The sequence below is a fragment of the Paenibacillus sp. OAE614 genome (genome assembly GCF_040546645.1).
Classification (GTDB): Bacteria; Bacillota; Bacilli; order Paenibacillales; family Paenibacillaceae; genus Paenibacillus_AQ; species Paenibacillus_AQ favisporus.
In genome coordinates this window covers 936,574-1,167,259 of record NZ_JBEPOD010000001.1, presented here as the reverse complement: position 1 = coordinate 1,167,259, position 230,686 = coordinate 936,574, and the positions used below count along the sequence as shown (strand labels likewise).

At 54.6% G+C, this 230,686-nt stretch carries 215 protein-coding genes, 2 tRNA genes, 3 pseudogenes, 2 riboswitches and 1 other annotated feature (1 of these 223 cut by a window edge); of the genes and pseudogenes, 80 read left to right on the top strand and 140 right to left on the bottom strand.

Features of this window, described 5'->3' with window-relative positions:
• From ABIE48_RS05850 to hemE, 7 genes and pseudogenes are all read right to left on the bottom strand, one after another.
• Window positions 1–1,849: the 5' portion of an ABC-F family ATP-binding cassette domain-containing protein gene (locus ABIE48_RS05850; RefSeq protein WP_192715081.1), read on the bottom strand. Its footprint begins 95 nt before the window's first position; the window shows 1,849 of its 1,944 coding nt (coding positions 1–1,849); its start codon is at window positions 1,847–1,849; its stop codon lies beyond the left edge, outside the window.
• 204 nt (window positions 1,850–2,053) lie between these two features.
• Window positions 2,054–2,864: pseudogene (locus ABIE48_RS05845) on the bottom strand (DUF92 domain-containing protein).
• Window positions 2,865–2,870: 6 nt separating this feature from the next.
• Window positions 2,871–3,494, bottom strand: a complete 624-nt coding sequence (locus ABIE48_RS05840) for a fumarylacetoacetate hydrolase family protein (RefSeq protein ID WP_192715083.1) — start codon at window positions 3,492–3,494, stop codon at window positions 2,871–2,873.
• 82 nt (window positions 3,495–3,576) lie between these two features.
• Complete coding sequence (locus tag ABIE48_RS05835) at window positions 3,577–4,305, bottom strand: glycerophosphodiester phosphodiesterase (RefSeq protein WP_192715084.1); 729 nt, start codon at window positions 4,303–4,305, stop codon at window positions 3,577–3,579.
• Window positions 4,306–4,334: 29 nt separating this feature from the next.
• Window positions 4,335–5,825: a CapA family protein gene (locus tag ABIE48_RS05830; RefSeq protein WP_192715085.1), complete on the bottom strand. Its 1,491-nt coding sequence runs from the start codon at window positions 5,823–5,825 to the stop codon at window positions 4,335–4,337.
• A gap of 152 nt (window positions 5,826–5,977) precedes the next feature.
• Window positions 5,978–6,928, bottom strand: coding sequence for a ferrochelatase (hemH, locus tag ABIE48_RS05825; protein ID WP_076170258.1), 951 nt, complete (start codon window positions 6,926–6,928; stop codon window positions 5,978–5,980).
• Between the two features lie 52 nt (window positions 6,929–6,980).
• Complete coding sequence (gene hemE, locus ABIE48_RS05820) at window positions 6,981–8,021, bottom strand: uroporphyrinogen decarboxylase (RefSeq protein ID WP_145024932.1); 1,041 nt, start codon at window positions 8,019–8,021, stop codon at window positions 6,981–6,983.
• Window positions 8,022–8,221: 200 nt separating this feature from the next.
• On the opposite strand from hemE, the gene ABIE48_RS05815 reads away from it, so the two are divergent.
• Together ABIE48_RS05815 and ABIE48_RS05810 are read left to right on the top strand one after the other, a co-directional pair.
• On the top strand, window positions 8,222–9,433 hold the full coding sequence (locus ABIE48_RS05815) for an MFS transporter (protein WP_105441588.1): 1,212 nt from the start codon (window positions 8,222–8,224) through the stop codon (window positions 9,431–9,433).
• 457 nt (window positions 9,434–9,890) lie between these two features.
• A complete protein-coding gene (locus ABIE48_RS05810; protein WP_145024936.1) occupies window positions 9,891–11,126 on the top strand; it encodes an asparaginase in 1,236 nt (411 codons plus the stop codon).
• A gap of 94 nt (window positions 11,127–11,220) precedes the next feature.
• Here ABIE48_RS05810 and ABIE48_RS05805 read toward each other — a convergent pair whose 3' ends face one another.
• The gene (locus tag ABIE48_RS05805; protein WP_145024938.1) at window positions 11,221–11,847 is read right to left on the bottom strand and encodes an O-methyltransferase; all 627 of its coding nucleotides are present in this window, start codon (window positions 11,845–11,847) and stop codon (window positions 11,221–11,223) included.
• 193 nt (window positions 11,848–12,040) lie between these two features.
• Between ABIE48_RS05805 and ABIE48_RS05800 the strand changes: the two genes are divergently transcribed.
• Both ABIE48_RS05800 and ABIE48_RS05795 read left to right on the top strand, forming a co-directional pair.
• Entirely contained in the window at window positions 12,041–13,180 is a 1,140-nt protein-coding gene (locus ABIE48_RS05800) for a THUMP domain-containing class I SAM-dependent RNA methyltransferase (protein WP_145024940.1), read from the top strand.
• A 127-nt stretch (window positions 13,181–13,307) separates the two neighbouring features.
• Window positions 13,308–15,281 (top strand): LTA synthase family protein, encoded by a 1,974-nt coding sequence (locus ABIE48_RS05795; protein ID WP_192715370.1) that lies wholly within the window; start codon window positions 13,308–13,310, stop codon window positions 15,279–15,281.
• A 37-nt stretch (window positions 15,282–15,318) separates the two neighbouring features.
• Here the strand turns inward: ABIE48_RS05795 and ABIE48_RS05790 are convergent, their stop codons facing one another.
• From ABIE48_RS05790 to ABIE48_RS05735, 12 genes are all read right to left on the bottom strand, one after another.
• Entirely contained in the window at window positions 15,319–16,143 is an 825-nt protein-coding gene (locus tag ABIE48_RS05790; RefSeq protein WP_192715086.1) for an aldo/keto reductase, read from the bottom strand.
• Window positions 16,144–16,339: 196 nt separating this feature from the next.
• The gene (locus ABIE48_RS05785; RefSeq protein WP_076170265.1) at window positions 16,340–16,621 is read right to left on the bottom strand and encodes a hypothetical protein; all 282 of its coding nucleotides are present in this window, start codon (window positions 16,619–16,621) and stop codon (window positions 16,340–16,342) included.
• A gap of 134 nt (window positions 16,622–16,755) precedes the next feature.
• Window positions 16,756–17,058 (bottom strand): iron-sulfur cluster assembly accessory protein, encoded by a 303-nt coding sequence (locus ABIE48_RS05780; protein WP_076170266.1) that lies wholly within the window; start codon window positions 17,056–17,058, stop codon window positions 16,756–16,758.
• Window positions 17,059–17,231: 173 nt separating this feature from the next.
• On the bottom strand, window positions 17,232–17,513 hold the full coding sequence (locus ABIE48_RS05775; RefSeq protein ID WP_192715087.1) for a hypothetical protein: 282 nt from the start codon (window positions 17,511–17,513) through the stop codon (window positions 17,232–17,234).
• A 168-nt stretch (window positions 17,514–17,681) separates the two neighbouring features.
• Entirely contained in the window at window positions 17,682–18,881 is a 1,200-nt protein-coding gene (locus ABIE48_RS05770; protein ID WP_192715088.1) for a M14 family zinc carboxypeptidase, read from the bottom strand.
• 425 nt (window positions 18,882–19,306) lie between these two features.
• Complete coding sequence (racE, locus tag ABIE48_RS05765; protein WP_076170743.1) at window positions 19,307–20,119, bottom strand: glutamate racemase; 813 nt, start codon at window positions 20,117–20,119, stop codon at window positions 19,307–19,309.
• A 206-nt stretch (window positions 20,120–20,325) separates the two neighbouring features.
• A complete protein-coding gene (locus tag ABIE48_RS05760) occupies window positions 20,326–20,667 on the bottom strand; it encodes a YtxH domain-containing protein (protein WP_145135734.1) in 342 nt (113 codons plus the stop codon).
• A 3-nt stretch (window positions 20,668–20,670) separates the two neighbouring features.
• A complete protein-coding gene (locus ABIE48_RS05755) occupies window positions 20,671–21,135 on the bottom strand; it encodes a hypothetical protein (RefSeq protein WP_076170270.1) in 465 nt (154 codons plus the stop codon).
• Between the two features lie 185 nt (window positions 21,136–21,320).
• Entirely contained in the window at window positions 21,321–21,746 is a 426-nt protein-coding gene (locus ABIE48_RS05750) for a DUF86 domain-containing protein (RefSeq protein ID WP_192715089.1), read from the bottom strand.
• A 155-nt stretch (window positions 21,747–21,901) separates the two neighbouring features.
• Window positions 21,902–22,189, bottom strand: coding sequence for a Dabb family protein (locus tag ABIE48_RS05745; RefSeq protein ID WP_076170272.1), 288 nt, complete (start codon window positions 22,187–22,189; stop codon window positions 21,902–21,904).
• A gap of 88 nt (window positions 22,190–22,277) precedes the next feature.
• Window positions 22,278–22,694, bottom strand: a complete 417-nt coding sequence (locus tag ABIE48_RS05740) for a phage holin family protein (protein ID WP_076170273.1) — start codon at window positions 22,692–22,694, stop codon at window positions 22,278–22,280.
• A 116-nt stretch (window positions 22,695–22,810) separates the two neighbouring features.
• Window positions 22,811–23,971, bottom strand: a complete 1,161-nt coding sequence (locus ABIE48_RS05735; protein WP_354518485.1) for a polysaccharide deacetylase family protein — start codon at window positions 23,969–23,971, stop codon at window positions 22,811–22,813.
• Between the two features lie 313 nt (window positions 23,972–24,284).
• On the opposite strand from ABIE48_RS05735, the gene ABIE48_RS05730 reads away from it, so the two are divergent.
• The 5 genes from ABIE48_RS05730 to ABIE48_RS05710 all read left to right on the top strand — a co-directional run bounded on the left by ABIE48_RS05730 (window position 24,285) and on the right by ABIE48_RS05710 (window position 30,237).
• Window positions 24,285–24,878 (top strand): helix-turn-helix domain-containing protein, encoded by a 594-nt coding sequence (locus ABIE48_RS05730; protein ID WP_076170275.1) that lies wholly within the window; start codon window positions 24,285–24,287, stop codon window positions 24,876–24,878.
• A 545-nt stretch (window positions 24,879–25,423) separates the two neighbouring features.
• Window positions 25,424–27,580 carry an ATP-dependent Clp protease ATP-binding subunit gene (locus ABIE48_RS05725; RefSeq protein WP_192715091.1) on the top strand — a complete coding sequence of 719 codons (2,157 nt, stop codon included), beginning with the start codon at window positions 25,424–25,426 and terminating at the stop codon, window positions 27,578–27,580.
• 448 nt (window positions 27,581–28,028) lie between these two features.
• Window positions 28,029–28,475: a MerR family transcriptional regulator gene (locus tag ABIE48_RS05720; protein WP_076170277.1), complete on the top strand. Its 447-nt coding sequence runs from the start codon at window positions 28,029–28,031 to the stop codon at window positions 28,473–28,475.
• Window positions 28,476–28,582: 107 nt separating this feature from the next.
• Complete coding sequence (locus ABIE48_RS05715; protein WP_089546024.1) at window positions 28,583–29,800, top strand: MFS transporter; 1,218 nt, start codon at window positions 28,583–28,585, stop codon at window positions 29,798–29,800.
• 14 nt (window positions 29,801–29,814) lie between these two features.
• Window positions 29,815–30,237, top strand: a complete 423-nt coding sequence (locus ABIE48_RS05710; RefSeq protein ID WP_192715093.1) for a universal stress protein — start codon at window positions 29,815–29,817, stop codon at window positions 30,235–30,237.
• Between the two features lie 147 nt (window positions 30,238–30,384).
• Here ABIE48_RS05710 and pstB read toward each other — a convergent pair whose 3' ends face one another.
• The 4 genes from pstB to ABIE48_RS05690 all read right to left on the bottom strand — a co-directional run bounded on the left by pstB (window position 30,385) and on the right by ABIE48_RS05690 (window position 34,037).
• Window positions 30,385–31,155 (bottom strand): phosphate ABC transporter ATP-binding protein PstB, encoded by a 771-nt coding sequence (gene pstB, locus ABIE48_RS05705; RefSeq protein WP_084203887.1) that lies wholly within the window; start codon window positions 31,153–31,155, stop codon window positions 30,385–30,387.
• A 5-nt stretch (window positions 31,156–31,160) separates the two neighbouring features.
• Window positions 31,161–32,057 (bottom strand): phosphate ABC transporter permease PstA, encoded by an 897-nt coding sequence (gene pstA, locus ABIE48_RS05700; protein ID WP_076170281.1) that lies wholly within the window; start codon window positions 32,055–32,057, stop codon window positions 31,161–31,163.
• Window positions 32,054–32,920, bottom strand: a complete 867-nt coding sequence (gene pstC, locus ABIE48_RS05695) for a phosphate ABC transporter permease subunit PstC (protein ID WP_260869391.1) — start codon at window positions 32,918–32,920, stop codon at window positions 32,054–32,056. The genes pstA and pstC overlap by 4 nt, the downstream gene beginning before the upstream one ends.
• A gap of 172 nt (window positions 32,921–33,092) precedes the next feature.
• A complete protein-coding gene (locus ABIE48_RS05690; RefSeq protein WP_145024962.1) occupies window positions 33,093–34,037 on the bottom strand; it encodes a phosphate ABC transporter substrate-binding protein PstS family protein in 945 nt (314 codons plus the stop codon).
• Between the two features lie 197 nt (window positions 34,038–34,234).
• On the opposite strand from ABIE48_RS05690, the gene ABIE48_RS05685 reads away from it, so the two are divergent.
• The 6 genes and pseudogenes from ABIE48_RS05685 (at window position 34,235) to ABIE48_RS05660 (ending at window position 40,862) form a co-directional block, all read left to right on the top strand.
• Window positions 34,235–35,143 (top strand): LysR family transcriptional regulator, encoded by a 909-nt coding sequence (locus tag ABIE48_RS05685; RefSeq protein WP_186326007.1) that lies wholly within the window; start codon window positions 34,235–34,237, stop codon window positions 35,141–35,143.
• 248 nt (window positions 35,144–35,391) lie between these two features.
• A complete protein-coding gene (locus ABIE48_RS05680; RefSeq protein ID WP_145024966.1) occupies window positions 35,392–36,150 on the top strand; it encodes a metal ABC transporter ATP-binding protein in 759 nt (252 codons plus the stop codon).
• Window positions 36,150–37,014, top strand: a pseudogene (locus ABIE48_RS05675) (metal ABC transporter permease). Before ABIE48_RS05680 ends, ABIE48_RS05675 begins: the two are co-directional and overlap by 1 nt.
• A gap of 66 nt (window positions 37,015–37,080) precedes the next feature.
• Window positions 37,081–38,025 (top strand): metal ABC transporter substrate-binding protein, encoded by a 945-nt coding sequence (locus ABIE48_RS05670; RefSeq protein ID WP_192715095.1) that lies wholly within the window; start codon window positions 37,081–37,083, stop codon window positions 38,023–38,025.
• 580 nt (window positions 38,026–38,605) lie between these two features.
• The gene (locus tag ABIE48_RS05665; RefSeq protein WP_354518481.1) at window positions 38,606–40,603 is read left to right on the top strand and encodes a sulfatase-like hydrolase/transferase; all 1,998 of its coding nucleotides are present in this window, start codon (window positions 38,606–38,608) and stop codon (window positions 40,601–40,603) included.
• A gap of 185 nt (window positions 40,604–40,788) precedes the next feature.
• A tRNA-Pro gene (locus tag ABIE48_RS05660) sits at window positions 40,789–40,862 on the top strand.
• Window positions 40,863–41,053: 191 nt separating this feature from the next.
• On the opposite strand, the gene ABIE48_RS05655 is transcribed toward ABIE48_RS05660, so the two are convergent.
• Window positions 41,054–42,406 (bottom strand): MATE family efflux transporter, encoded by a 1,353-nt coding sequence (locus ABIE48_RS05655; RefSeq protein ID WP_192715097.1) that lies wholly within the window; start codon window positions 42,404–42,406, stop codon window positions 41,054–41,056.
• A 158-nt stretch (window positions 42,407–42,564) separates the two neighbouring features.
• Here ABIE48_RS05655 and ABIE48_RS05650 point away from each other — a divergent pair, with 158 nt between their 5' ends.
• On the top strand, window positions 42,565–43,251 hold the full coding sequence (locus ABIE48_RS05650) for a TetR/AcrR family transcriptional regulator (RefSeq protein ID WP_192715098.1): 687 nt from the start codon (window positions 42,565–42,567) through the stop codon (window positions 43,249–43,251).
• Window positions 43,252–43,329: 78 nt separating this feature from the next.
• Here the strand turns inward: ABIE48_RS05650 and ABIE48_RS05645 are convergent, their stop codons facing one another.
• Window positions 43,330–44,514, bottom strand: a complete 1,185-nt coding sequence (locus ABIE48_RS05645) for an MFS transporter (RefSeq protein WP_192715099.1) — start codon at window positions 44,512–44,514, stop codon at window positions 43,330–43,332.
• A gap of 158 nt (window positions 44,515–44,672) precedes the next feature.
• On the opposite strand from ABIE48_RS05645, the gene ABIE48_RS05640 reads away from it, so the two are divergent.
• On the top strand, window positions 44,673–45,602 hold the full coding sequence (locus ABIE48_RS05640; RefSeq protein ID WP_192715100.1) for an AraC family transcriptional regulator: 930 nt from the start codon (window positions 44,673–44,675) through the stop codon (window positions 45,600–45,602).
• 129 nt (window positions 45,603–45,731) lie between these two features.
• Here the strand turns inward: ABIE48_RS05640 and ABIE48_RS05635 are convergent.
• From ABIE48_RS05635 to ABIE48_RS05595, 9 genes are all read right to left on the bottom strand, one after another.
• Window positions 45,732–45,816: transfer RNA gene (locus tag ABIE48_RS05635), tRNA-Leu, on the bottom strand.
• A gap of 182 nt (window positions 45,817–45,998) precedes the next feature.
• On the bottom strand, window positions 45,999–48,338 hold the full coding sequence (locus tag ABIE48_RS05630) for a glycoside hydrolase family 65 protein (protein WP_192715101.1): 2,340 nt from the start codon (window positions 48,336–48,338) through the stop codon (window positions 45,999–46,001).
• 64 nt (window positions 48,339–48,402) lie between these two features.
• A complete protein-coding gene (locus ABIE48_RS05625; protein WP_089546004.1) occupies window positions 48,403–49,494 on the bottom strand; it encodes a carbohydrate ABC transporter permease in 1,092 nt (363 codons plus the stop codon).
• 1 nt (window position 49,495) lies between these two features.
• Window positions 49,496–50,578: a carbohydrate ABC transporter permease gene (locus ABIE48_RS05620; RefSeq protein WP_192715102.1), complete on the bottom strand. Its 1,083-nt coding sequence runs from the start codon at window positions 50,576–50,578 to the stop codon at window positions 49,496–49,498.
• Between the two features lie 142 nt (window positions 50,579–50,720).
• Window positions 50,721–52,133 carry an ABC transporter substrate-binding protein gene (locus ABIE48_RS05615; RefSeq protein WP_145024986.1) on the bottom strand — a complete coding sequence of 471 codons (1,413 nt, stop codon included), beginning with the start codon at window positions 52,131–52,133 and terminating at the stop codon, window positions 50,721–50,723.
• 354 nt (window positions 52,134–52,487) lie between these two features.
• Window positions 52,488–53,492, bottom strand: a complete 1,005-nt coding sequence (locus ABIE48_RS05610) for a LacI family DNA-binding transcriptional regulator (protein ID WP_116232426.1) — start codon at window positions 53,490–53,492, stop codon at window positions 52,488–52,490.
• Window positions 53,493–53,881: 389 nt separating this feature from the next.
• The gene (locus tag ABIE48_RS05605; protein ID WP_192715103.1) at window positions 53,882–54,649 is read right to left on the bottom strand and encodes a MerR family transcriptional regulator; all 768 of its coding nucleotides are present in this window, start codon (window positions 54,647–54,649) and stop codon (window positions 53,882–53,884) included.
• Between the two features lie 157 nt (window positions 54,650–54,806).
• The gene (locus ABIE48_RS05600) at window positions 54,807–55,160 is read right to left on the bottom strand and encodes a winged helix-turn-helix transcriptional regulator (RefSeq protein ID WP_354518476.1); all 354 of its coding nucleotides are present in this window, start codon (window positions 55,158–55,160) and stop codon (window positions 54,807–54,809) included.
• Window positions 55,161–55,289: 129 nt separating this feature from the next.
• Complete coding sequence (locus tag ABIE48_RS05595) at window positions 55,290–56,369, bottom strand: glycoside hydrolase family 113 protein (protein ID WP_354518474.1); 1,080 nt, start codon at window positions 56,367–56,369, stop codon at window positions 55,290–55,292.
• 133 nt (window positions 56,370–56,502) lie between these two features.
• On the opposite strand from ABIE48_RS05595, the gene ABIE48_RS05590 reads away from it, so the two are divergent.
• The gene (locus tag ABIE48_RS05590) at window positions 56,503–56,967 is read left to right on the top strand and encodes a MarR family winged helix-turn-helix transcriptional regulator (RefSeq protein ID WP_192715104.1); all 465 of its coding nucleotides are present in this window, start codon (window positions 56,503–56,505) and stop codon (window positions 56,965–56,967) included.
• Window positions 56,968–56,995: 28 nt separating this feature from the next.
• Here the strand turns inward: ABIE48_RS05590 and ABIE48_RS05585 are convergent, their stop codons facing one another.
• Window positions 56,996–58,279, bottom strand: coding sequence for an MFS transporter (locus ABIE48_RS05585; RefSeq protein WP_354518472.1), 1,284 nt, complete (start codon window positions 58,277–58,279; stop codon window positions 56,996–56,998).
• A gap of 110 nt (window positions 58,280–58,389) precedes the next feature.
• On the opposite strand from ABIE48_RS05585, the gene ABIE48_RS05580 reads away from it, so the two are divergent.
• Complete coding sequence (locus tag ABIE48_RS05580; RefSeq protein WP_354518470.1) at window positions 58,390–59,136, top strand: MerR family transcriptional regulator; 747 nt, start codon at window positions 58,390–58,392, stop codon at window positions 59,134–59,136.
• A 179-nt stretch (window positions 59,137–59,315) separates the two neighbouring features.
• Here ABIE48_RS05580 and ABIE48_RS05575 read toward each other — a convergent pair whose 3' ends face one another.
• Window positions 59,316–61,079, bottom strand: coding sequence for an Ig-like domain-containing protein (locus tag ABIE48_RS05575; protein WP_192715105.1), 1,764 nt, complete (start codon window positions 61,077–61,079; stop codon window positions 59,316–59,318).
• 354 nt (window positions 61,080–61,433) lie between these two features.
• Here ABIE48_RS05575 and ABIE48_RS05570 point away from each other — a divergent pair, with 354 nt between their 5' ends.
• Window positions 61,434–62,177, top strand: coding sequence for an SDR family NAD(P)-dependent oxidoreductase (locus ABIE48_RS05570; RefSeq protein WP_145024996.1), 744 nt, complete (start codon window positions 61,434–61,436; stop codon window positions 62,175–62,177).
• A gap of 242 nt (window positions 62,178–62,419) precedes the next feature.
• Window positions 62,420–62,989 carry a TetR/AcrR family transcriptional regulator gene (locus ABIE48_RS05565; protein WP_145024998.1) on the top strand — a complete coding sequence of 190 codons (570 nt, stop codon included), beginning with the start codon at window positions 62,420–62,422 and terminating at the stop codon, window positions 62,987–62,989.
• Window positions 62,990–62,992: 3 nt separating this feature from the next.
• Here the strand turns inward: ABIE48_RS05565 and ABIE48_RS05560 are convergent, their stop codons facing one another.
• Window positions 62,993–63,655 carry an O-methyltransferase gene (locus ABIE48_RS05560; protein WP_192715106.1) on the bottom strand — a complete coding sequence of 221 codons (663 nt, stop codon included), beginning with the start codon at window positions 63,653–63,655 and terminating at the stop codon, window positions 62,993–62,995.
• A gap of 146 nt (window positions 63,656–63,801) precedes the next feature.
• Between ABIE48_RS05560 and ABIE48_RS05555 the strand changes: the two genes are divergently transcribed.
• Window positions 63,802–64,692: a LysR family transcriptional regulator gene (locus tag ABIE48_RS05555; protein WP_192715107.1), complete on the top strand. Its 891-nt coding sequence runs from the start codon at window positions 63,802–63,804 to the stop codon at window positions 64,690–64,692.
• 77 nt (window positions 64,693–64,769) lie between these two features.
• On the opposite strand, the gene ABIE48_RS05550 is transcribed toward ABIE48_RS05555, so the two are convergent.
• Both ABIE48_RS05550 and ABIE48_RS05545 read right to left on the bottom strand, forming a co-directional pair.
• Window positions 64,770–65,792: a methyltransferase domain-containing protein gene (locus ABIE48_RS05550; RefSeq protein WP_192715108.1), complete on the bottom strand. Its 1,023-nt coding sequence runs from the start codon at window positions 65,790–65,792 to the stop codon at window positions 64,770–64,772.
• Window positions 65,793–66,265: 473 nt separating this feature from the next.
• On the bottom strand, window positions 66,266–66,733 hold the full coding sequence (locus ABIE48_RS05545) for a GNAT family N-acetyltransferase (RefSeq protein ID WP_192715109.1): 468 nt from the start codon (window positions 66,731–66,733) through the stop codon (window positions 66,266–66,268).
• 150 nt (window positions 66,734–66,883) lie between these two features.
• Here ABIE48_RS05545 and ABIE48_RS05540 point away from each other — a divergent pair, with 150 nt between their 5' ends.
• Window positions 66,884–67,222 (top strand): VOC family protein, encoded by a 339-nt coding sequence (locus ABIE48_RS05540; protein ID WP_089550074.1) that lies wholly within the window; start codon window positions 66,884–66,886, stop codon window positions 67,220–67,222.
• A gap of 68 nt (window positions 67,223–67,290) precedes the next feature.
• Here the strand turns inward: ABIE48_RS05540 and ABIE48_RS05535 are convergent, their stop codons facing one another.
• Complete coding sequence (locus tag ABIE48_RS05535) at window positions 67,291–68,511, bottom strand: MFS transporter (protein ID WP_192715110.1); 1,221 nt, start codon at window positions 68,509–68,511, stop codon at window positions 67,291–67,293.
• Window positions 68,512–68,694: 183 nt separating this feature from the next.
• On the opposite strand from ABIE48_RS05535, the gene ABIE48_RS05530 reads away from it, so the two are divergent.
• The gene (locus ABIE48_RS05530; protein WP_192715111.1) at window positions 68,695–69,573 is read left to right on the top strand and encodes a LysR family transcriptional regulator; all 879 of its coding nucleotides are present in this window, start codon (window positions 68,695–68,697) and stop codon (window positions 69,571–69,573) included.
• 57 nt (window positions 69,574–69,630) lie between these two features.
• Here ABIE48_RS05530 and ABIE48_RS05525 read toward each other — a convergent pair whose 3' ends face one another.
• The gene (locus tag ABIE48_RS05525) at window positions 69,631–70,143 is read right to left on the bottom strand and encodes a DinB family protein (RefSeq protein WP_192715112.1); all 513 of its coding nucleotides are present in this window, start codon (window positions 70,141–70,143) and stop codon (window positions 69,631–69,633) included.
• A 30-nt stretch (window positions 70,144–70,173) separates the two neighbouring features.
• Window positions 70,174–70,503 (bottom strand): chaperone CsaA, encoded by a 330-nt coding sequence (gene csaA / locus ABIE48_RS05520; protein ID WP_192715113.1) that lies wholly within the window; start codon window positions 70,501–70,503, stop codon window positions 70,174–70,176.
• Window positions 70,504–70,781: 278 nt separating this feature from the next.
• On the opposite strand from csaA, the gene ABIE48_RS05515 reads away from it, so the two are divergent.
• A complete protein-coding gene (locus ABIE48_RS05515) occupies window positions 70,782–71,627 on the top strand; it encodes an SDR family NAD(P)-dependent oxidoreductase (protein WP_483312645.1) in 846 nt (281 codons plus the stop codon).
• Between the two features lie 162 nt (window positions 71,628–71,789).
• Here the strand turns inward: ABIE48_RS05515 and ABIE48_RS05510 are convergent, their stop codons facing one another.
• Window positions 71,790–72,605 (bottom strand): alpha/beta fold hydrolase, encoded by an 816-nt coding sequence (locus ABIE48_RS05510; RefSeq protein ID WP_167372872.1) that lies wholly within the window; start codon window positions 72,603–72,605, stop codon window positions 71,790–71,792.
• 183 nt (window positions 72,606–72,788) lie between these two features.
• A riboswitch (cyclic di-AMP (ydaO/yuaA leader) is annotated at window positions 72,789–72,953 on the bottom strand.
• An 87-nt stretch (window positions 72,954–73,040) separates the two neighbouring features.
• Window positions 73,041–73,228: riboswitch (cyclic di-AMP (ydaO/yuaA leader) on the bottom strand.
• A gap of 484 nt (window positions 73,229–73,712) precedes the next feature.
• Here ABIE48_RS05510 and ABIE48_RS05505 point away from each other — a divergent pair.
• Complete coding sequence (locus ABIE48_RS05505) at window positions 73,713–74,342, top strand: hypothetical protein (RefSeq protein WP_354518465.1); 630 nt, start codon at window positions 73,713–73,715, stop codon at window positions 74,340–74,342.
• Window positions 74,343–74,382: 40 nt separating this feature from the next.
• On the opposite strand, the gene ABIE48_RS05500 is transcribed toward ABIE48_RS05505, so the two are convergent.
• The 10 genes from ABIE48_RS05500 to ABIE48_RS05455 form a co-directional block, all read right to left on the bottom strand.
• Window positions 74,383–75,762, bottom strand: coding sequence for an MATE family efflux transporter (locus tag ABIE48_RS05500; protein ID WP_192715116.1), 1,380 nt, complete (start codon window positions 75,760–75,762; stop codon window positions 74,383–74,385).
• Entirely contained in the window at window positions 75,762–76,586 is an 825-nt protein-coding gene (locus ABIE48_RS05495; RefSeq protein WP_354518462.1) for a sugar phosphate isomerase/epimerase family protein, read from the bottom strand. Before ABIE48_RS05495 ends, ABIE48_RS05500 begins: the two co-directional genes overlap by 1 nt.
• Before the next feature lie 27 nt (window positions 76,587–76,613).
• Window positions 76,614–77,669: an oxidoreductase gene (locus tag ABIE48_RS05490; RefSeq protein ID WP_145025017.1), complete on the bottom strand. Its 1,056-nt coding sequence runs from the start codon at window positions 77,667–77,669 to the stop codon at window positions 76,614–76,616.
• A gap of 33 nt (window positions 77,670–77,702) precedes the next feature.
• Complete coding sequence (locus ABIE48_RS05485) at window positions 77,703–78,638, bottom strand: AraC family transcriptional regulator (protein ID WP_145025019.1); 936 nt, start codon at window positions 78,636–78,638, stop codon at window positions 77,703–77,705.
• A 92-nt stretch (window positions 78,639–78,730) separates the two neighbouring features.
• Window positions 78,731–79,483, bottom strand: coding sequence for a sugar phosphate isomerase/epimerase family protein (locus ABIE48_RS05480; protein ID WP_089545967.1), 753 nt, complete (start codon window positions 79,481–79,483; stop codon window positions 78,731–78,733).
• Window positions 79,484–79,535: 52 nt separating this feature from the next.
• Complete coding sequence (locus ABIE48_RS05475) at window positions 79,536–80,648, bottom strand: Gfo/Idh/MocA family protein (protein ID WP_145025021.1); 1,113 nt, start codon at window positions 80,646–80,648, stop codon at window positions 79,536–79,538.
• Between the two features lie 233 nt (window positions 80,649–80,881).
• Window positions 80,882–81,676 (bottom strand): DUF2935 domain-containing protein, encoded by a 795-nt coding sequence (locus ABIE48_RS05470; RefSeq protein WP_145025023.1) that lies wholly within the window; start codon window positions 81,674–81,676, stop codon window positions 80,882–80,884.
• Between the two features lie 179 nt (window positions 81,677–81,855).
• On the bottom strand, window positions 81,856–82,758 hold the full coding sequence (locus ABIE48_RS05465) for a LysR family transcriptional regulator (RefSeq protein ID WP_076170320.1): 903 nt from the start codon (window positions 82,756–82,758) through the stop codon (window positions 81,856–81,858).
• A gap of 101 nt (window positions 82,759–82,859) precedes the next feature.
• Entirely contained in the window at window positions 82,860–83,258 is a 399-nt protein-coding gene (locus ABIE48_RS05460; RefSeq protein WP_145025025.1) for a DUF6220 domain-containing protein, read from the bottom strand.
• Window positions 83,239–83,463 (bottom strand): DUF5957 family protein, encoded by a 225-nt coding sequence (locus tag ABIE48_RS05455; RefSeq protein WP_089545962.1) that lies wholly within the window; start codon window positions 83,461–83,463, stop codon window positions 83,239–83,241. Before ABIE48_RS05455 ends, ABIE48_RS05460 begins: the two co-directional genes overlap by 20 nt.
• A 340-nt stretch (window positions 83,464–83,803) precedes the next feature.
• On the opposite strand from ABIE48_RS05455, the gene ABIE48_RS05450 reads away from it, so the two are divergent.
• Window positions 83,804–84,493, top strand: coding sequence for a response regulator (locus ABIE48_RS05450; protein WP_076170323.1), 690 nt, complete (start codon window positions 83,804–83,806; stop codon window positions 84,491–84,493).
• A complete protein-coding gene (locus ABIE48_RS05445; protein WP_192715118.1) occupies window positions 84,483–85,844 on the top strand; it encodes a sensor histidine kinase in 1,362 nt (453 codons plus the stop codon). Before ABIE48_RS05450 ends, ABIE48_RS05445 begins: the two co-directional genes overlap by 11 nt.
• A 126-nt stretch (window positions 85,845–85,970) precedes the next feature.
• Here the strand turns inward: ABIE48_RS05445 and ABIE48_RS05440 are convergent, their stop codons facing one another.
• A complete protein-coding gene (locus ABIE48_RS05440; protein WP_192715119.1) occupies window positions 85,971–86,297 on the bottom strand; it encodes an ArsR/SmtB family transcription factor in 327 nt (108 codons plus the stop codon).
• 89 nt (window positions 86,298–86,386) lie between these two features.
• Between ABIE48_RS05440 and ABIE48_RS05435 the strand changes: the two genes are divergently transcribed.
• Complete coding sequence (locus ABIE48_RS05435; RefSeq protein ID WP_354518457.1) at window positions 86,387–87,847, top strand: MFS transporter; 1,461 nt, start codon at window positions 86,387–86,389, stop codon at window positions 87,845–87,847.
• A gap of 8 nt (window positions 87,848–87,855) precedes the next feature.
• Here the strand turns inward: ABIE48_RS05435 and ABIE48_RS05430 are convergent, their stop codons facing one another.
• Window positions 87,856–88,821 carry an NADP-dependent oxidoreductase gene (locus ABIE48_RS05430; RefSeq protein WP_192715120.1) on the bottom strand — a complete coding sequence of 322 codons (966 nt, stop codon included), beginning with the start codon at window positions 88,819–88,821 and terminating at the stop codon, window positions 87,856–87,858.
• Between the two features lie 158 nt (window positions 88,822–88,979).
• Here ABIE48_RS05430 and ABIE48_RS05425 point away from each other — a divergent pair, with 158 nt between their 5' ends.
• The 6 genes from ABIE48_RS05425 (at window position 88,980) to ABIE48_RS05400 (ending at window position 94,979) form a co-directional block, all read left to right on the top strand.
• Window positions 88,980–89,552, top strand: a complete 573-nt coding sequence (locus ABIE48_RS05425; RefSeq protein ID WP_145025033.1) for a TetR/AcrR family transcriptional regulator — start codon at window positions 88,980–88,982, stop codon at window positions 89,550–89,552.
• 127 nt (window positions 89,553–89,679) lie between these two features.
• A complete protein-coding gene (locus ABIE48_RS05420; RefSeq protein WP_145025035.1) occupies window positions 89,680–90,177 on the top strand; it encodes a DinB family protein in 498 nt (165 codons plus the stop codon).
• Between the two features lie 70 nt (window positions 90,178–90,247).
• Window positions 90,248–91,237 (top strand): helix-turn-helix transcriptional regulator, encoded by a 990-nt coding sequence (locus tag ABIE48_RS05415; RefSeq protein WP_145159924.1) that lies wholly within the window; start codon window positions 90,248–90,250, stop codon window positions 91,235–91,237.
• Window positions 91,238–91,324: 87 nt separating this feature from the next.
• On the top strand, window positions 91,325–92,773 hold the full coding sequence (locus ABIE48_RS05410; protein ID WP_192715121.1) for a spore germination protein: 1,449 nt from the start codon (window positions 91,325–91,327) through the stop codon (window positions 92,771–92,773).
• A complete protein-coding gene (locus tag ABIE48_RS05405) occupies window positions 92,770–93,873 on the top strand; it encodes a GerAB/ArcD/ProY family transporter (protein ID WP_192715122.1) in 1,104 nt (367 codons plus the stop codon). The genes ABIE48_RS05410 and ABIE48_RS05405 overlap by 4 nt, the downstream gene beginning before the upstream one ends.
• Complete coding sequence (locus tag ABIE48_RS05400; RefSeq protein WP_192715123.1) at window positions 93,870–94,979, top strand: Ger(x)C family spore germination protein; 1,110 nt, start codon at window positions 93,870–93,872, stop codon at window positions 94,977–94,979. The genes ABIE48_RS05405 and ABIE48_RS05400 overlap by 4 nt, the downstream gene beginning before the upstream one ends.
• Window positions 94,980–95,050: 71 nt before the next feature.
• Here ABIE48_RS05400 and ABIE48_RS05395 read toward each other — a convergent pair whose 3' ends face one another.
• The 7 genes from ABIE48_RS05395 to ABIE48_RS05365 form a co-directional block, all read right to left on the bottom strand.
• Window positions 95,051–96,646 carry a glycoside hydrolase family 43 protein gene (locus ABIE48_RS05395; RefSeq protein WP_192715124.1) on the bottom strand — a complete coding sequence of 532 codons (1,596 nt, stop codon included), beginning with the start codon at window positions 96,644–96,646 and terminating at the stop codon, window positions 95,051–95,053.
• Entirely contained in the window at window positions 96,643–97,626 is a 984-nt protein-coding gene (locus ABIE48_RS05390) for a pectinesterase family protein (RefSeq protein ID WP_192715125.1), read from the bottom strand. Before ABIE48_RS05390 ends, ABIE48_RS05395 begins: the two co-directional genes overlap by 4 nt.
• A gap of 37 nt (window positions 97,627–97,663) precedes the next feature.
• Complete coding sequence (locus tag ABIE48_RS05385) at window positions 97,664–98,554, bottom strand: dienelactone hydrolase family protein (protein ID WP_192715126.1); 891 nt, start codon at window positions 98,552–98,554, stop codon at window positions 97,664–97,666.
• 3 nt (window positions 98,555–98,557) lie between these two features.
• Window positions 98,558–99,928, bottom strand: a complete 1,371-nt coding sequence (locus tag ABIE48_RS05380) for a glycoside hydrolase family 28 protein (protein ID WP_192715127.1) — start codon at window positions 99,926–99,928, stop codon at window positions 98,558–98,560.
• On the bottom strand, window positions 99,925–101,070 hold the full coding sequence (locus ABIE48_RS05375) for a glycoside hydrolase family 88/105 protein (protein ID WP_192715128.1): 1,146 nt from the start codon (window positions 101,068–101,070) through the stop codon (window positions 99,925–99,927). Before ABIE48_RS05375 ends, ABIE48_RS05380 begins: the two co-directional genes overlap by 4 nt.
• A gap of 161 nt (window positions 101,071–101,231) precedes the next feature.
• Window positions 101,232–102,761 (bottom strand): extracellular solute-binding protein, encoded by a 1,530-nt coding sequence (locus tag ABIE48_RS05370; protein ID WP_145025054.1) that lies wholly within the window; start codon window positions 102,759–102,761, stop codon window positions 101,232–101,234.
• A gap of 77 nt (window positions 102,762–102,838) precedes the next feature.
• The gene (locus ABIE48_RS05365) at window positions 102,839–103,804 is read right to left on the bottom strand and encodes an ABC transporter permease (protein ID WP_373309525.1); all 966 of its coding nucleotides are present in this window, start codon (window positions 103,802–103,804) and stop codon (window positions 102,839–102,841) included.
• A gap of 292 nt (window positions 103,805–104,096) precedes the next feature.
• Here ABIE48_RS05365 and ABIE48_RS05360 point away from each other — a divergent pair, with 292 nt between their 5' ends.
• A complete protein-coding gene (locus ABIE48_RS05360) occupies window positions 104,097–104,987 on the top strand; it encodes a carbohydrate ABC transporter permease (RefSeq protein ID WP_354518451.1) in 891 nt (296 codons plus the stop codon).
• Window positions 104,988–105,052: 65 nt separating this feature from the next.
• Here ABIE48_RS05360 and ABIE48_RS05355 read toward each other — a convergent pair whose 3' ends face one another.
• Window positions 105,053–107,296, bottom strand: a complete 2,244-nt coding sequence (locus tag ABIE48_RS05355) for a helix-turn-helix domain-containing protein (RefSeq protein WP_192715129.1) — start codon at window positions 107,294–107,296, stop codon at window positions 105,053–105,055.
• Between the two features lie 161 nt (window positions 107,297–107,457).
• Between ABIE48_RS05355 and ABIE48_RS05350 the strand changes: the two genes are divergently transcribed.
• From ABIE48_RS05350 to ABIE48_RS05330, 5 genes are all read left to right on the top strand, one after another.
• A complete protein-coding gene (locus tag ABIE48_RS05350; RefSeq protein ID WP_192715130.1) occupies window positions 107,458–108,456 on the top strand; it encodes a LacI family DNA-binding transcriptional regulator in 999 nt (332 codons plus the stop codon).
• Window positions 108,457–108,576: 120 nt separating this feature from the next.
• Complete coding sequence (locus ABIE48_RS05345; protein ID WP_192715131.1) at window positions 108,577–109,986, top strand: tagaturonate reductase; 1,410 nt, start codon at window positions 108,577–108,579, stop codon at window positions 109,984–109,986.
• Between the two features lie 11 nt (window positions 109,987–109,997).
• Window positions 109,998–111,485 carry a UxaA family hydrolase gene (locus ABIE48_RS05340; RefSeq protein WP_192715132.1) on the top strand — a complete coding sequence of 496 codons (1,488 nt, stop codon included), beginning with the start codon at window positions 109,998–110,000 and terminating at the stop codon, window positions 111,483–111,485.
• 52 nt (window positions 111,486–111,537) lie between these two features.
• Window positions 111,538–112,959 carry a glucuronate isomerase gene (uxaC, locus tag ABIE48_RS05335; RefSeq protein ID WP_192715133.1) on the top strand — a complete coding sequence of 474 codons (1,422 nt, stop codon included), beginning with the start codon at window positions 111,538–111,540 and terminating at the stop codon, window positions 112,957–112,959.
• 95 nt (window positions 112,960–113,054) lie between these two features.
• Window positions 113,055–113,765: a rhamnogalacturonan acetylesterase gene (locus ABIE48_RS05330; RefSeq protein WP_192715134.1), complete on the top strand. Its 711-nt coding sequence runs from the start codon at window positions 113,055–113,057 to the stop codon at window positions 113,763–113,765.
• Between the two features lie 207 nt (window positions 113,766–113,972).
• On the opposite strand, the gene ABIE48_RS05325 is transcribed toward ABIE48_RS05330, so the two are convergent.
• The 4 genes from ABIE48_RS05325 to sigZ all read right to left on the bottom strand — a co-directional run bounded on the left by ABIE48_RS05325 (window position 113,973) and on the right by sigZ (window position 118,941).
• Window positions 113,973–115,181 (bottom strand): MFS transporter, encoded by a 1,209-nt coding sequence (locus ABIE48_RS05325; protein ID WP_076170343.1) that lies wholly within the window; start codon window positions 115,179–115,181, stop codon window positions 113,973–113,975.
• An 84-nt stretch (window positions 115,182–115,265) separates the two neighbouring features.
• The gene (locus ABIE48_RS05320; RefSeq protein ID WP_145159952.1) at window positions 115,266–115,877 is read right to left on the bottom strand and encodes a TetR/AcrR family transcriptional regulator; all 612 of its coding nucleotides are present in this window, start codon (window positions 115,875–115,877) and stop codon (window positions 115,266–115,268) included.
• Window positions 115,878–116,059: 182 nt separating this feature from the next.
• Window positions 116,060–118,042, bottom strand: coding sequence for a stalk domain-containing protein (locus tag ABIE48_RS05315; RefSeq protein WP_354518446.1), 1,983 nt, complete (start codon window positions 118,040–118,042; stop codon window positions 116,060–116,062).
• Between the two features lie 152 nt (window positions 118,043–118,194).
• Window positions 118,195–118,941, bottom strand: coding sequence for an RNA polymerase sigma factor SigZ (gene sigZ, locus ABIE48_RS05310; RefSeq protein ID WP_354518444.1), 747 nt, complete (start codon window positions 118,939–118,941; stop codon window positions 118,195–118,197).
• A 367-nt stretch (window positions 118,942–119,308) separates the two neighbouring features.
• Here sigZ and ABIE48_RS05305 point away from each other — a divergent pair, with 367 nt between their 5' ends.
• The gene (locus ABIE48_RS05305; protein WP_192715136.1) at window positions 119,309–120,328 is read left to right on the top strand and encodes an aldo/keto reductase; all 1,020 of its coding nucleotides are present in this window, start codon (window positions 119,309–119,311) and stop codon (window positions 120,326–120,328) included.
• A gap of 227 nt (window positions 120,329–120,555) precedes the next feature.
• On the opposite strand, the gene ABIE48_RS05300 is transcribed toward ABIE48_RS05305, so the two are convergent.
• The 3 genes and pseudogenes from ABIE48_RS05300 to ABIE48_RS05290 form a co-directional block, all read right to left on the bottom strand.
• Complete coding sequence (locus ABIE48_RS05300; RefSeq protein ID WP_192715137.1) at window positions 120,556–121,320, bottom strand: class I SAM-dependent methyltransferase; 765 nt, start codon at window positions 121,318–121,320, stop codon at window positions 120,556–120,558.
• Window positions 121,321–121,671: 351 nt separating this feature from the next.
• Window positions 121,672–122,896 (bottom strand): annotated as a pseudogene (locus ABIE48_RS05295) (amidohydrolase).
• Window positions 122,897–123,002: 106 nt separating this feature from the next.
• Window positions 123,003–124,226 carry an amidohydrolase gene (locus tag ABIE48_RS05290; protein ID WP_186326011.1) on the bottom strand — a complete coding sequence of 408 codons (1,224 nt, stop codon included), beginning with the start codon at window positions 124,224–124,226 and terminating at the stop codon, window positions 123,003–123,005.
• A 161-nt stretch (window positions 124,227–124,387) separates the two neighbouring features.
• Between ABIE48_RS05290 and ABIE48_RS05285 the strand changes: the two genes are divergently transcribed.
• Window positions 124,388–125,278: a LysR family transcriptional regulator gene (locus ABIE48_RS05285; protein WP_192715139.1), complete on the top strand. Its 891-nt coding sequence runs from the start codon at window positions 124,388–124,390 to the stop codon at window positions 125,276–125,278.
• A gap of 135 nt (window positions 125,279–125,413) precedes the next feature.
• On the opposite strand, the gene ABIE48_RS05280 is transcribed toward ABIE48_RS05285, so the two are convergent.
• Window positions 125,414–126,043 (bottom strand): nitroreductase family protein, encoded by a 630-nt coding sequence (locus ABIE48_RS05280; RefSeq protein ID WP_192715140.1) that lies wholly within the window; start codon window positions 126,041–126,043, stop codon window positions 125,414–125,416.
• 109 nt (window positions 126,044–126,152) lie between these two features.
• On the bottom strand, window positions 126,153–126,752 hold the full coding sequence (locus ABIE48_RS05275) for a phospholipase D-like domain-containing protein (RefSeq protein WP_192715141.1): 600 nt from the start codon (window positions 126,750–126,752) through the stop codon (window positions 126,153–126,155).
• 156 nt (window positions 126,753–126,908) lie between these two features.
• Between ABIE48_RS05275 and ABIE48_RS05270 the strand changes: the two genes are divergently transcribed.
• The 9 genes from ABIE48_RS05270 to ABIE48_RS05230 all read left to right on the top strand — a co-directional run bounded on the left by ABIE48_RS05270 (window position 126,909) and on the right by ABIE48_RS05230 (window position 135,318).
• Entirely contained in the window at window positions 126,909–127,094 is a 186-nt protein-coding gene (locus tag ABIE48_RS05270) for a hypothetical protein (RefSeq protein WP_145025087.1), read from the top strand.
• Window positions 127,095–127,314: 220 nt separating this feature from the next.
• Entirely contained in the window at window positions 127,315–127,662 is a 348-nt protein-coding gene (locus ABIE48_RS05265) for a Na-translocating system protein MpsC family protein (protein WP_145025089.1), read from the top strand.
• A 364-nt stretch (window positions 127,663–128,026) separates the two neighbouring features.
• Complete coding sequence (locus tag ABIE48_RS05260) at window positions 128,027–129,070, top strand: ABC transporter substrate-binding protein (protein WP_145026341.1); 1,044 nt, start codon at window positions 128,027–128,029, stop codon at window positions 129,068–129,070.
• Between the two features lie 132 nt (window positions 129,071–129,202).
• The gene (locus tag ABIE48_RS05255; RefSeq protein WP_145025091.1) at window positions 129,203–130,147 is read left to right on the top strand and encodes a nucleoside hydrolase; all 945 of its coding nucleotides are present in this window, start codon (window positions 129,203–129,205) and stop codon (window positions 130,145–130,147) included.
• Window positions 130,148–130,162: 15 nt separating this feature from the next.
• Window positions 130,163–130,984: an ABC transporter permease gene (locus ABIE48_RS05250; protein ID WP_076170355.1), complete on the top strand. Its 822-nt coding sequence runs from the start codon at window positions 130,163–130,165 to the stop codon at window positions 130,982–130,984.
• 4 nt (window positions 130,985–130,988) lie between these two features.
• A complete protein-coding gene (locus ABIE48_RS05245) occupies window positions 130,989–131,777 on the top strand; it encodes an ABC transporter permease (RefSeq protein WP_116232370.1) in 789 nt (262 codons plus the stop codon).
• A gap of 16 nt (window positions 131,778–131,793) precedes the next feature.
• Complete coding sequence (locus ABIE48_RS05240; RefSeq protein ID WP_192715142.1) at window positions 131,794–132,849, top strand: ABC transporter ATP-binding protein; 1,056 nt, start codon at window positions 131,794–131,796, stop codon at window positions 132,847–132,849.
• Window positions 132,850–132,867: 18 nt separating this feature from the next.
• Window positions 132,868–134,583 (top strand): adenine deaminase C-terminal domain-containing protein, encoded by a 1,716-nt coding sequence (locus tag ABIE48_RS05235; RefSeq protein WP_192715143.1) that lies wholly within the window; start codon window positions 132,868–132,870, stop codon window positions 134,581–134,583.
• Window positions 134,584–135,030: 447 nt separating this feature from the next.
• On the top strand, window positions 135,031–135,318 hold the full coding sequence (locus ABIE48_RS05230) for a hypothetical protein (protein WP_192715144.1): 288 nt from the start codon (window positions 135,031–135,033) through the stop codon (window positions 135,316–135,318).
• A 33-nt stretch (window positions 135,319–135,351) separates the two neighbouring features.
• Here the strand turns inward: ABIE48_RS05230 and modB are convergent, their stop codons facing one another.
• Together modB and modA are read right to left on the bottom strand one after the other, a co-directional pair.
• On the bottom strand, window positions 135,352–136,065 hold the full coding sequence (gene modB / locus ABIE48_RS05225) for a molybdate ABC transporter permease subunit (protein ID WP_192715145.1): 714 nt from the start codon (window positions 136,063–136,065) through the stop codon (window positions 135,352–135,354).
• A gap of 3 nt (window positions 136,066–136,068) precedes the next feature.
• A complete protein-coding gene (gene modA / locus ABIE48_RS05220; RefSeq protein WP_192715146.1) occupies window positions 136,069–136,926 on the bottom strand; it encodes a molybdate ABC transporter substrate-binding protein in 858 nt (285 codons plus the stop codon).
• Window positions 136,927–137,149: 223 nt separating this feature from the next.
• Here modA and ABIE48_RS05215 point away from each other — a divergent pair, with 223 nt between their 5' ends.
• Window positions 137,150–138,103 (top strand): substrate-binding domain-containing protein, encoded by a 954-nt coding sequence (locus ABIE48_RS05215; RefSeq protein ID WP_192715147.1) that lies wholly within the window; start codon window positions 137,150–137,152, stop codon window positions 138,101–138,103.
• Between the two features lie 191 nt (window positions 138,104–138,294).
• On the opposite strand, the gene ABIE48_RS05210 is transcribed toward ABIE48_RS05215, so the two are convergent.
• Window positions 138,295–139,515, bottom strand: a complete 1,221-nt coding sequence (locus ABIE48_RS05210) for an acyl-CoA dehydrogenase family protein (protein WP_192715148.1) — start codon at window positions 139,513–139,515, stop codon at window positions 138,295–138,297.
• 394 nt (window positions 139,516–139,909) lie between these two features.
• On the opposite strand from ABIE48_RS05210, the gene ABIE48_RS05205 reads away from it, so the two are divergent.
• Window positions 139,910–140,299 carry a MerR family transcriptional regulator gene (locus ABIE48_RS05205; protein WP_192715149.1) on the top strand — a complete coding sequence of 130 codons (390 nt, stop codon included), beginning with the start codon at window positions 139,910–139,912 and terminating at the stop codon, window positions 140,297–140,299.
• A gap of 66 nt (window positions 140,300–140,365) precedes the next feature.
• Window positions 140,366–141,193: an NAD(P)-dependent oxidoreductase gene (locus ABIE48_RS05200; RefSeq protein WP_354518437.1), complete on the top strand. Its 828-nt coding sequence runs from the start codon at window positions 140,366–140,368 to the stop codon at window positions 141,191–141,193.
• Between the two features lie 121 nt (window positions 141,194–141,314).
• Here the strand turns inward: ABIE48_RS05200 and ABIE48_RS05195 are convergent, their stop codons facing one another.
• From ABIE48_RS05195 to ABIE48_RS05115, 17 genes are all read right to left on the bottom strand, one after another.
• The gene (locus tag ABIE48_RS05195; protein WP_192715151.1) at window positions 141,315–143,123 is read right to left on the bottom strand and encodes an ABC transporter ATP-binding protein; all 1,809 of its coding nucleotides are present in this window, start codon (window positions 143,121–143,123) and stop codon (window positions 141,315–141,317) included.
• A 13-nt stretch (window positions 143,124–143,136) separates the two neighbouring features.
• Window positions 143,137–143,631: a lasso peptide biosynthesis B2 protein gene (locus tag ABIE48_RS05190; protein ID WP_192715152.1), complete on the bottom strand. Its 495-nt coding sequence runs from the start codon at window positions 143,629–143,631 to the stop codon at window positions 143,137–143,139.
• A complete protein-coding gene (locus ABIE48_RS05185) occupies window positions 143,618–143,920 on the bottom strand; it encodes a lasso peptide biosynthesis PqqD family chaperone (RefSeq protein ID WP_145025109.1) in 303 nt (100 codons plus the stop codon). The genes ABIE48_RS05190 and ABIE48_RS05185 overlap by 14 nt, the downstream gene beginning before the upstream one ends.
• Window positions 143,921–144,002: 82 nt before the next feature.
• A complete protein-coding gene (locus ABIE48_RS05180; RefSeq protein WP_186326012.1) occupies window positions 144,003–145,133 on the bottom strand; it encodes an acyltransferase family protein in 1,131 nt (376 codons plus the stop codon).
• 31 nt (window positions 145,134–145,164) lie between these two features.
• Window positions 145,165–146,160 carry a dTDP-glucose 4,6-dehydratase gene (rfbB, locus tag ABIE48_RS05175; protein WP_354518434.1) on the bottom strand — a complete coding sequence of 332 codons (996 nt, stop codon included), beginning with the start codon at window positions 146,158–146,160 and terminating at the stop codon, window positions 145,165–145,167.
• 35 nt (window positions 146,161–146,195) lie between these two features.
• Complete coding sequence (locus tag ABIE48_RS05170; protein WP_145025115.1) at window positions 146,196–147,359, bottom strand: nucleotidyltransferase domain-containing protein; 1,164 nt, start codon at window positions 147,357–147,359, stop codon at window positions 146,196–146,198.
• A gap of 15 nt (window positions 147,360–147,374) precedes the next feature.
• Complete coding sequence (locus tag ABIE48_RS05165) at window positions 147,375–148,718, bottom strand: UDP-glucose dehydrogenase family protein (protein WP_145025117.1); 1,344 nt, start codon at window positions 148,716–148,718, stop codon at window positions 147,375–147,377.
• A gap of 32 nt (window positions 148,719–148,750) precedes the next feature.
• Window positions 148,751–150,121, bottom strand: a complete 1,371-nt coding sequence (locus tag ABIE48_RS05160; protein WP_145025119.1) for a sugar phosphate nucleotidyltransferase — start codon at window positions 150,119–150,121, stop codon at window positions 148,751–148,753.
• A 44-nt stretch (window positions 150,122–150,165) separates the two neighbouring features.
• Complete coding sequence (locus ABIE48_RS05155; RefSeq protein WP_192715153.1) at window positions 150,166–151,614, bottom strand: oligosaccharide flippase family protein; 1,449 nt, start codon at window positions 151,612–151,614, stop codon at window positions 150,166–150,168.
• 38 nt (window positions 151,615–151,652) lie between these two features.
• A complete protein-coding gene (locus ABIE48_RS05150) occupies window positions 151,653–152,828 on the bottom strand; it encodes a glycosyltransferase family 4 protein (RefSeq protein ID WP_145025123.1) in 1,176 nt (391 codons plus the stop codon).
• Window positions 152,800–153,858, bottom strand: a complete 1,059-nt coding sequence (locus ABIE48_RS05145) for a glycosyltransferase family 4 protein (RefSeq protein WP_260869396.1) — start codon at window positions 153,856–153,858, stop codon at window positions 152,800–152,802. Before ABIE48_RS05145 ends, ABIE48_RS05150 begins: the two co-directional genes overlap by 29 nt.
• A gap of 26 nt (window positions 153,859–153,884) precedes the next feature.
• The gene (locus ABIE48_RS05140) at window positions 153,885–155,258 is read right to left on the bottom strand and encodes an O-antigen polymerase (protein ID WP_145025127.1); all 1,374 of its coding nucleotides are present in this window, start codon (window positions 155,256–155,258) and stop codon (window positions 153,885–153,887) included.
• Window positions 155,259–155,286: 28 nt separating this feature from the next.
• On the bottom strand, window positions 155,287–156,462 hold the full coding sequence (locus tag ABIE48_RS05135; protein WP_186326013.1) for a glycosyltransferase: 1,176 nt from the start codon (window positions 156,460–156,462) through the stop codon (window positions 155,287–155,289).
• Between the two features lie 24 nt (window positions 156,463–156,486).
• Window positions 156,487–157,185: a sugar transferase gene (locus tag ABIE48_RS05130; protein WP_192715378.1), complete on the bottom strand. Its 699-nt coding sequence runs from the start codon at window positions 157,183–157,185 to the stop codon at window positions 156,487–156,489.
• Window positions 157,186–157,202: 17 nt separating this feature from the next.
• Window positions 157,203–158,093, bottom strand: coding sequence for a UTP--glucose-1-phosphate uridylyltransferase GalU (gene galU / locus ABIE48_RS05125; protein ID WP_145947059.1), 891 nt, complete (start codon window positions 158,091–158,093; stop codon window positions 157,203–157,205).
• Window positions 158,094–158,344: 251 nt separating this feature from the next.
• Complete coding sequence (locus ABIE48_RS05120; RefSeq protein WP_145025133.1) at window positions 158,345–159,034, bottom strand: CpsD/CapB family tyrosine-protein kinase; 690 nt, start codon at window positions 159,032–159,034, stop codon at window positions 158,345–158,347.
• Window positions 159,015–159,767: a YveK family protein gene (locus tag ABIE48_RS05115; RefSeq protein ID WP_192715154.1), complete on the bottom strand. Its 753-nt coding sequence runs from the start codon at window positions 159,765–159,767 to the stop codon at window positions 159,015–159,017. Before ABIE48_RS05115 ends, ABIE48_RS05120 begins: the two co-directional genes overlap by 20 nt.
• Before the next feature lie 375 nt (window positions 159,768–160,142).
• Between ABIE48_RS05115 and ABIE48_RS05110 the strand changes: the two genes are divergently transcribed.
• The 5 genes from ABIE48_RS05110 to ABIE48_RS05090 all read left to right on the top strand — a co-directional run bounded on the left by ABIE48_RS05110 (window position 160,143) and on the right by ABIE48_RS05090 (window position 165,395).
• The gene (locus ABIE48_RS05110; RefSeq protein ID WP_192715155.1) at window positions 160,143–160,613 is read left to right on the top strand and encodes a VanZ family protein; all 471 of its coding nucleotides are present in this window, start codon (window positions 160,143–160,145) and stop codon (window positions 160,611–160,613) included.
• A gap of 140 nt (window positions 160,614–160,753) precedes the next feature.
• Entirely contained in the window at window positions 160,754–162,703 is a 1,950-nt protein-coding gene (locus tag ABIE48_RS05105; protein WP_192715156.1) for an asparagine synthase-related protein, read from the top strand.
• 15 nt (window positions 162,704–162,718) lie between these two features.
• Window positions 162,719–162,844 (top strand): paeninodin family lasso peptide, encoded by a 126-nt coding sequence (locus tag ABIE48_RS05100; protein ID WP_105441696.1) that lies wholly within the window; start codon window positions 162,719–162,721, stop codon window positions 162,842–162,844.
• A gap of 103 nt (window positions 162,845–162,947) precedes the next feature.
• Window positions 162,948–163,859 (top strand): aldolase, encoded by a 912-nt coding sequence (locus tag ABIE48_RS05095; protein ID WP_145025140.1) that lies wholly within the window; start codon window positions 162,948–162,950, stop codon window positions 163,857–163,859.
• A 246-nt stretch (window positions 163,860–164,105) separates the two neighbouring features.
• The gene (locus ABIE48_RS05090) at window positions 164,106–165,395 is read left to right on the top strand and encodes a phytoene desaturase family protein (RefSeq protein WP_192715157.1); all 1,290 of its coding nucleotides are present in this window, start codon (window positions 164,106–164,108) and stop codon (window positions 165,393–165,395) included.
• 76 nt (window positions 165,396–165,471) lie between these two features.
• Here the strand turns inward: ABIE48_RS05090 and ABIE48_RS05085 are convergent, their stop codons facing one another.
• Window positions 165,472–165,813: a KGG domain-containing protein gene (locus tag ABIE48_RS05085; RefSeq protein ID WP_145025143.1), complete on the bottom strand. Its 342-nt coding sequence runs from the start codon at window positions 165,811–165,813 to the stop codon at window positions 165,472–165,474.
• Window positions 165,814–165,956: 143 nt separating this feature from the next.
• Between ABIE48_RS05085 and ABIE48_RS05080 the strand changes: the two genes are divergently transcribed.
• Window positions 165,957–166,712, top strand: coding sequence for a YqjF family protein (locus ABIE48_RS05080; protein WP_192715158.1), 756 nt, complete (start codon window positions 165,957–165,959; stop codon window positions 166,710–166,712).
• A 369-nt stretch (window positions 166,713–167,081) separates the two neighbouring features.
• Here ABIE48_RS05080 and ptsP read toward each other — a convergent pair whose 3' ends face one another.
• From ptsP to ABIE48_RS05035, 9 genes are all read right to left on the bottom strand, one after another.
• On the bottom strand, window positions 167,082–168,836 hold the full coding sequence (gene ptsP / locus ABIE48_RS05075; RefSeq protein ID WP_192715159.1) for a phosphoenolpyruvate--protein phosphotransferase: 1,755 nt from the start codon (window positions 168,834–168,836) through the stop codon (window positions 167,082–167,084).
• On the bottom strand, window positions 168,836–169,105 hold the full coding sequence (locus ABIE48_RS05070; protein ID WP_076170389.1) for an HPr family phosphocarrier protein: 270 nt from the start codon (window positions 169,103–169,105) through the stop codon (window positions 168,836–168,838). The genes ptsP and ABIE48_RS05070 overlap by 1 nt, the downstream gene beginning before the upstream one ends.
• A 26-nt stretch (window positions 169,106–169,131) precedes the next feature.
• On the bottom strand, window positions 169,132–169,866 hold the full coding sequence (locus ABIE48_RS05065; protein ID WP_076170792.1) for an SIS domain-containing protein: 735 nt from the start codon (window positions 169,864–169,866) through the stop codon (window positions 169,132–169,134).
• Window positions 169,863–170,621: a creatininase family protein gene (locus ABIE48_RS05060; protein WP_145025150.1), complete on the bottom strand. Its 759-nt coding sequence runs from the start codon at window positions 170,619–170,621 to the stop codon at window positions 169,863–169,865. The genes ABIE48_RS05065 and ABIE48_RS05060 overlap by 4 nt, the downstream gene beginning before the upstream one ends.
• Window positions 170,622–170,633: 12 nt before the next feature.
• The gene (locus ABIE48_RS05055) at window positions 170,634–171,626 is read right to left on the bottom strand and encodes a phosphotriesterase family protein (protein WP_145025152.1); all 993 of its coding nucleotides are present in this window, start codon (window positions 171,624–171,626) and stop codon (window positions 170,634–170,636) included.
• A gap of 138 nt (window positions 171,627–171,764) precedes the next feature.
• Window positions 171,765–173,063 carry a PTS ascorbate transporter subunit IIC gene (locus tag ABIE48_RS05050; protein WP_192715160.1) on the bottom strand — a complete coding sequence of 433 codons (1,299 nt, stop codon included), beginning with the start codon at window positions 173,061–173,063 and terminating at the stop codon, window positions 171,765–171,767.
• Window positions 173,064–173,098: 35 nt separating this feature from the next.
• On the bottom strand, window positions 173,099–173,362 hold the full coding sequence (locus tag ABIE48_RS05045) for a PTS sugar transporter subunit IIB (RefSeq protein ID WP_116232338.1): 264 nt from the start codon (window positions 173,360–173,362) through the stop codon (window positions 173,099–173,101).
• On the bottom strand, window positions 173,359–173,802 hold the full coding sequence (locus ABIE48_RS05040) for a PTS sugar transporter subunit IIA (protein WP_192715161.1): 444 nt from the start codon (window positions 173,800–173,802) through the stop codon (window positions 173,359–173,361). The genes ABIE48_RS05045 and ABIE48_RS05040 overlap by 4 nt, the downstream gene beginning before the upstream one ends.
• A gap of 24 nt (window positions 173,803–173,826) precedes the next feature.
• Window positions 173,827–175,962, bottom strand: a complete 2,136-nt coding sequence (locus ABIE48_RS05035; protein WP_354518425.1) for a BglG family transcription antiterminator — start codon at window positions 175,960–175,962, stop codon at window positions 173,827–173,829.
• A gap of 249 nt (window positions 175,963–176,211) precedes the next feature.
• Between ABIE48_RS05035 and ABIE48_RS05030 the strand changes: the two genes are divergently transcribed.
• The gene (locus tag ABIE48_RS05030; RefSeq protein ID WP_105441705.1) at window positions 176,212–176,424 is read left to right on the top strand and encodes a hypothetical protein; all 213 of its coding nucleotides are present in this window, start codon (window positions 176,212–176,214) and stop codon (window positions 176,422–176,424) included.
• Window positions 176,425–176,513: 89 nt separating this feature from the next.
• Here the strand turns inward: ABIE48_RS05030 and ABIE48_RS05025 are convergent, their stop codons facing one another.
• The gene (locus tag ABIE48_RS05025) at window positions 176,514–176,867 is read right to left on the bottom strand and encodes a DUF2512 family protein (RefSeq protein WP_076170396.1); all 354 of its coding nucleotides are present in this window, start codon (window positions 176,865–176,867) and stop codon (window positions 176,514–176,516) included.
• 224 nt (window positions 176,868–177,091) lie between these two features.
• Between ABIE48_RS05025 and ABIE48_RS05020 the strand changes: the two genes are divergently transcribed.
• Window positions 177,092–177,673, top strand: a complete 582-nt coding sequence (locus tag ABIE48_RS05020) for a TetR/AcrR family transcriptional regulator (protein WP_354518423.1) — start codon at window positions 177,092–177,094, stop codon at window positions 177,671–177,673.
• Complete coding sequence (locus ABIE48_RS05015; protein ID WP_145947047.1) at window positions 177,670–178,677, top strand: glycerophosphodiester phosphodiesterase family protein; 1,008 nt, start codon at window positions 177,670–177,672, stop codon at window positions 178,675–178,677. Before ABIE48_RS05020 ends, ABIE48_RS05015 begins: the two co-directional genes overlap by 4 nt.
• Before the next feature lie 7 nt (window positions 178,678–178,684).
• On the opposite strand, the gene ABIE48_RS05010 is transcribed toward ABIE48_RS05015, so the two are convergent.
• Window positions 178,685–179,464, bottom strand: a complete 780-nt coding sequence (locus ABIE48_RS05010; protein ID WP_145025158.1) for a DeoR/GlpR family DNA-binding transcription regulator — start codon at window positions 179,462–179,464, stop codon at window positions 178,685–178,687.
• A 249-nt stretch (window positions 179,465–179,713) separates the two neighbouring features.
• On the opposite strand from ABIE48_RS05010, the gene ABIE48_RS05005 reads away from it, so the two are divergent.
• On the top strand, window positions 179,714–180,676 hold the full coding sequence (locus ABIE48_RS05005) for a metallophosphoesterase family protein (protein ID WP_192715163.1): 963 nt from the start codon (window positions 179,714–179,716) through the stop codon (window positions 180,674–180,676).
• A gap of 22 nt (window positions 180,677–180,698) precedes the next feature.
• Window positions 180,699–181,556: a DMT family transporter gene (locus tag ABIE48_RS05000; protein WP_313958098.1), complete on the top strand. Its 858-nt coding sequence runs from the start codon at window positions 180,699–180,701 to the stop codon at window positions 181,554–181,556.
• Between the two features lie 88 nt (window positions 181,557–181,644).
• Here the strand turns inward: ABIE48_RS05000 and ABIE48_RS04995 are convergent, their stop codons facing one another.
• Window positions 181,645–182,781: an NADH-dependent flavin oxidoreductase gene (locus tag ABIE48_RS04995; RefSeq protein ID WP_192715164.1), complete on the bottom strand. Its 1,137-nt coding sequence runs from the start codon at window positions 182,779–182,781 to the stop codon at window positions 181,645–181,647.
• Window positions 182,782–182,972: 191 nt separating this feature from the next.
• On the opposite strand from ABIE48_RS04995, the gene ABIE48_RS04990 reads away from it, so the two are divergent.
• Window positions 182,973–183,518 (top strand): MerR family transcriptional regulator, encoded by a 546-nt coding sequence (locus ABIE48_RS04990; protein WP_145947044.1) that lies wholly within the window; start codon window positions 182,973–182,975, stop codon window positions 183,516–183,518.
• A gap of 137 nt (window positions 183,519–183,655) precedes the next feature.
• On the opposite strand, the gene ABIE48_RS04985 is transcribed toward ABIE48_RS04990, so the two are convergent.
• A complete protein-coding gene (locus ABIE48_RS04985) occupies window positions 183,656–184,777 on the bottom strand; it encodes a Gfo/Idh/MocA family protein (RefSeq protein ID WP_192715165.1) in 1,122 nt (373 codons plus the stop codon).
• 119 nt (window positions 184,778–184,896) lie between these two features.
• On the opposite strand from ABIE48_RS04985, the gene ABIE48_RS04980 reads away from it, so the two are divergent.
• Window positions 184,897–185,742 (top strand): LysR family transcriptional regulator, encoded by an 846-nt coding sequence (locus tag ABIE48_RS04980; RefSeq protein WP_192715166.1) that lies wholly within the window; start codon window positions 184,897–184,899, stop codon window positions 185,740–185,742.
• 208 nt (window positions 185,743–185,950) lie between these two features.
• On the opposite strand, the gene ABIE48_RS04975 is transcribed toward ABIE48_RS04980, so the two are convergent.
• The 4 genes from ABIE48_RS04975 to ABIE48_RS04960 form a co-directional block, all read right to left on the bottom strand.
• Window positions 185,951–187,021, bottom strand: a complete 1,071-nt coding sequence (locus tag ABIE48_RS04975) for a bifunctional 3-deoxy-7-phosphoheptulonate synthase/chorismate mutase (RefSeq protein ID WP_076170406.1) — start codon at window positions 187,019–187,021, stop codon at window positions 185,951–185,953.
• A 427-nt stretch (window positions 187,022–187,448) separates the two neighbouring features.
• Window positions 187,449–188,348, bottom strand: a complete 900-nt coding sequence (locus ABIE48_RS04970; RefSeq protein ID WP_192715167.1) for an NAD-dependent epimerase/dehydratase family protein — start codon at window positions 188,346–188,348, stop codon at window positions 187,449–187,451.
• 221 nt (window positions 188,349–188,569) lie between these two features.
• The gene (locus ABIE48_RS04965; protein ID WP_354518419.1) at window positions 188,570–189,439 is read right to left on the bottom strand and encodes a LysR family transcriptional regulator; all 870 of its coding nucleotides are present in this window, start codon (window positions 189,437–189,439) and stop codon (window positions 188,570–188,572) included.
• A gap of 116 nt (window positions 189,440–189,555) precedes the next feature.
• A complete protein-coding gene (locus ABIE48_RS04960; protein WP_192715169.1) occupies window positions 189,556–190,428 on the bottom strand; it encodes a LysR family transcriptional regulator in 873 nt (290 codons plus the stop codon).
• A 144-nt stretch (window positions 190,429–190,572) separates the two neighbouring features.
• Between ABIE48_RS04960 and ABIE48_RS04955 the strand changes: the two genes are divergently transcribed.
• Entirely contained in the window at window positions 190,573–191,490 is a 918-nt protein-coding gene (locus ABIE48_RS04955; RefSeq protein WP_192715170.1) for an NADP-dependent oxidoreductase, read from the top strand.
• A gap of 113 nt (window positions 191,491–191,603) precedes the next feature.
• On the opposite strand, the gene ABIE48_RS04950 is transcribed toward ABIE48_RS04955, so the two are convergent.
• The 10 genes from ABIE48_RS04950 to ABIE48_RS04905 all read right to left on the bottom strand — a co-directional run bounded on the left by ABIE48_RS04950 (window position 191,604) and on the right by ABIE48_RS04905 (window position 201,895).
• The gene (locus ABIE48_RS04950) at window positions 191,604–192,809 is read right to left on the bottom strand and encodes an acyltransferase (RefSeq protein WP_145025178.1); all 1,206 of its coding nucleotides are present in this window, start codon (window positions 192,807–192,809) and stop codon (window positions 191,604–191,606) included.
• A 341-nt stretch (window positions 192,810–193,150) separates the two neighbouring features.
• Window positions 193,151–194,641, bottom strand: a complete 1,491-nt coding sequence (locus tag ABIE48_RS04945) for a sodium:solute symporter family protein (protein ID WP_192715171.1) — start codon at window positions 194,639–194,641, stop codon at window positions 193,151–193,153.
• Complete coding sequence (locus ABIE48_RS04940) at window positions 194,641–194,871, bottom strand: DUF3311 domain-containing protein (protein ID WP_116232318.1); 231 nt, start codon at window positions 194,869–194,871, stop codon at window positions 194,641–194,643. The genes ABIE48_RS04945 and ABIE48_RS04940 overlap by 1 nt, the downstream gene beginning before the upstream one ends.
• Before the next feature lie 146 nt (window positions 194,872–195,017).
• Window positions 195,018–195,479 carry a RidA family protein gene (locus ABIE48_RS04935; RefSeq protein WP_145025184.1) on the bottom strand — a complete coding sequence of 154 codons (462 nt, stop codon included), beginning with the start codon at window positions 195,477–195,479 and terminating at the stop codon, window positions 195,018–195,020.
• Window positions 195,479–196,690, bottom strand: coding sequence for a M20 family metallopeptidase (locus ABIE48_RS04930; protein WP_192715172.1), 1,212 nt, complete (start codon window positions 196,688–196,690; stop codon window positions 195,479–195,481). Before ABIE48_RS04930 ends, ABIE48_RS04935 begins: the two co-directional genes overlap by 1 nt.
• A gap of 26 nt (window positions 196,691–196,716) precedes the next feature.
• Window positions 196,717–197,808, bottom strand: a complete 1,092-nt coding sequence (locus ABIE48_RS04925; RefSeq protein ID WP_145025188.1) for an alanine racemase — start codon at window positions 197,806–197,808, stop codon at window positions 196,717–196,719.
• 354 nt (window positions 197,809–198,162) lie between these two features.
• Window positions 198,163–198,831, bottom strand: a complete 669-nt coding sequence (locus ABIE48_RS04920) for a helix-turn-helix transcriptional regulator (protein WP_105441721.1) — start codon at window positions 198,829–198,831, stop codon at window positions 198,163–198,165.
• 263 nt (window positions 198,832–199,094) lie between these two features.
• Window positions 199,095–199,568, bottom strand: coding sequence for a YbaK/EbsC family protein (locus tag ABIE48_RS04915; RefSeq protein WP_192715173.1), 474 nt, complete (start codon window positions 199,566–199,568; stop codon window positions 199,095–199,097).
• 82 nt (window positions 199,569–199,650) lie between these two features.
• Window positions 199,651–201,213: a 2-isopropylmalate synthase gene (locus tag ABIE48_RS04910; RefSeq protein WP_192715174.1), complete on the bottom strand. Its 1,563-nt coding sequence runs from the start codon at window positions 201,211–201,213 to the stop codon at window positions 199,651–199,653.
• 94 nt (window positions 201,214–201,307) lie between these two features.
• Window positions 201,308–201,543, bottom strand: a binding site (T-box leader).
• A gap of 82 nt (window positions 201,544–201,625) precedes the next feature.
• Window positions 201,626–201,895: a hypothetical protein gene (locus ABIE48_RS04905; RefSeq protein ID WP_192715175.1), complete on the bottom strand. Its 270-nt coding sequence runs from the start codon at window positions 201,893–201,895 to the stop codon at window positions 201,626–201,628.
• A gap of 197 nt (window positions 201,896–202,092) precedes the next feature.
• Between ABIE48_RS04905 and ABIE48_RS04900 the strand changes: the two genes are divergently transcribed.
• Window positions 202,093–202,539: a GNAT family N-acetyltransferase gene (locus ABIE48_RS04900; protein WP_354518414.1), complete on the top strand. Its 447-nt coding sequence runs from the start codon at window positions 202,093–202,095 to the stop codon at window positions 202,537–202,539.
• A 74-nt stretch (window positions 202,540–202,613) separates the two neighbouring features.
• Here ABIE48_RS04900 and ABIE48_RS04895 read toward each other — a convergent pair whose 3' ends face one another.
• Window positions 202,614–202,820, bottom strand: a complete 207-nt coding sequence (locus ABIE48_RS04895) for a zinc ribbon domain-containing protein (protein ID WP_089545849.1) — start codon at window positions 202,818–202,820, stop codon at window positions 202,614–202,616.
• Between the two features lie 74 nt (window positions 202,821–202,894).
• On the bottom strand, window positions 202,895–203,410 hold the full coding sequence (locus ABIE48_RS04890; protein WP_192715176.1) for a hypothetical protein: 516 nt from the start codon (window positions 203,408–203,410) through the stop codon (window positions 202,895–202,897).
• Window positions 203,411–203,530: 120 nt separating this feature from the next.
• Between ABIE48_RS04890 and ABIE48_RS04885 the strand changes: the two genes are divergently transcribed.
• The 3 genes from ABIE48_RS04885 (at window position 203,531) to ABIE48_RS04875 (ending at window position 206,368) form a co-directional block, all read left to right on the top strand.
• Window positions 203,531–204,106: a sigma-70 family RNA polymerase sigma factor gene (locus ABIE48_RS04885; protein ID WP_192715177.1), complete on the top strand. Its 576-nt coding sequence runs from the start codon at window positions 203,531–203,533 to the stop codon at window positions 204,104–204,106.
• Window positions 204,096–205,166: a hypothetical protein gene (locus ABIE48_RS04880; protein WP_145025198.1), complete on the top strand. Its 1,071-nt coding sequence runs from the start codon at window positions 204,096–204,098 to the stop codon at window positions 205,164–205,166. Before ABIE48_RS04885 ends, ABIE48_RS04880 begins: the two co-directional genes overlap by 11 nt.
• A 218-nt stretch (window positions 205,167–205,384) precedes the next feature.
• The gene (locus ABIE48_RS04875; RefSeq protein WP_192715178.1) at window positions 205,385–206,368 is read left to right on the top strand and encodes a glycoside hydrolase family 43 protein; all 984 of its coding nucleotides are present in this window, start codon (window positions 205,385–205,387) and stop codon (window positions 206,366–206,368) included.
• 503 nt (window positions 206,369–206,871) lie between these two features.
• Here the strand turns inward: ABIE48_RS04875 and ABIE48_RS04870 are convergent.
• The 7 genes from ABIE48_RS04870 to ABIE48_RS04840 form a co-directional block, all read right to left on the bottom strand.
• Window positions 206,872–207,105 carry a hypothetical protein gene (locus tag ABIE48_RS04870; RefSeq protein ID WP_076170422.1) on the bottom strand — a complete coding sequence of 78 codons (234 nt, stop codon included), beginning with the start codon at window positions 207,103–207,105 and terminating at the stop codon, window positions 206,872–206,874.
• Window positions 207,106–207,207: 102 nt separating this feature from the next.
• Window positions 207,208–207,558: a restriction endonuclease gene (locus ABIE48_RS04865; protein ID WP_354518410.1), complete on the bottom strand. Its 351-nt coding sequence runs from the start codon at window positions 207,556–207,558 to the stop codon at window positions 207,208–207,210.
• 27 nt (window positions 207,559–207,585) lie between these two features.
• The gene (locus tag ABIE48_RS04860; protein WP_354518408.1) at window positions 207,586–207,720 is read right to left on the bottom strand and encodes a hypothetical protein; all 135 of its coding nucleotides are present in this window, start codon (window positions 207,718–207,720) and stop codon (window positions 207,586–207,588) included.
• Between the two features lie 424 nt (window positions 207,721–208,144).
• Window positions 208,145–208,600 (bottom strand): SRPBCC domain-containing protein, encoded by a 456-nt coding sequence (locus ABIE48_RS04855; protein WP_192715179.1) that lies wholly within the window; start codon window positions 208,598–208,600, stop codon window positions 208,145–208,147.
• Window positions 208,601–208,720: 120 nt separating this feature from the next.
• On the bottom strand, window positions 208,721–209,713 hold the full coding sequence (locus ABIE48_RS04850; protein ID WP_192715180.1) for a quinone oxidoreductase family protein: 993 nt from the start codon (window positions 209,711–209,713) through the stop codon (window positions 208,721–208,723).
• 17 nt (window positions 209,714–209,730) lie between these two features.
• A complete protein-coding gene (locus ABIE48_RS04845; RefSeq protein ID WP_192715181.1) occupies window positions 209,731–210,960 on the bottom strand; it encodes an MFS transporter in 1,230 nt (409 codons plus the stop codon).
• 134 nt (window positions 210,961–211,094) lie between these two features.
• The gene (locus ABIE48_RS04840) at window positions 211,095–211,946 is read right to left on the bottom strand and encodes a helix-turn-helix transcriptional regulator (protein WP_192715182.1); all 852 of its coding nucleotides are present in this window, start codon (window positions 211,944–211,946) and stop codon (window positions 211,095–211,097) included.
• Between the two features lie 136 nt (window positions 211,947–212,082).
• On the opposite strand from ABIE48_RS04840, the gene ABIE48_RS04835 reads away from it, so the two are divergent.
• Window positions 212,083–212,994: an alpha/beta hydrolase gene (locus ABIE48_RS04835; RefSeq protein ID WP_192715183.1), complete on the top strand. Its 912-nt coding sequence runs from the start codon at window positions 212,083–212,085 to the stop codon at window positions 212,992–212,994.
• A gap of 77 nt (window positions 212,995–213,071) precedes the next feature.
• Window positions 213,072–215,000, top strand: coding sequence for a squalene--hopene cyclase (gene shc / locus ABIE48_RS04830; protein ID WP_192715184.1), 1,929 nt, complete (start codon window positions 213,072–213,074; stop codon window positions 214,998–215,000).
• A gap of 58 nt (window positions 215,001–215,058) precedes the next feature.
• Here shc and ABIE48_RS04825 read toward each other — a convergent pair whose 3' ends face one another.
• From ABIE48_RS04825 to ABIE48_RS04815, 3 genes are all read right to left on the bottom strand, one after another.
• A complete protein-coding gene (locus ABIE48_RS04825) occupies window positions 215,059–215,532 on the bottom strand; it encodes a PAS domain S-box protein (protein ID WP_192715185.1) in 474 nt (157 codons plus the stop codon).
• A 1-nt stretch (window position 215,533) separates the two neighbouring features.
• Window positions 215,534–216,373 (bottom strand): alpha/beta fold hydrolase, encoded by an 840-nt coding sequence (locus ABIE48_RS04820; RefSeq protein ID WP_145160096.1) that lies wholly within the window; start codon window positions 216,371–216,373, stop codon window positions 215,534–215,536.
• Between the two features lie 161 nt (window positions 216,374–216,534).
• Entirely contained in the window at window positions 216,535–217,983 is a 1,449-nt protein-coding gene (locus ABIE48_RS04815) for an aminotransferase-like domain-containing protein (protein WP_192715186.1), read from the bottom strand.
• A 126-nt stretch (window positions 217,984–218,109) separates the two neighbouring features.
• Between ABIE48_RS04815 and ABIE48_RS04810 the strand changes: the two genes are divergently transcribed.
• Window positions 218,110–218,727, top strand: a complete 618-nt coding sequence (locus tag ABIE48_RS04810; RefSeq protein WP_192715187.1) for a LysE/ArgO family amino acid transporter — start codon at window positions 218,110–218,112, stop codon at window positions 218,725–218,727.
• A gap of 180 nt (window positions 218,728–218,907) precedes the next feature.
• Complete coding sequence (locus ABIE48_RS04805; RefSeq protein WP_192715188.1) at window positions 218,908–219,885, top strand: aldo/keto reductase; 978 nt, start codon at window positions 218,908–218,910, stop codon at window positions 219,883–219,885.
• 180 nt (window positions 219,886–220,065) lie between these two features.
• On the opposite strand, the gene ABIE48_RS04800 is transcribed toward ABIE48_RS04805, so the two are convergent.
• Window positions 220,066–221,211 (bottom strand): epoxide hydrolase family protein, encoded by a 1,146-nt coding sequence (locus tag ABIE48_RS04800; protein WP_354518403.1) that lies wholly within the window; start codon window positions 221,209–221,211, stop codon window positions 220,066–220,068.
• A 264-nt stretch (window positions 221,212–221,475) separates the two neighbouring features.
• Window positions 221,476–222,096: a TetR family transcriptional regulator gene (locus tag ABIE48_RS04795; protein ID WP_354518401.1), complete on the bottom strand. Its 621-nt coding sequence runs from the start codon at window positions 222,094–222,096 to the stop codon at window positions 221,476–221,478.
• Window positions 222,097–222,337: 241 nt separating this feature from the next.
• Here ABIE48_RS04795 and ABIE48_RS04790 point away from each other — a divergent pair, with 241 nt between their 5' ends.
• A complete protein-coding gene (locus ABIE48_RS04790; RefSeq protein ID WP_192715189.1) occupies window positions 222,338–223,594 on the top strand; it encodes a cytochrome P450 family protein in 1,257 nt (418 codons plus the stop codon).
• Window positions 223,595–223,780: 186 nt separating this feature from the next.
• On the opposite strand, the gene gdhA is transcribed toward ABIE48_RS04790, so the two are convergent.
• From gdhA to ABIE48_RS04765, 5 genes are all read right to left on the bottom strand, one after another.
• Entirely contained in the window at window positions 223,781–225,145 is a 1,365-nt protein-coding gene (gdhA, locus tag ABIE48_RS04785) for an NADP-specific glutamate dehydrogenase (protein ID WP_483312681.1), read from the bottom strand.
• A 150-nt stretch (window positions 225,146–225,295) separates the two neighbouring features.
• Window positions 225,296–226,279, bottom strand: coding sequence for a diaminopimelate dehydrogenase (locus ABIE48_RS04780; protein ID WP_192715191.1), 984 nt, complete (start codon window positions 226,277–226,279; stop codon window positions 225,296–225,298).
• A gap of 132 nt (window positions 226,280–226,411) precedes the next feature.
• The gene (locus ABIE48_RS04775; protein WP_192715192.1) at window positions 226,412–227,125 is read right to left on the bottom strand and encodes an SDR family oxidoreductase; all 714 of its coding nucleotides are present in this window, start codon (window positions 227,123–227,125) and stop codon (window positions 226,412–226,414) included.
• A gap of 54 nt (window positions 227,126–227,179) precedes the next feature.
• A complete protein-coding gene (locus ABIE48_RS04770; protein ID WP_192715193.1) occupies window positions 227,180–227,734 on the bottom strand; it encodes an NAD(P)H-dependent oxidoreductase in 555 nt (184 codons plus the stop codon).
• A gap of 125 nt (window positions 227,735–227,859) precedes the next feature.
• On the bottom strand, window positions 227,860–228,438 hold the full coding sequence (locus tag ABIE48_RS04765; protein WP_192715194.1) for a TetR/AcrR family transcriptional regulator: 579 nt from the start codon (window positions 228,436–228,438) through the stop codon (window positions 227,860–227,862).
• 305 nt (window positions 228,439–228,743) lie between these two features.
• On the opposite strand from ABIE48_RS04765, the gene ABIE48_RS04760 reads away from it, so the two are divergent.
• Together ABIE48_RS04760 and ABIE48_RS04755 are read left to right on the top strand one after the other, a co-directional pair.
• Window positions 228,744–229,886 (top strand): family 8 glycosyl hydrolase, encoded by a 1,143-nt coding sequence (locus ABIE48_RS04760; RefSeq protein ID WP_192715195.1) that lies wholly within the window; start codon window positions 228,744–228,746, stop codon window positions 229,884–229,886.
• A 248-nt stretch (window positions 229,887–230,134) separates the two neighbouring features.
• On the top strand, window positions 230,135–230,632 hold the full coding sequence (locus ABIE48_RS04755; RefSeq protein WP_192715196.1) for a MarR family winged helix-turn-helix transcriptional regulator: 498 nt from the start codon (window positions 230,135–230,137) through the stop codon (window positions 230,630–230,632).
• Window positions 230,633–230,686: the final 54 nt, after the last annotated feature.

The window sequence follows — 230,686 nt, the reverse complement described above, 5'->3', positions numbered from 1 at the left end:
CCTGCAGCAGCTCCTGCAGTCTCGCCGAATCGCTGAACGCGGCTTCCATATCCTTCTGTATACCCTCCAGCTTCTGCTCACAGGCTTCGATCAGGCCGTCGATCTGCTCATATTCGCGCTGCTCTTTATAGCTGAATTTCAGCTTTTCCCGCGGCGCTTCTTTCGCCTGAGCCGAATTCTGGGCCGCCTCCTGGGAGGCGCCGGCCTTCTTCGGACCGTCCGCAGGGGAGCCGCCTGCGGCAGACGGCGCATTCTTGCTCATCCATTCCGCATATTCCGTGTAAGCCCCCACATGAACACGAATTGCCCCTTCGCCTTCGAAAGCCATAATCTTCTCTACGGTGCGGTCAAGAAAGAAACGGTCATGGGACACCACGAAGACTACGCCCGGAAAATCGTCCAAATAATCTTCCAGCACGGACAGCGTTTGAATGTCGAGATCGTTCGTCGGCTCGTCGAGCAGAAGGACGTTCGGAGCCGACATCAGCACCCGGAGCAAATACAGACGGCGCTTCTCTCCGCCGGACAGCTTGGAGATTGGCGTCCACTGCATAGCCGGCGGGAATAAAAAGCGTTCGAGCATTTGGGAAGCGGTGATCTGGCTGCCGTCATCGGTCCGGATCACTTCCGCTCCTTCCTTGATGTACTCGATCACCCGCATATTGCCGTCCATTTCCTGATGCTCCTGGGTAAAGTATCCCAGCTTGACCGTCGGTCCGACCACGATTTCGCCCTCATCGGGCTCCAGGCGGCCGGCAATCAGGTTCAGCAGCGTCGATTTGCCGCTTCCGTTCGGGCCGACGATACCGACGCGGTCGCCGGGCACGGCAATATAGCTCAGATCGCGGATCAGCGTCCGGTCACCGGCCTTTTTGGCCAAATGCTCGATCTCGAGGATTTTCCGGCCGAGCCGGGTCGATAGCGCGGCCATGTCCACATTCCCGGCACGCTGCGGCCCCTTCTGATCCTTCAGCGCCTCAAAGCGTTCGATGCGTGCCTTCTGCTTCGTCGATCTTGCCTTGGCCCCGCGCCGGATCCAGGCGAGCTCCGTCCGCAGCAGGTTCTGGCGCTTCTGTTCGGAAGCCGCCTCCCGCTCTTCCCGCTGGGCCTTTAGCTCCAGAAAGGCCGAGTAATTGGCCTCATAGCGGTACAGCCTGCCCTGGTCCAGCTCCACCATGACATTCGCAACACGGTCCAGGAAGTACCGGTCGTGCGTAATCATCAGCAGCGCGCCGCGGCGCTTCTGGAGGTACTGCTCCAGCCAGGCGACCGAGTCGTTGTCGATATGGTTGGTCGGCTCGTCCAGAATGAGCAGCTCGCACGGCTGGATCAAGGCGGACGCCAGCGCGACACGCTTCCGCTGGCCGCCGGACAGCGTCCCCATCAGGGCATCGAAGCTTGAAATGCCCAGCTTGGACAGGATGGTCTTGGCTTCGCTCTCCAGCTGCCACGCCTGAAGGGCGTCCATTTCCTGATTTAGCTTAAGAAGCTTCTGCTGCAGCGATTCGTCCGAAGGATTCAGCTCGACCCGTTCCATTGTCTCCGTATAGTCACGGACGATCTTTATCTGCGGGTCCTGACCCTGGAACACCTGCTGAAGCACCGTCATGCCCGGGTCAAAATCGGGATTTTGCGCCAGATAACGGACCCGGACGCTGTTGCCGATGGAAATCTGGCCTTCGTCCGGAGGCTCAAGTCCGGCGATGACCCGCAAAAAGGTGGATTTGCCGGTGCCGTTGACGCCGATGATCCCGATTTTATCCTGATCCGCCATCCCGAAGGACGCGTCCTCAAACAATACCTTCTCTCCGTAGCTTTTGGAGATATGTTCAACTGTCATTATGTTCATAGCTATTTCCCCTACTCATCCAGCGATTTTCTGCTTCCTTATATATTAACACAAAAACCGCCCAAAGGCTGGGCGGCATGTATGCTGTGCTTCTGTCAGATGTTGAGAGCGGGTTGTCCAGGATGAACTGCGCTTACCCCAGACGCGGGGTAAACGGAGAGCGGGGCTGCCTTAAACGCTTTTAAGCCCTTAAACTCCCGAAAATCATGAAAAAAGCAGCAGCGCGGCCGCGAGGGCTGCTCCTCCTCCGATGAAGGAAGAGACGATATTGACGGCGTCGTTGTTCATGAACCGCCATCCGCCCATACGGCGGGTCCTACTTCCGCAGTGCGTCATGACCTCGACCTCTTTGCCGCACACCGGGCACTGGTACATAATCTGCACGGATGCGCCGAGGATGGAATCGGCGAAAGCCCCCGGCCAATCCGCCGACTATGCCCAGCACCAAGTCCAATGTCAGCGAATGGGTGACCGGCCCGGATAGCCGTTCAAACAGCCAAGCGAAGAGGCCGATCAGCGCTCCTCCTCCCGCGGCGGCGGTGCTGCCGAGCAGCGACACCCCTCCCGACGTGCCGGGAGGGAGCACGCGGCCGTTCAGGACCGAACGGGGCGGCTTGCGGCTGAGGCTGCCGAGCTCTGTAGCCCAGGTATCGGCTGTTACGGCCGCCATGACGCCGATGAAGGCGAACACCCAGCCCTCGTGCGGCCAGAAGGCATTCAGCACGCACAGCAGCATGCCGGCGCCCCCGTTGGCCAGCACTTGTCCGGCGTCCCGGTTGCCCGTTTTGGCGTATGATTTTTCCAGCTCAGCCTTCCGGCTTGCCTTCACCTTCGACAGCGCCGAGGAGCTGATAAAAAAGACGAGCAGGGTGCCGAACCACAGCAGATTCCCCGCTCCGAAATAAATCGTTCCCATAACAAAGGCGCAGATCGCTCCCGATATGGTGAGCGACCGCTTCCAGTACGCAGCCCCGGCAACAACGAGCGCGCACAGCGCCCCGATGATCCACATCATGGCGGTTTAGCCGATGCGGCAGCTTCCCAGCTGCTCTTCGCCCCAGCCTAGAGCGAACGTATCGCCTTCGGATGCCGGGCCGACGCCAGCCGGCGTCCCGGTAAAAATCACGTCGCCTTCGCCCAGTCCGTAACGCGCGCCGATATAATCCACGATTTCCTGGAGGGAGAAAATCATATCCCGCGCATTGCCGCGCTGCACTTCCTCATTATTTTTCAAAACAGTAAAATCCTTCTCCGTCACGCTGCCGGTTCCCGGAAAAGGAATGAAGCCCGTAATGGGAGCGGAATTTTTAAACCCTTTGGCCGCTGTCCACGGGTGGCCCTTCTTCTTGATGACCGACTGCACGTCCCTCAGCGTAAAATCGATGCCAAGCGCCATTTGGTCCACCAGGTCATCCACCACGGCTCCAGGCTTGTAATCACGCGCGATGCGGATGACGATTTCGCCTTCGTAATGAACCTCCCCCTGATCCTTCGGGAGGGCGAGAACGGCGTCTTCAAGCGGAACCACCGCATGGGACGGCTTCATAAAGATCATCGGCTCGGTCGGAACCTCGTTGCCGAGCTCGGCGGCATGCAGTTTGTAATTTCGGCCAACACAGTATACGTTACGAATCATCTCGATCATCCTTTGCTAAGATGGATTGGGTGTTGCATCGAGCAAGGCGACAATGGTTGCCGAGTTCGAGCATTGCCGTTTCCGGTGGGATTCAGCCGGGAAAGGTTTTCCGCCAAACGTCCGGCCGGTTGGTACAGATCAATATTTCGGGCGACATTGCCGCGATCCTTTTCATGCCTCTGGCGTCATCGATCGTCCAGGCCATGACCGTAATGCCTTCGGAGATAAGCAGCGACGCGAGGCCCGTATCGAGATTAGGGTGACCGATCGACAGGAACGAGCACTGCAGCGCCTTGAGGCGCGATGGCAGATCCTTGGGCCTGCCGTCGAGGATCAAGCCCGTCTTGAACGCCGGGTTGATCTCCTTGACCCGCTGCAGCGCACCGGTATCAAACGAAGTGATCACCACGTCCTGCTCCATATAATAGCGCGATACGCGTTCGAGCACCGCCTGCTCCAGTCCCGGATACATATTGCCGGATGTTTTCAACTCGATGTTCAAACGGACCCTGCCGCAGCTTAGGCGCAGCACTTCGTCCAGCGAGGGAATGCGTTCTCCTTGAAAATCGCGCCCTTTCCAGCTCCCAGCGTCCAGCCGCTGCAGCTGCTGCCACGTATGGGCCTTGACCTTGCCGCTGCCGTTGGTCGTCCGGTCCAGGCTGAAATCGTGAATGACGACGGGAATGCCGTCGGCGGTCAGCTGCGTGTCGATTTCCATCCACTGGACGTAAGGCTCCGCCATCGCCATCCGAAAAGCCGCCATCGTGTTTTCCGGCGCCTTGCCGGAAAATCCCCGATGGGCCACACACAGGTTGTTCATTCCCTCTCCCCCGCTCTCCTAAGTTATGGTCAACGTGCCGAGCCGGCCGTTACGGTCCCGTCGCCGGATACCCGAACACCCCCGATGGACAGCTGCTGCATTTCCTGCAGCAGCTTCTTTCCTTCTTCGGCGTTCATCGGAACCGGTTGTCCCAGCTCCGTCTTGTACGGGATCAGCTTCATGCCGCATCCGCCCTTCGGACCGCATGACGCCTCGAATACCGCGGTCTTCCAGGTCGCCGGAACGGTTGATTTGGTGAAAATGAAATTGCCTGTGCTGTAAGCAATCCATTTACCCTTGTACTGCTCCAGCCCCTGTAGCACATGCGGATGCGCCCCGATGATCAAATCGGCTCCCGCATCAATAAAGGCGTGGGCCAGCGCCTTCTGGTTGGCATCCGGCGTGCTCTGCCGCTCGATACCCCAGTGCGCCATGACGATGACCAGATCGGCGTTGTTGCGGGCTTCGGCAATGGATTTCAGCACCTCGGGAGCCTGCCCGTAAGCACTGGCCACACCGGGTTTATTGGTACCCGCGGCCCAGCTTGATTCCGGGTACACGCGGCTGGCACCGACCAGCGCCACCTTCATGCCTTTGATAGAGAAATATTCCGGCGCGTAGGCACGGGCTGCGTTTTTCCCTGCACCGACATACTTAATGCCGCTGGCACCCAGGTGAGTGATCGTATCCAGCAGCCCTTCCTCCCCCTGGTCGAGAATGTGGTTGTTGGCGAGCGTGACGGCGTCCATGCCTGCGGCTCGCAGAGCATCGAGCGCCTTAGGGGATGATTTAAATACAAACGTTTTGTTTTTGGCTCCGACGCCGCGGGTGGTGACCGGTGTCTCCAGATTTCCCAGCGTCAGGTCGTCCTTCTTGAACAGATCCCCCAAATATGTAAAGGGGTATGAATAGCCCTTGCTTTCAAGCAGCGTTTCCACTTTGCCCGAAAAAATCATGTCGCCCACAAAATGAATGCGAATCGTTTGGCCGGATGGCGCATCCGACGTCCCCCCGGAAGCTGTTTTCTCCGGGATTTGATCCTGCTGCGGCTTGGCTTTGCCGGAATCGGGGTCCTTTCCCGTCTCCTGCTTTCCTTCTTGCGTGGCCTGCTCCTTCCCGCTTCCAGCAGGCTGGTCCTGTTGCACGCCGGCAGCCTCATGATCCGGCGGAGTTCCCGCTTGATCCGGCGGAGCTCCCGCTTGATCCAGCGGAGGCGGGTCCCCAGCTTCCTCAGCCGCTTGTTCCGAAGATGTCTCCTGGCTGGAATCTCCCGCCACTTCTCCGCTTCCCGGCACCGTTCCTTTCGGGTCAGCAGGCGGCTGCTCTGCGGTCTGCTGTGCAGGCTTGTGGGACTCCTGCGCAGAGCCGCCCGTATGCGCCTTTTGCGTCAACAAATAATATCCAATAAGTAGTGCAATGACGGCAAGCAGGCAGAGATTCACGTATCCCCACTTCCGCCCCTGCCTTTTTCGCCTGGCTTTTTTTCCAGCCTGGTGTTTCTGTGATCTTGGCGGGTACATGGTTCACCCCTCATAGCGATTTTTCTAAAATGATACGGCCCTCCCCTGAAAGCCCACTCCATTATATCAGGTTCCCGGGAACAAATAGAACCCCCGGTCTGTGACACGGGGGTTCATCATCGTATATAGAGATGCAGTCGTATTCGAGAGTTTTACTCCGCCTGGGCCATTTCCCACTGCCCGATCACCGCGTCGGACAGCGTCTGCATATAGAGCGGATCGCTGTTCAGAGAATCGATGCGCATCAGGCGCAGATCCAGCTCCTTCGCTACCTGCTGGGCTTCGATGTCCAGATCGTACAGCACTTCGAGATGGTCGGACACGAAACCGATTGGAGCGACCAGCACGTCCTCGACTTCCTCTTTGCTCAAGTTGCGGAGCGTGTCCAGAATGTCCGGTCCGAGCCATGGCTCGGCGGTACGGCCCGCACTCTGCCAGGCAAACTGCCAGGAAGTGACATCGGCCTTTTCCGCCACCGCGCGGGATGTTTCCAGAAGCTGCTCCGGATACGGATCACCCAGCTCCAAAATTTTCTCAGGCAGGCTGTGCGCACTGAAGAGGACGCGCACTTTGCTGCGGTCCGCACCGGCTTCCTCGAACAAAGCCAGCTTTTCGTTCACACGGCGGGTAAAAGCCTCTATCAGCTGCGGATGCATATGGTAGCTCTGCACAAAGGTCATCTCAACCCCGACCTCGTCAGCTTTCGCTTTGGCCCGCTTCATATAGCTTCCGACGCTCATAGTCGAGTAGTGCGGCGCCAGTACGATCCCGACCGCTTTGCTGATACCGTCTTTGGCCATCGCCTCCACGCCGTCCTCAATGAACGGGGAAGCATGCTTCAAGCCTTGATAGCAAACGAATTCCACCTCGGGGTGGCGGCTGTCCCGGTTCAGGGTCTCCTGCAGGCTCGCCACCTGCCGGTTGGTGTTCTCACGAAGCGGGAATACGCCGCCCACAATCGCCTCATAACGGTCGGCCAGCTCTTTGAGCTGCTCCGGCGAAGGGGCATGCCCTCTGCGGATATGCGTGTAATACGCCTCAATGCCTTCCATGCTCTCCGGTGTGCCATAGGACATCACCAGTACGCCTACTTTATTTTTCACGAAACGCTCACCTCTTCTTTATATATCGGTTCTTCCATGAAGAAAGGGTCTCCTAGCGGAGAAGAGTTGCCGAATATTCATGAATATATTCCGTCAATTCCTTCAGCTTATCCAGCGAAGCTTCGGGGAACAGACCGTGGCCCAGGTTGAAAATATAACCCGGCTCCTGAACGCCTTGATCGATAATCTCTTTGGCATACCGCTTGATGACGTCCATCGGCGCGGTCAGCACATAAGGATCCAGATTGCCCTGAACGGCGAATTTCCCGCCGGTTCGCTTCCGCCCCTCGGCAATCGATACTCTCCAGTCAAGCCCGATGACGTTTGCCTGCAGCTCCTTCAGGGTTGGCAGCAGTTCGCCTGAGCTGACGCCGGGGAAATAGATTTTCGGTACATGTAAATCTGAAAGTTCGGCAAAGATACGGGTAATGGTAGGTAGTACGAATTTCTCGAAATCCTGCGGCGCCAGCGCCCCTACCCAGCTGTCAAACAGCTGGAACGCCTTGCCGCCGTTTTTGATATGCGCACGCACATAGGTTATGACCATGTCACCCAGTTTGTTCATCAGCTGATGCCAAACTTCGGGCTGGCTGTACATCATCGTTTTGGTAAGAATATAGCTTTTGGAAGGACGCCCTTCGATCAGATAGCTGGCAATCGTAAACGGAGCTCCGGCAAACGTAATCAGCGGAACGTCCAGCTCCTTGTCGAGGATGCGGATCGTCTCCATAATGTGGCTGAGATCTTTGTCCACGTCGATCGGACGCAGGCGCTCCACATCGGCCGCGGTCCGGATCGGATTGTCGATTACGGGCCCGATATTTTTCACGATATCAAAATCGACTCCCAGGGATGCGACCGGATTCATGATATCCGAATACAGAATGGCCGCGTCAACGCCAAGCTTGCGCACAGGCATCATCGTTATCTCGGCAGCGAGCTCGGGCTGACGGCAAATTTCCAGGAGCGAATATTTCTCTTTGATCTTGCGGTATTCCGGATCATAGCGACCCGCCTGTCTCATATACCAAACAGGAACATGGCTGACTTCCTGCTTGTAGCTGGCGCGGATCAACGTATCGTTATAGGTCACGAACAGGCCTCCATATCTATAAAATTCTCTGCTTTCTATTATGCCCTTTTTAAAAGTAAGTAACAACCGCCGCACCCTGACATCTGATGACAATCGTATGACATCTTTAACATAAGACATTTAGAAATTGTGCTATACTGGTAAAACTGTGTTTTTTCATTCATTCATTTCAGTCAACTTAGAAAGGAAGTGAAAGCACATTGAAACCGTGGAAGGTCAACCTCATTGTGCTTTGGTTCGGCCAATTTCTCGTCAACTCCGGGATGACGATGATCACGCCGTTCCTGTCCCTGTATCTGGCTAAAGATCTGGGGGTGCAGGGCGAGCATGAAATCGGCCTCTGGGCGGGCTTTATTTTTGCGGCCAACTTCATGACCTCATTTATTTTTCAGCCATTATGGGGCAAGCTGTCGGACCGGTACGGCCGGAAAATCATGCTGCTGCGCTCCGGCTTCGGAATGGCCATTGTCATCGTGCTGATGGGTTTTGCCCGGAATCCGTGGGAGCTGCTGCTGCTGCGCCTGCTGAACGGCACGATCTCCGGCTTCAACCCGGCATCCATCTCGCTCGTGTCGAGCACGACTCCCAAGGAACGGATGGGTTTTGCGATGGGGATCATGCAGTCGGGCTCGGTGGCCGGAACGATTCTCGGACCGCTGATCGGCGGCGGCTTGGCCGACCTGATCGGCTTCCGCCCGATCTTTTACATTATCGGCATGCTCATCTTCGCCGCTTCCCTGCTGGCGCTGTTCCTGGTCAAGGAAAACTTCAACCGGGAAAAGGCCGCCCATGCGCCGCAGGTGTCGGTGCTTGAAGGCTTCAAGGAGCTGGCCCGTATCCCGCAGCTTCCCGCGCTGTTCGCGGTAACGTTTCTGCTGCAGTTTGCGATGATGAGCCCCATGTCGCTCCTGCCGCTGTACGTGGAGAAGCTGCACCGCTCCTCGGTTGACATCGCCTTCTGGGCAGGCGTGGTCAGCGCCGTGACGGGATTGTCCAATATGATCACCTCCCCGATCCTCGGGCGCTTCAGCGACAAGGTCGGCGCCCACCGCATTCTGACCTACGCTCTGATCGGCGCAGGACTGTGCCTGATCCCGCAGGCGTTCGTCCAGAGCGTATGGCAGCTGATCGTTGTCCGCTTCCTGATGGGCATCTTCATGGGCGGCCTGCTGCCCAGCGTCAATGCCCTCATCCGATCTTACACGCCAGGAGGCATGGAAAGCCGGGCTTTCGGCTTCAACACAAGCACGCTCGCACTCGGCAATATGCTGGGCGCGCTCGTCGGCGGATTCCTGTCGGGATTTATCGGCATCGAAGGACTGTTCATCATTTCCGGCAGCCTGCTGCTGCTGAATATGGTCTGGGTGCGGCTGAAGCTGTACAAGCGCAGCAACACGCCGCAGTACCGCTGAACAGCCGCCGTTGGCGGTAAAGGGACGGCCGCAGAGTCACACAAGTGACCCTGCGGCCGTCTTTTTTTCTTGCCGTATGACAGCAAGGAACAAGCCCCCATCGAAAAACGTTTTGAAGGCCTAATCCGGAAAGTAACCTCCCATGACAAATGACAAACTCCTTCGTATATATTCCCTTTCCCCTACCTATAGTCCCAATTTTAATAAATGTAATGTAATCTAACACAAAATAAGATCCCCAGGACTGTTCCCACTCCATTTCACAACGTAAATCATACTCGATTATTTTATGAAATGTATCAAATCACCAACAAAAAGGGTTATTATCTACCATTTTCTTCGATAATAAACGCTTACACGCCGATCCTTTTGATTTGTCATATAACCTAACACCATATATGATCATCTTAGATTTCATTACATAACCATTACATGCACATGAGGAGCTGATCGATTAATGGAGAAAAGAAAATTCGGCAAGTGGTCCCTGATTCATGCATCTGCGCTGACGGCACTGTCCCTCTTCGCCGCACCGGCAGGCAGCGTATTCGCCGACGCGGCGGCGGCAACCGCAACGACAAGTCCCGCCGTAACGACAACCGCACCTGCAACCACAACGACAACCGGCACAACCACCCCGGTTCGCAACACGGCCATCCCGCCGGTCACCGATGCCGACAAGGCCTCCAAGCTGCCTAACGTGCTGGTGATCGCCACAGGCGGCACCATCGCCGGGCAGTCCGTCGACCAGACCAGCTTCCAAAATTACAAGGCGGGCAGCATTCCTATCGCGCAAATGGTGAGCGAGCTCCCGGACAAGCAAAAAATCGCCGACGTCGAAACGCTCCAATTCGGCAACTCGGGCTCCTCCGCTTATTCGATGGCCGATCTGTACGACCTGTCCCGGGCCGTGGACGAAGCGCTCAAATCCTACGACGGCGTCGTCGTCACTTCCGGCACCGACACGATGGAGGAAATCGCCTACTTCCTGGATCTGACCGTTCAAAGCGATAAGCCGGTCGTCATTACGGGATCCATGCGGCCGTGGACGGTCGTCGGCTCCGACGCCAAAGCGAACCTCTATAACGCCATCAAGCTGTCGGCAAGCGGCCGGACCGCCTCGTTCGGCACCGTCCTCATGCTGAATGACACGATCAACCTCGCCCGCGGGGTCACGAAAACGAACGATTACCGCGTCGACACTTTCGAGACGCCGATGCTCGGGGCCGTCGGATATATCGATGAAACGACGATCCGCATCTACCGGGCTCCGGAGCGGGCCCTCCTTGGGCCGGGCAAAGGCAAGCCGGTCTTCGACCTCGCCAAAATCAAAAAGTCCGATCTGGCGAAAACCGAAATCGCCTATTCCTATCAAGACGCGGGCGGCGAAGCCATCGAAGGGTTTACCGCTGCCGGAGCCAAAGGCATCGTTACCGCAGGCACCGGAGCCGGAGGCATTTCATCCGCGATGAGCAAGGCGCGCAGCAAGGCGGTTGAGCAGGGTGTGGTCTTCGTCACCACAACCCGGACCGGTTCCGGCAGCGTCTACGGCGGCGGCAAGGGCATCATTTCCGGGGACAACTTGAGTCCGCAGCAGGCCCGCATCCTGCTGATGCTCTGCCTGTCCTTCAGCAGCGACTTTGAAACGGTCAAGTCGTGGTTCACGACCTACGGGGTCACGGAAATCGAATAAGCTGTCATTCAGGAAATCATTGCACTCATCATATTCATTTCAATCGAAAAAAGCCCGATCCGCACTGCATCCGGATCGGGCTTTTGTTTGCTGTTTACTTAACCATGGCCACCGCCAGCCCGTCATAAGCCGGGAGAATGGTTCCGATCAAACGGTCGTCGGTCGCCATCGCTTCGTTGAAGCGGCGGATCGCCTGCACCGAAGGGCCGTTTTTGTCGGGATTGAGGGTCCGTCCCCGCAGAAAGGTGTTGTCGCCCGCGATCAGCGCGCCCGGATTGGCCAGCTCGATCGCGTACTCCAGGTAATTCGGATAGTTCTCCTTATCCGCATCGATAAAGAAGAAGTCGAACCTCTGCCCCTCCGCCTTCAGCTGCGCGAGGCTGTCCAGCGCCGGTCCGATCCGGTATTCCACCTGGCCGCCGAACCCGGCTTCAGTCACATTGGCCCGCGCAACGTCCGCGAATTCCTGCTTCAGTTCGAGCGAGGTAAGCGTTCCTTCCGGTGCAAGCCCCCGGGCGAGACAAATGCCGCTGTATCCGCCCAGCGCCCCGATCTCCAGGACACGGGCCGCTCCCGTCGCCTTGACCAGCAGCGTCAGCAGCCGTCCGTAGCCCGGCGCGATGGCGATTTCGGGCATGCCTTTCTCGGCGGTCACCTGCTTGACCCGATTCAGGACCTCGTCATTTTCGATAAAATGGTCTGCATATTGTTCTGGATTCACTTTCCTACTTCCCCTTTTTCCTACCGGACCCGGCAATTTTTACGTAACGAACACAAATGTTTGTGATTGACTTTACATTATCCTATAATGTGAGGATGAACAAAGATCCGCACTCGAACACTGCTGCAGGATCTACCATCATTGTATGAATTTTTACGGTGATCTACAAGAATAATGGAGTTGAACACGCACCATGCCAGAGCTGCAGTTGATTGCAACCGCCCCGATGGGCCTTGAAGCCATCGTCGCGCGCGAGTTGAAGGAATTAGGTTATAACGACGTTCAAGTCGAGAACGGAAGGGTCAATTTTACCGGAGATTACAAAGATATTTGCCGCTGCAACCTGTGGCTCCGGACGTCCGACCGCATCCTCGTCAAAATGGGGGAATTCCCCGCCAAGACGTTTGACGAATTGTTTGAAGGGACTAAAGCGCTGCCTTGGCAGGACTGGATTCCGGCGAACGGGGAGTTCCCCGTGGAAGGCCGCTCCCACCACTCCCAACTCAGCAGCGTGCCCGCTTGTCAGGGCATCGTCAAGAAAGCGATCGTTGAAAAGCTGAAGCAGAGCTATCATACCGAGTGGTTCCATGAGAACGGTCCGCGTTATGTCATCGAAGTCAATCTGCTCAAGGACGTGGCGCTGCTGACGCTGGATACGACCGGGCCGGCCCTGCACAAGCGGGGATACCGCAAGCTGGTTACCGAAGCCCCGCTGAAGGAGACCATGGCCGCCGCTTTGCTGCAGATAAGCCGCTGGAATCCGTCGCGGCCGCTGTATGATCCATGCTGCGGCTCCGGCACGATCCTGATCGAAGCGGCCCTCCTCGGCTGGAACATTGCGCCGGGTCTGCGCCGTTCCTTCCCTTCGGAGCACTGGCCGGCCATTCCCGAGGAGCTGTGGAGCGAGGCGCGCGAGGAAGCGTTCGATGCGGTGCAGGACGATCAGCCGCTCCAGCTGACCGGCAGCGACATCGATCCGAAGGCGATCGAAGTCGCCAAAGCAGCCGCCAAGAGCGCTGGCCTCGCTGGCGAGATCGATTTTCAGGTGCTCCCTGCCTCCAAAGCCCATCCGCAAGGAGAATACGGCTGCCTGATTACCAATCCGCCGTACGGGGAGCGGCTCAGCGAGAAGACCGAAGTCGAGAAGCTTGTCCGCACGCTGGGGAATACGGCCAATCAGCTGCCGACGTGGTCCTTCTTTGCCTTAAGCCCAACCAAACAGTTCGAGCATTACTTCGGCCGGAAGGCCGACAAGCGGCGGAAGCTGTTCAACGGCCGCATCGAATGCCAATATTATCAATTCCTGGGGCCCCTTCCGCCCCGCCGTTCGTAACAAACGCTGCCGCTTTGTCAGGAGCTGTCCACTTGGACAGCTCCTATATGGTTTTGGGGTACATCTTATCATGACCTATTTACAACGCTATAGCAGGAGGTTGTCCAATTTGAACTACTCATACAGCATGTCCAGTCACGCTTCAAATGGCGGCTTCGGGCGGTTCATCCGCTCCCGTTACTTCACATACAGCCTATTTTTGCTGTTCATGATATATAAGCTGCTCCTTTTCCATTTTAAACTTCATATCAGCAAAATCGATTTCAACCCGCTGGACTTTTTTATCGGCCTCGGATCCTTGATCCTCGTATCGTTCTGGACTTTATGGCTTCCCCAGCGCGGGCAGCGGATCTCGCTTATCGTCGTTAACCTATTGCTTACGACGCTGATGTACACGGACTTGGTGTACTACCGATATTTTCAGGATCTGGTCACCATTACAGTGATGATGCAGGCAAGTCAAGTGGACTCCCTCGGGGACAGCATCCTGACACTGCTTCATTGGAGCGATCTATGGTTTGCCGCGGATTGGCTGCTGCTGGCTGTCTTCGCGATATGGAAGCCGTCAGGATGGCGAAATCTAGCACGGGGGGCACTGAACTTCACGATCGGCAAATCACCATCCCGGAGGGCCGGATTCGCTCGCCGCTTCTCATCCGGGATCGCCGCCCTGGTAATCGGCTGCATCGTAACGTTTGCGCCGCTCAAGTTCTACATCGATTACTACGCTGTCGGCCTTTTTACCGGAAATTGGTGGAACCTTTCGCTTTATAACGTAACCGGGCTGCTCGGTTTTCATGTATACGACGCATACCGCTTCGGTAAAGAGCATTTGGGTCCAAAGCCCGTGCTCGCTTCGGGCGAAGTCGACAATGTGCAGGAATGGTTTGATCATAAAGATACAACGCGTTCGGAGAACGATGCCATGTTCGGCAAGTACAAGGGCAGCAACATCATGGTCATCCAGACCGAGGCATTCATGAATTTCATGATCGGCAAGCAGATCGGCGGACAGGAAATCACGCCGAACTTCAACCGGCTCATGAAGGAAAGCATGTACTTCAGCCATTATTATCATCAAACCGGCCAGGGCAGAACCTCCGATGCGGATTTCTCGTCCCAGACTTCCCTGCATCCGGTTCCGTACGGCTCGGTATTCATCCGCTACGCTGACCATCAGTTCAACTCGCTCCCGGCGATCCTGAAGGAGCACGGCTACACGCCAAATGCGTTCCATGCTTATGACGGCAGCTTCTGGAACCGGAATGCGATGTACGAAACCTTGGGCTACGACCGGTTTTTCAGCAAAAAGGATTACGATATCGACGAACCTCTCGGCTGGTCGCTTGGAGACAAATCCTTTTTCAAGCAGTCCATGGATCAAATTGAGCAGCTTCCGCAACCATTCTACTCGTTTCTGATTACGCTCTCCTCCCACCATCCGTTCTCGCTGCCGGACGACGTGCAGGAGCTGAATGTCGGCGAGTTCGACGGAACCGTCTTCGGGGATTACCTTCAGGCGATCCACTATGTGGACGCAGCGCTCGGTCAGTTGGTAGAACGGCTGAAGCAGGACGGCCTTTGGGATCATACCATCCTGTATATCTACGGGGATCATGACAATTCGGTGAAGGACAAAGCCGTCTATGAGAAGTTTCTGGGCAAAAGCCTGACCGATTTGGACATGGAGCAGATCATGAACGAGGTGCCGCTCCTCGTGCATCTGCCGGACGGGGAAGGCGCAGGGGTGTATGACAAACCTGCCGGACAGCTGGACATGGCGCCATCTCTCCTGCACCTGCTGGGCATTTCCGCCAAGTCCCAGTACATGATGGGAAATGACCTGTTTGACGGCCAAGACCGGTTCGTGGTCCTGCGCAGCGGAGCTTATACAGACGGCAAACGCTTCTACATCCCCTCCCAAAGCGGCATGTTCGAGGATGGCAGCTGCTATAGTCTGGAGACCGGCAAAACGGTTGATGTCAGCACTTGCCGTGCCGGCTACAACCGGGCGAAAAAGGAGCTGTACACCTCCGATGAAACCTTGCAGTATGACCTGATCCCTGAGCTCAATCAAAATGAAAAACCCGGAACTCCTTGAGGAGTCCGGGTTTTTGCTGCTTATATCGAAGAGAATACTAGAACAGAAGCTTGTCCGGATCGCTGCCAACTCGGCGGTTCTGATTGAGGCTGTCGATCTTCTTGATTTCGTCGGACGACAGCTCGAAATCAAAGATGTCCGCATTCTCGCGTATCCGGGAAGGTGTAACCGACTTCGGAATCGTGACGATCTTGTTCTGGAGGTTCCAGCGCAGGATTACCTGAGCCGGCGTTTTTCCATATTTCTGGGCGATGCCCGCCAGCGTCGAATCATCGGTAAGCTTGCCCTGCATCAGCGGGCTCCACGCTTCGAGCTGGATTCCCTGTGCGCCGCAGAAATCCTGCAGTTCCTGCTGGATCAGCCGCGGGTGCAGCTCCACCTGGTTCACGGCAGGAACCGTCCTGCTGTCCTGCATCAGATCCTTAAGATGGTGAACGTGGAAGTTGCTGACGCCGATGGCGCGGATTTGTCCTTCCTCATACAGGCGCTCCATCGCTTTCCACGTATCTTTGAATTTGTCTTTGCCAGGCCAATGAATCAGGTACAAATCGATGACCTCCAGGCCCAGCCGCTTCTGGCTGCCTTCGAACGCCCGGAGTGTGGAGTCATAACCCTGGTCATCGTTCCACACTTTGGTCGTGATGAAAAGCTCGCCTCTCGGAATGCCGCTCTCGGCAATCGCGCGGCCCACTTCTTCCTCGTTGCCATAAACTTTTGCGGTGTCGATGCTTCGGTAGCCGATTTCCAGCGCCAGCTTTACCGCCTTATACACATCGTCCCCTTGGGCCTTGAAGGTGCCCAGTCCAAGCCATGGCATCGTAACTCCGTTATTCAGGATGGTGCAATCGGTAATGTGCTTCATACTCTCACAACCTTCCTTATGAAATAATGAGGAGACTAAAGAAGACAATCCTCATTATAGCATAATCAGGGACGGGCCCCAAAAAAGCCCTTTCAATATAGTCGGCACTCCGCTGTATGGATATGACCCGAATCCCGAATGATGACATGCAAAAAACCCGCAAAGCGCAGTGCGCTTCACGGGTTCAGACAGGAACCTACGAATTCGATTTCCCTTCTTCGGACGTCAGTGACGCCAAACGGCTCTTCTCCTCGGCCAGCATTTCTTCAGCCAATTCGACGGCTTGACGGTTCTCCGCCAGGCCAGCTTGACGTACGGCTTGTTCCGTATGAGCCAGACGGTTGTGCGCCTGCTCGATCATTTGCCCGGTCGGATGGGACAGAGCCGAGGAAACCGCGTTGTGGAGCTTCTCCACCGCGTTTTGAGCCTGGGATACCGAATTTTGTGATTGCAGACTGGAATCGTAACGTGTTGTCATAAACAGTTGCTCTCCCTTCACTACAAAGTTCCTACCCGTCCTTAGAATGGTATGGAAGGAGCGGATCTATGCAGCAATCTGGGAATCCACCATTTTCCACCAGGTTCCTGCACGCAGGTTCGAAATAGAGCGCCTTAGTGATCGCCGTGATTGCCTTGGGATGGATTGGTGATCACAAAGCCTTCCTGCGGAAAATACAAATAGTCGATTTTGACGCCGTCAAGAAGCGGCTCATTCTTGTCCAGAAGCACATCGATTTCCTTATCGGTGCTGACGATTTCATCCGAATCCTTGGGCTTGTCCATATCCAGGCCGTAGTGCGCATGGTCGCCATGGGCGTGAGTCACGAGCACGCGAAGCTTCAGATCGCGGTTTTCTTCCTTCTCGAGTTCCTTTTTCAGCACCTTGGCCGCATTGCGGGTAATTTTGCATTTCATCGGCTACATCTCCTATAGGTAAGGTCAGTTTTAGATACTGTATAGATTGAACTCAAGTTCCGAATTGAACCCCTGTTGTAACAGCTTATTCAAGCTCTTCAACATAAATTTCTTGAGTTCATTCTATTTGTAACTATTGATTGTACAGTATCGGATATAGGATGGCAAGAAGCTCAGCGCACCGGACCCTTGGGCGGATGAATCGTACCGTTGTCCAGCAGACCGGGGTATTTTTTATCCATCCGGGAGACAAACCATCCCGTCATCAGCATCGTGACTCCTATATCGTCAATCGGGATAAACGGCATAACGTCGGGCAGCACCCAATACAGCACCACCGGAACGAGAAACAGCAGCTTGTCCGTAATGGCCACTTGAGGTGACATCAGGTAGCGCCAAATCCGGGAGAACATGTGAGACCAGCGCCGCAGCGACAGCAGTCTTTTCCATTTCATGCCTTTCCCTCCTCTTCATGTATATGTGTAGTACGGATCCATCCGGACCCGGACGAGCTCTTGCGCGAAAAAAGGAAACGATCGCCGGTCTCTACTTAAACCTAACACAGCGTCCGCTCCCTTAATCATATCATACGTAATCTTGCAGAAAATGTTTCAATATTTTTTTCACAATGACATGAGTTCAGCAAGAATCAAACCGACGTCCAGGCTGATTTGATCGTAATCCTCAAGCGGAAGCGGATTTTTGCCCAACCCGACCTCGACAGTAAAGCCGGGACGGCGGAAATGCTGGATAAACCAATCTTTATAACCGGCGTCGCTGCCTTCCAGCTTTACGGGACGATAGCCGCTGACCTGGCCTAGGCGGCGGGACCACTCCCGGCTCTCCTTGGGCTCATAGTTGCGGTAATTCCAGTAAATCTCCTGCCCCTGGCTATGCAGAGATACGGCCGCATCGGGCGACGTTTCCAGCGTAAAGGCAGCCAGCGCCGCCGCTTCCGGCTCCGTCAGCGGAGCGGTACCCGGGTAATCCCGGGGGGACGGAGACCGTTTGCCCCGCCTTTGCACCTCTTCCTCCCAATGGGCCGGGAACTGATCGCCCAGGTCCACGCCGTGAATATTGGCCTTCCAATGCCGGAAGTCGCGGCGGCAGCCGTTCCACTCCGTCAGCTGCCTGTAATACGGATGGCCGGGATGAATCCCTTCCTGAACCAGCTCCACGCCGTCCGGATTGACCATCGGGACGACCCAGAGCGTGCACTGCTGGTACCACTGCACGGGATCATAGCCATTCCAGCGCCCCCCGCATTGTAGACTGCAGACGTATTCCTCGATGAAACGCATGACGGACGGCGTCGTAATCCATTCGTTTGCATGGATGGAAGCGTTCACATGTATATGTTTGCCGCCTTCCCCGATTTTTACATACGGAAGCGGTTTTCCGAGTACGCTCTCTCCAATCGATCCGGTTTCGATCTTAGGATAGAACGCGGCCAACTGCCGGATATCATCCTGCATCTGACGGTAACCGTATTCTCCCAGAAGCTGGACAATACCCGCCCGTTCGGACGGAGGAAGCACCAGGACGCGCCCTTCGGGAAGAACATGCGGCGAAATGCCGGGATTCATCTCCATGATCGCCTCTTCCCGGGTTTGAAAGGCCGCAGCGATGCGGTCCAGCGTATCGCCGGCCTGAACCTCATACCTTCTACGCGGAGAAGAGGGAAGGTACAGAACCTGCCCCGGAATTAAATAGGGCTGGTCGGAAGCCCAAGGGTTGGCATTGATAATATGACTCGCCGATAACCCCTTGCTTGCGGCGATGCGTCTCAGGGTGTCGCCTTTCTTCACGGTATACTGCTGCATGGCATCGTTCCTTTCCGCGGGACTAGACCGCAGTCATCATCACCATTCGTAACATTGTATGCCCCAGTGAGCTTGGCCCATGCGGTAAAAACGATCCCTAACGCCCTGTTGAAATCGATGATAAGGGCATGTACGTAAAATGTTCCTACGATCACTCTTGTTTCCGGATTTTTTGATTTTATTGAACCCACAATAAGGTAGAAATCCGAAAGCCAAATGCGACCGCTTCGCTTCTTCGGAATCATTTTACTCCCATGCTGGCATCGTATTCTTTAGTCCAACTAAAATAATCATCAAACCTCAAAGAAGCCAGACTCCATTTAAACGGAGTTGTCACACGATAGGAATGCCGCGACTTCCTTATATCCAAAAAATCCGTAAGTCACCCTGAAGGCGGCTTACGGATTTGAGACCATCCAAAATCCTTATTCATCAAATTTGGAGACCTGCCATACGACCGGCGTCCGCCGGATTTGCTCCCCCAGCCACAGCTTTGCGATCCGTTTAAACATCTCGGGGTCGCCGCTGCAAAAAAACTGATGGACCGGGCTCTCCTCCCGGCTGGCGAGCTGCCCTTGATTATACAGAATGGTGCTGATTTCACGGGCCGTCTCGTTCGCCGAGCTGATCAGCTTGACGCTGCTGCCGATCACTTCCTGGATCGTATCCTTCAAAAAGGGATAATGCGTGCATCCCAAAATCAGACAATCGATGTCGGATTGGCGGATTCCCGCGAGCGACCTTTCCACGATCGCCGTCGTTTCTTCCGAGCGGAACAAGCCCTGCTCCACGAGCGGAACCAGATCCGGACAAGCCTGGCTGACCACCTTGACATAAGGCGACAGCTGCTGAAGCGCGGTGGTATAGGCCCCGCTGCGAATCGTACCGACGGTCCCGATGACACCCACCTGACCGGTTTTGGTCGCGCTGATGGCGGCTCTGGCTCCGGGATGAATCACCCCGATGACCGGAATCGGCACTTTCCCGGAAATATAGTCCAGCGCCGCAGCTGTCGCCGTATTGCAGGCGATCACGATCGTCTTGGGACTGAATTGGATCAGAAAATCGACGATCTGCTCCGTAAATTTTCTCACTTCATCGGACGAACGGGGTCCGTAAGGGGTGCGGGCGGTGTCTCCAAAATATATGATTTTTTCCCGTGGGAGCTGTCTCATGACCTCTTTGGCCACGGTGAGCCCGCCCACACCCGAGTCTAAAATTGCGATTGCCTGCTGCACGAACACACCGCTTCCTTCTCGTTTTCTTCTCTCTGTAGCTACCATATGAAAACCGTCAACAAAACGTACCTCATATCTTAACCCATTTCGTTTTTTCGGACAACCGCGGCATCGCACCCGAAAATATGGAAAAACAGGCCCTGCTCCCGGGTGACACCAGGAGTGGGCCTGCGTTTTACGTTTCCGAATCCATGCCTGCTTCCAAATTAGTCCCGCTTCGCTTCGGCGTCGGTCAAATCGAAATCTTCGAACTCATCGGGCTCGCCAGCAGTTTCTTCCGAGAAAGAGGAGATCTGGGCCAATTCGCCGGCTTCTTCCCCGTCAGCCTTGGACTTGCGCCAGGACTGGATATCGGCGATGACGTTGCCTGCGGTATCTTTCACCTTGCCGGCCCATTCCTGGGTTTTGCCGCCAACCGTGCGTGCGCCCTCCGCAATATCCTGACGCAGTTCTTTCCCGGATTTCGGCGCAAGCAGCAGCGCGGTTACCGACCCTACAATACTTCCGACCAATGCGCCCCACAGCAGGCTTTTATTCTTTTCCTTCATATCTCATCTCTCCTTTTCGCTTGATGGCACCGTTCCCGGCGGGTAAGCCTCCTGCTTCCAGGAGTGCCATACCGACAGCCCCACATCCAGCCACCGGAACGCTTCCGCGAGCCGAAGCTCGTTGTCGCGGTGGGCTTTCTCCAGGCGCTCCATGGCGGAATCGGTGACGAGCTTCGAAATCGAATCCACCCGCTCCAGCGTGCCGGTTAAAGTTTCGCCAGCCAGCCGCAGCGATGAACTGAACGGTTCGATGTCTTCCACCCGCTCATGCAGAAGCGACAGTGTTGAGGATGCCTGTGTCAGCAGCTCCCTGGATTCTGCAGCCAGCTGTGTCATGTCGGCTCCCGCCTTCCCCAGAACGGATTCCGCCCGCAGCAGTACTCTTCTCAGCGTATGTAGAAGGATCATTGCCACAACAGCGAACATGATAAATCCGCAAGCGATGAGTATATAGCCCCATTCCGCCATGATGTTTCACTCCCTTCGCCCAGCCGGGCTAATGCCTAGTTGATGGTGTATTATAAGCAGGGCGGGGTTGTCTTGACACAAAATGGGCGCTATTTTTTAAAAAAAATCTGCAGAAACACAAAAAGGCCCGTCCATTCCCATGGACGGGCCAATAACAACCTATGCCGCTGCGGCGGAGAACCGGATTACGCACCCAGCTCCTGCTTCAAATAATCACGCACCTGCACGGAAAACTGTTCGAGAATGTCCGGCAAGACCGGGGTCAGCTTGTGCAGGATTCTCCGGTCCCATGCGTAATATTCCTGCACCAACGGTTTGCGGAGACTGACGAGCTCCGCCAGCACGGCAAACACTTCATCGTCAAACACGCGCTCCTCATGCGTAATTTCTACGATATCCTCGTAGCTGCTTGCGTCGCGCATAATAAATCCATCAATTAAATAGCTGCCGACATCGGTTACGACCTCGATGGCCAAATGCAGCGCCCGTTCCTGAACGAAACCGGACACAATCTCGCTATCCCAATTCCCGGCAACCTGCTTCAATGCTTCCACGATGTCCGGAATCGCTTCCAGACGCCGCTGAATTTGTTCCTGGTTCACGTAATACACGGCCTTACCTCCATGATGTGGAAATTTATTTGTCCCGTTTTCCGCGGCGCTTCAGCCAGAATAACATGACAAACAAGGCCGCAATAAATACGATGAGCAGGAATAAGGTCTCCATTGGATATTCTAAATCGCTCATGTCCCATTCTTCCTATTCTTTAGAATTCGTAGTCCACACTCACGGATACGTCTTTCACTTCGTTGATGTGGCGGATCACGATCTGGTGCTCAGGATGAACCTGGTAAGCCTGCAAATCTTCAAGCGATGCAAGCTCTGTCACCAGCGCGATATCAAAAGAACGTTCCGAATGGATGACGTCGAGTCCAACCTCAATCGATACGAGCTGCGGGATCTTCCCCTCCATATTGCGGAGGACTGCGGCGGTGCGTTCAATACTTTCCGGTGATCTGTCCTTTAATTTAAAGAAGACGATATGCTTAATCATGGTATCATGCTCCTTGTCCCATTCGAAAAGTGTACTGAGAAAAATATACCATATCCTCCCCCTCAGGGAAAGGAAACATGAAGAACCGTCACAGATCGGGACCGTTACCTTTGTCTTTATTTCGCAAAACGGCGATGAGCTGGCGGATTTTATCCGGCAGGGGCAGGCCAAGCCGTCCGTAATTTTCGGTAATCGATATGAGTTCGTTGGACATGTAAAAATAGATCGCCCCCGTCTTGATGACGTCGCTCCCGCTGCCGATCAGCACGTCCATCTGGTGCGCAAGGACGATGACGAGCAGCATCAGCGCTTTCCGGGTAAGACCCCAGAATCCGACCTGGCTGTCCAAGCCGGATCCTTCCTTGATGGAGGCCAGAACCCCTGTTGCATAGTCGATGAGTATGGTGATCAGAAACACCGTAAGCAGCTGATCCCACCCTCCCAATACAACGGTAAGAATTCCGCCAGCGGCCGCACTGATGCCGTTAACAACCAGATGATTCATCTCACAGCCCCTCCTTTCCTACCATCTCTTATATGAGTATGAAAGGAGAGAGGAATCTGCGCAGCCGGATATCTTCCATCACGGGCCTATTTCATAGATTTGCAGGGCGATTGGTCTTACCGTTTGTCGTTCCAGAAGTTGACCGGCGGCGTGCTGTTGGTCAGCGGCTTGAACGTGTAACCTTCGGCTTTCAGCGCTTTGATCAGCTTGTCCAGAATCGACGTGGTCGCCGTCTGGTCATGGAAGAGCACGATCGGGGTAACCCCTCTCTTCTTCATGGCCTTCACATCTCCCAGCACGTTGTTATAAATCGTCTGCGGATTGCTCTTGTAGCGCCAGTCGTCCGAATCAATGTTCCAATCCCACAGATGGTAGCCGTACGAAGCCGTCAAATCCCGGTAGCTCTGAGTAAAATACGGCTTGCTTCCATAAGGCGGGCGGATCATTTTCGTGTAAACGCCAGCAGCGGCGTGCAGCTTGTCGTTATCGGTGTTCATCTCACCCAGGGCGGACGAAGGTGAAGCGTAGAACGTATTTTTCTGGTGGCTCATGCCGTGCAGGCCGGCCCCATGCCCTTCCTTCACGATCCTGCGGACCGCTGACGGATGCGAAGCGATGTTATTTCCCAGCATAAAGAAGGTCGCCTTCACCTGATTGCGGTCCAGCACGTCGAGCAGGCGGGTCGTACCTGCATTCGGACCGTCGTCGAACGTAATGTAGATCACTTTGCTGCCCTGCTGCGCCGTCGTGCCGTTCCCCGTGGAAGGCTTCTGGACAGCCGTCTTCTTATGTTCCTTGATATACGTGCTGTATTTCAGCGCCAGCTGATGGTCCGTCAAGGAGGCGGAGCTGTTCACCGCACGGTACAGCGACTGGGCGGCGTTGTAGGAAATTTGGTAGCCGAACTTGTCGGTCAGCTTTCGCAGGGAGACGAGCGTTCTTCCGTTTTTCAGAATGGCGTCCTTCCCTGGAACCGTCAGGACAAGCACCTGCTTTCCGCGCGAAATGGTCAGCTTGCCTGCGGCGTACTTCGCCGACGCATTCATTTGGGAAACCGTAGATGCGACGGGTACAAACAGTGTACCGTTATGTATAAGCGGCTGGGGCTGGTCGTAAGTGATCAGCTTGTCATTGACAGCGACAAAGACGGAAGCCTTGACAGAGGACGCCGTGCTGCCCGCGGCTGTAGCCAGCCCTCCTTCTGCCGAAAGTACAGTGCTAAAAACAAGCAGGAATGATAAGAGCCATTTCGAGTAATGCAACTTCTTTTTCAACATAATCTACCAACCTTTTTCTCTCGGATTTGGCTAAGATGTCGTAGATACGCGAATCTAGTAATCTAGCACCCTTGCATTGTACCCTTCCCGGCTGGCGAGTTCAATTTCAATTCGGTAACAGTTTGATGACTGAATTGGAAGCATTTTGGGGTTGAAGTGAAAAAATAGTTCCTATTATTCACTTGACAACGAGATACCGTAAATTCCCGGGTCATTCGGCTGAAAACCGGGACCTTGCAGAAACAGGCGATAGCACTATTGAAAACGTAGCCGAAACTATTGTAGAATTTTAAGAAAAATCATCGGAGGAAATATGCCTAAACAACAAGAACCGCATTCCATTCAGGCGTGGTCTCTGATCAATCGCAAATACTTAGGAAAAGGAATCCGCGTCAAACGCTTCCGCAAGCCATCCCGCTGCCAAATCCGCAACCGCGTGCTGCTGGCTGTCCTGATGGCCAACGATATCAAGCTGTCGCAGCTGGCTGAGGACATTTCGGTTTCTTCCCGGAGCGTGAGCGCCTGGGTATATGAAGGACGGATCCCGGGAAAAAAGAATTTGGACAAGGTATGCCAATACCTGGGCTATCCGCATCACATTCTGTTTAATCATACCGTCACATCTACAAGCCCGATCATCTGTCAGCCTTCCTCTTCGCGCTTCATGCGCCGGACGCTGACCCGGTCGCCTGTCAGCAACAAAATACTAACAGGGCTGTGCATGGTTCACGACCTGTCCGTCAGCGACGTCAGCGAATGGATGGACATCCATCCCGGAACGTTCCGGAAATGGCTGCACCAAGGGACGCTGCCGTCAGCCAGCTTTCAGGACCGGGCGGAACAATTTTTCCGCATCCCGAAATTCATTTTGTTTGCCGACTGCATATTGCAGGACGAGGAATCATGACACTTTTGGCTTATTCACCGCATTGATCATACAAGGTACGCCCTGCTGTTACGGAGACATTCCGGACGGCAGGGCTTTTTTCATGCTTTGGGAGGCCCGGGCTTTGGTTATATCGCAAAAAAAATTTCCGCTAAATGTGCCACACTCTCCGAATGTACATCGATAGACGTTTTTCTTTGCCTTCCAGCCGTTTTTTCCGACTCAAGCAAGCCGAAAGGCCGAACCGTTCTTTCTCCCAAACCTTTTTCTATATACTTACGAAAAATAACTAAAAACCTGTTGACATGTGTTCCAAGTGAGGTATAATAAGGTCAAAGAAAGTCAAAGTCAGAGCAAAAGATCAAACTTGTACTGCATGAACAACCTCTTTAGGAGTTTGACTTTCGGTGCAGCCGTCTTTGTCCTGACGGAAGTTCTGACTTTTATCCCTTTATTCCGGCGGCCTGCTCCCGTAAGGCGCGGGCAGCTGTTTTCTTGATTAGGACATCCAGATGAAGTATCCAAAGATTGATTATTCCATTAACTAACGAAAGGGGCATGCCTTCATGCGCTGTCAACATTGTAATCATAACCAGGCAACCGTAGGTCTGAGCCTCACTGTCAACCATAAATCCGAGAAATTGTTTCTTTGCGAAGATTGCTATGCCAAAGTAAACGGCGGCGTGCCGTTTGCGGCCGGCTTTGGTCCTTCCGGCAGCTATTCTTCTCCGCTGGAAGATTTGTTCCGCGGCTTCATGCAACCCGGCCAGCCGGTATCCGGCGCGGCGCAGCAGCCTCCGAGAGCAGCCGCTCAAGAGAGCGGACGGCGCGGCGGCGGTCTGCTGGATCAGCTCGGACGCAATCTGAACGACGCGGCGCGCGGCGGCAAGATCGATAACGTCATCGGCCGCGATGAAGAGATCGACCGCGTCATCGAAATTTTGAACCGCCGGAACAAGAACAATCCGGTGCTGATCGGCGAACCGGGCGTCGGCAAGACGGCCATCGCCGAAGGGCTGGCGCTGCGCATTACGGAGGGAAGCGTACCAGCGAAGCTGCGGAGCAAGGAAGTCTATTCGCTCGACGTCGCCTCCCTCGTAGCCGGAACCGGCATTCGCGGGCAATTCGAAGAAAAGGTCAAGCAGCTGATCGCCGAGCTGGAACAGCGTAAGAATGTTCTGCTGTTCATCGACGAGATCCATCTGCTCGTCGGCGCGGGCTCCGCAGAGGGCTCTATGGACGCCGGCAACATCCTGAAGCCGGTGCTGGCACGGGGCGAGCTGCAGGTCATCGGCGCCACGACGCTTAAGGAATACCGTCAGATCGAGAAAGACGCCGCGCTGGAGCGCCGCTTCCAGCCGGTGACAGTCGACGAGCCGACCGCCGAGGAAACGATCGAAATTTTGAAAGGGCTGCGTCCGAAATACGAGCAGTTCCACGGCGTACGCTATCCGGACGAAACGCTTGAAGCGTGCGTGCGTCTGTCCAGCCGCTATATCCAGGACCGCTTCCTGCCCGATAAAGCGATCGACCTGCTCGACGAATCGGGCGCTAAGCTGAATCTGCGGGCTCCGGTCGGCAGTGCGGACGAGATCCGCGCCCGTCTGGAACAGATCACAATCGAGAAAGACGCGGCCGCCCGCGATGAAAACTACGAGCTCGCCGCCAAACTGCGCGACGAGGAAGCCGACCTGCAGCAGCGTCTGAACGGGGATGCCGCTGCCGGGGAGGTGTTCGAAGTAACTGTGGAGGATATCCAGAACATCATCGAGCGTAAAACCGGCATCCCGGTCGGCAAGCTGCAGGCGGATGAGCGCGGCAAGATGAAAAATCTGGCCGCCCGCCTCGCAAGCCGCGTCATCGGCCAGGGCGAAGCCGTCGACAAGGTCGCCAAAGCCGTTCGCCGCGGACGCGCCGGACTTCGCAGCGACTCCAAGCCGATTGCGTCCTTCCTGTTCGTCGGGCCGACCGGCGTCGGCAAGACCGAACTGTCCAAGGCGCTGGCCGAAGAACTGTTCGGCAGCACCGATTCGATGATTCGCCTCGACATGAGCGAATACATGGAGCGGCACTCCGTCTCCAAGCTGATCGGTTCGCCACCAGGATACGTCGGTCATGAAGAAGCCGGCCAGCTGACGGAACGCGTACGCCGCAACCCGTACAGCATTATCCTGCTCGACGAGATCGAGAAGGCGCATCCGGACGTGCAGCATATGTTCCTGCAGGTGTTGGATGACGGCCGTCTGACCGACAGCCAAGGGCGTACGGTAAGCTTCAAGGATACGGTGATCATTATGACTTCTAACGCCGGCACGGCCGCCGATAAGAAAATCATGGTTGGTTTCACCGCCAAATCCGAGCAGACCCGCTCGATTCTTGATTCGCTCGGCAGCTATTTCCGGCCTGAATTCCTGAACCGCTTCGACGGCATCGTACCGTTTGCCTCGCTGAAGGAAGAAGACCTCGTAACGATCGTCGACAATATGCTCAGCGAAGTATCGGCTACCCTGTCGGAGCGCGGCATCTCCCTCGACGTGACCGGCGAAGCGAAACGCAAGCTGGCCGAACTGGGTTACGATCCGGCCTTTGGCGCCCGTCCGCTCCGCCGCGTTATTTCCCAGCATGTGGAAGACGGCATCACCGATTTGCTGCTGGACGACGAAGACGTTAAGGAGATTCGTGTCGAACTGGAAGCAGACCAAGTTCGCGTCGTTCGCGCTTAACGTCCGCCGAATAGCCAGCTTATCAGCCTTAATTTAGAAAGCTGTCCCTTAACCGCCACGCGGTATGGGACAGCTTTTTTATGTGTACAGACAATCAGGACTCGCACAACACGGCCAGCTCTCCCTTCTCCCTTCGCTGTTCCAGATGCCCGCTATAAAGCACCAGCCCCTCTTCTCCCCCCTCACCCTCTGAGCACTCCGCGACGCACAGCCCTGCCTTTCGACCGTGAAACATAATGAAATGTTCAACGAAAAAGCCCTTCACCCGGCCACGGACGGACGCCGCACATAAACGGAGAACACCGGGCATACTAAGCCGACAACCGCAATCCACGATAAATAGGACGAAAGAAATATATTTTTCGTTTCATAAATTTAACGTTGACGTTAACGTTAGTCAGGATTACAATGGGTAATGTTACCCGGGAATCTTTGAGGGAGGAAGGAAATGGATGAATATAAAATCGACGATGTCGCCCGAGAGTGCGGCTTGACGAAGCGAACGATCCGTTATTACGAAGAGATCGGCGTTTTTCCAACCCCTGAACGGAGCGAAGGAGGCACCCGCCTCTATACCCGCGAGGACATCGAGTACTTGAAGAAGATCGTCAATGCCAAAGAAATTCTCGGTTTCAGCCTGCAGGAGCTGGTTTCGTACTTATCCGTATCGGACGCTTACAAGCTGCACCACCAGACCTACCATGACATGACCAGCCGGGCTCATCGGAGGCAGCAATTGACCCATATGAGCGAGATGCTGGAAGAACAGCTTCAGATGCTGCGCACCAAAGTGGAAAAAATGCGCCTTATGCAGCAGGAACTGGAACAAACGCAGACGCGGCTGGATGATTTCATCCGCAAATTCGACGAGGAAACCGATTCCCAGGAAAGCTGAAGCCGCTGCACGCGTCTATGCAAGGGCGTCGACAGACGTTTTTTTGTTGTGGAGATTCATGAAAACTTGAAAATACATGATTCATCAAAATGGAGGTAATGTTACTTATGAAAACCAATGCTTCGCAGCCCCTTGAGCTGGAACAGCGCCAAGGAGGGCTGTTGTCCCAGCCGAAGGCGGTATGGGCGATCGCTTTTGCCTGTATCATCTCTTTTATGGGCCTCGGCCTGGTTGACCCGATTCTGCCGGCCATCGCTGAGCAGCTGCACGCATCCAAGAGCCAGGTTTCGCTCCTGTTCACGAGCTACAACCTGGTAACCGGCGTAGCGATGCTGATTACCGGCGTCATTTCCAGCCGGATCGGCATCAAGAAGACGCTGCTGACCGGTATGCTGCTCATCGTCATCTTCGCGGCGCTGGGCGGTCTGTCGAACTCCATCGGCGGCATCGTCGGTTTCCGCGGCGGCTGGGGACTCGGCAACGCCCTCTTCATCGCCACCGCGCTGTCCGCGATCGTCGGGCTGTCCACGTCCGGCACGGCCAAAGCGATCATTTTATATGAAGCCGCGCTCGGTCTCGGGATTTCTGTCGGACCGCTGCTGGGCGGCGAGCTGGGCTCCATCTCCTGGCGCGGACCGTTCTTCGGCGTGGCCGTGCTGATGGCCATCGGATTTATTTTCGTTACGTTTATGCTTCCGAACGTGCCCAAGCCGAAAAAAGCCAGCACGCTGGCCGACCCGTTCAAGGCGCTGTCCTATCCGGCGCTGCTGATCCTTGGAATTACAGCATTCCTGTATAACTTCGGCTTCTTCACCCTGATGGCGTACTCGCCGTACGTCATGGACCTGGATGAGCACGGCCTGGGTTATGTCTTCTTCGGGTGGGGCATTCTGCTTGCCTTCACGTCGGTATTCGTCGCTCCGAAGCTGCAGAAGCGCTTCAGCGTCGTGTCGTCCATTGCAGCGGTGCTTACGCTGTTTACGATCGTGCTGCTCATTATGGGCATCGGCACGTATAATCACTCGCCACAAACCGTTATTGTCTGCGTCATCGTGGCCGGGATCTTCCTGGGCATCAACAACACGCTGATCACCACGGCCGTCATGCAGGCCGCTCCGGTGGAGCGTTCCGTCGCTTCCGCGGCATACAGCTTCGTCCGCTTCCTCGGCGGTGCCGTCTCTCCATGGCTCGCCGGCAAGCTGTCCGAGTGGTACCATGCCGAGACTCCGTTCTACTTCGGTGCCGTCATGGTCTTCCTCGGCGTCGTCGCCCTGCTCGTATCCCGCCGCAAGCTTGCCCATGTTGACCGGGCAGAAGGCCATTAAGGAGGTTCTTATATATGTACTCACATATTCTCGTACCCGTCGACGGATCCAAGCATGCCCGGCATGCGCTGGATTCCGCCGTATCGCTTGTGCAGAGCCTGAATACCGCTCCCGAGCTCGTGGTTCTGCACGTCAACCCGACCGTTTCTATCAATGAACCGCCGGTAGGCGTAGATCTGGAGGAGCATATCCGCCAGGAAGGCGAAAAAATACTCGCCCCGGCCACCGAAGAAGCGAGCCGCTCGGGAATCGCCTTCCGCACGGTCAGCAAAACCGGCGATCCGGCCAAGGTCATCTGCCAGACAGCCAAGGAAGAGTCGGCCGACCTGATCGTGATGGGCAGCCGGGGCATGGGCCTCGTGTCGGAAATGCTGATCGGCAGCGTCAGCCACAGCGTCGTCCAGCATGCGCACTGTCCGGTGATGATCGTCCGCTAACCCTCCCCACAAAGTGGAGTTTTTGCTCCAACATGGATTCAAATCCTTGCTGGGACCCCGGACCTTATAAATCTTTATAAAACAAATAAGCCGTCCCCCCATTCATCTTCTGGGGAGACGGCTTTTTGCTGTGCTGCAAACGGCGGCTCATCCAAACCGTCCGGAGATATACTCCTGGGTCATGGCATTGGCCGGGTTGGTGAAAATAATTTCCGTATCGTTATGCTCCATCAGCGTGCCAAGGTAGAAATACGCCGTATAATCGGAAATCCGTGCGGCCTGCTGCATGTTGTGCGTCACGATGACGATGCTCAGCTCTTTCTTGAGCTCGACGATCAGTTCCTCGACCTTCGAGGTCGAAACCGGATCGAGGGCCGACGCCGGCTCATCAAGGAGCAGAATCCCCGGGTTGACCGACAAGGCGCGCGCAATGCACAGGCGCTGCTGCTGGCCGCCCGAGAGCGACAAGGCGGACTGCTTCAGGCGGTCCTTCACTTCGTCCCACAGCGCCGCTTTGCGCAGGCTGGACTCGACGATCTGGTCGAGCTCTTTTTTATTTTTCACGCCATGGTACTTCGGTCCAAAAGCGATATTTTCGTAAATGGATTTATAAAATGGATTCGGCTTCTGCCATACCATTCCGATTTTTTGCCGCAGCTGAATGACGTCGGTGGAAGGATCGTTGATGTCCTCCCCGCCGATCCAGATCTTCCCCTTGATCACGGCCTGGGAGATCTCGTCGTTCATTCGGTTCAGGGACCGCAGAAACGTCGATTTCCCGCAGCCGGACGGGCCGATAAGCGCGGTAACGCTCTTGTCCGGGAAGGTCAGGCTGATGTTCTTCACGGCTTCGTACGCCCCGTAAAACACGCTCAGGTTTTCAGTGCGGAATGTAGTCGATGATTGTTGCATGCTCATTTCTCCTATCCCATTCGTTTGGATGCCGTCATGATCTTGTAGAGCAGGTTGCCGAACCAGCGGGCAAACAGGTTGAAGACAAGCACGAGGATCACGAGCACCGCCGAAGCGCCGGCGGCAATTTCCGCCGCGTCGGGCGCAATGCCCTCACTGTTGATTTTCCAGATATGCACGGCCAGCGTTTCTGCCGGTCGGAACGGATTGATCGGCGACGTCGGGCTCAGCGGGTTCCAGTTGGTAAAATCAAGGCGCGGCGTGGACATCCCTGCGGTAAACAGGAGCGCTGCCGCTTCCCCGAATACACGTCCTGCCGCCAGAACCGTACCGGTCACGATGCTCGGCAGGGCGACGGGAAACAGCACGGACGTGATGATTTTCCATTTCGATAATCCGAGCGCAAGTCCCGCTTCCTTCTGCTCCTTCGGTACGCTGCGGAACGCCTGCTCCGTGATGCGGACCATGAGCGGCAGATTAAAGATCGTCAGCACCAACGCGCCTGAGAAGAGCGAAAAACCAAAGCCGAACGTGTTGACGATCAGGAGCAGACCGAACAGGCCGACGACGATAGACGGAAACGAGGACAGCACCTCGACGACGAGGCGGATTGCTCCAGTGATCTTGCCTGGCTTGGCGTACTCGGCCATATAGATGCCGGCACCCAGGCCCAGCGGAATTGTAATAATAAGCGTCAGTACCAGCAGGAACAAGGAGTTAAACAGCTGCGGACCGATGCCGCCGCCCTCCCGGATCGTTTGGGGCACTGAAGTCAGGAAGTGCCAACTGATGTGGCTGAGTCCCCGGTACAGAATAAATCCGAGCAGTCCGAGCAGAACCGCCACGATTAATAGGGAAAACACCACAATAATGGCTGTTGCAATTTTGTCAGCGGCTTTAGCTTTCAAATCCGATTTCTCCTTTCGAGCAGGCGAACGATAACGACGAAGATAAAGGTCATGAACATGAGTGCGAGCGCCATGCTCCACAACGCGTTACTGTGCGCGGTGCCCATGACGGTGTTGCCCATATCCAGCGTAATGACGCTGGTCAGCGTTGAGGCGGATTCGAACAGCGACCGCGGAATATGCGGCGCATTCCCGATGACCATCTGTACCGCCAGCGCTTCCCCGAAGGCGCGGGCCATGCCGAGGACCACCCCGGTCAGAATAGAAGGAAGCACGGTTGGCAGAATAACTCTGTAGATGGTTTGCCAGCGCGTTGCGCCAAGTGCGTACGAAGACTCCTTGAGGCCCCGCGGCAGCGAGGACAGGGCGTCGGTACCGATACTCGTAATCGTCGGCAGGATCATGACCGACAGCACGATCGAGCCCGCGGCGATCCCGATCCCCTGACCGGGAAACATGTCGCGCAGGGCGGGAACGATGACCGTCAGGCCGACAAATCCGTATACGACAGACGGAATTCCGGCAAGCAGCTCAATGACCGGCTGCAGCAGCTTTTTGCCCCAGCCCGGTACGATTTCCGTCATGAACAGCGATGCGCAAATGCTGAGCGGACTGGCGATGACCGCTGCCAGAATCGACGTCGCGAATGAGCCGAAAATAAACGGCATGACGCCGAACTGCGGCTCGCCATGGTTGCCGTCCGGATCCCATTTGGAGCCGAACAGAAACTCGCTGAAGCTGACGCCGTCTTTGAAGAAAGTCGCGAGTCCTTTGGAAGCCACAAAATAAACGATGGACAAAATAATGACGATCAGCAGAATCGCGCAAATCGTCGTATAGCTGCGTCCCGCGAAATCTTCCATATGATGTTTTTTAAACCGTCCGGGACGGGGGTTGTCAGCGATGCCTACAGGCCTTTCATCTATAGCTTTCATCGTTGTCCTTCTTTCTAAAGTGAAAATAGAGGCAGAAGTTGGTCTCTCCGCCTCTTGTCGTACATATTCAGTGTTTCATGAGAGCTCAAGGAACCTGATGTTATTTCGTGATGTTGCCATCCTTGTCGCGTTTCACTTCCATTTTGGAAGCCGGAATGTATCCGAGCTCAACCACGTCGCCGTTTTGCACAGCATCCGAAGTCATGTAGTCCAGGAACGCCTTCACTTCCGGAGCAGGCTCACCTTTGGTATACATGTGCTCGTAAGCCCATACTGGGTATTTCCCGGAGGCTACGTTCTCTTCCGTTGCTTCCACACCGTCATATTTCAGAGTTTTCACTTTGTCGTCCAGGTAGGACAGAGCAAGGTATCCGATGGCACCTGGCGTTTCGGAAATGATCTTTTTCACTGTACCGGAAGAATCTTCTTGGATCGAACCTTGCAGGTCTTCGGTCTTCGTTCCGAGTGCATATTTTTCAAACGTTGCGCGGGTACCGGAGCTTGCAGGACGGTTGACGATAACGATCTTTTCATCCTTGCCGCCAACGTCTTTCCAGTTCGTGACTTTACCTGTGAAAATATCAACTAGCTGCTGCTTCGTCAGGCTGTCTACGCCAGCGTCAGGATTCGTTACAGCCGCCATGGCTACAACGGCCACTTGATGGTCAACGAGTTCTTTGGCTTTGTCTGCATCCAGCTTTTCTTCAGCAAATACGTCGGAGTTGCCGATGTTGGCTTGGCCGCCGGAAACTTGAGTCAGGCCGGTGCCGCTGCCGCCGCCTTGAACTTGAACTTGGATTTGGGAATATTGGGACTCGCCCATGAATTTTTGCGCCACTTGCTCGACGAGCGGTTGAAGCGCGGTGGATCCTACAGCAAGAACGGAACCGCTGAGCGTTTCCTCTGCCGCCGGTTTATCTTCAGTCGTGGTTGTTCCCGCAGCACTGCTGCCGTCTGAGGTTGCGTTGTTTTTGCTGCCGCAGGCAGCCAGCATAAGTACCAGGACCAACGTACAAAACATAAGTAACGGTTTTTTGAATTTCATAATCTAATGTTTCCCCCCATTTTGGTTTGCCGTGTAACTCTATGAAGTTTACCGACAAGTTCATTGTAGTTCTCTATCATTTTGTAAAATGATGCGTTTTGTAAAAAGAAAGATAAATATCGGAATATAATCTTTATGAGTCCATAGATTAATTCTATAATAAAGAGGAATCGGACGTGACCGAGGGGGAATCATCGTTGAATTTGTTAAAATTGCAAATCCTTGTTTATATTGAAAAATACAAGAAGGTAACCGACGTAGCCAAGGAGCTGGATATGAAACAGCCGACCGTCACCTTTCATATGAAAAGCTTAGAGGAAGAGCTGGGCATCGCCCTCTTCGAGTCCAGGCGGGGCCGCATCCTCTTAACCGACGCCGGCAAGGCGTTATACCCTTACGCCGTCAAAATGACGGGGCTGGCCGTCGAGGCCCGGAAGGCAGTGCAGGACTACGCCGATTTGGGCAAGGGCATTCTTCATATCGGCGCCGACAGCCTGATGGGGACGATTCACCTGCCCAGGCTCGTCAACCGGTTCTGCCGGCAGTATCCCGGCATCCAGATCGAGCTGACCGTTCAGCCCAGCAGGACCATTCAGGAGCTGCACTACAACCATGAAGTGGACCTGTCCTTCTATTACTCGCAGGACGTAGCGGCTGCCGGCATCAAGGAGGACTTGCTACTGGAAGACGAGCTTGTCGTCATTTTTGCGCCAGGACACCCTTTCTCTAGCCTGAAATCGCTGAGCGACCAGCTGGTCGCCCAACACTTCTTCATCCAGCATGCCGAAGGCTCTTTTATGCGGGACTTCACCCGGACCTACGCGATCGAGAGCGGAATCCACCTGTGGGAACGCATGATCATCAATTCGCCGGAGTCGGTCAAGCACACGGTAGAGGACGGGGATTTCATCTCCTTCTATCCCTTGTCCGGCATCGCAAGCGAGCTCGCCGCCGGAAGTCTCCAATACTTGCCCGCCCCCGGACCCGCAGGCAAATCGGTCAAGGCCTATATGGCCTATCATGCCGATCAGCCCTATTCGCCGCTCAGGGAGCAGTTCAAGCAGTTCGTCAAACAGCAAATCACCGAGCAGGATATGAAGCCCTGATTCCACGGAATCGGGGCTTTTTTGGGCTCCGCCCCCTATGATCGCCCCGCATACTACAACTGTTTCTACCTCGTCTTACCCTACGAAAAACGGACAACCCAGGTAAAAAAACACTTTACAATTCTCCCCATCTGTTTTAGCCTATACTCAATAAAGTTTCCTTAGGTAAAAATTTTTATATATGTGCATTAATTTGTCCCAAGAGAAACTTATGTCAGAGTTTTCATAATCCAAAGGAGGTTTATGCTATGCTCCCCCGTCACCGCGACCCTTCGGTGTCCGTCGACAGCCTATTCGTCTCCTATCACGGCAAGGATGCCCTTCGCGGCGTCAGTTTTACGCTGCTTCCCGGCAGTATGACCGGTATTATCGGACCTAACGGAGCTGGCAAATCCACGCTGATGAAGTCGCTCCTTGAACTGATTCCGCGGGATCACGGCGAGGTTCGCATCCTCGGCGGCAGCGTCAAGGAAGCCCGGACCCGCATCGCCTATGTTCCGCAGCGCAGCGAAATCGACATGACGTTCCCGATTACAGTGATCGATACCGTCCTGCTCGGCACCTACCCGAAGCTCGGCCTGCTCAAGAGGCCGCGGCGGCAGCATAAAGAGCTGGCCTACCACTGCCTGGAGAAGGTCGGCATGGAGGATTTCGGCTCCCGGCAGATCGGCGAGCTGTCCGGCGGACAGCAGCAGCGCGTATTTCTGGCCCGGGCACTTGCCCAGGAGGCGGAGCTGTTCTGCCTGGATGAGCCCTTCGTCGGCGTGGACGCCGCCAGCGAGGAGACGATCGTCGCCATTTTGAAGGAGCTTCGGGATCAGAACCGCACGGTGCTCGTGGTCCATCACGATTTGAGCAAGGCGGAAGTGTATTTCGACGGGCTTGTGCTGCTTAACGGCGAGCTGATAAAGGCAGGTCCGGCCCGCGAAGTCTGCCGTCCGGACATTCTCAGCCAGGCTTATGCGGCGCAGCTGACCTTTCTTGAAAAGAACGGAGTGGGTGTGTAATGGAATTTCTGAGCGGAATCCTGGAATACGGCTTTTTGCAAAAAGCGCTGCTGACCTCGGTCATGGTCGGAATGATCTGCGGCATTATCGGCTGTTTCATCATTCTGCGCGGCATGGCGCTCATGGGCGACGCGATTTCCCATGCGGTCCTGCCCGGCGTCGCCCTGTCCTACATGCTGGGCATCAACTTCTTTTTCGGCGCCGTGGTGACGGGCGTGCTGACGGCGCTCGGCATCGGATACGTCAGCCAAAACAGCCGGATCAAAAACGACTCGGCTATCGGTATCGTGTTTACGTCCTTTTTTGCCATCGGCATCATCCTGATTACCTTTGCGAAAAGCTCGACCGACCTGTACCACATCCTGTTCGGCAACGTGCTTGCGGTCCGCGCCTCCGACATGTGGATCACGCTGATCATTGGCATCGTAATCGCCGCGGTCGTCTACTTGTTCTATAAAGAGCTGCTGGTCAGCTCGTTCGATCCGGTTATGTCCGCGGCATACGGGCTTCCCGGGCGGCTTATCCATTACCTGCTGATGACCCTGCTCACCCTTGTGACCGTCGCCTCCCTGCAGACCGTCGGCATCATCCTCGTCGTCGCTATGCTGATCACCCCCCGCCTCCACCGCTTATCTGCTGACCAACCGGCTGTGGGTGATGATTTATCTGGCTGCCGGCTTTGGCGCGTTATCAGCCGTGGTGGGGCTGTATTTCAGCGTCAAATACAATCTCGCCTCCGGTGCAGCCATCGTGCTCGCGTCAGCTATCTGGTTCATGCTGGCATTGGCCTTTTCACCAAAACAGGGCGTCCTGTGGCGGCATTTCCGTTCCCGGCGCAAAAAGGCGGCGCTGAAAGGCCTTTGACGCCGTCTGCCCGGAAGGCAGCAGGGTTCGCACCGCAATGATTCTTTTTAAATAGGAGGGAATCGTATGAAACATAAAAGGAAGGTTTGGCTCGGAGCCGTACTTATGCTGGTCCTGGCACTTGCCGCCGGCTGCTCCGGTCAAACCGGGAATAAAGCCGGCTCTTCCGGGGAGAAGCCGGTCGTGCTGACCACCTATTCGATCCTGTACGACATCGTGAAGCAGGTTTCTGGGGACCGCGTAGAGCTGTATTCGATCGTGCCGATCGGCACGGACCCCCATGAATATGATCCGCTGCCGGCGGATCTCAAGCATGCCAGCGATGCCGATGTCATTTTCTATAACGGGCTTAATCTGGAGACGGGGAACGGCTGGTTCGCCAAACTGCTGGAGACGTCGGGAAAAGCGGGGGAAGACGCCCCTGTCTATGCACTGAGCGAAGGCGTGGAGCCGATGTACCTGACCTCCGCCGGCAAGGAATCCGAGCAGGATCCGCATGCCTGGCTGAGCATTGAGAACGGGATCCGCTATGCTGAGAACGCCCTTGCGGCGCTGACGAAAGCAGACCCGGCCAACCGTGAATATTACGAGCAGAATGCCGGGAACTATATCGAGGAATTGAAGAAGCTGCACGATGATGCCGTGACACGCTTTGCCGACATCCCGGAGGAACGCCGGGTTCTCGTTACGAGCGAAGGGGCCTTTAAATATTTTTCCGCGGCTTACGGGCTGAAGGCCCAATACATTTGGGAGATCAATACGGAGAACCAGGGCACCCCTGAGCAGATGAAGCGGATTATCGATATCGTGAAAGCAGAGCAGGTGCCAGCATTGTTTGTGGAGACCAGCGTAGACCCGCGCAGCATGGAGAGCGTCTCCAAGGAGACCGGGGTTCGGATATTCGGCAAGGTGTTCACCGATTCCACCGGTAAGCCCGGGGAAGAGGGAGACAGCTACCTCGCCATGATGAAATGGAACCTCGATACGATTCATGCCGGATTGACGAAGTAACGGGAACCGCCGCCTTTTTCCACACAGCATCTCCCCTTCTCACCGATGGAATGATCCTGTCTCTTCCTATATATAATAGAGTGATGACATCCTTCTTCATCAATCATCAGCCCGGTTCGGGAGGCTATGCCCAGCCGGGTCCACCCCCTCTTTCGCATCCCGGGCGATTCTTGCAATTCCCTGGGCCCTGTGCTTAAATTGCAATAGTGTAATAGTTACTATTAACTTCATTCTCCCGCGTATGGCCCGGCTTAGCACAGGTGTCCAAGCCTTGTGTTTGCTGTGGCCTGATGGCGTTTTTGATAAGGGGTAATCTATGATGCTGAAGAGGGAACGCGGGCGGCCCGCCGGCAGGACAACCTGCGGATGACAGACCGTACGCTGCTAATTCCTATACGCCCTTGGATGGGCTTAGCGATCTGTGTGGAAATTATGAAAGGGGCGTCGATTGATTTTGCATAACCGTTTTTCATGGAGAGCGCTGATAGGTAAACCTTTTATCTTCTTCTCCATTGTCATGATTTTAAAAATGCTTTTGGTCTGGACGGTCGTGTTCAGGGAAAATGCCGGAGGCTTCGGCATGATGCTGCTGACGGGCATACCGCCCGTATGGCTGCTCTTCTCCCTGATCGAAACGCTGGCCTACCGCAGGAAGCTGGTCACCTACCTGATTGTGGACCTGGTTCTGACCATTATTTATTTTGCCGTCATTATGTACTATAAGTATTTCGGAGTTATCGTAACTTATCATGAGCTTCGCCAAGTAAACCAGGTATCCGAGGTCAACAGCAGCGTCTTTTCGCTCATGGATCCGTATTATTTGTTCATTTTCACCGATATCGTCGTGCTGTTCATCCTTATCTGTTCCAGCCGGCCGTTCCGCGCCTTTGGCCGCAGCTTGTCCGTCCGAAATGGCCGCCCGTGGTTTGCGGGGGGAGCCGTCCTGGCACTGATCGCCTGTGCCGCGTGCATTTTTCCGTTCCGGAGCGGGATGAACGAATTCCAGCAGGCCCGGGATATGGGGATTCTCAACTATGAAGCGTATGTCGGCTTTGCCCCTTCCAAGAACATCAAGGTCGACGCCAAGTCGGTCACGCCTGAGGCGGTTGCCCAGGTGAAAGGAACGACCGAGCCGGCGCAGCCGGCATACTGGGGTGCCGCCAAGGGCAAAAACGTCATCGTCATTCAGCTCGAAGCGTTCCAGAATTTCCTCGTCAACCTGAAGATCGACGGCAAGGAAATTACCCCGAACATGAACAAGCTGGTCAAAGATCATATGTATTTCCCGCATTTCTTCCAGCAGGTCGGTCAGGGAAACACGGCGGATGCTGAATTCGTCGTGAACACTTCCCTCTACGTTCCGTCCAACGGGGCTGCTTCCGAGGTGTATGCGGACAAGGCGCTGCCGAGCGCCCCCAAAACGTTTGCCGCGAGCGGCTATCAGACGGCGACGTTCCATACGAACAGCGTCGTGTTCTGGAACCGGGATCAGCTGTATAAAGCGCTTGGTTGGGAAAAATATTACGACGACAAGTTTTTCGGCAAAAATGACCTCGTTTCATTCGGTTCATCGGACGAGCTGCTATATGCCAAGACGGCCGACGAGCTGGCACGGATGCAGGGAACCGGCAAGCCGTTCTACGTACAGGTCATTTCCATGTCAGGCCATCACCCGTTCCGCATCCCGGAGCGCAAGTTCAAGATGGAGCTTCCCGACCGTTATAAGGGAACCCTTGTCGGGGATTATATCCAGTCCCAGAACTATGCCGACTACGCCCTCGGCCAGTTCGTGGACGAGCTGAAGAAAAACGGCGTCTGGGACAACAGCGTCATCGTCCTGTACGGTGATCATCAGGGACTTCCGATATATTCGCTCAATAACAAAGAGAAAAAGCTGATGAAGGAAATTTACGGAAGGGAGTACACCCTCCCCGATATGATGAACATCCCGCTCGTCCTCTCTGTGCCGAACCAAAAAGCCCAGACGCTGGAGCAGGTCGGCGGGCAGTCGGATATTTTCCCGACGCTGGCCAATCTGATCGGCGTCTCGCTGAAGAACCAGGTGCACTTCGGCCAGGATCTGCTCAACCAGAACAGTCCCGTGCTGCCGCAGCGGTATTACCTCCCTTCGGGCTCGTTTATTTCGGCTAAGGGAGCGTTCGTACCGGGCTCCGGTTACGCCGACGGGGTGACCTATCCGCTGAACGGAGGCAAGGTCACCAAGCCGCTGGATTCCAAGGAAACGTACGAGCGGGCGCACAAGCTGATCAGCATGTCGGATGCTTATGTGGCGGCGCTGCCGGAGTGGAAGGATCAGGAGAAGGAGCATGCAAACACGGAGACGACTTCTCCTCCGGCCGGATCCGGAGCAGGGACTTCCCCGGCAGATGATAAAACGAGCAGCACCAAACCCGCAGATGCCAAGACAGATGGGACCAAACCGGCGGATGCCAAAGCAAGCAGCACTCCAACAGATACCCAGGCTGACAATACACCAACGGGCAGCAAGCCAGGCAATACCACCCCTGCGAATGATTCGGAAAAGCCGTCCAAGCCGGGCGATGCTGCAGGCAAATAAAACTTATGCTTTAGAAACCAAACAAGACCGGAAGGAATCTTCGCGATTCCCCCGGTCTTTTTATTAGCTGGCAGCACAGGAGCATTTTGCCCAATCGTTAAACGAATTGTGAATTTTTCTTTTACCCCCTTTACAAAATGTAAAATCGGAGTAAATTTTATAGTATAAGCTTTCTCTTCTCTTTACGAGACGTGGCTCAGCTTGGTAGAGCGCTTGCTTCGGGAGCAAGAGGTCGCAGGTTCAAATCCTGTCGTCTCGATCCTTTATACAATCAATAGTTGCGGGGTTGTTGACCGCAACTTTTTTGTGTTCAAGAACGACAGATGTCTACATATCACAATCACAGCAGGCTAAAGAGCATCGGCCTGGCCTCATTTTCGTGGTAAGCCTCTCTCCCCTTTTTTCCTGCGTAAAATGTAATCTCCTCAACGAACGATGACCCTCTGTTTTCTACTGTACTAAACTCTCCATATCGGGCTGTAGTTTGTTCCGCAGCACATACATCATGATGGCCCCAACAAGGAACGCGACGGCATCCGCAATGACGAGCGACCAGACCACCCCGTGAAACCCGTTCATTCGATTGGCGATATAGAGCACAGGAATCAGAGTAATTCCTTGAATAACCGACATAATAAACGCGGCGGTTCCTTGTGCGGTCGCTTGGAAGATCCCCGTAAACAACGTGGTCATGCCTGTAATGAACAAGGATAGGAACGTCACATGCAGAATATAGCTGCCCATTTCGATTAACTGCGGGTCATTCGTAAATAAACCGATCAAGTGGTCGGAAATTAGATAGACGATGATGCCGAACGCGACGGCTAACGCTACAATCGTTTTGATCGTAAATCCGATCGTTTGCTTCATACGCAATTTATTCGCTGTAAAAGAGAAAGCAATCAATGGCACGACTCCCTCACATAAACCCATAAGAATAAACTCGGGAAACTGCAATAAACGCGATGAAATTCCGTAAGCTGCAACGGCCGAATCTCCATATTCTACAAGAAAACGATTAAAGATGAGCGACATGGCCCCCAAAAAGATACTCATGATAAAGACGGGCACTCCAATTTTGATGACATTGCTCAAAATCTCTTTGGACGCCTTAAACCATTTAACGGAGATCGTTAAAAATGAGCTCTTGTATCCCATATGGTAGGCGTAGAATACGCTCGCGACCAGGTTGGAATCGACCGTAGCAGACGCAACGCCGATAACGCCCCAATGAAAAGCGAAGATGACCAGCGCATCGAGAATAATATTCACGACAACACTCAGAATCATACCCATCATCGACGTCATTGCCGCACCCTCCGAGCGTACGATATTTTCCAGTGTGAAAAATAAGATGACGAATGGTGAACCAATAAGCATCATCGTGACATAGTCCTTCGTGAATCCGAAGGAGTCGGGCGTTGCCCCCAATCCATGGACAATGGGATCAATCAGCGGGATACCTACGGCCATCACGATAAGACCAATAACTAAACTGCTGTAAAAAGCGAATGAAGACACATGCTTGACATCATCAAATTTTTTCTCTCCCAGCAAACGGGAAATGAAGGTACCGCCGCCGATGCCAATCAAGTTGCCCAGTGCCATGATGATGGCGAACAACGGCAAGGTTAGCGCGAGAGCGGTTAACATAGCCGTATTGTGGAGTGTGCCCAGGAAATAGGCATTCAATATGGAAGAGATGACACTCATTGACGTGCCCAGCATCATCGGTACAGCGAAATGAGCTACAGCTTTGGCGACCGGTGCCTTTTCAAAGTAATAAAGATTTTCTGTATCCATGCGGGTCCCTGCTTTCTTTATTGTTTTAGGTCAACCGTCTAACAGTGCAGATGTCATCTTACAGTGTTAGTTTGAACCTTACAGTGTTAGATGATATCATGGTCTTATGAACATGTAAAGCATAAACTTACACTGTTAGGTAAAAGGATGGATTCCCGATGAAAAAACAGCAGCCTCAGATTTCGGAGGATCGGATTTTGGAAGCCTCGTGGGAGCTTCTTGGCGAGGAAGGTATCGAAAAGTTCAGCATGAGACGATTGGCCGACCGGCTGGGGATTCAGGCTCCCTCGATATACTGGTACTTCAAGAGCAAACAAAATCTCTACCAGCGTCTGGCCAACCAGGTATCGAAAATCATTCTGGAGGAGTACCACGCCGAGGGGGACTGGAAGGAGCAGCTGAAGGGGCTAGCGGTAACGGTGCGAAGCGTGCTCGGCCGGTATCCCTGCTCCACACAGCTCATGATGTTGACGCTGCCCCACGAACCGGACATCATCCGGTTCACCAACCGGATGCTGCTCTGCGTTGAATCGACACCGCTCGAGCAGGAGCAGAAAATGCAAGTGGTTCTTACGCTTATGAATTATATTTTCAACTTCGTTCTGGACGATTATGAGCACCAACGCAATGTCTCCGCGATTGTTAAGGAGCACGGAGAAGGAGCGCTTCCGGGTGAGGAGATGATTCGCCTTCTGGACTCCATGAGCGAGGCGGATGCCGGACTGTTCCGGAGGATGTTCACGAACGGGCTGTTCGAGCTGATGGGGACAGACAAGGCGTTCGAGTTCGGACTGAAGCTGATTCTGCTCGGGATCGAGCAGGTGATCCAGGAGCAGGAGAAATAGAATGTAAAAAACCGCCCATCCGGTTATCGGATGGGCGGTTTCAATAGAGTTACCGTTTAAATCGTAAAGACGGCTTTCTCAGGAGGGATTCTCCTGAAGGGAGTTATCTTTTTTACTATGAATCACCCTGCCTCTGTACAGGGTAACGATGGCCGAAACAATAGCCAGGATAACAAACAGACCTCCGATCCAGGCATTGGCAGTAACCTCATAACGACTGATCACCGCGCCGCCGATGGCAGATCCCGCAGCTACGCCGAGATGCAGCGAGGAGGTATTCAGAGAGAGTTGGATGTCCGCCGACTTTGGTGCAAACCTCACCAAATAGCTTTGAATAGCCGGACTCGGCGCCATGTTAAACGCACACCAGACGATGACGACGGGCAGCAAGCGCAGCATGGAGGCAGCTGCCCAGGGCAGAAGCAGGATCGCCATGGCGTGGAGCAGCAGCGTGACGATCATTGTCCGGGCTGCCCCAAAGCGGTCGGCCGCCCACCCTCCAATCCACCCACCTGCAATGCCGGCGAGCCCATAAACCAGCAAGACGAAGCTGATTTGACCGGGAGACAGGTTCAACATGGTCTGTAAAAACGGCGTGATATAGGCATAGATCGTAAACTGGCCTGTCATTTGCAGAATGGAGACGAGATGGGCGAACACAATTTTAGAATTTCCCAACGTACGCAGCTGTTCCCGCATCGGAAGCTTAGGCGGAGACGCCGCTTGGGGCAGAAATTTCATGATGCATATCGTCACAATCAACGAAAGTACGCCAATAAAAGCAAAGGTTGCCCGCCAGCCCCAAGCCTCGCCGATCAATGTCCCCAGCGGAACGCCGAGCACGAGGGCGCCACTGATCCCCATAAAGATCATTCCAATCGCACGCCCTTTTGCTTCAGGTGTCACAATCCCCGAAGCCAGGGTGATCGACAGAACGACAACAATGGAGCAGCTTGCCGCCAGAATAACCCTGGATAGCAGCAGCATCGTAAAATTCGGACTTAACATAGACATGATATTTCCAGCCGTAAACACCAGCATGGCGATGACCAGCAGCCTTCGGCGTTCAACCTTCGTAGTTAAAGCGATCAAGACGGGGGATCCTAAGGCGAAAACCAGAGAATACACCGAAACCAGTTGGCCGGCCACACCGACGGAAACGTGCAGATCCCTAGCGATCATATCCAAAATCCCGGCAATGACCAGTTCAACTGAGCCTACTGTAAAGGCAGCCAGCGCCAGAATGAAAATGCGCTTATCCATTACTCTTCCTCTCCTTTCTTTCAACCTGATTATGAACCAGCCGAAAAAAGCAGAGGTAGTCTAAAAATCGCAAATGATTGCCTGATTCTCTCAAAACGATTCATCGCTGGACCCAACAGGGTTTATAATGGACATAGATAAGGAGGGGAAAACAATTCATGCGGGATTTATCCAACCACGCCAATTCCTTGGTTTCGTATCAGAAGGAATTGTCCCTATTGATGGAAAGACATACGGACGGAGACGGCATTCACGAGACGCTCATTCCTTCCCTTTCCCTGATTCGCAGTTCGAAAACGACGTTCCCTTCGTTTTCGGTCCATGAACCGGAGCTGTGCATCGTCTCCCAAGGTTCGAAGGTGGTCATGCTTGCAGACGAGAGCTTTACGTATGGGCCGTCCAGCTATCTGGTCATCTCCCTGGATTTGCCCGTCTCCGCACAGATTATTGAAGCATCGCCTGATGTGCCTTATTTGTGCTTCAGGCTTAAACTTAACCTAAAAGATGCGTTGGACTTAGTAAACGAGGCGAATCCGGTATCCCGGAAGAAGCTCCGTTCGAAACGGGGGTTATTCGTGGAACAATCGACTGCTCCTCTGCTGGACGCGGCTGTCAGGCTTACACGCCTGCTCGATAACCCGGAGGATATACCGATACTGGCACCGCTCATCGTTCGTGAGATCTTATATCGGGTTTTGCAGGCAGAGCAAGGGGACGTATTAAGGCAAATGGCCTTGAGGGGAAGCAGCTCGAACCGGATTGCCGTGGTGGTAGAGCAGCTGAAGCGGGAATACATGGAGCCGCTGCGGATCGATGAGCTGGCGGCGGCTGCCCATATGGCCCCCTCCTCCCTGCACCGTCACTTTAAGGAGGTCACGGCCATGAGCCCGCTGCAGTACCAAAAGCAGCTGCGGCTGCAGGAGGCCCGCCGTCTCTTGTTATCCGAATCTGCCGATGCAGCGGATGTTGCTTTTCGAGTCGGTTACGAAAGTCCGTCCCAATTCAGCCGCGAATACGCCCGGCTTTTCGGCCTTCCGCCGATCAGCGACATCACGCGGCTTCGGGAGCAGTTAGGCCGGGTGCCCTGATCCAAGAGCCCCCGGCTCCAGTCTGTAATCACAATCCAGAAGAGAATAAAAAAAACGCCTATCGGCGTAAATAAACATAAAAATAGGATCATGCAATGCCTTTCAGCAATTACATGATCCTATCAACGATGCGGTCGAGAGGACTCGAACCTCCACGGGGGGTTAGCCCACACGGACCTGAACCGTGCGCGTCTGCCAATTCCGCCACGACCGCATATTCAGTTGGTCACGTTCGAAATGTTTTTTTCTTAGCGACAAGATAGATCTTACCATGGATCCATTATCATCGTCAAGCGTTTCGCCAAACTTTTTTTATAAAGTTGAAAAGCGGAGTCCGGGACGAATCTGCCGGGTGATTCCCCGGTCTCTCTCGTTCCAAAACTCCGCCGTGTTTCGTTACCTTCTGACCGTCTTCCCTGCCTCAAGGGTCAGCTCTTTCCCCTTGTGGCGGATCTGCAGCGGTTCACCCTCCAGAAGTCCATATCCCGTTCCTTCCGCGTCGACAAGCACCTCCAGAAGCCGGCCCTGGTTCATGATCCGGAAGCGGTAGCTCTCCCACTGCCCCGGCAGCGCCGGCGCAAATTCCAGCATGCCGTCTACCAAGCGCATGCCCGCAAACCCGTATACGATGGACATCCAGGACCCGGCCATGGCCGCCGTATGCAGCCCGTCCTTGGCATTCCGGTTGATGTCGTCCAGATCCATGCGCACCGTCCGGTCGAAATAAGCATACGCTTCTTCGAGTTCGCCGATCTCGGCCGAGACGATGCTGTGAATGCACGGCGACAGTGAGGAATCATGCGTCGTCAAAGGCTCATAGTAGCGGTAGTTCCGGATCTTCTCCTCCATCGTGAACCGTTCGCCGAGCAGGAACAGCGCCAGCACCAGATCGGCCTGCTTCAGCACCTGGTGGCGGTAGATGACGAGCGGATGAAAATGCAGGAGCAGCGGGTACTTGTCGGCCGGCGTGTTCTGAAAATCCCATTTGGCCTTCGCCAGGAACGTATCGTCCTGCGCATAGATGCCGAGTTCGGCATCATGCGGCACGAACATGTTCTGTGCGGCCCTGCCCCAAAGCGCGATTTCCTCGTCCGTCAGGCCGATCGCCGCCCGCAGGCGCTGATCTTCCGCCGGATGTGATTCCGCCAGCCAGCCGGCCACCTGCACTGCGTAGCGCAGCTGATCCTGCACCATAAGGTTCGTATAGGCGTTATTGTTGACGATGGCCGTATACTCGTCAGGTCCGGTCACGCCGTCGATGCAGAACTTTCCGTCGCGGGCGGGGTTGAAGTGTCCAAGGTCCAGCCAGAACCTCGACGTCTCAAACAACATTTCGGCGCCCTCATTCAGCAGGAAATCGGAATCTCCGGTGGCGGACACATACTGCTTGATCCCGTAGGCAATGTCCGCGTTGATGTGGGCCTGGGCCGTACCGGCCGGATAATACGACGAGTTCTCTTCCCCGTCGATGGTCCGCCAAGGGAACAAAGCTCCCTTCTGCGACATGACCCGGGCCCGTTCGCGGGCTTTGTCCAGCGTGGCGTAGCGGAAATGCAGCAGCGCCCTGGCAATATCCGGCCGGGTATAGGTGAAGAACGGCAGCATGTACATTTCCGTATCCCAGAAGTAATGGCCCTCATATCCTTCGCCTGTGAGGCCCTTGGCGCCGATGTTGGTCACGCCGTCCCGGCCGACGGACTGCAGCAGTTGAAACGCATTGAAGCGGATGCCCTGCTGCAGTGCAGGGTCGCCGGTGATTTCCACGTCGGCGGTTTTCCAGAACTGTTCGAGAAAAGACTGCTGTTCTTGGGCAAGCACCTCAAACCCCGACTGCCGAGCCATCCGCTGAACCTCTTCAGCACGGACAAGCAGTTCCCCTTCGGCATAATCCTTGGACGTATGGTACGTGACGTATTTGGTGAGGGCTGCGCTCTCCCCCTGCCGGAGTGATACGGTAAATTCGGATGCCGCATACTCGTTCTCCGACCACGCCGACGTCTGGGAGGGCTGATTCGTTTGCAGATCATGGCTCATGGCCGTCAGGAGCACGAATCCCGAATGCCGTGTACGCTGTCTCATCCAGGACAGCTCTCCGTCACGGCCCGTATCTTCGAGCAGCAAGCTCGGCTCAGCTCTGGCGGCGCCTAGACGGGGATCGCCGTTGTTGTTCTGCGATGCGATCTTGCCGTCCATCGCGGAGGTCAGGCTGATGGCCCCGCTGAAATTAAGGGCGGTGACTTCATAATGGATCGCCGCCAAATGCTTGTGCTGGAGGGCGGCGAACCGGCGGATCCGGATCCGGGCACGCTGGCCGCCGGGTGCTTCCCACTCGATCTCGCGCGTCAGCATCCCCTTTTTCATGTCCAGCTCCCGCCGGTAGTCGTGGACGACGCCGCTGTTCAGATGGAACAGCTGGCCCTCGATCCGCAGCTCCACCCGCTGCGCGTTGGTCACGTTCAGCATCGCGTGATTCCGCTCCGGATACCCGTACGCCCCTTCGGGATACACGATCGGCTCGGAGTCATAGAACCCGTTCAGATAGTTGCCGGTGACGGAGGTTCCCAACATGCCGTAAAAGCCTTCCTCGAAATTGCCGCGCATGCCGATATATCCGTTGCCGATGGCAAACAGACTTTCGCTGCGCTGGTTGTTTGCCTCGTCATACGTTTCCTCGGACAGACTCCATGCCTCATAAGGGTACAGCGGCTGCGGCCTCACATACGTTTCCATTCTCATCTTCGACTTCAGCTCCTTACGCCGCAAGGGCTTCATTATATGTTCATGTTACCCAGCGGTACCGTTAACCTTTCACCGATCCGCCCATCAGTCCTCTGACGAAGTACTTCTGGAGTAGGAAGAAGATCGCAAGCGGCATCAGCATCGAGATGAAGGCGGCGGACGTCAGCAGGTGCCAGTCGTTGCCGCGGGAGCCGACCAGATCGGCGATTTTCATCGACATGACCTGCACTTCCGGCTGGTTGCCGATAAAGATCAGCGAGACGAGATAATCGTTCCATACCCACAGAAACTGGAAGATGCCGATGGAAGCAAGCGCCGGGACCGACAAGGGCAGGATCAGGCGGCTGAAAATCGTGAAGTGGGTAGCCCCGTCCATAAAGGCCGATTCGAACAAGTCCTTTGGCAGCTGGCTGATGAAGTTGTACATAAAGTAGGTAACCAGCGGCAGGCCGAACGCCGTATGTGCCAGCCAGATCCCGAGGTAGCTGCCGTTCAAGCCGAGCGAAGTATAATCCTTCAGCACGGGGATCAGCGCCACCTGAATCGGAATGACCAGCATCGCGATAATGACGACGAACAGCGTCTTGCGTCCCGGGAACCGCAGCCAGGCGAAGGCATAGGCGGCGAAGGAAGCGATCAGGACCGGAATGACCGTCGCCGGAACCGCAATCGTCAGCGTGTTCCAGAACGCCTGGGATAAGCCGGTTCCCTTCTCCTTCGACTCGCTGCCGTCGGCATTTTTGATCGTATACTCCTTGCCTGTGATCACGTTCTTATAGTTATCGAGCGTCAGTTTGGACGATCCGACCCAGCCCTGATCCTGCACACTGATTTCGCGCGCGCGGCGGTTTTCCCAGGTCAGCCGTTTTCCGTCTTGCATGACGCCGCTCTTGAGCTGGTCGTCCGTGTACGTCTGGCCGTTCACTTCGATCGGCCCGCGCAGGTCGACATCCTTGGACAGCTGAATGGTGTCTTTCGTTTTCCATTCCTGGTGAGGGAATACCTTCCACCATCCGGTCTCCAAAATATCCGCAGCCGGACGGAAGGACGAAATCAGCAGCCCCAGCGTCGGCAGCAGCCATACGAAACAGATGATACCGAGCACGATGTTAACGATCCACTTTTTGCTTCTTCTCTTCTTTTTGCCTGCCATGTCAGAATCCCCCCTGCTTGCGGAACTGGCGCAAATTGATGATGATGACCGGCAGAACGGCGATCAGGAGCACGATGGCCAGCGTTGAGCCGTAGCCGAAGTTCCGGTACATGAAGAACTGCCGGTAGAACTGGGTCGCCACTACTTCCGTGCCGTACTGTCCGCCCGTCATGACCATGACCACATCGAAAATTTTCAGGGTGAACACGATGATCGTCGTCGTGACGGTCAGAATCGTCGTCGAGATAAACGGAATGATGATGCGGAAGAAAATGCGGATTTCGCCGGCTCCGTCGACGCGGGAGGCTTCCAGAATATCGTCCGGCACGCCCTTGATGGCCGCCGAGAAGATCACCATGGCGAAGCCCGTCTGCATCCAAATCAGGATGATGATCAGGAAGAAGTTGTTCCACGGCTGGAGCATGCTGACCCAAGCCTGGGGCTCACCGCCGAGCGCCATTACGATGGCGTTCAGGAGGCCGATCTGCTCGTCTCCCGGCTGATAATAGTACACAAACTTCCAGATGACGCCGGCCGCCACGAAGGAAATGGCCATCGGCATGAAAATGATCGATTTTGCGATCCGCTCATAACTGCTCCGGTCTGCAAGAATGGCAATCAGCAGCCCAAAGGCGACACACGCCAGTGTTCCGACGAAAACCCACAGCAGGTTGTTGCGCAGCGCGGTCGCGAGCAGCCGGTCGCTGAAAATGGCGATATAGTTGCCCAGACCGACGAACTTATCAGAAGACGCATTGAAAAAGCTCAGGTACAGCGTACGCAGCGCTGGCAGCACGAGCAGCCAGCCCAGCACCAGAACCGCCGGCCCGATAAACACATACGGGAGCACGCTGCGGCTGATCCGGTCGGGAAACTTCTCCACCGCCCAGGTGAACGTATAATAAATCAAGTAAACGCCCAGAACGCCCCATAGAACGGCCAGCACTGCGGTAAGCAGCGGGTTCAGGGACGAATCCCGGAAAAAGACGAAAATCGCGCCGTTGACGGCGATATTGGCGATCAGGACGCCCAGAAAGATGAGCAGCGCCTTGATGCTGAATCCCGGTTTCGTTTGCGTATTCATAGGTATCCTCCTAAACAGACGACTTCATGGGTAGATCACACGCGGGGAGGAAAAAGAGAGGCCGACGGATCGCTAAACCCGATCAGCCTCTTTTGTTGCCCCATCCCTGCCTCTGCGCTGCCAAAAAGCTAAGCGGCTGCGGTTAGTTGTTCCAGCCAGCCTGAATTTGCTTCAGCGCCTCATCCAGCGTCGCAGTGCCGCTGACATAGTCGGTCATGCCCTTCCAGAACGTGCCGGCGCCCACTTTGCCCGGCATCAGGTCGGAACCGTCAAAACGGAGGGTCGTCGCATCCTGGACCAGCTTCGCCATGCGGCGGTCGGACTCGGAGGTGTACCAGTCAAGCGAAGCGTCGTTCATCGGAGCGATCACGCCGCCGGACTGCACCCACGACTTGATCGATTCGCCGGTCGTGAAGAACTCCATCACCGCGCGGACTTCCGGACGGTCGTTGAACATGGCATAGATGTCTCCGGCCACAAGCACCGGTTTGCCGTATTTCGAATCGATCGGCGGCAGGTAGAACCAGTCGTAGTCCTGGTCGACCTTAGCCGTTTCAGGGAAGAAGCTGGTAATAAAGTTGCCTGTCAGGTTGAACCAGGCTTTCGGAGGATTCTCGAACATCGGCTTCGGCGCATCGCCGAAAGCGGTCGTCACGATCGATTTGGTGCCGCCATACACATAGTCCTTGTTCATCCAGATTTTGGACATGAGTTCAAACGCGTTCTTCACTTCAGGCGATGTGAAAGGCAGCTCGCCTTTGACCCATTTGTCGTAGTTTTCAGGTGTTGTCGTGCGCAGCATAATGTTTTCGATCCAGTCGGTACCCGGCCAGCCGGTAGCCGCGCCGCTCTCGATGCCGATCGTCCATGCCGGGTCGCCGTCCTTGGCGATCTGCTCGGTCAGAGCCATCATTTCGTCCCAAGTTTCCGGAACTTTGTAGCCGGCTTCCTCAAACTGCTTTTTCGGATACCAGACCAAGCTCTTCACGTTGCTGCGGTTCCAGATGCCGGCCATAATTTTGCCGTCCTTGCCGTCCATCGTCCCCATGTCGAGCCAGCTTTGGTTGTAGTTCTTCTTCAGTTTCTCCTGGTCCAGAACTTTGGTCAGGTCCACCACTTTGCCGGTCTTGGCGATTGAGGCCAGCAGGCCTGGCTGCGGGAAGTCGGCGATATCCGGCGCGTTGCCGCCGTCCACACGGACGTTGATGGTCGCCTCGAACTCCTTGGAGCCTTCATATTGAATATCGATGCCCGTTTTATCCTCAAAGTCTTTGATGCTGGACTCGAATTTCTTCTGGTCCGCATCCACAAACGGCCCGAACATCGTCACTTTGGTGCCTTTATATTTGCCCTGAAGCGCCTCCTCCAGCGGCGAACCCGGTGTGGCCGCAGGCTCGGTTGCCGTTGCTGTCGAACCTCCGTTGTTAGACGCCGTACCAGCAGGTTCTGTCGTAGGACCTGCATCCTTGCTGCTTCCGCAGGCGCTCATCACCATTGTAAACGACAGTCCCAGCACCATCAGCAGCGATAGTTTGGGCTTTGATGTTTTTTTCATTTTGGAACATCCCCTTTTCTTCATTTAGAAAACGATTCATGATTCCTGATTCAGGTTACGGATGCCATCACGGGTTCCTAGCTTAGCGGCCGCTCACCCCCTTCATAGAATTGAATTCGGCGCCCTCCTGAAACATCCAGTTCATACACCAATGAACATATTGGTCAAATACAACGCTTACATGAATTCGGGAGGAAATCTCCCTCTGAAAAGCTTTTCAATATCGTGTAAAAAAAAGAGCTATCGACGTTTCTTCACAGCAGACAGACCGCATTTAGCGGAAGTTTTTCTTGCGAGATCTGGAAAGCGGAAGCTCCGAAGCTTTTACTTTCTGATCTCTAAAAAAAATTCTGCTTACCTCTGGCGGGATGACTCCCTTACGATCAGCTTATGCTTCATCATCTCCTTTGGGACCTTCACACTGCCTGTCGTAAGCAGTTCATGAAGCTTCTCCGCCGCGCGGTATCCGAGCTCGTAAATCGGCTGAGCCACCGTCGTCAGCTTCGGAATGAACATATTCGCCATCCGCAGATTGTCGAACCCGACGACCGACACCTGACCCGGCACGAGAATATTCCGGTCCTTCAGATACGAGATCGTCCCCATGGCGAATTCGTCCGCCACGCAGAACACGGCCGTAATGTCCGGATGGGCGGAAAAAAGCTCGTGCGTCGCATGATAAGCCTGCTCGAACCGGTGTTCCGCGTACGCCACCTTTTCGATGTTGTGGGTGAGCCCGCCTTCCTTCATGGCCCGGACGAAGCCTTCATACCGCGGCGGCCCCGATACCGAGTTCACATGGTTGAAACCGATCATACCGATCTCCCGGTGGCCCAGCTCAATGAGGAACTTCACGGCCTCATAGGCGGCCTCCTCGTCGTCGACCTCGACGCTCGGAACCTCGAATTCGTCCGAATGCGAGGACAGCAGCACGAACGGGATGCGGCATGCGGTGAGCTTCTCATAGTACTCCGGATACAGGATATCGCTGGCGAAGACGATGCCGTCCACCTGCTTCTCGCGGAAGGCGTCGATGTAAGATAGCAGACGGTCCTTGTCGCGGTCGGTGTTGCAGATCATCAAGCTGTATCCGAGCTTGACGCAGGCGTCCTGCATCCCCCGGATGATCCCGGCAAAGTACATGTTCTCGATATCCGGGATGAGGAGCCCAAGGGTAAAGGACTTTCTGTAAATCAGCCCCCTGGCAAAGGCATTCGGCTGATACTGGAGCTTCTCGATCGCTTCGAGTACGCGTGAGCGCTTAGCCTCCACCACTGACTCGGGCGAGTTCATGACCCGCGAGACCGTACTGATGGAGACACCGGCCATCTTGGCAACATCTCTGATTGTTGGTTTCATGTGGGCAACTTCCTTTTTAAGAAAACCTTTTCAAGGCGATTATAGCAAGGGTATTTCGAGTTGGCAATAACTTTTTTAAGCGCTTACAATCACCTTATTATGCCGAAACGTTTTTACTCATTTAAGGTGCCTATAGCTGCATAGGGAAAGGTTCTTCGTCCTCCCAGCAAAAAAAGCCCCATCAGGGCTCTTAGGTACTGCGCCAAACGTCTGCGGTTTCTTTCGGGAAGGTCAGCTGTACATTTCCAGTCTTTATTCATGAACTGCGGCGTTTTGAATCCATATTTTACAAAAAAATAAGACCGCCTTCCGTCTGGTTTTCCCAGGCCGATTGGGCGATCTTATTCCTTACTTGATTTTTTTTACCTTTGTCACTCCCCAGTCCTGGTTCAGGACTTCGCCATCCCTGTGTAGACCAGAATTGCGTCCCGCAGAAACTCCGCCGCTCCCGGCTGCTTCGCATCATAGTAAGCCTTGAAGCGCTCGTCGTCCACATACATCTGGGCCAGCCCGGCATGCGCCTCTTTGCTGTAATCGCTCCAGTAGTACGTCAGCCACTGCTTGTGGAGGTCAGCCGTCTTCTGGGCGAGCTCACCGGCAGGATCTCCTGTTTGATAAGCCTGCCCAAGCGTGGACAGCACCTCATCGGCCAGGCGGGACACCTCTTCGTACTGCTCCTTGGTCATGTTTTTCACCTTGGCGTTGGAACGCTCAATAGCCGCATCCCCGTACTTCTCACGGATTTCCTTGCCGTGCTTCTGTTCGTTATCGTCAATGAGTTGTTGTTTGAAACCTTCAAATTTCTGCTGATCCGTCATGTTCATTCTCCCTTCCTGATACTGGATCGTCCGTTCCACGTTGGCAATCAGCCGGTCCAGCTGCCTGCGTTTGTCAAGAAGCTTCTCACGATGTTCCTTCAGAGCTTCGCTGCTGTTAAAAGAAGGTGAGGACATCAGCTCCTTGATGCGGTCCAGGCTAACGTCCAGCTCTCTGAAAAATAAAATTTGCTGCAGCCTGTTCACCTCATCCTCCCCATAAATCCGGTACCCTGACGAATTGATCCTAGCCGGCTTAAGAAGACCGATTTCGTCATAGTACCTCAGGGTCCGGGTGCTGACGCCCGCGAGCCTTCCCAGCTTCTGTACGGTGTATTCCATGGGGTCACCTCCTGACGGTTTCACTGTACACCTTTACGCAGCGTCAATGTCAAACCCTTTTTCTGCACACAGCAAAAAGGGCTCACCAGGCGGACCTTCAGACGAAAGCCATGCCGAGCAGCCCTTGAAGTAACATTTGACCTATTGCTATGTTCCATTACTCAGCTGAAGCCGGGTTCCGCCCGCCCCATTTATCCACCCATCGCTCCATTTCCTTTAAGGCGAGCTGAAAATCGGCGCCCTTCTCCGTTAGCGAATATTCGACCGTCACCGGGACTGTGGGGAACACCTCGCGGTTTACAAGTCCCATCCGTTCAAGATGCCGGAGCGTATCCGTCAGCGACTGGGTTTTAATTACGGACGCATTGCGCTGAAGCTGATTAAACCGCTGCGGGCCCTTCAGCAGTTCATCCAGTACGAGGAACGCCCATTTGGTCTTCAGGATTTGCAAAACCTCGCAAATTTTCGAGCCCGACTCTTCGGGATTATATTTCAAAGCATGATCTTCCAAAGCGCTTCACCTCCCTCATGTTCGAGAAAAAAGTACCGACGTTATCCCGCCTGGCCGGCAGGATGCTGCCCTGAATATATAGCTTCAGCGTGCCCGTGTCAATGAGCGGATGGTACGCTTGCCGGATTCCTACGGCCGATCATAGAGCTCGCCCAGTGCCGCAAAGGAAGCCTTCGTATCCCACGGCATCCCGGGATAGGCCGCCCCTGTCCGCCCGTCTTTGAACGTACGCACGACGCTGTAGCTGGCCGTATCCAAGTTAAAGGCCGGCTCTTCGTCATACGGATAGCTTGGCATGGCAAACGTAAACCAAAAGGCTCCATCCACCCCTTCTTCCTGAAAAATATCGAAAAGCTCCCTCATGTACCGGACCTGCACCTGTTCGTCCCTCACAATGCCCTCCCCCAGCCGCTTGGGCGAATGTCCATGATCTACGACGTTCCAGCCAAAACCTCCCCGGTCCTGCGCCCCTTCGTAGGTGCAGCATCCGAATTCCGTGATGACGACCGGTTTACCGTGCTTGAAATAGGCGCGCAGCTGCCCCCGGTAGCGCTTATCGTTATACGCATCGCGGTAATGATCGGCCGAAACGATGTCAAAAGGACCCCAATTCACATTTTCCCACGTACCGGAAGCATAGGTGACTTGCCCGTGGAAATGCTCCCGGATCACATTTACGGCTTTGCTGAGAAAAGCGTTCAGACGCTTATGAAAAGATCCCTTTCGAATGGTGTATTTGAGCAGCCGCCAAGGGCTCATCAGCACCCCGATTCGGTCGAAGGACGTAGCTCCTTCCAATATCCCTTTCATGAACAGACTCAGCTCGCAGCCGGCCACAAACACGACGTCCGCTCCTTTTCGCCGCAGCGTCTCCGCCGCGATTGCACATTTCCTGTAGTACTCGAGCATCGCTTGTTCTTCCTCATCGATCAGAGCCGGGGAGAACCACACCTCGAGCCCCTGATGGAGAGCGTATTCCGAAGCGGCCACCAGCCTGTCCACATCCCTGCCCGAAATACGGATACTGGTGCAGTGCAGTTCGCTCTGGATGATCTCCGTTTCCTTCCGGACGGTCTCCGGATCAAAAAGTTCTCTCGAGGAGGGCTGATCCGGTCCGCGGGTGTACGTTCCGACATCATAGTTGATTCCCCTCCTGCGAGGACCGCCGCTCTTGCGATTTATTGAATCATTGGCCATACTGCGGGTCATTAGGGTTCCTCCTCTGTCTCGTTTTTAATTAATATTTATTTACTATCACTGTTGATATTTTGCGTTAATACGTGAATAATATAAATAAATATTTACTACCTGTCAAACGGATAGGGATGAAGGAGAACACGCCATGAATTCAGACAACTCCAGGCTTGCCGCAGCTTATATTCAGCTGATCCCGCTGCTTCACCGCGGCTTTGACATGCCTTCTGCGCGGCAAATGTTGCCTGAGCTGACGCATCTGCAGTACCACGTGCTCGAGGCTTTATATCATCAACCGGATAGTTATTCGATGAGCCTTCTGGCCAAACATCTGCATATATCCAAGCAGCAGCTTACGCCCCTGATCGCCAAGCTTGAAGAGAAGGAATGCCTCACCAAGCAGCCGGACCCTCAGGATAAGCGTCAGATCGGATTGTCCTTGACCGAGAAAGGCCGGCGAATCGTAAGCAGCCGGTGGGAGTCCTTCCACCACGAGCTTAGCCAGCAGCTGGACCGTCTTAGCGAGGAGGACCGAAGCGACCTCGGTTTCTGCCTTGAGAAGATGACCCGAATCCTGCGCCGGTTAGAGCCGGATACGGCTAAGGCGGATTAGCCCGGCCTGTCCGGCCGGGCTTGATCCGTTACTCGGGCCGGCTTGCGGGAGCGGATTCCCGCTGCCGGTACAGTGGGAGCACGGTCAGCAGGCCGATCAGCAGGCACAACCCTGCCAAGCTGTAGATGATTCCGAGCGGTAGGCGGCCGGCGAGCACGCCGGACAGGCTCATCATCAAGAGCATGGCACCCGTCATAAGCGGCGTGCGGATTCCGCTCACCCGTCCGATGTATTCGGGCTCCGTATGCTGCATGACGAGCGTTTGGTTACCGATGAATATCGCCGGCTGCAGCAGGGCGATAACGAACTGGGCCAGCATCGTGAGCCACAGCATACCGGACCATCCGGTGACGGCAATCCCGGCTGCATTGACGATCAGGCCGAGCATCAGCAGCGTCTGGGGAGCCATGCGGCCGGCCAGCGCAAACGCGGCGATCCCGCCGGCAATCTCCCCGGCGCCATACGGGATGGACAGCCATTTCAGGTGATCGGCGGGAAGACCGAGCTTGTCGGTCACAATGAAGACGCTTAGCGGCGAAATGAGGCCGATCCCCAGACCGACAGCCGCAAAACAGAGACTGAGCCGACCCAGTACGCGGTTCGAAGTGACATAACGGATGCCGTCCCTCATCTCCCGGAATACCGAGGTTCCTTTTCTTCGGCCGCCCCCTTTGGCTTTGGAATCGGCTGGAATCCATCCCAGCACGGCGGCGGACAGCAGAAAAACAGTCCCGGTCAAGCCCATGGAAACGCCGATGCCAAAGGTTTGGTACACCCATGTCCCAAGAACGGGGCCGAGCACCATAAACACGGCAAACATCGTCTGCAGCACGGACATCGCCGGCTGGATCAAGTCCGCCGCGGCCCGTTCTTGAAACAGCCTCATTCCTGATGGCTGCGACAATTGGGACAGTACGGCGGATATCAAGGTCGGGAAGAATACGGCTTCCCAGGCACCCGATTTCATGGCCGCGAGGACGATCCAGATGGAGACGGCGGCGAGCGCATCGCACCAGATCAGCGTTCTGCGCGGCGGCCACCGGTCGGCGAACACGCCTCCGATCAAGGCAAATACCAACATCGGAGCGTACTCGGCAACCGAGATCATAGAGACGGCGAAGGCGTCGCCGCCAGTCTTGTTAACAACATAGAACAGCACTGCGAAGTTCCGGACCCAAATGCCGGTTTGCGTCAGCAGATTGGAAATGAGGACGATGCGAATCCATGGATGATGTAACAGCTTTAACGAAGCGAACATATTCTTAGACTCCCTTCCTGGTTTGGATTTCATCATGTGCGTTTCGGATTCCATGATGTAGCCTCCTCCAAGGGGAGAGTCAATGACTCATTTTTTCGGGTTCCCTGCTTGACTCTGACCTTAGGGGAGGCTATACACTAACCGCGAAAGGAGGAAATGACCAGGTGTACACCGTGAAAGAAGTATCGGAGCTGTCGAATGTCACCATCAAGACGCTCCATCACTACCACAAGATCGGCCTCCTGATGCCGAGGGAGATTACTGAGGCGGGATATCGGTTATACGGCATGGAAGAACTGGAGCGTCTGCAGCACATTTTGTTCTATAAGGAGCTCGATTTTCCGCTGGAGCAAATCAAGCAGCTGCTGGAGGATCAGCCGGGCAGAGCCGAGATTTTGTCCGGTCAAAGGGAACTCCTCCTCGGCCGGATGAGCCGGCTCGAGCGGCTTGTCCATACGCTGGATGAGTCCATTCAACATACACGGGAGGGAAAAGCGATGAATACGAAGGATATGTTCCAAGGATTTCAGAGCGAAGAGGAATGGAAGGAAGCGTTGGCGGAGCAGAACCGCCATGTCCAGGAGAATTACGGATACGACATGCTGGAAGAAAACCGGGTGGATCCGGTCGAGATGAACGAGCAGGCCGCGGAGGCGGTGCGCTTTATGAACGGAATGGCGCAGGCGCTGAAGGATGGCGTCAAATACGACGACGGGCAGATCCGGCAGCTGATCGCATCGCATCTGGAGGCTTTGAAGAAGCATGGACATGACACCGGACCGGACGCATTTGCCGCGCAGGCGCGCTTTTTCCTGCAGGACGACTTTCACCGGAACATGCTGGAGTCCCAGCAAACCGGCCTGTCCTATTATCTGTGCACCGCAGCCGAAGCGTTTGCGCAGAACACTTAACAGGCGTATCGGAAGCCATCAAGATCCAATGCCATCAGGATCGAAGGACGCAAAAAGACGGATCAGCTGCAGCTGGTCCGTCTTTTTGCCTCTTTCCAGGGTTTATTCGTGGGAGGGGGCGATTGGAGAATTCCCGCTTCCCCTTTTGGTGCCGCTGACATCGGCCAATTGCGTTTTCTTTAACGCTCCGAACCACCCGAGCGCATCACCTGCACGTCTGCCATGACATGGCTGCCTTTATAAAAAGCATAAATCGTCGTGTTCCCTGCCCGCTTCCCGACCAGATTTCCTTCCGGATCGATATCCGCGATATCAGGGTTCTCGCTGCGGAACTTCGCCTGCTTGGTTACGTCGGTTTCCTTGCCGGTCAAGTAATCCAGCACCGTCAGACGGATATCGATCTGCGTGCCGGCGGCCAAAGAATACTCGTCCGAATCCAGTTGAAGCCGACCTTTGACCTTATCGAATTCGTCGCTGTCCTTAGGCAGCACCTGGACCTTGATCCTAGCGCTCAGCCCCTGGAATTCCGCAAGCAGATAGGTTTTCCCCCGCGAGACGCCGATGACACGCCCGGAAGGGTCCGCCTCGGCAATGGACGCATCTTCGATGCTGTACACCGCCGCTGTGGACAGATCGCTGTGCGATCCATCCTCGTATACCGCCTCAAGCACGGAAGGAACGGTTTCCCCTTCTTTAAGCTTCAGTTCCTTTCCGGAAAAAGCAATGCTTGTCGGCTTGCGGTCATCCGCTGGCCCCTGCTCCTGAAAAGGGGCAACCTTAATGAGCTGGAACTTCGTCGTTTCCTCGCGCAGTACCGTGCCGGGAACGATGACGCCTCCGTCCGGACCGGCGGCACCGATGCCGTAGCGGGATAAAGCAGCCTCCTTGAACAAGTGGCGGTTCAGAAGGTTACCGTCCCTGTCCACAGTCAGCACATCGTACTGGATTTTCCGGTTCGAAGGGCTTCCCGAATAGTGGCCCCCCAGCAGGGCGTATCCGTCGCCTAACGGAACCAAATTGTTAAACACCTCATAGTCCGAGCCCTCCGTCTTGAACGTCTTCTCCCACTGCGGCTCCCCGTTCAGATCCGTCTTCGTCAGAATCGTAATGCGCTGCTGGTCTACCACCCGCTGGCTGCCGATCAAATAACCGTCGTCACCCGCGGGGATGACCGCAAAAGCGCCCCGGTCCGTGTGGGGATCACTGATCTGCTTAGCCCAAACCTCCTGCCCATCCGCATTCAATTTGACGATCAGCAGCGCGTCCGGATCCCCTGCCTCGTATTCCGGAGTATTCACCGCGCCCACTGCGATCAGCCCGCCGTCGACCGCCGGAATCAAATCGTCAAAATACTGGCTCTCCGCATAACGGTATTTGTTATACCACAGCTCCTGTCCCTGCCCATCGACCTTAAGCGCGTAAGCAGTCTCGTATCCCATCTTGGAGATGCCCTTGCCGCCGATAACGAAGCTTCCATCCTCCAGCTCCACCGCTGCCTTCGGTGTGCTGTAAATATAAGGATCATCCTGGGTCCGGTCCCACTTCAGACCGCCGTCGGCATCCAGTTTGGCCAGATACATCTGGCTGTACGGTTCACCGGCCTGATTGGTGGATGTTCCGTACACGAGATACCCGCCGTCCCGGGTTTCAATCGCGGACAGCGCTTCATTGGTGCTCGAACCGCCGTAGGCCAACCTTTGCTCCCATTTCACCTCTCCCTCCGGGCTGAGCTTCATGATATACGCTTGTTGCTCATAATCGTCCCACTCCCCCGCAGGCACGACTTCCGTATAACTACCCAAAGCAAGGTATCCGCCGTCCGAAGTGGGAAGAACGCCTTCACCGGCAGACCAGCTGCCGTATTCCCGGGACCATTCCATATGCGTCTGGCTGTCGCTTTCCGCGCGGACTACCTCCGCCTTTCCCCCTGGCAACACAATCAACAATACCAACATCATGCTTGTAAATCGAAGTAAAAACCTGGACATATGCGCACCCCTCACGTCTCGCTGATTAAATTCCATAATATTTCAATCTGCTCTAATTATGGGTTCAAATCATCCAGGTGGGTATCCCCCTAATCTCTTAAATCCCTGTGTCGTATGAACGGTTTTCCGTTCACCGATCAAGGCGATCTGCAACCCTCTGGACCTAGTTCGATGGAATGAGCCCGTATATAGCGCCATTGCATTCGTCATGAAAGTGTGCTAATAATTGTATGAACTATTTTACACAATGTAAACAAAATTCTCTAAAGCAGGATTCGTTTACACTTTATATTGGGGAGGCAATCTGGCATGAGATTACAAGGCAAAGTGGCGATCATCACCGGGGCAGCAAACGGAATGGGTGCGGCGGAAGCGAAATTGTTTGCTAAAGAAGGCGCAAAGGTCGTCGCAACCGACTTAAACGAGGCGAAGCTCAATGAAATCGTTGCCGAAATTACCGCAAACGGCGGCGAAGCAGTGGCGCTGAAGCAGAACGTCACCTCGGAAGAGGAATGGAAGGCGATCGTTGCAAGAACGGTTGAGCTCTACGGCAAAGTGGATGTATTGGTGAATAATGCGGGCGTCGCAAGTCCCAAAACGATGGCCGATATGGAGATGGACGAGTGGAACAAAGTCATGGACATCAATCTGAACGGCTGCGTGCTTGGCATGAAATACTGCATCCCTGAAATGAAAAAGGCCGGCGGCGGATCGGTTATTAATATTTCATCCATCGGCGGCATTGTGGGCATGGCAGGGTCAAGCCCCTATACGGCTGCCAAAGGGGCGCTGCGCGCGTTGTCCAAATCCGCTGCCGTCGAGTACGGCAAGGATCGAATCCGCGTCAACTCCGTCCATCCCGGCATCATCGTCACGCCGATGACCGCTCCTTCGATGGCATCCGCCATGCCTTATTATGAGGCGCACACCCAGCTTCCTTACATGGGCGAGCCGGAAGACGTTGCTTATGGCGTCGTATTCCTGGCCAGTGACGAGTCCAGATTTATGACGGGTGCGGAACTCGTCATTGATGGCGGCTGGACGGCGCTGTAATCCGGGGGCATTTTTTCAATCCCGTATAATAACAGGGACTGCTTCTCAAATGGTTCGAACCTTTGAGGCAGTCCCTTTTTTTCTCGGCTATTCGGCATCCTTTTATCGCAAGATAGATCATCCGCAGGTGACGTCTGGCTGCCTTGAATATACGTCGAATGACGTTTTTTATGCTAGTATAGAGTTACCAAAAGATAGGTGTGATGTAGGTGGAAAGAAAAGATCCAAGGCAAGTGCATTCGATGAAAAAAATACAACGGGCTTATTTGTCGCTGATGCTGAAGGAAAACGAAAAGAGCATCACCATTCAGCGCATCTGTCAGGAAGCTCATGTAACGCGGCCTACGTTTTATAAATTGTATAAAGATATTCTGGAATTGCGCGTCGACCTGCATAATGCGATTTTAAACGATTTAAGGCAGTCCTTGACCATTACCCATCCCAAAAGGATTGACGAGCTGCGTTCCGAGGACCTTCCGGAAAACATGGTCGCCCTGTTTGAGCATATCATTCAGAACCAGCTTGCCTATGAAGTCATGCTCGTGTATAAACCGGACGACTTATTTATTCAGGAAGTCAAAAACATCATCAGGCATTACGTAGAAGACGGCATTCGCGTATCCCAAACGTCCGAAGAAGGGCTCCGCATGGAGATGTCCTTCGTCATAGCCTACACAACGGGTGCTTATTTGGAAAGCATCGTCTGGTGGGTTCGCAGCAACTATAAATATTCCGCCGTCACCATGGCGTCCAAGCTGCTCGAAATCTCCTTCCACGGGCCATATAAAAACCCGATTTTATGGAATAAGTAACGCTTATTTCACGATGCCAATCATAAACCCGTCGTACCCCTTGCTCCCCACCGTCTGCAGCGCCGTGGCCGAAATATTCGGATGCCCGCTGAGCATATCGTAGAACGTTCGGACACCCTGCACCCGCGGGTCAGTGCTGTGCCGATCGGCAATTTCCCCGTTGCGGATAACGTTGTCCCCGACAATGACCGTTCCCGGCCGGGAAAAATGCAGCGCCCAGCGGAGATAGTTCGGATTGTTCGGCTTATCCGCATCGATAAAAATGAGGTCAAACGGCTTCACCCCCTCTTTCTCCATTTGGGCCAGCTGTTCAAGCGCGTCCCCGGTGCGTACTTCGATCGTCTGTTCCAGCCCCGCCCGGACGATGTTCTTCTTGGCGACTTCGGCATGATGCGGACTCAGCTCCAGTGTGATGATCCGCCCGCCTTCAATCAAGCCTCTAGCCATCCATATCGTGCTGTAGGCCCCCAGCGTCCCGATTTCCAGGATCCGTTTAGCCCCTTTGATCTGCACGAGCAGCTGCAAAAACTTCCCCTGATTCGCCGTTACATCGATTTCCGGAAGATCCGCCTTCCGGTTCGCCACGATCACTTCGTCCAACACCCGGTCATTCGGGCAAAGCCGGTCGACAATATACTCATCTACTTGTTCCCATACAGGATTCATTCCCCGTCACTCCTTATCATTTGGTTTCATCTTTAGGATAGAAGCGCTTCTGGTTCTATTGTAGATCGTCTATAATGATATGAATAATATATCTTTCGCCGATTTTCATACATTAAAGATATGAATGGATGAGGAGTTGATACACCTTGAACCTGCACGCCCTGCGCTTATTTCATGTGATTGCTTCCACCGGGAGCGTGACCCGGGCATCCGAGCTGCTGAAGATCAGCCAGCCTGCGATTACCTCCCAGATCAAGAAATTCGAGAAGGAGCTGTCCCTGATCCTGCTCGAACCGCAAGGAAGGGGCATCCGGCTGACCGATGCGGGGGACAAAATAGCTGCGCTCGCCAAGAGGCTGTTCGCCGTCGAGCAGCAAATCGAGCAGCTGGCGCGGGATTACGGGCAGGGTACGGCCGGCCACATCCGCCTGGCGGCGACCTACCTGCCTGCGCACTTTCTCCTCCCGACCTGGCTTGCAAGGTTCAAGCAGCAGTACGAGCAGGTCGAGATGAGCATCACCACGACCAACTCCAGCGGGGCGCTCCGGCAGCTGCTGAGCGTCGAAGCCGACCTGGCCATCTATGGCGGGCTGCCGGAAGAATATCCGGACACGATTCAGACCGAGGAGCTGTTCCAGGACGAGCTGTGGTTCGTCGTCGCGCCGAATCATAAGTTTGCCAACCGCCACCTGTCGCTTGCCGAAATGATGAGCGAGCCGTTTGTCATGCGCGAGGAAGGCAGCTCCACGCGGGAGCGGCTGTTCGCGCTATGCCGCACCTACAACGCCCCGGCCCCCAAGGTAGCGCTGCAGTTTAACGGTCTGCACGAGGCGATCACCGCCGTCATTGCCGGATATGGCGCCAACTTTGTCTCCTCGTTGGTTGTACGCGAATATGTGGCGCGGGGAGAGCTGTGCCGGGTCTATGTAGACGACGTCAGTTTGACGAACGTCATCGCCATCTGCACCCGCAAGGATGAGCCTCTGTCTCCGGCGGCCGCAAACCTGGTCGAGCTGATCCGCAGCCGCCCGGTGTAATGCGGCAAGCACTGTTGGCGCGCTGCATTTCGCTGCATATTGCCTGAAATCCAGTTCAGCCGTGCAACAGGGCCGGACTAATCTTTTTGCAGCAAATAGATGGACGGATTCAGTCCCTTCAACCGGAGGTCGGCTACCGTGGCCAAACGGAGATCGGCTTTCTCGGCAGCTGCCAGCAGAGGCCCCCCCGCATCGGTTAAACAGACGATCTGACCTCCTGGTTTCAGCACCCGCTTCATTTCTCTAAGCACTCCTTCATACAAAACGGGAATGCATGCTATGGACGAAATTTGCTTTCCAAAAGGAAGATTGGTCACCACTTTGCCGGCATATCCCGGATCCAGCGGCAGGCGCTGCGCATCCCATTGCTTAAGGTGTACACCGGAAGTGTGTCCCACATTGGCACGGGCAGCTGTGACGGCTACCTCGGAGAGGTCTCCGCCGTAAATGCCGGCGTGAGGATACGCACAGCGCTCGGACAGCACGGTCCCTGATCCGCAGCAGGGGTCAACGAAAATGTCGTCCTTCTCCGGACGGGACACCCACACGAGCGCGTGGGCAACGGTCGGCCGCAGGGCGGCCGGCGTAAATTCCCGCGTCTTTCCCCTATACCTGAACGCCGCATCCGTTATCCTGATGGCAAAGACAGCCTCTTCCTGAACCAGATCGAGCCGAAACTCGAGCTGATGCCCGCCGCTGTGATCTTGTCTAAAATGCCGATAGCGCCGCATGATTCCCAATTCCGCAGCCTCTGACGCATCAAACCTGCTGTAGGTATGGTTTCCCGCTCGGCTGGCATTGACCTTAAAGCTAATCTTTTCGGAAGAATCCAGTCGGATCATGGATAAATCCAAACGGGAGATTTCTTGTTCGATATGGTGTAAATGCAATTTATGAGGACCCACCGGGAACCGGTGGATGAAACGATACAGATTGTCGGCAGTCCGCAGCGTCAGAAAATACTCTACTGGCAAGTCAGAGTCAAAATAAACCTTTCCCCTGGCCTTGTCCCCAATACGTACCCCGGAAATTTTAGCCTGCATTTCATCGGCGAGAATTTCTTCCAGCCCAGGCAGTACAGTAAAAAAGTAGCGTGGCATACATCGATCACCTCGTCATTGATGGTAAGCATAGAATAATGCCCGCAAACAGCGGCTTTTGCTCCGGCGGCCTGTTAAATGTGTTTCGAACATCTGCCCCGGAAACAAAAAAACGCGAATGAACCAAAGTCCATTCGCGTCTTCTATGCAAAAAGGCACAGGCTCCCCCTAAGGCTGCCTGCAAAAGAACGTGATTAAGGAATTCCGTCTCAAGACCATTCACTGCATCCCCGGAAGCTGCATGTAAAATATACCCAGCCCCTGTTGGGCTTGGATACCTCATGCTTCCGGTATGCTATTCAGTTTAGTTCACTGAATGAATGGTCAAGAAAACGGTCATCATCATCATCGTTCCAGCCTCCATCAATTACGAAATTTTCCCTATTATATTACAGACCGCCGGCTGGGGCAAGAGATCTGCGCGCCAGCAAGCCTATCCCCCTTGCGGCCCTCAAGAAATCCAGGCTGATGAATCAGTCTTTTGCGACCGGCAGGCTCCATACCTCTTCTTCCCCGTATACCGTCCCGGTTGGCGAAAAGCCTGCCGACTCGTACAGACGCTTGGCGATTCTGTTGTCCCCATGAACGGTCAGGCGGATTTCCCGGCAGCAGTCCCACCGGCTTACGATCCAACGGATCATCTCCGTCAAGGCGGCCCGGCCGTACCCTTGGCCCTGGTGGCGCTCATCAATCAAAAAGCCGTTGATCCAGTACATATCCTCCGTGTTCTCTTCACATGCGTGCATTATAAAACCGACCATTCGCGGCCCATCGTATATGGCGAAAGGGATATAGTCGACATTGTCCCCATCGGGTTTAACGTAGACTTTGGCCAGCGAAACAGCAACCGGCGGCGTGAAGCCGGCCTGTTCCTCCGCAACCCGGAGGGAAATGGCTTCCTCCCAATTTTCCCTTGTCACCTTTTGAAGCTGAATATCCATACCGATGCCTCCTGCCAGGTGACGGGTTTTTATCGTGAACCCCACCCTTTTTAACCCCCATTATACCGAAACCTTATCACTTGCATAAAGGTCATATAATAAGGGGGTAAGCAAAGAAAGTCATCCCATTTTGAAAGGACGGCGGTAATGATGAAAATCAACCATTTGAATTTAACGGTGACCGATGTGGCGGCGTCACGGGCCTTTCTGGAAACTTATTTCGGACTGGAGTGCCGGGCAGCCCGCGGCGACAACTTCGCGGTGCTCTTCGATGATGACGGGTTTGTGCTGACGCTGATGAAGGGCCGTGAGGTGCAGTACCCCAAAACGTTCCACGTCGGCTTTCCCCAGCAGACCGAGGAGCAGGTCGACCGCATCAACCAAAAACTGCTGGAGGACGGATACGATGTCAAGCCTCCGCAGCATGCGCACGGGTATACGTTCTACGTCGAGGCACCGGGCGGGTTTACGGTTGAGGTCCTCTGCTAAAGCCTGCCCCCGTCCCGATCTATACTGCCAGCCGGCAGGCTGATGCTCCGTCATCGACGGCCCTTTCCTTACTCTGCCAAGGGAAGGGCTGTTTCCTTTTCCTTCGCCCGCTGCTTGTTTAGCACCTTCGCCGCTCCGGGCTTCGCAGCCAGCTGCTGAACCCCCGCCATGGCCAGCGTGACGGCCAGCAGCACCGGGATGATCAGCATATAGCTGCCGGCAGCGTCGTGGATCACGCCAAGCAGCATCGGTCCCATCGCGCCAATCACGTATCCCAACGATTGGGTCATGGCCGACCAGGCCGTCGCCTGCTGAGCATCGCTTACCGCTTCGATCGGCATCATCAGATTGACCGGGAACAACACGCCGGGGCCGATGCCGATCAGAATCGCCGCCAGCCATGGCGTCACAGACATCCAGAGCATCAGGAAGCCGGCGGCCATCGACAGTGCGCCCAGCGCCAGCCAGAAGCGTCGGGAAGGCAGACGCCGGAGCAAGTGCGGAAACAGGAGCCCGACGGGGATCTGTGTCAGGGAGAACAGGACAAGCATGTTCGCCGCATAGGCTCTGCCGTATCCCATATGTTCCACGACTGGCGGCAGCCAAGCCGTGACCGAAAAGAACAGAACAGCGAGCAGGCCAAAGGACAGCGTGAGAACCCATGCTTTGGCACTGTTCCAGGGAAGTCCGGCCGTCTGTGCCGAGCGCTCGGCACGGGCAGACCGACAAGTATGGCGGAGAACCGACCACCACCACACCGGCAGGGCGACGGCAGCGAGGATAGCCCAAACCGCCAGCGATTCCTGCCACGAATGGGCCCGGACCGATAAAGGCAGGGACAATCCCGATGCGAGCGCGGCTCCGACCGCCATGGAGACGGTATAGAGCGAAATCATGACGGGCACCTTGGCGGGAAAATGCTGCTTAATGAACCCGGACAGCAGCGGTCCTGCCGCAGCGATCCCTAGCCCGGCCAGGACGGTGGTCAGCAGCAGGTATGCTGACGACCCGGTGAACCATCTCAGCACCGTACCGGCGCCGATGACCGCAATCGACCAGCCGATGACGCGCTCCAGCCCGGCACGCTGGCCCAGTTTGACCGCAAAAGCCGGAAATATTCCCATGCACAGCACCGGAATGGACGTCAGCAGACTTGCCGACAACGCGCTCATGCCCAAATCCCGCTGAATGGCTTGCAGCATGGGCGAGATGGAATTCATTGCGGGCCGCAAATTTAAAGAGGCCAAAATGAAGGCGACAGCCATCATAAACAGTGAAGGTTTTCTCATTATTTCTCTCTCCCTCAGATCGATTTGATCACATCTTAATGGGAGAGGAATCATTTATCAATTATATTGAAATTATAATAATAATTTGTTATACAAATGATAAATCCGTGTTTTCACACATTCTAGGGTTTACTTCTACTTCGGTGCGTCGCAATCTATTGTTCATGAACAGGAGGAATTAACTTGGAACTGAGACAACTGGAGTATTTCGTGGCCGTTTGCGAGGAGCTGCATTTTACGAGGGCCGCAGATAAGCTCGGCATCTCCCAGCCGAATTTAAGCCTGCAGATCAAGGCATTGGAGGAGGAGGTCGGCATGCCCTTGTTTGACCGGATCGGCAAACGGATCGCGTTGACCGATGCGGGCTCGGTCCTGCTTAAGCAGGCAAGGGGAATTTTTCAAAATTTGCAAAACGCCAAGCTGGAGATCGGCGAGCTTCGCCATCACCAGGGCGGTACGCTCGGCGTCGGCGTGCTGCCTTCAGAGCTCGATTTCCGCCTGACCCCGATGTTCATCGATTTCCGCAACCGGTATCCGAACGTCCGGCTCAAGATCGTCTCGGCCGTCGATGTAGCGGACCTCGTCCTTAGTACGGAAATCGATATCGGCATCTCGCTCAAGCCGCTTTACGACAACCGGCTGGTGGTCCGGTCCCTGCCCCGGGAGGAGTACGGCGTGGTGGTATCTGCCGAACACGAGCTGGCCGGCAGGGAGTCGGTCTCCCTAACTGAACTGAACGGCCTGCCGATCATTATGTATCCCAAGGGGTTCTGGGGAAGGGAGCTCGTCGAGCAATACTGCCGGAAGAACGGGTTTAACCTGGACATCGTCGTGGAAACGACGTCCAACCCTTCGCTCTTCCGATTTGTCAGGGAAAACATGGGGGTTACCGTTCAGACGCCTACGCTCGTCGAAGCCATCGGCGATCCGAAGCTGCGGTTCCTCCCCATCCATGATGATCCGCCCTACAGGGAAATGAGCATCATTTACCGGGCGGATAAATATTTGGGCCATGCCGCGCAGGCTTTTATTCATCTTGCCGAGGAGCGCCTCAAATCATAGCGTGGCCGGGGCGCTCAGCATGACTGCAATCGGTCAAATTTTGACGGCCGCAAGAGGTTATATGTATCTTTCCTGGATCACGTTATAATGGTGGATTTCATGGCCGGTCAGAATATACGCCCAAGCGGCCGCGGTAGATTCATAACCGTTCACGACACCTCTGCGGGTCCAGGCCTCGTCCGGAATGCTCCGCAGCAGCGTCAGCGTGGAGCGGCGAACGGCGGCGAAATCCTCGAGAAGCTCGGCGATGGAGAATCGGTCGAAGACTGCGCCTTCCATCAGCACTTCCTCGTCATAGCCGGTCAAAGGCGTGGTGTCCCCCCTGGCGATGCGGAGCAGCCTGTAGCACATGATGCGCTCATTATCCGTGATATGGCCAAGCACTTCTTTCAAGCTCCATTTGCCGGGCGCATAGCGGTAGTTCCCCTTTTCTTCCGTCAGTGCAGAATAAAACGCGGTCGTCCGGTTCAGAGACCCGTTCAGAATCTCCTCGAGGTTCCCCTCAGGTACGAGAGAGACATACTTGGCGAAACCTTCGTTGTAGTCTTCCTTCGTTGGGCGCAGAATCATCGGTATCCATCCTTTCGTTTTGTAAAATGTTCAAGCAATGGGCGTGCCGTTGCCGACAGGCACATCAGGGGCCAGCAGCACCACATCGCCCTCTTCCGGAACTCCGCCAAGAACGAGCACTTCCGATTTATATCCGGCAATCCGTCGCACGGGAAAATTTACGACGGCGGCCACCTGGCGGCCGACCAGCTGCTCGGGGGTATACCTTCTCGTAATCTGGGCCGAGGAACGCTTGACTCCAAGCTCCCCGAAATCAATGCTCAGCTTGATCGCCGGCTTGCGTGCCTCCGGAAAAGGCTCCGCCTTGACCACCGTTCCGATGCGGATGTCCAGCTTCATCAAATCTTCGATGGTTGCCACAACTTTTCCTCCTTCTTATGCCATGATTATATCTCTCCATTATATCCCTGCCTGTCAATGGCACAAGCACTTTCACCAACCTAAAAAAAGGCTGCACACCGCAGCCCAGATTCCCATAACGTATTTTATCGATATAGCCGCAAATAAGAAATTAGCCATATGCCTAACTCTCAAGCGTGCCTTTTCAATTATTGCAAAAATCAATCGTTCATCCTCAAATACGACAGTTAATGACGTTTTACTTTAGTATGATGAAATAAATAACTGTGAAGGAGTAGATGAACTTGAAGAGACTCGCTGGGAAAATCGCTCTCGTCACCGGAGGAAGCCGGGGGGCAGGACGTGGGATTGCCGTTGAGCTTGGGAAAGCCGGAGCAGTAGTTTATGTATCCGGAAGAAGTTTACGAGGTACGACTACACACGGTTTTCCAGGCAGCATCGATGAAACTGTGGAGGAGATTCGAAGTCATGGAGGAGAGGCGTACGCATGTCGTTGCGATCATACCCGTGATGAGGATACACAAGCTTTGATCGAGAGAATCCGACAGGAACAAGGACGGCTCCATATCCTAGTGAATAATGTCTGGGGACTGCATGACTTGGAAGTGAATTTACAATCCGGACCATTCTGGGAATATCCGCTGAACATGTGGGATGCTATGTTTCAGAATGGAGTACGCCCACAAATAGCGACAAACCATTATGCGATCCCGCTTATGCTGGAAGCTGATTCTGGATTGATCGTACATACCACATTTCAGGATCAGGATAAGTATTTAGGAACTTTCTATTACGACCTCGCCAAGAATGCAATTAACCGCTCAGTGCTCGGATTAGCTCATGATCTCAAAAGCACTGAAATAACCGTGGTAGCGGTCTCCCCTGGCTGGATGAGAACAGAACTGGTATTAAGGAACTTCGGTACAGATGAAGATCATTGGAAAGAGGTTGAAGCTTTGAAACACACGGAGTCGCCGTACTACGTAGGGCGAGCGGTGTCAGCCCTAGCTGGGGATGATGAAGTGAAACTGAAAAACGGACTGGTACTACAAGTTGGTGATCTTGCCCAGGAATACGGATTCACCGATATTGATGGACGGTTCATCCCACCCTTTTTAATATAATCTGTCTCATTGAAAAAACGAATACTCGCTAGAGCTGAGTTAACCGCCTTCTTATCGGGCGGTTAACTTGCTACCTAATACAGCGAGTAGATCGTTTGAGTGAAGGCCAGTGCGATTCAAGATGCGATTTTCTTTCCAGGAGGCAAATCCCATGACCGCGGGCTATCCTCCATAGGCTTCCCGAGTCCGGTAAATATGCTGGTCCATCAAAAAGTTCAGCAGCATGCGGTTGAATGCATGGGGCTGGCACAAATGGGTCGGATACATCGCATCCTCGATCGTCGCCAGCTGCACATGCCGGAACAGGGTGGCCGCCCGCTGCATTTGCTTGACGAACCACTCGCTTTGGCTGCCTGCGACGCACAGTACAGGCATCGGCAGCCGCGCCAAATTGGCGGGCATCTCCATACGCAGCAGCTCCATGCGCTGCTTGATCGACTCTGTCGGCCGCTTGTGGTACAGCTCCTTGCGCAGGATGCTGTAGACCGGTCTCCACCGGTTATACGTCACCCGCAGCGACCGGAGGAAAAACTCCGCAGGCAAATAATAAGACAGCCAACTGCACGCCTCGCAAATATTCAGCAAATGGTTCTTTTTCCCGAAGCATCCCGCGAAGTAGCTGTCTACGAGCACCAGAGCGCTGACCCGGTCCGGATGAAGGGCGGCAAACGTCTGGGCGAGCACGCTTCCGCTGGAACAGCCGACCAGCGTCGCCTGCGAAATATGCAGCTTATTGAGCAGCTCGCACAGATCGCTGCATTGGGTTTCCATAATGTGCCCGACCTCCACGTCAAGCTTCCCCGAATTGCCGTAACCGCGGAGGTCCAGCACGATTACCTTCGCCCGCTTGCTGAAATATTCGACCTGGGGCTCAAACATATGATGGGACGACAAATGCCCGTGAATGAACACGATGGGCGTGCCGCTGCCGTGAATTTCATAATATAACGTGGTTCCGTTTACTTGTATCTGGGGCACTTCATGTTCTCCTCTCTCCCACATAACCTGTTTTCTCTATTTGTACAAAATTGCGGGCGCCGCCCGCTTGGGAATCAATGCTTCTCCTTTTTTAAACAACAAAAAAGAAGCACCGGAAAGAGGACACTCTTCCATGCTTCCAAATCCAAGGCTGAATAAGCCTTGCCATCTGCATGAATAACAGCTGCCTCTCTTAACACGCTTGCGTGGTTAGCTGACGGATTCGGGCCAAAGAGTAGCCCTACTCATCACTTTCGAGATTCACCCCATATGGCCGCAGCGGATGCTGCAGACACGACCGGTTCCCCCGCTTTCCGCCCTCCGGCGGAAATTCAGCGAATAGACATATTCCATGTACACGTTTCATCCTTCAAAATGAGCGCACAGAAAAACACAGAGCAGATACCCTGTGTTGATGCGTCAAATCACAGTTTCCTCCGCTCTCAACTACGCTTACGAGGTTAGCTGACGGATTCGGGCCGTGAGAGTAGCCCTACGGAAACAGGCGTTATCCTGCCTCCGATTCACCCCTGCAAGCCGCAAGCCCCAGCATAAAGCTCCGTGGGACGAGGACTGCGATTGGTTCCCCCGCTTTTCATCGGAAAATTCAGCGTTCATCAAGTCGCAAATCTTACTCTATTGGATGATGAAATGAATATACGCCTGGGACGGCGAACTGTAAAGCAGGGAAACGATACGATTCCCTGCTTTATTTGGGGATCTGATGGGAAAACGGGTCCTAATCCGTAGGAATCATTGTTTTACGGCCTTTCCTACCGCTTTCCTTAGCTTTGCTGGATAACTGAAGGCGGGAAGCCATTCAAATGGCTGAACCCGCCCATTGGATCGGAAAATAGTGCCGGAATAGGGCTGAAGCCGCTAGGCTGAAAAAAAGCGGCTTTTTGCCGGAATTTTGGACTTTGCACTGGAAAGATGCTGGTTTTGATCTAAAAAAATCCGCCTCGTCTTCTTGCCAAAGATATCCCTTGGACGTATGATTCGGATAGTTTACCAATCGGACACATGTATAGAACCCTACTGGCCGTGACGATCCGGAACAAGACGGCAGGGAGTAACCATGAAATCACGGTCAAGGAGGATGTCACGATGAACCGGGCTTTGATTCCCACCATCGAACTGTTTGAAATCGTTCTTCCAAGGTACCAGCACCACAGCCTGGGCTGGCTGGAAAACTGCCGGATCGGCATTTTAAAGCTGCCTTACTCCGGAGAGGAAGGGCTTGCCGAGGGTCTGCTGTGCTCAGGCAAGCAAGCCTTCGATCTGGTACGGTGGGGCTGCCGCCTGCGCTATATTTGCGGCCTGACGCTGGAAGAGGCCATCACCGCGACGGCCATGCACATTCTGAAGCATCCGGACCACAATCAGTACCCGCTCGCGCTGATGGCGCTGCTTGATGTCAGATCACGCCTGGAGCAGCATACCGCGCGCACAACAGCCGAACACATAGGAAGATCCCTTGATGCCGGCCTTCTCGAGCTGAACCGTACGGCTTACGCCGAAGGAGCCGCAGCATCGCTGCGCATCGGGGGAGGAACGTCGCTTGCGATCTCCGGCCTGACGGCTGACCTTGATACGGAAGTCCAGGCGAAAGCTCCCGTCAACCGCCTCCCGCTGCTCGGCCGGGAGTTCCCGACGGATACCCGCGCCTTGATCCGCCGCTCCTCGGCATATCTGTCCCTGTTCGGCACCGGCACAAAGAACCGCCACCCCGGATAATCCCCGAGTGGCGGTTCTTTTGTGCTGCCTGCGCGGGCGGCTACAGCGCCTGCTCCTCGCTGCGAAGCTGCACCAGCGCTTTTCGCTGCCAGGCCTTGCTCCTCCAGCGGACCCAGAGCAGGATGCCCCGCAGCCATTCGTCGGCGATAAAAGCCGCCCAGATGCCGTACAGGCCGTATCCCCAATAAATGCCGAGTAGGTACGTCAGCGGCACGCTGAAGAGCCAGGTCACCGTGATGGACACGACCATGGCGGACCGGGCGTCGCCGGCGGCCTGCAGCGACCGTTCCAGGATGACGTTGAAGTTGCGCCCCGGCTCCAGCAGAAAGCTCAGCAGCAGCAAGGCCGCTCCCATCGCGATAATGTCCGGGTCGGTCGTGAACAGCTTCATCAGCGGCTGCCGGAACAGCATCAGCACGGCGACGGCCGCCAGCGTGATCAGCTCGCTGCGGATCAGATTCCGGATCACCTGCTTGTAGGCCTCTTCCCTCTGGCCCGCGCCGACCAGCTGCCCGACGATGATCTGCCCGCCCCGGCCCAGCGAGACGGCCAGAATCATGACGAAGAACATGATGTTCTGCGTGTAAATTTTCGTTGCCAGCACGCTGGCCCCAAGCGACGAAATAAAGGCCGTGGTCACAAACTGGTTGGCGGAGTACGACAAGGACACGGCCGAGGACGGCACGCCGACGCGTAGCACCTTCCCGATATGCTCACGGCTCCACACGAACAGGTCGTTCCAGCGGATGTAGACGCCCGCCGCCTTGCGGAGCAGCACCAGATTGACGGCCAGACCGACGCACTGGGCAAAGGCGGTGGATATCGCCACCCCGACGACGCCCAGCTTCGGAAAGCCTCCGGGGCCGTAAATAAACAGGTAATTGCCGAAAATATTCAGCACGTTCATGCCGATCGTGACGACCATCGTCTGCCGGGTTAATCCATGAGACTGGATCATGGTCGTGACGGCGGTCAACAGCGCCTGAATGACCAGGGCGCCCCCGGCGATGAGCAAATACTTCTCCGCCTGCCCGAACAGAGAAGGATCGAGGTCGAATATCCGCAGCAGCGGCCCGCTGAGCATCATGACGATGACGCTCACGACCAGGCCGAACAGGAAGTTCAGCGCCAGCGAGGACCCGGCCAGCCGGCCGATTTCATGCTGCCTGCGTGCACCCAAATACTGCGAGATGACCACCGCGGAGCCGAGCGCCACGAAATTGAACATCAGCACCGCAAACATGATGATCTGGTTCGCGACGCCGACCGCCGCAACCGCGCCGTCAGACACCTTGCTCAGCATGAACGTGTCCGATGTCCTGAGAAACATTTGAAGGGCCGATTCCACAAAAATCGGCCACGTAATCGCAAGCAGCGACAGCTTGCTAACGGGGTTGTCTCCCGCGATGGATCTGGACATTACAGGCCGTAAGCTTCCCGGATCTTGGCGATGCCAAGCTTCGCGGTCTCCAGGGCGGTCAACCCGCCGTAGCTGTCCATAAACAGCTCCAGGGACAGGTAGCCCTCATATCCCGCATTTGCCAGCGTTCTGGCGAGCGCTCCGGACGGAGCGATGCCGTCTCCCGGAAATACCCGGTGGGCGTCCTGGATCTCGGAGCGGGACGGCGCCGCCGGATAATCGTTCACATGGACGATGCCGATCCGGTTCCCAGGCAAGCCTTCAAGGTCCCGAAGCTCGCTGCCGCCGGTATACATGTGGAACGGATCGATAAGAATTTTGGCGTCCGCCACTCCGCTGGCTTGAGCTACGTAAATCGCATCCTTCAGGCAGTTCAGCCGGGCCGCTTTTCCCCAGAATTCAAGATAGGGCTCTATGCCGATCCGGCGGGCCAACTCGGCCAGCTTGGCAAAGGAGGCGGCAAATTCGTCCAGCGTGACGTGGGCAACCTGTCCGAAGGGGGGCGCCGCCGCCGCGAGACAGCCCAGCTCCGCCAGCATCTCCATTTCCTTCTCCGCTTGATCGAAACCGCGCTGTCTCACTTCAGGATCACGGTCGGCCCAAGCCCAGAAGGCGATGGCGTTCGCCACCTTCAGTCCATGATCTTCGATATACCGTCTAAGCTCCTGCAGCTCGCCGCCCTCTGCAAGATAAGCTTCAATGTCCCGTACCCACAGCTCGATGCCCTCATAGCCTGCTTCCGCCGCCACGCGGACCTGCTCTTTGACGCCGAGTCCGTAAGGCAGGAGTGTAGATGTATTCAATGACAATTTGAAAGGAAACAAGCTTGATCTCCTTCTTTCCGTAAGTAGTTAAGGGGTAAATGGCACCCTTCTCTGCTCGGCATGGCTCTGCATGCCCAGCTCGATGACACGAATCGCCATCCGGGCCTGCTCGGGCTTTACGCCAAGCTCCGACACACCATGGATAGCCTCCGCCACGTTGCGGTAATAGGCGTCGTAGCATCCCGGAATCGTCTTCAGACGCCCCGTAAACTGCAGGCCGTCCCGGTTTGCCACGAGGCTTCCCCACATCTCCTGCGGCTCTTCGCCCCATCCGGGCGATCCCGGCAGCCTGCCGGCCTTCAGCAGATTTTCCTGAGGATCTTCTCCATACTTGACAAACGAACCCTCCGTCCCGTACAACCGGTATCTCGGAGCCGGATCCCGGGCCAGCAGGGTCGATTTTACCGACACCTTCAGCCCATCCGGATACCCCAGCGATACGTCAAAATAGTCCGGGGCCAGCGTCCGCTCCCGCTGCGTCCGCACCTCCGCCTGCACGCTGTCCGGAAGCCCGAACAGCGTCAGCGCCTGGTCGATCAGGTGGACGCCCAGGTCATAAAACGTCCCGGACCCTTCGGCCCCCGCATCCCGCCAGCGGCTGGGATCGGCATTCGGGCTAAACCGGTCCCAGCGGAATTCCGCTTCGGTAATCTTGCCGACCAGGCCGCGGCGGACAACCTCCTGCAGCGTCAGGTAATCGCCGTCCCACCGGCGGTTATGGAACACGCTGAGCACGAGCCCCCTGTCTTGAGACAGCGCGATCAGTTCGTCCGCTTCCTCCGTCGTCGCCGTGAACGGCTTCTCCACGACGACATGCTTGCCGGCCAGCAGGGCGTCCTTGACAAACGAGTAGTGCGCCGTGCTCGGCGTCGTAATGACGATCAAGTCGATGCCCGGATCCTCATAGGCTTCCCGGACGTCCTGTACAGCCCGGACGGACGGGTAGGCCTGCAGGCACGAATGGCCGCTGCGCTGGACGATCATCGCCAGCTCCAGCTCCGGCACGGCCGTGATGACCGGGCAGTGAAATGTCCTTGCGGCGAACCCGTAACCGATCACCGCTGTCCTCACCTTCTCCTTCATTCGCATCACTCTCCTATATAGCCAGGCAAATGTTTAACCTTCGCCGGCCCCGATGTTATACAGAATCCGATTAACAGGATACAGCGATTCCGACTCCTTGACCGGAACCAAATCCCGGTACATCGGATTGTAATACTTTTTGCGGTACTGGCTGGCGGTGAGCCCCTTCACGGCTTTGAACACCCTGCTGAAGTAATTTTCATCCGAGAACCCGACCGCAAAGGCGACCTCTTTAATGCTGTGCTCCTCGTACAGCAGGAGCTGGCAGGCGCGCTCGATCCGCCTTTGAATGATCGCATCGCGCGGTGTGCGGCCCATATACTGCACAAAAGACCTGGAGAAATGCTCATGCGACCAGCCGATCCGCCTCGCCAGCATTTCCACCGAAATGGCCTCTCCCAGATGCTTGTCGATATAATCGATCGCCTTGACGATTTGGGGAGGAATCCGGTTGGCCGGCGTCGTCAGCGGCTCGTCGTAGAGGTGGCCGCTGATTTCCGTCAGCAGCGACCATAGAAGCGAGCTCCCGCGGATCTGCATCCGGTCCGTATGGGCATGGGCGATATGCATGATTTGCTTCATCATGCCGACCGGAAGCTCCTCGTCCAGCGGAATACAGCTCGGGCCGCCGGGCGCAAGGAGCGGAAGCGCCGCCTCCGTCCCGGCTTCTTCCGGAAATCCGAAATGAATGAACAGATGGCGCGCCGGCTGCTGCGGGTCGTATTCATAGGCGTGGTATTCGCCCGGCCTGGTCACGATAAAACTCGGTTCCTGCAGGACGTATGCTTCCCCCTCCACCCTGTAGACGCTGCGCGTCCCATCCGGAAAATACAGCAGCTCGTAATCGTGAATCCGCCGCGGGCCGAGGGAGGTGCCGGGCTTCTTGACGATGTCCCCGACGATATGGATCCTCGGGAGGTGCACAAGATGCGAGGCCGCCCGGCTGGATTGGCTTTCCGTTGTATTCATGGCAGTTCCCTTCCTCATCCCCTACGAAGTGGAGCCTTAGCTTCGGTTCCTTTTCAGGCCCATTCGATGTTCGTTCGTAAGAAAATAAATGATTAAATCAGTCCGAGTCCCTGCAAATTGCGGTAGCTGATCGCCAGGCTCTCCAGCGGATCGCGCCGGCTCTGATCCTGTTCGACGACGAGCCAGCCGGTTCCTACCTCCCGCGCCGTTTGGGCGATGGCCTTGAAATCGAGAATCCCCTCCCCGATTTCGGCGAAAAACTGCTCCTCGCCGGCTTCCACGTCTTTGATATGGAGCAGCGGGCACCGGTTCTGGAGCTTGGCGAGGTACGACACCGGATCTTCACCGCCCCGCTTGACCCAATACGTATCCAGCTCCATCTGAACCAAGGAAGGATCGGTTTCGCGGAGCAAAATATCGAGCGCGTATTCGCCGTCGAATTTGGCGAATTCCCAGTCGTGGTTGTGGTACAGCAGCTGAACCCCGCGCCGGCGGAACTTCTCGCCCGCTTCGTTCAGCTTGGCGGCCTTCGCCAGCACCTCGTCCCGGGACGCAAAACGCAGCGACAGCGCCACGAATTTACCGCCGTCCACCTCCTCGAGATAATCCGCGATGTCGTCCGGATTGAAATCAAACGTATCGAATCCGGCATGAGTTCCGATGACCTTGAGGCCGATCCGGTCCAGCAGCGCCTTCTGCTCTGCCACGGTGATGCCTTCCGGCGGGCGCCCGAGCTCAATGCCCTGATAGCCGATGGCAGCGATTTTCTCCAGCGTGCCTATGTAATCCTTGCTTAATTGTTCGCGGACCGTATATGGCTGTACGGCAACGGGAAATTGGGTCATGATCTATGCATCCTCTCTTGGTTTGAAATGGGACAGGTTCTCCGTGCGGTGTTTACAGATCCAGCATGTTGTACTTCAGGCCGAGCGGCAGCGGAGCCGGACGTTCCACCGTGGATTCCAGGTGAATGTGGCGTTCCTGCTGAGACGCTTCGAAGATGCCGAGCGAAATGTCCAGCACATGGCGCGCCAGCTTGCCGCTTGCCCGGTTCGGACGTCCCGACTGGATTGCATAAGCCATGTCGGCTACGCCCATGCCGCGGCCTTCCTCGGCATACGGATGGGAATGCGGTATCTCTTTCGTCTGTCCGTTCGGGAACTGGATGGATACGGCGCCTCCGAAGAAGTTCGGATCCGGAACGTACAGAATGCCTTCCGTGCCGTACACTTCCAGCCGCGGCGAATAGCCGAACGCCTCTTTGGCCGCCTGAAGGGTAGCCACCGCACCGCTGTGGAAGTCCAGCACCGCCGATACGTTCGTCGGCGCTTCCACCGGCACCGACTGGCCGAATGCCGGCGATTTCGGATTGTCCACCACAACCTCCTGATGCAGCTGGCGGGCGGATCCCGTTACCCTCTGTACGGGTCCGAGCAGCGCGATCAGCGCCGTCAAATAGTAAGGCCCCATATCCATGATCGGATCGCCGCCCAGCTTCAGGAAGTTGCGGAAGTTCGGATGCATGCCGCCCGCGGCGTTCCCCATAATAATCGTAGCGCTTGCACCGTAAGGCGTGCCGATCCATCCGTCATTGATCAGCTTGACGCAGGTCTGGATGCCGGCGCCGAGGAAGGTGTCCGGCGCGCAGCCGACAAGCAGGTTTTTGGACTCGGCCAGAGCCAGAACCTCATCGGCATCCTCGCGGTTGAGGGCAAACGGCTTTTCCGTGTACACATGCTTCCCGGCCTGAAGCGCCCGCAGGTTCAGCGGGGCATGCGCGGCGGGGGCCGTCAAATTGAGAACGATTTCAATTTCCGGATCGGCCAGCAGCTCCTCCACGGTGTACACATTTGGAACGCCAAACTCTTCCGCTTTTTTCTGCGCGAGCTCCGGAACCATATCCGCTACGGCTTTGACCTCGACGATATGGTCGAGCATGCCGGTCAAATTTTTCAGATATACGGTGCTGATCATGCCGGTACCGATGACGCCAACCTTGACTTTACGCACGAATACATCAACCTCTTTTCGTTTGGTAGTGATCTTGTGCCCTCATTATCACGCATCGCCCGGTCGAACTCAATGGACTGCAGCGCAAATAAACTGGATTTATTTGATATTATCCATCCCTGTCCGCAGCAAGCCGGTTTGTGTTCAGGAGTAAAAAACCTCCCGGCACCCGGGACATACCCGAAGAGCAAAGAGGCATCCTAAAGCGGCTTTATGATCAATCCCTTGGGGCGTTACTCCACCCTCGGCTTTGCCGGGTCGCAATCAGGACGCGGCACCTCGCCGAATTGGGACAGCTTCTGTAAATAATAGCATTCTTCCCGGAACATATGGTCCGGCACCAGTCTGTTCAGCCTGCTCAGCAGCTCGGCGCTGATGTCCAGCTCCTCGACCTCCAGCAGAAAGTTCATAAACGCCGACATTTCCAGGTCCACGTCGCTGTGAAACTTTTTCACCGCCGGATAGGTCGTCCGAAGCGTACGCAAGTATCCGACAAGCTCAAGCGCCTTCAAATAAAATTCGTTGAAATGCCGCTCAAATTCCTTGCTCCTCTGGATCAGCCTCCGCTCCACCCCGTCGAGATCCGAAGCGATCGATGCCGAGTGAAAAGCCGCGTCAGGCAGCCACAGCAGATCGTGATGCAGCGGGTGATAGCGGGGAACCGGATTTCCCTTTAACAGCTCAGCGAGAATGCGCTCATATTCCTCCAGCTCGTTCACCATATGATTGATAAACGTTGGCGACAACCCGATGACCACTTTGCGCTGCAGCACCCGGTCGAGAAGATCCAGCTTAAACGCCCGCAGTTCAAGTACCGCCTGATTCGCCTGTTCGTTCAGCTCCGTCAGCGGCTGTCCCTCAGGGAACGAGCGCGCCTGTCCCAGCAGCCGGTCAAACCATTGGACGAACGAAGCCGCCGTCTGTACGTCCTTGACTTCCTTCGACGCCAGCGCGTTGTAGATAAAACGGGCATGATCCCCCAAAATCTGCAGCCAAAACCTGTGCTCAAAGAGCGCCTCTTCATTCATTGCAGGCATATCCCTCCCATCGATAACCATCCGTCACTGGACAATATATGAGATGGAGCACCCAACTTATGCGTTACAAAAAACCACCCCCGCCGCATACAGCGGCAAGCGTGGCTGCAAAAAAATCATACCTTGGGACTACGTCCCGGCATTTCATCCATACTTTTCAAAATTACGGATCAATCGGAAATCGCCTGGTGCAGCGCTTCGATATACTCCAGCGCCAGCTTGGACAACGCCGCATTCTGATGGCAGATCCAGCCGACATTGATCGTCTCGTCGCAGTCGAGCGGCACGGGAATAATCTCGTTCCCGTTCAGGTCGGCGCTCAGAACACCGGTTGAGATCGTATAACCGTTCAGTCCGATCAGCAGGTTGAACAGCGTGGCACGGTCGTTGACCCGGATGCTTTTCGGATGCGTCAGTGTGCTTAGAATTTCCTCGGAGAAGTGAAAGGAGTTGTACTCCCCCTGCTCAAACGACAGGTAGGGATAATCCTGCAGCTGGTCGATCGTCACGATGGACTGCTTGGCGAGCGGGTTATGGATGCTGATAAAAATATGAGGCCGGGCCGTAAACAGGCTCGTGAATTTCAAATTGGCGTCCTTCAGCAGCCGGTTGATAACCTTGCTGTTGAATTCATTGAGGTACAGAATGCCGATTTCGCTCCGCTGGCTTTTGACATCCTGGATGATTTCATGGGTCTTCGTTTCCCTCAGCGCCAGTTCGTATTCGTCCTGCCCATACTCGTTGACCAAATGCACGAACGCATTGACGGCAAACGCATAGTGCTGGGTCGATACGGAAAAATGCTGCGGCGACGGCTTGGCGTTCATATAGCGGCTCTCCAGCAGCTCTGCCTGCTCGGTCACCTGCCGGGCATAGCCGAGAAATTCGGCGCCTTCCTTGGACAGGGTAATCCCTTTGTTCGTCCGTTCAAAAATCGTAATGTTCAGCTCTTCCTCCAGATCCTTGATCGCATTCGACAGGCTTGGCTGCGAAATAAACAGCCGTTTGGCCGCTTCATTCATGGACCCGCGGTTGGCGACTTCGATGACGTATTTTAACTGTTGTAAGGTCAATGCTACAGCCCTCTCTTTGAAACAACGATATGATCTTCATTTATTTCAAAGTATACCCGGGCACCGGTCCCCTCCACAACTGTTCGGGCATAAATTCCCCATTACTGCCGCCGTGTGCTTCGCAGCGCGGTGTACAACGACAGCAGGATAAGCGCGAGGGCCATCACCGGATGAATGGCGCCCAGCGCAGGCACATGCGCCGTCATGTACTGCAAGTCGATCAGAACAAACATGGCCAAACTGAGCCACGCGCTGCCTTTAAAGCATTTTCCCGTAATGGCAAAAATGATCATCAGAAGCGGGGCAAACCCAAAGAAATGAACAAAATTTTCGTGGAGCCGCCAGTTCACCGGATTCTGGAACACAGCCGACCCTGCGATGTACACCTGAATCGTGATACATGCGACCAATATCCAGGACAGCCCCATAAAGATGCCTCGGGAAATCCGTTTGCCCCCTGAAATTTTATCTTTAGATGGATTAAGATCGATGCTTGTCATGTGGTTTTCCTCCCTTATAATCGGACGTCAACGCGGCGATCCCCGCAAACAACGCAGCCATGATCAGCGGAAGATAAGGTGTCCCGGCCGGCCGGTCATGGATCAGATAACCGAGAGCGGCAATAATGGTTGACAGAAAGATGCCGCAGGCAGCGCCGCCTACGGCAGCCAGCAGTACTTTGATCACATGGTGCTGCTTCAGCATAATCACCCCTCCCCCGTTGAACTGCATTCCATTGCATTGACCGCAATGAAGGCAATGGATTGCGATGGTCTGCGGCACACCCCGTGTTTTGCCGCCTGGAGTTTATTGTAGCAGCGACTTGTTGTGAACCTGTGAAGTTCTCTGGCTGTTGCGATGAAAATGCATCCGATTTTTTGCGGCTTTTTCCAGGGTCCATACGGGGTTGTCCGGGGTTTTCCTTCAGGAATGTTGCGAACTTGTTATTGTCCCCGCATCCGCGGGAACCGGTATATAATGAGGGGGATAAAAGCCGGAAAGACTGCAACGGCCCGAGGCTCTCGAGATAAAGGAGAATGAACACATGACGCATACTCTGCTGCTTGTCGATGATGAAAAGGAAGTGCTGGCCTTTATGGAACCGTTTCTCCAGCAGGAGGGATACGAGACGATCACGGCTTTATCCGGGCGGGAAGCGCTCCGGATCGCTGGCGAACGGAAGCCGTCTCTGGTCGTCCTCGACTGGATGATGCCGGGAATGAGCGGCATTGACGTGTGCCGGGAGCTGCGGAAGCTGCCGAAGCTGGGAATCATCATGCTGACCGCCAGAGTGGAAGAAACGGATAAAATCATCGGGCTGGAGGTCGGCGCCGACGATTATTTGACGAAGCCCTTCTCCCTCCGGGAGCTGGTCGCGCGAATACGCTCGGTCCTCCGGAGAATCCATGGGGACGAGACTCCGGACGACCGGATCGTGCGGGGAGATTTAACGATATCCGAGGCGCAGTGCCGAGTGTGGAAACGCGGGGAGGAAGTTCTGCTGACCCCGACCGAATTCAAAATGCTCGCCACCCTGGCTTCGCGGCCGGGCATCGTATACAGCCGCCTGCAGCTGCTGGCTGCGGTCGATGACGACCTGCTGAACGACGAGCGGACCGCGGACGCCCATATCAGCCGGATCCGCAAAAAGATCGAGGACGATCCGTCCAACCCGGTGTTTATTAACACCGTGTACGGATTCGGATACCGGTTCGGTGACCGCCGTGAACGTTAGCCGGAAACTGTTTTGGGCCATGGCCGCCTTTATCGTGGTCATGAGCCTGACGTTTATGCTGATCACAAACTTAGTCGTGCGCGGGCTGCTGGGCGAGCTGACACCGTCCTCCGACCAAGAGCAAATCAGCGGCCTGTCGCGTACGCTCGCCGAATATTATGAGCAGCACGGCAGTTCCTGGAACGGTGTTGAGAAGCTGGCCCCCGGCGACTTACTGGAAGAAGTTCAAGACAGCGGCCTGATCTTGTACGACTTCCACGACAGGAAGCTGGCCGTCTACGGCAGCGCGGCCGAACCCATGATCAGGGGGCTCGGGGTAAAATACCGCATCGAGACGAACGAACGGGTCGTCGGATCTTTCCGTTACTACGACCCGGAAATCAGCGTGATCTCCAAGGTGAAGCTGGGCATTTCACATGGCGTCGGCTTTCTGCTGATTGTCAGCGCAGTGGTGTTTATTGTTGATGCCCTGCTGGCTGCCTATTGGATCTCCCGCCGTCTTACTTCCCCGCTTCGCCGGCTGGTTTCTGCGATCGAGCAGATTAAGGAAGGCCGGCATGGGGTGCAGGTCCCGGTCACGACCAAAGATGAGTATGGCGAGGTCGCATCCGCCTTCAACCGGATGTCCCTGCAGCTGGGCCGGGCCGAGGATGCGAGGCGCAATCTCGTGGCCGACGTCGCGCATGAGCTGCGAACTCCCCTCTCCATCATGAGGGGAAAGATGGATATGCTGCAGCAGCAAGGCGAAGCGATCGAACCCGAGCAGCTGCTTCCGCTGCAGGATGAACTGATCCGGCTCACCCGACTCGTGGACGATCTGCATCAGCTCTCACTGGCCGAGGCAGGCAAGCTGTCGTTTGAGTTCAGCCGGACGGACGTCCGTGTCCTGCTGGAGCAGACGCTCGAGCGGCTTCTGCCCCGCGCGCAGGATGCCGGCATTGCCATGACGCTGGTAAGCCAAGCCAGCTCCACGATGATCCCGGTCGACTCCGGCCGGATAACCCAGGTCTTTCTCAACCTGCTGACCAATGCCGTTCGGCATACGCCGCATGGCGGTTCGATCCAAGTGATCCTGTCTGAGGTCCAGGATGCACACGGACGGCAATGGCTGGAGATCGCGGTGAAGGACACCGGCACAGGCATCGCCCCCGAGCATCTCCCGAACCTCTTCGACCGCTTCTACCGGGCCGATGCTTCCCGCTCGCGGCACAGCGGCGGAATGGGGCTTGGGCTCGCCATCGCCAAGGAGTTCGTCGCGGCGCATCAAGGCACCATCGATGCCGAGAGCTCACCGGGCGAAGGGACCACGTTCCGGGTCCGGCTGCCATACAGCCGGGAGGGGCACGCCTGAACGCAGCTGACTGCTCTCTGTCTTGCCTCAAATCGAAACAACCCCCGACGTTGTCGGGGGTTGTTTGTGCTTACGGATAAGGGGCAGGTACCGCATGATCTGTTTCCAAACCCCCGGTCCCGTTCCCTATTCATACAGCCAGCTTAAATCCTTTGTGAACTGCTTCAACCTTTCCGGCTGGAGCGAATAATAATGCCGTTTTCCCTCCCTGCATTCCTTGATATACCCCACATCCTTAAGCTCCTTCAAGTGGTAGGACAGCTTAGAGGGGGATACGTCTCCAAGCTTAAGCTGCAGGTCCGCGGGGCATACGGCCGCAGGCTCGAACGTACAGACAGGAGACTGGAAATCCGGCTGCCTGCCCATTTTAATCATCACCAAAATTTTCATCCGGATCGGGTCGCTGAGTGCTTTGGCCGCTTTGGCCATCTCGGTTTCGTAATGGGATCTCATAGAAAATATTATACACCCTCTGTATTGACATTTCAATTTTTGTTGAAATATAATCATTTCAAAACATTTTGAAATGAGGTGCTTTTCGCGTGTCATCACGAGACCCGTTGTCAGCAAGTCCAAGGGGCGAGGTCATTACCGCTGCCCATTCTGCCGCCACACCGGCGATGTCAAAGAAAGCCTTGGGCTGGAGCCTGGCCATCCTCGCTTTCGCCCAGCTGATCTACTCCCTTGATATTAATATCGTGTTTGTTGCGCTCCCCGAAGTGGGCCGCGCACTGGGCTTTTCGGAACAATCTCTTCAGTGGGTCGTCAGCGCCTATACGATTTTCTGCGGCGGCTTCCTCCTGCTTGGCGGACGTGCCGCAGACCAGCTCGGGCAAAAAAGGATGTTCATCTCCGCACTGCTCCTGTTCGCGCTGGCCTCCTTGCTTGGAGGGCTGGCATGGAGTCCGCTGGTCATTATCCTGGCCAGAGCGCTGCAAGGTATCGGAGCCGCTTTTCTTTTTCCAGCGACCCTATCCCTTATCAACCGGCTGTATGAAGAAGGACCTAAGCGCAACCGGGCCCTCGCGGTCTGGGGCGGAGCGGGAGCCAGCGGATTGACCTTGGGCTCTCTCCTCGGCGGCGTTCTGACGAACGCCATTGGATGGGAAGCCGTCTTCTTCGTTAACGTATTGTTTGCCGGCGGTGCTGCTCTGGCGGCACTCGCTGCCATTCCACGGGACCCTGTCCGATCCGGAAAAGGCAGCTTCGATTTGCCCGGTGCGCTGAGCTTTACCGGGGCTGCGACTTTACTCGTGTATTGCCTCGTTCAGGGGCCTGAGGCAGGGTGGGGCTCCGCCGGCATCCTGATATGCGCCCTTCTGTCCCTGGTGTTGTTCCTCGCTTTTGCCTGGATCGAAAACCGAACCTCCAATCCGCTGATGCCGCCGCGTCTTCTCCGGAGACGGAGCCTGGTCACGGGCATGATCATAACCTTTCTTTACATGGGTACCTTTGGAGCCATCCCCTACTTCCTGACGGTACTGTTCCAGAATGTGCATCAATTCAATGCCCTGCAAACCGGTCTGGCCTTTATCGTGCCATCGCTTTCCATTGCCCTTGGAACCCAATGGGGCGAAAGGCTTGCCACACGCTACGGCATGCGCAGCACGATTCTGACCGGCCTCATGATCGGCATCGCGGGCACCGCCCTCATCCCGCTGGGGGCGTATGCCGACTCCGGCTATCTGCTTATCGTTCCCGGACTGATCATTTCCGGCCTCGGCCAGGGCGTCGTATGGACCGGCATGTGGATCGCCGCTTCCGCGGGCGTGGCTCCATCGGAGCAGGGTGTGGCCTCGGGTATGGCCTCGACGACGCTGAATATCGGCAACGCCATCGGCATGGCCTTCCTGATCTTCATCGCCAATTCCGGTATCGCCGGTCAAAGCGGCGGCTCGCTTCTGGTCGCGCAGGCAGCTGGCGTCCGCACCGCCATGTATCTGGCTGCCGCCGGGATGATCATCGGGGGAGCCGCGGCCTTGTTCCTTCCGCGAAGAAAATAAGGATGTTTTTATCGATCCGCCGTGCTGCTTACACGAATAATGATCTTCCCCCTGGCTCGCCGGCTTTCGCTGAGCTCATGAGCCAGGGCGGTCTCTTTTAAAGGAAACATCCGGTCGATGACCACTCGAAGCTGCCCTTCCTCCACTAAACGGGATATCCGGTCCAAATCCGCTGTCGTGACCGGGAACATCGCAACTTCGTGAACGGCAATCTGTCCGGCGGCCGCCTGATCAGCGTCATAATTCCCCCACGTGACCGGAACCAGTGATCCTCCAGGCGTGATCACCTCCAAGAGCCGGTTTCCTTCGGTTCCACCGACCGTATCGACCGCAAGCTGGACCGGATCAACGGCCTGCGTCCATGATTCGGACGAATAATCGGCAAATTGATCGGCCCCAAGCTCACGCAAAAATGCTTCATTCCTGCCGGAGGCTACGCCGATTACCTCGGCTCCCTTCCATTTGGCGAGCTGCACGGCGAAGTGGCCGACGCCGCCGGATGCACCGTTGATCAGCACCCTTTGGCCGGCCTTCAGGCCTCCTTGAACAAACAGCGCGTTCCAGGCCGCACAGGCCGACTGCGGAAGGGCGGCCGCCGCTTCATGGCTGATGCTGCGGGGCTTTCGTGCAAGCTGCGCTGCAGGCAGAGCCGCATATTCCGCACACGCGCCGCTGTTCGCCGTCATGCCAAAAACCTCGTCACCGACCCGCAGAGACGTGACGCCCGCCCCGACCTCTTCGACGGTGCCGGAAATATCCCACCCGGGAATATACGGCAGCGGAAAACGGTCTCCCGCCATCCCCGAGCGGATCTGCCAATCTCCCGGATTGATCGATGCCGCATGCACGCGGACCAACACTTCGCGCTCGTTGACAAACGGAACCGGAACATCTTCATACTGCAGCACTTCCGGCCCTCCGTGCCGGTGATACCGTATCGCTTTCATGGTTTCTTTTCGCTGATAACCAGGCATGTTCACCTTACCTCCATAGATTGATTCTTTTCCTGCCACCCCCTACAATAGGGAAAACAAGGGCCGGAGAAAATCGTCAATCATCCGCCTTTGACCGTTATCCAACATCTTAGCCTCATTGTTGAATATTACATAGGTATAAAGGAGGCGGCACATGTATGGAAAACAGAGGCGTTCCGCAGGACCGGCGAAGCAGGCGCTCGGAGAATCTGCTGAAGCAGTCGTTCGCAGAGCTGATGAAAGAAAAGGGCTTTACCGCCATGACGGTTCGGAATATTGCCGAACGTGCGGATGTCAACAGGGGCACCTTTTATTCACATTATCCGGACAAATACGCCCTGCTGGAACAATCGATCCGTGATAAGCTCCATACCCGCCTGCAGCAGCATCTGCCCCCGGATGCCGGATGGAACAGCGATCATCTTCAGATGCTGGCCGTGAACCTCCTTGAGCATTTCCGGTCCCTTCACGGTCGCTGCAGTCCGGTGGAAACGATCAATCCTGTCTTTGAACGAACCATGCAGCAGGAAATCAAATCGCTGCTCACGGCCTGGCTGCAGCGGCTCGAACCGGAGGATTTCGGCTGGAACGTTCCATTGGATACCGTAGCCCTTGGGGCCAGCTGGACCCTTTACGGCGCTGCCCTTGAATGGAGCCGGGGAACAGATGCGTGCCCCGCAGAAGAAACAGCCAGTTATATTGTCCAGTTGATCCTTCGAGGAACGGCTTAGCGGTTGCCCACATTAAAAACAGATAAAAACAGCAGCATTCCAAAAATCACTGACCGAGACTGTCAGTGATTTTTGTGTATACTGCTATTAAACCGAACAAAACTTCAAAAAAATGGAGGAATGCATGATGTTTACAAGCATTAAAGATTTTGCAGCGGAATGGACCAACGAAGCGGAAATGACCCAGAAGATCATGAACGCGCTGACCGATGAATCACTCGGGCAGTCCATAACGGACAAGCACCGGACCCTGGGCGGGCTGGCATGGCATCTCGTGGAATCCGTTCATTATATGACATCGCTCGGGCTGGCGTTTGATGCACCCGATAACAGTGACGAAGTGAAAAAATCGGCCGCTGCGCTTGCCGGCCAGTACGAGCGGGTCAGCCGGGCCATTCTCCAAGCGGTCGAGACGCAGTGGACGGACGCCAAGCTTCTGGAGACACAAACCATCGCCGGCCAGGAGTGGAACAACGGAGGTTCGCTGCGCTTTACCCTCATGCACCAAGCCCACCACCGCGGACAGATGACCGTCCTGATGCGGCAGGCCGGATTGAAGCTGCCGGATTTGTACGGTCCGACTTACGATTCATGGGTGGAACAAGGAATGGAACCGCTCGCCTAGACGCGTTACAATAGAGCTGATACCCGGGATCGTATCCCGGGTAATTCTCTTTTACGAAAGGATTTCTCCGATGTCCAAAGCTGATAACATGCTCTCGATCCTCTGGATGCTCCGGTCCAGCAAAAAAATGACGGCACAGCAGCTTGCCGACGAGCTGGAGATCCATGTCCGCACAGTGTACCGGTGCATTGATTCGCTCTGCGCAAGCGGCGTCCCGATCATTGCCGATTCCGGCCCGAACGGGGGATTCCAAATCCTTGGGACCTTTGCCGACTCGCCGCTCGTGTTTGACGCGGAAGAGCAGAAAGCCCTCGTCCATGCTTCGGTGTTTGCCCAGGGGGCTGGGTATCCTCACACCGATGCCCTGGGCAGGGCCGTGGACAAACTGAAACGGTATACGAACGAGAAGCAGCTCATGCAAATTGAACGCCACAGCAGCGGGCTGTCCGTCCTTCAGCCGCCCATCGATTCGGAGCAAAAAGGGCGGCTGCAATGCCTTGAGGAAGCCGCTGGACAAAGGCAGACCCTCCGGATGGTGTACGGCTCCAATGGAGATCCCGGAACCGGGTCGGTAAGGGAGTTCGATCCTTACAGCATCATCCATTGGAAAGGGCAATGGTACACCACCGGATACTGCCATCTCCGCAAGGACCTGCGGAACTTCCGCGTTGACCGGATTGTGAGCCTGGACGTGACGGATCGGCGTTTTGAGCGCCCCGAGAACTTTTCGGCCAAGGACGTTCTGCTGGAACAGCTGCTGCCGGACCCGGCTGGCGATCCTTCCCTGGTTACGGTCCGGATTCAGGCTCACGATCACGTCCTGAACGAACTGAAGCAGCACTGGCTGCTCGGACATGCACTGATTGAGCGAAGCCCAGGGGAAGCGGTATACCGGCTTGATTCCACCTCCCTGCATTCATACGTCCCCTACTTTCTTCTTCCCTACGGAAAAGCGCTGACCATCGCCGAGCCGGAATCGCTGGTGCTGCGCCTGGCCGAAGTCAGCCGGGGAATCGCGGAACACTACGGATCGATGCTGTCAGGATTGCCTTCAGAGTAACCTCACCATCCTCCTGCATAATTTGATGCAGTCATTGGAATAATTAGGGTGATCGAAGGCAAAGTGTCATGCAAAGGATGATCGACCGTGGAACCCAGCAAAGGTGCAACGATGCTTCAGCATCTCCAGCATACGTCCTCTGAATTTCTTCTTTCCCGGCTCCAGGAGGCTTTTCAGCACGCGGCCGACTTCCAGGCCGTCTGCATCGGTGAATCGGACGCCGGCAAGCTGTATTTGCTGTACCTTACGACGCTTGTCGGCTCCGATCATTTCATATTTAATATGAACCGGCAGCCGCAGGATGGTGTCCTGACCACACTGCACAGTTATTACGGCACCAGCTATTCGGCTGGTGATTTTTCCGCTTGCGAAAAAGCGGTATGCGCCGGCAAAACCGTGCTGTGCACTGCGGAGTCCGCCAACGGCCTGATTCTGGCAACGGAGAATCCGCAGCAGCGGGGACTGCAACAGCCGCAGACGGAGAACGTGATTCAGGGCCCGATGTACGGTTTTATCGAGAACTATCAAACCAATATCGCCCTCATACGCCAGCGGATGCAAACCTCCCGTTTGAAAATTTGGGAGACCAGCGTCGGAGATCTGACCAATACGAAGGTGGGCGTGGTTTACCTGGACGGGGTGACCGATCCGGGTCTCGTCCAATACACCTGCGGTCAAATCAGCGCCATCCAAGCGGACGGGATCCAGGAATCCGGCGAACTACTGCGGTTCATGAACCCCGGATCCTCCCGCCTCTTCCCTGCCGCCGTCACGACGGAACGCCCGGACCGGGTAACGGCCTCCCTGTTAAACGGGAAGATTGTCGTTTTAATGGACGGAACGCCGTTTTCAATCATCGCCCCGGGGTCCTTCTTCGATTTCTGGGAATCTCCCGAAGATCAATATCTGACGCCGCTCATCGCATTATTTTTGAGGTGGCTGCGGTTCATCGCACTCATGATCAACCTGTTTCTGCCCGCCCTCTACGTGGCGATTACTTCGGTGAACATTGACCTCAACCGCCTGGAGATCAGTCTGGCCGCTGCCGGCAGCAGGGAAGGGGTCCCTTATCCCGTGTGGATCGAGTCCCTCATCATGCTGTTTCTTCTGGACTGCATCGTTGAGGCCGGCATACGCCTGCCAAGGTCGATCAGCTCCACCGTTACGATGGTTGGCGGGGTGGTGCTGGGACAGGCGATCATTCAAGCGAATATTGTGAGCAATTTGCTGGTCATCATCGTCGCAACGACGGCGCTGACCAATTTTATCGTCGTGGATTATCAGATGGGCCTGGTTCAGCGGATTTTGAAATATTTCACGCTCGCCGGGGCCAGCGTCATCGGAATTCTCGGCATATTCATCTGCTTTGCCATTCTCGTCATCTGCCTCTCCCGCATCCAATCGTTCGGCGTTTCCTATTTGACTCCGATCGGTCCCGGTGCCCGGATCCGGTCCCTGAGTCTTGGGCTGATCGGCGGCTCCCGCAAATTTTCACTCAGCTACTGGATTACCTTCGGAAGAGGGTCGAGACAATGAATCCATCGAACGAGGAACTGAAGATCTCCATGCCCCAATACTTCGTCCTGCAGATGATGGTATTCGGGGCGATCTCCTTTCATGTGTACCCTTGGCTCGTCCTGCAGTCCACCACCCAGAGCTACTGGATCCCAATCCTGATCTGGATGCTGCTCGGACTGCTGGGTGCCTGGCTGTTCAGCCGGGTCCTCGCGCTGCATAAAGGAAAAGACGCCTATACGATTACGAAGCTCGTGCTTGGGTGGCCGGGGGTCATTCTTTTTATCGTTCCGCTGCTCTGGTTTATGTGGAGCGCCATGGTGATCATCGTCCGGGCTCACAGCGAGATCATCTCGATGACGATCCTTCACAGCACGCCGCAGTGGTTTTTGGACGGGATGATCTTTATTGGCGTCTTTCTGGCTTTCGGGGGAATCGGTTCGATCGTCCGCGCTTCCGTCCTGTTTCTTCTTGTCAGCTTTCCGCTGTCCGTCGGGCTCGTATTGCTGGGTTTCGGCGATCTCAATTTTAATCTGGGCAAACCGTGGCTCTATACCAATGGGGATTTTCTGACCAGCCCGAAATTTTACACGACATCCTTCATCTGGGCCGGTTATCTTTACTATGCGGCTTGCGGCAGATACGCCAAACAGCCGAAGAAGCTGTGGCGACCTTATACCGTGGCTGCGCTCTGTTTCCTGCCTTTACTGGCCGCCTCCGTCTATCAGCCGGCGCTGACGTTTAGTCCGGAGATGTCAAGAATTTTGACGCTTCCTTATATCAGCAAAATGGACTCGGTAAGCTATTACTGGCTGGTGATCGAAAATTTAACCGCCGTATTTATCGTTAGCTCCATCCTCTATTTGTTTTTATTGCTTGCCCTGATCCTGAACTGCATCGTAACGGCAATCAGAGCGGTATTTCCCGGCTGGAACGAAAAGCTGCTGTATGTGCTGGCAGGAGTCACGGCATACGCCGCCATCCGGCTTATTCCTTCATGGGAATGGATCGAAAGAGCCGTGGAGTGGGATACGGTTCTACGCCTTTACTTAATGTATGGCTTTCCTATGGCTGTGCTGGTCAAGTCCTTCATTTCCAACAAAATGAGGGCACGCCAATGAGCAGACGCGCAGCCCGATGCCTGGCCATCTTATGCCTGCTTCTCTTCCTCCCCGGCTGCTGGGATGTCAAAGATGTCGACAACCGGCTCCTCGAGACCGCGATCGGTATCGAGCCGGCCGGCGGTGACCGGGTGCGGGTCTGGATGAGGTTCCCACTCCCGCAGTCGCAGGACGGAGCCCATAAGGATTTTTTCGTCATCAAGCAGGAAGGCAGTACCGTGATTGAAGCCATAGACCAGCTCCGGTTAAGGCTGCCCAAAAGTCTGGATATGTCGCAGAACCAGTCGATCTTTCTGGATCAGGCACTGGCGAAGAAAGGATTCATGCCCTATTTGGAATTCACGATCAGGGACCGGACCGTTCCTCTGGATTCGTTAATTGCGATTACGACAGGCGGCATGAAGTCGATATTTGAACGTCCCAACCCGACGGGCGAGCTCTCGGGCATCTACACGAAGCTGTTCTTTGAACGCTACGGCGGCGGAACCTCGCAAAAAAACGTCGTGTCGCTATGGGAAATTTTCAAGGGGTACTATGATCCGCTCGAGGAATGCCTCGTGCCTGTATTGGTTACAGATTCCGAAACGATATTCCGGGTCGCGGGCAATGCATTCTTTAAAAATGACGCCTTGGTCGGCATGATCTCTCCGGAGGAAACCCTTATTTACGAAATCGTTACGGGCAAGATGTCCCCCTTTGAAATCGAAACCGCGGATAAAATGAACCTTAAAATCCTGAATTCGAGTGCCGATATCGACACGGACATGAACAATGGCAAGCCCGTCATCCGCATTCATGCCAAGCTCTCGATGACCCTCATGGATTCCGCGCGCGGAATCGATATCAAGGCAGAGCATCTGGAAGCCTCCATTAACCGCCTGATTGAGCAGCGGGCAGCCGCTGTATTCCGGATGACGCAGGCGAAGGAATCCGACATTTTCGGACTTGGCAACCGCTTCAGAGGAAAGGTCCCGCCCAGCCAATACGACCGGTGGCCCAAGCTGTACTCGACAGCAACCCTGGAGTTCAAGCTGGATTCCGAGCTGAAAAACACGGGCCTTCAGTTGAGACGCAGGCCGTTCATTAATCCGTCCAAGGAAAAGTAAGAACCGAAAACAGGGGCTGCTTCACAATAGAAGCAACCCCTGTTTCATCATTACCGATCATCCCTGCTCTTCTATGCTTCAATTCCGGTATAGCGAAAATGGGAAAAGTCCGCATAGCTTCCCCCAAAGGACTGCATATCATGGACGGCGATACCGACAAAGTTGCCGGTGAAGCCGCCGCAGAGGAAGCGGATATCCTGTTCTTCAAACAGCGGGGCCCAAACCTGCCCCGGGCTGAACCGGCCATAGAACCGTCCGCGGATGCCATGGACTTCCACGGCCAATTGAACGGCTTCCCCGGCATTCACCGGAATCATGTCCGGAATAACGGTGAACGCATCGTCCGCACAGCGCATGAGCCGGATCACCTTGCCCTGCTCTTCGTCCTGCGTCACATAAGCATACAAGTAATTTTCATCGTTCAAATAAAGCATCAGCCCGGCCATCTGCAAATAGCTTGCTGGCTCGAACTCCAGCGACGTCTCGGCCCGGAAATGGATATCCGCCTGCCGGACGGCCACAATGTGGTGATGAAACAGGCTTTGCGGCGATTCTCCGGAATGCAGGCGGAGGTGGCCCGGGCGCTCCGACAGCGAGCACCAGGATGGATCCGCCGGTATGCGGAGCGTATTCCAGGCTTTGGCAAGCTCCGGTCCGTCAAAGGTATCCTCAAACAAGCTCCGTTCAGCGGCCGTCTTGGCCTCTGCCGGCGTGATCCCTTTCGGACGCGGGACCTCCATCTGCGGGGAATTCCCCCCGGCGGTCAGGCGAAGCCATCCTTCCTCGTCCCAGTACACCTGCTGCAGCGCTGTTTCCCGGCCAAGGAGCGCGTACTGGCCTTCAACCGGACGCGTGCACAAATGGGCCATGTACCATTCCCCTTGCGGCGTCTGGATCAGGCTGCCGTGGCCGGCACACTGCAGCGGGAGCTCCGGGTTGTTCCGGGAGGTCAGCATCGGATTGCGGGGGTCCACTTCGTAAGGGCCCATCAAGCTGCGGGAACGGGCTACCGTCACGGCATGGCCGCTCCCGGTGCCGCCTTCGGCCGTAATCAGGTAATAATAACCTTGATGCTTATAGATATGCGGCGCTTCGGTCTTCTTCAGATCCGTCCCGTCAAACAGCTTGAACGGTTTACCAACTAGCTTCTGCTGCTGCGGATCATACTGCTGAATAACGATGCCGCTCGATTTATTCCCTTCCGGAATGCGGTAATCCCAGATTTCGTTCAGCAGCCATTTCCGTCCGTCTTCGTCATGATACAGGCTCGGATCGAATCCGCTGCTGTTCAAATAGACCGGCTCGGACCAAGGCCCGTGAATCGAAGGCGCCGTAATCAAATAATTGTGAACGTCTTTAAATGGGCGCTTGGTGCTTTTCACATCAGTATAAATGAGGTAAAACAACCCGTCATGGTAGCTGAGCTGAGGCGCCCAGATGCTGCAGTTCTTCGGGTTTCCCCGCAGGTCGACCTGATCGGTCAGCACGTCGGTGCAGTGCTCCCATACCGCCAAATCCTTGGAGGCATATACCCTTACGCCAGGGAGCCACTCGAAGGAAGACACCGCGATATAATAAGTGTCCTTCGCCCGCACGATGCAGGGATCCGGATTAAAGCCCGGCAGCACCGGGTTTCGAATGGTTCCCGTTTGGGTGGATATAGTCATGCTCTTCCCTCTCCTTTTCGTTTCCAAAAGTCCGTTCCCGCAAAAACTTGTTCTTTCGGCGGAGCTCCTTCCAGCGTCTCCTGATAGACCGCCCACCCGGCCCGTTGTTCTCCCGGAGCCGGCGCGGACGGATCAAAGCGGGTGCCGAATTCCCGGTATTTGACCGTCAGCCGCCGCCCCGAATCGTTCCAGTCGTCCCAGCCCAGCGGATCGATATGTCCGCCCATCCGGCAGTCGACGTAGTCAGTGCGCGCATATTCGCGCCACGGCCTTCCCAGATACACGCCCGATACGCCTGGCTCCGCCGTCAAATAACAGAGGTTAAAGACGTACCCGTATTCCTGCCCCTCGGGAGTAGAAGCCGCGGCGATATAACCGGCATGCCCGGCCGTATGGCGCAGGCTGCGAATCTCGCAGCGGTCAAAGAAGGCGGCTGCGCCGCCGAATATAAAATCCACCGTCCCTTCGATACGGCAGTATTCGTACACCTGGCGGTACTCTCGGTGATGCTCCCGGAGCGGGATTCCTCCAAACACGCCGCCGTGCTTGGGCGCAGGCGGAAGCGGTCCGGTGAACAGCGTGTCCTGGTGCCCTTTAAAGGTGCAGTAGCGAAAAACCGTTTCGTCGCAGTGCGCGTAGACCGCCACGGCCTGGCCGATGTCCTCGCCCTGCCCGGCCGAATTGGTCACGACCAAATTCTCGATCAGCAGCCGCCGGCCGCCAAGGAACAGCGTCGGCGTTGCAAATGTGCCAATCTCATTCCCGTTCTCGTCCAGTTCCTTGGCATACCGGCCCTTCGTGATTTCCACATATCCGATGCCGATCACGGCCAGATCGGACCGATATATCCGTACCGCTTCCTCATAGACACCCGACAGGATGTACAGGGTTTCGGGCCGCTGCGGATCTTGCTTCTCCAACGCATCCACCGCTTCCTGAATCGTCGGATAATCGCAGTGGTCCAGCTTTCCTACAATCATGACCTTCCCCCCTTTCGTTTCGGGCTGCGGCCATCGCTTACAAGTGTTCCGCCAAAAATTTCTGCCAGCGGGCCCGCATTTCAGCCGTCTCCATATGGCCGCCGCCGGTCATGACCGTCTGCCAATGCTCCTCCTGTCCGGCGGCCCGGTATACCTCCCGCAGGCCTTCGGCCAGCAGCACGACGCCTTCCTCCGGGGTCAGCCGGTCGCTGCGCCCGGTCAGGCTCATCCTTGGCCGCGGGGCGATCATGGCTTGGATTTCCAGCGTCGTGAAGTGCTTCAGCAAGCCCGGAACGTAGTAGTAGAACCCGTGGTGATCCAGCCCGCGCTTCTTTATCAAGGTATGGGCATCCACCTGTCCGCAGATGTCCACGGTCACTTTAATCCGCTCGTCCAGCGCCGCCAGCCACCAGGCCATCATCCCGCCCATGGACATGCCGAGGGTCGCGACCCGCGAGGCGTCGATATCTTCCCTGGAGCACATGTAATCCAGCATCCGCCGGTTGTCATACAGCATCATGCCCCACATGACGCGCCCCTGCCATAACATTTCCTTGACGATTTCGCTCTCCGTCTTACCCGACCGCTCATGGAAGCCCCACATGTCGATACAGCAGACGGCATAGCCCATGCCGGTCAGTGTGCTGGCAAAAGACGGCTGCTGCAAATACGAGCTGCCGCTGATCAGCTCCCTGCGTCCGTTTGTGTAATTGCCGCCATGCGAGTGATTGAAAACGACGAGCGGATAGGGCCCCTCTCCGTCTATAGGCAGTGCGACATAAGCGGGCACCTGCTCCAGACCGTTTAAATCCAGCAGCAGCGTCTCCAGCCGGTACCCGTCCGTCTCTTCCTGCTTGAGCAGCTCCGCCTGGATAGGCCGGTCCTCCGGCACATCGCCCAGCAGCTTCTTCAACCGTTCCCTCATCATTGGTTAAACCTCCTCTTCGCTGAGATCCTCCTCCTGCGGAACTACGCTTACCTGTTTTACAAGCTGCTCCGGCACCTTCGTATCCTTTGACCGGCACTGCTGCCATTCCACGTCTTCGCCGTTCTCGACATAGAAAGCCGGCCCTTCGTGGCCGCCAACCGTGACCCGGTCAAACCGAATGTCCCTCACATTGCCTAAATAAAAGCCGCGCGCTTTCATATCCTGGATGCCGGACATCATGGCCGGACGCCCCGGAACCGGGTTCTCCGCCATGGAAATATCGATGTCGGCAAACGTTAATTCCGAAATATACCTTTCCGCAAGACCATAAACAAACCCTGCCGCCGCATGTACGTTCCTTGCGGTAATATTCGAAAAGTGAATCCGCCGGAACGTCGGCGTTTCCAGGGTGACCGGATAAGGCCGCTTATCCCAGACGTACTTGTCCTTGCCCCGCGGTCCGCAAAAATAATACAGGTTCAAAATGAACGGGCAGATGACTTCCTCCATGACGATGCCGCTGACCCGGATATTCTCCACCGTTCCTCCGCGCCCCCGCCGCGATTTCAGCCGGATGCCGCGATCGGTGTGCTTAAAGATGCAGTTGCTGATCACGACGTTCCGGATGTCCCCGCTCATTTCGCTGCCGAGCACGACGCCGCCGTGGCCGTGGATCATCGTACAGTTCGTGATCGTGATGTTCTCGCACGGAACCCGCTGCGCCGTGTCCTCCGTGCCGGCCTTGATGGCGATGCAGTCATCGCCGACGTCGATGTGGCAGCCGCTGATCCGCACGTTCTGGCACGACTCCGGGTCGATGCCGTCAGTATTCGGTGAATCCGCGGGATTGTATATCGAGACGTTGTCGATCGTTACGTTGTCGCAGAGAATCGGATTGACCGTCCAGCTCGGGGAGTTGATCAGCGTGACGTCGCGGATCGTCACCCGGGTGCAGCGGTCGAGGCTGATCAGCTTCGGCCGGGGGTGGGTCAGCTCCTCCGGGCGGCTGCGCATCTTGTCCCACCAGGGCTGGCCGTTGCCATCCAGCGTGCCGCTGCCGGTAATGGACACGTTCTTCAGCCCGTGTCCGTACACACAGGAGGCATGCACCTCACGCAGCACCCCTTCCCAGCGGGAGGTCACGACCGGATAATCCGCCGGATCGGTGCTGAAGGACAGGACCGCGCCCGGGTCAAGCCTCAGCTCGATGTTGTTGCGCAGGAGTATGGCCCCCGTCAGGAACGTGCCTGCGGGGACGAACACGGTCCCGCCGCCCGCAGCATCCGCTGCCTCGATCGCCGCAGCGATGGCCCGGGTCGCCGGCTCCGCGCCGCCGGGCACCGCCCCGAACTCGGTGATGCGGTACACGCTCATGGCTCTTCTCCTTTCGCCGCAGCGGCCGGAACCCTGGCCTCGTATTCGCCGCAGGCCTGCAGAAACGCCCCCAACCCCTTCTGGTCGTTGGTGATGATCGGCTCGCTAATGTAATAGGCGTACGTGCCGTCGCGCCGGTCGGCTCCGCCCAGCCCGGCCACCTGGCAGTTTTTATTCAGGTTCAGCCAGCCTTCCTTCGTCTCCAGCACAAACTCCTCCAGCAGCCCCCGATACGCTCTGTCCAAGCTGTCCTGCCATTCCTGCGGCGCAAGCACGCCGAGGCGTAGCCCTTTCGCGATGGCATAGGTGATCATACTGGAAGCCGAGGCCTCCAAGTAATTCCCCTTGCGGCCGCCCTCATTGACCACCTGGTACCAGACGCCGCTGGCCGGATCCTGATAGCATCTCAGCGCACGCAGCGTATCGCTCAGGATGCGCTTCAGCTCCGGATAATCGGGATGGCTTGCCGGCAGCAGCTCCAGGCTGTCCGCCAGCGCCATGACGAACCAGCCAAGGGATCTGCCCCAGAAATTTGGAGATAAGCCGGTGGCCGGGTCGCACCACGGCTGGGCTTTTTTCTCGTCCCAGGCGTGATACAGGAGCCCGGTGGCCTCATCCTTCGTATGGAGCTCGCACAGTTTGAACTGCTTCGTCACGTCGTCCAGTCCCGCCCCGTCTTCAAACGTCAGCAGATATTCAAGATAGAAAGGCGAGCCCATATACAGGCCGTCCAGCCAAATCTGATATGGATAAATTTCCTTATGCCAGAATGCCCCTTCCGACGTCCGGGGATGGGATGCCAGCTGGGATCTAAGCAGCCCGGCGGCCTGCTTGTATTTTTCCTCCCCCGTCTCCCGGTACAGGGTGAACAGCAGCTTGCCGTTGTTGATATGGTCGATGTTGTATTCTTCGGGGCGGTACCCGCGGATGCTCCCGTCTTCCTGAATAAAATGGTCCATGTTGTCCCGGATATACTCCCAATACCGGCGGTCTCCCGTCTGCTTCCAGAGCAGCTCGAAGCCCTTGAGCACCACGCCGTAATCATACGACCACTTGCCTTCATATCCCTTACCCTCGTACAGCTTCGGCGTCCGTGCCATGATGGACTCGGCCATGCGCTGCGCCGCGTTGAATGTCTGCATGCTGATCCTCCTCGGATAAAATTTCCGGCTTTCTCTGATAAAATTTCCATCTTCGCCGGCGATTGCTTTTTTACACCCTGCCGTCTTGGAAAAAACACAGTCCTAACCCCCATGCAGGCGGGATAGGACCTGTTGCCGTATCCTAGCGTATGGCTCAGCCGTTATTTTTGCTGAGTGGCTTTGTAAGCGGCCTCGTATTCCTCGATAATTTTGCTGCCGCCGGATTTCTTCCAGTTCTCCACCGCAGCTTTGAATTCGTCCAGATTGATTTTGCCGAGAATGTATTTGTAAGTCGCATCGGTGATGATCTTTTGCAGCTCGGAGCCCTGCGTTGTGTACGTTTCGGATTCCAGGGAATATGCCGGGTTCAGCACCCCGTATTTTGCGTTTTCCTTGATCAGCTTGTCAGCCTCGGCCTTCAGCGGATCGGCGTCATGGATTTTGTAGCCCGTTTCGCTCGGACGGGAAGAGGCAAACGGCTGCACTTCCTGCTGCCACAAATCGGTATTGGTGATCGTAACCGCGTCATTCGCATCCACGGTATAATGGACGCCTTCGATTCCGTATGTCATGAGGGCGTACACATCATCGTCCATCAGGTCGTTGACGAATTTCAGAACGCGCTTCAGCTCGGCTTCATCCTTCACTTCGGATTTCGGGAAAGCCAGCAGTCCGCCGATTCCGTTGTTCCCCGCCCAAATCGCGCGGTCGCTTTCGTTGCCTGTCGATGTAATGTTGTTGACCAGGGCGAGCTGCATGTTATCCTGAACGCCCTTGGCCATATTCAAGAGGTTCTTCCCGTCGAACAGGGCACCGACGTAAATTCCGGCTTTGCCCTGGGCGAATTTTTGCTGCTGGTCGGTCTTGGCGGTCACCGCAAAGTCTTGATTGATATATCCTTTTTCGTACAGTGTCTTCATGTAATCCATCGTTTTGACGTACCCTTCGGTTTCGAATTCGGGGATCATTTTCCCGTCATCCGTCACCTGCCAGTTATTCGGCGTGCCGAAGTAAGAGCCCAGCGTCTTGAAGGCGCCGTAGATCAGATCGCTCCGGTCCATGAAGCCCGTCGTATCCTTCTGCCCGTTGCCGTCCGGGTCCTGCTCGGTGAATGCCTTGGCGACGTTCATCAGCTCATCGGTCGTCTTCGGCACGGACAGCCCGAGCTTATCCAGCCAGTCCTTGCGGATGACGACGCCGTTGCGGGCGAGATCCTTCTGGAAAGGCACGCCGTACAGCTTGCCGTCGATCGAAGCCGATCTCCGCGTATCCTGCGAAATTTTCGCCAGGTTCGGGAACTCGTCCAGGAACGGTTCAACCTCCCAGAACATGCCGGATTTCAGGGCGTTGCGCACGGAGGAATTGTCGAGAATGGTGAGCGTAACGATATCCGCCAGGGAATCGGACGCCAGCGACGTATTGATGCGTTCTTCCTTGGAAGCATCCGGAATCCACGAAAATTTGATATCCGCCCCGGTCTTCTCCTCAATCTTATTCAGCACCGTATCGGTCGGCGGCGACGCCGTATGCAAAATGTTCAGCCACGTAATCGTCGTCTTTTCGTCACCTGCCGCAGCGCTGCCTCCCGAGCCCTGGGCCGTTTCCCCCTTGCCGCCTCCCCCGCCGCAGGCCGAGAGCAGCAGCCCGCAGACCAGCGTAAACGCAGCCATCTTGCTTACCATTGGTTTCATGTGCCATTTCCCCTTTTCTATTATCCTTTGGATTGATCCCACATCCGTGGATGGATCCCACACCCGCCGTGCCTTGATTAGTACACGCCGTCCTCGCCGAACTTCTTCGCCAGTCGGTTGGAAGCCATGACCAGCACAAGCCCCACCAGGCCCTTGAACAAGCCTACCGTTGTACTGAAGCTCAGCTGTCCGTTTTTCAGTCCCGCCGTATAGATGTAGGTGTCGAAAATTTCGGCCACCTCGCGGTTCAGCGAATTGAGCAGCAGGTACATATGCTCGAATCCCAGATCAAGCGTGCTGCCGATCTTGAGAATGAGCAGGGTGATGATGACCGGCCGGATCGCCGGCAGCGTCACGTGCCACGTTTTGCGGAACCGTCCGGCTCCGTCCATTTCGGCTGCTTCGTACAGCTGAGTGTCCACCACCGTGATCGCAGACAGATAAATAATGGTGGACCAGCCGAGCTCCTTCCAGATGATCTGCCCGATGTACACGGTGCGCAACCATTCGGGAGCGGTCAGGAAGCTGATTTTGTGCCCGCCCAGCCTAGCGATCAGCTCGTTCAGCACGCCTCCGTCCACGGTGAGGAATACGTAGGTAATGGAGACGATGATGACCCAGGACATGAAGTGCGGGATGTAGATGATGGTCTGTACCCAGTTTTTGAACAGCCGGTGCCTGACCTCATTCAGCATCAGCGCCAATATAATGGGAAGCGGAAAAAAGATCACGATGTTGAGTGCAAACAGAATCAGCGTGTTGCGCAGAAGCATGAAGAACGTCGGTTCTGTAAACAAGCGGACAAAGTGCTTCATTCCGACCCAAGGGCTGCCCGTGATCCCCTTGAAAGGCTGGTAATCCTGAAAGGCAATGACGAGACCGCCCATCGGCAGATACTTAAAAATGATGAAATACAACACGCCGGGCAAAATCATCAGGTACAGCAGCTTGTGACGTTTGATACGGTCCAGAGCGGTGTCCGTCCGTACCTTCCTGGCCGGTTTGACATTCATGTTCATGACGGCCGTGTTCGAGTCCTTCACCAGGTCGACCTCCTTGTAAGCGTTTCCTGTTACGACTCCAGCTTAGGCCGTTTTGGGAATTCCGTACATAATCATTTCATTGACACCGGCCATAAAACCGCATAACGGCGCCATTTTCGCCTTCCGCATCTCAGCTGATGATTACGGATTGAGGCTGATGATTATCCGGGTGACAGCCGCGGATTCCCCGCTCTCCCCCCTACCGGACAACACCTCAGGAGCTGATTATATACGTAACCTGGTGCGCTTGGTACAGTCTAACTGTAAACGATTACAAGGAGGATACCCGCGTATGACACCATCCACAGCTTTGCGTAGAAAAGAGTCTTTCGGCAGCCGCCTGTTTACCGTCGTAAACAGCCTCCTGCTCATTCTGATTGCCCTCATTTGCCTGCTGCCTTTTGTAAACGTGATTGCGAGCTCCTTCGCTTCCACCCAGGAAGTGGTGGCTAAGAAATTCATTTTGTTTCCGACGACGTTCTCCCTCGATGCTTATAAGTACATTTTATCGACGCCTACGATTTTTAAAGGGCTGGGGGTATCGATCGGGATCACCGTAGTAGGCACGATCGTCAGCATGATCCTGACGGCGCTCATGGCCTATGGCCTGTCTAGGAGATATCTCTACGGCCGGGGCTTCGTCAACTTCATCGTCGTATTCTCCATGCTGTTCAGCGGCGGCATGATCCCAACGTTCCTTGTCGTAAAAAACCTCGGACTGATCGACTCCTACTGGTCGCTCATCCTGCCGGTCGCCATTAACGCGTTTAACCTGATTATAATGAGAAACTTTTTCCAGGCGCTTCCGGACGCGCTCGAGGAATCGGCCAAAATTGACGGATGCAACGATTTCGGCGTTTTCTTCAAAATTATGCTTCCGCTCGCTCTGCCATCCATTGCTACCATTTCGCTGTTCTATGCGGTAGCTTACTGGAACACCTATATGAATGCGATCCTGTACATGACGGATTCGACCAAGTGGCCGATCCAGGTGCTGCTCCGCCAGATCGTCATCGTCTCCAGCGGCATGCAGGCCGAAGGGACGTCCGTGGATGTCGTTCCGCCGGCGCAGACCATCAAAATGGCGGTGATCGTCATCGCGACCGTACCGATGCTGATCGCGTATCCGTTCGTGCAGAAGCATTTTGTCAAAGGGGCGCTGCTCGGCTCTGTCAAAGGGTAACGAACAGCAAAGTCTTGCATTCCGCTCAAGAAAGCAGCCCGGACGGAATAACAAGACTTTGTTTTTTACTGAGCCTGTTTGACTTTGCGGTAATTTCCCGGCGTCACGAGTTCCTTTTTACGGAAGGACCGGATGAAGTTTTGCGGATTGTGGTACTGGAGCCGCTCGGCGATTTCCTTGATTGTCATGTCCGTTTCGACCAGCCATTTCTTGGCCATCTCCAGCCGGTAATTCATCAGGTATTCGCTGAACGTCATGCCAAACTCCTTTTTAAAAATGCTGCTTAAATAGTTCGGATTATAATGAAGCCGGTCGCTGATCCATTCCAGGGACAATTCCTGGTCGTACTCCGTGCGGACGATCGTGGCGATCTTCTCGGCGAGGGAACGGAACTGGCGGTTGGTCTTCTCCTTCATGCTGAGCACCATCGGCGAGATGACTTCCTCCACGAGGATCCGCTCGATCTCTTCCGGGTTGCGGATATCGAGCAGGCGGTGGTACAGCGCGTGATTGTCCTGCGTCAGCAGCACCTCCACGCCGAGCAGCTGCTCCAGCTGGATCAAGTTGTTGACGAAACGCACCAGGGCCACTTCAAAATTCATCGAGTTTTTGTTCTTCTTCATCATCTCGGCCAGCAGCGGGTACAGCGCCCGGGGAACCTGCTCCTCATCGCCCAGCCGGATCGCGTCGAACAGCTGGGTTTCCAGCTCCGTCGGATAATGGAGAAGCACCGGTCCCGAGACGACCGTCTCGATATCTTCATAGAAGATGATCGATTCTTTGCCCAGATTGAGCCGGTGCCGGAGCGCCTGCTTGCTCATTTCGCAAGCCTCTTTACTCTCCCACAGATGGCGGTACGTCTTGCTGATGCCGAAGCTGACGGAGCAGTTCAAATAGTCGCGCGCCGTTATCATAATCGTTTTCGAATAGGAGAGCACCTGCCTGCGAATCTCCTGCTCCTCCTGGTCTGTAAACGTCAGGATGGTCGCCTGCGTGTTGTCGTTTAAAATAATCGGCAGCATGCGCCCTTCCTTCGGCACGACTTCCTCGACCATTTTGTTGATGGCAAGCAGGAGCATATCCCGGTCCGACGCCTCCCGGCCGCCGTAACTGTCCATCTGAATCAGCATCGCGACGAACGACGGCTGCGTCAGTTCCGGATACCCGAACCGCGGCAGCATCCGCTCCAGTTCCTCCGGGGACACCCGGTTCCGGAACAGGTTCAGGATCAGCTGCGTTTCCAGCTGGGGCAGCTCGGCTTCCATCATGCTTTCCAGGTTTTCCTTCTCGGTGACGATCGTGTCGATGGAATGAAGGATGCCTTCGATTTCGTTCTTGTACGGCAAATGGGAGCTGCGCGGCAGGCTGCGCTGGATTTGGCGGATCGGCTTTGTGAAATAAACGGAGATGCCGTAAGCCACCACGATGATCAGCAGCGTAATGACGGCCACCATCAGCATGATTCCGTATTTGGTCGTCTTGAGCGCGCCGGAAATTTCCTTCTGGTCCAGCAGCGTCACATAGATCCAATTGTTGTAGCTGGATTTTGCATAAATCGCTTCAGCCGACTGGCGCCCGGATGCCGTTACCTTCAGCCTGCCGGCCCGGTGATCTTCCCCGGCCGACTGGACGATGCGTCCAAGCTGGTCAGCGGACAGCAGCTGCTTGTCAGGATCGGTCTCGTACATCAACTCACCCTGTTTGTTCAAAATAATGACCGGCGCATTGTCCTCGGTCTTCAGGATCCGGTCGAGGGTGGACCGGGAAATATCCGACAGGGCGATCGCCTGCTTTTGCTTGGAAAAGACCGGCAGCGTGTTCACGAAACGGATGCCGTCATCCGTTTTGATCCAGAACAGCCCTTTGTCTTTGTTATCGATGTAGGCCTCGTACAGTTTGCGTCGGTCGGCATCCGTCAAATAGGACAGCTTTCCGCTCGTAATCTGCCAATTCTGCACGAGGCTGATGAGCGAATACTCGGTCCCTTCCAGGCCCATCGTGGCGATATAGTTCAGCTGTGTATTGACGTTCCGGTATTCTTCGAAATCCTGTTCCGTGATCGGCCTTTTTACGACGGCATCAAACGAGCTCGTCGTGCTGTATGTATTAAAGGCGTATTCGATCGTCTGGATTTTCTGCTCAAGCGAATTTTTGGTCTGGGTAATAAAGCTCTGCTTGCTGCCCGCCACCCGGTCGATCACCGAGTGGGTCGTATTGATATAAATGTAGCTGCCAAAACTGACGACGAGTCCGATCCCAAGGACCAGAATGGGAATAAACGTTTTATAAAACATGCGGCCTTTTTTCATTGTGATGCTCCTTTAGCCCGTTCTTGTTTCCAATTATAGCGTTTTCATGATTGGGTTGACAATATGATTCACGTGTGCATTTTTCCGGAATCATATTGACTTGAACCCTGTCTGAACTTAAACTGAAACCGTTAACAAATATTTCATGTCCACGAGGTCATATGATTACGATTAAAGACATCGCGCGCGTTGCGGGGGTATCGCATACAACTGTTTCCAGGGCGCTGAACGGCAACCCGCTCATCAAGAAGGAAACCCGCGACCGCATTGAACGCATCGCCGCCGAACTCAACTACATTCCCAATTACAGCGCCAAGAGCCTGGTGATGAAGAAGTCCTACACGATCGGCCTGTTCTTCTCCAGCATCGACCAGGGAACTTCGGCCAGCTTTCTCGTGGACGCCATCAAGGGCATTCATCAGGTGCTCGACGAGAACTATAGCCTGACCGTCCACGGGATCGACAGCATCCGGCACTATGATGCTATAACGCCAAGGCGTTTCGACGGCGTGCTCGTCATGAGCCAGAGCGAAGCGGACAACGCTTTCATCTATCACCTGAAGCAGAGCGGCATCCCCTTCGTCGTCCTGAACCGCCAGCTGGATGACCCCGGCATTCTGAACGTGGTCGCCAATGACCGCGAAGGCGTCCGGGAGGCGCTGGATTATGGCATTGGCCTCGGTCACCGGAAGATCGCCATCATCGAAGGCAAGGCCGGCTTCAAGTCGACAACGGAGCGGAAGCAGGGATTCATGGACAGTCTGATCGCCCACCGCCTCCCGCTGGTTCCGGACTATTTCACCGCCGGGGACTACGGGGTCGAAAGCGGCTATAACGCCATGATGTCGCTGCTCTCTCTGTCCGATCCGCCGACCCTGGTCTTCTGCTCGAATGACGATATGGCCATCGGCGCGCTGAATGCCTGCTACGCGCGGGGCGTCGCGCTTCCCGGACAGCTGTCGCTGATCGGGTTCGACGATATTTTGTTCTCGCAGTATACGTACCCGCCGTTGACAACGATCCGCAAGCCGATTGCCGATATCAGCAAGCTCGGCACCATCAAGCTGATCGAGCGGCTCGAGCAGCCGGACTCGGCGCCGGAACAGCTGTTTGTCCAGACAGAGCTGATCATGCGGCAAAGCGTTGCGGCTGTCACCTAGGAGGGGCAGCTGTAATGCCCTCGTTTTTTTCGAGGACGATAATTCAAACATGATTTTTTTACGCCAAAATGTTAACGTGTGCATAATATCCATCATCTCTAAAGGAGGCATGAAATACGTATGACACCACGTCTTTCCCGCAGCCTGTTTCCCGATCTCCCCGCCCTGCCCGAGCGCATGATCCAGTTTGGCGGCGGCAACTTTATGCGGGCTTTCGTGAACTGGCAGATGCAGCAGATGAATCTGAAGGGATTGTTTAACGGAAGCGCCGTCGTCGTGCAGCCGACCGCGCACGGCAAGAGCACTTCGCTCATGGAGCAGGACGGCTTATACACCGTACTGCTTAAAGGGCGGCTTCAAGGGCAGCTGGTCAATTCGAGCGAAGTTATCGCCACCGTCAGCCGGGTCATCAATCCCTATACGGATTATGAGACGTACTTGAAACTGGCCGAACAGGACGAACTCGAGTTCATCACTTCCAACACGACCGAAGCCGGCATTGTGTATGAGGCCGGCCTGCGCCGGGAGGACGCTCCGCATTCCAGCTTTCCCGCCAAATTGACGGAGCTGCTCTACAGGCGGTTCCAGCTCGGCAAAGCCGGCTTTATCATCCTCCCCTGCGAGCTGATCGAGGACAGCGGCGAGAAGCTGCGCCGCTTCGTGCTGCAGCATGCCGCCGACTGGCAGCTTGGCGATGCGTTTGCCGCCTGGGTCACGGACGCCAACACATTCTGCTCCTGCCTGGTTGACCGCATCGTTCCGGGGTACCCGCGGGATCAGGCAGACGACCTGGAGCAGAAGCTCGGCTATGAAGACCCCTTCATGGTCAGTGCCGAGCCCTATCATCTGTGGGTGATCGAAGGGCCGGCGTGGCTGCGGGAGAAGCTTCCGCTTGCCGAAGCCGGGCTGAACGTCATCGTCACGGATGACCTGTCGCCTTACCGCGAGCGCAAGGTTCACCTTCTCAACGGCCCGCATACGGCCATGGTGCCCCTGGGCCTCCTTGCCGGGCTTGAAACGGTCGAGGACGTGATGAAGGATAGCGATTTGGGCCGCTTCGTCGAGGAGCTGATGGAAGACGAAATCCTGCCGGTGCTGAAGCTGCCGCGGGCCGAGCTGCTCGAATACGCGGCGGCTATCCGCGAGCGGTTCAACAACCCGCTGATCCGGCATGAGCTGGCATCGATCTCGCTGAACAGCATTTCGAAATTCACGGCCCGCCTGCTGCCGGTGCTGATCCGTTATCAGCAGGCCCAGGGGAAGCTTCCCCGCCTGCTCGTCCTCTCCTTCGCCGCACTCCTCCTAACCTACCGCGGCGACCAGGTCGCCCGCCGCGATGTGCCGGAAGTGCTGGAGGCATTCGATCGGAACTGGACCGACCATGAATCGTTCGTTACCGGCATTCTGAAGGAAGAACGGCTGTGGGGCATGGATTTAACGGCAGTTCCGGGTCTTGAAGCACTGCTTAGGGAGCATATCGGCCTGCTGGAACGCGAAGGCGTCCGGGCCTCGCTCCATCAACTGACCTGAGGAGGATTGACATGAAATCATTGATGAAACTGAACCCGCGGGACAGCGTCGCCGTTGCCCTCCGGCCGATTCAAGCCGGGGAACCGCTGGAAGTGGACGGCGTGAAGCTGGAGTCCGCCCAGGAAATTCCGCAAGGCCACAAAATCGCCCTGACGGCGATTCCCCCAGGCGATATGGTGATCAAATACGGGTATCCGATCGGCCATGCGGTTTCCGCGATCGCTCCTGGCGATTGGGTGCACACGCATAATCTCCGGACCAACCTGGACGGTGAGGAAGAGTACGAATACCAGCCGGACCTTCATCCGATTTCCTACCCGAACCGGGGCCTCACCTTTGAAGGGTACCGGCGGGCCAATGGCAAGGCAGGGATCCGCAACGACCTGTACATCGTCCCGACCGTCGGCTGCGTGAACGGCGTGGCCGAGCTGATCCTACAGGAATTCAAGGCCGTCCACCCGGACCTCGGTCCCTTTGACAACGTCACGATCCTGAAGCACCCGTACGGCTGCTCGCAGCTGGGCGACGACCATCGCCAGACCCGCAGCATCCTGCTGGACGCGGTCCATCATCCCAATGCCGGCGGCGTGCTCGTGTTCGGTCTCGGGTGCGAGAACAACATCGTCACCGAGTTCCGTGAACTGCTCGGAGACTACGACGAGTCCCGCGTCAAATTCCTCGTGGCGCAGGAGGTCGGTGACGAGGTCGAAGCCGGCATGGCCCTGCTCGAAGAGCTGTATGAAGCCGCAAGCCTCGACAAGCGCGAGCCGATCCCGCTCAGCGAGCTGAACGTCGGCCTCAAATGCGGCGGCTCCGACGGCTTCTCCGGCATTACGGCCAACCCGCTGCTCGGCGCCTTCTCCGATTTTCTTATCTCGCAGGGCGGATCCACGATCCTGACCGAGGTGCCTGAGATGTTCGGCGCCGAGCGCATGCTGATGGCCCGTGCCGAAAACCGCGAGGTATTCGAAAGCATCACCTCGCTGATCAACGATTTCAAGCAGTATTTCATGTCCTACGGAGAGCCAGTGTACGAGAATCCGTCCCCAGGCAATAAGGCCGGCGGCATCAGCACGCTGGAGGACAAATCGCTCGGCTGTACGCAAAAGGCCGGCACCGCCCCGGTCGTCGACGTGCTGCAGTACGGCGAGAAGCTGCGCAAGAAGGGCCTCAGCCTGCTGCAGGCGCCGGGCAACGATCTGGTTGCGTCCTCCGCTCTCGCCGCCGCGGACTGTCAGCTCGTGCTGTTCACGACCGGACGGGGCACGCCGTTTGGCAGCTTCGTCCCGACCGTCAAAATCGCCACCAACCATGACCTCTACAACAAGAAGAAGCACTGGATGGATTTTAACGCCGGCTCACTGCTCGACCGTCCGATGCAGGAAGTGCTGGAGGAATTCATCGCCTACCTGATCCAGGTGGCGAGCGGCCAACAAACGCGGAACGAGCAAAACGACGTACGGGAGCTGGCTATTTTTAAAACCGGGGTTACCCTGTGATGTCACTGGACGATTAAATCCATTTCGATTTTATCCAAAGGAGCTGTGGACCATGTTCTTGAACGACGATTTTCTGCTGACGACCGATACCGCCCGCAAGCTGTTTCATCAGCATGCCAAAGACATGCCGATCATCGACTATCACTGCCACCTCGACCCCAAGGAAATCTATGACAACCAGAACTTCCGCAACCTGACCGAAGCCTGGCTCGCCGGGGACCATTACAAATGGCGGTTAATGCGGGCGAACGGCATCCCGGAATCCCATATAACTGGCGACGCTTCCGATTACGACAAGTTTCTGGCATGGGCCCGGACCGTCCCGAAAACGGTCGGCAATCCGCTGTACAGCTGGACCCATCTGGAGCTGCGCCGCTTCTTCGGCATTACCGAGCTGCTGAACGAAGAATCCGCCCCGCGGATTTGGGAACAGGTGAACGCCAAACTGGCGACGGATGACTTCCGGCGGCGGAACATCATCAAGAACTCTGGCGTCAAGGTCGTCTGCACGACCGATGATCCTGCCGATTCGTTGGAATATCACCAGCTGCTGAAAAAAGAGGATACCGGCTTCCGCGTGTTCCCGGCCTTCCGCCCCGATAAGGCGCTGAACATCGACGCTCCCGGTTTTACCGATTGGCTGGAGCGCCTTGCGCAAGCCGCAGACCAGCAGGTCACGACGTATGCCGAACTGCTGGACGCCCTGAAGCAGCGGATCGACTTTTTCCATGAGCAGGACTGCCGGCTCTCGGACCATGCGATCGACGTGCTGCGCTATCATGAGGGCAGTGCGGAAGAGCTGGAGCGCATTTTTGCGAAAAGGGTGGCCGGTGAGACGCTCTCCCTGGAGGAAATCACCGTTTACCGCACGGAGCTGCTGAGCGCGCTGATCGGATTGTACCACAGCAAAAATTGGACGATGCAGCTGCATATCCATGCCTTCCGCAACAACAATACGCCGATGTTCAAGCGTCTGGGGCCTGACACCGGCTATGACGCCCTGAACGACCTGCCGCTGGCCGGCCCGCTGTCCCGGCTGCTCGACCGTGCTGAATGCGGCCAGGGCCTGCCGAAGACGATTCTGTATTCGCTCAACCCGAACGATTATCCCGTCCTGCTGACCCTGATGGGCTGTTATCAAAAGGATACGGCTGGCAAATTCCAGCTCGGTTCCGGATGGTGGTACAACGACACGCGCAGCGGCATGCGTCATCAGCTCACCCTGCTCGCCGACAACAGCCTGCTGGCCAACTTCGTCGGCATGCTGACCGACTCCCGCAGCTTCCTTTCCTATACCCGGCACGAATACTTCCGCCGCGTGCTGTGCGAGCTGATCGGCGAGTGGGCCGAGCGCGGGGAAGCGCCTGACGATGAAGTCCTGCTCGGACAAATCGTGGAAGATATCGCCTACGGCAACGCGGAGCGGTATTTCGGCTTCAAGGAGCTCGGCATTCCCGAAGCGCTGCGCTCCTAAGCATGAGCGTGAGGCAATGCTGGGCGATAACACCCCGAGCCATGCCATCAGACCACTTTTTGTTCTCTGGTAAAAGAAAGGGAGGACTCCGTACTATGACCATGACGCTGTATATCGTCGGCGATTCCACGGCCGCCCTGAAGGGCGCCATCGAGAAGCCCATGACCGGCTGGGGCGAATACCTCCAGCAGCACCTGGATCCGGCGATCCGGGTAGACAACCGGGCGATCAACGGGCGCAGCACCCGCTCTTTTATCGCCGAGGGCCGCTGGGCCGCCGTGGAGAACGAGCTTCAGCCCGGCGACTACGTGTTCATCCAGTTCGGCCACAACGATCAGAAGCAGGAAGATCCTTCGCGCTTCGCGGATCCTGCTCCCGGCGGGGAATACCGCACCAACCTGAAGCGGTTTATCGAATCGTCCCGCTCGCGCGGCGCCATCCCCGTCCTGCTGACTTCCGTCAGCCGCCGCCGTTTTACGGCGGAGGGACTGCCGGATCCCGACGCTGTCGGTCCTTACCCCGAGGCGATGCGCGAAACCGCCCGGGAGACCGGCGCGCCGCTGCTCGACCTGTTTGCAGCTTCCCAGCAGCTGTATCACCGGATGGGCCAGGAGGAGTCGAAGCATCTGTTTATGCATCTGCCTGCCGGGTCACATCCCAATTATCCCGATGGGACCGACGACGACACGCACTTTTCGGACCGGGGTGCCCGGGAAATCGCCGGTCTCGCGGCGGAAACGATCCGGCAGTGCGAAGCGCTGCCCGGACTGCACCCGCTGCTGCGCAACCTTGCCCCGACAAGCTGATGCGGCGAGTGGCTGCCTGCTTACGGATGGCCGTTGTCTGTCCGCAAGCTTAAAGCCGTCGCGGATTCACAGGGACCATGGCCATGACTTGCGGCTTTATTCCGCTAATAGACGCAAAAAAAATCCTCCGTGCCCCATAGGGCTCGGAGGATTTTTCATCATAATATTCCGGTGTTTATTTATACATCATTCTAACCTGTTTCTGAATTAACGCACCGATCTGGACTCCAGCTCATACTGCGTTTCCCGGGACTTGAAGGACAGCAGGAATCCAAACACCAGCACGATGCTTGCGAGAATGTACGGATAATTCACATTCATGTCAAACAGCGCCCCCGCAATGATCGGGCCGATAATGTTGCCAAGGCTCGTAAACGCGGAGTTCAGCCCCGCCACATAACCCTGCTCCTCATTGGCAAACTTGGACATCTGCGTCCCGATGGCCGGGCGCAAAATATCCATCGCCAGAAACAGAACGAAGGTCACGGCGACCATAAGCCAGAACGTATGCACAAGCAGCGTGAAAATAATAAAGAGGATCGATACGAAAATGCTGAGCGTGATGACTCTTTTCTCTCCGAACCGGTTCAGGATCCAGCCGAAGATGGTTATCTGCACCACCGCCCCGCAGACCGAGCCAAACGTAATGATAAAGGCGATATCCTTAGGCGTAAAGCCGAATTTATGATCGACAAACAGCCCAAACACCGTCTCGAAATTGGCGAGTCCGAACGAAGCGACAAACACGACGATCAGACTGATAAAATAAGGGGCCCGGTAGGCACCTGCCAGCTGGCGCAGCAATCCGGCCGGTGCCATCTTGGTATCCGATCCGTCACTGGTCTGCGCGGCCTTCGGCACCTCACGCAGGAAGAACGCGGTAACCGCCATGGCCAGCAGCCCGCCGACCGCGGCAGCGTAGAAAGGAACCCGAATGCCATATTCGGCAAGATATCCGCCGATGCCGGGTCCGATGATAAAACCGGTCGTGATGGCAGCGTTGATGAAGCCCATCCCTTTCCCGCGCTCTTCCTCACTTGTGACGTCAGCGGTATAGGCCATGACGGCCGGCATAACCAGAGCCGCACTCACCCCGCCCAGCATTCTCGCCAGGAACAGAAAAGGCAGCGTGCTGGATGCGCCGAACAACCATTCCGACACGGCGAACAGCAGCAGTCCGGCCAGGATGACCTTTTTGCGGCCGATGGAGTCCGACAGCCTTCCGGCGATCGGCGAAAAGACGAGCTGCGTAATGGAAAAGGCCGCGACCAGCAGGCCCAGCACGCTTCCGTTAATGTGCAGCAGATTCATATAACTCGGCATAATTGGAATGATAAGTCCAATGCCCGTAAAAATAATGAAGTTGTTGAGCATGAGGAGCAGAATGGCTCCCCGGTTTCTAACTAGCAGCGACATAAAAAAGCCTCCGTAAGCAAATTCAGCATTTATACTGAACGTTCGTTATGTATTATGGCGTGAGATAACGAAGACCATTCTCCGCTATCGTTCTTTTACTTGCTTATCCGTCGCCACTCCGTTCAAAAAAACAGTGACGGCATCCCGGTACAGCAGGGTCGTCTTCTCAGGATTTAATCTGCGTGACAGCTGATTGGCGCCGAAAAAAATCGCTTCCAGCACGGCCGCGAGCCGCTCGGCATCGCCCGGCATGAATTCGCCGCGGTCGATTCCTTCCTGCAGCAGGTTCTGATTAAACGCCAAATGCTTGACCTTCATCTCGGCCATACGGGATTCCACTTCGGATGTCTTTTCTTCGTTATGAAAAAATTCATCGGCTGCCTTCGTGAGCGGATGGTTCAAGTCGTCAGCCGCCAACTGTTCCGCCACGGCATACAGCTTCTCGGTAGTGGTTTTATACAAGTGCTCGTTTTGCTCCCAGTTCAGTTCCCATTCGCGGTCCCACTCTTCGAGCAGGTGAAGGAATAATCCTTCTTTGCTCTTGAAGTGATAGTAGATGTTGCCTTTGCTGCTCCCGGTCGCGGCCACGATATCTTCGATCGAAGTCGCCTTATAACCCTTTTGAACAAACAGCGCGCGGGCGGCATCTGCAATCTTCCTCTTGGTCTGTTCGCTTTGCAGCTGCTTCTGGTTCATGACGCTCACTCCAATACATATATATACCGAACGTTCAGTCAGTATTGTAGCACGGCACTTTTTTCATGGCAAGCCGCAGTTTATTTTTCCTGTGACACGATCTAAAAAAACCCGGACGCCGGTGTGCCCGGCTCCGGTTTATGTAAATGGACTGGCGGCTCAAATGATTGCTGTTCCAGCCGTTACATGATTATTAATGTAACCTTGCCATCGATGAAAGAGACAACATCGTAATTGGACCAGCCCCAGGTCTCGATCTTCGTTCCGTTCACGGACTGGATATCTTTAGCGGCGGGATTTCCCCAGGACAGCAGCACCTGCTCCTTGGTCATGCCAAGCGTTACGTTGCCCGCCTTGATCTGGCTCCAGACCGAAGATGACCATTTATACTTTGTATAGGGATCATATTTCAAAAAGTACGTCGAGTCGGCAAACAACTGCGTCACTTCCGAGGTATTCATGGCGTAGCTCTTCAGCGTTTTTCCAGCAGCCGATTTGAAAACAACGACAAAGCTTCCCGTGTCCGTTGGAAGAACATCCGTCACCGTGACTTTGGAGAACCGTTCCCAGCCATCAAAGTCGTTCACCCAATACGTTTTCCCGATGAATTTGGCCAGACTGCCCTGCATTGCTTTCTTAATCAAGCCTGCAGTGTCTTGAGAGACGATCGTCATCTTGCCCTGACCGAGTGCAACTTCGGCCTGCCGCCATTTGGCATCCCAGGTTACCTTGGCACCCAGCGTATCGGCAAGCAGGGAGGCAGGAATGTACGTTTCGCCTTTGTCGATGATTGGCGATGCTTTTAATGTCAGATTACTGCCGTTAAATTGGGCTGCCTGACTGCCGGCCTTAAATGACAGCTTCGCATCCCCGAGAGCAGCGTTCCAAGTACCGCCCGATACCTCAGCCGTACCTCCCAGCGCCTTGAACACCGTCTTGGCTGGAAGATATACGGTTCCCTTGACCTGTTTGGCATATTTCAACGGATCGCGGAGGCTGACCGTCACCGTTACGCTGGTGGAGACGCTGCCAGAAGTCACCGTCAGCTTCGTCTCGCCTACGCCGGCCGCTTTCAGCTTGCCGTCAGGCTGCACTTTCAGCAGGTAAGGCTTGTCCATGTCAAGCTGCGCTTCCTTCAGAGGCACCTTCAGTTTGGCCCCGTTGGTATACGTCTCTTGAATATCGACCTGTACCGTATCGCCAACATACGGCCTCTTATCGGAGACGGACATGGACACCGCCTTAACGGCAGGCACCTCCACCGGCTGGACCTCGCCGTCCTTGCTGATGACCCATGTCCCGTCGGCACGCTGCGCGTAAATGCCTTCGGCCAAGTCATCCTTATACGCATCTACCGCCGTCTTGACCACGTTGCTCAGCCCCTGAACCTGCGTGGTCAATTTCCAGCGGTTGGAGTATTCTCCCGTCTGCCATACGGTTCCATCCTTGCGAGTCACGATCAGCACGTCGGTTGGTTCTGCGGAAACATAAGAAATATGTATCGCATCAGTAGCAATGGTTACCGGGATAACCCGGCCATTGTCGTCAAAGTTCGACATTTGATAGACCACGACTTCTCCACCTGTGTACAGCAGAGCGACGCGGTCATCATGCACGGCCATCGACTTGACCGATCCGGCATTGTTTACGGTTCCGACTTTTTTGTATTGATCGGTCTTGTACGGATCCTTGAACAACAGCTCTCCGCTCTGTGTCAATGCGGCAAAATCCTTCTCCCCGTAGCCAATCAGCGTTATGCCGCTAAGATTCTTCAGCTTGCTATCACCGGCCCAGACGGTACCATCGGCCTGAAGCCGGTACGGCCCGGACACCTGCTTGATTCCGCTTTTCCCCTCAACCACATGCGGCTTCATGCCGATATCCCATTCAACCAACCGGCCGTCACGCGTAATGCCCAGGCCTTCGTATACGTTCCCCGAAATCTCTTCGACCGAGCCTTTCGTATAGATGGTCCGGTTTCCGTCGACCATAGACCACATCGAGCCGTCACTCATCAGATACGTATTTTTGCCGGCGATGTCTTTAATCTGCAACTGCTGAGCCCCGTCGGCAAAAGCCGTCTGATGGCCGAAAGTCGGGACGGCACCCATCATCAAGGCGCCCAGCGCAATCGTGGACAGCCTTCTTTTCCATGTTACATTCAAGTTCATAACCCCTCTTTGTCATGTCATATTTAGGCAAATCCTTGTATGATTCGACACCATGGTAAAATATCCCTTCAAATCAAAAAACACGCCACTCATTATTGTGACGTGTTCCTTACAAATGAAAGGAATAACAACATTCGCTGACCCACTCAAATATGTTTACGCTCCGCCCGGGTCGATGCTTTTCGCCGTGCCGGCTTCTTGGCAACCCTTCCGTAGACGACCGGTTTGGGCAAATTCACACGGTAATCAATGATGCGGCCGTAGCCGTCGGTCTGGATCGTGCAGCAGCTATTCATCAATTCCCGCACCATTTCCCGGCCCCGTTGAACCCTGGATTTGGCGCCCGAATAGGAAATGCCAAGCTTCTCGCTCAGTTCCTTCTGCGACATCCCTTTCAGTTCGGAGAGCTCAACCGCCTCCCGGTACTTATCCGGCAGGTAAGGAATAACGCCTTTCATCCCGCAGATCGCCTCCTGCGAGTAGTCTTCGCTGTCCTCTTCCGCAACGCTTGGCAGCTGCTCCGGAAGTTCATCCATCCGTCTCTCCTTGCGGAAGTGATCTGTCACCGCATTCCGGGCAATCTGATACAGCCAGGCCCGAAGCCGATCCGGGTCCTGCAGTTCCGGCAGATGCAGGTAAGCCTTCATGAAGACCGTCTGCACGATATCTTCGGTATCGGGGTGGCGATTCGTCCGGCGCGCGACGAAAGCGGAAATCGGCTCGTGATATTGATCCCACAGCATTTCCGGCGTGATCGCCGGCCGGCAGCCATTAGCCTTCCATCCTGCAGCATCCGTGTATCCGGCCTGGTCTTCTGTCATCGCGGAATGGTTCACGGCTGTGTGTATTTGCTTCGGTTCACATCCCTTTTCCTGTGCTGGTCTATCCTGCATTATGACATCTCCTTCCCCGTAGAACGTGGCTTTTTTATATTTATCCTGCGTTTAATATAAATTTTTTTAAAAAAATTCCCGCACTTTTGCGTCTTTGATCGGGTTTCTCCGTCTCCATCAATATAACAATAACATTCATCGACGTACATTCACAGAAGACAGACCGCGTTTAGCGGAAGTTTTTCTTGCGAGATCGGGATGTTTGACCACTGAAAAGCCATTCTGATCTCTTAACAAAAACATCTACCGACGTACATTCGCAAAAGACAGACCGCGTTTAGCGAAAGTTTTTCTTGCGAGATCAAGATGGTATGACCACTGAAGCTTACATTCTGATCTCTTAAAACAAAACCTGGAGGGATAAAAAATGAAATACAATTTGTTGGGAAATACAGGTGTGCTGGTATCGGAGATCGGGCTGGGAGCCATGACGTTTGGCGGCGGCGGACAATGGGGCGTTTTCGGCGGGCTAGGAGAGCAGGACGCTGCACAGCTTGTGTGGCAGGCGCTCGACGCGGGGGTCAACTTTTTTGATACCTCCAACATTTACGCCGGCGGACGCTCAGAGGAAATTCTCGGCAAAGCGCTTGGAGCGAAGCGGCAGGACGTCATCATCGCCACCAAGGTGAGGGGGCGTACGGGCAGCGGCCCGAACGACCTCGGCTTGTCCAGACTGCATATTATGCGCCAGGTCGAGGAAAGCCTGAAACGGCTCGGCACGGACTACATTGACCTGTATCAGATCCATAACCCGGACCAGCTGACCGATTGGGAAGAGACGCTGCGGGCGCTGGACGACCTGGTCCGCAGCGGAAAGGTCCGCTACATTGGCTCTTCCAATATGACCGGCTGGGAGCTGATGAAAGCCCGGGGCATTTCCAGGGAACTTGGCCTGCACGCTTTCAAAAGCAGCCAGTCCTACTATTCGCTGGCCGGCCGTGACATCGAAAGGGAGATCATTCCCGTCCTGAAGGATCAGAACATGGGCCTGCTCGTATGGAGCCCGCTTGCCGGCGGCTTCTTGTCCGGTAAATACGCCCGCACGCGTACCGGAAACAGCGAGGACCGGCACACCAAGTTTGCTTTTCCGCCGGTAGATGTGGATAAAGCCTATTCCATCATCGACGTGCTGGAGGACATCGCGAAAACCCGCGAGTCTACAGTGGCCCGCATCGCCCTCGCCTGGGTGCTGAACCAGCCGGCGGTGACCAGCGTGATCGTCGGCGCCAAGCGCCCGGATCAGCTGCAGGATAACCTCGAAGCCAGCGGGATCGTGCTGACAGATGACGAGCTGGCCCGTCTGGATGAGGTGAGCCGGCTGCCGATCGAATATCCGGCGTGGCCCTTTATGGAAGAGGATGATTCGATTATCCGCAAGCATCCTTGAAACTTGGAGCCATATGCCATCGAGCTGGGTTTACATGAGGCGGACCCGCGTTCGCGTTCAGCGGGAGACTTTCCTGCTAGCAGAAATGGTTCAGCCTGACTAAGATATTTATTACTTTCTCATGATCTTGAACAGTCTCTAAATATCGCAAAAAGCCGCGGAGCCCTGCGTCTATTAGCTAGGGCATCCACGGCTTTTGTGCTGTCCGGGCCGGGACGAAACTTCCGCTACACTTCACCCCAGAACAATTCCGTTTCGTAATCGAAGCTGACCTTCCCGTCCACCTGGGTCTGCTCAAACAGCTCCTGCAGCCCCTGCTTCATCCGCTCATGGTTCGGCTCGCCCTCGGCCGGCACATAGGAAGACGACATGGCCCTGCCTATCAGCTCTTCCAGATTAAACAGCTGACGGTTGCCAAATACCGCGGTGTGCATGCCTCCATCCCGGAAAAACGGCTGCAGCTGCGCTCCGGAAATGTTTTTGTGGGTCATTTTCTCATAATCGTTGCTGTACAGACGCAGCTGCTGCTCGTATCCCTCCAGAAAAGGCGTGCCGCTCGTGAGCCGGGAGTTCCAGATCAGGACGGCTTTGCCGCCGGGCTTCAGGATCCGGTGAAACTCCGCCTGCGCGGCCGGACGATCAAACCAATGAAACGATTGGGCGCACACGATGAAATCGACCGCGTCCGCAGGCAGTCCGGTATCTTCCGCAGCGCTGGCGTGCGAGCGGTAATTCGGCGACCCGCCGAGCTCTTTCTCCGCCGCTTCCCGCATGGCTGCGTTGGGCTCCACGGCGATAACCTTGCTGCCCCGCTCCAGCAGGAGCTTGGAGAAAATGCCGGTGCCCGCACCGATATCGGCAATCACCGAATCGGCGGTCATGCCGACCACGGAATAGAGGTAATCCACCGCCTCCGCAGGATAGCTTGGACGGTACTTGACGTAGTTCTCCACCCGGTTTGAAAATCTTGCCTTGCTGTCACTGCTCATCATGCTTCACGCTCCTTTAGCAACATTAGATCATGCCCTCGCATCGAACCACGGACCTGCATCCTGCTGTACCTTCTCGATAATATGTTTCATACAATGAAACAAAGTTCCATTAATTACTGTCTTGATTATAGAAAACGCCGCGTATTGTTGCAAGACCTAATTTAGATAAGCGAAGTCATCTCATCTGTCCGCAGATCCCCTCAAGCGCCAAACCGCAAGCACAAAAAAGCCGTCAACCCTGCATCGCAGAGGCTGACAGCTCTCGTGTTTTTCCCCCGGCCCGCAGAGCCCAGCTGTCTATTTGGCTTCAGTCAGTCCAGCGCACGGCAAGGACCGGCCCGACCTACTGCTTCAGTCCAGCGCTCCGGCCACGACGTTCCCCCGGAACAATGTAGCCACCCGGGGTGATTTGCGGGCGACCGCTTCGGCCGAGCACGACGCGTCGACCAGCGCAAGGCTCGCCTCGTCGCCGATCCGCGGCCAAGCCTGGCGGCCTTCGGCATCAAGCGGCGTTACTCCGCCCGTGATGTACTGCAGGCCCTGCGCGAGCGCCTGCTCGTTCACCCAGCCGGAGATTTCGGCGAGGCGGCCGGCGCGCTCGAGAATGTCGCCGGTGCCAAACGGCGACCATACGTCAAAGACGTTGTCGCAGCCGACCGACACGGATACGCCCCTGCCTTGCAGCAGGCGTACGGGCGGAAACTTGCGGTTCATCGGCACGCTCGTGATGATGCCGATCCCGGCTTCCGCAAGCATGTCTGCGGCTGCTTCGGCCTGCCCGGCGGAAATGTCGCCGAGGCAGAACGCATGGCTGACAGCAACCTTGCCCGCCAGACCGGCATCCCGGGTGAGGCTGGCCAGACGCTTCAGCGTAAACAACCCGAGATGATCCGGGTCGTGCAGATGCAGGTCGATCCCCGCGCCTTCGGAGGCCGCAAGCTCCACCATCGTCCGCAGGGATTGTTCCACATCTCCATCGACCGTCGCCGGATCGACCCCGCCGACGAGCGACGCCCCGCTGCGCAGCGCTTCCCGCACCAGCTCGGCAGACTGCGAGCGCAGGAGCCCCTGCTGCGGAAAAGCGACGATTTCATACGTCAGCTTGCCATCGAACGCCTGAAGCGCCTTCTGGACCTCTTCCATCTGCTTGAGGCCGGCCTCCGGGTAAATGTCCACATGGGTCCGGACGTGAGTGACTCCGGATCGCAGCGCCGTCTCCAGATACAGGGAAGCCCGCTCGGCGATGGAAACGGCATGCTCCGCATGCAGGCGCTTTTCCTCATCCAGCCGGTCAAAAATATGCTTTGCCGGCGTAACCGGCCGCCACTTGGAACCGAGCAGCGTCTTGTCCAGATGGCAGTGCTTCTCGATAAAAGAAGGAAGTGCCAGATTCGACTTGGCGTCCAGCCGCGGCAGATCGTCCGTAATCGCCTGATTCGCCGGAATTTTTATCCGCGATCTTGCCGTCCCGGATCAGGAGATGGCACAGCTCTGTTTCCGTGCCGGTCACCACGCCGTTGTCGGTTTGGAGTCCGCTCTCCAGGCGGACGTTGGTAAGCCAAAGAGCTGATTGCATCGATATCAACATCCTTTCTATTCTATAGATTGAACTAAAAGTTTCAAATTGTATTTAGTTCATTCTGTGGGGTGAAAAAAATTCAAAAGAAGTTACACCCTCATGTCTATTTCATACCGAAAACGGGCTTGCCCTGATGCAGCAGAGCTTTCCTCGCTGCCCGCCTTGCCACGGCTTCCGCCGAGCAGCTGGCGTCCACAAAGACGGCGCTGGCCTCGTCCCCCGGCATCGGCCACACCTGGCGGCCTTCCCCGTCCAGCGGGGTCCGTCCGCCAGTCACAAAGCCGAGGCTGGCTCCAAGCGCCGCCTCACTGCCCCAGCCGAAACGCTCGGCAAGCGTTCCGGCCTTCTCCAGGCTGTCCCCTTTGCCGAACGGGGACCAATGATCGGTGATGCTGTCATGCCCCAGCTCCACCCGAACCCCCTGCTTTGCCAGCATCGGGATCGGAATCGTCCGCCCGAGCGGTACGGACGACGTGACCGAGATGCCAAGGTTCGCCATCCGGGCAGCTGCCGCAGCCGCCTCCTCCGGCGGAATGTCCGCCAGCGCCAGTGCGTGGCTGACCGTGACTCTGCCCTGCCATCCGGCCTGCTCGGTCAGATCCGCGAGGCGCTGGATCGTAAACACGCCCAGGTGGCCCGGATCGTGCAGATGTAGGTCGACCCCGGCGTCCGCCTCTACGGCGAGCTCCATCATTGTGTTCAGCGACTTCTCAATATCGCCGTCCACGGTGGCCGGGTCGACGCCGCCTGTCAGGGAAGCCCCGCTGCGCAGCGCCTCCCGCACCAGGCCGGCCGCTTGGCTGCGCAGCAGCCCGTGCTGCGGAAACGCCACGATCTCGAAGGTGGCGCGGTCCTTATAGGTCTCGGCCGCCCGCAGCGTCGCTTCCAGATTGTTCAGCCCGACAACCGGATCGATGTTGCAGTGGGTGCGAAAATGCGTCGTCCCGGACGCAAGCAGCAGCTCGATAAGCCGCTCCGCTCGATGCTGCGCCGTCGGCAGCAGCTTGGGCAGCAGCTTCTCCTCCTCCTCGATCCGGGAAAAGATGCCTTTGGGCGCCGGTCCCGGTGCTTTCCATGGGCCGCCGTAATACGTTTTGTCCAAATGAATATGCATGTCCCGCATCGCCGGAAGCATCAGCGCCCCGCCCATATCCGTTTGGGGAAAGCCGTCATCCGGCAACCCGTCCGCGGGCCGGATTTCGGCGATGCTCCCCTCCGAAATGCGGATATGGTACAAAGCGGTTTCCGTGCCGCTGACAGCGTCTCCTTCGTAACGCCAGCCGGTCTCCAGCCGGACATAGGTCAGCCATAATGATGAATGTTCCATCAAGCCCTTCCTCCTTTGGTGGTCCTGCGATAGAAGCGCAGACTTCCCTGCCTCATATCCCGTATGCTAACATGGGATTTGATATATGAAAAATATTTATAATATTTGAAATACAAAGGTTTTATATATACATTGAGCAGAAATGACTGGAGGGATGACCCATGGATGTCAGGCAGCTGAGGTATTTTACGATCATCGTAGAGGAAAAACAGATTTCCGCCGCAGCCCGAAGGCTGCACATGTCACAGCCTCCGCTGAGCCAGCAGTTAAAAGCATTGGAGGACGAGCTTGGATCGACGCTTGTGGAGCGGAGCGGCAAGCATCTGGAGCTGACTGAAGCGGGCAAGGCACTGTACAGCTACGCCCTGAAGCTGCTGCAGCTGGTGGACGAAGCCAAAACCGAGGTTCAGGAGATCGGCAGCGGTTTTAAAGGGGTACTCCGCATCGGCATCAACACCCTGTCGTCGGTGGACCTCCCCGATACGCTGATGCGGTTCAAGGAGAACTATCCGCAGGTCACCTACAAAATCCAGCAGAACGAATCCGCCCAGCTGTGCAGCATGGTCAAGAGCAGGGTGCTTGAGCTCGCGATCATCCGCCTTCCGCTTGCGCTGGACGAATTCTCGGTGCTTCATTTGAATACAGAACCCTTTTATTTGATGTCATCCAGGCAGCTTATCCCTGAGCCTCTTGCTCCGGAGATCCCGCTTGAGCAGATTCGAAACTACCCCCTAATCCTTCCGAGCACGGAAGGACTCGGCGTCCACTACACCGTCCTGATGGCCTGCGCGAAGCACCGTTTTGAGCCCCGAATCATCGCCGAATGCTCGGACATTCCTCTGCTGCTATCTTTAGTGTCCAGCGGCTTTGGGGCAGCGGTCGTCCCTGAGACGATCGTAAAGCTTCATGCCAGCCATGATGTCCAGATTGCGAGAATCGCGGACCCGGACTTGTCATCGCCGTATGCTTTGATCTGGCTGAAGGAGCACCACCTGTCCCAGGCGGCGCGGCATTTTATCGATATGATCTCCCCGTCTGCATCAAGGGAATGACAGTGTATAAGCAAAGGATGGCAAACGAAAAAGCCCTTCCGCATACCGGAGAGGGCTTTGGCTTGACACTTCTTTATGAATGATAGCAATGACTTACCGTAAAAAACGTTGGAACAGCCGACGCTTCTTTTTTAATCAGTTAAACCCGTCGTATGTCACAAACTCCGCCACCGGCTTCCGGTAGCCGCGCGGTCTCTGTCTGCCCGTATCCTCCTTGCCGATCGTAATCAGCATGGCCGGCACATACCGGTCCGGAATGTTCAGTACCTTCCGCAGCGCTTCCGGATCAAATCCGATCATCGGACAGGTGTCCCAGCCCCGGTCCTTGGCGATCAGCATGAACAGCATCGCGGACAAGCTGGCGTTCCGGATGGCCTCATCCCGCTTGAACGTGTCGCCACTGCTTTCATACATGTCTGTTACGCTGCTGACCGTTTCCTCAAATTCGCGCTGGTCGATAACGCCAAGGCTGAGCAGCCCTTCGTTGATCGGTCCCACATTATGGTAGGCTTCAAGATCGCCCAATACGGCGATGACGGCCGAGCTCGTTAACACTTTGTACTGCTTGAATGCTGCTTCATGCACCTGTTCCTTCTTCGTTTGATCGATGACGGGAACGTAATGAGCGTGCTGCAGGTTGAAGGCCGAGGGTGCAAATTTGACGAGGTTGAACATGTCGTCCAGCTCCTGCGGGCTGATGGTTACGCTCGGGTCGAATTTATTGGCGGATCTTCTTGCTTTGACAAGGTCTGTAAAGGACGTCATGCTGTTCGCCTCCGTATGTATAAATTTCCAACTTACTATGAAGTTATCATATCATACTAACTGTAAAAAAGTAAGTTACAATTTAAAAAATGTTCTGACCTCTGACATATCACCCGCTCCAGTCCGTGAAACGACCGGCATCGTCCCACAGATGGCTGAACGCCTGCTCAAATTTGGCGGCAACGGCCGCATCCTTGATCATCAGCACGACGTCGTCATTTTCCTGGGCAGAGGACTCCAAATAATTCATCGATCCAGCCTCCACCCGGCTTTGATCCGCAATCAGCATTTTCAGATGCATCTTCCCTTCATGCGCATTCACCTTGACCGGAACGCCGGCTTCCCGGATCCGCTTCAGCGCTTTCTTCTGTTTCCCTTTTTCTTCCGCATGCGCCCGGTCCGTAATCAGCCGTACCTGAACCCCTCGGTCCGCCGCATCGATGATCGCCGTCACAACCGGCTCGTAGCTGATGCTGTATACGGCAATATCCAGCGAGGATTTGGCCTCCTTGATGAGCTGTACGATCGCTTTCTCCGGACGTTCGCCTTCGCTCGTGAACAGGGCTTGAACGTCAGCAGCAGAGCCTTCTGTTACTGCACCGTCATGAGCAGAGCTTCCTTGCCCTTGTTGTTCATCCGACGCAGCGGAGCAGCCGGAAACGGCGGCACACAGCAGAATGGCGGACACGGAACTGTTGATGGCTTTCATCGGATGACCTCCTTCAAAACATGGAAATTTTGGCGTACAGGTAGAATAACATTCTTTTCCATCGATTCAAAATTTGCTGAGTAAGCACGGCACGTAGCCCGATTTCATCGCTCGAAGAGCATTCTCGGGCCTTACGTTGACAAAAACGAAACCGACATGAAAAACGGCGGCGCGTCGGTCATCGACAGCGGAAACAGCGCCTGGGCCGGTCCTGGCGGACAGGACATCGAAGGCATCAGCATCATCGCACGCCACGCTTACAGCGCAGCCGAGAATGGCGCTCCCAAGCTGCTAATCAGCGATCTGTATTGGGATTCCAGCGGCTGGCCGTATTATAATTGATGCTTTTTTAACTGTATTTTTCGTTTCGGAACAGCCAATCAAACCTGACATGGGTTGGAAAGTTCGTGAATGGATTCAATTCAAATCATTTATGACATTAATTTATCATCAAAAATCGACAAAACCCGAACGATAGTCTTGCAAAAAACTCGTTTTTTATGTAATATAGACCTATCTGAACTCCTCATCACCAAAATAATCAACCGTTTGTAGGTGACCAATGGTTCATTTAGATTCCAACGAATTCAAGCAGAAGCTGAGTCAGGTATATAATGAAGTTTCCAAGGAGCTGTTCGGCTTTGGTACTTCTTTATTGAAGACAAGCATTCAGTCCGATGCGATTACCTTGTATGCGAGACACCGTCGGTCTCCCCGCTCCACTGTGCTCGAGGGCGAGGTTCCGGCTTTGAAATACGAGGTCGATTTTTACATGTCGATGATTTACAAGAAGAAGCTGAAATCTCGGCTGGAAGAGGAACTGGGACTGAACATCGAGGTTCTCCTTCGGGATTATGATCCCGCCACGCAGTGGGCAGTCACGAACATCATATTGTCACAACCTGAATGACACGGCCCTTTTCTTTTGATTTATCTTAAGGACTGGCCGAACCGTAACAAGAACGGATGCCGCTATTCTTTGTTTACATTGAAAAGCGCTCTAGTTAGAGATTTTCTTCTATCTAGAGTGCTTTTCTTTTTTAGTTTATAGATTTAGTTATAGAATTTGTTTGATTTTTCTTGTGACATGCCAAAATGTCTATTCAAAAGGGGGATACAACAACCGTCCGGCAGGGAAGAACAATCATATACAGCAGAGAAAAAAATTTCCCGGCGGCGGAAGCCCGGCATACGGCCTGCAGCAGAAAAACAAATAAAAAATAAACCATTACAGGAGTGAATCGATTGTGAAGAAACCATGGATTAAGGGACTCATGACTTGTACGCTGGCAGCGCTGGTACTTGCGGGATGCGGAAACGGAGGCAGCGAAGACAGCAGCTCCGGCGGATCGTCCGGCGGCCAGAAAAAGCTGGTCGTTTCGACCTGGGGATTTGCCGAGGATTTCTACAATAAAGAAGTGTATGCCCCATTCGAAAAAGAGCACAATGTGAAAATCGTCCTGGAGACCGGCAACAACGCCGACCGCCTGAGCAAAATTTTGCAGGGCAGCTCCGACGTCGATGTCGTCTATCTGTCGGATTACTACGCACAGCAGGGCATTGAAGCGGGAGCCTTCGAAAAGATCGACCGCAGCCGGCTGAGCAATCTTGACTCGCTCTATGATATCGCCAAAGCGCCAAACGGCGAAGATTATGGTCCGGCCTACACGATTGGCCAATTGGGTATCGCTTATGACCAGAAGGCAGCCGGAACGACGATATCCTCCTGGGCTGACTTGTGGAAGCCGGAGCTGAAAGGCAAAGTGACGATGCCGAGCATTACGTCCACCAGCGGTCCGATGATGGTCGACGCCGCTTCCAAGGTAGCTGGAAGCACGGAATTCAATGAAGACAAGGCATTTGGCAAACTGGCCGAGCTCAATCCGAGCGTCGTGAAATACTACAGCCAGACTTCCGAGTTCATCAACATGTTCACGCAGGGCGAAGCCGCTGCAGGACCGATCATGCAAATGTATCTCGGCGACCTGAAGAAGGCCGACCCGAACGTCGAATTCGTAACGCCGTCGGAAGGTGCGTACGCCATCGTCAATACGCTGAACGTCGTCAAAGGAAGCAAAAACAAAGAACTTGCCGAAGACTTCATCAACTGGCAGCTCAGCCAGGGAGTTCAGGAAAAAGCGGCTAAAGCCAAGGTCGACTCTCCTGCCAACCGCAATGTCAGCCTCAGCGCAGAGGAAGCCGCTGCCGTAACGTACGGCTCCAGCGTCGTTGAGAAGCTGCAAAAGCTGGATATGGCGTTCGTCAACAAAAACCTGAAGAGCTGGACGGACCGTTTCAACCGTGAAGTGACGAAGTAACGCCAAGCCTTTTTTGTAAATATAAGCAGCCTTACGGGGTTATGATTCAGCAGGGGCTGCCCGCCCCTGCTTTTTATTCACCGCTGCCTGGATACAAGGCGGCACATCCTTCATTTTGAAAGGGGAATCCATGTGAAGAAAGCCATCCTGGATGTCGACACCGGCATTGACGACGCGCTCGGAATTATGCTGGCTGTCCGCAGCGGCGAGCTGGACGTGCTCGGGATCTCGACAGTCAACGGCAACGTGTCACTTACGACTGCAACCCGGAACACTTGCAAAATATTGGACTTCATCAAGGCGCCGGCGTCCATCTCGGTCTATCCCGGGGCATCCCGGCCGCTCCTGCGGGACCGTCTGTTTGAGCACCGCGTGCACGGCGAGGACGGATTGGGCGGCGCCCTCTTGGACATGCAGCCTGCCGACCGGACCGACCCGAATACGTTCGGGCCCGATTTCATCGTAGAGCAGGCCAAGCGCTATCCCGGCGAAATCACGCTCATCGCTACCGGACCGCTGACGAATGTGGCTCTGGCCCTCGCCAAGCATCCGGGCCTGGTCCACGATATCAAGGAGCTGGTCGTCATGGGCGGCGCGGTCCGCACGCACGGCAACATTACACCGACAGCGGAATACAACATCCATGTCGATCCGGAAGCGGCGCGTCTGGTCTTTCAGGCCGGATTCCCGTCCCTGACGCTGGTCGGACTCGACGTGACGCGCAAAGCGCTGCTGACCAGCGCGCATATCGACGCGCTCGGCTCCTCGGAGATCGCGGGTTACGTGCGCCAGAGCACATCGGATTACATGGAGCGCTACTATGAGCGCAACGGGGTCCGGGCCTGCGCCATGCACGACCCTTTGGCGGTCGGCGCCGCCATTTGGCCCGAGCTGGTTCGGACGGAGCGTCTATACGTCGATGTGGAGACCCGGAGCGAGCTGTGCGACGGGCAGACGGTGTGCGATTTCCAAAACCGTTTGCAGCGCCAGCCGAACCTGGACGTATGCCTTGATGCCGATTCAGACGCCTTTTTGAACCGCTTTATCGCCGTGCTGCGCGGTGGATCCTACCAATAACAGGAGATTACATTCATGAAAAAGCGATACTTGTACCTGCTGCTCGCACCCGGGCTGCTGTTTCTGACCTTGTTCATGATCGTTCCGCTGATCCTCACGGTCGGCTCGACGCTGTTCAAGGATGGGAGCTTCACGTTCGGCATCTACTTGCAATTTTTCAAGGACTCGTATTTCCTTGATATTTTGGGAACGACGCTGCTCGTCAGCGTCGCGACCACCCTGCTGTGCATCCTGATCGGATTCCCGGTCGCCTACTATTTGTCCATGATGCCTCCGCGCAAAAAGGGCATTTTGCTGGCGCTGGCGATTTTCCCGCTGCTCACGAGCTCGGTCGTCCGCTCCTTCAGCTGGATGATCATTCTCGGGAAAAACGGTCTGGTCAACAATGTGCTGATCAAGCTGGGCATCATTCACGATCCGCTCAGCATTCTCTATACACCGACGGCGATGATTATCGGTCTGGTCCATCTGTTCCTCCCCCTGATTCTCATTACGCTGGTCGGAGTGCTGGAGTCCATCGACCACGATTTGGTCCGGGCGGCGCAGAGCCTGGGGGCGTCCAAGCTGACGGCTTTCCGCAAAATCGTCATCCCGCTCAGTATACCGGGATTGATCGTCGGCAGCATTCTCGTGTTCGTGGGCAGCCTGACCGCTTACACCACGCCTGCCCTGCTGGGCGGGAAAAAGCGCGTCGTCGCGACCTTCCTGTACCAGAACGCCATTACGCTGAATGACTGGCAGGCGGCTTCGGCCATTGCCACCATCATGATGATCATTACGTTCATCGTCATCGGGCTGATGAATAAAGCAGCGGCCAAATTCAATCCGAAGGGGTAGAACTATGAAGACCAAAAATCCAGGGCTCGCCCTCTTTTCCTTTATCGTTTACTTGTTCCTGCTCGGGCCGCTCCTGATCATCGCGGTGACGTCCTTCGAGCCGGGAACGGTGCTGAAATTTCCGCCGACCGGTTTTTCGCTGAAATGGTACCAGAATATTTTTGACGTGGAGATGTTCATGTCGACCTTCAAAACGTCGATCATCGTCTCACTGCTCGGCAACGTGATTGCGATTCTGCTCGGCGTTCCGGCCGCTTACGCCTTGAACCGGGTGACGTTCCGGGGCAAAGACACGCTGAATGCGGTGTTCCTGTCCCCCCTGCTCATTCCGGGGATCGTGCTGGGCTTTACGCTGCTCAAGTATGTCGTTATCACATTCCACTTCCCGATTTATACGTCGCTCCTGATCGGCCATACGATCATTATGCTGCCGTTTATTATCCGGGTCATCGGCTCCAGCCTCGCCAACTTCGATTTCGCGGTCGAGGAAGCGGCGCTCAGCCTTGGATCCAGCCGGCTTGCGACCTTTTTCAAAGTCGTCCTGCCGAACATTAAGTCCGGCATCATCGCTTCGGTGCTGCTCGCGTTCCTCGAATCGTTCAACAACGTGGATATTTCGCTGTTTATGACCGGTCCGGGCGTCAGCACGCTGCCGATCCAAATGCTGACCTACGTCGAAAACTATTTTGACCCGACCATCGCAGCCATCTCGGTCCTGCTCATGCTGATCACGGCCGTGTTCATGTTCGTCATCGAAAGGCTGCTCGGACTAACCTATTTCACCAAACAATAACGAAAGGCGTGAGACGATGGCACTACTACAACTTGAAAACGTATCGGTCGCCTATGACCAGCAGTATATTCTGAAAGACTTCAACCTTTCCATTGAGAAAGGCCACCTGATCTCCCTGCTGGGTCCCAGCGGATGCGGCAAAACGACCACCCTTCGGCTCATCGCCGGCTTCCTCGAAGCGACGGACGGAGCCTTTAAATTCAGCGGCAAGGACTATACGCGCGTGCCGATCAACAAACGGAATTTCGGCTTCGTGTTCCAGAGCTACGCTTTGTTCCCGCACCTGTCCGTGTTTGACAACGTCGCCTTCGGATTGCGCCAGCGCAAAGTCAAGGAAGACGAGATCAAGAAGCGGGTCATGAACATGCTGGAGATCGTCAACCTCGGCGGATTTGAAAAAAGATTTCCGCAGGCGCTCTCCGGCGGCCAGAAGCAGCGCGTCGCCATCGCACGGGCCCTCGTCATTGAGCCGGATCTGCTCCTGTTCGATGAGCCGCTCTCCAATCTGGACGCCAACCTCAGGGTAAACATGCGCGTGGAAATCCGCCGCATCCAGCAGGAGCTCGGCATCACGACCGTGTACGTATCCCACGATCAGGAGGAGTGCTTCTCCATTTCGGACCGGGTAGCCGTCATGAACAAAGGAATCATCGAGCAGCTGGATCAGCCGTCGGTCATTTTCCAATATCCGAAATCCGAATTCGTCGCCCGCTTCATCGGCTTCAACAACTTCATCCATTTTGACGAGCGGGACGGCGAAGGCTCCTTCTTCACCCTGCGCAAGGGAGACTACCACTTCCATGCCGCCAAGGCCGATGGCATGCCTGTCACCATGAAGGGCGCCATCCGTCCCGACGACCTCATTGCCGGTACGCTGCAGGAGATCAATCCCGGCGACAACGTACTGACCGGCAAGGTCAAAGTCAGCACTTATCTTGGACGCAGCTACCAATACGTCGTCGATACGCCGCTGGGGGAATTTACGGTCAACCAGGAAATGCAGCAGCCCTATGCGAACGGGCAGGAAATCCGTCTGTTGTTTCCATCGGATAAGCTCGTTCTTGTCGAATAACCATAGGGGGAACAACATATGCATGCAGATTTGCTATTTCTTCAAGCCAAGGTGTACAACAGTTACTTTAAGCAGTGGTCTACCAACAACGTCGCCGTCAAGGACGGCAAGTTTTTCTATATCGGCCTGAGGGGCGAAGATACGTTCCAAGCCAAGCAGGTCATTAACGCGGAGGGACTCTATATGGTCCCCGGCTTCATCGACATCCATTTGCACATCGAAAGCACGATGGTGACACCTGAATCCTTCTCGGCGGGTCTCCTGCGAAACGGCGTCACCACGATCGTACCCGAGCCGCACGAGATGGCCAACGTGTTCGGCCTCGATGGCGTTCTCGAGATGATCAAGGCGAGCCGGAACTGTCCGGTGGACATGTTCTACGCCATTCCAAGCTCGGTCCCGTCCACTTCGATGGAAACGACGGGCGGATCGATCGAAATCGAGGACATGGATGCCCTCCTATCCACGGGGGATGTCATCTGCCTCGGCGAGATCATGAACTACGTAGACATCATTACCGACCCGGACTGCAAAACGAACCGCATCCTGGAGCATATCCGCTCGCATTATCCTGAGCTCGTCATCGAAGGCCACGTGCCGAAGCTGCTGGATCTGGACCTGCAGCGCGTCATTTACGCCGGCGTCAACTCGGACCATACGCATCAGACGCTGCAGGGTCTGGAGGAGCGGATTGCGGCCGGCATGTTCATTGAAATCCAGGAGAAGTCGATGACCCCGGAAGTGATGGACTACCTGATCCGCCACGACGTTTCCGAGCATTTCTGCTTCGTGACCGACGACGTCATGGCGGACTCGTTCCGCGCCCGTGGCCATCTGAACCAGATCGTCCGCAAGGCCATCGGCATGGGGATGTCTCCGGAGCGGGCGATCTACGCCGCGACCTTCTCCCCGTCCCGCCGCATGCGGATGTACGATCGGGGCTCCATCGCCCCGGGCAAAATCGCCGACTTCCAGCTGATCTCGGATTTGTCCGAGCTAAAGCTGGAATCGGTGTACAAAAACGGCGCGGAAGTGTACTCCGCCGCCAAGGCCTTTGAGCCGCAGTCGAGCGGCTACCGGTTCCCGGAGCACTTCTACCACAGCGTCCAGCTGGACGAGCTGAGCGCCGCCGATTTTGAAGCGGCGGCCGGCGTGGAGGACGGCATCTACCGGTGCCGGGTGATGACGATCCAGGACGGCTCGACCTTCACCAAGGAGAGCCAGGTGGACGTGCCGGCCGCGAATGGCCGGCTGCTGTGGGAGAACAGCGGCTGCGGCATGATCGCCACGTTTGAACGGTACGGCAAAGGACGCCAAAAAGCGTTCGGCTTAATCGCGGGCGATACGATCCAGCGCGGCGCCGTGGCGACGACCTACTCCCACGACAACCACAACCTGCTGGTGATCGGCCACAACGTAGAGGACATGGTCCTCGCCGCAAACACCGTTATCCGCCAGCAGGGCGGCTTCTGTGTCACCCTGGACGGCGAGATTAAAGCCAACATGCACCTGCCGGTCGGCGGCATCCTGACCGAGGATCCGCTCGATCTGGCCGCCGAATCGGTTCAGCAGGTGCGCGAGGCGATGGAAGAGCTCGGGTACAAGCACTACAACCCGATCATGTCGATCGCGACGCATTCGCTACCGGTAAGCCCGTACCTCAAAATCACCGATCACGGGCTGATCGACGTCAACGCCGGCAAAGTCGTGCCGCTCATTATTGAGCAGGTGTAAGTTACTGGCCAGGTATAACATTTACCGGTTAGGTTTGGCATTGCCGTAAGGTGTGACCTTTTAGAAATGGCCCTGCCGTAGATATCACAAAGGGCTGTCCCCGCCATTCTGGCGTGGGGACAGCCCTTTTTTTGTATGACAAAATCCATCAAGCACAAGTATACCTATCTTCGCCCTAAAGCCGCTTTATGGGCCAAAATCAAATCCCAAAGCGATGTGCACTTTTGCAGCTATTTGTTTAGGCCAGCTAATTCGTTCATCTATAGTTGCTGGCAACCATGCATCTGAATGCTTGATTCTCCGACTTGTTCCAGATTATTTCTATAGGCATATAGCGACCTTATACTATACAATAACCTACGGACTTTAGGCGAGATACCGTACATAACATTACTCTCGGCGTAATCCTCCCGTTTATATATACTGCTACATAGAAGGGAATTGCACATGAAGTGGTGGAAGCTTATACTCGTTGTCCCTATATGGATTGTATCGTTTATGGCGATTAGATCTGGCCTTGCCATTAAACGTGGAAAATCTAAGGGCAGCGTTACGGATGTGATGAATGTATGGCCACTTGCCGATACGATATCAGGAAATATCGCAACAATAATCTGCAGCTTTATTGCAGGGTTGATCTATAAGCATTTTCCATGGTGGCTGAGAAAAACAGTCCTCTATTTGATATCAGCTATACTGTTTTGCCTGGGGCTGTATATTCTTATCGATGCATGATCAACAAACGGCCCCAATGCCAATACTCTCCCGTTATCCCCGGCTTTCCCTCGATACCTCTGTGCCCGCTCGCGGCCGCTCTGCTCCCGGTGCTTTCCTTCCGGTCAGCAGTAGCATGACAAAAGACATCGCGACGATCGCCAGCGTCCACGCCCAGGCCATCGGCATGTTGCCGGCGTCGACCGCCACGTAAATGGCCGTCGGCACCGTCTGCGTCTTGCCGGGAATGTTCCCGGCAACCATAAGCGTGGCGCCGAACTCGCCGAGCGCCCTGGCAAACCCGAGCACAAGCGCGGTCAGCAGCGAGGAGTAAGTGAGCGGCAGCGTAATGGAACGGAACACCCGCCACTCACCTGCCCCGTCGGAGCGGGCCGCCTTTTCCAGATCCGGGTCAACGGCGGCAAAGCCGTTCTTCATCGTCTGATAGACGAGCGGGAATGCCACGACGATGGTCGCCACAACAGCGGCCCACCAGGAAAATATAATCGGCGCATCCCAAAGCCATTCGATCAGCTGCCCCACCCAACTGCGGCGGCCAAGCAGCATCAGCAGCAGAAATCCCACCACAGTCGGCGGCAGGACCAGCGGCAGCATGAACAGCGTCTCCAAGACGATTTTTCCCGGGAAATGATGCCTTGCCGTCCACCAGGCAGCTCCCGTACCCAGGATGATTACGATCAGACTCGAAAGCAAGGCAACCTGTAAGGACAGTCTGACCGGATCCCAAAACGCCTGCCAGTCCATCATCTGTTAACCCTGCTGCGGCACGGAAAATCCGTATTTTTTAAAAATGTCCAAGGCCGAATCCGTCTGGAGGTACTCGTACAAATCCACCGCCTCCTGGCTGTGCTTCGTCGCCTTAACGATTCCGACCGGGTAAACGATCGGCGTATAGGCAGACGGGTCGACAGTAAACGCCACTTTGACCTGATCCGAAGTCAATGCATCCGTTTTATACACAAAACCCGCATCTGCATTGCCGGTTTCCACGTACTGCAGCACCTGCCGCACATCCTTGGCCTGCACCAGCTTCGACTGGAGCGTGTCCCACAGTTTGGCGTTCGTCAGTGCTTCCTTGGCGTAGTTCCCTGCCGGAACGCTTTCCGGAATGCCGATAGCGATTTTTTTCAAGCCGGTTCCTTTCAGGTCCTCCATGCCCGAGACTTGGGCCGGTTCTTTGGCGTTCACCACAGCCACAAGCTCATTGGTGAGAAGGTCTTTCTCATGCGAAGAATCGATGAGCTGCTTGTCCTCCAGCGCCTTCATGTTCTTCACGGCAGCCGACAGGAACAGATCCGCCGGTGCGCCCTGCTCGATCTGCTGCTGCAGCGCCCCCGAAGCGCCTAAGTTAAAGTTCAGTTTGACGTTCGTATGCTCCACCTCGTACGCTTTTTGAATCTCCTGCAGCGCATCCGTCATGCTGGCCGCAGCAGAGATGGTCAGTTCTACTTGCTGCGCAGCCTCTCCATTAGAAGTGTCCGCAGCGGCGCCTGAGTCGGCCGATTTCGGGTCTGCAGCCGAACCGGAATTCGATCCGCAGCCTGCCAGCATCAGAACAAAGGCGGCGAGGATCAGCCAAACACCTAGTTTCATACCCCTTTTGATCATCCGTAATCTCCAATCCTTAATCGTTATATTTAGTTATAATTAGATATAATTGATTATATCCAGTGGGCCACGAGGTTGTAAATACGGATTGCACAATTTTCACATCCGGGTGTGATACAATAGAAGACACTATGTTCACAAGGTTCAGACCTAAGCCATTACATGGAAAGATAACATATAACGAAACGTTCAGCGAAACATAAAACGTACAAGGAGGAAGCTCATGTCCAGCGACATTTCGTATACGACCGAGGAGATTGCCAAGCTCCTGAAAATATCCAAGCTCACCGTTTACGACCTGATCAAAAAAGGCGAGCTGCCTTCGTATCGGGTGGGCAAGCAAATGCGCGTCGATGCCGCAGATTTGGAAGCCTACAAGCAAAGGGCTAAAGGACTGCAGGCGGCCGAACACCGCCCGGCTCCGCCGGAGCCGGTTTCCTTTCAACCCGCAGCTGTCGGAGCCGGCGGAACCCGTTCGGTAGTCATTACCGGGCAGGATATCAGCCTTGACATTCTCGTTAAGCATATGGAAAAGCATACGCCCGGCATCCGTCCCCTCCGCGCATATGTCGGGAGTCTGGACAGCCTGATTGCGATGTACCGCGGAGAGTCCGACATCGTGAGCACCCACCTGCTCGACGGCGATACCGGCGAATACAATTTGCCGTACATTAGGCGGATTTTGGTCGGCTTTCCGTATCTGGTCGTCAACCTGCTATCGCGAAAGGCGGGACTCTATGTCCAAAAGGGGAATCCCCTTGGGCTGAAAGGCTGGGCCGATCTGTCCCGCACGGGGCTGCGGCTCGTCAACCGCGAAAAAGGGTCGGGTGCCCGCGTTCTGCTGGATGAACAGCTGCGGCTGCACGGAATCCGGCGGGATCAGCTGCTGGGCTACGGCGAGGAGCAGACCAACCATATTGCAGTCGCCGGCACCGTCGCCGCCGGGGAGGCTGATGTCGGGGTTGGCATCGAAAAAGCGGCAGCGATCGTAGGCGGCGTGGATTTTATCCCGCTGATCGAGGAACGCTACGACCTGGTCGTGCTCAAATCGGCGGAAAATATGCCTTGGATCGAGTCGCTGATGGGCATTTTACGTTCAGAGGAGTTCCGCCGCGAGCTGCAGAGCATCGCAGGGTATGATCTGTCCCGTACCGGGGAGATCTTGCTTGAGACATAGACGTATATTGCGAAAACGGCTCCATATCACCCGGTGCCCCCTCAAATCGAGGAGGGCACCCATTGCCGTTCATTAGAGGGTAGAAGTTCAATCTCGCAAAAAAAAGAAAAAGGCAGCCGGAATCATTCCGACTGCCTTTTATGCTGTTTCGAAGTCCTGCGATTCTACGAGCACGAGCCTACGGGCCGATCCTACCGGTTGATTCCGGTGCTTCCTTCTCCGGCTGCGGATACGTCCGCGATCGCCCGGCGGGCGAGCATCGATGTGACCGTATCGTCCATCGGCGGGTTGTGCAGACCCGCCCGCACGTCGCGGTACATCCGCTCCAGCGGAAGCTGGCGCGACAGGCTGGCCCCGCCCACAATCCGCATCGCCAGATCGACGATGCGCAGGGCCGCATGGGTCGCCGTCGTCTTCACGAGCCCGAGATCGGGCCTCATGCCCGGCCGCAGCTCCGGATGGCGGTCCCAGCGGTCCGCCGCACTGTACATGAGCGTGCGGGCGGTGATCAGCTCGGACTCCATCTCCCCGATCTTCTGCTGAATATGCGGCAGGTCGGCAATGGGCCCCGGCAGGCTGTTTGGCCGGTAATTGGCGGCGTAACGCACCGCAAAATCCCGGGCAGCCCAGGCGATACCGATATAACATGCCGGGATATGCAGCAGCGCCCCTCCGTGATCGGACATCTTACCTGCCGGCTGTCCTCCTAAAGGATCCTCACTATCGATCCTTTCCCCGTCCGGCACGAACACCTCTTCCATCACCAGGTCGTGGCTGCCGGTCGCCCGCATGCCCATCGTATTCCACGTTTCGTCAATGCTGACGCCCGGACCCTTCCGCACCAAAAACGTTCCGGTCTTGTCTTCTTCCTCCACAAATGCAGTGACCGTAAACTGATCCAGCACCGGGATGAGCGAGCTGAACGTTTTGCGGCCGGTCAGCAGCCAGCCCCCTTCCGTACGCTCCGCTTTCGTTCCCGGACGGCCGCCCCGGCTCGGACTGCCGGTCGACGGTTCGCTGGCAAACTGGTTGATCATCGCCCCATCACGGACGATTTGCCTGCAGAAGTCGGCATACAGCTCGCGCGGCCACGACTGGCCGATGCGCATCTGCAGCACCTGGCTCACATGCCACCCGACCGCCAGCGTCGTTGAGCCGTCCCCTTTTCCCAGCCGTTCCTGGGCAAGGATCATTTCGTACAGCGACGCTTCCTCACCGCCAAACTCCGCCGGCACCGTCAGCTTTAAATAACCCGACTCCTTCAGGTCGGCAAAATTTTCAAACGGGAACGATCCTTCCCGGTCATGTTCCGCAGCCCTTTCCGCAAATACTGCCGCAAGCCGCTCGGACCTGGACGCGATCTCAGCCTCCCGATTATTTCGTATAAACGGATCCGTTTGCATGGAATTCATCCTGCACTCTCCCCTCGCCTGTATCTTTTCTCCTAACGAAATCAGTAAACATCAAAATGGACGCCTGTATTCTGACTTCCCAAGAATACGAACCCGCCAAACGCGGTCTGTCTTCTGTCAGGTGATTTCGAAAGATGTTTTCTTCATTGTATAATGCGGGGGCTGTGTTGTCCAAAGCAGAACCTGTTTCTTTTTATAAAGGCTGAACGAATAAGCTTTGGTGTCTCATGCGCCGTTAAAGGCAACCTGTGACCTATTTTGCGTTTGTTTTGCGATCATTTTGCTCAATACCGCACGGGATGCAGCTGGCACAATATGCGTACGCACTTTACAAAACCGGATTAAGATGATATTTTATAAACACGACGTTAACGTCATGTTTGGAGGGCAAGATATGAAGGATCGCATGCGCATAGGGGATTTATCGGAACGAGCAGGGGTTACTCAGCGAACGGTTCGATATTACGAAAAAATGGGGCTGATCCCTCCAGGCGAGCGTGAAGGCAATGGGCAGCATTACTATACAGATGAGACCGTTGCCCGGCTGCGCAAAATCGACCAATTAAAGAAGCTTGGGCTCAGCTTGGAGGAAATAAGGGAAGTGATTGATCTCTATTTCATGGACCCCAGTGGTGTACAACCTAAACAGAAAGTGCTCGGCATCTTGAAGCAGCACCTCGCAGAGACGGATCAGAAGATCGAGGGGTTACAACAATTCCGGACCGATTTGCTGACCCATATCGCCCGCTTTGAGCAATGGCTCAAGGACGCAGAGCAGCATTAATTTTTTTTGCCGCAAACGTGACGTTAACGTAATGTTTATAACATTCACATTTCCAGGAGGATAAACATGATGAACGAGACGATCGGATTTATCGGACTTGGCAGCCTAGGTCTGCCGCTGGCTAACAATCTCCTCGATGCAGGGTATCCTTTGGTGGTGCATAACAGGACGGCCAGCAAAGCCGAACCTTTGATTGCCCAAGGCGCCCGGCTGGCATCCAGACCCGATGAGGCCGTAACCGCTGGCGGAATCGTCGTCACCATTTTGTGGGATGATGCGTCCGTGGAGAGCATCGTCATGAGCGATAGCTTTTTAGAGAAGCTTGGCAAAGGGGGGATTCATATCTCGATGAGCACGATATCGCCGGATACATCCAAAAAGCTGGCAGCTGTTCACGCAGAGCATGGCAGCACCCTGGTCGAAGCCCCCATCTTTGGAGTTCCGGAGGCTGCAGCAGCACGTCAGCTCTCCATTCCCATGGCTGGGCCTCAACAGGCTAAAGACCGCGTCCGCCCGGTGTTGGAGGCTATGGGAGGGCTGAATATTTTCGATTTTGGTGAAAATGCCGGGGCAGCGAATCAGGTGAAACTGGTTGGAAATTTCATGATTACTTCCGCCGTGTACACCATTCGGGAAGCTCTCTCGATGGTCGAAAAGAGCGGTGGCGATCCCAAGCCCGTGATGGATATGTTGACCCAAACGCTGTTTAACGCCCCGATTTATAAGCGTTACGGCCAGATGGCTGCCGAGAACATGGATCATCTCTTTACTCAAAGCCACATTCCGTTAAAGGACGTGGGCATTTTTAAACAAGCATCACAGCGGGCCGGGGCCCCCGCACCTTTATCGAATCTGTTGTATGACCTGTTAAGCAGCGAGCATAAACAAGGATAATACCGGGCCTGATTTACGCTTATGAGAAAAAGAGCAAACATACGAACGCAATTTTACATGAAATAAAACAGCAGCCCCCACAGAAGCGCGAACGCCTCCCGGGGGCTGCTTTTCATCCGAATCATACCTGCATTTGAGCTCCGCTCTGGTAGCTCAGCAGTTTGCTGAAGGAACCTTTGCTCTCCTGCGACAGCTGCAAATAACCGCCCTGCTGAATCACCTCGCCCTGCTCCATCACGATCACATGGTCCGCGTTCCGGATGGTGGACAGCCGGTGAGCAATCACAATCATGGTCATGCTTCCTTTGAGGCGTTCCAGCGCCTGCTGGATCAGAAGCTCATTTTCGCTGTCGAGCGCGCTGGTCGCTTCATCCAGAACAAGAATGCTCGGCCGCTTCAAAATCGCCCGGGCCAGCACCAGCCGCTGGCGCTCTCCGCCCGACAAGCGAACGCCCCGGTCCCCGATGACCGTGTCCAATCCCTGCGGCAGCTTGCGGACGAACTCGGCCGAGGCCGAGAACTCCAGCGCCTGCCATAGATCGTCATCCTGCGCATTGGGGTCCACCAGCTGCAAATTGTAGCGGATGCTCTCGTTGAACAGGAACGGATCCTGAGCTACGTATCCGATCGAGCCGCGCAGCGCTAGCAGCTGGCGTTCGCGCTGGAGCGAAACGCCGTCCGCCCGCACCTCGCCCTCTTCCGGATGGATCAGCCCCATCAGCAGGTCGACCAGGGTGCTTTTTCCAGCGCCGGATTTGCCGACGATAGCGGTCATGCGGTTAGCCGGAATATGGACATGGATATCGCGCAGCGCGTATTGCGGCTCCTTGGGGTTGTACCGGTAGCTGACATCGGTGCAGCTGATTCCGTCTACCAAGGCAAGCTTCGAAGCCCCCGCCGCTTCCGGGCTGATCAGCTCCTGCTCCGCTTCGTACTCCTGCTGCAGCTTCCGCATGTCATGAAACGCCGGCAGATTCGAGCTGAGCTGCTCCAAATTCGACTGAATGCCGATAAATCTTGGCCACAGTCGGGTAAAAATGAGCACAACCGTAATCAGCTGCTCCGGCGGAGTATGCAGTACCGCGATCGCCACGTACATAAATGCCGCGATCAGCACGACGGAGGACAGGCGGTAAATAACCTGCGACATGGAGTTCACCCGGCCGAACTCGAGGAAGTTATGCTCCATTTGGTCGGTCAGCTTACGGAACCAATGGATGTGGGACGCCTCCAGCCGGTTGCTTTTGATATCCTTAATGCCGCCGAAATGGTCGCTGATGCCTGCAAAATAATGCTTGGACAGCTCGGTGGTCTCCTCCCCGATCCGCTTGGACCTTCGTACAAACCGCCGCGCAAACAGAGCAAGCACTCCCCCGCTGACCAGCACCATCACTGTCAATGCCGGCGACAGCCACAAGGCCAGGGCAATTTGAAGCACGGTAAAGATCAGCGACGTCACCATCTGTAAAAATAAAGTCGTGCCGTAATTGACCCGCCCCAGCTCATTGGACATCACGTGGTTGAAATCCGACCGGCGTTTGCGCAGGTAGAACTCCCACTTGGCCCGCAGCAGCCCTTCATACGTCTCGGTCCGCAGCGTCCGGATAAAGGATTGAATAATCCTTGCGTTCAGGAGGGTCTGGCTCCGCTGCAGCAGCGCTTGTCCACCCAGGATGAGGACATAGACCGCCAGGACCAGCGGCAGGCTGAGCTGCAGGGACCAGGAATGGATCAGTCCGGTAAACGGGGCCAAAAACGGCAGGCTCCCCGAATCCATTTGCAGCAGGCCGATCATGCCCAGCAGCGGAACGATCAAATACATGCCGATGCCGTCCAACAGGCTGATGAGAAGGGTCATGGACATGTTCAGGTACAGTTTGCCTCCGGCGACCCGCTGGATTTTGCGAATATAGTAGAATAAATCCTTCATTGTACGTAGCTCCTTATCCGGATTGCCGCGTCATGAGCCCGGCCTCTCGGTCCGCTGCCGCTCCGTTTCCGAAAATGCCCACAACCGTATACTTCTCGTGCCCTTCCCTTCCCGTCACGATGTACGACCCGCAGCGCAGCCAGGCGTGAGCCGCCAGCCGCCCCTGCTCGTCCCTGCCGCTTCCCAAATACAGCGTGCTCGACAGGCCGCGGTGCTCCAGCATTTTCATGGCGGCGATCGCCTTGACCAGGCATTGGCTCTCCCACCACGTGTACCGGCTCATCCCGTGAACGGCTTTGGAGACTTGGCGGATGGTCAGCAGTTCCTGTCGGCTAAGCTCCTCCTCCGGCGTCTCCTTCATATAGCTCCCCAGGGAAGGGGCGACTTTGGCGAACGGAAGTGCCTTCAGCACTCTTCCCCATGCCAGGAGCACGTAGGCTTCGGCATACATCGTCTTCTGGGCCCATGGAAAACGGACAAAAGCGCGCAGCTGCCTAATCCAGCTCATGCCCGCTTCTCACCTGGATCAGACCCTCCGCCGCAAGCTTGTTCAGAAACGGATGCACCTGCTGCTCGCACACTTCCGGCCCGATATCATACTCTTCGACCAATTGACCCACCAGATCTGTCAGGCTGGTCGGCGCAGCAATCAACTCCCAGATCCGCCCGCCGATCTGCCCCAGGTTGTAATACTTTCCAGTCTCGATACTCAGCATGACTTTCTCCCCATCCATGTCGCTGACGAGATAGCCGGGGGATTGGGAGATGATGTTGGCTGCAATGAGCTCTGTGTTCATAGAAAAAACCTCCTAATAAATTTAATGTTCGATATTCCTCTTATTTGTTAGAAAAAAAGGGGGTGCTATAGGTTAGGTTAGGTTAGGTTAGGTTATTCTCTATGAGAGAAGCCTCTTTCATTACCCTCCTCTTTCCAATAAGTTTGCCGATTTTAATTGAAGGAACCTCAAGCCATTTCCATGAAAGAAAAGATATTAATATTAGTGGAATCAGCGACATTAGGACAAGGCTCCAGGTGCTGAGATATTTATCTAATAAGGATACAAAAGTGAACAAAACAGTGGCATGGAATAAGTAGAGACTATATGATATTTTTCCAAAAAAACTAATCGGCTTCCAATTTAACAAATTAGAGAATCTTGTGCTTGAAATAGCAGCAATAATCACAATACTGACACCTATAGCTATTCCCCAGTCAGAGACTGCTTTTGAAAATGGTAAGGATTCAATAGAAACCCCTCTGGAATATGTGTAACCAAGAAAAGCAATGAAAAGTAGCAATATTTTATGACTTAGCTTAAGTAACATGAATTTTCTTTGCAAATAACTCCTTTGTTTTGCAAGTAGAGCGCCTATAATAAACATTGATGTATAATGTAAGCTATAAAACCAACTCGTTTGGTAGCCTAATGATTCTTCAAATTCAAATACAAGATTAGCTCCTCCAATGGCTGAGCAGCACAGAGCAATCATGATTGATATTTTCCAATCTAAACGATTTATTAAAATCATTAGTAGAGGGAAAATAATCGAGATCCTCATTTCATGAATTAAAGACCAGACAACTGGATTAAAAGATGTTGTTTCGTGATCACTTAAAATATTTATTTGCTGTAGATAAGTATAAAAATCAGCCTTTTCAACCCACTTTCCGCTTGCCCAATCAGAAATTCCCACACCTCCACGGAACAATATGTTACATAGGAGCAATGTTATTGTGATTGAAACTAGAAAAGGGAGATATATTCTAAATATTCGTCTAACTAAATAGGAACGATACGTCTGTTTTTTACCCTCGATAAAAGACAAAGACAATACAAATCCGCTAAGGATAAAGAAAAAAATAACTGCTTCTGGCCCGGAAACAAGTACATAAAGAGGTGTATAGAGAATTAAAGGAGAAAAACTTGTACACACCAGAACACAGTGAGTTATTAAAACAACTAATGAAGCCAGCCCACGTAATGAATCCAGTTGATCAAACCTACCCACAAAATTTCCTCCTACCTTTGCAGAAGTACCCTTAAACGTGAAATTCAACTGGTATTAAGTCTTTGTGTTTTATATACCAGTTAATGGTTTGCTGTAGCCCTTCGGCAAACCTATATTCGGGCCTCCATCCGAGCTCATTCATAATTTTTGCCGGATTGTTGGCATATCGGTAATCCTGCCCCGGCCTGTCCGGGATGAACTCAATGAGGCTCCGGGGCTTTCCGAGCATATCCAGAATAAAATGCGTGACGTCAATCGTTTTCACTTCCTGATGTGAACCGATGTTATAAACCTCTCCACTGCGTCCCAGGTGCAGAACACGGTCGATTGCCGTATTGTTATCACGAACATAGACCCAGTCGCGGATGCTGAGCCCCTCGCCGTGGATCGGAATCTTCCTGTCCTGCAAAGCGTTCATGATGACCATAGGAATAAGCTTCTCCGGGTGCTGTGCAGGGCCGAATGTGTTGCCGAACCTGACGATATTAAACGGTAATCCATACGTGTTGCCGTATGAATGAATCAGCATATCGGCTCCAGCTTTACTGGCCGAATACGGATTGTTAGGAGCAATCGGGGAGTTTTCCGTAAAATAACCCGTGTCATCCAAAGAACCATAGACTTCGTCGGTTGAGATCTGCAGAAACAGCCCAATGTCGTAGCGGACTGCGGCATCAAGCAGAGATTGCGTTCCATTGATATTCGTGGCGACGAATGTCACCGGATCCACTATGCTCCGATCCACGTGGGATTCGCCGGCAAAATTGATGATAACATCAATCTGGTGCTCCCTGATGACGGCATCTACCAGTTCCCGGTCGCAAATATCGCCTTGAATAAAGGTATAGTGGTCATAGTCTGACAAGGCGGCGATATTTTGTATATTTCCCGAGTAAGTCAGCTTATCGAGATTAATGAAGCGGTATGAAGGATACTTCGGAAGCATCAGCCTCAGAAAGTTTCCCCCTACGAACCCCGCACCGCCTGTAACCAAAATGGCGGGGTTGTCCTTAAACCGTCGATTCACTTGCATGCCTCTCCTCTTTTCTTTCGGTTTTAGGATCAGCCGTTGTTCACGGGCTCTTTACTGAATACATAGCGCCAAAACCACAGAAACGGACGAAGGGGAAAATAGAGGAAATGCAGTAATTTAGGCAGTGGCAGCAGCGAAACATCCTTTGTGCTGGGGTAAAGATAATCCATGATCAACGACAGTTTTTCTTTTCTCGACATTAAAGAATGTAAATAGCGCTTGTAGTATGCCAATGTATCCTTATCACCGTTAGGGGATAAGTCAACAGGGTTCTTGATGAAAAACAGCGATGCTCTTGCAAGTTCCTCTGCGTACATATTACGGGATAGCTCTTCTAGGTCACCGCCTAATGGCGTTGACAACAGCCGATTCGTTAAAATGGCAGCCTGTCCTGCTAGATCCCGCTCCTTCCGCTGACGGTAGTGTTCCATCAGCTTTTGTACATTGAATGATTTTTTTTGAATCATCCGGTCTATATCACATAACCAGCGAAGACGGAACCAGCCATGTCTTGCGCCATGCGACACCAAGTACATAAACAGATCTCCGTCGCTTAAGTAATGAATAGGCCGTCCGGAGAAGGAGACCGTTGTTCGCCGATCCCACAGTGTTCTGAAAGAGGCCCCGGGTAGTTCCGCGCTCATCCGCCAGTGCAGTTCCACCTGAGTAAAATAGAGCGGATGCACGTAACTAATATGGTGCTTTTTCCGTTTCCAGGAGCCCAAAGTTTTCTCGTCCTCTGTAACATAGCCTAACTCAGACAAAATCCCTTCCGCTTTTTCCAAGTGTTTGGGGGAAACCAATACATCGAGATCTTTGGAGGTCCGAAGCGACAAGTCCCCGTATAGCTGTTGTGCTAGCACCGGACCTTTCAGGAAAATTGCTTCAACCTGATGTTCCATCAATGCAGAGTTGATTTTCTCCATTTCAGAGCTAAGACGCAGCATGCTGATCACATTAGCGGAATATTTGGAATACAGCGAATCCATTATAGAGCGTGGAACACTCTCCCGGCCCCGTTCCTTTAAACGCATGTACAACAACGGATAGACCCGGTGATGATAAGCAAGGCTGATCAATTCTTTCCAGTCTACCCCTTCTAAATCTTCTTCCCCCCACGGTCCAGACCCAATAATTCGGAGAAGCAGCGACAACTCCCTGGAAAAATTACTCGTATTCAGCGAGTTATTCATTCACATTTCTTCCTCTCATCCCTGCATCATAAAGACCGGGCTCTGCTCGCGAATCCCCTTGTTCAGGTTCGGCCGGCCAATGGAGTAATAAGCAAATTGTGTTTTTGCGATCTCTTCTTCCGAGTAAATATTCCGTCCGTCAATGAGGTTCGGAGTTTTCATCCAGGTTTCAAGCTCATAAAGCGAGATCTGCCTAAATTCCTGCCATTCTGTCAGAATGCACAGGGCATCCGTCTCCAGAGCTGCCTCTCTCGCTGTTTCGCAATATTTCACGTTGGCGTAGCCGAGCACGCTTCTAAAGTTATTAGTCGCAATTGGGTCGTAAGCCTTGACGACTGCCCCTCGATCAATAAGCGATTGGATAATTTCGATTGAAGGTGCATCACGAACATCATCCGTTTCCGGTTTGAAGGCGAGCCCCCAAATGCCAATGGTTTTTCCAGAGAGATCGCCAAGCAGCTGCTCCAGCTTACGGATCACGTTAAAGCGCTGCCCCCGGTTGACCTCAACTACCGATTTCAGCAGCTTGAAGTCGTAATTCATTTGCCCAGCAATCTGAATCAAAGCTTGGGTGTCTTTTGGGAAACAGGAGCCTCCGTATCCGATCCCCGCTTTCAAAAATGAGGAGCCAATACGGTTGTCGTATCCCATGCCTTCCGTCACTTTGGTAATATCTGCCCCGACCTTCTCGCAGATATTCGCGATTTCGTTGATAAAGGAAATCTTCGTCGCAAGAAAAGCATTGGAGGCATACTTGATCATCTCCGCGCTGCGGATATCGGTCACGAGAATATGTTCGGTCAGCCCCTGGTGAAGTTCCCGCATAATCTCAGCTGCCTGCTCACTCTCCGCGCCTATGACAATTCGATCAGGATGAAGCGTATCCTGAACAGCTGTTCCTTCTCGAAGAAATTCAGGCAGCGAGACACTGTCGAAATGAACCGTCGTCTGGCTCTGAACTAAATACCGGATGCGCTCGTTAGTCCCAACGGGAACGGTGCTCTTAATGCAGATGACCTTATAACAGTCAATGACCTCTGCGACTTCACGAGCCACTTGCTCAATATAAAAAAGGTTGGCCTCCCCATTCGGTAATGACGGGGTGCCAACAGCAATAATGATAATATCTGAAGCGGTGATCGCCTCTCTCAACTCGGTTTGGAAACGCAGTCGGCCTTCGGCAGAGTTTCGAATGACGAGCGGCTGAAGTCCAGGCTCGTAAATGGGAATTTCCCCTTTATCCAACTTTCGAATTTTCTCCACGTCTTTGTCCACGCAAATAACATCGTGACCAAGTTCCGCGTAGCAAACCCCGGATACCAGGCCGACATATCCCGTACCAACGACTGTAATTTTCAATCTAGCACACCTCACTCTTAATGAATTCTTCGTCAGATAAAGCAATACTGAAGAATTTCCTCCCAGCGCATTGCCAGTCTTACGATATCTTCCTCCACCAGCTCCGTTCCCGTTTGCACCTCAATAATCTCCATATCGGTTGCGGCCTTCAGGCTGTGTTTGCTCTGAGCCGGTATGACAATGACATCACCACTAGTGATCCGTCGATATTGTCCGTCCAGTATCATTTCACCGGAACCTGCAATGATCGTCCATACTTCCTTCCGCTTGTGGTGGTATTGATAGCTCAAATTTTTGCCGGCCTGAATACGAATTCTCTTCGTCAACACTTCCTGTCCGTCCTCATATTTTAGAAAGTCTAGTACACGGTATTGTCCCCAACGTCGTTCTTCAACCATCGGTCGAAGCTCGTCCGGGCTTACCAATTCTTTTATTCTTGGACTTGCCTCTTTATCGGATACAAGAATGCCATCTGGACTAATCGCAATGATAAGGTTGGATACGCCGATCGCCGTGACAGGAATATCCAATTCATTGATGACATGAGTATTTTGGGAATCCGGTGACAGCGTTCCTTTCCCGATTAATGGAGAGGCGATTTCTTCTGTCAGCGTATTCCAAGTCCCCAAGTCCTTCCACTCACCGTCATAAGGAATGACCACGATCTGTTCTGTTTTTTCCACCACTTCATAGTCAAAGCTCGTCTTCAGGAAACGGCCATATTGCCTAACAGCTTCCTCGTAGTGAATCGGCAGCTTTCTCTCGATTAACATATCGATGATAAATCCGAGCCGGAAAGCAAAAACCCCGCAATTCCAAAGCGCGCCTTGGCAGATCATATCGGCGGCTTCTTCTTCGCGGGGCTTTTCCCGAAAGCTGTGTACCTGTAAATATTCAGAAGTGTTGTCTTCTATCCTCTCAGGAACGATATACCCGTATTTTTCGGATGGGTACGTTGGAAGAACTCCAAGTAACGCCAGATCTGCACCCGAGGTTTGTACCACTCTCTCCAGCTTCCGGAGCCGATTAAAGAAGGGTTGCTCCACGAAGGGGTCCACAGGCATAACGATCATGACTTCATCCAGCGGCATATCCTTTATCGAATATAAGTAAGACGCCGCAAGAGCAATCGCCGGAAAAGTGTCTCTTTTCTCCGGTTCGATCACGATCTCAGCCTCGCTACCAATTTGGCTTTGGATCATGTCGACCTGCCCTTTACTTGTCGCAATGTAGGAGTCCTGTCTCAAACCTTCAGCCGCTAACTGGTCCCATACTCGCTGCAGCATGGAAATTCGCTCCCCGGATCCGGTTTCCAGCACTCTCAAAAACTGCTTCGATCTGGCGTCATTGGACAAGGGCCACAGCCGCTTGCCGCTGCCGCCGGACAACAGTACGATTTTCATACTCATTCACACCCTTTTTCCAAATTGGTCCCATTTCGTTTCGTTCAAGTATCCGACTTGGCCAGCCGTTTCTGTCTTACAACTGACAGCTTTCGCATCAGGAGCGTGCGAGCATTCATGATATTCAAGATGACGAACATAGCCGCATATACGACAGCTCCTACGGCGATTTGGCAGATTAAAGCCAGCAGTCCGGTCTGTCCGTTCAGCAGGAAAAGGACTAGCCCCATCACGAGAGAAGATCCAATAATTTTCGCGCTTTCCGCAAGGGGGAGCGGTAAATAAAAAACGTTCCTGGCCACAAACCAATTCGCCAGGAACGAACATAAATACGCCGTAAATGAGGATATCGCTGCTCCAGTGAGCCCAAGTCGGGGAATGAGTATAATATTAAAAATGACGTTGAGCACGATGCCTATTAATACAGGGATGGCCTGCATATAGGTTGTTCTTCCTAATTGAAAGGAGTTGTCAGTGTAGTATGCTTTTAAACCTTGAAAGAGCATGGCAAACGAGATGAGAGGTAAAATGACAGTGGCCTCTAGAGCGTAATCTATACCAAATACCACGCTTGTAATATTATTCGATAGGATCGTTAATCCCAGCACCGCCGGAAGGGAAATACCTAGCAGCAGCTGATAATTTTGTGTCAACTGCCCTTGCGCAGATTCATATCCCTCAGTTTCCAACCGTCGTATGACTAATGGAAGCGCGCTCAGATTCACAATCATCATCAGCATCCCCACAGTCTGCAGTGCAAAATCGAATGTGACGGAGTAGATCCCGGCAGCGGACTCACCTTCTAACCAACCAATCATCACTCGGTCAATCGACTGCATGATGTAGGCCATTCCACCGCTAATGATCAGCGGAAGCCCATACTTCACCAGCTCTACCAGAATGGAGCGGTCTACCGACCATCCTGCTCGAATGTTCCATTCCCGGATGAACACTACATTAGCCACAAGGGTCCCAAGTGAAATCCCAATCAGCAGGCCCACTTCGCCGTATCCCATCGCCAAGGCGAGCACCCCAAAGCCGAGGCTTGCCGCCGATTTCAACCCAGTCATCAACGTAAAGCGGAGCGGTTTTAAATTGGAGCGCTGCACGGCCTGCGACAGCTCAAACCATGCCGCCGTCCACAGGAAAAACAGCGTCACTGCCATCTGTACCACCGATTGGACTCCGGCAAGCACAAGCCCTGCTCCTGCCAGCAATGTGAACAAACAGCAACCGAGGTAACAAACGATCACAGTACTTAGAAGTTTGTTATATTTGCCTTTATCGTTATGGTATCTCGGGATATATCGAATCAGCCCCAGCCGAAACCATTGATACAACAAGGAATTAATTAGGTTAACATAAACAAGAATCAACGCATATCGGCCGTACTCTTCCGGTACAAGCAATCGGGTATAGAACACGATAGACAAGAAACCGACTGCTCCGGCAAACAGCTTTGCTACAAAGTAAATCAACCCATGCTTTATCATGTTTTTTCATCCCGGCTTTACGTTTAATAATAAAATTATTAAAAAAAGGATTGAACCGCTTGAGTAAAAACCGGTTCAATCCTTTTGCTGCTGGGCTTTACATTGTGGTAGATTTTATCCAGTGCATCCAGCATGTTTTCTATTATGAAATACTCTTCGTATAATTTCCCGCTATTTATACCATAATGTCTCATTAATGTTCGGTTATTAATAAGGATTTCGATCTTCTCTGCACCTTTTTCCGGATTCATCGGTTCAAACAAAAGTCCATTATAGCCATCGATAACAATCTCATTGTTACCAGTCACATTCGTTGCGATAATAGGCTTTTCAAGACTCAGGGCTTCAATTACGGAATAGGGCAATCCTTCGTATAGAGAGGTAATTAAGTAAACATCAAATGTACTGACTATATCGATAACGTCTTTTTTAAAGCCTAGCAGCTTAACTTTTTCCTCCAGTTTGTACATACGAATTCGCTTGTATAGTTCCTCTTTCAATTGTCCATCGCCCACGAATATGAATTCTACATTTGAATACTTTTCAACAATTCTTTTAGCAATCTCTACGAAAGTCAGAGGATCCTTTTGAATTTCCATTCTCATGGTAGTCCCAATTCGAATAGTTTTATTTTGAATGGGGTTTACTGAAATAGAGTTTGATGTAATTCCATTAAAAATCACAACCGAGTTATCTTCTTTTACGATGTTTTTCTCGATAGCATATTGTCTTTCCCCTTCTGATACATTGATGGTTAGTGTAGTTATTTTGCCTAAAAATTTCTCAATGAATATGTAGGCATTCCTTTTATTTTTGTTCAAGGTTTGATTTTGAAAGGAATATGCATGTGGTGTATAGATTACCTGATTAATCCTGCAGATTTTTGCAGCTAATCTTCCAATAGCCCCTGCTTTTGAACTGTGGCAATGGACAATTTCTGGCTGCACTTTTTTGATAATTTTAACAATTTGGTAAAGAGCCTTCAGATCATCAAACAAAGAGATATGATTAACGAAATTATTTACTGAGTAAAGTTGAATTCCTTTTTTTTTTAATGTATCAATATTAGCCCTAAACACTTCATCTGCACCAATTTCACTGTAGATGATTGACATATCATATTTGGACGTGTCGATATGATCTAGAACATCAATAATATGTTTCCTGACCCCACCAGCAGTTGCTTCACAAATATACAGAACTTTCTTCTTCATGGTTCTTTGACCTCCTCACCATTGAGTCAATCTGCACCATAATATCTTGCGCGGTTTTTCTCCAGCTGTACTTTAACGAATGTTCAAAGTTGTTGTCTCTCATGGTCTTTTGATCAGTATTTTTAATAACTGATTCTATCTTATTCGCAATATCAACGGGATCAAAGGGATCGCAGTAAACAGCATGTTCACCGCAAACCTCCTTAAGTGAGGAGGTATAAGAAACAACTACCGGGCAGCGGCATACCATCGCTTCAACTGGGGGTAATCCGAAGCCTTCGTATATTGAAGGGTACACGAAGCATGCCGCGTTCTCATAAAGTGATTTGAGTTCTTCGTCAGTAATATAGCCTGTAAATTTAACTTGATTATTTGTATTCGAAACCGTATCTGTTTTGAAAACTTGGCTATTTTGCATACCAACGATCACGATCTCAAGTTGCTCATTATTTTGTAAATATTTCAGACTTTCCACGATGGCACTGAAGTTTTTATTTGGACTTTTACTACTAACTGCTAGTAAGTATTTCTTCCCCCGCAAATCAAAACGATCCAAGATTGATTCATTAGATTCTTTGTTCACGATATGTTCGGTCCCCAAATACACTACAGTAATTTTCGAATCTTTCATTCTGCAGTATTTAATCAATTCACTTCTGGAGAAGTGTGAAACCGTCAAAATTCTTTTCGTGAACGATTTAATGAATTTAAACATAATTCGATACCAAATCAAAAAAGCCTTTGAGAAATTTTTTTGATTTGTGTAGACGGCAGCATCATGAATCATGACCATTTGATTGGATTTAAGGATTGGAGCCGGTCCGCAAAGATTAATAAGTAAGGAACCTTTAACGATGAATGGCAAAGTAATTTGTTCCCAGGCATGCCCATTTAAAAAACCAGCCTGTCTAATTTCAATATTCTTCAAATTTAACTTTGGAACATCAGTTTTACCAGGTGTGAGCACGACAAATCTGTATTGGGATGATAATGCTAGTTCGTCAAATGATTTCAAAACTTCCGTAGCCACCCTCTGTACTCCAGTGGTTACCTGACCTAAAAATCTTCCATTGATGTATATCGTTTTCGTAACGATCCCTCCATTTTCCCGCTGCGCATTCTATAACTGTTGTTATTAGATAATAAGCCGTGCTTGCTTCTAATAAATAGAAAGAATGAAATAAAAAATACCAGTAACCACGCTGGAAAGGCCCTGCCCTCTGACCAGTAAAGAACCCTTGGAGATTCTAGTAAGCCTACAAAAATAATAGGGTAATACAAGTAGCCGTAAATATTATTATAAGAAAACAAGTGATAGATAAAGCCGCATCCCATTCCTGCGATGAGCCAAAAAAAGAAGCCACCCACGTGGCCAAAATCGATGTAAGGAAGAAAAAGTCCACTCGGATTATTGAACTCAGGGTTACCCATGCTAGCTAATGTCCCAGCAAAGTTAAAATCGCTTGGAACCCCAGTTAATTTATTTGCATCAAGGTAAGAACCTAGAATAGGAAAGTCCCACAACCATGTCGTCGTAAAGTAGGGAAAAGATAACGGCTTTCTAAATACATCGATTAGCATAGAACCGTTATTTAATCCAGTCACATAATAGCCAGTGATACGTGTAACACAAAATTCTATAAATGAACTCTCCTTCAGAGCATAGTAGTTACTCCACGAACGGAAGTATTCGGAAACAGAAAAATAGACTGCGAACACAACTAAACCAATTAACGGGGAGAGGTTTACCATAATCCTTGTCTTTCCACTTAGTCCAGATTGAGCCTTGATCCCCAACCAGCAAACAATAATCGGGATAACTAGCTCCAAGGCAGCCAATCGTTCAGAAAGAAAAAAGGCTCTGAAAAAAGTAATAACTAAAAGGATGATCATTTTACTTTTGATTTTGGACCAGCCAAAGTTCAGCCCCACATATACGCTTAAAATTGATGCAACGATTCCAAACTGGGTAAATGTTGTAATGCCAGATACCGTGCTGAACAAATGTTTTAAATCATACATGGCCCCCTTGCTTCCTTGTAGCATTCCAATCAATACGGAAAAACTTAATCCTCGAGTCAATGCAACGTAAAACCAATAGATATACCCGAAGAAAGTAAATAAATAGGATACATTTAAAAAAAACATCAAGAATGAATAATCTTTTTCTCTTCTTCTAATTGATTGAGGCCGAGGTATACTTCTCTTGTCGTAGATTCCCTTTAAAACAATTACCATAAAGGCCGAACCTATTAAAAATAACAAGACTGAAAATATAGAAACTTGAAAAAGTTCCTTACTTAAGTATTTGGGTGTTCCCCAGTTATTTAGGAAAGAATTTGAGGACAAGTGATTAGCTATTACAACATTAGGGACAATCATAAATGTAAAGACAACGCCAGGATTTAACCACCATATCGTTTTTTTCATAGAATCCCCGATTCATTCTTTAAGTAATTCACCCATAGCTTATTTGTTCCACGAATTGCATGAGCTCTTCTGTCTTATATTCCCATGAGTGTTTCGAGACCATTGTCTTAATAATCTTCCTGTGTTTTTTTTGATATACCAATGCTTCAGATATTTTACGAATGAACTCTGTGTCATTATCATAAAGGAATATAAACTCCTCTTTACGGCGTTCGATTTCAGCAGATTTTTTAGAAACTACAGCCAACCCAGCTGCCCCATATTCATATAACTTCATGGGACTTCTGCCATGGTTGGATTCATGAGATGATAAAGGGAGCAAGCCTATCTCGCAGGCATTCAAATAATATGGGATATGCTGATAGGAGCGCTGCCCTAAGAAATATATATTTTTTATATTTGAAACTCGTTCTGCAAAATTTAGATGATCGCGACCAATCAAAATAATGCTGAGGTCGGGCTTGGCAGATGCTAATCGTATCAACGAATCAACATCCAGCCGCTTGTCCATCGCCCCAATGTAAATAGCGCGGGGATGAGGAATTGCTTTCATGTCCTCCGGCTCTTCTGATTGAACATTAAAATGCGAATATTCAACTCCATTTTCCATTAATAGTCCAGGTAAATTCAGACTTAAAGATTGCAGATGTTCAAGAACGGGCATTGAAGTCCCTATTAATCCATGCATCCGACTGAGAACTTGTGATTCAGCTATAGTAATCGAGTCATCTTCTGACATCTGGCTGTAAAGATCCGTTGCACGATAAATTTTCACTTTACCTTCGAGTTTCTTTTCAATGCCAACAAAATTAGGCTGATCTATAAAAACAACATCTGCATCACGAAACTCATAATAATCCGTTATAGTTTTTAAGCTGGGAAAACATATCATTTCGGTCGTCAAGTTAATTTTGAACTTCCGATAAATTTTATTTGAGATTTTCCATGGAAACAGGGATAATGGAACGATATTTTTCACCTCATCCCGGTTAAAGCTTTTCCATTTGCGCCAAAGTTGAAATCGATCTTGATTTTCTTTTCTCGTTTTTTTATTCAGCCAATGAAACGGGGTGACAGGTGTGCTAATATGCAATACATCATGCCCCATCTTCCGCAATTGAGATGCCAAATGGTGGGAACCTACAACGTACGTACCTCCCATATAGGTATGACTAACAAAAATGATCTTTAATTTCTCAGCCATTTTAATTACTCCTATGGATTAAGTCTAATAAGCCCCTTTACTTCTGATCATCATCATGACTGTTTTAAACATGATTTTAAAATCGAACGTAAAGCTTTGATCTTTGATATACCGCAAATCCAGCTCCACCATCTCGCTGAAGCTCAGCTCGTTTCGCCCGCTCACCTGCCAGAGGCCGGTGCACCCGGGTATGACCCTTAGGCGCAGCTTATCGTAGCTGCTGTATTCCGCCACCTCCCGGGGAAGGGCCGGCCGGGGACCGACGAGGGACATATCTCCGCGAACGACGTTCCAGAGCTGCGGCAGCTCGTCGATGCTCGTTTTGCGGATGACGGCGCCCACCCGGGTGATGCGCGGGTCCTTTTTCATTTTGAACATGGCACCGCTGATTTCGTTTTGCTCCAGAAGTCCATCCAGCAGCTCTTCGGCATTGGATACCATGGAGCGGAACTTGTACATCCGGAAGGGCTTTTCGTCTTTACCGATACGGGTTTGTCCAAAAAAAACGGACCCTTTCGGGTCCTCCAGTTTAATCAGTATCGCGACGATCAGAAACAGCGGTGAGAGCACGACAAGGCCGATCAGCGCAAGGACGATATCCGTCGCTCTTTTAAACGCTTGATAGATGACCCGGGGATTGTCGTTCTCCAGAACATATGGCGAGTACGCCGGCGTACCCTCGAATGCGACATCCGACTCGTTTCTTTGCGGTGTGGGAGAGATCACCACCTATCACCTCACTAGCGATTTATTTTGCCGAGCTGTTCCCGCTCGAGAATATGCTCCATCCCCTGCAACAGCGGGTTGCGCAGTTCTTCATACTGCAGCGCAAAATCCAACGTCGTCATGATGAAGCCCAGCTTCTCGCCGACATCGTAACGCGTGCCTTCGAAATCGTAAGCATAGACGCCCTGGCTCTCGTTCAGCTTTTGAATGGCGTCAGTCAGCTGAATTTCCCCGCCGGCTCCCTCTTCCTGTAGTTCCAGGTAGCTGAAAATTTCCGGCGTCAGAACATACCTGCCCATAATGGCCAGGTTCGACGGAGCCTGTCCTGCCGGCGGTTTCTCCACAAAATAGCTCACTTCGTGTAAACGTCCGAACTTCTCCAAGGGCGCAACCACCCCATACCGGTGCGTCTGTTCGCTCGGAACGGTCTGCACGCCGATGACGGACCTTTCAACTTGCTCGTACTGCTCCACCAACTGGCGGATGCAGGGCACCTCGGACTGTACGATGTCATCCCCAAGCAGCACTGCAAAGGGCTCGTTGCCAATAAAGTTGCGGGCGCACCACACGGCATGCCCCAGCCCTTTGGCTTCCTTCTGGCGTATGTAGTGAATCTCTACGTTGGAGGACCGGCGGACTTCGTCCAAAAGGTCAAACTTCCCCTTGCTGAACAGATTGTTCTCCAGCTCAAACGCATGATCGAAATGGTCCTCGATGGAGCGCTTGCCTTTGCCGGTCACGATAATAATGTCCTCGATTCCGGACGCCACCGCTTCTTCTACGATGTACTGAATCGTCGGCTTGTCGACGATCGGCAGCATTTCCTTCGGCATCGCTTTGGTCGCGGGTAAGAACCGGGTTCCAAGCCCCGCTGCGGGAATAATCGCTTTTTTCACTTTCCTCATCTCATTCACTACCCATCTTTTATATTTTTCTTTGTACCCCAGATGCATGCTGTGTATGTAGAAAACCTAGCTATATGCTCTTCGCAAACAGGGAAAAGACCATAGCTCCATTTTCTAGAAACAGGGCATTCAACCCGTCCTCACATCACACCCTCGACAATGAATGTCTAAGGTCCATAGGACCCACAGCGTGACCGAGTGCCTCCAGTGATAAAGGTGCAGTAGGCATTACCTTCTTGAAAAACATGTCTTTATTGAGCCTGCATACCGTAATGGTCCGCAGCAAAGGCCTGCTGGTCGCGGCCGCTTCGGTTAAGCACCAGCCCCAGCATGTTGGCCTTCACATGATCCAGCTGTTCCTTGGCCGCCCTCAGGTGGCTCCGTTTGATCTTGCCGGCGGCAACTACCATGATGACACCGTCGCATAACGCACTCGTGATGACGCCGTCTGATACCGCAAGCACCGGCGGCGTATCGATCAGGATGACGTCGTACTCCTGCCGGAGCTGCACCAGCATGTCCTGCATGGCTGCCGAATCCATCAGCTCCGCCGGATTGGCCGGCACAGGGCCGGCCGTCAGCAGGGACAGATGGTTGATGCCCGTCTCCTGGATGGCCTTCTGCACCAGTACGTCCCCGGCCAGCACCGTACTAAGCCCATACCCGTTGGACAAAGAATAGATGTCATGCAGCGCCGGCTTGCGCATATCCGCGTCAATCAGAAGCACCTTCCGGCCTTCCATCGCGTAGGTCACCGCCAAATTGCTGACCGTTGTCGTTTTGCCTTCGGAAGAACGCGTCGATGTGACCATGATGACCTGATGCGCCGCGTCTTTGGGGGAAAAATGAATTTTGGTCCGGAGCAGCCGGTATGCCTCGGATACCCGGGAGGTTGGATTCCCGGATACGACCAGGGCTTCTTTATTGATTGAGCGTCGCATACTTGCCTTCACCTACTTTTTGATTTGGTATACTTGTGCCGCTTCGGGTTTTCAAATCCGCCCGGTTCATTTCGCCGATGACCGCAAGCACCGGCATGTCCAAAATTTCCGCAGCCTCGGCCTCCGTTCTCACCGTATCGTCCAGATAGTCAAGCAGGAAAACCAGTCCGATGGCGAGCATCAGGGAAACCACGAAGCTGATCAGCATGTTCATGACCGGGTTAATGTTGATCGGTCCAGGGGAGGCCTTGGTGTCGGCTTCGCTAAGAATCGTAATGTTGTCCACGTTCATAATGCGGGGAATCTGTTCCTTAAAAACCATGGAGACGGCATTGACGATTTTGGCCGCCCGGGTATAGGACGGATCCTGATACACCAGGTTCATGACCTGCGAATCATTGGCTGAAGTGACAGAGATCATCGCTGCAAGTTCACCGGGCGATGCTTTCAGATCGGGATATTTTTGCACGACTTTGTTCATAATGGCGGACGACTTGATGATTTCTTTATAGGAGTTAATGAGGAAGATGCTGGTCTGGATCGTTCCGGCATTCAGGCTGGCCCCGCCGTCCGCGGAGGCGGATTGGTTTACGATCAGTTTGGCGTTGGCCTCATAGACCGGCGTCGTGAGGTAGAGGCTTTTGATTCCGGTAGCCGCAACGGCAATAACGACTATCGCCGCAATTAACCACCACTTTTTTACAATGATTCGAAAATACTGTTTAAGCTCCATAAACACGCTACCCCCGCTAATCATTTTTCAACTGCAGTTGTGGGTCACACCTTACCGATACAATATGTATTATTCATCCTACACTTTAAGATACAAAATGTATCATGTCAAGCAAATGACTCTAATTTTTTTCGAAAAGCGACATGATTATGCAGCGAAAAACCGCTTTCATCCGCATTTCCATGCATATTCAGACAGTTAAAATCCCCATTCTCTTTCCTGGCGTTAAAAAAAGTGACGGCCTGCAAACTTGAAATCCGAAAAATGCTGCTATATACTTGCCGAAAAAAGTTACATTATGTATCGTGCAGATGCCTTCCCTCATCTCAGAACGGACACATATATAATGGAAGCGCTTTAAATGAAGGAGGAATTATGCGCATTTTTCTCACCGTGACGTGGGCGGTCTGCCTGTTCGTCTTTACCTGTTCTTTCGATTTCAACGCCCTTCTCCACCATCACCAGGCGGATTTCCGGCTGAACCCCTCACCCGATTGGAGTGAGCTGCTCAAGCTTGATTTACAGTGGTCGAGCGAGGCCTGGATCAACCGAAAAATCGGGCATTTTATCGGTTTCTTTCTATTGGAACTGCTCTTGTCCAATTTGCGCGGCTCGAAGCTTGCCGTCATGACGGCGATCTTGTTCGCAGCGTTAACCGAGGTTCTTCAGCTGTATTTTTTTCGAAGCGGACGGATTTATGACATCGTGAACGATACGTTCGGCATCCTCTGCGCTTACCTGTTGTGCCTTATGCTCCAGGCTTATATGAAGCGGACAACCCGTGCCAGAACGTCAGCGCGGTCTCCGCGTTCAGCTCTCCCATCCGACAAAAAGCAAACCAGGTAATCTTTCCTCATCCAAATTCACTACATTTCGCACGCTGAAAAAATATGTTGATACAATATGTATACATGTAGTATGATACAGAAGAACTAGATACATATTGTCGCAAATTGTTTGAACGGTACATAACGGAGGAAGATGTCATGAGCGCAATTGCGGGGATTTACCGGTTTAGCCAAGACCCCTTAGACGTCAGCGCCGGAGCGCCCATTATGGAGTCGCTGAAACGGTATCCGGCAGACCGGAGTTCGGTATGGCAGCAGGGCCATGTGTGGTTTGGCTGTCACGCCCAGTGGATCACGCAGCAGTCTGCCCACGAATTGTTGCCCTTCTATTGCGCAGAACGCAGGCTGGCCATTACCGCCGACGCCATCATCGATAACCGGGATGATCTGATGGATGGGCTGCAGGTCCCTACCCGTGGAAGACAAGCCATGACGGACGGGGAAATTCTGCTGCTCGCTTACGAAAAATGGGGAGAGTCGATGCCGGAGCGTTTAGTCGGCGACTTTGCTTTTATGATCTGGGACGGGAACAAGCAGATGCTGTTCGGAGCCCGGGATTTCTCCGGTGCGCGAACGCTCTATTATCACCGGAACGGGGAACAATTGTCCTTCTGCACGGCCATTCGCCCGCTGTTAGCCCTGCCGTATGTTCGCCAGGAGCTGAACGAACCTTGGCTGGCCGAGTTTCTGGCTATCAGCGGGGTTTTTGAGCCGCCGGACTTATCTACAACGGTTTACCGGCATATCGAGCAGCTGCCGCCTTCGCATACGCTCACGGTCCGCAGCCGCCAGGTGTCCGTCTCCAGATACTACAGCTTGACGGAGACTTCCCCCCTGCAGCTTAAGACTTCCGAAGAATATCAGGAAGCTTTCCGCGACGTGTTTAACCGGGCCGTTACCTCAAGGCTGCAGCGGACAAGCCGGATGGTGGGGGCTCATTTAAGCGGGGGACTGGATTCCGGATCAGTTGCTGGTTTTGCGGCGAAAGCGCTGGAGCGTGATCACCGGAAACTGCATACGTTCAGCTACGTACCCGAAGACGGCTTCGAGGATTGGACGCCCAAGCGGAGACTCGCTGACGAAAGACCGCTCATCCGTCAGACCGTCCAGCATACGGGTAACATCGAGGACAGCTACCTCAGCTTTAACGGCCGCAGCCCGTATACGGATATCGACTACTGGCTGGACATTATGGAGACACCCTACAAATTTTTCGAAAATTCATTCTGGCTTCGGGGAATTTACGAACAGGCGCATGAGCGCGGGGTGGGCATTCTGCTGAATGGCGCAAGAGGAAATTACAGCATCTCCTGGGGCAACGCCTTGGACTATTATGCCAAACTGATGAAAAAAATGGCGTGGGTCCGCCTGCGCGGGGAGATTAACCAATACAGTATGAACATTGGCGTAGGACGCAGACGCATCATAGCCGAGCTCTGCAAGCAGGCCTTTCCGCTTCTGAAGCGCCGGCATGCCGCCTCGTCCGCCAATGAATTTCCGCAGCTGGTTAACCCGGCATTCGCCAGACAGGCCGGCGTTTACGACAAGCTGACGGACAGGCAGTTCACCGAAATCGGATCGGGCGAAGACCTTCCCTCCGACCCGGTGGAGGCGAGAAAGTATCATTTTGACAGCTATAACGTATGGAGCACGACGGGAACAAGCGTCAGCAAGCTGTCGCTGCAGTATCCCCTCTGGGCGCATGATCCGACCAACGACCTGCGCGTCATCCGGTTCTGCCTTTCGGTACCGATGGAGCAGTATGTGCAGAACGGCCTCGACCGCGCGTTGATCAGACGCTCTGCCCAAGGTTACCTTCCAGACAACGTCCGGCTGAATCAGCGGCTCAAGGGGATCCAGGCGGCCGATATCCTCCACCGGATGACTCCGCACTGGTCGCAAATGATCCAAGAGCTGGACCAACTGTGCCGGGATTCCCGCATGCAGCAGGTGCTGAACATCCCTGTCGTACGCAAAGCGCTTGACGAAGCCAGAAACGGGATGCACCCAAGCCAGGCCTACAGCCCGGCCATCAAGGTGCTGATGCGAAGCTTGATCGTGTACCGCTTTCTGGAGCGAAACTTTTGAAAGGAGGTGAAATCGATGAAAAAAGAATGGACTACACCTGAACTGGAAGTATTGGAAGTCAGCATGACGATGGCTGGCCCCGGAAAAGGCAAACCGGACTCTTTCCAACCGGACCCGGATGATCCTGTCTTCTACAGCTAATTCCAATTCATAACCGAGCGATCAGGAGCAGCCCTTGGTCCCAATTATATGGGGTAAGGGCTGTTCTTATATCCACATTCTTCTGACGAAGCGGAGAAAATATATGATCAAACCAGCGATATATACAGCCTTCGGGCTTACGATAGAAAGTGAAATCCCGCTGCCCGAGCTCCGGCCGGTCGGGCATTTCGGCCAAGATATCCAGGTGCGGATCGGCTTCGCCGACCTTCACGATGCCTGGGCACAGCGGGAAACACCCGTCAACAAATTCGCCGTAAGCGAGCAGCAGGTGATGTTCCGGATTCCAAAGCTGGCCGTGTTCAGCGCAGAGAACGGAACCGACATTTACGTCTCGCCGGAGGCAGACGCGGACGAGGATCAGATCCGATTGTATGTACTCGGGACTTGCATGGGGGCCATCCTGATGCAGAGAAGGATTTTGCCTCTGCATGGAAGCGCCATCGTCATGAACGGCAAGGCTTACGCCCTGGTCGGCCATTCCGGACACGGCAAGTCTACGCTGGCATCCGCCCTGCTGCAGCAGGGATGCCAGCTGCTGACCGACGATGTCATCGCCGTTACGATGGATTCGGAGCAGCTTCCACTTGTTGCCCCTGCCTATCCACAGCAGAAGCTTTGGCAGGACAGCCTTGACACGTTTGGCATGGACGCGGACGGTCTCCGTCCTCTGTTCGACCGGGAAACGAAGTATGCGGTCCCGGTTCTCGCCAAATTTGCATCCGAACCGATTCCTCTGGCCGGCGTTTTTGAACTGGTCAAAACAGACTGCGAGCAGCCCGAGATCCGGGAAATCGGGGGCCTGGAGCGCCTGCCGCTTCTCTACCGCCATACCTACCGCAGCTCGCTCCTCGCGGAGAGCGGTCTAACCCCGTGGCATTTTGAATGCACAACCCGCCTGTCGGGATCCGTGAACATATATCAGCTGCAGCGTCCCCTGGATCAGCCTACGATCGGCAGATTGACCGAGATGGTTCTGGGCGTTATTGGAGGCTGAGCAATCCAAATTCATACCGGGTATCGCCATCGCCGATCCATGACCAAGCCCTGTTCCATTGCTGGAAGCAGGGTTTTTTATGCAGCAGAAATGCTATCATCCCCTCTATCCATTCAACCGATAAGTCGTACCATACTCGCTGATGCTCTTCAAATAAATCCCCTTGACCGTATTGACAAGTTACCATAAAGTAACATATATTATATGTGACTAATAAGTAACGTATCCAAGGGGAGCGTACTCTATATGAAACTAAATATGAACATGACTAGGAAACACCCATTTTATGATATTGCCGTAATCGGCGGCGGGCTGACCGGTCTGACCGCAGCGATTTATGCAGCTCGGTCCGGGCGATCCGTCATCCTGCTTGAAAAAGACAGCCGCCTTGGCGGCTTGGCCCAAACCGCCAGAATCGGTGGAGCCTTGTTTAATTACGGCCCCCGTGCCATGTACGAAGGAAGCGCTGCGCTGCGGATTTTGGATGAGCTCGGCTGCAAACCTTCCTTGGGCAGCGGGACGAAAAATGCCATGCACGGCATTCTGGACGGGAAGCTGATCCATGCCACCGAAGAGCTGAATCTCGAAGAGCAGACGGAATGGAGTACGCTCATGGGAAGCCTGAACCGGATCGATCAGGAACCGGTCCGCTCGATCAGCATAAAGGAATGGGCTCTGGGGCATGTCCGCTCTGACCGCGTCCGCCAGTTCTTTTACGCCATGTGCAGACAATGGGCCTACGATGACGACATGGAGCGGTTAAGCGCAGGCTACGTTTTGGAACAAGGACAACTCGCCGGTCAAGGCGTCCGGTATGTGCTGGGAGGCTGGCAGAAGGTCATCGACAGCCTGCAGCGGGAAGCCGTCCGGGCTGGCGTTGTCATCGCCGCAGGAGCCGAAGCTGCCCAAATTATGCATGATCAGGGAGCGGTCACCGGCATCCTTCTGTCCGAAGGGACCCTCCTCAGAGCAGGCAGCATCATCGCCGCGGCCGGACCGCATGCGGTCAGCAAATGGCTCAAGGGTTCCGGCTTGCACAGCCGTTCGCTGGAGGTCTGGAAGGAGCAGTCTCACCCGCTGTACGTTTCCTGCCTGGACGTCGCTTTGAAACAGGTGCCCCATCCGGATCGGGCGTTTGTTCTCGGACTGGATGAGCCGTTCTATTATTCGAACCATTCGGCAGCGATCCCGCTCACAGAAGACGGTTCCCAAGTAATCCATGTGATGACATACCACGGCTCCAGTCCTTCCCGTGATCCCGAGTTGGTCCTGGGGCGGCTGAAGGAAAGGCTTGAGGCCATTCAGCCGGGCTGGGAGCGGGAAGCCGCCGCCGTCCGTTTCTCCCCGAATCTGCTTGCCGCTCATGCTTCCCGGCCTGCGCTGCGAAGCGGGGATGCTCCCGCACCGGGACCGGCCGTTCCGGAAATTCGCGGGCTGTACGTTGCCGGCGACTGGGTGGGCCGCGAAGGGCGCCTTGCCGATACCGCGATGACGAGCGCCAAACTCGCCGGTCTGACGGCCGCGGGCATTGATTGACGCGCCATGTAATAGTAAAAAGGACCTCCCCGAAGGAAGGTCCTTTTTATTGTGGTTCATCTATCGTATCGCCTGATTAAGAGTTGTCTCTTTGACGGGCCCGGGCCTCTCCGCCCTTGCGTCCGGCTTCCTCACGGCTCATTTTTCCGTCCCTGCCATCGCTATCGTTTCTCGCTTCTCCGCCTTGCCGGCCGATTTCCTGATAAAACTCGCGGTCATGCGAGTCTGATGTCGCCTCGCCGCCCTTACGGCCGATTTCCTCATAGAACTCACGGTCATGGGAATCTGCCGTCGCTTCGCCGCCTTTTCTGCCGATTTCTTGATAAAATTCCTTGTCATGCGTTTTGGCGGTTTGCTCGCCACCCATACGTCCGGCTTCTTCGACGGTCATCTTACGGTTATCTTTGTTATTTGCCATTTCGAATCACTCCTTCTAGGGTTTTGAGTGTTGCGCTTGCATTCATTACTTACCCGTGCCCCAGGATATGAAACATCGTATTTGTGCATAGATGGGTAATAACGATACGTAGCCCCTGCCCAAACCGCCGAGAGGAGAGAACCATGAAAAACCGCAGCATACTAGAGCAAACGAGCCATCGTCCGATACCTATGCCTGACGGGCCTTGGGTCATGAAGCAGGGTTGGAACGACCTGCTGTTCGCCCATTGGCCGGTAGAAGAACACAGCCTGCTCCCCTATATTCCCCCCGGCCTTGAGCTTGAGCGATGGGAAGGAAGGCCGTGGATCAGCGTCGCCCCGTTTCTGCTGGATCCGCTCCGCTTGCGGGGTATGCCGCCCGTACCGGGGACCCGGAAGTTCCTGGAGCTGAACGTTAGAACGTACGTGAACTGCAGCGGCAAACCCGGCATTTGGTTTTTGACGCTGGAAGCGTCGAATCCGCTGGCGGTCGCGGGGGCCCGCATGCTGGCCCGCCTGCCCTACCGCTACGCCCGAATGCAAAAGGGCCATCAGGAGGGATTCATCCAATATGTCAGCGAAAGGGATCGCGGGCACGGAGAGTCCCCGGCGGTATGGAAAAGCCGGTATCGTGCGGTAAACCCGAAGGTCTATCATGCCGAGCCCGGGACCCTCGTCCATTGGCTGACCGAGCGGTATTGTCTGTATTCCGCCGGATCCGACGGTGAGCTCCGAATCGGGGAGATTCACCACCTTCCCTGGCCGCTCCAGGAGGCCGGACTGTGGATCGAGGAGAACAGCCTGACGGCTTCGTTCGGCTTGGTCCATGACCCGGAGCCGGCACTGCTAACGTATACCCCGCGGCTGGAGGTACTGTTGTGGCCGGTACGGAAAATATAGATGGCCCTTAACAGTGAGTACGAGAATAGGAGCCTGCAAAAACAAAGGGGCACTCGGGCTGACCGCAGTAAGGCGATATTCTTCATATCACAATGCTGTAATGGGCTGTGCCGTAGTGCGCAATACCGTATTGTACATTACCGAATTGCGCATTACCGTATTGCGCATTACCGTATTGCGCATTACCGTATTGCGCATTACCGTTACCGCAATTACTACAATTCAGCAATTCAGCAATTACAGCAATTCAGCAATTACAGCAATATCGCAATCCGCCTTGCCGCAAATCCAAAAGGCAGAGAATCCTCTCAGAGAGGACGCTCTGCCTTTTCCTGCAAAATCCAGCGGTCGGATGCTTATACAATGTGCCTATAGCGTATGCCCGATGGCGCGTCGAAACTTTTCGAGCGCCTGACGAACCGCATGGGGCGTATCCAGCGTCAGAACGCTGTCGGCCAGCGAACGGCAGGCTTCCCGGTCGAGAGCCGACAGTTCTTTTTTGATGACGCCCAGCCGTCCTGACTCCATGCTCCACTCGTCCAAACCGAGCCCCAGCAGCAGCGGGGCGGCCAGCGGATCGCCGGCCATCCCGCCGCACATGCCGGTCCATTTACCCGCCCGATGGGAAGCTTCGATGACCTGGCGGATCAGCTGCAGCACCGCCGGGTGGAAATAATCGTACAAGTATGCGACCTTATCGTTCATCCGGTCTACAGCCAGCGTGTACTGAACCAAGTCGTTCGTACCGATGCTGAAGAAATCGACCTCACGGGCAAACGCCCCTGCCATGACGGCTGCCGAGGGCACCTCGACCATGATTCCCGCCTCGATGCGCTCGTCGAATGCCGCTCCGCTGAGCCTCAGTTCTTCCTTCGCCTCCTCCAGCACGCCCTTGGCTTCCCGCCACTCCTGCAGCCCGGAAATCATTGGGAACATCACCTTGACGTTTCCGAATGCGCTGGCCCGCAGCACCGCGCGCAGCTGAACCTTCAGAAGTTCCGGCCTGCCCAGGCCGATCCGGATCGCCCGATAGCCGAGGAACGGATTGTCCTCCCGCGGCAGATCCAGGTACGGCAGCGCCTTATCGCCGCCGATGTCCATCGTGCGGATGATCACCGGGCGGCCATCCATGGCGGCCGCCGCCTCCCGGTACGCACGGAACTGCTCCTCCTCGCCCGGCATGGCCGGGGCGTTCATGAACAGAAACTCCGTGCGGAACAGCCCCACGCCGCCGGCGCCCTGCGCGGCGGCGGCCTTCGCTTCGGCGGCCGTCCCGATGTTGGCCGCCAGCTCCACGCGCGTCCCGTCGGCGGTCACCGCCGGACGCGCGGCGTAACGGGCGAGCGCGGCGCGCTCCCGCTCGCCCTCCTCCATCCGGAGGCGGCTCTGCTCCGCCTCCGCCTCGCTGGGCCGGACGATGCAGCGTCCGGCCGCCCCGTCGACGGCGATCAGATCGCCGTCCGCGATGCCGTCGATGGCGCTGCCGGCGCCGACAACGGCGGCAATGCCGAGCGAGCGCGCCAGGATCGCCGTGTGCGACGTCGCACCGCCGGAGCGGGTGATCAGCCCCACCACCCGCTCCGGGTCCAGCTGGATCGTGTCCGACGGCGCCAAGTCGTCCGCCACGAGGATGACCCGCTCCGTAATCGCGGATAACCCTCGGTCCTCTTTCGCCGCCAAAGCGTTCAGCAGACGTCCGCCAATGTCGCGGATATCCGCGGCCCGCTCTTTCATATAGTCGCTGCTCATGGCCTCGAACACGCCGGCTACCTGTTCCACGATACCGGCAACGGCCTGCTCCGCGGGCACCCGCTTCTCCTGCACCCAGGCCTCCATCTTCGGATAGAAGGCCGGGTCATCCAGCAGCCTGCGCTGACCCGTTACGATCCCGGCCTGGTCTTCACCGAGCGTCTCCGCCGCCTTCGCCGCCAGCTCCTCCAGCTGCCGGGCACACCGGCGCTTCGCCTCTCCCAGCCTGGAGAGCTCAGCCCGAATCGCCTCCGGGTCGTCGGGAAGCTCCGCGGGAGCCGGCGCACCGCCGGCCTCTTTCCGCCGGTAGATGAAGGCCGGCGCGATCCGTACCCCTTCCGACACGCCGATGCCTTGAAGATACAGCGTGTCCATCAGTCCTCACCGAACTTGCCGTCCACGAGCTCCGCCAAAGCGCGGACCGCTTCTTCGTCTCCCGGTCCGGCGGCTTCGATCGTTACGACCGATCCCGCTTCGAGGCCAAGCGTCATCAGCTCCAGCATGCTTTTGCCGTCGGCCCGGCGTCCATCCTCCGTTACGACCGCCACCTGCGCTTCATATTGTCCCGCCCGGTCCGAGAACTGCTGAGCCGGCCGCACATGAAAGCCCTGTTTATTCCGTATGGTCACCGTTTGTGTAATCATGTTGCTCCTCCCCTTTATGAAGCCGGTCACGCCAGCAGCGCGATCCGGCCCTTATAAGCTTCGATCAATGCCTCGTTATGCGCGTCGGCCCCATCGATGTTGCCGCTCAAAAATACCGGCGGCGTAAGCCCCTTGTCGAACATGATCCCGATCGCCTCCGCGAATACGGCGTTCAGAATCGCTGCGCCAATCACCGTCGAGCTGGGCGCAAAGGCGACCTCCATGCCTGGATACCGAAGCACCGCATCCCCTTTAACGGAGAAGTTGTCGATGACCAGATCGACGGCGTCGGCCAGATGCCGGCCGCTCTCATGGCGGGATGGTTGGCTCTTGGAATACGCCAGGGAAGTTATGCCGATGGTAAAGGCGCCTTTCTGCCCGGCCATTAGCGCAACATCCACCGGTACCGGATTACGCCCGGAGGTAGACAGCACGAATACCACTTCGCCTTCCCGGATATCCTGCTCATCCATGAAGTCTGCCGCAAGGCCGTTCTGCCGCTCCAGCTCGGATGAGCGCACTGCGCCTTCGTGCAGCATCAGCTTCTCCACGAAGATGGGACGGATGGGAGCAAGCCCGCCGGCCCGATAGAACACTTCTTCGGTGAGGATATGCGAATGCCCGCAGCCGAATAAATGGATGATGCCACCCTGCTCTATACAATCCGCGACCTTAACGGCAGCTCTCCGGATCTCCTCTGCCTGCTTCGTCCGTACCTTATGCAGCAGCTCGCCGATAATGTTGAAATACGCGTTCATCAGCATAATTCCTCCCCCTTCGCTTCAAAATCCAGCTTCCTTCTGGCCTGCAGCACCATGTCCGCCATCGCGTCCAGGCTGCGTTCGATGATCCTTTCCCCTTTCGCCCGGCTGGCCCGGGTGGCGTCGCCAAGCACCGCCGAAGACGTCATCTCCTCCCAGGGCGTGGGGGTGCAGTCTGCGTCGGCAGGGATATGCGGATTCCCGTCGATCGCACGGTCCATGTCCACATGCTCTTCAGCCAAATACAGCATGTAGGACGTTTCGATTTCGTCGGCATGCATGTAGGTGCCATGAACCGCAGGCGTTTCCCGGACTTCTGCGGTCACTTCCTTCGTTCCGGGATAGAAGAAATAGAATACCTTCAGGTCCGGCACCCGTTCATACAGCACCCTCGCGGCCTCCTTCAGGGCGACGGCATTTCCCAAATGGCCGTTAACCATGGCCAGAATGCGAAAGCCCTGATTGTGCAGGCTTTCCCCGATATCGGCAAGGAGCCGAATCAGCGCCTCGTTAGACACGTTAATGCTCCCCGGAAAATGTCGCAGGCTCCACACCTGCCCGTAAGGCAGCGTCGGCAGCACGAATCCGCCGGTGCGCGCAGCCAGTTTGTCCGCGAGCCGTTCGGCAAGCAGATTGTCCGTGCCGAGGGGAAGATGCGGGCCGTGCGCTTCCACGGCGCCAACCGGCAGTATGGCCGTGCGGTGCCGGCGGATCTTGTCCATGACGTCAGCCGAGTTTTCATGCTCGAATTTCATGACCCTGCCCCCTTACTTTTTGAATGTAAAGCAGCGGGCCGGGTTGGCGACAAAAAACTTCTCGATCAGCTTTTTGCCGTCAAGCCCTGCTTGATCCGCCTCGTCGATGAATCGGGGCACCCATTTGCCAATGATATATTCCAGCCCCAGTCCATGATCGTAATGCTTGTAGTAGGTTTTGCGGGCGGTGTCCCCGCTGATCAGGATTTGGTCTTCGTACCCTTTGCGGACGAGATTCAGAATCAGTGCGATCCGCGTGCTTTCAGGCGCGTATTTGATCTTGCCGATGCCGTCAAAGCTCAAAAATGCGCCGGTTGCAGCGATTTGCTCGTGGTAATACGAATCCGGATTCCGGTCCATGTGTCCGAGGCTCAAATAAGACAGGTTTACGCCTTCGCTTCTCAAGAGCTCAATCTGCTCCAGCGCCATCGTGCCGACCTCCGTATGGGAGTGGACGGGAGCTTTCGTTTCGTGATGCGCCCTTGCCACGGCCCGCAGCGTCTTTTCCTCCAAGGGCGTGATCCGGTTGTAGCCCGTTCCGAACTTGACCTGGCCTGCCTTGAACGGCGTCCCTTCAAGCCCTTCCTCAACCTCGCGAATGACGAAATCGGCCAGCTCGTTGATCGTCTTCGCCTCAATCCACTGGGCGTAGGTATCATAGGGCCCGATAAGGGGCTTCAGCTCTTCCTTGATGCCCGCGTCCCACAAAAAGCTTTTGTTGAATCCGGCCGTCCCGACGATCCGGATACCCGTCTCGCGGGCGATCTCCTCTACGGCATGAACATCCCGGCCGTAGTCGACCGCCGTTGCATCCACGATCGACTTCCCCCCGTACCGTTTGAAATCCAGCACGTCCAGCTTCGACTTCTCCTTGTCGTCCAGCAGCAGATCGTCTTCCCCCCGCTCCTGCCAATAGGCCGGGCGGCATACGATATGCTCATGGGAGTACGTAAACCCGAGCTCCTTCGGATCAATGTCCCCGTGAAGTGTGCGAATAAAGCCCATAATCGTTCCTCCTCCATTCTTGGTGAGTGGTTGGTGTCGTTGGTAAGATCCGGCTGAATACAAGACCCGCTATGGCCCAGGAAAGACGGCGCTCCGACCGCTCGCCGTCTTCCGTTTGGCCGGTTTCAAATATCCATTTCAAAAGAGCAGCTTGGCGATAAAGTGCAAAATCGGACCAATGATGAACATATCCGAGTCAGCGGCCCACATGGCCGTGTCCGGCACGGTTGAAGAGATCAGGAAGCTTACCATGACAAACTGCCCCCAGGCTACAATCGTCGATGTTACGAAGCCCCCGATTACCGCACCGCGCACGCCGCCCGTCGAGTTGCCGAATACGCCGGCCGTCGCCCCGTGGAAGAACAGCACGATCATCGTCGGTACAAAAATGTAGGACACCGTGCTGCCGAGCACGAGCAGCCAGATGATGGCCCCGGCGAAGGCGCCGAGGAAACCGAGCACAACGGCGTTCGGCGCGTAAGGATACACGACCGGGGCATCCAGCGCCGGCTTGGCCCCGGGCACCAGTTTGGTCGCAATCCCGTTAAAGGCCGGCACGAGCTCGCCGACAAACATCCGCACCCCCATCAGCACGATAGCAATGCCGCCGGCGAACGTAAATGACTGGATAATGGAATAAATGATAAAGTTCTGGTCTCCCGCCTTGGCGATCAGGGCAGCGGCCTCCGGGGTTCCCTTGGTCGACAGAATGATCGCTCCGATCAGGAACAGCACGCCCATGCTGAGCGCCGTAATAACGTTGGAGTCACGTAGAAATTCGAATCCCTTCGGCACTTTGATCTTCTCGGAATCGTTCTTTTTGTTACCGAGCACCTTGCCCAGCAGCGCCGCCAGCAGGGCAACGGAGGCTGAGGTGTGGCCCAGAGCGATGTTGTCGTTCCCGGTAACCTTTCTCAGGAACGGCTGAACCAGGGCAGGCTGGAAGGTCCAGTACAGGCCCAGAATGACGGCGATGATGACCACGAGTTTCCATACCGGAACGCCGGTGCCTGCCGCATGGACGATGACGCCTGCAAAGATCGTCGAGGTCCAGAACATCATATGTCCGGTCAGGTAAATGTATTTGAACCGGGTAAACCGGGCCAGCGCCACGTTGATCAGAAAGCCGACCAGCATGGCCAACGTGACGGCGCTGCCGAATTTGGCGTTGAAGGCTTCCTGGCCCATGAAGCTGCCGAGCGAGCTGGTCTTCAGGCCGAACACTTCCTTCCACATCGGTTCGAACACGTTCAGCGCATTCACGATGACGTCCGAACCCGCTCCTATGATGAGGAAGCCGATGATCGCCTTGAACGTCCCGCTCACCAGCTGGCTGGTCGATTTTTTCTGAAGCATGAGGCCGACCAGAACGATGAAGCCGAGCAGTATAGCAGGTGTTCCGAAAATATTGGTTGCGATCCAATAAAGCACGTCCATGGATGGACACCTCCTCGGTTAGGTCAAGATAGGGCTTACAAGGCTTCCTCCAGCTTTTGCTTGATTTCGTCATTGTCGAAGTAGTTATTGACGACGATGATCCGGGCGGAATGGCCCTCCAGGCTTTGCGCCAGCTCATGGCTAGTGATAATATAGTCGGCCGCCGTACCCGAAGCCGTGGAGACATCCGTATGCTCCACGTCGGCGCTGACGCCCATCGCACTCAGCACATTTTCCACGTTCATCCGCAGGATCAGACTCGTTCCTTGTCCCAAACCGCATACGCATAATACTTTCATTGCTCATTCCCCCTAATGATTTGTTGGATAGCTTCCACATCGGCCGCCTGTTTGAACTGTTCCAGATGCGCCGGACTGCTCAGCAGCGTCGTCAGCTGGCGCAGCAGGGCGATATGCTCGCCGCTGTCGGACCCGCCAAGGGCGAATACCAGCTGCACCGGATCGTTGGCGCTGTGGCCGAAGATGACCGGTTCCTTCAGCCGGACAAAAGACACCGCGGCCTCAATCACGCCGTCCTGCGCCCGGGCGTGCGGCAGGGCAATACTCGGGGCAAGGACGAAATACGGGCCCCTCTCCCGGTAGGAATCCACCATTGCGTCGGCGTAACGTGCTTCCGCAGCACCCGCCTCCGTCAGCAGCGCACCTGCCAGCCGGATTGCCTCCTCGGCGGATGCCGCTTCCGCATCCAGCGCAATGAGCGGAGGTTCAAGAAATTTCATGTTCATCTCTCCCGTTCGGATAGTTTAGCCGGAACTTGAAGCCGTCCCGATCTGTTTCAGTATCTGCTCCTTCGTATGCGCCTCCTTCAGCCGGTTCAGGCCGGCTGCGTCCTTCAGCATGCCCGTCAGCTCGGACAATGCCTTTAGATGCGACTCTCCGTCGATGGCCGCCAGCACCAGAACGACCTTCACCTGGTGGCGCGCTTCCCCGGAAAAAGCCACGGGCCGCTCTAATTGCAGAAGGCTCATCCCCAGCCGCTTCACGCCATCCTCTGGCCGGCCGTGCGCGATGGCGATTCCGGGCGCGACCACAATGTATGGGCCGAGGGACTCCACTTTGCCGATCATGGCGTCGATGTAGCCTTCGTCGATGTATTCTTCCGCCAGCAGCGGCTGGGCTGCTTCCCGGATCGCTTCACGCCAGCTAGTACTCTCCTGCTGCAGGCGGATCATCGGCGCGGGCAGCAGTTCGGCCAGAGAAGGCTTGGGCCGCTCGCCCAGCCATACTTTGCTCCGGCCGCCGGACAGGTAGCGGCCGAGCTCGTCGGCGAGGCCCGCTTCGTCGGTCACGTCGGCGTGCTTACGGACGATATCGAGCAGTGCCTGCAATGAGCTCGCCTGTGTCCTTTGGCCTCTGCCGCCCGCCTTGTTCACCCTGCCGAGCAGATTCTCTTTGTCCTTGTCGCTGAGGATCGAATGGACGACATAAACGGGCACTTTGCTGTCCGGCAGCGGGACTGTTGAGAAAATTAAATCGACCCGCTCCTGGAACTGCTCGTATTCCCGCAGGGAAAGCATCGCGATAATGTCCAGAGTGGAGAAAAGCCCCTCCAGCTGGGCCTTCAGCATTCTCGATGCCGAGATCCCGTTCACGCAGACGATCGCCGCCCTCCGCCGGGCCGCCGGCTCCATTTCCTCCCGGCGCAGCCACCCGCCGAAATGCATGGCCAGATAGCTGATCTCGACGTCGCTCAGCTTCCGGCCGACCAGCTCCTCGAAGGCATATGCCGAGCGCCGGGTGAGCTCAAATAAATCGCCGTATTTACTGCGGATGTCCTCCAGAAGAGGATTGACCAGCTCCAAACCGTATATGATCCGGTAATACGCCGGCTTCAGGTGAACCAGCAAGTCCTCCTCCACGGCTTCCCGGCCGCCAAGCCAGACGCAGGCGCTGCGCTGGAACGCATCCGTCATCTCCCGGGCCGCGTCCCGCAGGCGTCCGATAATTTCATCCGAGCCTGTCAGCTGCTCCATCCGGTTCGCCCTTGCCCCAAGCAGATGCATCGTAAGGTAAGCGTTTTCTTCTTCCGGCACCGAACTGCCGAACAAGCGGCCAAGGCCGTCCGCAATTCGGGAAGCCGCGTCATATTCGGGCGTCTGCCGAAGCACTTCCCGCTCGTCCTCATCCACGCGGATCACCCGGCCGGACTGGATCCGGCGGATAAACAGCAAAAATCGGGTGGTCAAATGAAAGAGCATCTCGTCGGTGAGCTCCACGTTCAGCATCCGCTCGCTGGCTGCGATCAGCCGGTAGATCTGACGCCGGATGCCTTCGTCCGTATTCTCCGGCATGATGTCCCGCAGCGGATCCTGCTCTCCCCAGTAGCCCGTACGGCTGACCGCCTGCTCCCAGCTGACGCTGCCGGCAAGCTGATCGCAGCAGCGGGTCAGCTCTCTCCTGATCCTCGCCTCTTCGCCGTGCACTTCGTAGCCCCGCTTCCGGTCATACACCACCTCGAGGCCGGCCGTCTCCAGCTGCGCGCGGACCGCATTCAAATCCTTCAGCACCGTCCCCCGGCTGACTTGGAGCAACTCGGTTAGTCGGTGGATAAAGACGGGACTCTTTGCCGTGAGCAGCCGGATCGCGATCCAGGCAAGCCGCTCTCGCTGGGACAAATAATACTGCTGGGCCGCAGAACTCTCTGCCCCTGCCGTGTCCGGGATCGCCCGGCGGCTGGCCTCCGGCAGAGAATAACCGGCCGTGCGCACGTACTCGACAGGGGGCAGCTCCAAAGTCTCCAGCCAGTCATTGATTTTGTTCATATCGTAATACACAGTTCTTCGGGAGATGCCGAGCCTCTGCGTCAGTTCATCCAGCGTCACGTAATCGTCCGTCTGCACCAGCAGTTTCAGTATTTCGGTACTGCGTTCATCAAGCATTCCGGCATCCCTCCTGTCATTGACGAAATATGTCGTTCCTTGTGACTCGATTATACCTATGGCCCTGCTGCGAATGACAGTTCAATTCCTGGAAGTCCGGTTTGTGCAAAAATGAATACTATCGATTTCCAGCACTGTATTTATCGGCTATCACACGGATCCGTCCAAGATGATGTGGATATTTCGGATGACAATCTATGTAAAGGATGGTAAAAAGGAGAATAGATACCAGGAAGGGATGATACAACTGTGAAAAGGTCGACGGCATGGTTCGCATTATCGTTTGTGTTCATTTTTTTCAGTGCGCCGATGGGTTACTTCTTCTTCAGGAATATATTTTTTTACAATATGAACTTGACCGGCGAATACGAGACGCTTCTGTACTGCACCCTGCTCTCCCCGCTTCTTATCGGCGTCCTCATGTTCCTGGTCGGTCTTGCCGAGCTGAAGCAGAACCGCTAAAAGAAGACCCTCTGCCTGTTGGCAGAGGGTCTTATGGTTTCATCGTTTCATCTATTCATTTTAAACCAAAGATAAGCTGAAAGGCGGCATTAGGCCCGCTGTCTTCTGGCCGAACGGTCATCGCTCAGCAGCCACATGTGGTAGAAGTATTCGAAAATCCCCGCCACGATGGTGATAACCAGCATATCCGTATAAGACAAGGACCACAGATTCGATGCACGCACCGCCCAAAGCATGAGAAAAACCAGAACAGCATCGCACAGCGTGGAAACGATATTATTCTGGGAAGCGCGGAGAATCAGCAGGTCGCCGACCAAATAGGAAATGACGCCGATCGCCAGCGCCGTGGCCAATGCCCCCCAGATCGTTGCCGTAGAGAGTACCAACAGCATCGCCGTGATCACAACCAAATGAGCCACCAATTTAACGGCAAATTTCCCCATATCCCTGACCTCCTTTCCTCATTTGGAATGTTTTTCATGTAAGTTATAAACAGGTTCGGGTGCTTTAAAACTATCAACTGCCTTGCAGAAAATCGTTCATTTTTATTACCATGTGCCAAAAGGTCTGTTTATATGCACATGGACTTGCGCACAAGCCGGTTTATGCCATATAATGACCACAGTCATTTATGACCATGGTCATTTTTTATATTGAGGTGAACGGTTTGCTGAGAGACCAGAAGAAGAAGAGCACCCGGGAAAACATTACCCGCAATGCCATTCAAATGTTTAAGGAAAAGGGCTACGACAACGTCACCGTGGAGGAGATTGCCGCCGCGTGCGGAATCGCGAAAGGAACCTTTTTTAACTATTTCCCCAAAAAAGAGCATGTGCTCCTGTATGTAGCCGATTCGTACGCCGGCCTGATGGACGACATCGTTGCGCGTCATCAGGATGGTCCCTTGAAGCAGCGCGTTTTGCGAATCCTGCGCGACCTGCTGCACATTTATATGCAGCATGAGGAGCTTCTGCGGCTGACCTTGATGGAAACGATCAAAGCTGAAATCGTATCAGGCAGCGAATCAACCAACATTTCGAATTTCAAAAATGCACTGCGCCGGGTGATGGTGGATGCCGGAGAACAAGACCCGCAGCAGCGGCTGTCAGACCCCGAGCTAAGCGCAGGAGTGGTGGTTGGACTGTTCTTCCAAACGCTGATAACGCTGTCCTCCAAGATGAATGAAGACGGGATATACGGATCGATTGAACGGCAGCTGGATGCCGTGTGGGAGGGAATCGGAAGATGAAACGGCTGAAGCGGATCGTACAAAGCAAAACCTTTATGATTTTGGCACTATTGCTTGTTTTTATTTATCTGAATAACACCTCCCTGCTGGCCAAGCCCCGGGATGGTTCCCCTTTTCTGCTCGCCCATCGCGGATTGGCCCAAACCTTCACGATGGAGGGAATCACGAACGACACCTGTACCGCGGAACGAATTTATCCCCCCGAGCACCCCTATCTGGAAAATACGCTTCCGTCCATGGAAGCCGCATTTCAGGCCGGTGCCGATATGGTGGAACTCGATATCAAGCTGACGAAGGACGATCAGATCGCCGTGTTCCATGACTGGACGCTGGACTGCCGCACCAATGTGAAAGGCATGACGACGGATTACACGATGGCCGAGCTGAAAAAGGTTGATATCGGCTACGGTTATACCGCCGACGGCGGACAAACGTATCCGTTCCGTGGAAAAGGCGTCGGGCTTATGCCGACGCTGGATGAGGTGCTGAAGCAATTTCCGGACCGGTCTTTTCTGATTCATATGAAAAGCAGTGATCCGAAGGAAGGCACCCGGCTGGCGGATGCGATGTCGGCGCTGCCCGAACAGCGGCTGAAGCAGCTCGCCTTCTATGGCGGAGATGAGCCGGTTGCGGCTCTCAAAGCAAAGCTTCCCGAAGCCCGCGTCATGTCCATCGCCACGATGAAGCGCTGCCTGATTCCGTATCTGGCCGCGGGATGGACGGGGTACATGCCTTCAGCCTGCAAGCATACGGAGCTGCATATTCCCGAGAAAATCGCCCCGCTCCTGTGGGGATGGCCAAACCGCTTCCTGAACCGGATGGACAAGGCTGACACGCGGGTCATCGTCGTCGGCGGCGACGGCAGCGATTTCTCATCCGGCTTTGACAGCCCCGAAGACATAAAGCGGCTGCCGGCCCATTACAGCGGCGGCATCTGGACGAACCGCATCGACCGGATCGCCCCTTTATTTAAAGGCAGTTCCGCGGAGGAACCCGCCACTTAGATTCCTCTTAAAGCCGGGCCTCTCCCGAAATGATTTCAATATCCAGCTGCTTCAGGGCGTCGATCCATTCCCTGGAGCAGCCCGCATCGGTGACGACCATCGAGATCTGCGTAAGCGGTGCGATCTGGGCGAAGGTGGTGACCCCGAACTTGGAATGGTCCGCGACGAGAATAGCCTCTTCCGTACGCTCGATCATTTTGCGGGACAGCAGCGCTTCTTCCAGATGATAATCGGTGATCCCATCGGTCAGCGATATGCCCCCTGCCGAAATAAACGCCTTATTCACTTTGAAGCGATCGAGCAGCTCATGGCTGATCATCCCCGTAGCCGCCTGATGCTCCTGATTGATCTCGCCGCCAGCGAACACGATTTTCCCCCGAAACCCCTCGAGGGCAAGGTTCAATATCGGCACGGAGTTGGTGATGACCGTGACCTGGGAGCGCTCCATCACATTCCGCATAATTTCCAGCGTCGTGGTGCCGTTGTCCAGCAGCACTGTCTCCCCGTCTTCAATCAGTGAGGCCGCCAGTTTGCCGATCTCCTGCTTTTCGCTGCGGTGCATCAGGGAACGGTTCGTAAACGTCGGCTCCGTGAAGCCGGAACGGACCCGGACCGCGCCGCCGTAAACTTTCCGAAGCTTGCCTTCCTTCTCCAGGCGGTCGAGGTCCCTGCGGATCGTTTCTGTCGAAACGCCAAACATCTCCGCCAGCACGTGCACGCGGACTTTCCCTTCCATCCCCAATTGGCTGAGAATGGTCTCCCGCCGTTCCTCATAGGTTAAGGACATATCGAAACCCTCCTTTATACCAAAAGCTTAGTATTGGACACATGTGGTTTTCATCGCTTACATGTGTTTTGTTGTTGTTTCTATTAAGTGTAGTTGGCGATGGAGAGGAATGTCAAACCTCGAAAAAAATGAATTGACAGCAACCTTGTCCAGGACTAAAATCAACTAAAACCACATAAATACACATAATACAACATTCATATATGTGGTTTGTTAAATGAACGTAAAATGACGAGGGGGACACGTGAGATGAGCAAGAGCTTGTCTTTTCGAAAGGACGGCACCTTTACGATTGTACAGTTTACCGATTTGCATTGGATGGACGGCAGACCTGAGGACCAGCGCACACGTGAGATCATGGAACGGGTCATGGATGCAGAGAAACCGGATTTGGTCGTTATCACCGGAGACGTCATTTATACCGGACCCGTGTCCCCGGGAAAAAAAGAATGCGAGCATCCCCAGGAAGCCTTCCGGGATGCGGTCGCTGCCATGGAAGAACGCGGCATCCCGTGGGCGGTCGTCTTCGGCAATCATGATACGGAAAACCGGATCAGCCGGGACGAACTGATGCAGACTGTGCTGGAGCACCGGCACACGGTAACAGAGCCCGGTCCAGCAGACTTGAGCGGGTCGGGCAATTACACGCTGGAGCTGATTGACGCGGAGGGGCGTCCGGCCGCCAACCTGTATTTCCTTGATTCCGGGGATTATTCCAGCCTCGAGCAGGTCCCGGGGTACAACTGGATCCAGCGGGACCAAACCAACTGGCTCGCCGCTGAATCCGCCAGGCTGAACCCGAGCGGGCAGGCGGAGAAGCTGCCTGCGCTGGCATTCTTCCATATCCCGATTCCTGAATACCAGGAAGTATGGGACACCCAAGTCTGCTATGGACATAAATACGAACGGGTCTGCAGCCCTCCGGTTAACTCCGGACTGTTTGCAGCACTGGTCGAAATGGGCGACGTCATCGGCACGTTCTGCGGACACGATCATATCAACGATTACAGCGGAACGCTGCACGGTATCCGCCTGAGTTACGGGCGGGCCACCGGCTGCAATACATACGGCAAAGAAGGATTTATGCGGGGTGCCCGCGTCATCCGCCTGTCCCTTGGCGAGAAGGACTTCGATACCTGGCTCCGGCTGGAGGACGGGTCCGCCGCTCTGGAACAGCCGATTCATGAACCCGATACCCAAGGAACCAACTAAACAACCAAGGGGCTGACTCATTTTGTTATTACCGATTGTCCTTGTTATTGCTTCCGGCATGGCCCATGCCGTGTGGAGCATGTTCACCAAGCGGAGCCGCAGCAAAAGCGTCTTTCTGTGGTCTATCATGATGGTCGCGACCATTCTGCTGCTGCCGGTGCTGATCACCGAGCTCTGGAAAAATCCGATGAACGCCGTTTCCTACGGCCTGCTGCTGCTTTCGATGCTGCTTCAGGCCGTCTATTCCTGGCTCTTGTCGAAAACCTATGAGCTGGGCGACCTGTCGCAAATCTATCCGATCATGCGGGGCACCAGCACGCTGCTCGTCCCTGTGATCGGCGTCCTTTTTCTGAACGAATCGCTGTCCGTCTTCGGCTGGCTCGGCATCCTCTGCATGCTCGGCGGATTCGCCGTGCTGAGCGGCATCGGCTCCAACAGCCGCAGCGGCGGGCAGCAGGCCCAAGGCTTGAAGCCCGTGCTGATGGCTTTGTGCGTCGGGCTGTGTACCACCTGCTACGTCTTCGTCGACAAGCTGAATCTGGAGCATGTCTCTCCGATCGCGCTGCTGGAGGTGACCAACATCGGATTTGTGCTCGGTCTGACTCCGGCCGTGATCGCCTCCGGAAAAATTGTCGAGGAGTGGAAGGCCAACAAAACTACGCTGCTGCTTGGGACGGTTTTAAACCCGGGCTCTTATCTGCTGTTCCTGTTCGCCATGTCTCAAGCGCCGATGGCCCATATCAGCCCGCTAAGGGAGATCGGCACCATCTTCGCCACTTTCCTCGGCGTCCTGCTTCTGAAGGAGCAGCAGGGATTGCGGCGGATGCTGTGCTCCGTCGTTATTTTTGGCGGCATTGTTCTGATCGGCATGCTGGGCTGAACAGTTGGCGCTAACGGGCGATTTGTTCCAATATGAATGTAAAAAAGCGCGCCTAGGGCGCGCTTTTTCGCTAAACCATAATCCCGTTTTAGCCGGTTACACCCTGGCCCGCGATCGGGAACCATCCTGGCGTATTGACGATTTTGTGCCATAACGGATCAGCAATCCCCAGTTTTTCTTGATCGTGTAACGTGATCTCGGTTCGGATTTCGCTTTCCCTGCCTTGCGTTACCTTTTCAACCCAATCCGGGTCGATAATCAGCTCACGTCCCAGTGCTATAAGCGGGACTCCCGATTGCAGCGCTCTAAGCGCCTCATCAGGTGTGCGGATCGATCCTACACCGATCACGGGAACTCTTTGCCCGGCGAGCTCATTAATCATCTCCATCCTGGAGCGATTGTCCTCTACTCCACGTCTAGGCTTAGACCAGAAGTCCATTAAAGAAACATGCAAATAATCCAGGTTTTTATTAGCGAGGGCATCCACCAGTCTTAGTGTATCCGCCATCGTAATGCCAGGCGTCATTTCTTCTTCCGGCGAAAACCGGTATCCTACGAGAAACGGCCGTTTTGCATGTTCAGCCACTGCTCTGTTCACTTCATCCACTACAGCAAGCGGAAACGCCATACGCTTGTCTAGATTTCCTCCCCAACGATCATCACGCCGGTTGGTGTATGGCGAAAAAAATTGTTGGATCAAAAACCGGTTGGCCCCGTGAATCTCCACCCCGTCGAAACCAGCCTCGATCGCCCTCCGGGTGCTGGCGCCGAACGCACGGATGATCTCTAATATTTCCTGCTCTTCAAGCGCCCGGGGGATCAAGCTCTGCCCCTCCTTTGCAATCGCGCTCGCACTTACAATCTCACCGTTGGGTACCGCCTCCGGCAAACCTTCGCGTCCCCCATGAAAGATTTGCAGAATGGCTTTGGCCCCGCGTCTCTTCATGGCTGCAGCCAGGCGCTGCAAGCTTGGGATCCGATCGTCATGGTCCGCTGCGATTTCTCCTCCGAATACTTTGCCGCTCGATGTGACGATCGCGCTTCCCGTGACCGCCATTCCAACACCGTTCGAACGGCTTTCATAATACGCGATGACATCATCCGTTATCGTACCGTCTTGCCGGAAATAAGAAATTGTCATGGGCGCAAGAACGACACGGTTCTTGACTTCGACGCCATTTTTGAAACGATAAGGCTCCATTATAGGCTGATATTTAGGGTTCATGTGCGTCTCCTCCTTCATATGTCAGGGATAGGTCCCCCTGGTAGAGCCCATTGTAAAAGTTGGAGTCGAATCGAAGTCAAGGCACCTTACGAGGAGCCGTTGTATGAATAAAAAGTAAGCTGACCCCGTTTGACTTGGAGTCGGCTCCAAGATATATAATGCACTTAAGTTTCCATTACAGGAGGTGCAGGATGATGACCGAGCAAACGTTCACGATCAAGCAAACCGCGGAGCTGACTGGACTTTCCGAGGACACGATCCGTTATTATGAAAAGATAAAGCTGCTCCCTCCGCCGGACAGAAAGGATAACGGGCATCGCGTCTACCGCCGGAAGGATATCCATACGATCAAATTAATATCCTGCCTGAAAAAAACGGGGATTTCCCTGGAGGCCATGAGGCCGTTCCTGAAGGCATCCGGTAACCCTGATCCCGCCGAATATATTGAGCTGACCCAGACTTTAAAAAGCCAACGTGAACAGATCGTCGAGCAAATCTCCTCACTTCAGCAGCTCGTTGATTTCATTGACGTTAGACTAGAAGATGGGCCTCCCAGCGGGGAATATTTGGACCAAAACCCGGACGGCGGTTTGGAAGACCGATTAAAAGACAGTTTAGAAGACAGTTTAGAAGATGACTTAGCAGACCTTAAGCAAATAGAAGCAAAGCCCGTTTCCGTCGAGGAGATGAGCTATTTTCCACAGCTGCGAAAACGGGCAAACCGCCGAATCCGATGAGACAAGCAGCGCTGCTTCATGAAGTGCCGCAAACACGATTGGTTCAAAAAAAAGGCAGCAGCCCAGGACCTTTTTTCTGTCCTCGCTGCCGCCGTTTTTTCGGCCTCAGTCCTACCACACCGCCATGCTTGTTCCGATTAGTTTACGCTTAGCCGTTTGCCGTTTAAGGCAGACTGCCGAATCGTTTCTAACAGCCGGTGCAGGCGGGCGGCTTCGTAAAAATCAGGGGCCTGAAACGTCCCTAGACGAATATCCTCTGCCATGACCTGATGTGCCTTCATCACGTGATTCACGATGACTGAAGGTTCTTCGGTCTCGTCGTACACCTTTTGGAACGTCTCCTGATCTCCGTAACCCTCAATATGTCCTGACGGGTACAGCGCCTGCTCGACCACCAGTCCACCAAACTGAACATGCCCTTGCGACTGGGGCTGGGAAATGCGGATGACCCCTTTCTCTCCTTGAATCTCCAATTCAAATTTCGGATAGGTTCCGCCTTGAATATGGATTGATACCGACGCGCCGTTCTCGAGCGTGCCATGAACCATAATCTGGTCGGCTGTATCTTTGGGTACCGTCTCCCCGGTTCCCAGTACCTTGGCCTCCGAATAATTGCTGTTCATGGTTGCGTAGACTTCTTTCAGATCTCCCAGCACAAATCCAAACGCGTCGAGCGAGTGTCCCCCGTTAATCGCCAGCAGGGTCGCTCCATACTTCTCCTGAAGCAGATAAATGTTGTTCCGTTCCGTAAACCCTCCCTTGCCCGGCGTAGACACCGACATGCTGGCGGATAACACCCGGCCGATGTCTCCGCGAGTGATGCGGTTTTTCGCATCCATCAGCGCAGGCGACTGTCTCGCCTGGAGGCCAACGGCATGATGAATCCCCTGTTCCGAAGCAAGCTCCGCCAATTCCTCCGCCTCTTCTGGCGTGACGGTAAGGGGCCATTCGCTGTACACATGTTTCCCCGCGGCGATGGCCTCCTTGATCATTTCATAATGATGGGGAACCTTGACGCTGACGACCACCAGATCCACATTCCCGGACCGCACTAATTCGCGGTAGTCGTCGAAAGCCTGGGCGACACCCAGCTTGGCCGCGCTTTCCCGGGCGCTAGTCATATTCGAGGTGGCAATGGCTGTAATTTCATGGCTTGCGCTTCGCGTCAAAGCCGGAATGTGTGTTTTGCTGGCCCACTGATTGTTTAACGACCCTCCAATGATCCCGGTGCGTATTTTTTCAGAGCCCTTTATCTCCATTTCTCTTCTCCTCCTGCCTTTATGATTCTTTACAGTTCCAGTATACTGGGATTGAGATATCATGAATAATGCATGTTATCAATAGAGTCATCATCATTTTTGATACCCTGGAGGTCGATATGGATATCGATAATATGAAAGCCTTTGTCAGCGTTGCCGAGCTTAAAAGCCTGTCGGCCGCAGCCGTCAAGCTGAACCATCTCCAGTCCAACATGACGGCCAAGATCAAAAAAATCGAAGCCCATTACGGACAGCAGCTTTTCATCCGGAGTGCCAAAGGCATGGAGCTGTCGTCGGAGGGGCGGAAGCTCTACCGCCAATATAAAAAAATGCTTGTTTTATGGGAAGAAACCGAGCTGGATATGAGCTATAGGGAGATGAAGCTGCGGATCGGCACCATGCAGTCCGTCTTTGGCAAAGAGCTCACCGATGCACTGACCCGTTTATATGAAAATCACGCCGATCTGTCCGTCACGCTAAAGACCGGGACGACGCAGTCGATGGAGCACGAATTGCTCCAAGGAAACATCGATTTGGCCTTTACGATCGGCAGGACCGACTCGCCGCAGCTGAGTTACAAAAAACTGGGTACGGAGGAGATGGTGCTCATCGGCAAAAAGTTCGCCGGCGGACAAAGCCTGGAATGCGCCCTCCACGGGGAGAACTGGATCATTTTGACCCGGGACTGCCTGTACGCTGCGATTCTGGAGCGGCTTTACGCCGAGCTTGGCCTGGAAAAAGGAGAAAGCACCGAAGTGGGGATTCTGGACACCCTCCTTCAGCTGACCTCTCTTGGGATGGGCATCTCCTTGATTTCCAAAAACATCGTGATGCAGCACGGATTTTCGGCGTTTGCCCAGCTGCCCGAACCGTTCCGCTATGTAGACAAATATTTGGTGACCCGCACGGGATATGAGATGTCCCCCCTGGAAAAAAGTTTTGTGGAAACAAGCCATTTTTTATAAAGAAATGCCTATCGGTACAGACTGCATTCAGCGGCAGCCTTCATGCGATATACGAGTGCCGAGTCTCCGAGGCCTGTCCTTTCTTATATCTAATGATAAGGCATCTAAAAAACCGGGTCCCCTCTCATGCAGCTCTAGAGGAGACCCGGCTTTTGTTGTGCCTTGCTAACGTCATTTATTCAGGCAAAGTAATAATGGAATCCGGTGCTTACAGCAGTCCCGAACCTTTAACTTGGTTGTAGAATTCCTGGAACTGCGGAATGTTGAACTGCTGGGCCGCGTCGGACAACGCCGTAGCCGGATCCGGATGCACCTCGACCATCACGCCGTCCGCGCCGGCAGCCAGAGCCGCTTTAGCACAAGGAGCCATGATGTCTTTGCGGCCGGTGGAATGGGTCACGTCGACCAGTACCGGCAGATGCGTTTCCTGCTTCAGAATCGGTACGGCCGAAATGTCGAGCGTGTTGCGCGTCGCTTTTTCGTACGTGCGGATGCCCCGCTCAATCAGCATGATCTGCGTGTTGCCCCGGGATAAAATGTACTCAGCCGCGTGCACGAATTCGTCGATGGTCGCTGCCAGCCCGCGCTTGAGCAGTATCGGCGTCCGGACGTCGCCCGCCGCCTTCAGCAGCTCGAAGTTCTGCATGTTTCTCGCCCCGATCTGGATGACGTCGATGTAATCGCATGCCAGCTCGATATGAGCCGGATCCACGATTTCGCTGATCGTCTTCAGCCCGAATTCGCTAGCCACTTCCTTCAGAATTTTCAGGCCTTCGATGCCAAGCCCCTGGAAATCATAAGGCGAGGTTCTCGGCTTGAAGGCGCCGCCGCGCATCACCGTGATGCCCGCTTCCTTCAAAGCGGCCGCTACGGTGCGGACCTGCTCATAGCTCTCAACCGAGCATGGCCCTGCGATCATGACCGGCTTGCCGCCGCCGATCGTTACATCGCCCAGCTGAATGACGGTATCCTCCGCCTTTTTCTTGCGGCTGACGAGCAGGTGCTTCTTATGATCGACCTGCTGCAGTGTCAGCGTCGCTTGAAAAATCTGCTTGAACAGATGCCGAACCGTCTCATGGTCGAACGGTCCTTCGTTGCTGGCCACGAGCTTCTCGAGCATTTCCTTTTCACGGACCGGATCAAACTTCGGCACGCCCTGTTTTTCCTTCTCTACACCAAGCTCCTGTGCGATCCGTGCCCGTTCGGACAGCAGCGACAGCAGCTGAAGATTCACCTCATCCAATTGATTGCGCAGTTCTTCCAAGCGCCCTTGACTCATCTCTCATCTCTCCTCACCTAGTGTTAAAAAATATAAAAATCAAACAAAAAAAGACCCCTGTCCGCCAAGGGACGAGGAGTCGTGGTACCACCCTTATTAGACATGCACACGTGTAGGCTGCACATCTCACTTGAACCTTTTAACGCAAGGGAAACGGGTATTCCTACGTCCTGCATTCCTCATGCAGGGAATCAAAATACCGGCTCAGGAATGAACTTCGGCGGGCAGTGTCCCTCGGATGCTTCCAGTCTATCGGCATACCGTCCCTGGCAGGAGCTTTCTCCGCTTACTCTTTCCTTCACAGCTTGTGTCCTATGAATTAGCTCGAACTAAAATTTAAAAGCATTGTATTACAATCGGTGGAAGGGATGCAAGATCACAAGGTAACGCGTTAACGAGGTGAAATAGTGAAAATCAACGCCTTTCCTCATTTCAAATGATGCTGAATCCAGCTGAGAAGCCCCTCTTCCTTGGGCTGCCAGCCTAACAAATTCCGGGCATGAACCGAACGCACCCGGCTGTTGGAGGCTATGGCGAACCGCGCCCAGTCTCCCAGCTCCGCTATCGCCTCTTCCGCCGGCCAGCTGATTGTTTTGCCGCCGAAACCTAAAGCGTCACTCACCGCCCGGGCAATATCCCCGTAAGATTCCTCCCCGTCCGAAGCGTAGAAATAGGAAGCCGACGGAGCCTTTTCCAATGCAAGCGCATAGAGCTGCGCCAAATCTTTGATATGCACATTAGACCAACGGTTTACGCCCTTGCCGACATGAACGCCTGCCCCCATTTCCCGGGATTTGCGAATGATTTGCGGCAGCTGATCGCTTTCGACCGGGAGCCCAAGCGCAACCCCATAGATCATGGACGGGACGATAACAATGCTTCTTACATCTTCATCTACGCCGGCCCGGCGGACCCGCTTGTTAATGTTCACCCGTTCCGCCCGGATGTCCATCGGGACAAAGGGCGTTTCCTCATCGTAAATATCACTGCTGAGATGATCTCCTCTGGCGTCGTCTCCCACCACGCTGGAACCGGAGGTGTGAATGAACGCCTTGCCTGTACCGCGCAAAGAAGTGATCAATGTCTCCACAGCAAAATGATGGTCCGAGTCGGCCGTATGCACGACCGCATCGCTGGCTTGGGCATAGTCTGTCAGCAGCTGTGCGTCGTCCAGCGTGCCCAGCACCGGTTCAATACCGAGCTGCCGGAGTGGCTCCATCTTGTCCGGATTTCGGACCAAACCGTAGACGGTATGCCCTTGATCCACAAACGTTTTGGCAACCGATCCGCCAATATAACCAGATGCTCCTGTTAAAAAAATCTTCATTTTCTCTCCCCCATCTCTCTGGATTCCTTTTGCGAACCAGGTTCTGCGAACGGCTGAACCCGGGCACGGTCACAGTCCTGAATCCCCGTGCTATACGGCTGGTCGAGGATTCTTTATTCCATTGTAAACACGGACTTATCCAGAAAACAAATTATGAATTATCTATTACATCATAAATTTATTTATCGATAAATGAGGGAACATCAACTTGAAAGCGGCGCTCAAACAAGCCCTTGCATAAGAGACATCGTTTCCTGAATGTGGGTGACATGCTTATGCTTTAGCTGGTAAGCCAAGAAAATGTCGTTGCTTACTTTCAATTCTTCCCACAGTATTCGATAGCCCGGTGATTCAGGCTCATGCGTTAGCATATACGTGGGCACCACGCTGATTCCTGCTCCACTCGCGACCGCGCTCAGAATCATATGCAGATTGGGGATGACATGAATGGGTCGGATCAGTGGGCGTTTATGAAAATGCTCCCGCCAGATCCGGCGGATGATGGGCAACTCCAGGCCGTAGCTGAGCCAGGGCTGCGCGGAAAGCCACCGTTCGGCTTCTTCCGGATTCCGCACTTCCGGAACGTCCAGGGCCGCTGGCGCAACGATGACAAATTCCTCGACCATGGATTTCGTATATCCAATGCCCGGAATCGGGTATTTTTTCGGCGTGACAACAATATCCAGCTGTTCATCCTTTAACTGGTCCAACAGGACATCGGCTGTCCCGAAACGGGTGACCGTACAGGTAGGAAAATCTCCAAGTCTGGGAAGTATCTTTTCCTTAAAAAATTCATGGGCTGTCCCGATCTTCGTCACCGCCATCGAAGGCAGGGATGCCGATTTAAAATCATGCGTCGTCGACTCCAGCGATTCGATCAGGGGAGCAACCCGGGAATATAACTCCTTTCCCCGCTCCGTCGGCACGATTTTTCTGGAGGTTCGAATAAACAATGCTTCGCCCACTTCCGCCTCCAGCGCGGCCAGATGCTGGCTCATCGCCGGCTGTGTCATGATGCGGCTCTTGGCGGCTTCCGACAGCGAAAGATGCTTGTAAATCGCGCAGAAGCTGCGGTACCATTCAAAATCCACCAAATCCACAAGCCTCCTTTTGCTCATTATATTTTGAATTCCGTCCGGTAAAGATTGCAGACGTCTCCTGCTTGCTGGCAAGTACAGCGGCTGTAATTACTTTTCCTAGGCCACGTCTACTCAGCAAAATATGCGGCCACGTGGTCCCTAAATTCGCACGCGGCGGCCGACAAATAGCGCTGCTCGCTCCATACGAGGTAATATTGGCGCCGGCACGCTTGATCTGACACGGGCACTAGAGTGACACCGGGTATTTCTTTATCTCCTTTTTTGCAGCCGGACAGCGCTACCCCGACGCCCGCGCGTACAAGGCTTAGGATCGCCGGCGGTTCGTCGACCCGGCAAATGTAGCGGGGAGCCGCTCCGGCCTGCTCAAAGAAGCCGTCATTGATTTGTTGAAAGACAAAGTCCTCCCGGTATCCGATAAAGGGCTCCGCCGCCGCTTCTTTCAAAGTAACCTGACGGCGGCCGGCAAGCGGATGCGCCGAGGGCACGGCCAAGTACAATTCCTCGCTCAGCACCGCTTTATAAGCATATCCCGCTTGATCCAGCGGCAGCGGCGTAAAGCCGAGGTCGGCCTCTCCCGAAGTAAGAAATTCTATCATCTGCTCAATGGGAGCCTGGGAAATTTGAAAGTTCACTTCCGGATGAGCCGATATAAATTCGGTGATCGGCCCCGTCATCCGCTCCAGCGTCGCCGTGACCAGACGGATGCTCCCGCGCTCCAGCCCGGCAAGGTCCGCTACCTCCCGCTTTCCTTCCTCCAGCAGGCGGAGCGCTTCCTCAGCTTTTGTCAGAAACGCCTTCCCATAGGAATTCAGCCGAATTCTACCCGCTTGCCTGTCAAACAGCGGAACACCGATATCCTCCTCCAGCCGGGAAATCGTCTTGCTGAGCGCAGGCTGGGCGATCCGCAGCTCCTGCGACGCTTTTGTCATATGCTCCAGCTTGGCGACAGTCCTGAAATATTGAAGCTGCAGCAGCTCCATAGCTCTCCCTCCTTTTTCTATACACTTGAATATATAGAGTCATAATTAAATATATATTTCCGTTTATCGCAGCCTGATTATAAAATAACCTGAAAAGGAAATCAATGGGATCTACAATTCAGGATAAGTCAAGGAGTGAGTTCAATGAAAGCCATAACGTTTAACCGCCTGGGGCCGCCCGACGTGCTGCAGCTGACCGAGCTGGCCGTCCCGTCCGCCGGGCCGGGAACCGTCCGGGTACGCGTCAAAACGGCCGGCGTCATGCCAATCGACGCCAAGGTCCGCAGCGGAAGCGTCCCGTACGCGCAGTCCCACCCTTTTCCGATCATCCCGGGCAATGAATTTGCCGGGATCATCGACGAGGTGGGGGACGGCGTCAGCGAATTCGCGTGCGGGGACGAAGTGATCGGCTTTACGATGTTTGGCGGTTATGCCGAATATGTCGTCGTCAGCAGCGACCAGTTGGTCCGCAAACCGGCGGCCATGCCTTGGGAAACCGCAGGAGGTTTTACCGGCAACGGACAGGGCGCCCATATGGCGCTGGAAGCGATCCGGATTCAGCCCGGGGATACCGTGCTGATCCACGGGGCGGCCGGGGGGCTGGGCACCTTTGCCGTGCAGCTCGCGCTGGCCTGGGGCGCCGGCAGGGTGATCGGCACGGCCAGCGGGGCCAATCACGATCATCTCCAGCGTTTGGGCGCCATTCCGCTCGACTACGGGGATGGGCTCGCCGCCCGCATACACGCTATCGCTCCCGCAGGAGTGGACGCCGCCTTGCATGCCGGAGGCGGGGATGACCTCTCCCTGCAGGCATCCGTGGCCCTGGTTCAGGACACCAGCCGAATTGTAGCGATGGTCCCCAGTGTTCAGGCCCAAAAGCTCGGCATCCGGCAGCTGGCCGGCACGCGCAGCAAAGAACGTCTTACCGAGCTTGTCCGCATATACAACGAAGGGAAAGTCGACATCCATATCCGCAAAGTGCTGCCGCTGGATCAGGCCCGGGAAGCCCACCGGGAGATCGAATCCGGCCATGGCCGCGGAAAGATCGTCCTCTCGGTCTAATTTACCTTCGAAATCAAAAAGGGTGCCATCAATCAATGATCGATGGCACCCCTTTTCGCTGCGGGATGATTGGAATCATAATTGGTTTGTTCCAATGGACTTTCATCACGGCATCAAGACACCGTCGGCGACTCCTTGCGGAAGCCGGTCTCGTCCGGCTTGCCCTGCTTCACGTCACGGCGCTTTGCGCCAATGATCCAGCGCGATCCCGGCAGATGCGACAGCGTGTAGCTGATGCCGAGCGAAGCGAGCACAGTCAGGCCAAAGGTCAGGAGCGTAAAAGACACGTGGCTGCCGGCTAGATCCATCGGTCGCGTAAAAAAGGCGATCACGTAAATGATCAGCGCGTGCACAAGATACCCGCCGAACGAATACCGGCCGATCCAGGTCAGCATCCGCAGGAAAGCCTGGCTCCGCCCCTGCATCATGATGAGCAGCCCGTACAGGAGGAGCATCTGCGCGACGATGATGACAAAGGTCGATGGCCGCAGGTAAGTGGAAATATTTAAATTCACGACCTCGCCCGACCCCTGCAGCACGTCATAGCCCAGCTTGATGTACATAGCCAGGAACAGGAGTCCGGTCCAAGGCAGCAGCCGGGTGCACCACTTCCGCCAGTTGGAGACGGATGCCGCGCATACCGCACCGGCCACAAAATAAAAACCGTACATCACAAACGAATAGCTGCGGTACTGCAGCAAAACGGACCAGGGTCCGCCATGCCCTTCGGCCCAGCTCCCCATCCGGTAATAGGAGAGATACAGCAGAGCAGCGTAGATCATAAAAGAACCGCCCAGGATCACGGACAGCACCCCTGCCCGCTTCTTCGCCTCCATAGGACCGATCACACGCCGCGCCGCCCGGAACGCCCAGGCAAACAGCGGAAACAGCAGGTAGAACTGAAAGATCATCAGGATAAACCACAGCTGGTATCCCGTCTGAGGAACGAACATCTCTTTCAGCAGCGCTCCCCAGTCCTGTCCTCCTTTTTGCCAGAAGGATGGGGTAAATACGTGGACATACAGCCAATAAATCACCGTCCAGCACAGGAAAGGGACATACACATCTCCGAACCGTTTGCGGATAAACGGGCCATACCGAAACCGTTCACCATAGTTGTAGAACAGCAGCACGGCGGACAAAAATACAAAGGTCGGCGTTCCGAAACGGGTCAGGTGGTAGATCATCGTCAGCATGGTGGAATCCGCGGCCACAATGTCGGGCCTGTAGATATACTCGGCAATGGAATGCTGCATCACGATCGCCAGAAAGGCGAGGCCACGCAGCTGCGTCCATTCTTCGATTCGCGGTTTGCCCATGAGCATGAGGTCCTCCTTCTTCTTGGTCAGGGCCAGTATACCCGGTCAATATTAAATGAACCTTAAAGCAGGCGGAATTAACAGATTTTATCTCATCCAAAAGGTCATTCTTTTTGCCCCATACAAGTTCATGATTCTCCAGGTTCTAATAACCTCCCGATACATATAAAAAAAACCGGGAAGTCCATCTTCTGGACGTTCCCGGCACGAAGCGCCGTGTATAACGAAAAATGCCTAACAAATAGCAATCCATCCATTAAGGGACCCCTTGATCTAAAGGCTCACCCCACGGTCATAACGATATCTTTCTGACTTATCCCGCTGCTTGCTCACAGCACCGATCATGCACCTTTGACGGCCGCACGCTCGGCAGCGGCGCTGCCGCGGCTGGCGGACAAGGATCGGGTCGCTGCGCTGACGATCAGGGAAACCACGATGTTGGCGAGCAGCGCCACGATCCCCACGTTCAAATCCTGGAACCAGTTCGGGGCCGCAGGGAAAAAGGTGCCCATGGTGGCGCCGATCAGGTTGATATAAGCGACGATCAGCACGCCGACCGTCACTCCGGCAAACACGCCGTACTTGTTCAACGGATTCCGTTTCATAAAGCTTGTGACCACCGCCGGCGTCAGCTGCGACACAAAACCGTACCCGCTCAGCATCAGCAGCAGGATCGCCGAGCCGCTGTTGAACGTGAAGATGAGCGCGACCGCGGCCACTACCGGCACCAGCCAGCGCGCCAAACTCATGACCGAGCGGTCGTCCGTCCGCGGACGAAGCGCTTTGACGACGTTGTTAGCGATCAGCGATGCCGTCGTCATCAGCAGCATCGATCCCGGAACGATCGCCGTCAGCAGCCCGGCAGCGCCAAGGAGACCGACGACCCAGGGGCTGAAAGTCTGCTTCACGATGGCAAAAATGGCGATGTCGTTGTTGCTGACGCCATCCACCTGCAGTACCGCCGACGTCCCGATAAACAGGACGAACAGCGTAAACAGCATGTACAGCGGGAGCATGAGCGTATTTTTGCGGATGGAGCGCGCATTTTTGCCGGAATAGGTGGCGATGAAGCCGTGCGGCCACATGTAATATCCGAAGGACAGCAGAATCAGGCTGGATACGTACCAGGACGTGCTGTACCCCTTGTCCTCCAGGCCGAGGAAACCGGGCTTAGCGTTCTCCACTGCCCGGAACATATCCCCAATGCCGCCATAATAGTGAATCGGCAGGTACAAACCGAGGAACACGACGACCACCACGATGAGGATATCCTTGATGACGGCGGTCCACGCCGAGCCGTGAATACCCGAAATCATCACATAGACCGTGACGGCGATCACGCCGATCCAGATGGCGGCGGTCGGGGAGATGGCGCCGTACGACGCCTCGGAAATGATCAGCCCCAGCCCCTTCAGCTGGATGATCAGATAAGGAATCATTGAAATGAAGCCGACGACCGCCACGAAAATGCCCAGAGCCGGACTGTTGTATTTTTTGATAAAGAAGTCGGATTGGGAGATCAGATTGTGCTCCTTCCCATACTTCCAAATCTTCGGCAGCAGCCAGTATCCGATGATGAAATTGAGCATCGTGATGTTATAGAACGCAGCTCCGCCGCGCCCGAAAGCCCAGCCGCTGATGCCCATCAGGGCGTTGACCGTATACAGCTCGCCCGCCATCAGAAGAAAAATAAACGCCGTCCCGAATCCGCGTCCACCGACGGACCATTCTTCGAGACTCATTTTTTTGCCTTTCGACGCCCGGATGCCGAGATACAGCGCCAGAACTAGAAAAATGCCGATAATCGAGATGGAAATAGCCTGATGTGACATTACTCCGTCGCCTCCTTCTCTTCTTCCAGGTTGTCCGGATTGAGCCTATGAACCAGCAGCATGATGCCAACCCCAAGGAGGATCCACAGCACCATCCAGAACAGCAATAAAGGCATTCCGAGCACGAACACATGGCGTTCCTCGTAAATCCGATTCATCCAGATGACGCCGAGCGGCATCCCCAGGTATGCGATAAGAGACAGCAGATATAATGGAACCTTGCTCTTCATCGTTCGATCCTCCGGTTCGTTGATTTTCAAGCTTCGGTCTGTTACATTAATAATCTGATCATTTTCCGGAGTGGTGGTTCATTGGGTTGAACCCCCTCCTTTTTTTGTATGAAAAATAGCTCTCCAGGCAGTCTGCTCTACCGCCGTTATTCGATCTCGACGATGATCTCCACCTCGACCGGCGTATCAAACGGCAGCTCGTTTGTCCCGATCGCGGAGCGCGCATGTTTACCCTTCTCCCCGAACACTTCGATCAGCAGATCCGACGCCCCGTTCAGCACGTAAGGCTGATCTTTAAATCCCGGAGCGCTTTGGATGAAACCGAGCATTTTCACTACTTTCTTCACTCGGTCCAGGCTGCCCAGGTGGGCCTGCAGCGACGATAAAATGTTCACGATACACCGGCGCGCCGCCTCTTGCCCCTGTTCGATCGTCAGCTCTTCTCCAAGCTTGCCTGTTAAAATCAGCTCCCCGTTTTTGCGGCAATCATGACCCGAAGTGTACAGCAGATTTCCTACCTGATTTACGGGAACGTACGAGAACTTCGGCTCGCCAACCGGCTCCAGCTCGATGTTCAGTTCTTTCAATCTCTCTTGAATGCTCATCATCATTCCTCCTGTAATGGTTGTTGTTGAAGCAGCCGCATGGCGAGCTGCATGTATACCTTGGCTGCGTCCGTGATCTGACGGACAGGAACCCGCTCATCCTTCACATGGGCTTGGTCCAGCGATCCTGGTCCGAATATAACCGTCGGTATGCCCAAGTCAACGGACAGAAACGGCGCCTCGCAGGTCGCTTCGAAAATACCGATGGCGGACGGGTTCCCGAGAACATTACCGGTGACCTCCACCAGCGTCTGTACAAGCTCATGGTCCTGCGGAATGGTCGATGCCGGTATAAACAAGTAGTCGTCTACTTCGTAGGTGACTTCACCACTTCCGGCACTTAAGCCTGCGCCTGAGCTTGTGCCTCCAGCTGCATTTAGCGCCTCCTTCAGCTGCTCCAGCACCTGCGCCGCCGTCTCGCCGGGGATAACCCGGCGGTCGACCTCGATCTCGCAGTGCTGCGGCACGATGTTCGGCGCCGTCCCGCCCTTGATCTGCGTGACGTTCAGCGTCGCGTACCCGAGGAGCGGATCGGCGCTCTCTTTGAGGCGGCTTCGAAGCGGCTCCAGCGCCGAGATGAGCGCCGCCATCTTCGGAATGGCGTTGTCGGGCTCCAGCACCTTCGCCGCATGGCCGGCGACGCCCGCCGTGCGGATCCGGTAGCGGCCGACGCCTTTATGGGCGGTGCAGATACCGAGATCGGTCGGCTCGCCGATAACGGCGAAATCGGCGTGTACGCCGCTGCGCAAAAGGTGGCGCATGCCGACATTCTCCCGCTCTTCATCCACGTTGAAGAGCAGGATCAGCTCCCCGGCGAACGGGCAGCCGCGCCGGTGCAGCAGGATGGCCGCGTACAGCATGGCCGCGACGCCCGACTTCATATCGGCCGCACCCCGGCCGATCAACTCGCCGCCCCGGACGACGGCGGCAAACGGGTCCTCGCCCCAGCCTTCCCCGGCCGGGACAACGTCGAGATGGCCGTTGTACAGGAGCGCCGGCCCTTCCGCCGCGCCCTTCAACCGGGCGACCACATTCGGCCGCTGCGGCGCGGCCCACTGCAGCTCGGCTTCGATCCCCTCGTCCCGGAGGAGCTGCAAGACGTACCGGGCGGCCGCCTCTTCACGCCCCGGCGGATTTTCGCTCGGGATGCGGATCAGTCCGCAGACGATATCCAGCAGCTCCTGCTCGTGAAATGAATCAAGGTCCTTCCCCATGAATCACAGCCTCCTCTCTGTAGCGCTTAGCTGTTCTTGCCCCTTGCATCGATCCGGATCTTCTCGACCGGCACTCCTCCGCGGAAGCCGACGATTTCATCGCACAGATTCGGAAGGACGCAGGCATGGTTCGGGATAATCGTCAGGTGCTGGCCGATGTGAAGCGATACGGAAGCCGGATCATAGCTGAGGAACCCGTGCTCTTCATTCAGCTTGAAAATTTCGATGTCGGGATGCTCCACGATGTAGCCGAAACCTTTAGAGAACGGCATCGTGTCCGTGGTGAGCGTTTTGGATCCCGCGTCGATGATCGCCCGGCCCGGAGCCGGAACGCTGACGACCGTCGTGATCACCCGCAGCGCGCAATCGTCCACCGAGATCATGCCCATTGACAATTGGCCCACGTCGTGGAATATGTAATTTCCGGCGCGGATCTCGGTTACGCCCTCCAGCTCCCCTGCGAACTTGGACGACAGCGACGAACCGCCGCTGACGACCGGAACGTCGATCCCCGCTTCCCTCAGCAGATCGGCGGTATTCTTCAGGGTAGCCGCCTCCTGGCGTGCCGTGCTGCGGATCTCTTCCCGGCTCTCTTCGCCGTAAATCTGCCCCGCATAGGACAGCAGTCCGGTGATTTCGATCCCCGGCAGGCTTTGGATCCGCCGCGCAAATTGCAGCGTGTCCTCCCCCGGCTGGCGGCCGCAGCGCCCGATGCCTCCGTCAACCTCGATGTAGAGCGGTATGCGGCGGCCGAGACGCTCGCCCACCTCCGACACGGCCGTGGCGCCTTCCACGCTGTCGGCGACCGTCGTTACTTTGACTTTTTGCGCCAGCTGATACAGCCGCTCCTGCTTGTCTTCGCCAATGATGGGAAAAGCGATCAAAATATCGTCGATCCCCGCTTCAGCCATCACTTCCGCTTCCCCCAGCTTGGCACAGGTGATGCCGGTGCTTCCGGCCTCCAGCTGCTTGCGGGCAAAATAAACCGACTTGTGCGATTTGATGTGCGGACGGTGCCGGATTCCGGCCTTTCTCGCTTCCTCCGCCATGCTGCGGATGTTGCGTTCGGCAATGTCCAAATCGACGATGACGGCAGGCGTTGATACGGTTTGAACCATCTTGCTCCCTCCTTGAATGACACAAAATCTGGATCTAGATGTGCCCTTGTAATAGGCTCGCTGAGACCATCAAACTCCATAATTACAAAAAAAATAATTAGATCAAAAAAATATTTTTTTGATTGTTCACATTATGAATCCCTTCTCCGTGCATTGTCAATATAATTTCTATGATTTATCACAAATCTGAATACGCTTTCAATTCATGACAAAGTATAGCCCGAAATACAGGCCTACTCTTATGCAGCATTCGTTCCCCACTTATGTTCATGCAATTGCGTGGACTCCTTCTGCCCTTGTCTGCCGCATTGCTATTCGAAATCCATCCAGCCCTGGTCCGCCGGCTTCTTCTTGCTATACCCTGTTTTTCGGCATGCCTTTGTCCTGGTTTGCCCGAATTTCGTCGAGATAGTTATACAGCGTAAACTTGGAAATATCGAGGAACTGGCATACTTTATCCCCCGCCTTTTTCACGAGAAAAGCGCCGCGCATATCAAGAAACTGCACCGCCTTCACCTTGTCTTCCTTGCTCATATGCGAGACCGGCTTGCCGATTTCCTTCTGGCATTCCTGCAGCAGGTAATCAAGCAGATCGTTCACGTCGTTGACGAATACCTCTTTCACTTCCTGATCGAGGCTGTGCATCGTCAGTGAGCGGATCGTATTCTCCGCAACGAGCAGATCGGAAATATCCAGGTTCATGCAGAGCGCTCCGATCGTCTCACCCTTGCTGTTCTTGAAGTAGGTTGAGGAGGAACGCAATATTTTGCCGTCCTTCGTCTGGGTGATGTAGTTGTAGCGGTCTCCCTCCGTCACGGTTCCGCGCAGCACCTCCAGCCCGAGGTTGCTGCCGCAGTCCCCGACCTTCCGCCCGGTAATGTGGCCGTTCTCGATCGCCACGATCGTGCTTTCGTACCCTTGCGTCAAATCGTGAAGCACCACTTCGCATTTCTCCCCAAATTGGGCGGCGATGGCTCGGATAACAGGCAGCAGCACATTCAGCTCTTCCTTGATATGTTCCATAGATCCCACTCTCTTTAATCTGTCGTCTAAAAATAATTTTGAATATCAAAAAAACTTTCATATACGACTAGTTTCTTCAAAATCGTTCCTTTTGTCAAGGCATGACGGCAGATCCGCGGCAGGACTATACGAAAAATGATAAGAACAGAAGAAGCAGCACCTACTGCTGCTTCCTCTGGATTCGCACCTTAAATACGGAGCCCGAACTGATTCCCAATCGCATAGTTCGTCTCCGGCTGTACCCATAACCTTGGCCCCATACCTTATTGAATGGTCATTACCTGTCCGGCTGTCATTGCAATTAGCTCCTCCGGGGTGCAAGAAAATACCGCCTTCGGATGACCAGCCGCCGCCCAAATGGTGCCGAATTTCAACAAGTCTTCATCAATAATCGTCGTGATTCTCTCCAGGTGACCAATCGGCGCTACACCTCCGATGACAAAGCCGGTGTGTTCCCGCACGAAATCTGCGTCAGCCTTCTTCAGCTTGACGTTAAGCGAGGAGGAAACAAGCTTTTCATTGACGCGGTTTACGCCGCTTGCTACAACAAGTACAGGTTCATTTGAACCGCTCAGACGGAAAATAATTGACTTCGCAATCTGTGCCACTTCGCAGCCAATCGCCGCCGCGGCTTCCTCCGCCGTGTGGGTGCTCTCCGGCAGTTCCACCACCCGATGGTCAAAGCCCATGTCACGGAGATGGCTCTGCACCCGTTCGGCACTCTCTTTTAATGCCATGATATATGTCTCCTCCCTTCTATCGGAACGGTTTATTACTACACACGCATTCGGCTGGGTCCAGCCTCTGTCCGTCTTTCCTTTACTCGCTTGCGCCCTGCACAGCCGCCTGCGGCTCGCCCGGTGCGTCCAGTACAGCGGCGTTGATGCCGTTGAGAAACGCCAGCGCGCTCGCCTTGATAATGTCGGTATCCATCGCCCGTCCCGAATAAGTTTTGCCCTGGTATTCCAGCCGGATGTTGACGCGGCCAATCGCCTCTTTGCCCCGGGACAGGCTGTTGATTTTATAATCCCTCAGCTGCACGTCAAGTCCGACCAAGGCCTTGATCGCGCTGTACAGCGCATCGATCGGTCCGTCCCCGACCTTGCTGTCGGTATAGCTTTCGCCGCCTTTTTTCAGCTGGACGGTCGCCGTCGGCACGAGGTCGTTGGTCACGACCTGGAAGGATTCCAGCTCATACAGATGGCTGGTGCCCTGATCGATCTTGCGGTGCTCGGTCACCAGGTAGAAGACGTCATGATCGTACACTTCCTTTTTGGCGTCGGCCAGCTGCAGAAACTTCGCAAACAGCTCCTCAAAATCGTTTGGATTGCTCGTGTCGAAGCCGATCTTTTCTACCGCATTTCTGAACGCATGCCGTCCGGAACGCGCGGTCAGGATCAATTCCATGCTCTCAGCCCCGACTTCCTCCGGCGACATGATTTCATACACGTTTTTATCTTTCAGCAGTCCATCCTGATGAATGCCGGACGAGTGGGCAAACGCGTTTTCGCCCGTAATCGCCTTGTTGACCTGCACGTCCAGGCCCGTCAAATGCGTCAGCAGCCGGGAGGTGCGCAGTATTTCCTTCAGCTGGATCTGGGTGTGGCAGTTAAAATAATTCTCCCGCACCTTCAGCCCCATCACCACTTCCTCGAGTGAGGTGTTGCCGGCGCGTTCGCCAAGCCCGTTGATGGTGCACTCCACCTTCTCGGCCCCGTTCTTGATGGCGGCCAGTGTGTTTGCCGTGGCCAGCCCCAGGTCGTTATGGCAGTGCACGCTCAGGACGACCTTGTCGTTCAGGTTTTTCAGCCGCTCGTTAATTTTGCGGATCAGCTCGCCGAACTCTTCCGGAACGGCATAGCCTACCGTGTCTGGAACGTTGATGATCGTCGCGCCGGCTTTGACCACCGCTTCGATCGTCTGCCACAGGTACTCGAATTCCGACCGGGACGCATCCTCCGTGGAATATTGCACTTCTGGCAGCAGCGTCTTCGCAAATTTGACCGCATCCACACCCATCTGCATGACGGCGTCCTTCGAGCGGCTGAACTTTTTCTCCACATGGATGTTGGACGTGCCCAGCACGATATGGATAAACGGATTTTGTGCCAGCTTGATGCTTTCATACACGCTTTCGATGTCGCTTTTCACTGCGCGGGCGAGCGCGGTCACAGAGACGCTGTCCCCCACGGTTCTGACGATTTCCTGCACGGCTTGAAAATCCCCCGCCGACGACGCAGGGAAGCCCGCCTCGATGATATCTACATTGAGGCGCTTCAGCTGCTGCGCGAATTCAACCTTCTGCTGCGTGTTGAGCTTGGCGCCAGGCACCTGCTCTCCGTCGCGTAACGTCGTGTCCAATACGATAATTTTGCGGTTCATCTGCTATTCCTCCCAAATGAGTGTAGTTTATATATATTTAAAAGGGGTGCCGGCCAAACCCGGAATTTGGCCAACAAAAAAACCCCGTCTCTACGCTAGAGACGAGGTTTAACCCGCGGTACCACTCTAATTCATTTTCAGCAATGCAAAAATGATCTTCTTCGATGGCAATCACCATCTATCCCTGTAACGGTGGAACTCCGGCAAACCCTACATTGTCAGGTGGCGGTTCATAGACGAGTTCGAAATGATCGACCATACCGCTTCGCACCACCCAGCGGCTCTCTGAAAAGTCACTTCACTTCTACTATTTCTAATCGAAACCTTTATGAGGTATGAAATTGTTAATTATATTATGGCATCCATTTGCTTTTGTCAACCCTGGATTTTCCAAAAAGTTGAAGCTGAGGCATCAAGCAGAACGGAGATGTTCCACCAGCTTCCGGAGCCAGTTGGCGTCATTCGACAAGGCTTGGTAAGCGTGCTCACTTATAAAAAGGGCCGAATCCCGGTACCTGTCCGGAACCTCGGAAAAGCCGGGCCGCTCCTCGATCAGCCGGATTTTTTTCTCCAGCCGGGCGATGGATTCCTCGATAATGTAAGCCAGCTCATGCTTGTCCACTTTATCCAGAAACAACAGGGATGAATACAAGCTCGTGATGCTCGTAAAATTCTGGAACACTGCATAAATTTCCTCTTCCAGCGCCCTGCGGCCCTCGTCGGTAATGCCGTAGGTCGTTTTCTCCGGACGGTTTTCGGATTGGACGACTTTGATTTTGCGGATGTAGCCCTTTTTCAGCAGGACCTCAAAATTAAATAATTGCGTCCCGTCGTCGCATCAATGTGGTAGAATATGTAATCATATTACTTGTAGGTCAGGTGAAAAGAATAAATACGGATATCAGGGTAAGACTGGCATCAGTATCCGATGCAGAGGAACTCTCGAGGCTAAATCAAGCATTTAACGGAGGTGACAAACGGCCTCCCCATCAAATCATGGAGAGCCTGAAGATCAACAATGAATTGATTGCCGTGGCGGAAATGTGGAGCAGAGTCGTTGGTTTTGGTTGTGCCCAAAGTTTTCATTCATTTTGTTATGAAGAGCCGCAAGGGGAAATTACGGAACTGTATGTTGAAGAAGCCGCGCGAAGGAGAGGAATTGCGGGTGCAATCATTTCATGTCTGGAAGAAAATCTTAGGAAACGTGGCGTAAAAAGCGTAAAAGTATTGACTGGCAAGAGGAACGACGCTGCCATTAAAACGTATGAACACTGCAATTATATTAAAGACGATGAGCTGATGCTGACCAAAACGATAGGAGACTGACGATTTATTCAACAAAGACCGCCCTGGAAAAGGCGATCTTTGATCAAAGCCTGTGGAGGACGCTCCTCCACGGCTTAACCAAAGAACAGGTCGAGAATATTCGATCCCGTCGACGATTGCTTATTGTAAAATTCGGAATAGCCGCAATTTTCGCAATAGACGACAACAAATTGGTTGTGCTGGATATCAAACATTTTGGACAGGCCTGTGCCGGTCATGGCCACCTCTTTCGTTTTGGCGTTGCGGCTGCCGCATTTCACGCATCCCTGTTGTTCATTCATCTCTCATTACCTCCGTATTCGCGTTCGCGTTTTGTATCCTAATACGGTTCGTGTTAAGGCATGGTTGCAAACCGTTACTCTTCCGAATACTTCCCCCAGCCCTTATATTTGTATAATTCCTCCAAGGCGACGTTGTAATTCAGCGCTTCGGCGCTCCAGACCTTCTTATGATCATCCGGCAGCAAGCCCAATTTCTTGAGTTCACCCTGCAATCTGACGGGAAAGAACAACATGTCTTCCACGCCTTCCTGCCGCTGCCCGCCTTCCCGCAATTCATAGGTTTCCAACCGGTCCGGACGAACCGGCTTCAGTTCCGGCAGCCCAAATGCCTGCCTTTCTTCGCCTCTTTTCCACCAATATTGATCATGCCCCCAATACATATCCTTGGACCAGGCTTCCGGTGTTTCATGATAAAATAGATCCCCCAAGGCGATCTCTTGATCTCGCAAATGATCGTTTACCAACACTAAAGCTTCCTGAAGCGATAACGGAAACCGGGAGGACAGTTCAATAAGAATATCCCTCACGTACAGAAATCCCTCGGAATCGACTCGAAAGGATAAAAGGTTGCCCTCGAAACTTTCGCGCAAAAGCACCACCCCCTATATAGCCCAAATATTTATTTTTTATAGGATGATATAAACACCGAACCTTTTTTCCGTCGAGCGACAATATAGGGTGTAAGCTGCTTACCCAGGAGGGCCCTCTGAATGCAAAACGAATCAATGTACCACGTGCTCACAAAAATGATCGAAGGAGATCAGCAGGCGTTTCACACATTGTATGATGCCACCTATCGGGATGTCTACCGGACCGTCTCTTTTCTGGTGGACCATCCGCAGGATCGCGAAGATATCATGAATGAGATTTACATGCAAATATGGACCTCGCTTCCCAATTATGATCCGAATCGTCCTTTCCACTTCTGGCTGCACGGCTTGGTCATCCGCCAAGTGCAGAGATTCCGGATGAAAAGCTGGAGGAGGTTCCGAATTTTCGAACGCATCCGTGTCTTTTCCCGGGAAGAGCATCACTGGGATCAGGACGCGGTGACGACGGATGGGACAGACCCCGAGATATCAAAGGCCATGCACAAGCTGACCGATAAACAGCGAACGGTGATCATCCTCCGCTTTTACCATGACTATACGCTGGAGGAGATAGCAACATTACTCGATATTCCGCTGGGAACCGTCAAGTCCAGATATCATGCCGGCCTGCAGTCGCTTCGAAAACAGTTGGGAAACCTCCCCCTGGAAAGGATGGAAAAGAACAATGCCTATTGAAAGCCAAATCCGCGAATACCTGACCCGAGAGGCAGAGACCATGGAATGCCCCCCGGCTGTTTCCAAACGAATCGAACAATCCTATTCTCATTACGTACAACGACAAAGGAGCAAAAAAACGATGAAAAAACGATGGCTCGGCGGCATCGTTGCTGCTGTAATTATGATTCCAACCGCGGCTTTCGCGGCCCCTCCCCTGATTGAAATGGCGACGAGAACACCGATGACGGCTGAACAAGTCAAGGTGGATGCGGTTGGCCAGGCAGCGCTTGACAAGCTGTATCGCTCTTACCCGGAAACCAAGTCGTTTGAGATCGTCGACGCCAGCCAGCTTGGAGGAAATCCCGCGAATGCAACTCAGGGGAAAGCTATCCAAACCAGCATCGTGCTGCAGGAAAAGGGAGCTCACGGCAAAAAGATCCGGCTTGATCTGAACGGTATTACGGGTGAAATCGAACATGTGAATCAGGAGAACTGGCAGCCTCAGGAGAAGCCGGTCATCTCCTTAACCGATCAAGAAATTAAGTCGAAGGTCGATGATCTCATTAACAAACTGTACGGCAGCATCGGTAAGTACGAATACAGCATGGAGCCGATGCAGAATTCGGACTCAAAAACGGTGATATTGAACTATACGGAAAAGGGATCAGCAACGCCGTTCTATCAGGCGATGGTTCAAGGGAATACGATCAGCGTTTCGCTGATCGGAGGCGGCCCTGCCCCATCCGTGGAAGGCTTTTTCACTACAAACGGTAAGCCTGACTATACTGCGGATGCCTTTTTAAACGATGAAAAGCTCTTTGCTTTACTTCACATGAGCCCAGCAGAATTGAAACAAGAATTGGCAAAGGGTGCATCTGTCGTCGAGATCGCAGCATCCAAAAAGATCTCCAAGCAACAGGTCATAGACGTCATCGCAAGCACTCAGGCTAAAAAACAAATCCAGGCCGATTCGCATGGAGGAGCTTCCGATGACGAGCGTGCGCTGGAACAATTGAAACAAATGGTTGAACCCAAAGTATCGCAAGTGATTGAACATAAAACGGAAACGCCTTGGTAGGGAGTGTACAGGCGCCAGAAATGGCGCCTGTTTTTTTTATGGATGCTCCCCTCTAAAATTGATCGTCTCAATAAGGGAACCATCCATTCTCTTAAAAACCTAAAATTTTGAGGAAAAGACCTATAAATCTTGTAGGTTTTTGACCCGGTTTGTTTGTTAAAATGGAAAGGAACACCTATTGCAGCATCCATCCAACCACTGATTAAGGAGGAAACGAGATGACTCAGCCTGTGACACAGCGCGAGCCTTTGGTCACCCACATCTATACCGCCGACCCTTCGGCTCACGTGTTTGAAGGCAAATTGTATATTTACCCTTCCCACGATCTGGACCATGAGCACACGTCCAACGATAACGGGGACCAGTACGACATGGAGGACTACCACATCCTGTCCATGGACGATGCGAACTCCCCATGCCAGGACCACGGCGAGGCGCTGCATCTCCGCGATATCCCTTGGGCCAAGCAGCAGCTCTGGGCTCCGGATGCGGCTTATAAGAACAATACGTACTACCTCTTCTTTCCGGCACGGGATCACGAAAACATTTTCCGGATCGGCGTAGCCACCAGCTCTTCTCCCGCGGGACCGTTCACTCCGCAGCCGGAATATATCCCGGGCAGCTTTAGCATTGACCCGGCCGTTCTTATGGATGATGACGGAAGCGCTTTTATGTACTTCGGCGGGTTGTGGGGCGGCCAGCTGGAAAAATGGCAGACGGGCACCTTTGATCCGAATGCAGAAGGCCCGGCGGCCGACGAACCGGCACTGGGGCCAAGAGTGGCCGAGCTGAGCGACGACCTGCTGACCTTCAAGGAGGCGCCACGCGAAATCTCCATTCTTGATGAGAACGGCCAGCCGATTTTGGCAGGGGACGAGGAACGGAGATATTTTGAAGGACCGTGGGTACATAAGCATAACGGACTGTATTATCTGTCCTACTCGACCGGCACGACCCATAACATCGTATACGCTGTGAGCGAGAACCCGCAGGGGCCTTTTACGTACAAAGGAAAAATCCTGACGCCGGTCATCGGCTGGACGACCCACCACTCGATCGTGCAGTTCCAGGATAAATGGTATTTGTTCTATCACGACAGCTCTCTGTCAGGCGGCGCGGACAACAAACGCTGCGTCAAATTCACTGAGCTGACGATCCACGAGGACGGTACGATCGAAACGATCGATCCGTACGGGAAGTAGTTGCATGTGACACGCTCGAGGCAAAATGAAAGGGAGGGGGCGGGTTTCCCCCTCCTCTCACACCACCGTACAGTCAGCTCCACATACGGCATTTTCCAAAAGGTTAACAAAGATCCAATTAACTAGAAAGCAGACTTTTCAGCCCTCTCATTTCCCCATAGAATGCGGAAGGGCGATGCTAAGGTTTGTGGGCACAAAAAAACCGACTCCCTTGGGAATCGGTCATCATTCTTATTTACGCTTCATTGCACTATGCTTGAATGAAGTAATCACATAACGCTCGCCGTTATCCAGTACTTTGTAAGATACGATATATCGGTCGACGATACAGTAATACGTATTTGGGTATTCACGCGAAGGCATTATAGCTCCATTTTGACGACTTGTTCTTCCACTCGTCTGATGAGGCTTATTTTATATTCCCTTGTTTCTTGCTCGGTGAAATGCTCACTCTTAATTTGCCGTAGCCGATTAGCTGCCGTTTCCGTCCATTGGACAATCAACTACAGCTCACCACGCTTCACCGATTCGATTAATTCTTCTGTGGAGTACAATTTTCCCTCCACCAGATCCGTCTCCGATGCTTCGATCATATGGCGGATTTCGGGATCAGAATCCAGCTCATCTACAGGACTGTGGACCTCATATTCCAGGCCATCTATACGAATAAATTCTTTATGATCTTTCAAATACGATTCAATGACCGTACCGTCAGGAGCTTTTAGACTAAAATTCATCCTTCCAACCTCCTTTTGCCTTTCCTGATTTGAAACAACCTTACCCTGAAATTATAACATATCTCCTATCCCTGACTCATTAACAAAAAATAAACCTAAACTTTAATTTTGCATTTGTGGAATAGGTTGTAACCCATTTATATGATCATGTTTCGCGTCTAAATAATCCAACCACAAATCAACAACCTGTTTGCCGTTAATTAGGTCAATATTTAAACCCTTCGCATACGTATAAGCATTTGAGGAAAAATCACTCGTTGTGATCACATAACCTCCCGCCGCACCCTGTTTGATCATTTGAGAATGCACGATAGCGATAGGATCAAATCCTACTAAATTCTGATCACTATAGCATTTTACTTGCCCAAGATATAGTCCTTCATCAGAATGCTCTTCAATATCAATGCCAAAGTCCCCTGACCCTTTTGTGACATAAGTTCTGCCACCACGCACCGTGGTTATGATCTCAGCAGCGAATTGCTAAAATAATAATGGATTGCCTTCCTTTTCCATTTCCAAATCACGTTTGAAACGATTATATAAACCAATTCGAAGGGTCTCCTTCATATCTTCATGAGAAGAGAATGCTTCAAGGGCATTTTCTTGATAGTTCACTAGCAGTAGCTTCTGTTTCTGATTCGAATACAGCAAATAACAGATTATGATGATCGATAAACTGAACAAAATGGTCATTTAGCTTTACTCCTTTAACAACCATCATTGCCAATCATTATACGTTTCAATCTGCAGACTCTTTTATATCAAGAAAGAAACTAAATACTAATATTCTACTTGGAGGGATTAGTATGTCATCTTGAGATTTGATAAAACAATTGGAATACGTCATTGCCCTTTGGCTAACAGTAGGACGCTTGCCAGTCCCCGTTCGAGACTCTCATTCTATAGATGATCATGCTTGGCGCTCATTGAAAAGGCTTACCTCCACCAAATGGAGATAAGCCTTTTTTGGTTTGCAGCGCCGTCCCGGCATCACGAAATGGAGAGACAGATCAACCGGCGGTGTCCCTGCCGTCCGGGTCTACTCCGTCCCTTCGGCAAAATTCCGGATCGCGTCCATATAGGACGAGGCCGGATACTCTTGCTTGGCGTGTTCGTATCCCGGGTTGCCCTCGGACCACGAACAGGTGAGCTCCAGCTTGGTCTGATCCCCCACCGGCGTCAATTGATAAGTCATATCGCAAAATACGGACTCATGCTGCTGATTGTATGCCGGAGCGGGATGCTGTTCATACGAAAATACACGGTCCGGCTCGTACTGCTTCACGAATCCGTACACATGAAGCGTCCGGTCCCCATCCGGCCCCGGTCCCCGGAATTCGACGCGGGCCCCCGGCTCAAAGGTCGATTCGATACTGGACCCGAACAACGTGGCGCGTGTTCCTTCCGATGTGGCAATGGCCGCCCACACCCGCTCGGGCGGAGCTGCGATCAAGACTTCGTACGTCAAGCTGCTGCTTGATGGATTGACTGCCATTTCATTCACCTTCCATGGATTGATAGGAGCTGGTATTGCCGGATCGTTCCATCCATTTTTTTACTTTAGCATGCAGGCAGGTTGAAGCCAATCTATTTTTGGCTTAAACGAAACGCATGTTCACTCATCCATCTTAAGCAGCAGCTTCCCGCGTGTGGATCCGGTCTCCAGAAGACGAAGCGCTTCATGAGCTTCATAAGCCGGATAAATCCCGAAGATGTCCGCATGGACTTCCCCCTTGGCCAGCATTTGCAGCGCTTCATTGGCCCTTTGGCCTGCCCTCTCGGGGTTAGCATCGCTGTATGTACCAAGCTGAAATCCGGCGACGGACAGATTTTTAAACCACAGCTCTTGGGTCGATTGCAGTGTATCCGGCTCCCCACCGGCGTTGCCAAGCACAACGAGCTGACCAAATGGCTTCATCACGTCAAGACTCGCCCTTCTCATGGCTCCACCTACAGGATCCAGTACGGCATCAACGCCTTGGCCGCCGGTAGCCCTCATCGCCTCTTCGACGAATCCGGGGCGCACAAATAATTCATCGTATCCAATAGTGGAGGCCAGGCTCTGTTTACTTTCCGATCCAACCGTGCCCAACACCAAGCCGGCACCCAGCCGGCGGGCGACCTGGCCAAGGAAACTTCCCAGCCCTCCGGCAGCGGCATGGACCAACAGGCTTCCGCCTGTCTGCAGGCGGATCACGTCTTTCATCACAATCAGAGCCGTAGTCAAATTGACGATGGAAGCGGCAGCCAATGCCAGATCCAGAGTGGAATCGAGCTCTGCAAGCCGTACGGTCAGTTCGGGTCTGATCGATACCACCGTGGCAAATCCCCCAATCTCAGACAGCGTCATCGCCGCAACCGGCTCGCCTACACGGAAGCCCTTGACGCCTTCGCCTATCTCCCGCACATAGCCGGCAACCTCTAAACCGGGGACATAAGGCGGCTGAACGTGGTCAAATTCCCCTCTGGCCAGCATCACATCCACGAAGCCTACGCCGGCATACGCGACGTCGATAGTCAATCTGCCCGGTGCTGCTGCCGGACCCTCCAATTCTTTCAGGTGAAGGGCCAGCGCCTCCCCCGATTGTTCTACGATTAGAGCTTTCATCAGGTTTACTCCCCTTCCTAATTTTTCACTGGAATCGCCTGCTGCTGTTTTCGATGAATCCTTCTGCGCCTCGTTTCCAGCAGGATCATGAAGACGATCAGCGTCAATCCCAATAGCGTAACCCCTCCGGAAAAGAGCGGTACTGCTCGAAGCCCAAACCGGCTGTCGATAACTAGTCCTCCCAGCCAGGCCCCCACTGCGTTGCTGATATGCAGCGCAGATACGTTCATGGTCGTCGCCAGATTTGGCGCTTCCTTTGCCTTGCTCATTACGAGGACGGTGAGGCAGGGAAGAATGCCGAAGCTGAACACCCCCAGAAGAAAAATATCCGCCACGGCAAAAATTTTGCTTTCCAGCGTCATGGTAAAGGCAAAGAGGCATACTGCTAGCCCCGCAGTGATTCCGATCAGCGCAGGTCTCAAGCGCCAATCGGCCAACCTCCCTCCCGCTACATTGCCAAGGGTTACGCCAATGCCGAACAAGACCAGAATCCACGAAACGGAGCGGCCGTCAAACATGGCCAGCTGCTCCAGCATCGGAGCTACGTACGTAAAGGTCATAAACACGCCGCCAAAACATAAAGCACTCACCAGCAGCGCGAGTAATACTTCCGGTTTGCCCAGAACGCCGATCTCCCGTTTCAGCGGCTCAGTCCGGGTGCTCAGATGGCCGGGAAGCAGCCGGAAGAGTCCCGCCAGCGCCGCGGCCCCGATGACGGCAATCGCTGCAAACGTATAACGCCAGCCAAGGGCATGGCCAACCCACGTCCCAAAGGGAACGCCGGCGATGTTCGCTATGGAAGAGCCGCTAACGAGAACGGATATCGCCCAAGCCCTCTTATCGGCGGTCACCATCTCAGCCGCCATGACCGTCGCCACGCCGAAAAACGAGCCGTGCGTCAAGGACATCAAAATCCTCGCTGTCATCAGCACGGAGAAGTCATGAGCGGATACGGCCAAAGCGTTGCTGATGATAAACAGCAGCATAAGGAGGAGAAGCAGCGTTTTCCGGGGCAAACGTCCCGTCAATATCATGATGAGCGGGGCGGTAACGGCAACGCCAAGCGAATAACCTGAAATGAGCAGCCCGGCATCCGATATCGTGACCTGCAGGTTCGAAGCGATGTCGGGCAGTATGCCCATGATGACGAATTCAGCCATGCCGATGGCAAATGCGCACAAGGAAAGCACCAATAGAGGGCGTAACGGTGAAGATAAAGGCCGGGGAACTTCAGGTGATGGTTTCATACAGACGCCTCCTTTCGGTATTTCACATTACGTTAAGGAGGCAGAGGGAACCAGATCAAATTTTTAACTAGTATAAAAACTAACAGGAACATTCAGGTCAAAAAGAAACCCGCACTTCGGCGAAAAAAATTCGCTTACATGCGGGCAGTGGGGCGAGTCTTCAACCATGCCTTCAGCTTTTCGGGCGTACGTGTCTCCGGCAGGGGCATATAGATGCAGCACATCAGATTTTCCAGATCATTGATTTGGGTAAACGTAATGATTTCAAAGTGCAGGTGTCCCATTGCCGGGTGCTTCACTTCGATTCGTAGGCCGTTCTTTTCGGCTACTTCATGAAGAGGCCACCATTCGGCAAATTCTTTGCTGCCAGTGGTCAGTTCCTCAATGAGCCGGGTATACCAAGGCTGACCGGCCGAGCGGTCGTACAGCTTCCTGTAGAAGGAAAGCGCGATTTTGGTCGAGTGCTCCCAATTGATAATTTTGGTCCGAAATGCAGGATGCATAAAAGTAAGGCGGAGCATCTGCATGTCCTCGGGAGGTATCGCTGAAAAATCCGTCAAAATTTCGCAGGCGAGCTCGTTCCAGGCGATGAGGCGATTTTCCGGTCCGATGACGAAAAAGGGATACGGCGTGCTCGTCACCAAATTCATAAAGGCGGGCGACAGCCTGTATGCCGACATATCCGTGGATGGTACCGGATACCTCCCCGCAAGAAGATACAAATATTCACGCTCCGTAGGGCTCAGCTGGAGCGCAGAGGACAGGCGATCCAATACCTCGGGAGACGCGGATACTTCCCGGCCCTGCTCTAACCACGTGTACCAAGTAATGCTTAAGTCGGCCAGCTGCGCCACTTCCTCCCGGCGGAGTCCTGGCGTTCTGCGGCGCGTATGTCCCAGCGGCAGTCCAAACTGCTCTGGCGTCAGCTGCGCTCGTCGGGCTTTCAGGAAATCTCCGATCGCTTTTCGGTTCAAACCGGCTTCCATCGGTCGAGTCCACTCCTATCCAGGTAGTTTTTATGCTAGTTACGTTTGCTACTGCCTTCAGTATAAACGGCATGTTAATCTCGCTTCAAGCCATGATGTCCCCTAACCAAATATCAAGAAAGAAGGAACGAATTCTATGACACTGCATGCACAAGCCAAAAAATTCATACGGGATACGGCATCCCTGCCGCCCTCCCACACACTGGATCCTGTGGAGCTGCGCAAAATAGCCGCAGGAACCGTCATTTCAGATACGTTCGAGCTGGCATCGGTCCAAGATAGGAGCATCGAGGGGCCTTACGGTGATCTGCCGCTGCGGATCTACCGGCCAGAGCGGGAAGGCGCGCTGCCCGTTATCGTATTTTATCACGGCGGAGGCTTCGTCATATGCGATGTGCAGAAGTATGACCCGATGTGCCGCATGCTGGCGGCAGTAACCCGTTGTGCCGTAGTATCCGTGGACTACAGGCTTGCTCCCGAACATCCTTTTCCCGTCGCCCCGACAGAGGCCATCTTCGCCGCCAAGTGGGTGGCGGATCATGCCGGGGAGCTCGGATTTGCCCCCTCCAAGCTGACCCTAGCGGGGGACAGCGCCGGTGGAAATCTGGCAGCCGTAGTTGCCCAACAGCTGCGCGATTTGGGACAAGTCGATGTTGCTGGGCAAATATTAATTTGCCCCCTCACGGATTATTCGCAATGCTATGAATCGGAAGATCGATTTGCCGAAGGTTATTTTCTAAACCGTAACGTGCTGGATTACTTCAGGAAGCATTACTTAAAGGAGGGCACCGACCTTTCGAACCCGCTCGCATCGCCGATGCTGGGCCGGCTTGACGGCCTGCCGCAGACACTAATCATCACGGCCGAGTATGATCCGGTCCGCGACGAAGGGGAAGCGTATGGCAGACGGCTTGCGGAGGCCGGGGGCTTAGTCACATTCAGGCGTTATCCCGGCATGATCCACGGCTTTTACGCCATGACCGACCTGTTCGACGACGGCCGCCTCGTTTACGAGGATATCCGCAGATTTCTGCAAACCCTGGTATAATCAGCGGCTTTCTCATTTCTCCTTCCCTGCCGACATATATTGCTATCAATGGTCAACAAATGGAGGGAAGCGGCAAAATGAGCAATAGGCTAAGTACGGTAGATGAGGAGATCGGGCGTTTGACGGCCTATCTCCTGAAGACGCAGCAGCCGGACGGCTCCTGGCGTTTTTGCTTTGAAAACGGAATCGGCATCGACGCCTTCGTTATCATCCTTTTTCGTATTTTGGAGGCGGATCCGGAAGGTCTCATCCGGCAGCTTCACGACCGGATCTGCAAAGAGCAGCAGCCTGACGGATGCTGGAGGCTGTATCCCGATGAGGAAGAGGGCAGCTTATCCGCTTCGGTGGAGGCTTATTATGCCCTGCTTTGCTCCGGTTACAGCCGGCCGGAGGAGGAGCATATGCAGCGCGCCAAGCGGTATATCCTTTCGCGTGGAGGGATCGGTAAGGTCGACAGCATTTTGACCAAGGCGATCCTGGCAGCGACGGGCCAGCGCCCCTGGCCCCGGTCGATCTCTATGATCCCGCTGGAGGTGCTGCTGTTCCCCTCGTATTTTCCGATCAACTTTTTCGAATTTTCGGGGTATTCCAGGGTCCATCTCACGCCGCTGCTGATCATGACGGACCGGAAATTTTCGGTTTCTCCGCCGGACGCTCCCGACCTCTCTGACCTTGCAGCACCCCGCCGAGACGCCGACGAAGACGATCCGCTGCCGAGGGAGTTTGAGGACATGCAGGCGGAATTCCGCCGAGGGATGAACAGGCTGATCGGTACACCGCGTTTCATCCATGAAGTCGCCGTGGAACGGGCCGAGCGGTATATGCTGGATCGAATTGAAGCGGACGGCACCCTGTACAGCTACGCAAGCAGCACGATTCTGATGGTTCTGGCGCTGCTTGCCTTGGGCTATGAGCGGGAGCATCCCGTCATTAGCGATGCCGTCAAAGGGCTGACTGCCATGCAGTGTCAGGCGGACGGGACGACTACGATCCAGAATTCGCCCTCCACCGTCTGGGACACTGCCCTGATCGCCGATGCTCTGCAGGAGGCCGGGGTTACGGAGAATCATCCGGCCATCCGTCAGGCCGCCTCCTACCTGCTGTCCCGGCAGCAGGACAAACCGGCCGATTGGAGCCTCCATAACCCGGATACGGCTCCCGGCGGCTGGGGATTCTCCGAGTCGAACACGATCAACCCGGATGTGGATGACACAACGGCGGCGCTGCGCGCGATATCCCGCCTAACGGAAACAGACCCACTGTACCGGGAAGCTTGGAGCCGCGGGCTGAATTGGGTGCTGTCGATGCAGAACCGGGACGGAGGCTGGCCGGCGTTCGAAAAGGATACCGACAAGCACATCCTGACCTGGCTCGCAATCGAAGGAGCCAAGTCCGCGGCCATCGATCCCTCCGAGGCGGATCTGACGGGCCGGACGCTGGAGTACCTCGGCCATTTTGCGGGTTTGACGAAGCGGCATGAGTTCATCCAGCGGGGCGCAAGCTGGCTGATGCGACATCAGGAAAGAGACGGCTCGTGGTATGGGCGCTGGGGAGTATGCTACATCTACGGTACCTGGGCGGCGATAACTGGACTGGCAGCTGCCGGTGTACCGGCCGGTCATGATGCGGTCCAAAAAGGCGTCCGTTGGCTTGAGCAGATCCAAAACCCGGACGGCGGATGGGGCGAATCCTGCCGGAGCGACCGAATCATGCGCTATGTCCCCCTCGGAGCGAGCACGCCGTCGCAAACGGCCTGGGCTTTGGACGCGCTCATCGCCGTACAGGAGCAGCCGTCACCTTCCGTGGACCAGGGCATTCAAAGGCTGTCCTCCCTGCTGCAGCAGGACAGCGGCATGACGGCCTATCCGACGGGGGCCGGCCTTCCCGGCACATTCTACTCCCGTTACCATAGTTACCCGTACATTTGGCCGCTTTTGGCGCTGAGCCATTACAAGCGGAAATACGGCCATGCCGCCCGGGAAATACCAAAGCCGCCGGACCTCTGACAAGAGTCCGGCGGCTTTTTATCATACCGACTTTTACTGAAATGATTCAGTATTGTACTTATTCTATTGAAGACGATCCCTGTATCCGCTCCAACTCATCACGTTTCTGCCGGAGCAGTTTCTCGATCTTCTCAAGTTCCTCCCGCGCCCGGTTTGTGGCGCTCTCGGCTTGCTGGATCTGCTGTTCATATTCCATCCGCCGGCGCATGGGCATCAGCATGCAATCGTAGACCCACTCGCCATGCCGTTCCACTGCCGAAGCGTTAAGAAGTACTGGGAGGGCTTCACCGCTGCTCGTTTTAAACGTCAAGTACATCTCCTCAACGCTCCGGTTCAGCTTCATGAGCGGAAGAAAATAAATTTGAAAAAAAATCTGGCTGGAACGGGTCAACAGCGATTCGAAGCTGCTCCCGCAAATGCCCCGTTTCTCATATCCCAGCATGCGGCACAGCGTGGCGTTGACTTCCTGAATAACGCGATTATCGGCCATGGACACATATCCGCAGGGCGCATGGTCCAGTCTCTCGTCCATGTTACCGTGTAAACTCGCTTGTCTGCCCGGCTTTGGACGACGCCAAGTAGCCTTGAATCAGCTGAATCGTTTCATCGGGATGGCTCATGTGCGGGCAATGGCCGGTGGCATCCATGATCTGAAATTCGCTGCCCGGCATGTGAGTATGGATATAAGCCCCTGCTTCCAGCGGCGCGATCACGTCCTCGGCGCATTGGAGAATCAAGGAAGGCACTTTCACTTTTCCAAGCTCCTCCCGGTAATCCGAAAGAAACGTCGCTTCGGCAAACCGCCGGGCAACCTTCGGATCGGTTGCGCAGAAGCTCTGCTCAAGCTCGCCGGACAATTCGGGCCGGCCGGGATTGCCCATAATGACAGGTGCCAGGTAGCTCGCCCATCCCTGATAATTCTTATCCATCATATCCAAGAGTGCCAGCAAGTCCTCCCGTTCGAACCCGCCGATATAATCGGGGAGATCATTGATATATCTTGCCGAAGGTCCGACCAGGACCAACCGTTCAAAATATTCGGGTTTGCGGACCGAAGCCAGGATGCCGATCATGGCACCTACGGAATGACCTACGAAAATCGCGTCTTTCGTCCCCAGTGCCTCGCATATATCCAGCACGTCCTGGGCATATCCGTCCAGATCGCCGTAGCGGACTGGATTATACGCCCGAATGTCCGACTTGCCGGATCCGACAAAATCAAACAAGACCACTTTGTAATGATCTTCGAAAGCAGGTGCGACAAAACGCCACATGTTTTGGTCGCAGCCGAAACCATGGGCAAAAATCAAATACTGCGTGCCGCTGCCGGTGACCTGAACGTTGTTACGGACGAGAATCTGTTGATGGTCCATGTTGCTTCCTCCCGTATACACAGAGTTATTTTCAATTAAATTTGAAAGGTGATCGTTCGACACTAAACTTCATTATACTACTAAACTCATCCTTCGGGACAAGAGATTAACCATTCTTTTTGAAAGATGGAATCAAAATCCAGGACCACAAGGGTGAACCCTCACCTATACGCTCGAATCATTCCGGCCAGTCGAATCAATCCCCGCTCCAGGTCGTGAGAGGACGCATACGCATACGATAAGCGCAGATGCTGCCGGTCATGCCGGTCATAAATTTGCCCCGGGTTTAAGAGGATCCCCTCTTTCAAGGCCTGTTCGAACAGCTGGTGAACCGGGATGGGAACATGCAGCCGCAGCCAAATGTAAAACCCGCCTCCGGGTATCTCCCACGTTGCCATATCTTGAAAATATTGCTGAAGGATCGAGAGGGCAAAATCTCTGCGCAGCTTCAGCTTCTGCCGGATATCGGCAAGATGCGGCTCGTACCGGCCTGTGCTCAGCCACTCCGCTACGGCATATTGGGACAGCGAGCTGGCGCCGTAGTCAGTTTGCATTTTGATGTCGGCCAGTCGGTCGATGACCGGTTCCGGCCCGGCCACCCAGCCGATCCGCAGTCCCGGGCCAAGCGTTTTGGACATGCTGCCCATATAGAGGACAAGGCCCTGCGGATCGGCCGACTTGAGCGGCGGGGGCGGCGGCGCGTCCAGCCACAAATCTCCGTATACGTCATCTTCGATTACCGGCAGCCGCTCCAAGGCCGCAGCCTTCATCAGCTCTTCCCGACGCTTCCCTGACATGACCCGTCCGGTTGGGTTATGGAAGCTCGGGATCGTATACAGCAGCCCCGCCTGATGCTGACGTTTAGCCGGTCCCACCGCATCCGGACGAATCCCTTCCAGGTCCATCGGAACGCTGGCGAGCCGGATCCCTGCCGACTGAAACACGTGGATCGAGTTCAGATAGGACGGAGTTTCCGTCAGAACGGTCGAACCGGGCTGGAGCAGACCGACCGATATCAGCTGCAATCCTTGCAGCGCACCCGACACGATCAGAATCGACGACGGGGAAGCGGAGATTCCCTTGGACCGTAAATATTCGCTGAGCGTCTCCCGGAGAAACCGGCTTCCTTTCGGCTCGGAATAACCCAGCGACAAATGCACGCCGCTCCCCTTCCCGATGACTTCCTGCATATAGGCTGCAGGGAGAAGCTTAGGCGACAGCTCCCCCGTTCCAAGCCGGATGATGTCCGCCCTGGCCTCGGCCTGGTTAATCCGCTGGATCAACTGGATGTTAGGCGGATAAGCCCCCGCCCGGACGTAGCGGTTCCAGTCGGGAGCCGGACCTGCCGCGAGCAGATTCCACGTATTGTTGACCACCACGGTTCCTTGTCCAACCTTGGATTCGATGAGCCCATTGGCCGCAAGCTCTCCGAGCGCATAGACCACCGTGCTGCGGTTCACTTGAAACCGGGCAGCCAGTTCCCGCTGTGGAGGGATTCTCGTGCCGACAGGCCATTCCCCGTTCATGATTTTCCCTTGCATATATTCGTAAATCTGCCGGTGAAGCGGCACCGGAGACGACTTGTCCAAATGCCATTCCTCGTAACGCATAGACCCTCTTCCTATCATGATTGATTTCGTTTATTCTAACAGATTGGTTGGGACTTTAACCAACCAATTGGATGGAGACCTAGAGTGGCGCCTTCGATAAAATAGGGACATTACAGGAGGAATGATATGATACACGCCCTATTTCACGGATTTATATTGGCCCTTGGGCTGATTTTGCCGCTCGGCGTTCAAAATCTGTTTGTGTTCGGTCAAGGCGCCGCCCACACCCGCTTGAGCCGGGCACTGCCGGCTGTCATTGCCGCCTCCCTTTGCGATACGCTGCTGATATCCCTGGCGATCATGGGCGTTTCCGTCGTCGTGCTCGAATATGCCTGGATCAGAACGGTCCTATTGGGGCTGGGGATTCCTTTCCTGCTGTACATGGGTTACGTCACGTTAACCAGCAAACCGACCGTCCATAACGGGGAGGACACCCGGTCTTTATCGACTCGAAAGCAAACCGCTTTTGCCGTATCGGTATCCCTGCTCAATCCCCATGCGATTCTGGACACCGTCGGCGTGGTAGGCACAAGCTCCTTAAACTATGCCGGCTTGGAAAAGCTGGCGTTCGGCGCGGCATGCGTCATCGTCTCCTGGGTATGGTTCGCCGGACTCGCCGCGGCGGGACGGGCCGCCAGAAACCTCGATTCGACAGGCAGGCTCAGATCGTGGCTGAACCTGCTGTCCGCCGTCATTATGTGGGTTACGGCCGCTTATTTGGCTTACAGCCTGTTTGGGGGATGATGACGAAGAGCGAAGGATCCGGAGGGTTCAATGAGGTCAACGCAGGTTAGTTCAAAGCAGGTCCAAACAGGCTCAAGTAACACGAGATTCACTTAGTATACTTTTTTTCAGTGCTTACCAGAAACCGAAAGAAGAATTATAATGTTACCGAATCCACCAGGAAAAGGAGGAAATTGAAACGTGAAGTATACCTATTTGGGAAAAACAGGATTAAAGGTCAGTCGTCTCTGCCTTGGTACGATGAATTTTGGTCCAAGCACCGAGGAGAAGGAAGCCTTCAAGATTATGGATGCAGCCCTCGACGCAGGTGTCAATTTCTTCGATACGGCTAACGTCTACGGCGGTAATGAGCACCGCGGATGGACCGAGGAAATCATCGGCCGCTGGTTCGCCCAAGGCGGCGGAAGACGGGAAAAAGTCGTGCTCGCCACGAAAGTATACGGCAACATGGAACATCCTATCGTGGATCCCAATGAGCAAGGGGGACTTTCCGCGTACAAGATCCGCCGCCACCTGGAAGGCTCACTCCGCAGGCTGCAGACGGACCATATCGAGCTCTATCAAATGCACCATGTGGACCGGAACGTGTCCTGGGATGAGCTCTGGAACGCTTTTCAAACTCATCAGAACCAGGGAAAAATCGGATACGTCGGCGCCAGCAACTTTGCCGGCCGCGACCTGGTGAAGGCGCAGTACGAAGCGGAGAAGCGCGGCCTGCTCGGCCTGGTGTCCGAGCAGCACAAATACAGCCTGCTCTGCCGGCTGCCGGAGCTTGAAGTGCTCCCTGCCGCGGAAGAGCATAGCATCGGCGTCATCGCCTGGAGCCCGCTGGACGGCGGCGTGCTTGGCGGCAACCTGAACCCGAAGGAAGGATCGCGGACTGCTCGTCAGACCGAGCGGCTTGAGAAGCTGCGCCCGCAGCTGGAGCAGTTCTCGAAGCTGTGCAAGGAGCTGGGCGAATCCGAAGCGACGGTGGCGCTCGCCTGGACGCTCGTGCATCCGGCGATGACGGCCCCGATCATCGGACCGCGGACGCTGGAGCAGTTCGAGCAGACGCTCCGGGTTGTTGAGGTCGAGCTGAGCGAAGACGTGCTGGCGCGCCTGGACGAAATTTTCCCGGGTCCCGGCGGAGAAGCCCCTCGGGCTTATGCTTGGTAACCCGCAGTAAAAGAAAGCTTGCTTGATCGAACTCATCCTATTCAGATGCGCTTTGCCTTCCGGACATGTTCCGAGTGCTAAAAATCAGCGCCAGTCTGACTAGAAAAAGCTTATATTCTCTTATACCTTCAATAGAGAACACACCTTGAGGCTTCAAGGTGTGTTCTTGCTGTTTATTGATTAGTCTCTGAACTGCCGGAAGAAGGAGCGCAGATCTTCGGCAAGCTGATCCGGTACCTCCATGGCGGCGAAATGGCCGCCCCGGTCGAACTCCGACCAATGCACGACGGTGTACTGGCGCTCGGCAATCCGGCGGACCGGCTGGATCAGATCGTACGGGAGCACCGCGACGCCTATGGGAGCCGGGCAAGGAATCGGCTGGCCTTTAAGCTGCGCGTTTTCATAGTACAGCCGCGCGGCGGAACCTGCGGTGCCCGTCAGCCAGTACACCATCACATTGGTCAGCAGCTGGTCGGTCGTGACGGGGTACCGGGGATCCGTCCAATCGGCAAATTTATCGGCAATCCAGGCCAATTGTCCGATCGGCGAGTCATTCAGGGCGTAGGCCAGCGTCATCGGACGCGAACCTTGGATGCCCATATGCCCCGCCGGCTGGGCCAGGTAGGCTTTCATTTTGGCGAATCTGCGCGCCTCCTCTTCAGTAGGAGCGTCCGGCTCCTCCTTCGGCATCCAAGGTAAATAGTTGAGATGCACGGCGCAGACATGCTCCGGATCCACGGCTGCCAGCGTCCGGGATATATTCGATCCCCAATCGCCGCCCTGCGCCCCGTACCGCTCGTAACCAAGCCGCTTCATCAATTCCGCCCAGGCATGTGCGATCCGCGGAACATTCCAGCCGGTTTCCGTCGTCGGTCCGGAAAATCCGTACCCCGGAATAGATGGAATAACTACATGAAACGCGTCTTCCGGATTTCCGCCGTACGCCTTGGGATCGGTTAGCGGGCCGATGATGTCCAGAAATTCGACGAAGGAGCCGGGCCAGCCGTGCGTAAGAATGAGCGGAAACGCGTCCGGTTCGGAAGAGAGGACATGCAGAAAATGAACGGAGGCTCCGTCAATGGTCGTCATGTACTGCGGATAGCGGTTGATCCGCTCCTCGTGTGCGCGCCAATCATAGCTATTTTGCCAATAATCCGTTAGTTCCCGGATGCCATCCAGTCCTGCACCGTATTTCCCTGCCGTCCCCGGGATTTCATCCGGCCAGCGGGTGCGGCTCAAACGCTCCTGCAGGTCATCGAGCGCTGTTTGAGGAACATCAATCCTGAACGGTCTTACCGAAGTATCGAGCGTCAAATCCAATTTCAAAGCGATCTCCTCCTCCAAAATGGGGCCAGCCACCATACATTGTTGAGTTATCAACTTAATTTCGATCATAAACAATTAACGTTGATTAGTCAACATTATGGTCGGAGCCCGCTGACTGAGTTCCGAATTGTTCCTTTAGTTCCTGTGCAGTTCCTTTTTTCCCGGGTAAGCCCCTCGTACGGAAGACAGCAGGCCGCACTTTTCGGTTACATCAACAAAAGACTCCGCAGGAGCCGCGGAAACTTTTCGCTTAACTGTATGACTTCAACCCGGCGGCATAGAAGAAAGCCGGTCCATATGGCGATGCAGCACATTCACCAGATCCGCATCGTCCCCCTGCTCCAGCCATTCCTCGATGGAGACGCGCAGAGCCGCCATATAGACGGCCACCAGAAACCGGACTTCATCACGGTCCGCCCCGGTTTCGAGCCTCGAGCACAGCGCATCGCAAAGAGCCGGCTCCGCCTCCATCAGCGTATACAAAAATAAGGACGCGATAGAGGGCGTCTGCCCGGCAATCCGGTACCGGAGCACAAGACCCGGGCGCTGCTTCTCGTATTGGCAGGCCAGGTAACCGAAGACCGACTGCAGGGCGGCATGGGGTGATGCCGGAGGCTCCGCTTCCAGCAGGTATCGGATCCCATCCAGCTGCGTGCTGCGGATCGGTCCCGACAGCACTTCCTCCTTGGACGCATAATACCGGAAGAACGTGCGTGACGACATCGTGACCGCATCGGCAATGTCCTGAATCGAGGTCTGCTCATAGCCCTTCTGCTGAAAAAGCCGCAGCGCCGCTTCCTCAATCGCCGCCTGGGCCAGACGTTTTTTTCGCTCCCGCAAACCTGCCGGCGCTTCTATGGGATGTATGTTTTCTTTAGGATTCATCTCGAATTCTTCCTTCATTGACTTTTGTCACTCAGTGACATTATATTGGATTTAAGCGCAATCCACAATGCAAAATACGAACACGGCAGCGCGAACACGAATGCCCAAGCCTTTCGGGACGGGCCATTTCATGATTCCACCTGAAATCACAGCTTATTTCAATCATTCGATCATACCTACAGACAGCTCCGTCCTGCTACGGCAAGCCAAAATACTCTGCTTATGAAAGGATGGTTTGATGATGAATCCGTCAGATTCCGTTGCCCCGGAAGCGCTGAATCTTTTCAGCGGGGTCAGCGGGGACAATCCGTTCCCTGTATTCGCCCAGATGAGAGAATTGAACGCCGTCATTCCGATCCCGTTTCCGATGGGCGGGCCGGATCGTCAGGCGTGGATGGTCACCCGGATGGAGGAAGCGATGCAGGTGCTCAAAGACCATGCCCATTTCACGGTGGACCCCGCTTCGATCGACGGGAATGAAGATTTCAGAAGGAGCTTGGCCGGTGGTTCGGATGCGTCCGCACCTCCCACCTTTTTCACCGGACACTCCATGCTCACGGTCGATGACCCGGACCACCGGCGGCTGCGGAGTCTCGTATCCAAGGCGTTCTCGCCGCGATACATGGAGAGCCTTCGTCCCCGCGTGCAGGAAATCGCCGACGAACTGCTGGACCATGTCCAGGCGCAAGGCGGGATGGACCTCGTCAAGGACTACGCCTATCCGCTCCCGATCAACGTCATTTCCGAAATGCTGGGCGTTCCCCAGGAAGACCGGGAGCAGATACATACCTGGTCGGCCGCTCTCGCCCACGGGCTGGGACTGGGAAGACGCGAGCCGGGCGTTGAAGAGAATATGCGCGCCTTCGGTGAGTACACCGCCCGGCTGGTGGCTTCCAAACGGCGGCTGCCTGCGGACGACCTCATCAGCCAGCTGATCGCGATCGAAGAGGAAGGAGACCGGCTCTCGGAAACCGAGCTTGTGTCGATGATCACCCTGCTCATCTTTGCAGGCCACGAAACGACCTCGAACCTGATCGCCACCGGCAGCCTGATGCTGCTGGATCATCCGGAGCAGCTGGAGAAGCTCAAGGCCGAGCCGACCCTGGTGCCTTCCGCCGTTGAGGAGCTGCTGCGCTTCAACGGGCCGGCCACCATTGCCGGACCCCGCTTTGCCACGGAGGACATCGTGCTCGCCGGGCAGTCCATCAAGAAAGGCGATGCCGTGATCCCCGTGCTGAAATCGGCCAATCGGGACGAGCGCCAGTTCGACCAGTCCGAAGAGCTGGACATTACGCGCCAGATCAACCGGCATCTCGCCTTTGGCCACGGCATCCATATGTGCCTGGGAGCGCCGCTGGCCCGCATCGAAGGGGACATCGCCTTTACTACGCTGCTGAAGCGCATGCCGAACCTGCGGCTGGGCATTCCCCGGGATGAGGTCCCTTGGAACTTTACGCTCAGCTCCCAAGGGCTGGCTGCCCTGCCTGTGGCCTTTTAAATCCATATTCATGTGAAGCCCTTGGGACCCAAGGGCTTTTTCATATTCGGGAAGAAGCCGTGGTACTCCGATTAGTTCGTAACGTATAAAAAAGAAAACCACGGACAAAGGAAGGGTATCCCATCCTTTATCCGTGGTTTTTATCGTGAAATGAGTTCGATTGGTTTACCAAGCTGCGGGGAGGACTTAGACGATCCCCTGAGCGATCATAGCGTCCGCTACTTTCCGGAATCCGGCAGCATTGGCGCCTACGACGAGATTGCCATGATATCCGTATTCATCGGCCGCCTGAACGCAGCTCGCATAAATATTTTTCATGATATCATTCAGCTTTGCATCAACTTCTTCAAAGCTCCAGGACATTCTCATACTGTTTTGAGCCATTTCCAGCGCGGATACGGCAACGCCGCCCGCGTTCGCTGCTTTGGCCGGTGCAAACAGAACACCGTTCTTCTGGAAAATTTCAATCGCCTGAAGGGTGGACGGCATGTTTGCGCCCTCACCGATCGCCTTCACGCCATTCTTAACGAGCAGAGCGGCCGATTCCTCGTCGATTTCGTTTTGCGTGGCGCAAGGCAGCGCGATATCGCATGGAACCGTCCAAATGTCACGGCAGCCCTCGACATACACGGCATCCGGATGTTCATTGACGTACTCTTTAATCCGTTTCCGCTCTACTTCTTTCAGGCGCTGAACCATATCGATGTCCAGTCCCTTTTCGTCGTAGATATAGCCATTGGAATCGCTGCACGCGACGACCGTAGCGCCGAGCTCCTTCGCTTTGCGCATCGCATAAATGGATACGTTTCCGGAACCGGATACGACGACTTTGCTTCCCTCAAAGGACAGATCGTTGTCTTTCAGCATTTCATCCACGAAATACACGCATCCGTAGCCGGTCGCTTCCGTTCGCGCCAGGCTTCCGCCGTATCCGATGCCCTTGCCCGTAAGCACGCCGGCTTCGTTGCCGCCCCGGATCCGCTTATACTGCCCGAACATGTACCCGATCTCCCGTGCTCCTACGCCGATGTCGCCGGCAGGGACGTCTGCATCGGGTCCGATATACTTATACAGCTCCGTCATGAAGCTTTGGGTAAACCGCATGATTTCCCGGTCCGACTTGCCCTTTGGATCAAAATCGGAGCCGCCCTTGCCTCCGCCGATCGGCTGGCCGGTCAATGCGTTTTTCAAGATTTGCTCAAAACCCAAAAACTTGATGATGCTTGCATTGACGGAAGGATGAAACCGGAGTCCTCCCTTATATGGACCGAGTGCACTGTTGAATTGTACCCGAAATCCCCGGTTGACCTGAATCTTGTTGTTATCGTCCACCCAAGGCACACGGAACGTAATAAGACGCTCAGGTTCGACCATGCGCTCTAAAATGCCTTCTTCCATGTACTCCGGATGTTTTGCAAGAACAGGTACCAGCGAGTCGAAGATTTCCTTGACGGCTTGATGGAACTCATCCTCGGAAGGATTCCGGGAAACGACTAAATTGTACACATCGTTAACATACTTTTCGGCTGTATTTAAACCCTTCGTATCCATTACACTATTCATAACCCAACCCCTTTTGCACTTTTCGCACATTTTTTTGCACTATAACGCTTTGCTTCACTAAATTCTAATGCAGGTTTAGGGTTTTTTTCCAATAAAAAATATTTTTTTAGTCTATTAAATGCATTTATCGGTGCAAAATTACAGCAATTGCTGGCGCAGCTCCGCATCACTTTTCGCGGATAAGTAACCGAGCGGGATATCAAATACCGTTTTGGCACCAACAGCTCCTTCTTTCGCCAACCGGACGGCCGCTCTGGCATAAGCGGTCAATACGCTTGCGGTGAATTCCGGGTTGCTCTCCAGCTTCAAGCTGAATTCGACGATTTGCTTCGTTCCTTGGCCGGTCACTCCGCTCCGGATCACAAATCCGCCGTGCGGCATGCCGCTGTGCTCGGATTTCAGCTCTTCTTCTGTAATGAAATGGACCGTTGTATCATAATCCGCAAAATAGTTAGGCATGTTCACGATCGTCTTTTCAATCTCGGCACGGTCCGCACCCTCTTCAGCAACGACATAGCAAATCCGTACGTGCTTCTCGCGGGTTGCCAGTTCCGGTGTTTCACCGCTGCGGATTTGTTCGATGACGCTTTCTACTGGCACGGTATACTGTACACCTGCTTTAACGCCGGGAACGCGGCGGATGGCATCCGAGTGGCCCTGGCTGACGCCTTTACCCCAGAACGTGTACTCCTTACCCTGCGGGAGAATCGACTCAGCGAGCAGTCTGTTCATGGAGAACAAGCCCGGATCCCAGCCGGTCGAAATGACGCTGACGGTTTGTCCGTTTTTAGCCGCTGCATCCACGCTTGCAAAAAACTCTGGAATCTTGGCATGCGTATCAAAGCTGTCCACCGTGTTAAACTGGGCGGCAATGGCCGGTGTTTGCTCGGGAAGATCGGTTGCGGATCCTCCGCACAGAATCATAACATCGATCGATCCTTTATATTGTTCCACCGTCGATACATGCTCAAATTTTACGCCCGCTTCCGCAGGCATCTGCGACGGGTCACGCCGCGTAAATACCGCCACCAATTCCATATCCTCGTTCTGCGCGATGGATGCCTGGACGCCTCGTCCAAGGTTACCATAGCCTACAATTCCAATTCTGATTTTCGATGCCATTTGATGTCCCTCCACTTATTCTGATTATCCTTTTGATTATATGACATGAGATGTCATATGCAAAGCAAAAATACGAAAGAATAAGAAAAAGCCCTTGATCTCTCAAGGGCTTTCGCTAATATATGGCAGCATTTACCACGGAAGCTTGTCATCCATGTAGAAAAATCCGCCGGTCGGTCCATCCTCAGGTATCGTTGCCAGCCGAACAGCCGTCACCGCGCCTTCTTCGGCCGTCAGTTCGGCCTTGTCACCGCCCATGCGGGTCTTAACCAACCCCGGATGCACCGCGTTTACTTTCAGGTTCGTCCCGCTGGTCTTTTGCGCCCAAAAGGCCGTCAGCATGTTCAGCGCCGCTTTCGAGGCTGAATAGGCGGGTGTTGCAATACGCTGCGCCAGCTCGTTCGTCAGGATAAATTGCATCGAGCCGAGCGCGCTGCTTTGGTTCACGATCCGCCCTGCATCACTCTTCAGCAGCAATGGCAGCAGTGCCTCCGTAATAAAATAAGGCGCAAACGTGTTCACTTCAAACGTATCTCTGAAAGCATCGCCTTCATATCCGGATTTTTCCAGGTGGACGCCTGCATTGTTGACCAGGATATCGAGCCGGCTGTATTCCGTTTCAATCCACTTCGCAAGTTCCGCAATATGGGCTTCATTCGTCACCTCCAGCTGAACGCCGACCGCTTCGATCCCCTGCTGACGCAGCTCCGACGCCGTCTGATCCGCCGCTTCTTTCGTCCGTGCTGCCGTTAATACCGTAATGCCCCGCTGCCCCAATTGTTTGGCCACCTCAAATCCGATTCCTTTGCTGGCTCCCGTCACAAGTGCAATTTTGCTGTTGTTCATCTTTATTTCCTCCCTGTTATTGTTTTGATGAAAATGGTCATTGTTATGAAATGGTCAATGGATTTCAAGTGCTTCGTATCGTACGGGCTGCGCCTCAACCAAGTGCTTGACATACGCGGCCTGGCTGTCGGCGATCTGCTCATCCGTCACATGATGCGCGTTATGCAGTGCAAAAGGCGGCAGATAGCGGGCGCTAACATAGTTAGCCAGCGCTTCCACCGGCTTTGCGATATCCCTGATTGTGAACAGGTTGTATCCTCCGGGTTGGTACGAAGCTGCGGTACCCGAGGTCGAGATGGCAATACCGATCTCTTTCCCCTTCAAGCGGTCCCCTCCAGGACCGAAAGCCCAGCCGTATGTGAGAACTTCATCAAACCACTGTTTGAGGAGCGGCGGCGTGCTGTACCAGTACACCGGGTATTGAAAAATAATCCGGTCATGGCTCTCCAGCAGTCTTTGCTCCCGTGCTACGTCGATATTTTTGTCCGGATAGGCTTCATACAGCCGGTGTACGGTCGTCTCTGCTTGCTGTTGTGCCGCTTCGGTCCAGGCCCGGCTGATCCGGGAGGCAGTTAAATCTGGATGGGCTGCAATAATTAACGTCTTCATAACAAATCGTCTCCTTTTGAGAATGATCATTCCCCTTATCGTGCTCCATCCTATCCACACGAAACAGTTTTTAACGCTGTCGTTTTGAGAACAATCATTCTAAAATTATGAAAAAAAATATGTTTTTATTTTTTGACGAAGCGTATCGATACTTCTGCGATCCGCTCCAATTTTTCTAGGGGAAGAGACGTCCGCTTCATCACTCGAATTCCTACTAGAGCGTTATGAAGGTACTCGGCCAATTCTTCCGCTTCATATTCCCTTGTAAACTCGCCGTTTTGCTGCCCCCAAAATACGATTTCCCTCAACAGCTGCTCGGCCTTGGCAAATGCCTCGGTCGCCTTTGCGTCCACCTCTTCATCACGGATCCCCAGTTCCACGGCCGAGTTCACGACCATGCAGCCTGGCGGAACGTCTTCATCCCCATGAATCAAGTATTGGAAAACAAACTTCAGCGCTTGTTCGGCCGTTTCCGACTGCTTAACCCCTGCGGACATTCTGGCGTTGAACCGTTCCCCAAAGCGGTCGATCGCTTTCAAGAACAACGTGTGCTTATCGGTGAACGTATCATACAGGCTTCTGCGGTGAATGCCCATATGCTCAACAAGGTCGTTCATGGATGTCTTCTCGTAGCCCTGTTCCCAGAACAGCTTCATCGCTTTCTCCAGAACGGCGCTTTCCTCAAATTCTTTGCTTCTGGCCACCCCGTGCACCTCCTTCCGTTATATTATCATTTCGGGAATCATCGGTATAAAAAGTCTGTGCTTTCCGCTCCGCTTTCCCTTCCCTTATCTTAAAACAGTATGGCCTATTTTGAGAATGCACATTCTACTTCGAACGCTGTGAACCCTCTAATTTACGAATTCAGCATAACATATCGGGAACGATCGGTAAAGTATTATTTTTTTACATCGGAATACGAACATCTATAATTTGAAGGGTAAACGCTTTAATTTTTAGAGTGCCCGTTATGGTACGATAAGCTTAAACTAACTGCTGGAGGTTTATTATGGCTCTAACGATGCAAGGAGCGTTTTTTACCGGCCAATATCGGAATGTATTCCTGGAAGCGGGTTATTCGCAAGAGGAGATCGACGCAAGGCTTGACCAGGCGTGGAACGACCTGTTTGACGGTGCACCTGAGGTTCGAATCTACTTTCCTCTTGGCGAGGATAAAGGTTATGTTCTGGATACAGGCAACTCGGACGTCCGCACCGAAGGCATGTCATACGGCATGATGATGGCCGTTCAGATGGATAAGAAAGACATCTTCGACCGGCTCTGGAATTTTTCCAAATCGTATATGCAGCATACGGAAGGACGCTACAAGGATTATTTCGCCTGGCACTGCAAGCCGGACGGCACCCGCCTGTCTCCTGGACCCGCTCCTGACGGGGAGGAATACTACGCAATGGCCCTGTTCTTTGCTTCAAGCCGGTGGGGCGACGGACTGCCGCCGTACGATTACTCCGAGCAGGCGAGGACGATTCTTCGCGCTTGCGTCCATAAAGGCCGGGACCAGGAAGGAGATCCGATGTGGGACCCTGCAACCAAGCTGATCAAGTTCATCCCAGAGTCTCCCTTCAGCGATCCATCCTATCACCTTCCCCATTTCTATGAGCTGTTCGCCGAGCGTGCCGACGAACGGGATCGGACTTTCTGGAAAGAAGCTGCCGTCGCCAGCCGGGCTTATCTGCATCTGGCCTGTCACCCCGAAACAGGACTGTCTCCGGAGTATGCGAATTATGACGGCACGCCGGCTGAACCGCAGCCCCATGGCGATTACCGCCATTTCTTCAGCGATGCGTACCGGGTGGCGGCCAACATTGCCCTCGACTGGGAATGGTTCCGCCAGGACCCATGGCAGGTCGGGCAGTCCAACCGGATTCAGCGGTTTTTCCGGGAGATCGAGCCTTCCGAATACCGAAGATACCGCATCGACGGGAGCCCTTTCGAAGAGCCGGCCCTGCACCCCATCGGGCTGTTGGCTACCAACGCGATGGCATCGCTGGCCGCCGACGGTGAAGATGCGCTCCCCTTTGTTCACAAGTTCTGGAGCACACCGCTTAGAACCGGCATTCGCCGATATTACGACAACTGCCTTTATTTCTTTAGCCTCATGGCGCTAAGCGGAAAATATCGTATTTATTAAACACGCAGAGCTGAAAACTAGAAAACCCTTAATTAACAAGGGTTTTCTTTCTGCTTCATTGCAGGTCCTTCGCTGCTGATCCTTAATCCTCCTTCCTATTGCGTAAAACCGTCTTTTTCGTGGATTGGGTCGAAATAGACGCCATAATGTGACTATGTAGAGTAAATAAGTCTTGATTGGCAAATCATCTTAATATAATGTTTATCTTAACGAGAAAAGACATAAGTCGCATACGCGGAGGAATCAAGATGTCAAAAGAAAAGGACCGCGTGTCACCCGAACTCGCTTCTTTACAGCAGGAAATGGTGCACGAGCTGCGCCAGAACAGCACCCGTGCCGTGATGTTCCATCAGCTCATTTCGGAACGATTGGGTTTGAACGCCACCGACCACAAATGCCTGGATTACTTGAATCAAGCCGGACCTGTCACGGCCGGCCGGCTGGCCCAGTTAACCGGGCTTACAACCGGTGCTGTGACCAGTGTCATCGACCGGCTCGAACAAGCGGGTTATGTCACCCGGGATAAGGATCCGAACGATCGCAGACGTGTCGTCGTCAAACCGGTGCCGGAAGGCTCGGCATCCATCTCTCCATTGTTCCAATCGATCATGCAATCGACGCTCGAGATCGTCTCGCAGTATACGGAGCAGGAACTGCAGCTGATTTTGAACTTCATCCGGCAGTGCAATGAGATGACTTTAACCGAGATGAACAAGATGAAGAACGAGAAAGACATGATGAGCTGAGTATGAATCGCCATCATGAAAGCCGTTTGCTCAAGCAAATGGCTTTTCTTTTTG

Excerpts from the sequence above, each read along its gene's own strand:
- ABIE48_RS05285 (WP_192715139.1), top strand. The coding sequence starts at position 124,388 with ATGGATGTCAGGCAGCTGAGGTATTTTACGATCATCGTAGAGGAAAAA.
- ABIE48_RS04895 (WP_089545849.1), bottom strand. The coding sequence starts at position 202,820 with ATGAATGAACAACAGGGATGCGTGAAATGCGGCAGCCGCAACGCCAAA.
- ABIE48_RS04795 (WP_354518401.1), bottom strand. The coding sequence starts at position 222,096 with ATGAATCCTAAAGAAAACATACATCCCATAGAAGCGCCGGCAGGTTTG.
- ABIE48_RS05800 (WP_145024940.1), top strand. The coding sequence starts at position 12,041 with ATGCCAGAGCTGCAGTTGATTGCAACCGCCCCGATGGGCCTTGAAGCC.
- ABIE48_RS05160 (WP_145025119.1), bottom strand. The coding sequence starts at position 150,121 with ATGAAAATCGTACTGTTGTCCGGCGGCAGCGGCAAGCGGCTGTGGCCC.
- uxaC (WP_192715133.1), top strand. The coding sequence starts at position 111,538 with ATGTTCTTGAACGACGATTTTCTGCTGACGACCGATACCGCCCGCAAG.
- ABIE48_RS04855 (WP_192715179.1), bottom strand. The coding sequence starts at position 208,600 with ATGGCAGTCAATCCATCAAGCAGCAGCTTGACGTACGAAGTCTTGATC.
- ABIE48_RS04775 (WP_192715192.1), bottom strand. The coding sequence starts at position 227,125 with ATGAACAACAGCAAAATTGCACTTGTGACGGGAGCCAGCAAAGGAATC.
- ABIE48_RS04780 (WP_192715191.1), bottom strand. The coding sequence starts at position 226,279 with ATGGCATCGAAAATCAGAATTGGAATTGTAGGCTATGGTAACCTTGGA.
- ABIE48_RS05095 (WP_145025140.1), top strand. The coding sequence starts at position 162,948 with ATGATCAAACCAGCGATATATACAGCCTTCGGGCTTACGATAGAAAGT.
- ABIE48_RS05490 (WP_145025017.1), bottom strand. The coding sequence starts at position 77,669 with ATGAAGGAGAAGGTGAGGACAGCGGTGATCGGTTACGGGTTCGCCGCA.
- ABIE48_RS05760 (WP_145135734.1), bottom strand. The coding sequence starts at position 20,667 with ATGAAGGAAAAGAATAAAAGCCTGCTGTGGGGCGCATTGGTCGGAAGT.
- ABIE48_RS05795 (WP_192715370.1), top strand. The coding sequence starts at position 13,308 with ATGTCCAGTCACGCTTCAAATGGCGGCTTCGGGCGGTTCATCCGCTCC.
- ABIE48_RS05500 (WP_192715116.1), bottom strand. The coding sequence starts at position 75,762 with ATGTCCAGATCCATCGCGGGAGACAACCCCGTTAGCAAGCTGTCGCTG.
- ABIE48_RS05535 (WP_192715110.1), bottom strand. The coding sequence starts at position 68,511 with ATGAGAAAACCTTCACTGTTTATGATGGCTGTCGCCTTCATTTTGGCC.
- ABIE48_RS04875 (WP_192715178.1), top strand. The coding sequence starts at position 205,385 with ATGACTCAGCCTGTGACACAGCGCGAGCCTTTGGTCACCCACATCTAT.
- ABIE48_RS05140 (WP_145025127.1), bottom strand. The coding sequence starts at position 155,258 with ATGAAAAAAACGATATGGTGGTTAAATCCTGGCGTTGTCTTTACATTT.
- ABIE48_RS05055 (WP_145025152.1), bottom strand. The coding sequence starts at position 171,626 with ATGGGCTTTATTCGCACACTTCACGGGGACATTGATCCGAAGGAGCTC.
- ABIE48_RS04955 (WP_192715170.1), top strand. The coding sequence starts at position 190,573 with ATGAAAGCCATAACGTTTAACCGCCTGGGGCCGCCCGACGTGCTGCAG.
- ABIE48_RS05485 (WP_145025019.1), bottom strand. The coding sequence starts at position 78,638 with ATGAATACAACGGAAAGCCAATCCAGCCGGGCGGCCTCGCATCTTGTG.
- ABIE48_RS05655 (WP_192715097.1), bottom strand. The coding sequence starts at position 42,406 with ATGGATACAGAAAATCTTTATTACTTTGAAAAGGCACCGGTCGCCAAA.
- ABIE48_RS05835 (WP_192715084.1), bottom strand. The coding sequence starts at position 4,305 with ATGAACAACCTGTGTGTGGCCCATCGGGGATTTTCCGGCAAGGCGCCG.
- ABIE48_RS05770 (WP_192715088.1), bottom strand. The coding sequence starts at position 18,881 with ATGCAGCAGTATACCGTGAAGAAAGGCGACACCCTGAGACGCATCGCC.
- ABIE48_RS05040 (WP_192715161.1), bottom strand. The coding sequence starts at position 173,802 with ATGAAATTTCTTGAACCTCCGCTCATTGCGCTGGATGCGGAAGCGGCA.
- ABIE48_RS05620 (WP_192715102.1), bottom strand. The coding sequence starts at position 50,578 with ATGAATACGCAAACGAAACCGGGATTCAGCATCAAGGCGCTGCTCATC.
- ABIE48_RS05480 (WP_089545967.1), bottom strand. The coding sequence starts at position 79,483 with ATGACCCAATTTCCCGTTGCCGTACAGCCATATACGGTCCGCGAACAA.
- ABIE48_RS05105 (WP_192715156.1), top strand. The coding sequence starts at position 160,754 with ATGAGCGCAATTGCGGGGATTTACCGGTTTAGCCAAGACCCCTTAGAC.
- ABIE48_RS05400 (WP_192715123.1), top strand. The coding sequence starts at position 93,870 with ATGAGCAGACGCGCAGCCCGATGCCTGGCCATCTTATGCCTGCTTCTC.
- ABIE48_RS05375 (WP_192715128.1), bottom strand. The coding sequence starts at position 101,070 with ATGCAGACATTCAACGCGGCGCAGCGCATGGCCGAGTCCATCATGGCA.
- ABIE48_RS05340 (WP_192715132.1), top strand. The coding sequence starts at position 109,998 with ATGAAATCATTGATGAAACTGAACCCGCGGGACAGCGTCGCCGTTGCC.
- ABIE48_RS05100 (WP_105441696.1), top strand. The coding sequence starts at position 162,719 with ATGAAAAAAGAATGGACTACACCTGAACTGGAAGTATTGGAAGTCAGC.
- ABIE48_RS05245 (WP_116232370.1), top strand. The coding sequence starts at position 130,989 with ATGAAGACCAAAAATCCAGGGCTCGCCCTCTTTTCCTTTATCGTTTAC.
- ABIE48_RS04910 (WP_192715174.1), bottom strand. The coding sequence starts at position 201,213 with ATGAACCGCAAAATTATCGTATTGGACACGACGTTACGCGACGGAGAG.
- ABIE48_RS04925 (WP_145025188.1), bottom strand. The coding sequence starts at position 197,808 with ATGGTTCAAACCGTATCAACGCCTGCCGTCATCGTCGATTTGGACATT.
- ABIE48_RS05025 (WP_076170396.1), bottom strand. The coding sequence starts at position 176,867 with ATGGGGAAATTTGCCGTTAAATTGGTGGCTCATTTGGTTGTGATCACG.
- ABIE48_RS04810 (WP_192715187.1), top strand. The coding sequence starts at position 218,110 with ATGATACACGCCCTATTTCACGGATTTATATTGGCCCTTGGGCTGATT.
- ABIE48_RS04945 (WP_192715171.1), bottom strand. The coding sequence starts at position 194,641 with ATGTCACATCAGGCTATTTCCATCTCGATTATCGGCATTTTTCTAGTT.
- ABIE48_RS05690 (WP_145024962.1), bottom strand. The coding sequence starts at position 34,037 with ATGAAATTCAAAAAACCGTTACTTATGTTTTGTACGTTGGTCCTGGTA.
- ABIE48_RS05570 (WP_145024996.1), top strand. The coding sequence starts at position 61,434 with ATGAGATTACAAGGCAAAGTGGCGATCATCACCGGGGCAGCAAACGGA.
- ABIE48_RS05560 (WP_192715106.1), bottom strand. The coding sequence starts at position 63,655 with ATGAATCCTGTATGGGAACAAGTAGATGAGTATATTGTCGACCGGCTT.
- sigZ (WP_354518444.1), bottom strand. The coding sequence starts at position 118,941 with ATGCAGGATAGACCAGCACAGGAAAAGGGATGTGAACCGAAGCAAATA.
- ABIE48_RS05650 (WP_192715098.1), top strand. The coding sequence starts at position 42,565 with ATGAAAAAACAGCAGCCTCAGATTTCGGAGGATCGGATTTTGGAAGCC.
- ABIE48_RS05640 (WP_192715100.1), top strand. The coding sequence starts at position 44,673 with ATGCGGGATTTATCCAACCACGCCAATTCCTTGGTTTCGTATCAGAAG.
- ABIE48_RS04835 (WP_192715183.1), top strand. The coding sequence starts at position 212,083 with ATGACACTGCATGCACAAGCCAAAAAATTCATACGGGATACGGCATCC.
- ABIE48_RS05625 (WP_089546004.1), bottom strand. The coding sequence starts at position 49,494 with ATGGCAGGCAAAAAGAAGAGAAGAAGCAAAAAGTGGATCGTTAACATC.
- ABIE48_RS05680 (WP_145024966.1), top strand. The coding sequence starts at position 35,392 with ATGCTCCCCCGTCACCGCGACCCTTCGGTGTCCGTCGACAGCCTATTC.
- ABIE48_RS05185 (WP_145025109.1), bottom strand. The coding sequence starts at position 143,920 with ATGAACACAGAGCTCATTGCAGCCAACATCATCTCCCAATCCCCCGGC.
- ABIE48_RS05045 (WP_116232338.1), bottom strand. The coding sequence starts at position 173,362 with ATGAAAGTATTATGCGTATGCGGTTTGGGACAAGGAACGAGTCTGATC.
- ABIE48_RS04850 (WP_192715180.1), bottom strand. The coding sequence starts at position 209,713 with ATGAAAGCTCTAATCGTAGAACAATCGGGGGAGGCGCTGGCCCTTCAC.
- ABIE48_RS04915 (WP_192715173.1), bottom strand. The coding sequence starts at position 199,568 with ATGGCATTAAAAGAGAGTGCCGAACGGGTGCAGAGCCATCTCCGTGAC.
- ABIE48_RS05355 (WP_192715129.1), bottom strand. The coding sequence starts at position 107,296 with ATGAAAAAAGGCCGCATGTTTTATAAAACGTTTATTCCCATTCTGGTC.
- ABIE48_RS05090 (WP_192715157.1), top strand. The coding sequence starts at position 164,106 with ATGAAACTAAATATGAACATGACTAGGAAACACCCATTTTATGATATT.
- ABIE48_RS04840 (WP_192715182.1), bottom strand. The coding sequence starts at position 211,946 with ATGGAAGCCGGTTTGAACCGAAAAGCGATCGGAGATTTCCTGAAAGCC.
- ABIE48_RS05420 (WP_145025035.1), top strand. The coding sequence starts at position 89,680 with ATGTTTACAAGCATTAAAGATTTTGCAGCGGAATGGACCAACGAAGCG.
- ABIE48_RS05670 (WP_192715095.1), top strand. The coding sequence starts at position 37,081 with ATGAAACATAAAAGGAAGGTTTGGCTCGGAGCCGTACTTATGCTGGTC.
- ABIE48_RS05190 (WP_192715152.1), bottom strand. The coding sequence starts at position 143,631 with ATGAGCTGGATTAGGCAGCTGCGCGCTTTTGTCCGTTTTCCATGGGCC.
- ABIE48_RS05260 (WP_145026341.1), top strand. The coding sequence starts at position 128,027 with ATGACTTGTACGCTGGCAGCGCTGGTACTTGCGGGATGCGGAAACGGA.
- ABIE48_RS05605 (WP_192715103.1), bottom strand. The coding sequence starts at position 54,649 with ATGGAATACACCGTACAGAAGCTGGGAAGGCTCGCGGGCGTCAGCACC.
- ABIE48_RS05205 (WP_192715149.1), top strand. The coding sequence starts at position 139,910 with ATGAAGGATCGCATGCGCATAGGGGATTTATCGGAACGAGCAGGGGTT.
- ABIE48_RS04930 (WP_192715172.1), bottom strand. The coding sequence starts at position 196,690 with ATGGGGAAGGACCTTGATTCATTTCACGAGCAGGAGCTGCTGGATATC.
- ABIE48_RS04990 (WP_145947044.1), top strand. The coding sequence starts at position 182,973 with ATGATGACCGAGCAAACGTTCACGATCAAGCAAACCGCGGAGCTGACT.
- ABIE48_RS05430 (WP_192715120.1), bottom strand. The coding sequence starts at position 88,821 with ATGCCTGGTTATCAGCGAAAAGAAACCATGAAAGCGATACGGTATCAC.
- ABIE48_RS05070 (WP_076170389.1), bottom strand. The coding sequence starts at position 169,105 with ATGATTACACAAACGGTGACCATACGGAATAAACAGGGCTTTCATGTG.
- ABIE48_RS05590 (WP_192715104.1), top strand. The coding sequence starts at position 56,503 with ATGAATTCAGACAACTCCAGGCTTGCCGCAGCTTATATTCAGCTGATC.
- ABIE48_RS05460 (WP_145025025.1), bottom strand. The coding sequence starts at position 83,258 with ATGACAAGCATCGATCTTAATCCATCTAAAGATAAAATTTCAGGGGGC.
- ABIE48_RS05525 (WP_192715112.1), bottom strand. The coding sequence starts at position 70,143 with ATGATTCTGCGCCCAACGAAGGAAGACTACAACGAAGGTTTCGCCAAG.
- ABIE48_RS05150 (WP_145025123.1), bottom strand. The coding sequence starts at position 152,828 with ATGAAGAAGAAAGTTCTGTATATTTGTGAAGCAACTGCTGGTGGGGTC.
- ABIE48_RS05330 (WP_192715134.1), top strand. The coding sequence starts at position 113,055 with ATGACCATGACGCTGTATATCGTCGGCGATTCCACGGCCGCCCTGAAG.
- ABIE48_RS05360 (WP_354518451.1), top strand. The coding sequence starts at position 104,097 with ATGACACCATCCACAGCTTTGCGTAGAAAAGAGTCTTTCGGCAGCCGC.
- ABIE48_RS04940 (WP_116232318.1), bottom strand. The coding sequence starts at position 194,871 with ATGAAGAGCAAGGTTCCATTATATCTGCTGTCTCTTATCGCATACCTG.
- ABIE48_RS05385 (WP_192715126.1), bottom strand. The coding sequence starts at position 98,554 with ATGATGAGGGAACGGTTGAAGAAGCTGCTGGGCGATGTGCCGGAGGAC.
- ABIE48_RS05325 (WP_076170343.1), bottom strand. The coding sequence starts at position 115,181 with ATGTCGCTGCTAGTTAGAAACCGGGGAGCCATTCTGCTCCTCATGCTC.
- ABIE48_RS05405 (WP_192715122.1), top strand. The coding sequence starts at position 92,770 with ATGAATCCATCGAACGAGGAACTGAAGATCTCCATGCCCCAATACTTC.
- ABIE48_RS05010 (WP_145025158.1), bottom strand. The coding sequence starts at position 179,464 with ATGTCCTTAACCTATGAGGAACGGCGGGAGACCATTCTCAGCCAATTG.
- ABIE48_RS05645 (WP_192715099.1), bottom strand. The coding sequence starts at position 44,514 with ATGGATAAGCGCATTTTCATTCTGGCGCTGGCTGCCTTTACAGTAGGC.
- modB (WP_192715145.1), bottom strand. The coding sequence starts at position 136,065 with ATGATGGACTGGCAGGCGTTTTGGGATCCGGTCAGACTGTCCTTACAG.
- ABIE48_RS05730 (WP_076170275.1), top strand. The coding sequence starts at position 24,285 with ATGCCTAAACAACAAGAACCGCATTCCATTCAGGCGTGGTCTCTGATC.
- ABIE48_RS05440 (WP_192715119.1), bottom strand. The coding sequence starts at position 86,297 with ATGAGATCCCATTACGAAACCGAGATGGCCAAAGCGGCCAAAGCACTC.
- ABIE48_RS05265 (WP_145025089.1), top strand. The coding sequence starts at position 127,315 with ATGGTTCATTTAGATTCCAACGAATTCAAGCAGAAGCTGAGTCAGGTA.
- ABIE48_RS04815 (WP_192715186.1), bottom strand. The coding sequence starts at position 217,983 with ATGCGTTACGAGGAATGGCATTTGGACAAGTCGTCTCCGGTGCCGCTT.
- ABIE48_RS05050 (WP_192715160.1), bottom strand. The coding sequence starts at position 173,063 with ATGGACGTGCTTTATTGGATCGCAACCAATATTTTCGGAACACCTGCT.
- ABIE48_RS04770 (WP_192715193.1), bottom strand. The coding sequence starts at position 227,734 with ATGAAGACGTTAATTATTGCAGCCCATCCAGATTTAACTGCCTCCCGG.
- ABIE48_RS05610 (WP_116232426.1), bottom strand. The coding sequence starts at position 53,492 with ATGAAACCAACAATCAGAGATGTTGCCAAGATGGCCGGTGTCTCCATC.
- ABIE48_RS04790 (WP_192715189.1), top strand. The coding sequence starts at position 222,338 with ATGAATCCGTCAGATTCCGTTGCCCCGGAAGCGCTGAATCTTTTCAGC.
- ABIE48_RS05840 (WP_192715083.1), bottom strand. The coding sequence starts at position 3,494 with ATGATCGAGATGATTCGTAACGTATACTGTGTTGGCCGAAATTACAAA.
- ABIE48_RS05250 (WP_076170355.1), top strand. The coding sequence starts at position 130,163 with ATGAAAAAGCGATACTTGTACCTGCTGCTCGCACCCGGGCTGCTGTTT.
- ABIE48_RS05450 (WP_076170323.1), top strand. The coding sequence starts at position 83,804 with ATGACGCATACTCTGCTGCTTGTCGATGATGAAAAGGAAGTGCTGGCC.
- ABIE48_RS05230 (WP_192715144.1), top strand. The coding sequence starts at position 135,031 with ATGAAGTGGTGGAAGCTTATACTCGTTGTCCCTATATGGATTGTATCG.
- ABIE48_RS05735 (WP_354518485.1), bottom strand. The coding sequence starts at position 23,971 with ATGTTGAAAAAGAAGTTGCATTACTCGAAATGGCTCTTATCATTCCTG.
- ABIE48_RS05720 (WP_076170277.1), top strand. The coding sequence starts at position 28,029 with ATGGATGAATATAAAATCGACGATGTCGCCCGAGAGTGCGGCTTGACG.
- ABIE48_RS05415 (WP_145159924.1), top strand. The coding sequence starts at position 90,248 with ATGTCCAAAGCTGATAACATGCTCTCGATCCTCTGGATGCTCCGGTCC.
- ABIE48_RS05455 (WP_089545962.1), bottom strand. The coding sequence starts at position 83,463 with ATGCTGAAGCAGCACCATGTGATCAAAGTACTGCTGGCTGCCGTAGGC.
- ptsP (WP_192715159.1), bottom strand. The coding sequence starts at position 168,836 with ATGGACACGCTGTATCTTCAAGGCATCGGCGTGTCGGAAGGGGTACGG.
- ABIE48_RS05270 (WP_145025087.1), top strand. The coding sequence starts at position 126,909 with ATGAAAAACGGCGGCGCGTCGGTCATCGACAGCGGAAACAGCGCCTGG.
- ABIE48_RS05170 (WP_145025115.1), bottom strand. The coding sequence starts at position 147,359 with ATGAATAACTCGCTGAATACGAGTAATTTTTCCAGGGAGTTGTCGCTG.
- ABIE48_RS05565 (WP_145024998.1), top strand. The coding sequence starts at position 62,420 with ATGAAAAAAATACAACGGGCTTATTTGTCGCTGATGCTGAAGGAAAAC.
- ABIE48_RS05425 (WP_145025033.1), top strand. The coding sequence starts at position 88,980 with ATGGAAAACAGAGGCGTTCCGCAGGACCGGCGAAGCAGGCGCTCGGAG.
- ABIE48_RS05540 (WP_089550074.1), top strand. The coding sequence starts at position 66,884 with ATGAAAATCAACCATTTGAATTTAACGGTGACCGATGTGGCGGCGTCA.
- ABIE48_RS05780 (WP_076170266.1), bottom strand. The coding sequence starts at position 17,058 with ATGAAATGCAAAATTACCCGCAATGCGGCCAAGGTGCTGAAAAAGGAA.
- pstC (WP_260869391.1), bottom strand. The coding sequence starts at position 32,920 with ATGGAAGATTTCGCGGGACGCAGCTATACGACGATTTGCGCGATTCTG.
- ABIE48_RS04995 (WP_192715164.1), bottom strand. The coding sequence starts at position 182,781 with ATGAACCCTAAATATCAGCCTATAATGGAGCCTTATCGTTTCAAAAAT.
- ABIE48_RS05630 (WP_192715101.1), bottom strand. The coding sequence starts at position 48,338 with ATGAGAATGGAAACGTATGTGAGGCCGCAGCCGCTGTACCCTTATGAG.
- ABIE48_RS05210 (WP_192715148.1), bottom strand. The coding sequence starts at position 139,515 with ATGAATTCCATGCAAACGGATCCGTTTATACGAAATAATCGGGAGGCT.
- ABIE48_RS05745 (WP_076170272.1), bottom strand. The coding sequence starts at position 22,189 with ATGATTAAGCATATCGTCTTCTTTAAATTAAAGGACAGATCACCGGAA.
- ABIE48_RS04755 (WP_192715196.1), top strand. The coding sequence starts at position 230,135 with ATGTCAAAAGAAAAGGACCGCGTGTCACCCGAACTCGCTTCTTTACAG.
- ABIE48_RS04950 (WP_145025178.1), bottom strand. The coding sequence starts at position 192,809 with ATGGGCAAACCGCGAATCGAAGAATGGACGCAGCTGCGTGGCCTCGCC.
- ABIE48_RS05060 (WP_145025150.1), bottom strand. The coding sequence starts at position 170,621 with ATGAAATTCGAGCATGAAAACTCGGCTGACGTCATGGACAAGATCCGC.
- ABIE48_RS04845 (WP_192715181.1), bottom strand. The coding sequence starts at position 210,960 with ATGAAACCATCACCTGAAGTTCCCCGGCCTTTATCTTCACCGTTACGC.
- ABIE48_RS05370 (WP_145025054.1), bottom strand. The coding sequence starts at position 102,761 with ATGAAACCAATGGTAAGCAAGATGGCTGCGTTTACGCTGGTCTGCGGG.
- ABIE48_RS05320 (WP_145159952.1), bottom strand. The coding sequence starts at position 115,877 with ATGAACCAGAAGCAGCTGCAAAGCGAACAGACCAAGAGGAAGATTGCA.
- ABIE48_RS04885 (WP_192715177.1), top strand. The coding sequence starts at position 203,531 with ATGCAAAACGAATCAATGTACCACGTGCTCACAAAAATGATCGAAGGA.
- ABIE48_RS05215 (WP_192715147.1), top strand. The coding sequence starts at position 137,150 with ATGTCCAGCGACATTTCGTATACGACCGAGGAGATTGCCAAGCTCCTG.
- ABIE48_RS04975 (WP_076170406.1), bottom strand. The coding sequence starts at position 187,021 with ATGAGTCAAGGGCGCTTGGAAGAACTGCGCAATCAATTGGATGAGGTG.
- ABIE48_RS05725 (WP_192715091.1), top strand. The coding sequence starts at position 25,424 with ATGCGCTGTCAACATTGTAATCATAACCAGGCAACCGTAGGTCTGAGC.
- ABIE48_RS04920 (WP_105441721.1), bottom strand. The coding sequence starts at position 198,831 with ATGGAACATATCAAGGAAGAGCTGAATGTGCTGCTGCCTGTTATCCGA.
- ABIE48_RS04935 (WP_145025184.1), bottom strand. The coding sequence starts at position 195,479 with ATGATGAGCATTCAAGAGAGATTGAAAGAACTGAACATCGAGCTGGAG.
- ABIE48_RS05830 (WP_192715085.1), bottom strand. The coding sequence starts at position 5,825 with ATGTACCCGCCAAGATCACAGAAACACCAGGCTGGAAAAAAAGCCAGG.
- ABIE48_RS05550 (WP_192715108.1), bottom strand. The coding sequence starts at position 65,792 with ATGCCACGCTACTTTTTTACTGTACTGCCTGGGCTGGAAGAAATTCTC.
- ABIE48_RS04970 (WP_192715167.1), bottom strand. The coding sequence starts at position 188,348 with ATGAAGATTTTTTTAACAGGAGCATCTGGTTATATTGGCGGATCGGTT.
- ABIE48_RS05280 (WP_192715140.1), bottom strand. The coding sequence starts at position 126,043 with ATGACGTCCTTTACAGACCTTGTCAAAGCAAGAAGATCCGCCAATAAA.
- ABIE48_RS05715 (WP_089546024.1), top strand. The coding sequence starts at position 28,583 with ATGAAAACCAATGCTTCGCAGCCCCTTGAGCTGGAACAGCGCCAAGGA.
- ABIE48_RS05290 (WP_186326011.1), bottom strand. The coding sequence starts at position 124,226 with ATGGAACATTCATCATTATGGCTGACCTATGTCCGGCTGGAGACCGGC.
- ABIE48_RS05300 (WP_192715137.1), bottom strand. The coding sequence starts at position 121,320 with ATGATGAGCAGTGACAGCAAGGCAAGATTTTCAAACCGGGTGGAGAAC.
- ABIE48_RS05345 (WP_192715131.1), top strand. The coding sequence starts at position 108,577 with ATGACACCACGTCTTTCCCGCAGCCTGTTTCCCGATCTCCCCGCCCTG.
- ABIE48_RS05545 (WP_192715109.1), bottom strand. The coding sequence starts at position 66,733 with ATGGATATTCAGCTTCAAAAGGTGACAAGGGAAAATTGGGAGGAAGCC.
- ABIE48_RS05035 (WP_354518425.1), bottom strand. The coding sequence starts at position 175,962 with ATGCTTGATGAACGCAGTACCGAAATACTGAAACTGCTGGTGCAGACG.
- ABIE48_RS05380 (WP_192715127.1), bottom strand. The coding sequence starts at position 99,928 with ATGAGCGTGTACCGCATCACCGAGTTCGGGGCGGTGCCCGGCGGCGCG.
- ABIE48_RS05790 (WP_192715086.1), bottom strand. The coding sequence starts at position 16,143 with ATGAAGCACATTACCGATTGCACCATCCTGAATAACGGAGTTACGATG.
- ABIE48_RS05085 (WP_145025143.1), bottom strand. The coding sequence starts at position 165,813 with ATGGCAAATAACAAAGATAACCGTAAGATGACCGTCGAAGAAGCCGGA.
- ABIE48_RS05110 (WP_192715155.1), top strand. The coding sequence starts at position 160,143 with ATGCGCATTTTTCTCACCGTGACGTGGGCGGTCTGCCTGTTCGTCTTT.
- ABIE48_RS05585 (WP_354518472.1), bottom strand. The coding sequence starts at position 58,279 with ATGGAATCCGAAACGCACATGATGAAATCCAAACCAGGAAGGGAGTCT.
- ABIE48_RS04870 (WP_076170422.1), bottom strand. The coding sequence starts at position 207,105 with ATGAATTTTAGTCTAAAAGCTCCTGACGGTACGGTCATTGAATCGTAT.
- ABIE48_RS05470 (WP_145025023.1), bottom strand. The coding sequence starts at position 81,676 with ATGAATGAAGAGGCGCTCTTTGAGCACAGGTTTTGGCTGCAGATTTTG.
- ABIE48_RS05595 (WP_354518474.1), bottom strand. The coding sequence starts at position 56,369 with ATGACCCGCAGTATGGCCAATGATTCAATAAATCGCAAGAGCGGCGGT.
- pstB (WP_084203887.1), bottom strand. The coding sequence starts at position 31,155 with ATGAGCATGCAACAATCATCGACTACATTCCGCACTGAAAACCTGAGC.
- ABIE48_RS05505 (WP_354518465.1), top strand. The coding sequence starts at position 73,713 with ATGAACCGGGCTTTGATTCCCACCATCGAACTGTTTGAAATCGTTCTT.
- ABIE48_RS04880 (WP_145025198.1), top strand. The coding sequence starts at position 204,096 with ATGCCTATTGAAAGCCAAATCCGCGAATACCTGACCCGAGAGGCAGAG.
- ABIE48_RS04985 (WP_192715165.1), bottom strand. The coding sequence starts at position 184,777 with ATGGAGATAAAGGGCTCTGAAAAAATACGCACCGGGATCATTGGAGGG.
- galU (WP_145947059.1), bottom strand. The coding sequence starts at position 158,093 with ATGAGGAAAGTGAAAAAAGCGATTATTCCCGCAGCGGGGCTTGGAACC.
- ABIE48_RS05740 (WP_076170273.1), bottom strand. The coding sequence starts at position 22,694 with ATGAATCATCTGGTTGTTAACGGCATCAGTGCGGCCGCTGGCGGAATT.
- ABIE48_RS04980 (WP_192715166.1), top strand. The coding sequence starts at position 184,897 with ATGGATATCGATAATATGAAAGCCTTTGTCAGCGTTGCCGAGCTTAAA.
- ABIE48_RS05115 (WP_192715154.1), bottom strand. The coding sequence starts at position 159,767 with ATGGAGCTTAAACAGTATTTTCGAATCATTGTAAAAAAGTGGTGGTTA.
- ABIE48_RS05390 (WP_192715125.1), bottom strand. The coding sequence starts at position 97,626 with ATGATTGTAGGAAAGCTGGACCACTGCGATTATCCGACGATTCAGGAA.
- ABIE48_RS05710 (WP_192715093.1), top strand. The coding sequence starts at position 29,815 with ATGTACTCACATATTCTCGTACCCGTCGACGGATCCAAGCATGCCCGG.
- ABIE48_RS05785 (WP_076170265.1), bottom strand. The coding sequence starts at position 16,621 with ATGACAACACGTTACGATTCCAGTCTGCAATCACAAAATTCGGTATCC.
- ABIE48_RS05135 (WP_186326013.1), bottom strand. The coding sequence starts at position 156,462 with ATGGCTGAGAAATTAAAGATCATTTTTGTTAGTCATACCTATATGGGA.
- ABIE48_RS05235 (WP_192715143.1), top strand. The coding sequence starts at position 132,868 with ATGCATGCAGATTTGCTATTTCTTCAAGCCAAGGTGTACAACAGTTAC.
- ABIE48_RS05810 (WP_145024936.1), top strand. The coding sequence starts at position 9,891 with ATGGAGAAAAGAAAATTCGGCAAGTGGTCCCTGATTCATGCATCTGCG.
- ABIE48_RS05275 (WP_192715141.1), bottom strand. The coding sequence starts at position 126,752 with ATGAAAGCCATCAACAGTTCCGTGTCCGCCATTCTGCTGTGTGCCGCC.
- ABIE48_RS05775 (WP_192715087.1), bottom strand. The coding sequence starts at position 17,513 with ATGAAATGGAAAAGACTGCTGTCGCTGCGGCGCTGGTCTCACATGTTC.
- ABIE48_RS04820 (WP_145160096.1), bottom strand. The coding sequence starts at position 216,373 with ATGGACCATCAACAGATTCTCGTCCGTAACAACGTTCAGGTCACCGGC.
- ABIE48_RS05515 (WP_483312645.1), top strand. The coding sequence starts at position 70,782 with ATGAACTTGAAGAGACTCGCTGGGAAAATCGCTCTCGTCACCGGAGGA.
- ABIE48_RS05195 (WP_192715151.1), bottom strand. The coding sequence starts at position 143,123 with ATGAAGGATTTATTCTACTATATTCGCAAAATCCAGCGGGTCGCCGGA.
- ABIE48_RS05755 (WP_076170270.1), bottom strand. The coding sequence starts at position 21,135 with ATGGCGGAATGGGGCTATATACTCATCGCTTGCGGATTTATCATGTTC.
- ABIE48_RS05120 (WP_145025133.1), bottom strand. The coding sequence starts at position 159,034 with ATGCGACGCTCAATCAATAAAGAAGCCCTGGTCGTATCCGGGAATCCA.
- ABIE48_RS05200 (WP_354518437.1), top strand. The coding sequence starts at position 140,366 with ATGATGAACGAGACGATCGGATTTATCGGACTTGGCAGCCTAGGTCTG.
- ABIE48_RS04825 (WP_192715185.1), bottom strand. The coding sequence starts at position 215,532 with ATGGACGAGAGACTGGACCATGCGCCCTGCGGATATGTGTCCATGGCC.
- ABIE48_RS05240 (WP_192715142.1), top strand. The coding sequence starts at position 131,794 with ATGGCACTACTACAACTTGAAAACGTATCGGTCGCCTATGACCAGCAG.
- ABIE48_RS05155 (WP_192715153.1), bottom strand. The coding sequence starts at position 151,614 with ATGATAAAGCATGGGTTGATTTACTTTGTAGCAAAGCTGTTTGCCGGA.
- ABIE48_RS05350 (WP_192715130.1), top strand. The coding sequence starts at position 107,458 with ATGATTACGATTAAAGACATCGCGCGCGTTGCGGGGGTATCGCATACA.
- ABIE48_RS05305 (WP_192715136.1), top strand. The coding sequence starts at position 119,309 with ATGAAATACAATTTGTTGGGAAATACAGGTGTGCTGGTATCGGAGATC.
- ABIE48_RS04760 (WP_192715195.1), top strand. The coding sequence starts at position 228,744 with ATGGCTCTAACGATGCAAGGAGCGTTTTTTACCGGCCAATATCGGAAT.
- ABIE48_RS05080 (WP_192715158.1), top strand. The coding sequence starts at position 165,957 with ATGAAAAACCGCAGCATACTAGAGCAAACGAGCCATCGTCCGATACCT.
- ABIE48_RS05015 (WP_145947047.1), top strand. The coding sequence starts at position 177,670 with ATGAAACGGCTGAAGCGGATCGTACAAAGCAAAACCTTTATGATTTTG.
- ABIE48_RS05005 (WP_192715163.1), top strand. The coding sequence starts at position 179,714 with ATGAGCAAGAGCTTGTCTTTTCGAAAGGACGGCACCTTTACGATTGTA.
- ABIE48_RS05395 (WP_192715124.1), bottom strand. The coding sequence starts at position 96,646 with ATGACTATATCCACCCAAACGGGAACCATTCGAAACCCGGTGCTGCCG.
- ABIE48_RS04960 (WP_192715169.1), bottom strand. The coding sequence starts at position 190,428 with ATGGAGCTGCTGCAGCTTCAATATTTCAGGACTGTCGCCAAGCTGGAG.
- shc (WP_192715184.1), top strand. The coding sequence starts at position 213,072 with ATGAGCAATAGGCTAAGTACGGTAGATGAGGAGATCGGGCGTTTGACG.
- ABIE48_RS05615 (WP_145024986.1), bottom strand. The coding sequence starts at position 52,133 with ATGAAAAAAACATCAAAGCCCAAACTATCGCTGCTGATGGTGCTGGGA.
- ABIE48_RS05665 (WP_354518481.1), top strand. The coding sequence starts at position 38,606 with ATGATGCTGCTGACGGGCATACCGCCCGTATGGCTGCTCTTCTCCCTG.
- modA (WP_192715146.1), bottom strand. The coding sequence starts at position 136,926 with ATGATCAAAAGGGGTATGAAACTAGGTGTTTGGCTGATCCTCGCCGCC.
- gdhA (WP_483312681.1), bottom strand. The coding sequence starts at position 225,145 with ATGGATACGAAGGGTTTAAATACAGCCGAAAAGTATGTTAACGATGTG.